This window comes from Haemophilus parainfluenzae (assembly GCF_003253005.1).
In the GTDB taxonomy this organism is placed as follows: domain Bacteria; phylum Pseudomonadota; class Gammaproteobacteria; order Enterobacterales; family Pasteurellaceae; genus Haemophilus_D; species Haemophilus_D parainfluenzae_M.
Genome location: NZ_QEPZ01000003.1, coordinates 57,672 through 254,895 on the forward strand (window position 1 = coordinate 57,672; position 197,224 = coordinate 254,895).

Here is a 197,224-nt window from a genome sequence, read left to right on the forward strand (position 1 = left end):
CTGTTGGATTTTCTACCATTTCTTTTGAAGCAGTAATACTTGCAGCATGTACAATAAAGTCAATACTTTGATCAAAATACAAGGGAGATAACAAACTATCTGTCACAAATATTAAACTTTCATTTGAAAAATCAGCAAAAGTATCTGTTGCTTTTTCTAAATTTCGGACACTAGCTAAAACTGTAATCTGAGCATTTAATACCTGGTTAGCATACAGCATACTTTTTACGATTAAGGAGCCAACAAGACCTGTAGCGCCAGTGACTAATACTGTTGAACGATTAAATTTTCCTTCTTTAAAAACCTTATCTGAAAGAAATTCTAAATCTTCTTTTAAAACTAGATCTTTCATTATTTTTTCTCATCACCACGTTTAAAACCATAAAGCTGCTCATCTTCCTCTAAAGAGAACATAGCCTTAGCTAAATAAAAGTCCTCTTGCGTTGTGATCTTAATATTTTCAGAACCACATTCCACAATATTAAAGTCCGATTCAGGGAAATAATGTTTTACAATTGCACAAGAATCTACAAAAGAAAAATTATTGTCTTCTATCGCTTTTTTGTGTGCTAATTTTAACAAAGACACATCAAAAGTTTGCGGTGCACGTGCTATATAAGAAATATCACGTTTAAGCACGCCGTTAATTTTATTATCCTCAACAGAGACTAAAGTTTCTTTTGCTTTTACACATGTAATAGCAATTTTATTGACCTTTGCAGTTTCAATATTTTCTTTGATAAGCTGACTAGAAATAAATGGGCGGACACCATCATGAATCAAGACAACACCATCACGAATTTCTTTTAATCCATTATAAATAGATTGCTGCCCAGTTTCACCGCCTGTAACCACTTTCTTAACTTTAGTAATACGATATTGTTCTAATAAACATTGCAAATATCGTTCCCATCCTTGCAAAATCACTACAATGATTTCATCAATTTCATCGCAATTTTCAAAAACTTCTAGGGTATGAATAATCACTGGTTTACCATAAACTTTTAAAAACTGCTTTGGCAATACCTTAGAATTCATACGAGAACCTGTTCCACCTGCAAAAATCACTGCCGAATTCATATCCATCTCCTAGTTCTTAGTTAATTTTGATCTAATTTGATTTAGAATAGTAAAAATAAAAGGTTCTTTAGACAGCAATAAAATACCTAAATAACAAATAAAAAACAGGCTCGCGCTTACTAAAAATACAATAACCTCATTATAATTCAGATTTATATTCAGCCATATTGATACACTAATAGCTAAAGATAATGCCATAATAATTCGCATATAACTGATTCCACCAAATAGTACTTGAGAATAAGCTCTTAATATATAAATCTGATAGATTAAAATACTCGACTCAGCCACCATTACAGAAACTGCCGCACCGATTGCTCCGTATTCTGGAATTAAGATTAAATTAAGCACCATATTGATTACAGCAGCAATCACCACAGAATAGCATAGATATTTTTCCTTCTTCAGTGGAATAAGCATCTGAATCCCTGTTAAATTAGATAACCCCACAATAAAAATAATTAACGCTAATACTTGCAGCGGAACAATCGAGCCTGAATAAGCAGAACCAGCCAAAATCAAAACTGATGGTTTTGCAAATAAAATACAGAAGACAACCAAAGGAAGAGATAAGATAAAAATAAATTGTGTTGATTTTGACAAAATATCATTAAACTTATCCCACATATTATTTTCAATATAATAACTTAATCTTGGTAATAAAACGGCACCTAACGAAGTAACAATACTTACCATCACATCTTTTATGCGATATGCTGCATTATAATAACCAACTTCTTCATCCCCTTGCATAAAACCAAGCAATGCCACACTCACATTTACATAAAAAGAGACTGCAATCGTAGTAATAAAAAAAGTCATCATTGGTTTAAGATGGCGTTTAAAGTCATAATTTGAAAAATATTTAATTGTTATTATTTTCCGCAAATTATATAAATTTACGACACCTGAACCAACGGTAGCCAAAATAATGATAAAGGCATAAGCACTATAATCCGCCTCAGTTTTAACACATGTAAAAACAAGTAAAAAAGCAATTAATTTAAAAATAATGGAACGGATAGTAATATAAAAATACTGCTCAATTCCTTTATATAGCCATTCCACCCCCACAATTGTGAATAGAATATTTAAACCAGAAATTAAAAAAAGTGTTTTCTCAGCCTTTAATTCAGGAATAAAAACGATACCTAAAAAATAGACGATATAGACAAAACTCATCAATACCATATTGATGAGTAATATTTCCTGCACTATTTTTGATAATTTTTCTTTATTATCCCTTACTTGCGCACAAGCTCGGATACCATAATTAGCGACACCAAAGGCGGCAAAAATACTAAAATAAGAAACAATAGAATAAGCAAATGCAACTTTCCCCGTTCCAATTGGGCTTAGCACCCTAGAAACATAAGGAAATGTTAATAATGGAAATAAGAAATTAGATACCGTTAATAACATATTCATTAAAAAATTAAATTTAAGCGTTCTTATTTTCATATTTAATTATATATATACTGAATTTTTATTCTTATTATCATACGCCAACAAGAATATAAATGGATTAAATGTTATAAGTAATAAATGAGGATTTATCATTATGTTAATCAATGAAAATATAATAGCCAACCCAAGATAAATATTATTTTTAAGCACAATTCTCTTTCCCAATCTAAAAAAACCAAGAAAGATAAAAATAAATAAAACAATCCCCTGATCCAATAATACTTTCAAATAACCAGAATCAACTACAAATAACTTATTGTATTGATTTACATCCAGTAAATCTACATACTCTATATGTTGACCAAGAATAGAAAGGCCATATGTATCATAAGCGTAATATCCATATGCTAATCTACCACTTAACGCTTTATTTAATGCAAACATCCAGCTACTGCCTGGATCATAAAAAACTTGTATTAATATTGATAACAAAGAAAATAATAAAAATGAATATATTGTTAAAAATTTCAAAATCCTACCCAAAACTCTTGTTTTATAATCTATATTAAATATTCTTATAAAAATCAGAGAAAATATTAATAAGTTAACCAGATAAAACACAGTTCTCGTATCTGTAAAATCATATAATACATAATTTAGAAATAATAAAAATATAGATTCAAAAACAGAAAGCTTATGATTTCTAAGAACAATCCAAGATAGAGAAACATATAAAAACACATTAGGTAAATATGTAGAAAAAACGTATCCTAATGGATGTCTGAAAACAGTCTCCCCATCACTATTTTCTCTATAAAAATTAACATCTGAGTATTCATACATATCAAATAAATATGTAATATATACAAATAAAGCACCACAAAAAATAGATATAAGAAAACATTTTAGAATTAAGTCAAATTTAACATACTTAGAAAAAATAAAAAGGAAAAATAATGTCAAGCCTATTCCAGAATAATAATATGAAAAAATAAAAATTGGAATAAGTAGATAATCTAACAATGAGTACTTATTAAACTTGTAAAAAAATATTAATAAAAAACCTATTCCATATAAAACAATCTTGATTTTACTCAAAATCATTTCATGATTATCTAGACTAATAAAATACTGTGAATTAGATATATTAGAAAAAAATACATTAGCTGTATAAAAAAATAAAAATATAAATGTTAGAACTATATTCTTAATATTTATCATATGCACCGTTTAATATACTATTATATAGTTTTTCTGAAGCCTTTCCATTATCAAAATTACCAAACTCAGTATAAAACTCAATCAATTTTATTTTAAACTCTTCATAATTGAATTCTGTAATATTATTCATTAATTCTTCATTCGTACTAGCTTTAGGGTAAGGCAAGCTTTCGATAGAGTTATAAAAACTAAAATCCTTTTTATATGTATCTAAGTCAGGCATATATAAGAAACATGGTTTATATTGTAATGAGAAATCCCAAGAAGATGAAGAATAATCAGTTATGAGCACATCCGAAGCTAATAATAGGTCTTGCATATCAGAGTATGAAGAGGCATCAATAACAGAACCATCTATTTCACTATCGTTAGTATTAAAATAATGACTTCTCACTAACAATACCCATTTACCACCAAATTTCTTTTCTAATGAACTCAAAGTACTAGAAATATCTAATCCGTATAATTCTTTTGCAAAATTTTCACGATAAGTAGGAGCATATAAAGCAATTTTTAACGAAGAATCAATATCAAGCTCTTTTCTTACTTTAGAAATAATCTGACTTTTTAACAATTCATTTTCAAAAAAAATATCATTTCTAGGCAAACCTATTTCTAGATCTATTATATTATCTCCAAATGATATCTCCCTAATATCTTTAAATTTTTGACAGCCACAGATTAAATATCCAAATGAATGCCGCATTTTATAAAGCCGTTTATCTACTGGATGTGGCATAGTACATAATCCAACACATTTTAATGCGCCGCTGCCGTGCCATGTATTAATAAATATTTGTTTCTTTCTAGGGTTAATAAATGATGACCAAAAATCATTAAATATTAGGATTGATGAAGAAATATAATAATAATAATATCTAATGCTATATACTCTAACTAGTTTTATATTTTTCTCTTGCAAATGAAGAAACTTTTCAGGCTCCTTAAATGCCCAAATAATTTCATATTTGTTAGTTTTGTTTAATATATATTCTGAAATAGCTTTAGGGTTGCAAGTATACCCTCTCCCCTCATATGCTCTAAACAATATTCTGTTCGATTTTAATGGAATCAAAAAAGATAAGAAATAAATAATACCCCTTAGCATTAATAAACTATAAACAACAACTGCTTTACAAGCATAGTAAATAAAAGATGAGTTTTTCAAAAAAGATTTTATTAAACTTAACATAATTATTTCTCTAAATATTCTTTATAGCTAATTTCTGTATCAAAAATAATATTACCATGATAAGATGCTTCCTGCTGAGGGGTCATATAATCTCCAAAAGTAATTTTTAGTATAGTATCGTATCCGATAGGGCAAGCTACTTTAAGTCCCATAAAATCCTTTATAGTAATATCATTAAAACATTCTCTTGGCCAAATACATTTATCTCTATAATCAAAGGAAATTTCTCCTATAGGTAAATTCTTGTTATTATTATATCTAGAGCAAATATCTTCAAATAAATGAAACAATTTCTTATAATCAAATAACTTGAAGATAGGCATCACAAGATAATGAGCTAAACATTTCAATCTACTAGGGTTTTTTACAGGATTAATCATAATGCCTGCTTTCAAAATAATGCTTAGAAGCTTTAATATATTTGAATGAAAATATCTTTTTATCTTATTTGTTGGTACTGAATCCAAGGGAAAGATATCAATAAAAATTCCTTGGTTAAAATATAGTCCTTTTTCATGACTAACAATAGCTGTTGTATTTGAATTTCTAATTTGTGCATGAGGTCTAACATAATTTTGTTCTGTATATGTAGTTTGAAAGAAAATAGGATCCGTAAATTCATATTTTGCAATTTCAAGCAATTTATTATAATCATCCCTAGGCATATCAATATCAATGTCATCATCCCATGGAATAAATCCACTATGTCTAATTGCACCTAATAATGACCCTCCAGCCATATAATATTTCAGATTATATTTTTCACATACCGAAATAAACTTCTTAAGTAATTCTAATTCAGTTTTCCAAACTAATTTCATTTTTTCGTCAACATAAAATCCACAGATTTCTTCTGCGTGTAGAGATTCTATTACCATATATTATTCTCGTTAAAATTTTTTCACATTATAGTTAGATAAAAATAAATCGATCACTTTAGTCTCAGCTAACATTTCATTATAATTCAATAAATTGTTCTGTACCGAATTAGTTTGAATAGTTCTAATAAATTCAACTAATTCATATCTTAACCCCTCACCTTCAAACTTATAAAAGTACTTATTATTATTATTTATATTCTCATAGCATACTTCAAAAAATTCTGTTTTCCACCATGGCGCAGGGACATATATATATCCCTTAGTCCCAGCAATAATTAAATTACTTTCCGCTTTAGCTTTAATCGCAACTGTTGCACTAGCTATAGAGTTAGAATAACGTAAATCTATTTTAGTAAAGATATCAATATTATTTTCAAAATGAGATGTAAATGAAATATCTTCATAATTTATTCCTAGTAATTTAAATACAATAAGCAAAGGATAAGAAACTAGCGATTCAATACTCCCACCAGAAATACGAGTTTGTTCATTAAATAGATCATCTTCAAGAACTTGTGTAAACCTAGCTTCAATATTTAATATATTTCCAATAACTCCACTTTTAACCAATGAAATCATTTTCGTAAATGCTGGGCAATATGCCGTTTTTAAGCCCTCCATCAACACTAAATTACGTGCATTAGCAAGTTCAATTAGCTCTTTTGCATTATCATAGTTATTTGAAAAAGGAAATTCTGTAAGAACATGTTTACCATTGAGTAACGATTCTTTTATATGTTTATATCTATATTTTAAAGGTACATTAACATAAACGGCATCACTCTGAGAGAAAAACTCATTTAGGCTATTATATTCATATAACTCTTTACATTTTTCAGAAGAAACTGGACCGGCGTAATAAACACCTGTTATGCTAACACCACTGATAAAACTAACTTCAGATAAAAATCTATCAACAATTTTCTCCCCACCTATAATACCCAATTTTAGCGAATGAGTATTTCTAATTTGGGTACTTGAGATGCCTTTAGTTCTTTTAGAATAAATAACCTCACAGTATTCTCGTAAATAATCAAAATAACCTACCCAATCAGAACCGACAGTAAAAATATCAATACCATACTTCTTAATATCATCTATTTTCTGTCCAAAATATTCTTCAATAACAATCTCGTCCGCAAGTCCTGTTTCCTGAACATTAGAGATCCTAGTCATTAGTGAATCATGAACATTATACTTACCGCGGCATTTATCAAAATAATCAGACGTGATACCAACAATTAAATAATCACCCAACAATTTTGCTTGCTTAAGTAAATTTAAATGCCCTTCATGAAATAAATCAAATGTTCCATAGGTTATAACTTTTTTCATTTCATCTTATTCCCTAAGATATATTTTTAAGAATTTCTTTTATAGCTAAAACTAATTTCTCATTATCATTTACTGTCGTATTTCCTATATGAGCAACTCTAATAGAATATTCTTTATTTTCCCCTCCTGTTGGGTTTACCATCATTTGATATTCATTTTTTAATGTAGTAAATACTTTAGTTGCAATTGGCTTCTCAAAAATTACCGGAGTAATAGCATTACTTAATGGAAATCTAGGAATTGAAACTGGCAAATCCTTTATTCTATTTCTAAAATCCAGAGCAACCGTTTTAATATTATTCAAATACTTATCAATACCAATAGAATCAACTATAGCTAATGCCTTATGCATCTCCAAACAAATACCCACACAAGGAGTAAACGGAGTTTGTCCTCTTTCAAAATCAGCAATGTATTCCTTAAAATTAAAATAAAGAGATTTAACATTATTAACTAATATTCTATCAGTAACAATTCTATCACTAAGTACTACAATAGATAGTCCTGGAGCAATACATAAGCCTTTTTGAGAGCTAATAATTGTTATATCAATATCATATTTACTCATATCATATCGATCACATAAGAAAGAGCTAATCGCATCAACAATTAAATACATTCCTTTTCTTTTACAAAATTGCGAAAGTAACTCTATGTCATATAATTGACCAGTAGAAGTTTCATCAATATTTACAACTAAAGCATTGAACTCTATATTTTCATATTCTTCTAGATGTTTATATGTTAATTCCTCATTACCTCCGAGTTTTATCTCACAATAATCATACTCATGAATATCACAAATCTGACTAAATCTAGCTCCAAATGTACCTCCATTAATAACCAATAATTTATCTGTCGGTAATATACAATTCATTAACGCTGCTTCCATTGCAGCTGTACCTGAAGCGGTTAAATAAATAGATTTAGAATTTTCTCCCGAATTCATCAATTTTTTTATGAGCCTATCAGACTCCAACATAATATTTGAAAATTCATCGGTTCTAAAATAAGGTATTTGTTCACCTCTAACTTTCTTGATTTCAGGCAACATTTCTACTGGACCAATTGTGAATAATTTCATTCTATATTCCTCTATTAAAAACTTTTTTCGTATTTCTTACCAAAGAACTTAGCCATTAAAAATGCAGTTCCTTTCCTCAACCAATTTATTTTCTCACCATAAACAAATGGAATTGCTTTCACTTTTAATAGTTTAGATTGAGAATATTGTTTTAACCAAACGTTAAATAACAACTCACTGACACGTCCATAAAAACGTGCATGGAAAACAGAATATTGTTCCGCAGGAATACGTTTTTCTAATTCAAATAAAATGGGGAATAGCCAACTGCAATAATCATTCACTAATTCTTTAGACATAATGAACATGTTAAACATATAGCCACCACGCTGTTTCATTACCGCATCAAAACTTCCTAAAAATTCACCGCACTTTTCAGCAATAATTTCACGAGTTACATCTAAATGCTCGGCATGTAAGGTATTCGCATAATGTGAATAAAGCGTTTCAATGTAATAATTGCGTTTACTTGGTACGATTACATCATATTGGCTTAATAATTGACTCGCTTCTTCGCATGTTAAATAGAGTGTTTCTAACGGGTTCTTTTTACGCTCCATTCGGCTTTTTACACTAAAAAAACGGCGATAATGAATTAAACCTAAATAATCATTAGGTAAATTTCTCCACGCCCAATAAAGTCCTGTTAGCTCACAAAAATTAAGATTTTTATCTGAAATATTATCACCAGTATTATCGCCTCGATAATCAAGTTCCTCTTTCCCTGATTTACCTACATGTAATGGCAGATACATATCATCTGAGGGCATAAAATGTTGTTTATGTGTAGCAATAATAATTTTAATATCTTTCATATTTATGCCTTATTTGAAAATACTTCTCTAGCTAAAATGATTAATGATGAAAGTACTACTCCAAAAACAAATCCTACAATAAGTAAAATCAATCGTTTAGGCCAATCACGTTGAACCGGGTAATCTGGTGAACTTAAATAATAATACGCTTTTACATTCTCAATTGATTCCAATTGCGGTGCTAATTTTGTTAATTTAGCAAGCTGTCTTTCTGTACTGTAATAGTTTGTTGGGTAAACAACCGGGCTGTTTTTGGCAATATCTAATTGAGCTTGTAAATATTTTTCACCTAGCATAAAGAGGTATGTGCCGTCTGCAAGTTTAGAATCTGAGATGTTTAAACGCCCTTCACCTAACATATATTCAGGTACTGAAATTGTATTGTTACTACCTTTCGAGAAATCACTGATCCCTGCTTTTTTCGCAATATTTAATGCGTTAGTTAAGTTTTCTACTTGAATCGTTTTAGTTTCGGTTAAACTTTCTTCCATTTGCTCTTTAGCAAATTTTAAAGCATCTAAACGCAAGTTGAAACCGAGTTTAAATTCTTGATTTGTTTGATTTAAAATATATTGGTTAACAAACTCAACATATTGATCTAATACAAGTTGTGCATCTTTTGGAGTTTCTGCTGAGAAAGTGAGTTTTAAACCAATTTTATCTAATTCAGTTAAATCTTTTTTCTTAGGGTCAACTTCGTGAACAATAAGATATTTTGAAACAGTTTCTTCAATATATTTTCTTTTTTGTTCTTCCGTCATATCTTTGGTATAGTTTTTAACCCATTCAGATTGCTCTAAGAATTGACGTTTTAAATCGTTAGAAAGTAAGAAATGTTTAAATTGCCCATAAAGAGAACCTGATAATTTCCCATCTGAAAAATCACCATCACCAATAATACGAGCATATTCTGCACGAACTGGCAATAATGTACCTAAATCAGTTGAACGTGGTGTAACAATAATAGCTGTTGAGGTCCACTGCTCTTTTGCTGTAAATGCGTAAACACCCGCAATAGCGGTACAAAAAAAAGCCGATAGTAAAATCCAAATCTTTTTATTCCATAATGCTTTTATTAGCTCGATTAAATCTATTTCGTTATTATTTTGATAATTAATATCATTCATACTTATACCTTATTTAAAATATTTTACTTTTCATAATTTTACAGAATATAGCTCTTATTAACAATAAAAGTTATGCAAAGATATTGTAAAGTTCTAATACATTTATAAGAAAAATGCGGCTAATATTCGCCGCACTTTCCATGTTAATTTAATCCTTATCGAAACTTTCATTAAGCATAATACATCTCAAACTCAACAGGATGTGGTGTCATATTTAAACGTTCTACTTCTTTACGTTTAATATTAATAAATGCTTCGATAAAGTCTTTAGCAAAGACACCACCTTGCGTTAAGAATTCATAGTCTTTTTCTAATGAATTCAACGCTTCTTCTAATGAGCTAGCTACCGCTGGAATATCTTTTAATTCTTCCGGTGGAAGATCGTAGAGATTTTTATCCATTGCATCACCTGGGTGGATTTTGTTTACTACACCATCAAGACCTGCCATTAATAATGCTGCGAATGCAAGATATGGGTTTGCCAATGGATCTGGGAAACGCGCTTCAATACGAATTGCTTTCGGATTGGTTACTGCGGGGATACGGATTGAAGCAGAACGGTTGCTTGCAGAGTAAGCCAACAATACTGGCGCTTCAAAACCCGGCACTAAACGTTTGTATGAGTTAGTACTTGGGTTAGTGAATGCATTTAATGCTTTAGCGTGCTTAATGATACCGCCGATGTAGTAAAGTGCGGTTTCTGAAAGGCCTGCATATTTATCACCTTGGAAAATATTTTTACCGTCTTTGCTTAATGACATATTGCAGTGCATGCCTGAACCATTGTCACCCGTGATTGGTTTAGGCATAAAGCAAGCGGTTTTACCGTGTTCTAATGCAACGTTTTGTACCACATATTTATAGATTTGTGTTTCATCCGCTTTCAAGGTTAAGCTGTTGAATTTCGTTGCAATTTCGTTTTGACCTGCGGTTGCCACTTCATGGTGATGAGCTTCGATGACTAAGCCCATTTCTTCTAAAATTAAACACATTTCAGAGCGAATATCATGAGCCGTATCAATTGGAGCAACCGCACAGTAACCAGCTTTTTTCAATGGACGATAAGCGTTGTTACCACCTTCGTATTTTTTGTTGGTATTCCAAGCAGCTTCAATATCATCAATGGCGAAAGAAGCGCGGTTCATTGATACATCAAAACGTACATCATCAAATAAGAAGAACTCTGGCTCAGGACCAAAGAATGCTTGATCCGCAATACCGGTTGAACGCATATAGTTTTCAGCACGAATAGCAATTGAACGCGGGTCACGATCATAGCTTTGCATGGTTGTTGGCTCATAAACGCTACAACGAATTGAAAGTGTTGGGATCTGCGCAAATGGATCGACTACTGCAGTTTCAGCAATTGGCATTAAAAGCATATCGGCTTTGTTAATGGTTTTCCAACCTTCAACAGAAGAGCCATCGAACATTTTGCCATCTTCAAACATATCTTCATCGACAAGGCTAACTGGAATGGAAACACCATGTTCTTTACCTTTAATGTCGGTGAAACGAAGTAGCACGAACTTAATATCGTTCTCTTCGATCAGTTTGAATACGTTGGCAATTGCATTTGCATTTGGCATAAGGAGTCCTCTATTTTGCTATGTGTATAATCTTTATAAAATTAAAAGAGCATTATAACGCAATTGCTTGCCTTTTTCATAAGATTTATTTTATTCCATGGCATAGCAGAGCAACGAAATATCGTGTATAATTTTTGCCCTTTCGAGATTCTCGTAGGGTGAGTTTGACTCACCAATTTAAACTACTTGGACTATTTGGTGGCATAAAAATTCCACCCTACAAAACTTAAACATTAAGAACGTAATAAATGAAAAACGACATTGATATTAATAAATTGCGCAATATCGCAATTATCGCTCACGTTGACCATGGTAAAACTACCCTCGTTGACAAACTCCTTCAACAATCCGGTACATTTGAATCAACTCGCGGCGATGTTGATGAACGCGTAATGGACTCAAACGATCTTGAAAAAGAACGTGGCATTACCATTCTTGCAAAAAATACCGCAATTAACTGGAATGGTTATCGCATTAACATCGTAGATACCCCAGGACACGCCGACTTCGGTGGTGAAGTAGAACGTGTACTTTCTATGGTGGATTCTGTACTTTTAGTCGTAGATGCCTTTGATGGCCCAATGCCACAAACGCGTTTCGTGACACAAAAAGCCTTCGCTCATGGTTTAAAACCAATTGTAGTGATTAACAAAGTTGACCGTCCAGGCGCACGTCCTGATTGGGTGGTGGATCAAGTATTCGATTTATTCGTTAACCTTGGCGCAACTGATGAGCAATTAGACTTCCCTATTATCTATGCTTCAGCATTAAATGGTGTCGCAGGGCTTGAACACGAAGATTTAGCGGAAGATATGACCCCATTATTTGAAGCGATCGTTCAACACGTTGAACCGCCAAAAGTGGAACTTGATGCACCATTCCAAATGCAAATCTCACAATTAGACTATAACAGCTATGTGGGTGTTATCGGTATCGGTCGTATCAAACGTGGTGCAATTAAACCAAATCAACCTGTAACGATTATTGATGGCGAAGGTAAAACTCGCCAAGGTCGTGTGGGTCAAGTATTAGGTCATCTTGGTTTACAACGTTATGAAGAAGATATTGCTTACGCAGGTGATATTATCGCGATTACTGGTTTAGGTGAATTAAATATCTCGGATACTATTTGCGATATCAACGCCGTTGAAGCCTTACCTTCATTAACCGTTGATGAGCCAACCGTAACCATGTTCTTCTGTGTAAACACCTCTCCGTTTGCAGGTCAAGAAGGTAAATATGTGACTTCTCGTCAAATTCTTGAACGTTTAAACAAAGAGTTAGTTCACAACGTGGCATTACGCGTAGAAGAAACACCAAACCCAGATGAATTCCGTGTTTCTGGCCGTGGTGAATTACACCTTTCTGTATTAATTGAAAATATGCGTCGTGAAGGTTATGAACTCGCGGTTTCTCGCCCTAAAGTAATCTATCGTGATATTGACGGCAAAAAACAAGAGCCGTACGAACAAGTGACTATCGATGTAGAAGAACAACATCAAGGTTCTGTGATGGAAGCATTAGGTATCCGTAAAGGTGAAGTTCGTGACATGATGCCAGATGGCAAAGGTCGTGTACGTTTAGAATACATCATCCCAAGCCGTGGCTTAATCGGTTTCCGTGGTGAATTCATGACGATGACGTCAGGTACCGGTTTACTTTACTCCAGTTTCGATCACTACGATGACATCAAACCAGGTGAAATCGGCCAACGTAAAAACGGTGTATTAATTTCTAACGCAACAGGTAAAGCATTGGCTTATGCACTGTTCGGTTTACAAGAGCGTGGTAAATTAATGATTGAAGCCAACGTAGAAGTTTACGAAGGTCAAATCATCGGTATTCACAGCCGTACAAATGACTTAACGGTAAACTGTTTACAAGGTAAAAAACTCACCAATATGCGTGCATCAGGTAAAGATGATGCCATCGTATTAACCACACCGGTGAAATTTACACTTGAACAAGCCATCGAGTTTATCGATGATGACGAGTTAGTGGAAGTGACACCAGAGTCGATCCGTATCCGTAAAAAACTCTTAACGGAAAACGATCGTAAACGTGCAAACCGTACGACAACCAGTACGAGTACTCACTAATTAAAAACGTGCGGAAATTTGACCGCACTTTTAGATCAACAAAAGGCGAACATCATGTTCGCCTTTTTATTTCATGATTAAAACTAGCCTAATCTGACTTTCTCGCCACCGAATTCATCGAGTAAATTTTCTGTCAGCTTAGATAAAATGCCCGTCATTAATACAAAATCAGCATCAAAGCGTTGCGCATAATCTTCTTTTAAAATATCCGCATTTTTCTCACGCACTGCATCGGCAAATTTTAAACGTTTGAGCGTGCAATCTTCATTAAACACAAAAGTCAGCGTATCTTCCCATTCTAATGCGAGTTTGCTCACCACTTTTTTGCCATCTTGTAAAAGCGCGAGGATCTCTTCATTTTCTAAAGGCTGTTTTTTGCAACGGATCACGCTGTCTTCTTGGCTTCCACGCAGTTCGGCCTCTTCTAACGCCACCAACCAATGCGGGATTTTTTCCTGCACAATCCAATCCGTTAAAATCGTAGAAGGCTCATTCGCAAAAACTAACGGCACAACGGGTAACGAACCAAGTGATTTACGCAATAATGCTAAGGCATCTTCTGCACGTTTACTGGATGCTGCATCAACATGAACAAGATTATTTTCGGTATCAATCCACACGGCAGTTTGCTGATTTTTAGTGAACGCACGCGGCAATAAATTCATCACCACATCATCTTTTAACGTTTGTTTTTCCGTTTTTTTCAATTTACGGTTTTCTTTTTGCTCAAGGCTTTCAATACGTTCATCTAATTCACGTTTCACCGCATTAGCCGGCAACATTTTCTCTTCTTTTTTCTCGACCAACAAAATGTGTTTACCGACTGAAAAATGCAATAATTCGCTGCCTTTCAACGGATTCGTCCAACCGAATTTACTTTGATCTTGTGAGCCACAAGGATGAAATTCACAATCTGACAACTGGCGTTGCAATTCATTAAGATCCCAATCTAGGGGCTTAGTCAGCCTATATGACATTAAATTTTTAAACCACATCGTACACTTCCTTCATAATAGGGTAAAATACGCGACATTGTAGCCCATAAACTCACGGGAAAAAATGATGCAACAGAAATTAATTGCCTTCATCGGTGGTGGCAATATGGCACAAGCCATTGTGTTAGGCCTATTAAAACAAGGTTATCCAGCCGACAAAATTATCGTTAATGATCCTAATGAAGAGAAACGTGCTTTTTTTGCTCAATATGGCGTCGCGGTTTCTATGGATAACGAGCAATCCATCACACAATCTCAAGTAGTCTTATTTGCGGTTAAACCGCAAGTCCTCGCTGATGTTTGCAAGCCATTAAGTGCGGTTGATTTTTCTGATAAATTAATCATTTCTATTGCTGCGGGTATTTCTACTGCCCGATTAGCCGAACTCATCCCAACAGCAAAATCCATTGTTCGCGTGATGCCAAACACGCCTGCATTAGTGGGTGAAGGTATGGCAGGCTTATTTGCGGACAAAAACACGCCTGAAATTGACCGCACTTTTGCGGAAGATTTACTTTCTGCAGTCGGGAAAACCACTTGGGTGACGGATGAAGATCAAATGCATGCAGTCACTGCCGCATCTGGCAGTAGCCCTGCTTACTTCTTCCAATTTTTAGAGGCTATGCAACAAGGCTTAATAGAAATGGGCTTAGATGAAAAGCAATCTCGTGAGTTGGTACAACAAGCCATGTTAGGCTCAGCGAAGTTGGTGATTGAAAATCCACAGACAGCCCTTTCGACTTTACGAGAAAATGTCACCTCAAAAGGCGGTACCACCGCAGCCGCATTAAATGTGTTTAATCAACATCAATTTAACAACATCATTAAACAAGCGATGCAGGCCTGTGTGGCACGCTCACAAGAAATGGAAAAATTATTCTAATGCAAGTTCGTCCTTTTACCTGGCTCACCCTGAGCTTTTTTGGTTACTATTGTGCCTACGGTGTATTTCTTCCTCTTTTCCCTGCGTGGTTGAAAACGCAATCTTATAGTGAAGAAAGCATCGGTTTATTGCTGGCCTGTGGTTATATTTTCCGTTTTAGCGGCAGTATTTTATTTTCTGGCTTGATAAAACGCGTTTCCCTTTTAGTGAATGGCTTACGCTACTTAGCTGTTGCCAGTGCTGCCACCATGGCGTTAATTGGGCTCATGTCGCATAATTTCTGGTTATTATTTATTGGACTTGCCTTGTATTCCATGGTAAATGCCGCGGGGATGCCGATTGGTGATAGCCTAGCGAGTACGTGGCAACAACAAATTCATTTAGATTACGGCAAAGTACGCTTGATTGGCTCCTTTGCATTTGTTGTCGGCGTGATGGTGTTTGGGTATTTAGCGGGGATAATTGGTGAACAATACATCACATGGATGATGACGGGCATCCTTATTTTCTATAGTATTGTGCAATTACTTCATCCTAATCCAATGCCACAAGATGAGCCACAAAGTGCGGTCGAAAATTCTGTTGGATTTTTAGGCTTACTCAAAAATAAAACGACACTTCGTTTATTTATTGCTATTGCACTGATTCAAGGATCGCACGCGGCTTATTACTCATACAGTACTATCTTCTGGACAAACCACGGTCATTCTGTTTCCGATGCGGGCTTATTTTGGGGAATCAGCGTATTAATAGAAATTGTCGTCTTTTTCTTCTCCACCCGATTATTCAAAAATTGGAGTATTACGGCCCTTTTCTATCTCACAGGCATCGCGGCTATCGTACGTTGGCTTGCTTTTGGTTATGCCGATACCTTTGTTGAAATCGTTCTATTGCAATGTTTTCACAGCCTCACTTATGTGGCAGGGCATTACGCGACTGTGCGTTATATCACGACTCAACCACAAAACCATATTGCGAAATTACAAGGTTTATACAATGCCTTAGCAGGATGTGCAGCCATTGCCATTTTCACCGCACTTTCTGGCGTGCTTTATCCAATTTCACCAGTTTATGCTTTCAGCTTAATGGCCGCCTTTGCATTCATTGGTTTATTTATCACCCCACGTGGTGTAAAAGCCTTTTTACCCCATAGAGTGTAAACATGAATAACCTCACACTAGTCGATTTGTTCTTGAATGAATATTGGATAGAAAAAGGATTGTCTGAAAACACCGTGCAGTCTTATCGTCTCGATTTGACCGCACTGTGTGATTGGTTGGATAAACAAAATTTATCTCTCGAAACGCTCGAGCCATTAGATCTGCAACAATTTTTAGGCAGCCGTTTAGAGCAAGGTTATAAAGCCACCAGCACCGCACGAATGCTAAGTGCGATGCGAAAATTGTTTCAATATTTATATCGTGAGAAATATCGTACGGATGATCCAAGTGCCGTACTGAGTTCGCCTAAACTACCAAGCCGTTTGCCTAAGTATTTAACCGAGCAACAAGTCACAGATTTATTAAATACGCCAGATGTAGAAATTCCGCTCGAGTTACGCGATAAAGCCATGTTGGAATTACTTTACGCCACTGGATTGCGTGTGACAGAGTTGGTCACCCTCACCATTGAAAATATGAATTTACAACAAGGTGTCGTGCGTGTGATTGGTAAAGGTAACAAAGAACGCATTGTGCCAATGGGAGAAGAAGCCGCTTTTTGGGTGCGACAATTTGTACTTTATGGTCGTCCTATTTTGCTTAATGGACAAAGTTCAGATGTAGTTTTTCCGAGTCAACGAGCTCAGCAAATGACTCGCCAAACTTTTTGGCATCGTATAAAGCATTATGCTGTGTTAGCGGGAATCGATACGGATGCCCTTTCACCACATGTTCTCCGTCATGCTTTTGCGACGCATTTAGTGAACCACGGTGCGGATCTCCGTGTTGTGCAAATGCTCCTCGGACACAGCGATCTCTCCACCACGCAAATCTATACTCACGTAGCTAAAGAACGCTTGAAACACCTTCACGAAAGATTTCATCCGAGGGGATAAAATAAAAAAGTGCGGTCAAAAATGAGGGTAAATTCTGTGTTTCGACTACGACAACTTCTTGGGCTGAAACACGCGAACCTTTATTTTTTAAACGTTTTGCTAAGAAATATGTCAATATTAAGCCCCAAATAGCAGGAACAATTCCTGCCATCATCACTGACGTTAAAGGAAAATGGAACGTATCTGCTGCCGCGATTGCATTAGGATTGGGTGACATTAAGTTTCCGGCTTTTCCTCCACCAATCATTGCTAAGAGAATAGCGGGTTTTGATAAGTCAGTACGACGAGCAAGTGCTAAAGCAATTGGAGAGACCGTAATCACGGCAACATCAATAAATACACCAACAGCGGTTAAAATTAATGTGGCCAACGCTAAAGCCAATAATGCTCTGGTTTCACCTAACTTTTTTCAAAATAAGGAAAATAGCAACAAGTAGCGCCATTAACGCACCTAAAGCTGAGACTGTTATCATGATAGAGTCCTCCTGTTTAAATGATCTTTCTTATTTATATCAGATACACAAAAACAGAGGAATAAAATTTTGCCCGCTCTCACCTACAAAAAGGGCTTATGTAAAACACATAAGCCGAAATTGTTACTGAAAATTGACCGCACTTTAGAAAAATAAAATACTTCCCCAAACCACGACAACAATGCAAAGGGCGATGAATACCGCTGCTGAGCCTTGGTCTTTCGCTCTTCCTGAAAGCTCGTGGCGTTCTGTACCGATACGATCCACCACCGCTTCAACTGCACTATTTAACAGCTCCACTGCCATCACGAGTAAAACCGATGAAATCATCAAGGCAATTTCAATTTTAGTGTCACCTAACAAAAATGCGAGCGGAATCAGAATGCACGCAAGAAAACATTCGTGGCGAAATGCAGTTTCATTTTTGAATGCACTCTTTAAACCTTGTAAAGAATATTTTGTGGAGTTAATTAAATGGGTTAATCCCGTGGTTTTATACATAAAAGTTCCTATGTTGTAATCTATAAACGTTTTGCTTCGATAACGTCGTCTAACTTCGCTAATCTGGCCAGTATTTTACTTAAACTTTCGACATTTTTCAGTTCAATTTCCATATCCATCGTTGCCACTTGTTTTTTGGTGTCCGCACGGCTTGAAACACCTAGTACACTGACTTTTTCATTCGCCAGCACAGTCGTAATATCGCGTAATAAACCATTACGATCACTCGCCACAATGCGAATATAAATATGGAAGCCTGCTGCGTAATTATCTCCCCAAAGGGCTTCCACCACGCGTTCAGGATGTGCCGCTTGCAATTCAATGAACTGTTCACAATCGCAACGATGAATTGAGATACCTCGTCCCATCGTAATGTAGCCTGCAATGGCATCACCAGGAATAGGCTGACAACAACGCGCCATATGGTGCATTAAATTACCGACCCCTTCAACAATAACATAACCGTTATTCTGTTGTTGTTCGGCTTTCTGCTGCGCCTTTTGCTGTGCAGTATTTGCACTTTTACTCGCCACATGACGGAGAATTTCTTGATCCGCTTCTTCTGCCGTTACTTTAATCAATCGGCTTTGCAAGAAATTCATCAACTGATTTAAACGGATATCCCCACTACCAATACCGGCGTATAAATCTTCGAGGTTTCTTAAGTTATAACGCGGCAAGGCAAGCTGCTCAACCTGTTTCAAACTGATATTCAAACGAGCAAGTTCATTATCTAACTGCTCTTTACCCGCTGGAACATTTTTATCACGATCTTGTTTCTTAAACCACGCTTGGATTTTGGCGCGCGCTTTTGAGGTATGGGTAAAGCCTAAGTTAGGGTTGACCCAATCTCGGCTTGGGTTTGGATTTTTCTGCGTGATAATATCCACTTGCTCACCCATTTGTAGGTGATAAGTGAATGGTACGATACGTCCACCAACTTTCGCCCCAATACAACGGTGACCAATTTCACTGTGGATCGCATAAGCAAAATCAAGCGGTGTAGAACCAGCTGGTAAGTCTACTACCTCACCTTTCGGCGTAAACACATATACTCGGTCATCAAAGACTTGGCTACGCAATTCAGCCATCACTTCGCCAGAATCCGTAATATCATCTTGCCATGCAAGTAATTTACGCAACCAGGTTATTTTTTCTTCGTAAGCAGAAAGGCTACCGGTCGTCCCTTCTTTGTATTTCCAGTGTGCGGCTACACCAAGTTCGGCATCATCATGCATTTGCTGGGTACGAATTTGCACTTCAATTGGCTTACCACCTTTGCCCAATACCACAGTATGAATGGATTGATAGCCATTCGGTTTTGGATTGGCAACATAGTCATCAAATTCTTTTGGTAAATGTTTGAAATGTGTATGTACGATACCAAGCGCGGTATAACAATCCTGCAATTTTTGCACAATAATTCTAACCGCTCTTACATCATATAAACCACTGAATTCCAAATGTTTCTTTTGCATTTTTCGCCAAATACTATAGATGTGTTTTGGGCGACCATAAACCTCAACCTGATCAATATTTTCTTTTAAATAACCAGTTAATTCTGTGACAAAATTCGCAATATACCGCTCACGATCTAAGCGGCGCTCATGTAATAATTTGGCAATATTTCGATATTGTTCTGGGTGCAAATATCGGAAACAGTAATCTTCAAGCTCCCATTTCAATTGACCGATACCTAAACGGTTTGCCAACGGGGCATAAATATTGGAACATTCTTTGGCAGCCAACACTTTTTCTTCTTCGCAAAAATGATTTTCCGCATCACGAAGAAAGGTAATGCGTTCGGCGAGTTTGATGATCACACAGCGGAAATCGTCCACCATAGCGAGGAGCATACGGCGTACATTATCCACTTGAGAGGCATTAGCAGAATGACTGGCGTTGAGCTGACGGATGTTATCCATCTCTTCCACGCCTTTGAGTAATTTGGTGATTTTAGGACCAAAATCTTCTTGAATTTGTTCCCAATCTACGAGTTGGTTGGCTACTAATGGGAATAGCATCGCAGTGAGCAAACTCTCACTGTCCATATTCATTTCATGCAGGATTTCCACCATTTCCACACCGGATTGCAATGTGAGCACTGCATTTTCCATTTTATCGACATGTTCAGCTATTTTAGCTTGAGCGTAATACCAGGCATCAATCAGGGATTTTTCAGTGGCGGTAGGAAGTTTAAGGCTCGAACACCATTGCTCGATCACAAAATCTTGCGGATTTAATAAGTGAGAACCACGAACTGCAACCATAATACCCCCTTGTTGATGAATATGGCTCGGTGACATCCTGTCAACCGAGTTGTCTTTTTAAGACAACAAAAAAGTCTGACTATTCTATCAGAATATGAAACATTTTTGTGATTAAAACTCATCAAACGAGAGCTAGGCTCGCAAAATCATTCGATTTTCTGACCGCACTTTATCCCCTCTTGGATTGTGAAAATGGGATTTAATAACTGTCGAATTAAGGTGGGGTTGTATTACGACTCGTGTATCTTTACGCGGAGTAGGAACAATAATAAATTGGTGTTTGTGCAAATCTCTCATCAAATAAAAAAGAGGGGCATTCAGCCCACCCTTTTATAGAGATTCAATATGAGAAAATACTTCTTCTATTTTTTGAACAATGCGTTTTTGTTCACTTAATGGAGGGAGAGGAATGAACAAGCAACCTAAAGAAACACTATTGACGTTAGGTTGCCCAGTCCCCATAGAATAGGATCTTAATTGCTCCCAATAAAATGGGCTATTAAGATAGTAACTTATATATTTTTCATATACATGTGAAAGTAAAACGATTCTAATGAGATAAGATGCAAACACAGATTGTTCTTGGATATTATTAATTAAAAAAGATTTTCCTATTGTGCCACCTGTTCTTGCTATAACAATGTTACCTTTCTTAAGAGTATAGTTTTCAGCTTCTTTCTCTGATAAAGAACAAAATGGAACATCATTCCAACTTACTTTATTATTTTGTATATCAGTTATTCTTAATAATTTATGTGTACCTTTCGAACTAGCAGATGCCGTATATCCATAATGAATATTAGAACAAATTTCTGATAACCTCATCCAACACCAACTCTCAGGAATCTCAAAAGGTAATTCATCTGCAATACAACGTTCTACGCCATTAATGATCTCGTAAGGCAAACCATCCCGAACCACAATTCCTGATTTTACTTTCGGCTTTTTAATTTTCTTCTCGGAAATCAACCGCTCTTTTTCAGCTTGAATACGTTTTATCAATTCACTTGCGGGTTCATCATTCGGATCCTGCGCGACTAACTGACCTTGAATTGCCGCTTGCAAAATTGATTTCTTCAACTGATCAGGGAATTGCTGATTTAAAGTAGTCAGTTTTTGCTCTTTCTTATCGTATTCTTCAATAAAAGGTAACAGTTCCTCAATCTTAGCTACGATGCGTTTTTGTTCGTTTAGTGGGGGAAGAGGAATTAAATAATCTCTTAAAAAAGATAATGAAACAAAAGATTGAACACCTCCTGATGACTTTTTCCTCATATCACCTTGCAATTTCAAAAGCATGTAATAAACATATTCCATACTTATATCTGATATATATTTTTTAAATAACCCAATATTTTTAATGCTAAAATTAGAATTTTCTTTAATCAAAACTGGATTACCAATGCTCCCTATCATAGCAAATAAAATATCACCCACATTAACTCCTGAGCGTAGAGATATTTGTTTATGATCTTCTTCTGAAATATATTTAATGTTAGAAAAATCTAATTTCCCATTATTTAAGTTTTTGCTCGTTACTAACGGTATACCTGACACTACATATTTAGGTGTATCATGAGTTCCGTCTCTTACATCTAAATAATCATTTAACCTCACCCAACACCAACTCTCAGGGATCTCAAAAGGTAATTCATCTGTAATACAGCGTTCTACACCATTAACGATCTCGTAAGATAAACCATCCCGAACCACAATTTCTGATTTTACTTTCGGCTTTTTAATTTTCTTCTCGGAAATCAACCGCTCTTTTTCAGATTGAATACATTTTATTAATTCACTTGCAGGCTCATCATTTGGATCTTGGGGAACCAATTTTCCTTGAATGGCTAATTGTAAAATGGCGTTTTTTAACTGCTGTGCTTTCATATTGATTCTTCTGCTCGATTTATAACTTGATTCCTAAAATCCCTGTAATGTTAGCCAAAATGCGATCAATATCAGCATTTAAAGCTGTACGCTTTTGCTGATAATTTGCAATAAGTTCATCAGGCGGCAAAATCTCTTCTTCCTCATGAGGAAAGCCACATAAATCCAAGTTATATTGTCGTTCGATAATTTCTTGAGCCGTATAGCAACGTGCCTTATCAAAACCTTCAACTTCAATAGCTTGACGGTTATGCCACCAATCAATGACTTCATTAAAATGCTCTAACTTCATTGGTTTCGTTTTTGAGAAATTTTTGTAACCTTCAGGCATATCAAGGCGATAAAACCACGTTTCTTTGGTTGGTTGCGTGTTATCGAAAAATAAAATATTGGTCGTAATCGAGGTGTAAGGTGCAAAGACACTATGTGGCAAGCGAATAATAGTGTGTAAATTCATCGTTTCGATTAACTTTTTCTTGATTGCCACTTTGGCATTGTCTGCACCAAATAAGAAACCATCTGGTAACACAATTGCTACTCGCCCATTTTTCTTTAAGCGATACATGATTACTGACATAAATAAATCGGCAGTTTCACTGCTTCTTAATTCAATAGGAAAGTTTGTCTTGATTTGCTCAATTTCGGAGCCACCATAAGGAGGATTCATTAAAATGACATCAAACTTATCGTTTTCTGTATAATCTTTAACGTTTTTTTCAAGGGCGTTATCATGATGCACATTTGGTGTATCAATATCATGCAATAAGAGATTAGTAATACAAAGCAGATGTGGTAAGGCTTTTTTCTCAATACCATACACGGCATTATTAAACAAAGTGCGGTCATTTACTGATTGAATTTGTGGCTCTAATACTTTTAAAGCTGAGGTTAAAAATCCCCCAGTCCCGCATGCGAAATCGGCAATACGCTCGCCTAATTTTGGCGAAATCATTTTGACCATAAAGTCAGTCACTGCTCGCGGGGTATAAAACTCCCCTGCATTGCCCGCGCTTTGCAAACTTTTTAGGATATTTTCATAAATATCCCCAAAAGCATGGCGTTCTTGGTATTGCTCGAAGTTGATTTCATCAATGATATTAATCACTTGACGTAATAATACGCCATTTTTCATATAGTTGTTATTATCTTCAAAAGCAGCACGGACAATACGTTGGTTCATTGGTGTTTGTGGGGAAACAGGAAGATTTTTCAGCACAGGAAAAAGATCATTGTTGACGAAGTTCAATAACGCTTCGCCTGTCATTGCTTTGCCATCTTTATTATCTTTCGCCCAATTCTCCCAGCTCAATCTATCTGGAAGGATAGATTGATACCCATCATTAAGTAATTTCCATTCCTGCTCTTTGGCATCATAAATTTTTAAAAAGAGAATCCAAACAATTTGTTCAATACGTTGTGCGTCACCATTAATACCTGCATCATTACGCATAACATCTTGCAAGCGTTTTACGAGATTATTTAAACTCATGTTGTTCCTTAGTGATTAATTATTCTGAGTAAATGATTTTTTCTAGGCCTTTAACCGCTTTCTGATAGAGTGCTTTGCCGCCGAAACTATTTATAATAGAAACCAAACCGCCGAATGGACTAAATTTAGGTGTTTGAAGAAGCTCAGCTTTGCTTAAATCCTGTGAGCCTGATTTCACATATTCATCAAGTAATAAACCTAAAACCTCTTGGTTTTCACTTGAGTATTGAGATAAATAGCCACTCTGTTTAACTTTGTCTGCCCGTTCTGTTTTAGTTAATGGTTTTTTACCATAACTAACTGCTCTTAACACATCAAAAGTATCAACATCAACACCAATATTGCCCTTTCTCCGTAAAGCATTTATCCATTCATCATGAGTATAAAATTTTGTGAAAACATCACCACTTTCTAGCCAGTTTGAATGGAACTGTTCGTAATTGGTAAAATCTTTCTTGATTTCACGTTGAGAGAATTCTGCAATATCTTCTAGAACAAGTTTTCCCTGTTCATTTAGGTATTGCACTTTTTCATCTAAGATCGTGAGATTCAGCGTCCCTGCTTTAACAACTACAGTTGGTTTGTAAACAGGAGGTGGTTCCTCTACTTTATCATCGGAAGGTTGTTTCGGGTTTCTTGGATTTATATCATCCTCTGGTATATCAACGATTGGCGCGTTTTCTGGGATATCAAGAATAACCACTGGCTCACCATCGAAAGCAGGATCTGCAAAGAGACGGGTGACACCACGAAAATCAAGAATTGTGAAAAACTCCTTACCAGCATCGACACGCAAGCGTGTACCGCGCCCAATAATTTGTTTAAATTCAGTCATTGAATTGATGTTCGCATCAAGCACTACCAATTTGCAAGTTTTACTATCCACGCCTGTTGTCATCAGCTTTGATGTTACAGCAATCACGGGGTAATCTTTACTTTCATTACTAACATCACAAAACGCTTCAAGATCAGCACTTTTGCCTGATTGATCACCTGTAATTTGGCAAACATATTTTGAATTTTTATGCATCATATCAGCATTGAGGTGAGAGAGAGCTGCTACCATTCGTTGCGCATGATTGATATTGGCACAGAATACTATAGTTTTACTTAAGCGATCTGTTTTCTTTAAAAATTCAGTAATACGTTCTGCGACTAATCGGGTTCTATCGTCTAATATAATGTTGTAGTCAAAATCTTTTACCGTGTAAATACGATCTTCGATTTCATGCCCTTCTTTATCCTTCAATCCTTTAGTTGGTCGCCAACCTTTCAAATCACAATCCAAATCGACACGAATTACACGGTAAGGTGCAAGAAAACCGTCTTCAATACCTTGTTTTAAACTGTAAGTATAAATCGGCTCACCAAAATAGCTGATATTACTTGCATCTGCCGTTTCTTTTGGTGTTGCCGTCATACCAATATGGGTTGCAGAGGAAAAATATTCTAAAATTGAGCGCCAGTTTGAATCCTCTTTAGCACTCCCTCTATGACACTCATCAATGATAATTAGATCGAAAAAAGAGGGTTTAAACTGTTTAAAAAGAGAATTATCAGCTGAACCATCAAGTTGTTGATAAAGAGCTAGATAGACTTCAAATGCGCTATCTAGAGTCTTATTACTCACTTTTACCATTGTTTCTTTAAATGGCTTAAAATCTTGCGTCATTGGTTGATCAACAAGTACATTTCTATCTGCAAGAAATAAAATTTTCTTCTTCGTTCCACTGGCTTTTAAACGATGGATAATTTGAAAGGCTGTGTACGTCTTACCTGTACCGGTTGCCATAACGAGAAGAATGCGTTGTTGTCCTTTAGCTACAGCCTCTATAGTACGATTAATTGCAACTTCTTGATAATATCGAGGTTCTTTAAAGTTATCACTTACACTCGTATAGTACGGTTGTTGAATAATTTTGAGCTCTTCGGCTGTATATTGCTTGGCCCAACGAGCCTCTAGTTCTTGAGGAGTAGGAAATTGGCTCATCGGCAAAGTACGCTGTGCTCCTGTTAAAAAATCGTGTTCAACAAATTCATCGCCATTTGAGCTATAAGCAAAGGGGGTGTTTAGTAAAAGCGCATAATCCATAGCCTGTTGTAATCCATCACGAGGTGTATGTTTATTGTCTTTGGCTTCAACTACTGCAATTTTTTGGTTGGCTGATTGGTAAAGTAAATAATCTACTCGTTTAGCTTGTTTTCTAGACGCTTTTTTGGTTTTAGGGTCAACGACCATTTGCCCATCAGTAAATTCTTTATCCGCTTTAAATGAGTGCTCTTCTCGAATCTGACGCTCATTCCAACCTGCATTACGAATAGCAGGAGTAATAAACTTGGAACGAATATCCGCCTCTGACATTTGTAATTTTTCTGCTTTACTAAACGACATAAACCTAGAACCTTTCTATAAGTTGTTGTAATTAGAATTATGCCTGAAAAGAATAAACAATAAAATAAAAGGTTGATAATTTAATCACTTCCCAATGTAATAATATTGTAAGGAACTATTAGCGAGCTGATATTATTTTTCAAATAATGTCACCGACTCCAAATGGCTGGTATGCGGGAACATATCAATCATGGCCGTTTTGATGATGCGATAACCGAAAGAGCGAAGAATTTCAGCATCTCGTACTAAGGTTGCAGGGTTGCAAGATACATAAAGAATGCTTTCTGCACCTAGCTCACACAACGCATTCAATGCAAAAGCGGCGCCACTGCGAGGCGGGTCGAGAAGAATTTTATTGAAATGTTGTTTTGCCCAAGGCTGTTCTGAAAAACTCTGGTCTAAATCAGCTTGATAAAATTCAACATTATCGATGTGATTAAACTGTGCATTCAATTGGGCTTTTTTCACCATATCAAAAACACCTTCAATTCCAACCGCACTTTTCACACATCTAGCTAAAGGCAACGTGAAATTGCCCATACCACAGAATAAATCTAAAACGTGATCGTCCTGATTCAAATCAAGCCAATCTAAAGCCGTCTCAATCATTTGCTGATTTAAGTGGGTATTCACTTGAATAAAATCGCGGATATCAAAAGATAAACGAATATCGCCTAACATATAATAAGGCATTTCGCCATGCACAAGTTGGATACCTTGATCATCTTGCAGGAACAAATTGACGGCATTTACACGAGCAAACTCAAGCAACAAAGTGCGGTCAGTTTCGGCTAGATTTCCTTTATAGCGTAACAACATAGCGACGCCATTATCCGATGAAACCAATTCAATATGCCCTAATTGTTTCGGGGTTGAATATTGCGCCCAAAGTGCGGTCAATTTGGGGATAAGATCATTGATTACTTGCTCTGCGACTAAGCATTGCTGAATGCTGACTAACTGATTGGAGTTTTTCTGACGAAATCCCATCTCAACGGTTTTGTTTTTCACATTCCACAGTAAACTTAATCGTACTCGACGACGATAAGTCCATTGTTCGCCAAAAATCATGGGCATTGATTGAATGGGCTCAGCTTGCAGTTTACTTAAACGAGAAAAAAGGGCTTTCTCTTTCGCTTTACGTTGCATTTCCACCGGAATATGCTGGCCTTGGCATCCACCACAACGCTCATAATAATGACATTGTGGCTCAACACGCTGATTACTCTCTTGTAGCCATTTTTGTGCAGTCGCTAATCCATATTGACGTTTTTCATCGGTCACTACTGCCTCCACTTTTTCCGTTGGCAAGGCGTTTTCAATGAACCAGGTTTTACCTTGAATTTTGGCGACACCTAGCCCTTGATAATCTAAATCCTGAATTTCAGCGACGATTCTTTGTGTGATTTTCTGTTTTTTTTGAGGAGCGTAAAGTAAAGCCATGATGGTGTTTTAATCTATTTGTATCAAAGAAAGGGATTATTTTAAATAAAGTACGTTTTGCGTAAATAATTCTCGACTTTTCAGTGGCTTATCGCCTAAATAAGGTTTAAGTGCGATGCGAGTGAAACGTTTTGCCGCTTGTAAGACCGCCTCATCGGTGAATTCCAAACGGTCAAAGGCGAGTAAATCTCGACCATAAAAGGTCAAGTTATCTTTCACCAACGAAGCGATAAAACCCTTTTCCGCGCGGTATTGGTAAGTCATTGATTCATCCACTGGCAAACCTGATCCGGCACAATGCAGAAAATCAATGCCATAACCTAAAATTTTAAGTAGATGAAATTCAAATAGACGTAATGTAGGCTCAACCTGTGGTTGAGTGGCTAAGCCTGTTAAGCATTGCAGATAATGCTGAAAAAGTTGTGGATTGGCAGTTTCTAGCTCGATCACTCGAATAATCAGCTCATTTACATAAAATCCGCTGTATAGAGCCGTCTGTTGTAAAGGTAATGTAATCGCAGCCGGTTCAGCTTTAGTGAGTGTTTTTAATGCGCCTTTCCCTGACCAACGCAGAAGTAATGGGGTAAAAGGCTGTAAGACAGATTTCCACGCAGAACGCTTCGCGCGTGCACCTTTTGCAATAACCGTTAAACGGCCTGTTTCTTCAGTGAATAAATCCACCAAAAGGCTGGTTTCACTATAAGGACGACGATGCAATACAAAGCCTCGTTGGAGATCCATATAAGAATTATTTTCCTGATTTTAATTCACTTGATTGTTTAACACAGCGTTCTGCGAGCACTTCACCTACGCTAGTTTGTAATCGACTAAAGTCATCACGCTCCTGCCAGTACCAACGAATATTGGCATAATTTCTACCACGTTCAGAAATTACTCGCGTCAGTTTTTCTGTCACATCATTATAGGTTACCGTGACCTGACTAAGTGTTTTTTTACTTTTCTGTTTTTGCTTGGTATGAACCACACTCACTTCTTTATTGTCTTTGCACAAATAAACGGTTGTTAAACCCTTTTGGGATTTTTTATCAACGGTTTGCACTTTCATTTTCTGTGGTGTGGCTTTATTTAACTCAACACTCTGCGAGCATGCGGAAAGCCAAAGTGCGGTCAAAATTACGCCTATTTTTTTTAACATGAATCCTATTTCCATCAAGGTTTATTTATGATTGCTCACTTTATAAAATGAGCAAGGATAAACAATCTCAGCTAGAAAAATGGGCGATTGCTCGCCCACTAAAGATTATTTTATATATTGGTATGAACCATCAGCTTGACGAATGAACTTGCCACCATTTGATAAACGAAGCTCACTCACTCGACCTTGACTATTCACTGAAACCTGTACTTTGTCACCAGGCTTGAAGCTGCTTAATGCACTACCAGCACCGCTTGCTTTTGTCATCGCATTCACATCTGAAATATTCAATTTATTATCACGGAATACTTGCATCAGTGAAACACCTTGAGGCACAGTTAATGTTTTTGTTGTACCGGTTGAAGCTGTTTGAGCTACTGGTTCTGCAGCTTTCACAGTCTTGTTGGTTGCGGATTTCGCTTCCACAATTTGAACCTTACTGTCTTTAGTAGCAACTGGTTTCGCTTCTTGAATTTTGCTTGACTCTTTTTTCACGGTTTGAGTCGGTTGAGCTGTCACTTTTTCAGCTACAGGTTTAGGTTGTTTTTTCTCTTGAACCACAGGTGTTTGTTCACGACGAGGTTCTGCTTTATGCTCAACTGTTGCGGTATGTTTTTCTACAGCTGGTTGTGCTGTTTTCACTGGCTCTTTAGCTGCTGTCGGAGCAACAGTTGGTTGAGCTGGAGCTTGTGTTGCAGGTTGTTGAGCAACAGTTTGTTGTGCTGGCTCTGCAGTTTGTGATTTAGCAACCTCTGCTTTATCACCTACATATTCCATTGCTGGAGGTGTATTTGATTTAGCGTCATTTGCTGATGGTTCTGTTGTTGCAGGAGCCGTAGTATTATTGTTATCTAATACTGTAGTTTCAACTGGTTGAGACTGATCCAATGATTGGAATTGAACTGGAATTTCATTACTGTTTTGTTGTTCAAAAGACTCTACCGTATCTGAATTTGGTTTTAGAGTGAAGAAAATGATCAGTAATACCACTAACCCCAAAATAGCAATAAATAAACGGCGATGTTTTTCTGGTAACATTTGTAGAACCTTCCATTTTTCAGGTGATTTCAAACTTGCTGCTGTGGCGGCTGTTGGTGCAACTGTTTCTGCTTGAGTCGTCACTTCTTCCACAATCTCTTCTGCTGGTGAGTTTTCAAAAATCACTTTTTCTTCCGCTACGTTTTCTACTTGAACATTTTCAACAAACTCTTGAGAGCCTAAAGCATTTGATTGCACTGACTGTTCAGTAGTTTCACTTTGGAATGCTTGAGAAGGTGAAAAAGGTTGGCTTGCTGCCGCACCAAAAGTTGGTTCGCGACGAACATGGAATTGTGTATCTGCCTGTTCTTTTTTACCAAATAAACCTTTGGCTTTATCAAAAATTGAGCCACTTTGTTTAACTGGTTTTCTTGGTGTCACAGAGTCTGAATGATTAAATCCTAAATCTAATTCATTTTGAGATGAATTGTCGTTAGGTTGATTTTTATTATCCACGGGATTACCTCGATTTGCTAAACTAAAGATCGCACAAAAAGTGCGGTGAAAAATTGAATCGTATTTTATCGGATCTTACGCTGTGTATAAAGTCTTATTTGGCTCTCCACCGATTTCTCGAGCTAATTTGGGTACTAAATAGCCAGAAGTGAGTGCCTGTAATTCTTTATAAATTTGTAACGCTTTCTCATCTGAAATATAGAAATGGCTCGCACCTTGCACTTTATCCAACAAATGCAAGTAATAAGGCAAAATTCCTGCTTGAAACAGCTTATCGCTTAATACTTTTAATGTATGTGGGTTATCATTCACATCCTTTAAAAGGACTGATTGATTGAGTAAAATGACTTTAGCCGCTACCAATTTTTGCATAGCGAAAGCGAGTTCCTCATCAATTTCACTCGGATGATTGATATGCGTCACAAACACTGTTTGTAGTGGACTTTTTAGCAATAAATCACAAAATTCATCCGTAATTCGCTCTGGAATCACGACCGGCAAACGAGAATGAATACGCAAACGTTGTAAGTGCGGTATTTTTTCAAGGCGTTCTAATAGCCACGCCCATTCACTATCCTTCGCCATCATCGGATCGCCGCCTGAAAAAATCACTTCTTCGATTTCAGAATGTGCGGCAATATAGTCTATTGCTTGTTGCCAACTGGTTTTATTGCCTGGGTTTTGATCATAAGGAAAATGACGACGGAAACAATAGCGGCAATTGACTGCACAGCCCCCTTTTGCCATAAACAGCAAGCGATTTTGGTATTTGTGCAGAATATTAGGCACGGCATTTTTTTGCTGCTCATCTAAAGGATCTTGGCCAAACCCCTCCGCTTCGATAAATTCTTGTTGAGCCGTCATCACTTGCAAAAAAAGTGGGTCTTTAGGGTTCCCTTTTTCCATTTTTTCAACAAAAGGCAAAGGCACTCGCATAGCAAAAAGTTTACGAGCAGCGATATCCTCGGCAAAATCTTCAACGGGCAAATTTAAGGTTTTTAATAAGATTTTCGGATCAGAAATCGCATTTTTTAGGGTTTCTAACCAATTTTGTTCTTCTCTAATCGCAATATTTCGGGTTAAAATACGCACTTTCAAACAATCTCTATTTTTTAGGATATTTTTAATATGGCTACATATACTACCAGTGATTTCAAACCAGGTCTAAAATTTATGCAAGACGGTGAGCCTTGTGTGATCGTTGAAAACGAATTCGTTAAACCAGGTAAAGGTCAAGCTTTTACTCGTACTCGTATTCGTAAATTAATTTCAGGCAAAGTATTAGATGTAAACTTCAAATCTGGTACTTCGGTTGAAGCTGCTGATGTTATGGATCTTAACCTGACTTATTCATACAAAGATGATGCGTTCTGGTACTTCATGCACCCAGAAACATTTGAACAATACTCTGCTGATGCAAAAGCTGTAGGTGATGCAGAAAAATGGTTATTAGACCAAGCAGATTGTATCGTGACTTTATGGAATGGTGCGCCAATTACTGTTACTCCACCAAACTTTGTTGAATTAGAAATCGTCGATACAGACCCAGGTCTTAAAGGTGATACTGCAGGTACTGGCGGTAAACCAGCAACATTAAGTACTGGTGCAGTGGTGAAAGTACCTCTTTTCGTTCAAATCGGCGAAGTAATCAAAGTTGATACTCGTTCAGGCGAATACGTCTCTCGTGTGAAATAATCTTTCATTGAGAGATAAAAAGAGCGGTCAATATTTAATGAATATTGACCGTTTTTTATTGCCTGTTCATTAATGTCTGAGAGATAAAAAATGCGGTTATTTCTAACCGCACTTTAATTGATTATTTTGCTTTTGAGCCTTCTAACTCTAAAGAAGGTTTTCTATCTGAGTTCACACAAATAACTTGCGCAGCCGCATAGAGCGTTGTGTTAGGTTTTAAGCTAATGGTGTATTTCTCTTGTTTTTTCGGTGCGGCGCGTAAACCTTCACCCCAGAAATCATCATAAAAATCAGTACGAACTTGAGTTAAATGGTAGTTCTTACAGTTTAAAATTTTATATTGGCGAACAGAACGCGCATAGCGTCTTTTCTCATTTGGATACACATATAAACCTTTATCCAAATTCACCACGGCATCAAAGTGCACCTGATTTAAATCTTGGTTATCTACCCAAATTGAATCGGTATCAATATAGTAGTTTTTATCTTTTACTAATCGAATATACCCCCCTCTATCTTTTGAAGGAGGTGTTAATGTCACCTCTTCTTGTGTACCTGGTGATTGAACAGCTGAACAGCCTGCTAAAAGGGCTACACCTAAAAACGTTAATACTAATTTTTTCATTTTTCTCTCCTTAAAGCTTACTGAAGCTTGCTGTTTACCGTTTAGCACTATCGCTTAGTATTTTACGGTATGTCCGTATCCCTCTAAGATATTTTTAATATGCTCAAGCGACTCTTTTGTCGGTGGCAATACATCTTCAAGCTCATAATCTAACCCAAGGGTTTTCCATTTATGCGCACCTAATCGATGATAAGGAAGAAGTTCAACTTTTTCAATATTGGTCATACCTTCAATAAACTGTCCGAGCAGATGAACATCATGATCGTTATCGGTATAGCCTGGAACCACCACATAACGAATCCAGGTACGCTGATTACGTTTTTGCAGATATTTCGCAAATTCCAGCGTCCGTTTATTTGGTACACCAATAAGATTTTGATGAACTTGATCATTAAGCTCTTTTAAATCGAGTAAAACAAGATCTGTTACATCTAATAATTCATCAATAATATGATCATAATGACGTACAAAACCATTTGTATCTAAGCAAGTATTAATCCCTTCTGCTTTACAAGCACGGAACCAATCGCGTACAAACTCTGCTTGTAACACAGCCTCACCGCCAGATGCCGTAACACCACCGCCAGTAGCATTCATAAAATGGCGATAAGTCACGACTTCTTTCATTAAATCTTCGACACTGATTTCTTTACCACCTTCAAGATCCCAAGTATCACGGTTGTGGCAATATTTACAGCGCATCAAGCAGCCTTGCATAAATAAAATAAAACGAATGCCTGGACCATCCACGGTTCCACAGGATTCAAAGGAGTGAATTCTTCCTAGAACAGACATACTGAAATTTCCCAAAAACGAATATAGCTAAATTTTACCAAAAATATCATCTATAAAAAATGAGCCTGACTTAAAATCAGGCTCATAATTAAAATATATTTATTAAAGTGCGGTCATTATTCACTAACTTTTTGAAAGGTTTGCACCACTGGTGCTTGCTCACAATACTCAACCAATACAGGTACAATTGAGGTAAAGTGTGGCGTTGCAAAATGTTGTTCTAAATCAGCTTTGCTTTTCCATTGCTCAATAAAAACATAATGATTATCTTGTTCGCTATTTTGTTGTAATTCATAAGATACGCATCCTGTTTCTTGACGAGTATGCTTAATTAATTCTTGACATTGGGCTAGAAAATCATTAATTTTGTCCGCTTTTACTGAAAATTGGGCAATAACTGTTAGCATAATTTGCTCTCCTATATAAAAATAAACCACTCACAAAATTATTCTGTGAGTGGTTTATATTAAAGCATAATTCTATTTATTTAGAAAGACTCAGTAAATGTACGGGTTACGACGTCTTGTTGTTGCTCTTTAGTTAAAGAGTTGAAACGTACTGCGTAACCAGATACACGGATAGTCAATTGTGGATATTTATCCGGATTTTCCATTGCATCTAACAACATTTCACGGTTTAACACATTCACATTTAAGTGTTGGCCACCTTCAACTGTTGCCTCGTGGTGGAAGTAACCATCCATTAAGCCAGCAAGATTACGGCGTTGTGCTTCGGTATCTTTACCTAACGCATTTGGTACGATTGAGAAGGTATAAGAAATACCATCTTTCGCGTAAGCAAATGGAAGTTTAGCAACAGAAGTTAATGACGCTACCGCACCTTTTTGGTCACGACCGTGCATTGGGTTTGCACCTGGTCCGAATGGTGCACCAGCACGACGACCATCTGGGGTGTTACCTGTTTTCTTACCATAAACTACGTTAGAAGTAATGGTTAATACAGATTGTGTAGGCACTGCGTTGCGGTAAGTTTTAAGTTTTTGAATTTTCTTCATGAAACGTTCAACTAAGTCACAAGCGATGTCATCAACACGGTTATCGTTGTTACCATATTGTGGATATTCACCTTCGATTTCAAAGTCGATTGCTACGTTAGTTGCAACAACATTGCCATCTTTATCTTTGATGTCACCACGGACTGGTTTAACTTTCGCATATTTAATTGCTGAAAGTGAGTCTGCTGCAACAGAAAGACCCGCGATACCACAAGCCATGGTACGGAATACATCACGGTCATGTAACGCCATTAATGCGGCTTCGTATGAATATTTATCGTGCATGTAGTGGATGATGTTTAAGGCTGTCACATATTGTTTTGCCAACCAATCCATAAAGCTGTCCATACGAGTCATGACGGTGTCGAAATCTAACACTTCATCAGTAATTGGTGCAGTTTTCGGACCTACTTGCATACCTAACTTTTCATCGATACCGCCGTTGATTGCGTATAACAATGTTTTCGCTAAGTTTGCACGCGCACCGAAGAATTGCATTTGTTTACCAACAACCATTGGTGATACACAACATGCGATTGCATAGTCATCATTGTTGAAGTCTGGACGCATTAAATCATCGTTTTCGTATTGAACAGATGAGGTATCAATCGATACTTTCGCACAGAAACGTTTGAAGTTTTCAGGTAATTGTTCAGACCAAAGAATGGTTAAGTTTGGTTCTGGAGAAGTACCCATGTTGTAAAGGGTGTGTAAAATACGGAATGTATTTTTGGTTACTAATGTACGGCCATCTAAACCCATACCTGCGATGGTTTCAGTTGCCCACATTGGGTCACCAGAGAATAATTGATCGTATTCAGGTGTACGTAAGAAACGAACCATACGAAGCTTCATGACTAAGTGGTCAACTAATTCTTGCGCTTCAGTTTCAGTAAGTTTACCTGCTTTTAAATCACGTTCGATATAGACATCGATGAAAGTTGCTGTACGACCGAATGACATCGCTGCACCGTTTTGTGATTTGATTGCAGCAAGATAAGCAAAGTACATCCATTGAATAGCTTCTTTAGCATTCGTTGCAGGGTTAGAAATATCGTAACCGTAGCTTGCTGCCATTTGTTTCATTTGGCCTAATGCACGGTGTTGTTCTGCGATTTCTTCACGTAAACGGATAGTTGCTTCTAGATTTACGCCATCTTCTAAGTCTTTTTGTAAAGAAGTGAATTGTGCGTATTTATCTTTCATTAAGAAGTCAACACCATAAAGTGCGACACGACGGTAGTCACCAATGATACGACCACGGCCGTAAGCATCAGGAAGACCAGTTAATACACCCGATTTACGACAACGTAAAATATCTGGCGTATAAACATCGAATACACCTTGGTTGTGGGTTTTACGATATTCAGTGAAGATTTTTTTCACTTCAGGATCTAATTCACGACCGTAAATTTTGCATGAGCCTTCCACCATTTTAATACCACCAAATGGCATAATAGCACGTTTTAATGGGGCATCGGTTTGAAGACCTACGATTTTCTCTAAGTCTTTATTGATATAACCTGGTGCATGAGAAGTAATCGTTGAAGGCGTATGTTCGTCAAAGTCTAATGGCGCATGTGTGCGGTTTTCAACTTTAATTCCTTCCATTACGGTTTCCCAAAGTTTTGTTGTCGCTTCGGTTGGACCTGCTAAGAAAGAATCATCACCTTCATACGGGGTGTAGTTCTTTTGAATAAAATCACGCACGTTGACGTTTTCTTGCCAATCACCGGCAACGAATCCTGCCCACGCAACTTTTTGTGCTTCTTGTGCTTCATTAAGTTCTGACATAGTCATTTCCTTTTTTAATTGATAAAAAATAAGTCTTGCTTCGTTCGTTAGTACATTAGTGAGCTTTAGTTAAATAACGTTGGAATAAGCCGATACAAACCGCACCACCCACAATGTTTCCTAACGTTACTGGAATCAAATTCTTCACAATGAAATGATAGAGATCTAAATCTGCATATTTCATTGGATCCACCCCAATTTGTTGCCAAAATTCTGGCGTACTAGAATGAGCGGTGATAATGCCTAGTGGAATCATAAACATATTTGCCACACAGTGTTCAAAACCAGATGCGACAAATAAACCAATCGGCATGATCATAATAAATGCTTTGTCTGTAACAGTTTTACCGGAATAAGACATCCATACCGCTACACACACCATAATGTTACATAAAATACCAAGGTTAAATGCTTCAAACCAAGTATGATGAATCTTATGTTGAGCGGTAGCCAAAATGGTTAAACCCCATTGACTATTTGCTGCCATGGTTTGTCCCCCAAACCAAATCACTGCTGCAATAAATAAACCGCCCACAAAGTTGCCCAAATATACCACAATCCAATTTCGGATCATTTGCGTTGTGGTTATCTTACCGCCTACGCGAGCAACTAAGGTTAAAGTAGAAGAGGTGAATAATTCAGATCCTAAAATTACTACCATAATTACGCCTAAAGAGAAAACTAACCCACCGACTAACTTGGTTAATCCCCAAGACGCTCCTGCGCTTGCTGTTTGTGTCGTCGTATAGAATACAAAGGCTAAAGCAATACAAGCCCCAGCACTAATACCAGACAGAAATGATAAAAATGGGCGTTTTTGCGCTTTATACGCAGCAACGCTTTCAGCATAATCCGTTGCTTCAACTGGTGTGAGAGCAACAGAAGATTGATTTAAATTTTCTGATGCCATATCTAACTCCAAATAGTTGGTTTATTATTTCTTATACTACAACATAGGTATTCCTATACCCATTTGGTATTCTACTCTCTTATCAAACCATTGCAAGAAATCCCCAATTTATTCTAAAAAAATTTGATATTTTGCAAGTTTTGGTAAATTTTCTGTTCAAAAATAAAAAAGCGGAATATCACTATTCCGCTTTTCATATAAAAATAACAACATTAAAACACGATACGATCTCGGTTTTTCTCTAGCGTAGCTTTGCCAATGCCTTGTACTTCAAGTAGTTGTTCTGCCACGGTGAAATTACCATGTTTTTCACGATATTGCACAATGGCTTCTGCTTTTTTCGCCCCAATACCAATCAATGCTTTTTGAATTTCTGATGCACTAGCGGTATTGATATTTAATTTATCACTCACTGTTTGTTGTACAGTTTGTGATGGTGCTTGCACAGCAGTTTGTTGCTGCACTTCCGTTTGCGGTTGAGCCTGCTCTGCTGTCTTTTCTTCTGCAATTGCTTGTGTACTCAACATCGCGCCCGCAATAAATAATGAACTAAATAAATGTTTCATCAATTTCATAAAAATGCCCTTTATTAACAAATAAGTACCGTTGATTCATATCAACAGTGACATTTTTAAGAAACATAGAAAACACGCAAGAAATCGACCGCACTTTTGCGATCTTGATCGCAAAAATTACATTTAAGCAAATAAAAAAACGACCTTAGCGCACCACTACAGCTGTGCCACTTGCAATCACCATAAACATACTTTTATTGCTTACTGTTGTGTAATTAATCTCTACGCCAACCACGGCATTTGCGCCTAAAGCAATCGCTTTTTCTTCCAACTCTTTCAAGGCATCTTGGCGTGCACGACCAATACGACGTTCATAAACACTAGAACGCCCACCAATCACATCGGTAATGGCCGCAAAAAAATCACGTATAAAGTTTGCCCCTGCAATCACTTCTCCAAAGACGACTTGTTTATATTCTACGATTTGCTTCCCTTCAACATTAGGGGTGGTTGTCACAATCATTTTGTATCCTTTAATTCTCGTTGAAAATCAACCGCACTTTAGGCAGTTAATTTTGATTTTAAAACGGCCAATGCCTTCGCACGATGAGAGATTTTCTTTTTCTCTACGGTTTCTAGTTCGGCAAAGGTACAGCCTTTTTCGGGGCTAAAAAAGAGCGAGTCGTAACCGAAGCCATTTTCACCTTTTTCTTCATAAATAATGTGTCCGTCACATTCGCCTTGAGCAATGATCGGAGAAGGATCACTTGGGTGTTGTAATAACACAATCGTACTCACAAATTTTGCTTGGCGATGTTCAGTTGGTACATCGACTAATTCTGCCAGTAATTTTTCTCGGTTTTTCGCTTCAGCTTCCTCACCATCAACTCCAGCATAACGAGCAGAATACAATCCTGGCGCACCATTTAACGCATCCACCACAAGGCCGGAATCATCTGCAATGGCCGGTAAGCCTGATTTTTCAGATGCATAACGTGCTTTCAAAATTGCATTTTCGACAAACGTTAAGCCAGTTTCCTCTGGGCTTTCAATGCCTAAATCTGTCTGAGCAATAACTTCAAAACCGAAATCTGCTAATACGTCTGCCATTTCTTTTACTTTGCCTTTATTACCTGTGGCAAGCACAATTTTTTGTTTCATGATTTTGTCCTTCATATCAAACGTTGTCTCATTTTAACATCTCACCAAAAAATTTCGGAATAAATATTGACCTTAACCTTAGGTTAATGTTTATGATTTGCGCCTATTCAGTTATCACATAGGAGCAAAACATGAAAAAACTTATGACTTTTATCGCACTTAGCACTGCTGCAGTTTCAATTTATGCACAAGCTAATGAACAACAACATCAAGCACATATGAATATGCCAATATCGACAGGTTCTTCAATGCAACAAGAATTAATGCAAGGTATGAATCAGATGCATCAAGACATGATGGCAGCTATGCAATATCAAGATCCCGATGTCGCTTTTGCAGCAGGTATGTTGCCACACCATATTGGCGCAGTAAAAATGGCGGAAGTTGAATTAAAATACGGAAAAGATCCTGAGATGCGTAAGCTTGCTGAGAATATTATTAACGCTCAAAAAGCAGAAATTGAACAAATGCAAAAATGGCTTAAAGTGCACAATAAAAAATAAAATAACGCAAAAAAAGTGCGGTAAATTAACCGCACTTTTTTAATAAAATTAGGACACTTCTTTTATTCTTAACTCTTTTGGCACTTCAAAGAACATATTTTCTTCTAAGCCTTGAAGCTCTTCAATACTATCCGCACCAAATTCTTTTAATCGACCAATCACGGATTGCACCAACTCTTCAGGTGCTGAAGCGCCTGCTGTTACGCCAATTGTTTCAACGCCTTCAAACCAATCTGCTGCCACATCATTTGGATCATCAATCAATTTTGATTTCACACCCATACGCGATGCCAACTCAGCTAAACGATTAGAATTTGATGAGTTTTTAGAGCCTACAACCACCACTAAATCACATTGTTTCGCTAATTCACGCACTGCTTCTTGACGATTCGTTGTAGCATAGCAAATATCATTTTTATGCGGGCCTTGAATAGCAGGATATTTGTCTTTCAATGCACTGATAGTTTCCGCCGTATCATCAAGAGAAAGTGTGGTTTGCGTCATAAAGGTTAAATCATCACTTTCTTGAACTGGCAAACGAGCAATATCTTCCACGCTTTCAATTAAGAAAATACCACCTTCAGCATTATTATACTGCCCCATTGTGCCTTCCACTTCGGGATGGCCTTTGTGTCCGATCAAAATCGCTTTCGTCCCTTTACGGCTTGCACGAGCCACTTGCATATGCACTTTGGTTACCAACGGACAAGTTGCATCAAATACTTTTAACTGACGATCTTTCGCTTCCTGACGAACGGCTTGTGACACACCATGAGCAGAGAAAATCACAATGGCACCATCTGGCACTTCACTTAATTCTTCCACAAAAATCGCACCACGATCACGCAAACCATTCACCACGAAACGGTTATGCACCACTTCATGACGGACATAAATTGGGGCACCATGAATTTCAAGCGCTAATTCAACAATGCTAATGGCTCGATCGACACCCGCACAAAATCCGCGAGGATTAGCTAAAATTATCTTCATTTTTGACCGCTCTTTTATCACCTTTAAAGGCATCTAATACTAATAAACCCGCACCAATACAAATCGCAATATCTGCCACATTGAATACCGGATAATGATAAATATCCCAATAAAAATCTAAGAAATCCACCACAAATCCGTTATACGCACGGTCCACCATATTGGCTAACGCACCACCAATAATCAGTGCATAAGCTGAGTTTTGTAATTTTTTTTCCGAAGAATTCTTTTTCATAAAGTAAGCCAGAATCAAAGAAATTCCGATTGCTAGCACGATAAAGAAATATTTCTGCCAACCATCATGCTCAGCTAAAAAGCTAAACGCTGCGCCATAGTTACGCACATAGGTTAAATTAAAAACGGGTAATAGGTTCACGCTTTCATAGAGATCAAAGCGTTGCACTACAATATATTTAGTTAGTAAATCAAGGATAAATGCGATCGCACTTACCCAAAGGAACGAAAGCCCTGTTTTATTTTTTGTCATAGGAAATTATCTGTCTTTATAAATAGACGATGATTTTAGCAACTCGAATAGCCTTTATAAAGTAAAAGGCATCAAATCATAAAAGGCGAACACATTGGTTCGCCTTTCAATGTTAATTACTTTTTCTTCACTGGTCTTTGCCAACCTTGAATATGACGTTGTGGCACACGAGTAATTACAAGCTCATCTTTCTCAATATTTTGAGTGATCGTTGAACCAGCCCCAATGGTTGCTCCATCTGCGACGGCAACTGGCGCGACTAACTGCGTATCCGATCCAACAAATACATTGTTACCAATGATTGTTTTAAATTTATTCGCACCGTCATAGTTACAAGTAATAACACCTGCACCGATATTACAGTTTTCACCGATTTCAGTATCACCGACATAAGTAAGGTGGTTTACTTTAGAGCCTTTACCTACTGTGGATTTTTTAATTTCCACAAAGTTACCCACATGGGTTTCAGCGGCTAATTCAGCACCTGGACGTAAACGAGAGAATGGACCAATCGCTGCTTTCTCACCAATTGTGGCATCTTCTAAAACAGAATAAGGCTTGATCTCAACATCATCACCAATAGTCACGTTTTTCAATACACAACCTGCACCGATTTTTACACGATCACCTAAACGCACATTGCCTTCCACAATCACGTTCACATCAATTTCAACATCTTTACCATGTTCTAATGTGCCGCGTAAATCAAAACGCTCTGGGTCAATTAACATCACGCCTGCAAGTAAAAGTTTTTCTGCTTGTTTACGTTGATAAAAACGCTCTAATGCAGCAAGCTGTAAACGATTATTGGCACCTTCTACTTCCATAAATTCAGAGGCTTGAACGGCAGTAACCTGGCAACCATCTTGGTTGGCTAAACCAATCACATCCGTTAAATAAAACTCGCCTTGTGCATTGTTATTTTTCACACGAGAAAGCCAGTTTTTGAAATGCGCACCATCAGCTACTAACACGCCTGTATTCACTTCTTGGATTTTTAATTGTTCTGCGTTGGCATCTTTTTGTTCTACGATCGCCACTACATTACCATTTTCACGAATAATACGGCCGTAACCCGTAGGGTTATCTAAATTCACAGTGAGCAATGCAATCCCATTTTCTGGTTTCGCTACAATGAGTTTTTCCAATGTTTCTTTGGTCACTAATGGCGCATCACCATATAAAATCACAATATTTTCATCATCTTTGAAGAATGGTGCGGCTTGTTGAACAGCATGGGCAGTACCCAACTGTTCAGCTTGGAACACCCAGTTCACGCTTTCATTTGCCAAACGTTCACGCATTAATTCGCCACCGTGACCATAAATTAAATGCACGTTTTCTGCACCTAATTGATTCGCCGTATCGATCACATGTTTTACCATCGGTTTTCCTGCCACTTTATGCAAGACTTTTGGTAAATCAGAATACATACGAGTGCCTTTACCGGCCGCTAAAATCACCACGCTTAATGCTTTATTTGTCATAAATTCTTCTCTTCTTTATAAAAAATTTGGGCTTATTCTATCGTAGAATAGAGAATATGATAAGCCATTTAATTTTCATACATTCCTGACAAGACAAGATTGTATAAAAATCTCAAATCCTGTAAACTATCCTCCCGTCTTGATAGCTAATCATCTTTTTCTTTTATTTTTGACCGCACTTTTCAGCATTCTGCACAAATTTGCATAAAAGATGATTGGCTATAATCATTTTTATCCCAACATTTTAGGTCTCTCACTATGGCTACAAATTATATTTTCGTCACAGGCGGTGTAGTTTCATCGTTAGGTAAAGGTATTGCTGCAGCATCATTGGCAGCAATTTTAGAAGCACGTGGCTTAAACGTGACTATTATGAAATTAGACCCTTACATCAACGTGGATCCGGGTACAATGAGCCCAACCCAACACGGCGAAGTGTTCGTGACACAAGACGGGGCGGAAACCGATTTAGACTTAGGTCACTACGAGCGTTTTATTCGTACCAAAATGACCAAACGCAACAACTTCACCACAGGTAAAATTTATTCTGAAGTATTACGCAAAGAGCGTCGTGGTGATTATTTAGGTGCGACAATTCAAGTTATTCCACACATCACCAATGAAATCAAAGATCGCGTGATTGCCGGTGCACAAGGCCATGATGTGGTAATTGTTGAAGTGGGCGGAACCGTGGGCGATATTGAATCACTTCCATTCTTAGAAGCACTTCGTCAACTTGCCGTACAAGTCGGACGTGAGCATACTCTCTTTATGCACTTAACGTTAGTGCCATATATCCCAACAGCAGGCGAAGTGAAAACCAAACCAACACAACATTCTGTAAAAGAATTACTTTCAATTGGTATTCAACCAGATGTGCTTATCTGCCGTTCAGATCGCATGATTCCACCAAACGAGCGTGCAAAAATCGCCTTATTCTGTAACGTACCAGAACGTGCAGTAATTTCATTAAAAGATGTAAATTCAATCTACCAAATTCCTGCATTATTGAAATCACAAGGTTTAGATGAATTTATCTGCCAACGTTTCCACTTAAACTGCCCTGAAGCAGATCTTTCTGAATGGGAACAAGTGCTTTATCAAGAAGCAAACCCAGTGGGCGATGTGACCATCGGTATGGTTGGTAAATATACTGAATTACCAGACGCGTATAAATCAGTGAATGAAGCCTTAAAACATGCAGGCTTGAAAAACCGTTTAAGCGTGCATATCAAATACATTGATTCTCAAGATGTTGAAACCAAAGGCACTGACGTATTAAAAGGCGTAGATGGTATTTTAGTACCTGGCGGCTTTGGCTATCGCGGTGTAGAAGGTAAAATTTTGACAGCAAAATATGCGCGTGAAAACAATATTCCTTACCTCGGTATTTGTTTAGGGATGCAAATTGCGTTAATCGAATACGCGCGCAACGTTGCAGGTCTTGAAAAAGCCAACTCATCTGAATTTGATCGTAACTGTGAGCAACCTGTTGTTGGTTTGATTACAGAATGGCAAGATGCGGAAGGCCACATTGAAACCCGTGACGACAATTCAGATCTCGGTGGCACGATGCGTTTAGGGGCACAGCAATGCCATTTAATTGAAGGCTCAAAAGCGCGTGCATTGTATGGTAAAGAAACGATTGAAGAGCGTCATCGTCACCGCTATGAAGTGAACAATAACCTGCTTCCACAAATTGAAAAAGCGGGCCTTAAAGTAACTGGTTTATCGGCTGATCGTAAATTAGTGGAAATCATTGAAGTACCAAACCACCCATGGTTTGTGGCATGTCAATTCCACCCAGAATTTACGTCAACGCCACGTGATGGCCACCCATTATTTGAAGGCTTTGTCAAAGCAGCCAGAGAAAATCAGTTAAAAACTGAAAAGTAATTTGCTGATAATTCCATAAACAAGTGATCTGTACCCCAAAATCGGGACACCTACTTTGGGTCCAGATCACTTTTTATATATTGTCTATTTATCGAAAATAGCTTCGACGGTTAATTCCTTGTAGTAATAGCCTTTTTCTTGACTAAATTCCATATCAAGCTCACTCAAATAAATCGTAAAGCTTGGTCTATCAATTTTTAATAAATCTTGGCTAAGCGATTTAAGTTCAGCTTGAAAGATTTTTTTCATCGGGTCTAGCTGATGTTCTTTGAATACTTTGTGAATATGTTCATCCATATTCGTACAATATCTGTCATGATCTTCAACAAAGCAAACCTCAGGCTTCTCTTTGTGCTTATCCGCTTTTTCATCAGATTTCATATAAGTCTGAACCTCTGTACGAGCAAATCCAGGCATCGGTACACGAATCCATTTTTTATACGGCGTGACATCAATTGATTTCCATTCAAATCCCACTGTTGTTTTTCGGTCGCTAATTATTCGCTCATTGATGCGGATCTCATCACGATAAATATTGAATGCCAAAAGTTCTTTCGATTTTTCACCATATTGCTTATTAAATACCTCTCGTCTTTCTTGATAAGCATCTTCCACAGAAGAGTCTAGCTCTATACTGTAAAGCAAATAGTCTGATACACTATCTAATTCTTCCCAATCTTTAAGCTCGCTCTTCGGCATATTTTCTAAACGCTCTACAAAATCTACATCATCACGAATTTTGCCTGAATTATCGGATAAATTTAGTTTTGTTAATAACTGTTCAAAACGTTCCGTTTGGCTTTGATAAGCAATTTCTTTCGGATTCACCACCCAAGTCATGACAAAAATAGCTATCATTACAACAACAGAAATCAAACGATATTGACGAATTTTAGAGATGATTAAAATGGTATAAGCAATCGTAATCGCCGTAGCTAAGGCAACTAAATAAATTCGTGGTTCAGTCCAAGCATAGGCACTAATACGGCGATCAATCGCCAGCCATAGCAACACGATTGACACAATAGCAAGAAATGGATAGAACTTAAAGAAAGTTTCCCAGCGGGCTTTAGCACAAATAGAACGTAATGCATATACGCCTAAACCACCAAGCAGGTAAGGCAAGGTAATATTAGCCAGCATGCCTTTTGGTAATACGCCTTCAAAAATAATTTGAACAACATAAGCATAAAGCAACATAGTGAAAATAATCAATGCTGGTGCTAATACGAAATTAACTAAAATGTCAAAAATGCGATTTAACGTCATTTCCGATTTAACTTGGCGCTGTTGGAATACTAAGAAAAACAGTGGCTGAGTAAAAATGCCTAAAGACATATAAACGTGACTATAGAAACTATCAGAAAACTCTATATTAAAGAGTGTTGTAATCGTAAATAAAATAGCCGCTACTAATCCAAATACCAATAACCATACCGCCGTTGCTAAGCCAAGATGGAATAGATTGATAAAATTACGGTAGGTAAACCCTTGATTATTTTTTTCAAATGGAAAGCCGAATAATATCAATAACACAATAAATTGAGTGCCCCAAAACTTAGGGCTATAGCCATAAAAATCAGCATTATCATTCACTTGCCAAATGATGAAAACAGTAATGAGAGGCACAATCCACGAAAAACGATACCATGAGTAAGGACGAGACAAATAAATAAAGGCAAGTAGCATCGGCTCAAATAGCCAATAAGCTAAATGATCTTTTTCTGAGTTCATATCCACAAACCAAATTCCAAGAGCAAACGCAGCAATCATGAAGATTTCAATCGGATGGGTAGATATCGCTGATTTTATTTGTATTTTAGTTTGCTGAAAAAAAGTCGAAAGAGACATAATGATTCCTTTTTCAATGCAACAAAGTCTCAATTAAGAATAAATAATGCGTCGTAAAATAATACGAAATTTCGCGCAACTTTAACCAACTTTTGAAGGCAATTCCACTGAAATAAAAGAAATAATTGGCGAAAAAGAGATAAAAACTTACCGCACTTTATTGAAAAACAAGATGCAGATCAAAGTGCGGTCATTTTTCCAAGACAAATTTCTAAATTTGCTTTATTATATCTCCGTTTTAGGTTCGCCTAACTAATTTTAATTAACTTTAAACAGAGGAAAACAAAATGGCAAAAATCGTTAAAGTCATTGGTCGTGAAATCATCGACTCTCGTGGTAACCCAACTGTAGAAGCTGAAGTTCATCTTGAAGGTGGTTTCGTTGGTTTAGCAGCTGCTCCATCAGGTGCATCTACCGGTTCTCGTGAAGCATTAGAATTACGTGACGGCGACAAATCTCGTTTCTTAGGTAAAGGTGTATTAAAAGCGGTTGCTGCAGTAAACGGTCCTATCGCGGATGCATTAGTAGGTAAAGAAGCGTCTAACCAAGCTGAAATCGACCAAATCATGATCGATTTAGACGGTACTGAAAACAAATCTAACTTCGGTGCAAACGCAATCTTAGCGGTATCTTTAGCAAACGCAAAAGCCGCTGCAGCGTCTAAAGGTTTACCTCTTTACGCTTACATCGCAGAACTTAACGGCACGCCAGGCGTTTACTCCATGCCATTACCAATGATGAACATCATCAACGGTGGTGAGCACGCAGATAACAACGTTGATATCCAAGAATTCATGATTCAACCAGTTGGTGCGAAAACATTACGCGAAGCACTTCGTATCGGTGCTGAAGTATTCCACAACCTTGCGAAAGTATTAAAATCTAAAGGCATGAGCACTGCTGTAGGTGATGAAGGTGGTTTCGCACCTAACTTAGCCTCTAACGCTGACGCTTTAGCATGTATCAAAGAAGCTGTAGAAAAAGCAGGTTATGTATTAGGTAAAGACGTGACTTTAGCAATGGACTGTGCATCTTCTGAGTTCTACAACAAAGAAACTGGCAAATACGAAATGAAAGGCGAAGGCCGTTCATTCACTTCTCAAGAGTTCACACACTATCTTGAAGAATTAACTAAACAATACCCAATCGTGTCTATCGAAGATGGTCAAGATGAATCTGACTGGGATGGTTTTGCATACCAAACTAAAGTGTTAGGCGACCGCGTTCAATTAGTGGGCGACGACTTATTCGTAACTAACACCAAAATCTTAAAAGAAGGTATCGAAAAAGGTATCGCAAACTCTATCTTAATCAAATTCAACCAAATCGGTTCTTTAACTGAAACTTTAGCAGCAATCAAAATGGCTAAAGATGCAGGTTACACCGCAGTTATCTCTCACCGTTCAGGTGAAACTGAAGATGCGACTATCGCTGATTTAGCGGTTGGTACAGCAGCAGGTCAAATCAAAACTGGTTCTATGAGCCGTTCTGACCGTATTGCGAAATACAACCAATTAATCCGTATCGAAGAAGCATTAGAGCGTGCTGGTACACCAGCTCCGTTCTTAGGTTTAAAAGCGGTTAAAGGTCAAGCATAATTTTTGCTTAATTTAATGTAAAATAGCACCGCACTTTGCATAAAAGTGCGGTGTTTTTCTATCTAATATTTAAAGGAAAGAAAATGTTACATTTAACCCTCGAAGATCAACTCTTTCTCGGTCAACCAAAACAAGTCGGCACACACTCAACTGTGCATGATCATCTAGCGGTAATGTTTGAAGATGACGGTGAAACCGGCTATTTTTATGCGTTAGATATGCGTCAAAATGCGCAGCCTGTTGTCGATTGCTTACATGTTTATAACGTCGATAACACACGCAATCACCACGAAGCACGTAAATTAGAAATCTGCTGGGATGAAAGTGGTTATTTAGCCTTATTGCTTATTAACGGCTATCCGCATGCTGTATTTGATTTTGCCCATTTGATCGGCTATAACACCAACAAGCATCCTCAGCCTGACTTAATGAGTATGTGGACACACGAAGAAATCACCAATGAACGTGCAACAGCATGGCTTGGTGTCAATACCATTAAATAGGATTAACTATGCGATTTTACCGCGGTCTTCAGCCTTTCAAGGTTATGAGTTTTGATCTTGATGACACCCTTTACGATAATAGTGATGTCATTCGTTTGGCCGAAGAACGCTTTCTTCAATGTGTACAAGAACACGCACAACTAACCGATCTTACCTCAGAATATTGGCGAGAATGGAAATGGCAATTGGCGGAGAAAGATCCCTTGATTGCTGAAGATGTGATCGCCTGGCGGGTCGAAACGTTACGGCACTTACTGATGCATCATGGTAAAAGTGCGGTTGAAATTGACCGCACTTTGGCCATCGCTATGGAAGAATTTATTGAATGGCGACACAAAATTGATGTGCCAGCTGAAAGCATTAAAGTATTAAACCAACTTAAAGATCGCTACCCGCTTAGCGTGATTACCAATGGTAATGTGATTGCAACACGTATTGGGTTTGAACACTTTCAGCTGAGTTTACGTGGTGGAGAGCAAGGCAGAGCGAAACCTCATCAAGATTTGTTCCACCAAACCGCCCATTATTTTGGCGTAAAACCAAGTGAAATTTTACATATTGGTGATAACTTAACCACGGATATTCAAGGCGCCATTCAAGCCGGCTGCCAAGCTGTATGGATTAATTTATCAGGCAAAAACCTCAATTCATTTACTGAAGCAAGTGTTTTGCCTACATTAGAAATCAATCATTTAACTGAATTATTAACACTTTAACCCTATGATGAAAAAGAAAAATCAAGTTCTCGTCAGCCTTTCCATTGTGGCTTTATTGGGCGGCTGCTCAGAAGAGCAAGTTCAACGTGATGTTTATAACAGCCTTGAGGATTGTTTAGCCGATTGGCAAAAAATTGAATTATGCGAAGCTGACTCCTCTCTCTCAGGCAATTTAAATACACGTCCAAGCAATAATAGCGAATGGTCAGAAGGCAATCAGACCGTCAAACAAACCTTAAATCCAGATGGCGCAACTCATTCTGGCAACTCAAGTGGTTCTGAGGGAACAAGCCACACGAGTTCTGCAACAGGAGAAGGACACGGTAGTATGGGCAGTGCGATTGCTGGTGCCGCGATGGGTTATATGATCGCGCGTACGATGGGCTCATTTTTAGGCCCTAGCTACAATCCAAGTAACCGTGCCGTTTCAACACCAACAGGTCAAGTTATCCAACCGCAAACTAATCGTTCTGTCGGTAAACCTGTATTAGTGAAAGGTAATGCAGGCAGCACTTACAGCAAACCGGTTTCACGCGGTGGCTTTAAAAGCTCAAATTCAAGCAGCAGCCGTAGTTCAGGCGGTTAAATATGAAACGAATCACAGGCTTTCCTACTCGCCCCGATATGGTGCAACAATTATTAAATGTAGGCTTTGATTACTATAATCTGCCTTCCTCTGATGGCTCCCATTATTGGTCGGACAATGTAGCATATGAATTTACCCTAGCGGAAATCGATCGTATTGAAGACGCCACCAACGAATTGCACGCGATGTGTATGGACTTTGTTGCCGATGAAATTAAACAAGGTGATTATGCCCATTATCGCTTCACCGATTTACAGAAAAATCTGATTGAACAAACATGGGCTAAAAACGTACCACACTTATATGGCCGTTTTGATTTTGGTTATGACGGTGAAAACCTGAAAATGTTTGAATACAATGCCGACACCCCTACTTCCCTGCTTGAAGCGGCTGTGGTGCAATGGCAATGGTTAGAGCAAATTGAAGGCTTAGCACATCGTGATCAATTCAATTGGATTCACGAAGAATTACTTAATCGCTTTCAGTTTATTCAACAGCAAACAGGACTAAACGATTTCCATTTTAGTGCCATGCAAGAGGCAGGCCGTGAGGATTGGGGCAATATTGATTACTTAGCGGATGTGGCTTACAACGCAGGTTGGCATATTCATCAACTTGCCATTGAAGATGTTGGCTACGATAAAGACAGTCAGCAATTCCTCGATCTGAATAATCAACCTATTGATTGTTTATTTAAGCTCTATCCGCTCGAATGGATGACCACCACAGAATATGCGCCACACATGCTTAATTCATCCACCACTTTTATTGAACCAGCGTGGAAATTACTATTAAGCAATAAAGTGCTATTAGCGAAATTGTGGCAAAAACATCCAAACCACCCTTTATTACTACCCGCTTACTTTAGTAAACATGATATTACCGATCGTCAATCAATATGGGTGAAAAAACCGACGTTGGGCCGTGAGGGTGCCAATGTTTCTTACTATGAAAAACGTAATGGTCTAGAATTTGCTGCCAAAGGTAGCGAACATTCTGCCTTTTACGATCAAGCAGGTTACATCTATCAACAAAAATTTGAACTGCCAAATTTTGATGGTATGTATCCTATGATTGGTTCTTGGGTAGTGGGTGATGTGGCTTGTGGAATTGGATTAAGAGAAGATTTTACCCCAGTTACCGGCAATGATAGCCACTTCATTCCGCATTATTATTTTGTGGAATAAAAACAACGCAAAAACTGACCGCACTTAACAGATAATAAGGAGATAAATATGTATCCATTTAGTTTTCAAAACCCAACTCGCATTGAATTTGGACTCGATAAAGAAAAAGAGATGGGGAAATATATGCACGAATACGCTGCAAAAAAGGCCTTAATTATCTATGGTAGTGAGCGTGTCAAACAATCAGGCTTATTTGAAGATGTGGCGAAAAGCTTGCGTGAGCATGGCATTGAATACATTGAATGTGGCGGGGTAAAAAGTAACCCAACAATCAGTAAAGTCCGTGAAGCCGTTGCAATGGCAAAAGCCTTTGGTGCAGATAGTGTGTTGAGTATTGGTGGCGGCTCTTGCCTTGATAGTGCGAAAGCGATCGCAGCAGGTGCGTGCTATGACGGTGATACTTGGGACTTCTTTAAAGGCACACCTGTGCAAAAAGCATTGATGATTTTTGATGTAATCACCCTTGCAGCAACAGGCAGTGAAATGAACTGGGGCTCAGTCATTACCAATGAAGAAACGCAACAAAAATATTCGATTCACAGCAACCATTTATTCCCAAAAGTATCAGTCATTAATCCGAAATTACAAGCGACCGTCAGTCGTGATTATTTAGTGTATTCTGCTGCGGATATTATTGCTCATTCTATTGAAGCCTACTTCACGGCTGAATATCGCCCTGAAATTATTGATTTCTTAGTAGAAAGCAATATTAAAACGGTTATTCGCACCACGGAAATCTTGCTTAATGACCCACAAGATCTCAATGCACGTAGTGAATTTGCCTGGGCGGCTACACTTGCGTTAAATGGTTTAACGCATTTAGGTATCTCACCTTACGGTTTCCCAAATCATATGATTGAGCATTCCATGAGTGCGATTTCAGATGTGCCACATGGAGCTGGGCTGTCCGTCATTATGCCTGCGTGGATGCAATGGTATCAATCTCAAAGACCTGCTCAATTCAAACGCTTTGCTAAAGAAATATTTGGCCTAGATAATGCTGAAGAGGGTATCTTCGTCTTAAAAGCTTGGTTTGATAAAATCGGCACACCAACTCGTCTTGAACAACTTGGTATTGATGATAAAACCTTAGCTGAAATTGTCGATAATGCGGCTCAAACTGCAATCAGAGCGAAAGTGGAAAAAACGTATACCAAAGAAGCTATTGAAGCCATTTTTGCTTTAGCGAAGTAATCTCTCATAAAAAAGAGCGGTCAAATTCAAAATATAATAAAATTTGAGCGCTCTTTTTATATTCTCAATATTTCACTTATTGAAAGCATGTAAAAAATAACCGCACTTTAGTTACCCAAAGTGCGGTTAATTTGAATTAAGTTTTAACGCTTAATTATAGTGAAGCTTGATCAACAGCCACACCAGCACCCATAGTTGTAGAGATGCTTACTTTCTTGATAAAGATACCTTTTGCAGTAGTTGGTTTTGCTTTGTTTAAAGCAGCCAATAATGCTTGAAGGTTTTCTTTTAATTGAACTTCAGAGAAGTTTGCTTTACCAATTGTTGTGTGGATGATACCGTTTTTATCGTTACGATAACGGATCTGACCAGATTTAGCATTTTTAACTGCTTCAGCAACGTTTGGTGTTACGGTACCAACTTTAGGGTTTGGCATTAAACCACGTGGGCCTAATACTTGACCTAATTGACCAACAACACGCATTGCATCAGGAGAAGCGATAACAACGTCAAAGTTCATTTCGCCTTTTTTGATTTGCTCTGCTAAATCTTCCATACCGACTAAATCAGCACCAGCTTCTTTAGCTGCATCTGCGTTAGCACCTTGGGTGAACACAGCTACGCGTACTTCACGACCAGTACCGTGTGGTAATACAGTTGCACCACGAACGTTTTGGTCTGATTTACGAGGATCGATACCTAAGTTTACTGCAACGTCAACACTTTCAACGAATTTAGCTGTTGCGAATTGTTTTAATAACGCGATTGCTTCGTTGATTTCGTATGCTTTAGTAGAATCTACGCCAGCTTTGATTGCTTTCATTTTTTTAGTCAATTTAGCCATCGTATTATTCCTCCACCACTAAGCCCATTGAGCGAGCAGTACCAGCAATTGATTTCATTTTAGTTTCGATAGTCGCGCCAGTCATATCTGCTGCTTTAGTTTCAGCGATTTGACGAACTTGATCTAAAGTTACTTTACCCACTTTATCTTTGTTCGGTTTACCAGAACCAGATTTAATACCTGCAGCTTTTTTCAATAATACTGCTGCTGGTGGAGTTTTAGTAATGAAAGTGAATGAACGGTCTGCATATACAGTGATAACAACTGGAATTGGTAAACCTTTTTCAATGCTCTCAGTACGAGCGTTGAATGCTTTACAGAATTCCATGATGTTCACACCTTGTTGACCTAATGCAGGACCAACTGGTGGTGATGGGTTTGCCATACCAGCTGCAACTTGCAACTTAACGTATGCTTGGACTTTTTTTGCCATTTTTTAGTTTCCTCTAAATGGGTGATAACGCCGAAATCGGCTCCCCTGTTAATGAAAGGCTGTATTTTAATTAATCAGCCTCGAAATTTCAAGTAGAAAAACTACTCGAAAAACAACCGCACTTTATTGCTTAAGTGCGGTCATTAAATCTCTTATTTTGGAAAAGGGAAATTAACGTGTTTTTTCCACTTGACCAAATTCAAGCTCAACTGGTGTTGCACGACCGAAGATAGATACAGACACTTTTAAGCGGCCTTTTTCGTAATCCACTTCTTCAACCGTACCATTAAAGTCAGCAAATGGACCTTCTGTCACACGTACTTCTTCACCTGGTTGATATTCTTTACGATGACGTGGTTTTTCAGCACTTTGCTCTAAACGATTTAAAATTAAATCTGCTTCACGTTTAGAAATTGGCGCTGGCTTATCTGGTGTACCACCAATAAAACCCATTACACGTGGTACACTTTTCACTAAGTGCCATGTGTCATCATTCATTGCCATTTCAACTAATACATAGCCAGGGAAGAATTTACGTTCACTTTTACGACGTTTACCTGCTACGTTTTCAACGACTTCTTCAGTCGGCACTAACACTTCGCCAAACTGATCTTCCATTTGTTGTTGTTTGATATATTCACGCAATGTGATTGCAACACGACTCTCAAAGCCTGAGAATGCTTGCAATACATACCAACGTTTTTTGGATACGTTTTCAGTTTCGCTCATTTTAGAATCTCAAATCAGTTAAGAAGTTAATCAATGCAATGATAATTGAATCAATTGCCCAGAAGAATAAAGAGGTAAGCACGGTTACCCCAATTACGATTAAAGTTGTTTGACGTGTTTCTGCACGAGTTGGCCATACCACTTTACGACCTTCAACTTTTGCTTCGCTAAAGAATGTACGAGCTTTTGTACCTTGATTAGTAATTGCAGCTAAACCAAAGGCAATTAATAAAGCGACAACTACGCCAACTACACGTACAGGTAAAGAGAAGGCGTCTTTAAAATAAACGTTACCAATCGCTGCAGCAGTAAAAAATGCCACAGAAAGAATCCAAAGAAGAGTGTTTAAGCCTTTTGATTTTCCTTCTACGACTTGTTCTTGGTCGTGTTTCTTTTTCTCAACAATTTCAGTTGCCATAAGTGAATCCGTATAAAATAAGGGATAAATAATTTTTAGATTAATTTCAGGACGTGCGATTGTAGCATTTTCTTTCGGGATTGCCTATGAAAAATGTTAGAAAAAACAACCGCACTTTCTGTTAATTTTTATATTCGAGCTTTGGTGGTTTGTTATCAACGATGGTTTCTTCATCCACAATCACTTTTTGCAAGTTTTCGATTGAAGGTAAATCATACATCGTATCTAACAATACAGCCTCAACAATTGAGCGTAAACCACGTGCACCGGTTTTACGTTCAAGGGCTTTTTTCGCCATCGCTTTTAATGCCTCTGGGGTGAATTCAAGTTCCACATCTTCTAAACCAAATAATGCTTGATATTGTTTGGTCAGTGCATTTTTCGGTTGAGTAAGGATCTGAATCAACGCCTCTTCATCTAATTCGCTTAATGGCGCAATCATCGGAAGACGACCGATAAATTCTGGAATTAAACCGAATTTCATTAAATCATCCGGCTCAACTTGACGGAATAATTCAGAAAGATTTTCTTTCTCTTCTTCCTTCTCTACTTTCGCATCAAAGCCAATTCCTGTATCAGTTTGTGTACGCTTACCGATAATTTTATCTAAGCCAGCAAATGCCCCACCACAAATAAAGAGGATTTTTGAGGTATCCACTTTCAACATTTCTTGTTGAGGGTGTTTACGTCCACCTTGTGGCGGTACAGATGCGATAGTGCCTTCAATTAATTTCAATAAAGCTTGTTGCACACCTTCACCAGACACATCTCGAGTAATAGACGCACCTTCTGATTTACGGCTAATTTTATCAATTTCATCAATATAGATAATGCCCTGCTCTGCTTTTTCTGTATCATAATCGCAGTTTTGCAATAATTTTTGCAGAACATTTTCCACGTCTTCACCCACATAACCGGCTTCAGTTAACGTCGTCGCATCGGCCATAGCAAAAGGCACATTCAAACGTCGAGCTAAGGTTTGTGCTAATAAGGTTTTACCGCTACCTGTTGGACCGATTAACAAGATGTTACTTTTACCTAATTCCACATCATTGCTTTGGTGGTTCGTACGTAAGCGTTTATAGTGATTGTAAACCGCCACTGACAAGACTTTTTTCGCATAATCTTGTCCAATCACATAATCATCTAAGTGTGCACGAATTTCGTGCGGTGTCGGTAATTTTTCTTCAACTGCCAGTTCGCTAGGTGTTTCGATTTCTCCACTGTCTTCCAACATACTGTGGCAAAGCTCGATACACTCGTTACAAATATAACCATCTGTACCCGCAATTAATTTACCTACTTCACTTTTTTCTCTTCCGCAGAAAGAACAGTGAAGATCGTTATCATTTGTTGTCATGTTAAATCCTTAACGTTTAATCAACACATCGTCCACTAAGCCGTAAGCTTTTGCTTCTTCTGCCGACATAAAGTTGTCACGATCGGTGTCTTTTTCGATACGTTCGATGCTTTGACCTGTATGGAAAGCAAGACGCTCGTTTAAGGTTTGTTTAATTTTTAAAATTTCTTGCGCGTGGATCTGAATATCTGATGCTTGTCCACGGAAACCACCTAACGGTTGGTGAATCATCACTCGTGCATTCGGTAATGCAGCACGTTTTCCTGCTGCACCTCCTGCAAGTAAAAATGCGCCCATTGAGCAAGCTTGGCCAATGCAAAGAGTACGCACATCCGGTTTAATAAATTGCATGGTATCGTAAATTGCCATACCCGCAGTCACTGAACCGCCTGGTGAATTAATATAAATATTGATGTCTTTTTTCGGATCTTCTGATTCTAAGAAAAGTAGCTGTGCCACGATCAAATTTGCCATACGATCTTCTACTTCACCACTCAAGAAGATCACGCGCTCTTTTAATAGGCGGGAATAAATGTCGTACGAACGTTCACCACGAGAAGTTTGTTCGACAACCATAGGAATTACACTCATTTTTGCCCCTAAATATGTGCTAAAAAATTGGGCAATATTCTACCCGAAAATCAGTAAAAACAAAATGCGGTCGCTTTTCATTGAAAAAAACGACCGCACTTTTCGATGATATACCTGTGAATTTAATTCACGTTCTATCAATTATTATGCTTGTGGATTCATGATCTCATCAAATGAAGACGCTTTTTCAGTCACTTGAGCTTTAGCAAGAACGGCATCAACTGCTTGTTCTTCTAATACTACGTTGCGAATGTTGTTCATTAACTCTTCATTTTTGCTGTAATATTCAACTACTTCAGCTGGTTGCTCGTAAGCAGAAGCGATATCCGCGATCATTGCTTTCGCACGTTCTTCATCCGCTTTCAATTCGTTTGATTTGATCACTTCAGAGAATAATAAACCGACTTGAACACGACGTTTTGCATCAGCTTCAAATAATTCGCGTGGTAATTGTGCAGCTTGTTGTGCATTGCCACCGAAGCGTTGTGCTGCTTGGTTACGTAACACATTGATTTCTTCTTCTACTGCAGAAGCTGGAACATCAATTGGGTTTTGTTCGATTAAACCGTTGATGACTTGTTGTTTAACGCGAGAAACTAATGCGTTTTTCAATTCACGTTCCATGTTTTTACGGATTTCTGCACGTAAATCTGCCACAGTTTTGGTGTTAGGACCAAATTTAGCAACGAACTCATCTGTTAATTCAGGTAATTCCATTTCTTCTACTTTTTTCAAGGTGATCGCAAATTTTGCATCTTTACCTTTTAAGTTTTCAGAATGGTATTCAGCTGGGAAAGTCACATTGATATCGAATTGTTCGCCTGCTTTGTGGCCTACGATGCCCTCTTCAAAACCAGGGATCATACGACCTTGGCCCATGAATAGAACGAAATCTGTTGCTTTACCGCCTTCGAATTCTTCGCCATCTACTGAACCAACGAAGTCGATTGTTACGCGTGAATCTGCTTTCGCTGCTGCTTGGCTTTCAACCCAAGTTGCTTGTTGTTTACGTAATACATCGATCATTTTATCGATATCAGCTTCAGTGATTTCAACAGTTAGTTTCTCAACTTTGATGTTTTCTAAGCCTTTTAATTCAACTTCTGGGTACACTTCGAAAGTTGCAGTGAATGATAAATCTTTACCAGGTTCAAACGTTTCGATAGCGAAAGTTGGACGACCTGCGATATTGATTTTCTCAGCGATTACTGCATCAAAGAAATGACGTGGTAATAAATCGTTTAATACATCTTGACGGATTGATGCGCCAAAACGTTGTTCAATGATGTGAGCTGGCACGTGACCTTTACGGAAACCATCAACACGTACATTTTTTGCTGCACGTTTGAATTCTTCACGAGTTGCTTTTTCTACAGCTTCAGCTGGAACGGTGATCGTCACACGACGCTCTAAACCTTGAGTTGTTTCAATATTTAATGACATTTGTAACCTCAATTAATGTTGCACTCGGTAAAAACCACACCGAACACGTTATTGTTTGTAAAAATAAAAAACCGCCAAATTATAGCGAAAGAAAATCAAACAGTCGATAGAAACCGGAAAATTCACTGGAAAACCGGCTAAAATTGCACAATTTATCAACAATTTTTGATAAAGAAAAAAGTGCGGTCAAAAATAACCGCACTTTTTATCGAATTATAAACCTTTCGGTAAACGAATTTTTTGACCTGGGAAAATCTTATCCGCGTCTTTAATCACTTCTTTGTTCGCTTCAACGATAGCGGTATATTTCGCGCCATTTCCATAAGCTTTCTCAGCGATTTTCCACAAGGTGTCACCTTTTTGGATTACATAGAATGTTTCATCACTGCCTAAGGTTTCACCGTTATTGATGCTTGCATCACTCGTTACTGAGTGGATACCTTGAATGTTACCTGCCATTAATACTGCTTTTTCTAATGCTGCGGCAGTTGATGCCACACCTTGGATATTTGCTACACCATTCTCAACGGTAACAGATAAGTTTTCTACACCTGGATTATCTTCAGCGATGTGTTGAGTCACTGCTTTAGATGCATCTTCTTCTTTAGAGAAAACTTTCTTACCAATGTCACTGACAAAATCAAATAAACCCATTTTAAAGTTCCTTTTGTATGTTTGTTTAAGGGAGTATTACGATACTGAAATTCCCTTAAGAAGTCTATAAATCAGAGTGTAAAGCTATGTAAATATTTCAAGAAAACTGATCTAAAATTGACCGCACTTTGATAGAATACGCCGATTTTTAATTTACTCACACAAAAAGGACAAATTATGCGTTGGGAAGGTCGTAGAGAAAGCTCAAATATTGAAGATAGACGTGGCTCTGGCGGCGGTAACTTCGGTGGCGGAAAAGGCGCCAGTGTACTCGGTATTATCATTCTTTTAGTCGGCGCTTATTATGGTGTGGATCTTTCAGGCTTAGTGGGTACGCCTGATTTTTCAGGACAAAGCTCTCAACAATTAGAAACCCAAGAAGAACAGCAGCTTGCGAGTCTTTCTAAAGTTGTATTAGCAGACACTGAAACCGTTTGGGGACAATATTTCAGACAAATGGGTAAAACCTATAGCGAGCCAACCATGGTGCTTTACAATGGTGTAACGCCGACCGCTTGTGGCACCGGTCAATCTGCAATGGGTCCATTCTACTGCCCGAGCGATCGCAAAGTTTACCTTGATTTATCATTCTATAATGAAATGAAAAATAAACTGGGTGCAGCAGGTGATTCAGCCTTTGCTTATGTGATTGCACACGAAGTTGGTCACCACGTACAAAATATGCTCGGCATTCTGCCGCAAGTGAATCGCGCACAACAAAGCAGCGATCGTAAAACTGCAAATCAACTTTCTGTTCAATTAGAACTTCAAGCTGACTGCTTCGCCGGTGTTTGGGCGAGCCAAGCGGTAAAAAGTGGTTTATTTGAACGCGGTGATGAAGAAAAAGCATTTAATGCAGCAGAAGCTGTGGGCGATGACCGTTTACAAAAACGCAGCCAAGGTTATGTGGTGCCTGATAGCTTCACTCACGGCACATCTGCACAGCGTCTAGAATGGTTTAGAAAAGGCTTACAAAGCGCTAATCCTTCTGTGTGTAATACTTTTAACCAATAAAATCTTTAAGGCTGATTCATGTCAGCCTTTTTTATTTCTGTGCATTTCAGCATAAAAAAAGAGCGGTCAATTTTGACCGCTCTTTTTCTTTATGGTGTTTATGGTGTTAAGCTTACGCGAACTGACGTACTTCGCCGTTACCCGCTACGTTTTCCACACAACGTGGGCAAAGTGCAGGATGTTCAGGATTCACGCCGATTTTGTCGGAATAATGCCAACAACGTGGACATTTTTCACCGTTAGAACGTGCGACGCTTACAGCAATTCCGTCTAATTCACCAGTAGCTACATCTGCTGGTTTGTCAGCTAATGGTTTCACTTCCGCTTTTGAGGTAATTAACACGAAACGTAATTCATTTCCTAATTGTTCTAACAATGCTCGATATTCATCGTTAGCATAGACTGTTACTTCTGCTTCTAAACCACCACCGATCACTTTGTCGTTACGAGCGATTTCTAATACACGGTTCACTTCAGAACGCACTTTAATCAGTTGTTGCCAGTAAGCATCATCTAATTTTTCATTCTCGCCTAAACCAAATAAGCCTTCGTAGAATTCTTCAGTGAAGACGAATTCAGCACGTGGCGTCGCCGTTTGTGGCAAGTAGCCCCAAATTTCATCTGCGGTGAATGACAAGATTGGTGCCATCCAACGAACCAATGCTTCTGCAATGTGCCATAACGCTGTTTGGCAGCTACGACGCGCAAGGCTGTCTGCTTTGGTGGTATATTGACGGTCTTTGATAATATCAAGGTAGAACGAGCCCATTTCCACAGAACAGAAACGCATTAAACGTTGTACCACCGTGTGGAATTGATAGTTATCGTACGCGTCTTTAATTTCTTTTTGTGCATCTAACGCACAAGCTACCGCCCAACGATCTAGGCTAATCATGTCTTCCGGTTTAACCGCATCACGTTGCGGATCAAAACCATTTAAGTTTGCTAATAAGAAACGTGCGGTGTTACGAATACGACGATAGCTATCCGCGGCACGTTTTAAGATCTCATCAGAAACGGTCATTTCACCGGTATAGTCGGTAGAAGCGACCCATAAACGTAAAATATCACCACCGAATTTATCCATGACTTCTTGTGGGGTCACGATGTTACCGATAGATTTTGACATTTTACGGCCTTGACCATCAACGGTGAAACCATGGGTTAATACTTGTTTGTATGGTGCTTTGCTATCTGTTGCGGTAGAAAGCATTAAAGAAGACATAAACCAACCACGGTGTTGGTCAGAACCTTCTAAATACATATCGATATCTTGGCCATTAAATTCCGGACGATTCGCGACAACAGAAGAATAGGTTGATCCTGAGTCAAACCACACGTCAAGAGTATCCGGCACTTTGCGATAGGTTTCTGCGTCAGCCCCTAATAATTCTTTTTCGTCTAAATCCCACCATGCTTGAATACCGGCTTTCTCTACACGTTTCGCTACTTCTTCAAGCAATTCTAAGGTACGCGGATGAAGCTCTTCGGTTTCTTTGTGCACGAATAAGGTCATCGGTACGCCCCAAGTACGTTGACGAGAAATACACCAGTCTGGGCGGTTTTCAACCATTTTCTCGATACGTGCTTGACCCCAATCTGGAATCCAACGTACGCCTTTGATTTCGCCTAATGCTTGTTGGCGTAACCCCTGTGTTTCCATACCGATAAACCATTGCGGTGTCGCACGGAAAATAATTGGGGTTTTGTGGCGCCAGCAGTGTGGGTAGCTGTGTTTAATTTTCTCAACTTTTAATAAGTTGCCCACTTCTTGTAATTTTTCAACAACCAATGGATTGGCTTCAAATACGCCTTTGCCTGCGAAGAATTCAGTGGTTGAAATAAATTTACCGTCATTCGATACAAGACCCGCCATTGGTAAATTATATTTTTGTCCTACAATAAAGTCGTCTAAACCGTGGTCTGGTGCGGTGTGAACTAAACCTGTACCGCCATCAGTGGTCACGTGATCACCTAAAATTACTGGTACAGTGAAATCATAGAACGGATGGTTAAAGCGTACTAACTCAAGCGCCTGACCTTTTACTGAACCTAACACTTCAACTTGTTCTACGCCCACAGCTTTCGCAACAGACTCAACTAATTCAGCAGCTAAAATCACACGCTCATCGCCAAGTTGTACCAAGTTGTATTCTAAGTCTGCATTTACCGCAATCGCACGGTTAGATGGCATTGTCCAAGGTGTGGTGGTCCAAATCACCGCAGATAATTTGCCATGGCCTTTGCCTACTGCGTTAAATTTCTCTTCAATTTCAACCGCACTTACTGCTGGGAAACGAACATAGATAGATGGAGAAACTTTGTCTTCATATTCCACTTCTGCTTCTGCTAAAGAAGAGCCACAATCCAAACACCAATGCACTGGTTTTGAACCTTTGTATAAATGGCCATTCGCAATCACTTTACCGAGTGTACGGATGATGTTTGCTTCTGTGTTGAAGTTCATTGTTAAATAAGGATTATCCCAATCGCCTAACACACCTAAACGGATAAAATCTTTTTTCTGACCTTCTACTTGCTCTGCGGCGTATTCACGGCATTTTTGGCGGAATTCAGCTGCAGTAACTTTCTCGTTTGGTTTGCCCACTAAACCTTCTACTTTTAATTCAATTGGCAAGCCATGACAGTCCCAACCTGGGATATAAGGCGAGTTAAAACCTAATGCAGTTTTAGATTTAACAATAATATCTTTCAGAATTTTATTAACGGCGTGACCGATATGAATATTGCCGTTCGCATATGGAGGGCCATCATGCAAAATAAAGGATTTTTTGCCTTTAGTCGCTTGGCGGATTTTTTGATACAACTGTTTGTCATACCAATTTTTTAACATTACAGGTTCGCGTTTGGCTAGATCGCCACGCATTGGGAAACCTGTTTCTGGTAAATTTAACGTGTTTTTGTAATCAACTGTCATGTTATTTTCCAATTTTATATTTCAATATAATTCTATTTTGCAAAAAATGCTTTCGCTGTTTTTACGTCCTGTTCAATTTGAGCTTTCAACGCCTCAAAAGACGGAAACTTTATCTCATCGCGAATCTTATGGCAGAATTCCACTTCGACCATTTGTCCATAAATATTCTGAGAAAAATCAAATAAATGGACTTCTAATAATTGTATCGTACCGTTAATGGTTGGGCGTTTTCCCATGTTTGCAACGCCGTTAAAAATCTCGCCTGATTTTAACCGCACTTTCACGGCATAAACCCCTTTTACTGGGTTCACTTGGCGATGTAAGCGAACATTCGCGGTAGGAAAACCAATGGTTCGGCCTAATTTATTGCCGTGGATCACACGACCGAAAATACGATAAGGCTTACCGAGTAAATTTTGCGCATGCTGTAAATCATCTTTAGCCAACGCTTCACGAATAGCGGTGCTACTAATACGCAACTCATCTAAACAGAAGGTGCGGCTGTCTTCTACTTCAAAACCAAACTGCTTTCCGGCTTGTTGCAACATCGCAAAATTGCCTAAACGTTTCGCACCAAATTTGAAATCATCGCCAATGCTGAGAAACTTCACATTTAATTTTCGCACAAGCCAATCTTCAATAAATTTTTCTGCAGGAAGATCAGCAAAAGTGCGGTCAAATTTTGCGACGATCACCACATCCACACCCGCCTGAGCCAAATAATGCAATTTATCTCTTAATCGCATTAAGCGCGCTGGCGCTTTGTCGCCCATAAAATATTCGCGCGGTTGCGGCTCAAAAAGCATCACCGCCATGGGTAAATTCAGCGCATTTGCTTTCTGACGAAGATGACGCAAAATCGCCTGATGCCCCAAATGCACGCCATCAAAATTGCCAATGGTTAATGCGCACCCTGACAAATATGGCTGTGTATTATGAAGCCCACGAATTAATTGCATTACATCTTATCCAAAAAAACAAAAAATAATCGGTGCATTATAGCGGTAACTTAATGTTTTGTCAGTAAATGGTGTTTACGAACACCCAATAGCACCAATACACCTAAATAAACGACCGCAGCCAGTCCGATTAACCAAGCTAGCCAATAGATACGCATTAAAAATGTCATTGCTGCCCATTCTTCGATAGACGGGCAGTTATACCAAAGCAAGCCCCCCATGGCTAAGGCTGCGCCCAAAACTTTCAGAAAAAAGACCGCACTTTTGCGTGAAAAATGATACACATCCGCTTTGGCTAAACCACGATAAAGCAAATAAGCATTTAAGGTTGCTGACATGGCAGAAGCAATCGCCAACCCTACATAACTAAATGGAATCGCCAACACATTAAAGCCCATATTGCTCACCATGGCGATGATCCCGATTTTTACAGGTGTCTTCGTGTCTTGACGTGCGTAATAGCCATTAGCCAAGATCTTAATCAGCATAAAGCTAAGTAAACCCGCATTGAATGCCCATAAAGAATAAGAGGCTGCGTGCACATCTGTTAAGGTAAAACTGCCACGCATAAACAATACCAGTAACATTGGCTGGGCTAACACAGCAATACCAATCGCGGCAGGCACGCCGAGTAATAAAATCATTCTTACGCCCCAGTCCATGGTGTTACGGAAATCAACCGCACTTTGGGAAGAATTGTCTTCTCGATTTACATGATGGCGAGCCAGTGTCGGCAAAATCACGGTGGAAATTGCGATACCAAATAGCCCAAGTGGAAACTCTAATAGACGATCAGAATAATAAAGCCAACTAATCGAGCCCGTCATTAAGAAACTGGCAATGACCGTATCAAGCAGCAAGTTGATTTGACTTACGGAAACCCCGAACAGAGCCGGAATCATCAATCGACGGATTTTGGCAACCCCTTCATCATGCCATGCCCATTTCGGTTTTACGAGTAAGCCTGCTTTCTTCAAGAAAGGGATTTGAAATAAAAATTGTAATAAACCGCCTAAGAAGATCCCGATAGCAAGGGCAAGATCAGGATTATCTAATCTTGGTGCGAGGAAAAGTGCGGTCGCAATCATGGCGATATTGAGTAAAACAGGCGAGAACGACATCACGCCAAATTTGCCTATCGTATTTAAAATCGCGCCTGAAAGTGCCACAAAGGTGACAAACCATAAATAAGGAAACGTAATTTTTAAGAGTAAAGACGCTTGTTCAAATTTATGTGCATCGGGACCGTCATTTAGCCAATCGGTAAACCATCCCATCCCGAAGATCGCCGCCACAACAGGCGATCCCACCATGGCAAGCAAAGTGACGATACTGACTAATCCGCCTAACGTACCCGATACTTTCCCGATAAATTCACGGGTTTTAGAAAGATCGCCCGATTTTTGATATTCAGCTAATACGGGTACGAAAGCCTGAGAAAATGCGCCTTCTGCAAATAAACGACGTAAAAAGTTTGGGATACGGTTAGCGAATAAAAACACATCTGCCGCCGCACCTGCACCGATCAAATGGGCTATTACCACATCGCGGACTAAACCTAACACACGGGACACTAATGTCATCCCACTCACGATAATGCCGGATTTTAAAAGTCGTTTACTCAAAATAGGGGTCTCTTCAAAAAAAATTTGCCTTAATTGTATAGAATTTTTGTTTTTACGCTATATTCCAACGAAAAAAACTGATAAAATCCTGCCCACATCGTTTGTGTGAGCCAATAGAAAGCGCTTTTTTTAAATAACGATGCTTACTTTCGGTTGTGTCTCACCGAAATCAACACAAATTATTCATTGACAAAAGTATAAAAAATCGGCATATTCTACGCCCTTATTTTGTCATAATCATCTAACAGAAATTTTAGGAGTTTGACCTTGGCTAATATCAAGTCAGCAAAAAAACGCGCGGTTCAATCTGAAAAACGCCGCCAACACAACGCAAGCCAACGCTCTATGATGCGTACTTACATCAAAAAAGTATATGCTCAAGTAGCAGCAGGTGAAAAAGCAGCAGCTGAAGCAGCATTCGTTGAAATGCAAAAAGTTGTTGACCGTATGGCTTCTAAAGGCTTAATCCACGCTAACAAAGCAGCAAACCACAAAGCTAAATTAGCTGCTCAAATCAAAAAATTAGCGTAATTAAAGCACTAAAACAGCTTAAAAATAAAACCGCACTTTGGTGCGGTTTTTGTTTGTCTTAAACCGTCCTGCCACAAACGCCCCATAACGAGCTTGCATTCCCTCCTTTAACCTGTAAACTACCCCACAACTTAAAAATTAATCATAAAATAAACAATAAATGGCCAAAAAATCTTTTAAAAAAGCGGATCCGAATTATCAAAAAGAATTAGCAAAATATGGTAATCCGATCCCAAGCAGAGACTACATTCTGCAAATTATTCGTGAAAATAATGCCCCGATGAGTCGGGAAGAAATTCTGACCGCACTTTCAATTAAAAGTGACGAACAACAAGAAGCCATGCGTCGCCGCTTACGCGCCATGGAAAATGATGGACAATTAGTTTTCACTAAACGTAAACGCTATGCCTTGCCTGAAAAATTAGATTTATTCAAAGGCATGGTCATTGGCCATCGCGAAGGCTATGGCTTTTTACAAGTCGAAGGCAAAAAAGAAGATCTCTTTATTCCTAATCACCAAATGCAACGTGTAATGCATGGTGATTTTGTATTGGCGCAACCTGCCGGCTTGGATCGTCGTGGTCGTCGCGAAGTCCGTATTGTTCGCGTGCTTGAAAGTCGTAAAAAACAAATTGTCGGCCGTTTCTTCTTAGAAAATGGCTTTAGCTATGTGGTGCCTGATGACAGTCGTATCGGACGAGATATTTTAGTCCCTAATGAACACCGAAATGGCGCCAGAATGGGGCAAGTTGTCGTGGTCGAATTGCAAGAACGATCCGCCTCCTTTACTCAACCTATTGGTATCATTAGCGAAATTCTGGGTGACAATATGGCAAAAGGGATGGAAGTGGAGATCGCCCTTCGTAATCATGACATCCCTCACCAATTCCCAAGTGCGGTCGAAAAATACGTTAAAAAATTCACAGAAGAAGTGCCTGAAGAAGCAAAAAAAGGCCGTGTGGATTTACGCAATCTGCCACTGGTTACCATTGATGGCGAAGATGCGCGCGATTTTGATGATGCTGTATATTGCGAAAAAAGCGGTAAAGGCTGGAAACTTTGGGTGGCGATTGCCGATGTCAGCTATTATGTGCGTTTACGTTCTGCATTAGACACTGAAGCTTATAACCGAGGTAACTCCGTTTACTTCCCAAATCGTGTTGTACCAATGTTGCCGGAGATTTTATCCAACGGATTGTGTTCACTGAATCCACAAGTTGATCGCTTGTGTATGGTGTGTGAAATGCACGTCTCCGCCAAAGGTAAACTCACAGACTATCGTTTTTATGAAGCGGTAATGAATTCTCATGCTCGCTTAACCTATACGAAAGTTGCGGCAATTTTAGACGGCGATGATGAGCTCCGCACGCGTTATCAAGGACTTGTTCCACATTTAGAAGAATTGCATCATCTCTATCAAACATTACTCAATGCCCGTAAACAACGTGGTGCTATCGATTTTGAAACCATTGAAACCAAATTTATTTTCAATGCCATGGGACGAATTGATCGCATTGAACCTGTTGTGCGAAATGATGCTCACAAAATCATTGAAGAATGCATGATCCTTGCGAATATTGCAGCAGCAAACTTTATGGAAAAACATAAAGAGCCTACACTCTATCGTATTCATGCCGCTCCGAGTGAAGAAAAACTGACGTCTTTCCGTGCGTTTTTAAGTGAATGTGGTTTAAGCCTTGAAGGTGGCATGAAACCGACCACAAAAGATTATGCAAAATTGTTAGAGCAAGTGAAAGATCGCCCGGATCACGAACTCATTCAAACCATGTTGCTCCGTTCATTAAGCCAGGCCGTTTATAATGCGGATAATATAGGCCACTTTGGTTTGGCTTTAGAGGAATATGCACACTTTACTTCCCCGATTCGTCGTTATCCAGATTTAACTCTTCACCGTGGAATTAAGTATTTATTAGCAAAAGAAAAAGGCGCTAAACGTAAAACCACAGATACTGGCGGCTATCACTATTCCTTTGATGAAATGGATTTATTAGGTGATCACTGCTCGATGACCGAACGCCGAGCCGATGATGCCACTCGCGAAGTAGCAGATTGGCTGAAATGTGAATATATGCAAGATCACGTAGGGGCTGAATTTAGCGGAGTGATCTCATCTGTAACAGGCTTTGGCTTATTCGTACGTTTAGATGATTTATTCATTGACGGCTTAGTCCATATTTCTACTTTAGATAACGACTACTATCAATTTGATGCGGTAAAACAACGTTTAATCGGTGAAAATAGTGGTATGATTTATCGTCTTGGCGATAAAGTCAAAATTCGCGTGGTCGCCGTTCATTTAGAACAAAAAATGGTCGATTTCAGTTTAGTCGAAAGTGCCAGAAAACCACGTCGTGTTGGCAAAACGGCGAAACAAAAAGTAAAAAAAGTCTTTAAGGAACTGCCACCTAAAGCGTCAAAAAAACGTAAAAGTGCGGTCAAAAATAAAGACGTTTCTAAGAAATCGACTAGAAAACGGAAGAAATAATATTTTTTACCCAATCTCCCCTTCCCTCCCTCTTTGCTAAAGAGGGAGAATAATGACAAAAAATAATAAACAAGAGAACCCTATGTCAGAAAATATCTATGGTATCCATGCTGTAAACAGCATTTTAGCAAATAGCCCTGAACGTTTAATTGAAGTTTTTGTGCTGAAAGGCCGTGAAGATAAACGCCTACAACCCTTACTCAATGAGCTCTATGCTTTAGGCATTGCGGTGCAATTTGTAAACCGTCAAACATTAGATAAAAAATCCAACGGTGAAGTGCATCAAGGTGTGATTGCTCGCGTGCAAGAAGCCAAAGAGCTGAATGAACATGATTTGGATGAACTTCTTACTCGTAAACAAAATCCACTTTTATTAGTGCTTGATGGCGTGACGGATCCCCATAACCTAGGGGCCTGTCTACGTACTGCTGATGCGGCCGGTGTGAGCGCTGTTATTGTGCCGAAAGATAAATCTGCTCAACTCACTTCTATTGCTCGTAAAGTGGCTTGCGGTGCTGCGGAGACTGTGCCGTTAATTCGTGTAACCAATTTAGCGCGTACTTTAAGAGATCTACAACAAAATCATAATATTTGGGTGGTAGGTACAGCTGGCGAAGCAACAGAAACCATTTATCAAACTAAACTGACTGGTTCTCTTGCTTTAGTGATGGGAGCCGAAGGTGAAGGCATGCGTCGTCTTACTCGTGAACATTGTGATCAACTCATTAGTATTCCAATGGCAGGCTCAGTGTCATCTCTGAATGTTTCTGTTGCGACTGGCGTATGTTTATTTGAAATTGTGAGACAACGTCTTGCCGCCTAAAAACGCGTGAAAAAATAACCGCACTTGATATAAAAAATGCCGACAAATCATTGTCGGCATTTTTGTTATTTGGAAATGCTTTTCCCTAACAGTATGGAGAACACTAAAGTACATAATGCAGGCACCAACCAAGCTAATCCTTGTGAGTAAAGCGGGAAATGAATCATGACTTGATGCAACCCTTCAGGCAAGACATCTAAGTTTTTCAAACTATCAACCAAACTAAAACAAACTGTCACAAAGATGGTTACGTAATAGCTCAATCGAACAGAAGGCAATTTATTACGCACAAGCTGTAAAACTACTAACATGATCGCCATTGGGTAAATCAACAACAAGGCTGGAATTGTCACTCGGAGTAATTTTGTTAAGCCATATTGTGAAATGATTGTCGTCATGGCGGTGAAGAAGACAATCCAAAATGGATAGGAAAAACGTGTCGAAAACTTGGAGAAATAATCACCACAAGCACTGGTTACGCCCACTAACGTGGTTAAACTTGCTAAAGTAATAATCCCTGCCATGATCCAGGTTCCTGCCGTGCCGAATAAACTGTTCACATAACGAGAGAAAATTTGTCCACCATTTGTTGCACCTTGTGCCACAGCATCAGAAGTCGCCCCTAAATAGAATAAGGCAAAATATAGACAAGCTAATAAAATGACAGAGACAAAACCCGCTGAAATCGTATATTGAACAATCTTTTGTGGATTGGTCACATTTTTTGCAGACAACGCCCGTGCAACAATGCCACCAAAGGCAATCGCAGCCAGTACATCCATCGTTTGATAACCACTAATTAATCCTGTAGTTAGTGCTGAATTCTCGGCATACACCCGCGATGGGGCAACAATGTCAGAAAGAGGTGAAACAAAAACCGTGATCCCAACAACGAGTAATAATACCAATAATGCTGGCGTCATCACTTCACCCACCGTTGAAATAATGGTACTTGGGCGAATCATGAATCCCATTGCGATAATATTAAAGATCACAGAGAAAATAAGACGTGTCGTCGCACTATCTTCAACGAGCCCCAATGGTAACCATGCCATTTCATAAGCGACATTGGTAATTCGAGGCATGGCAAAAGTTGAACCAATCACTAAATAAAGAATGCTTAAAAAGGCTACGCCTGCCCAGTTAGGTAAATCCTTGGTTAGCTCTTCACCGCGTCCTAATACTGACACAACAACCAATGTAATAAATGGCATGAGTACGCCTGTTATCACAAATCCTAGCGAAGCGGTTGCCCAATGGTTGCCTGCGGAGTACCCCTCCATCGGTGGGAAAATAATATTTCCCGCACCTAAAAATAAAGCAAAAATCATCATACCTAGTACGATGATGTCTTTTTTTGAAAACATAAGTATTCTCGAATAAATAAATTTTAAGAATTTTACTATTAAATTATTTTTTATTCCAAAAATGAAAATAAATTCTGTGAAACAGATCACGAAATCTATCACATTCCGATTAAATCACACATTATCCAATGCCTAGTTTCCCCAAATCAGTAAATTTGTGATAGTATCTAGCCTTTATTATTACTTTTTTAGGAGAGAATGAATGAATAAACTAAGTTTGATTCAACAAATTCAGCGTTTTTTCAAATTGGAATCAGCTGGCGGAATTTTATTACTTTTTTCAGCGGTAGTCGCAATGCTATTAGCCAATTCACCGCTCAATCAAAACTATAACGACTTTTTAAACTTACCAGTCAGCATTCAAGTAGGGACTTTTTCTATCGATAAAACCTTAATTCACTGGATCAACGATGGTTTTATGGCGGTATTCTTTGTTTTAGTGGGAATGGAAGTCAAAAGAGAATTATTTGAGGGTTCCCTTTCAAGCTATCAACAAGCGGTTTTCCCTGCTATTGCTGGCGTTGGCGGAATGGTTATTCCTGCCTTGGTTTATATTTTTATTGCCCAACAAGATCCTACTTTAGCCGATGGCTGGGCAATCCCAATGGCGACAGACATTGCCTTTGCACTGGGCATCATGGCGTTATTAAGTAAACAAGTGCCACTCCCACTAAAAATCTTTTTACTTGCTTTAGCCATCATTGATGACTTAGGCGCCATTGTCGTGATTGCACTCTTCTTCTCCCATGGATTAAGTGTGCAAGCACTTGTCTTTGCTGCCATTGCAATTGCTGTACTTATCGCATTAAATCGCTTTAAAGTGATCGCACTTTGTGCCTATATAGTAGTAGGAACAATCTTGTGGGTTTCGGTATTAAAATCGGGCGTACATGCTACCCTTGCAGGCGTTATCATCGGATTTTGTATTCCATTGAAGGGTAAAAATGGCGAAACACCATTACACGACTTTGAGCACATTCTTGCGCCTTGGTCATCCTTTGTTATCCTGCCATTATTTGCATTTGCCAATGCGGGGGTAAGCTTTGATGGCATTGATCTCAGCATGCTGACATCACCATTATTGCTCGCGATTTCTCTTGGCTTAATTATCGGAAAACCACTTGGTGTATTTGGTTTCAGCTACCTTTCCGTTAAACTAGGCATAGCAAAACTTCCGCAAGGCATTAACTTCAAACAAATTTTTGCCGTAGCGATTTTATGTGGCATTGGTTTCACCATGTCAATGTTCTTAGCTAGCCTAGCCTTCAATGCAGATGCAGGTGAAAGCATTAACGCCCTTTCTCGATTGGGGATCTTATTAGGCTCTACGGTTTCTGCGATTATAGGGTATATGGCGTTAAAAGCGACTACAAAACTACCTAGCTAATCACATCTTACAAAAAATCCTTTGCTAATTTAGCAAAGGATTTTCTTTTTTATTTACAGTGACTATAACAAAATCCCACTCTCCGCTTTGGTAAAATTCATAACAAATAAACTCTTATAAGTTCTAACATGATATTCACCAGTTAGAACGCGACGGGTAAATGAATGGTAGCTTTCCATACTTTCGGCGTGAATAAGCAACATAAAATCATAATCACCTGAAATCTCATAACAGCTCACCACATCAGTTTCTTGGCGCATTTTTCGTTCAAACAACTCTTGAAAGTGAGAATGTTGGTTGTCCATTTCCACCATCACAAAAACACTGATACCTCTACCCACTGCCTTTGGCGATACCACTGCCACTTGTTTGGTTATAACCCCTTTTTCTGTCAGTAATTGAATTCGACGCTGACAGGTTGCTACCGAGCTATGCACTTTTTCCGCAAGCTCTTTTAATGGCAAAGTCGCATCTTGTTGGAGGATATTTAAAATATCCCGATCTAATTTATCTAATTCCATGTTTAATCCTTGAAAATAAATGCAGAATAACACTTAAACTTGGGAAAAATAATCATCAATCATTTTATATTGAGAAAATTTACCACGCCAGACTTTTATAATGAAGCTATCAAACCTAAGGAAATGATAAAAATGGCTCAAGGTATTTTTCTCGGCATCATCTCGCAATTTTTATTTGGATTGCTCTATCTATTCAGTTTATGGCTACAGCCGCTTAACGGTACGGATGTGTTTGCTTGGCGAATGGTGATGATGGTCTTCGGGTTATTTTTAATTATCTTCCCAACTGTAGGTTGTCGTTCATTATCAAAATTAGTCAATGAAACCTTAGGCAAAGACAAAAAACGTTGGATGCTGTTTTTGCTCGGCACGCTCGATGCCGGCAGCCAATTTTGGTTATTTATGTGGGCGCCCGTTAATGGCGAAGGAGTCAACATCGCTATGGGGTATTTCTTATTCCCATTAGTGATGGCATTACTTGGACGCATTTGGCTGAAAGAAACCCTTTCCACCATTCAAATTATTGCCTTGTGCATCGCTGCTTGCGGTGTGGCACATGAGCTTTGGCACAATCAAACCTTTTCATGGAGCAGCCTTTGGGTGTGCTTAGTCTATCCCTATTATTATTTAAGCCGTAAAGCCATGAAGGTTCCGGCATTGCAAGGCATCACACTTGATGTGTGCTTCATTGCCATTCCTTGCCTCATTTATTTGCTCATACAAGAGCAGCAATTGTCTTTTGTAATCAGTGAAAGCCAATATTGGTATTTATTGCCCGCATTAGGTTTAGTGAGTGCAATCGGTTTGTCTGCCAATTTAAAATCAAGCCAACAAATTCCCGTCAGTATGTTTGCCGTGCTCAGTTATCTCGAACCTACATTGCTCTTTTTAATCGCAATATTCTGGCTTAACACGCAAGTCTCCCCTTCTGATTACTTCACTTATGTGCCAATTTGGGCAAGTTTAATTTTGCTTGGCGTAAATGGCTTAATGAAAAAACGTTATTAAAATTGACCGCACTTTTATCTGAACAAGTGCGGTCATTCTTGAAATAATTTTAATTCACGTTCATAATGAACGAGCATTCATATTTTATAGACTGAAGCTTTTTTACTTCAACATTTTCCGATAAGGCTCGCATTATGTCCGATCAACAAACAGATACACCAACTTCCTCAAATAGTAAATATCAACAACGTAAAAAAGGGCTTTCCATTTTTATTCTTTTGCTTCTTCTGATTGCAATCGGTTCTGCAGCTTATTGGTTTTTCTTTATTAAAGATTTTGAAGAAACCGAAGATGCCTATGTGAGTGGCAATCAGGTGATGGTATCGGCACAGGTGGCGGGAAATATAGCGAAAATTAATGTCGATAATATGGATCCCGTACAGGCTGGTGACGTGTTATTAGAACTGGATGATACCAACGCCAAATTAAATTTTGAGCAAGCTAAAAGCAACTTAGCCAATGCGGTTCGCCAAATTTCTCAACTAAATTACACTGTAAAACAATTGAAATCCGCCGTTCGTGCGAATGAAATTACGCTTGCTCAAGCACAAGGAAACTTGAATCGTCGCGTTCAATTAGTGAAAGATGGGGCGATTGATAGAGAATCTTTCCAACACGCAAAAGAAGCGGTTGAGCTCGCCAAAGCAAACTTAACGACTTCACAAAACCAACTTGAGGCCAATCAAGCCTTATTGTTAGACGGGCCTTTAATTGAACAACCCCAAATTCAAAGTGCGGTCAGTAATTTGAAACAAGCTTGGTTGAATTTAGAACGCACAAAAATCCGCAGTCCAATTAAAGGCTATGTGGCTCGTCGCAATGCGCAAGTAGGGCAAGCAGTTTCTGTTGGCGGGGCATTAATGGCAGTGGTTACCACTGATCAAATGTGGTTAGATGCCAACTTCAAAGAAACACAATTAACCCATATGCGAATTGGTCAGCCAGTTGAAATTCATTTCGACCTTTATGGCAAAGATAAAACCTTTAATGGAAAAGTCTTCGGAATTGAAATGGGTACGGGCAGTGCATTCTCTTTATTGCCTACTCAAAATGCGACCGGTAACTGGATAAAAGTGGTGCAACGTGTGCCTGTGCGTATTCAATTAGATCCGCAACAGCTTGCTGAAAATCCTCTACGTATCGGCCTTTCCGCCACAGTAAAAGTGAATGTGACCGATAACCAAGGCGAAACTTTACGTGACCAAGCACCAGCTACAACGCTTTATTCCACGAATGTGCTGCAATATGATGAAAGTGCGGTCAATAATTTGATCGAATCTATTATTCGCGACAATAGCTATTAGGTTCTGTTATGCCGCAATCTCATTTCAAACCGCTACAAGGCGGTGCGTTAGCGATGCTTACATTGGTGCTTTCATTAGCCACCTTTATGCTCGTGCTAGACTCCACCATCGCTAACGTAGCCATTCCAATCATAGCTGGTGATTTAGGTGCCTCGTCTAGCCAAGGCACATGGGTGATCACCTCGTTCGGTGTGGCAAATGCCATTTCAATTCCGATTACAGGCTGGCTGGCAAAACGTTTTGGTGAAGTGCGGTTATTTTTAATTGCAACGCTATTATTCGTACTAGCCTCTTGGCTTTGTGGTATTGCAAATAGCTTGGAAATGTTGATCGTTTTTCGCGTCCTTCAAGGTGCGGTAGCCGGCCCAATTATCCCCCTTTCTCAAAGCTTATTATTGAATAACTACCCGCCTGAAAAACGCGGAATGGCATTGGCCTTTTGGTCAATGACGATCGTCGTCGCCCCGATTTGTGGCCCGATTTTAGGCGGTTGGATCAGCGATAATATTCACTGGGGTTGGATTTTCTTTATCAACGTCCCGATTGGGCTTGCCGTTGTCTTAATCAGTTGGAAAATTTTAGAAGGCCGAGAAAGTAGAATTTCTCATCAACCTGTTAATACGGTTGGGCTTATTTTGTTGGCACTCTGTGTAGGTGCGTTGCAATTGATGCTGGATCAAGGTCGCGAGCTAGACTGGTTTAATTCCACTGAAATTGTGGTGCTTACCATTATCGCTGCGGTAGGTTTAATCGCCCTCATCATTTGGGAACTCACGGACGATAATCCAGTTGTGGATGTTTCCTTATTCAAATCCCGAAATTTCACCGTGGGTTGTGTTTCGACGAGCCTTGCTTTCTTGGTGTATTCAGGGACGGTCGTGCTCATCCCGCTTCTGCTCCAACAGGTTTATAACTATACCGCCACGTGGGCGGGACTTGCGGCTGCGCCAGTGGGATTATTGCCGATTCTACTTGCACCGATTATCGGGAAATTCGGCAATAAAATTGATATGCGGATTTTAATCACCGTCAGTTTTATGGTTTATGCGCTCACCTTTTATTGGCGAGCTGTGACCTTTGAACCTGAAATGACCTTTATGGATGTGGCATTACCGCAATTTGTACAAGGGTTAGCGGTCGCCTGTTTCTTCATGCCGCTGACAACCATTACACTTTCAAGTTTACCGCCCGAAAAAATGGCTTCAGCGTCGAGCTTATTTAATTTCCTCCGAACCCTTGCCGGCTCAATAGGAACATCTCTCACGACATTTATGTGGTATAACCGCGAAGCCGTACATCACACGCAACTCACAGAAGTCATTAATCCATATAATCCGATTTCTCAACAATTCTTCCAAACTATGGGAAGTTTTGGTTTAAGCGAAGAACAAACGGCATCCTATCTTGCTAGACAAATCACCGCTCAGGGCTTTATTATTGGCGCGAATGAGATTTTCTGGTTATCGGCAATTACTTTCCTTGCATTATTCATTATCGTCTGGTTCGCCAAACCGCCTTTTGGAAATCGCCATTAAAAAATCTCAAAAAAATAACCGCACTTTGATGATGTTCAAAAGTGCGGTTAGTTTTTCTAGCCTTTTGCCAAGATGTCTTTTAGGAATCTTGCGGTGTGCGAACCTTTGACTTTGGACACTTCTTCCGGGGTGCCTGTCGCGATGATTTGACCACCGCCACTGCCCCCTTCTGGACCAAGATCCACAATCCAGTCTGCGGTTTTAATCACATCTAAGTTGTGTTCAATCACCACGATAGTATTGCCTTGATCGCGCAAGCGATGTAACACTTCGAGAAGTTGTTTAATATCGGCAAAATGCAAGCCGGTTGTCGGTTCATCCAAAATATAAAGGGTTTTACCGGTATCGCGTTTTGAAAGCTCTGTTGCTAACTTAACACGTTGTGCCTCACCACCTGAAAGCGTGGTAGAAGACTGACCTAAACGAATATAAGACAAGCCGACATCCATTAGGGTTTGCAATTTACGCGCAATCATTGGGATCGCGTCAAAAAACTCGCGTGCTTCTTCTACTGTCATATCTAATACTTGGTGAATCGTTTTGCCTTTATAGCGGATTTCCAAGGTTTCACGGTTATAGCGTTTACCTTTACATTGATCACAAGGTACATACACATCCGGTAAGAAGTGCATTTCCACTTTTAGCACGCCATCACCTTGGCATGCTTCACAACGACCACCGCGTACGTTAAAACTAAAACGTCCTGGATTATAACCGCGCGCACGCGCTTCTGGTACGCCCGCAAATAATTCACGAATTGGGGTAAATAACCCCGTGTAAGTCGCTGGGTTAGAACGTGGTGTACGGCCGATTGGACTTTGGTTAATATCGATCACTTTGTCGAAATATTCCAAGCCTTCAATGGATTTATAAGGTGCAAAATCCGTTTTTTCCGCACGATTTAAAGCATTTTGTGCCAATGGGAATAACGTATCATTGATTAGCGTTGATTTGCCTGAACCTGACACCCCTGTGATACAAGTAAATAATCCCACTGGAATTTCTAAATTCACGCCTTTCAGGTTGTTCCCTGTCGCACCTTTTAATTTTAAAAGTTTGCTTTTATCAAGTGCGGTTCGTTTTTTTGGAATTTCGATTTTTTCTTCACCTGATAAGAACTTACCCGTAATCGAATTTGGGTTCGCCATAATTTCTTTGGCCGTACCTTGAGCAATCACTTGGCCACCGTGTACACCTGCTCCAGGGCCAATATCAATAATATGATCGGCTTCTCGAATGGCATCCTCATCGTGTTCCACCACGATCACGGTGTTGCCCAAATCACGCAAATGAATCAACGTATTTAACAGACGCTCATTATCGCGTTGATGCAAACCGATAGAAGGCTCATCCAACACATACATGACGCCCACTAAGCCCGCACCGATCTGACTCGCAAGACGGATACGTTGCGCTTCACCGCCCGAAAGGGTCTCAGCTGAGCGAGAAAGGGAAAGATAATTTAAGCCTACATTCACTAAGAATTCTAACCGCTCTCTGATCTCTTTCAGGATTTTTTCCGCAATTTGTGCTTTTTGACCGGTTAAAGTAAGTCCTTGGAAAAACTCGAGGCTTTCACCAATGCTTTTCTCTGAAATTTGAGGCAAGTTAACGTTACCGATATACACGTTGCGAGCTTCTGGACGAAGACGCGAACCTCCACAATCTGCACAAGGTCGGTTACTGATATTTTTCGCCAATTCTTCGCGCACAGACATGGATTCCGTTTCTTTATAACGGCGTGCCATATTATTCAAAATCCCTTCAAAAGGATGTTTTCGGATCACCACATCGCCACGATCGTTCATGTATTGGAATTCAATTTCTTCTTTGCCTGAACCGTGCATCACAATATCTTTAATTTTTTGTGGCAAATCTTCGTATGGCGTTTCAATATCAAATTTATAATGTTTCGCTAACGAGGTAAGCATTTGATAGTAATAGAAATTGCGACGATCCCAACCTTTCACCGCACCGCCTGCGAGAGAAATGCTTTCATTTTGCACCACGCGGCTTTCATCAAAGAACTGCTGAACACCTAAACCATCACAAGTTGGACACGCCCCTGCTGGGTTATTAAATGAGAATAAGCGAGGCTCTAATTCCGGTACAGAATAGCCACAATGCGGACAAGCAAAGTTTGCCGAGAAAACCAACTCTTCTGCGTTAGGATTATCCATATCAGCCACCACAGCTGTACCGCCAGAAAGCTCCAAAGCTGTCTCAAAGGATTCGGCTAAACGTGCAGCTAAATCTGACCGCACTTTAAAGCGATCCACCACCACTTCAATGGTATGCTTTTTCTGTAAAGCAAGCTCTGGTGGATCAGATAAATCACAAATCTCACCATCAATTCTTGCGCGAATATAACCTTGTGCCGCCAAGCTATCTAACAGCTTAACGTGCTCACCTTTACGGTTTTTCACTACGGGCGCTAGCAACATCATTTTGCTTTCTTCAGGCAAGCTTAAAACTTTATCCACCATTTGGCTGATTGTTTGTGCCGTTAATGGCACATCATGATCAGGACAACGTGGCTCCCCTACGCGAGCAAACAGCAAACGCAGATAATCGTAAATTTCGGTGATCGTGCCCACGGTTGAACGCGGGTTATGAGAAGTAGATTTTTGCTCAATAGAAATCGCTGGCGACAAGCCCTCAATCGAATCCACATCTGGTTTTTCCATCAAAGAAAGGAATTGACGCGCATAAGCAGAAAGCGATTCCACATAACGGCGCTGCCCTTCCGCATAAAGCGTATCAAATGCTAAAGAAGATTTGCCCGAACCGGACAAGCCTGTAATCACAATTAATTTATCGCGAGGAATGGTTAAATTGATGTTTTTGAGGTTGTGGGTTCTTGCCCCACGAATGTCGATAGTATCCATAAAAAAAGCGATTGCCTTAAGAAAATAAATTCAAAAATTGCGACCATTATCGCATATTTCAATATCTGTGCAAATATCCAGTTAATTTTTATGGATCTTTTGTTTCTTTTAAGGCAAAATAGCCAAAATTTTTCACCTTATTTCTAAAATATAGAGGATTCTATGGCAGGTATTAATAAAGTAATCATCGTGGGTAATTTAGGTAATGATCCTGAAATCCGCACGATGCCAAATGGCGAAGCGGTAGCGAATATCAGCGTGGCAACAAGTGAAAGCTGGACAGATAAAAACACAGGTGAACGTCGTGAAGTGACCGAATGGCACCGTATCGTGTTATATCGTCGTTTAGCGGAAATTGCGGGACAATACTTACGCAAAGGTTCACAAGTTTATGTTGAAGGTCGTTTAAAAACCCGTAAATGGCAAGATAACAACGGCCAAGATCGTTACACCACTGAAATCCAAGGTGATAACTTACAAATGTTAGGTGGTCGTAATCAAGAGATGAGCGGTTATGCACCTGCACAATCAGCACCACAGCCAAGCTATCAATCTCGTCCAGCACAATCTGCGCCAGCGCCACAAGCTGAGCCACCAATGGACGCATTTGATGACAACATTCCGTTCTGAGTTACATATAATTTAAAAATAAAAAACAAAAGCGTTGTTCTATGTCACTAGAGCAACGCTTTTTCTATACATGCAAGCAGTCAGATTTTAAAGGTAAATTACAAAAACATCTCAAAATTTGACCGCTCTTTATAGTAAAAATCCCCTACTGCTCTAGGGGATTTTTTGCTTTAAATAATATGTTATCTATTTCAAACCTTTTTTAACCAAATCTTCATAACCGCCATGGTTGGTTACATTGGTATAGCCTGCATTTTTCAACTCAGTGAGTGCGGCTTCCGCGCGGCGACCGCTACGACAATAAAGGTTGATCGGGGCATCTTTATCTGAGCCAATCGCTTTAACGCCTTCAACAATTTTATCGTGTGGAATATTCACCGCATCTTGCAAATGACCTGCGTTAAACTCCTCGGCTGAACGTACATCAATCCAAACACCTTTTGCTTTTTCCGGTTGTACTGCTCTTTGTTCTGTTTGTGGTGCAGTATTCGCAGAAGCAAAAAAAGGTACAGCAATCGCTGCCGCAGAAAGTACTGCTGTGAATAATTTTTTCATCATTCAATCTCCTATTAAATAGAAATAATATATTTACCTAAATAAATTTAGGGGTTATGTAAAACTAATAGTCATCATACGCCTAAATATAAAGATAATAAACTGTAAATGAAGTAAAAATTAAGTAAAATTTTCGTGAAATTTAACCGCACTTTGTAATATTTACCTTATTTAACACATCAATCTCCTTAAACCTTATCATTCATTATTTCCGATTAGTAAAAGATGTTGTTCATAAACGGGTATTTTTCACACAAAGATTTAACCGTACAATCTGCTCCACCAAATATTTAGGAGAAAATAATGAAAAAAATGCCTGTATTGTTCGTTGGGCATGGTAGCCCGATGAATGCGTTAGATAAAGAAAACCCGTTCAATCAGAATTTCAGCCTAATTACACAAAAGTTTGCCAAACCAAAAGCCATTTTGATGATTTCAGCGCATTGGTACAGCAGCCGTTTGCAGGTTACGTCTGGCAAACACCCTGAAATGATTTACGATTTCTATGGCTTCCCAGATGAACTCAGCCAAGTACAATATCCCGCACCCGGTTCACCTGAGTTGGCAGAGCAAGTGCGGTCATTATTACAGCCGGAGAATGTCGAGCTGAACCCAACGCGTGGTTTTGATCATGGCGCATGGGCGGTGTTGAAATATCTCTATCCCGATGCCGATATCCCCGTGGTGCAACTTAGCCTTAACCGTTTGAAATCGGCAGAATGGCATTTCAACTTGGCAAAAAAGTTAGCTGCTTTACGAGAACAAGGTGTGCTGATTATCGGCAGCGGCAATATTGTGCATAATCTGAGGGCGATAAGTTGGGAACATATTGATCAAATCGGTGCAGGGTATGATTGGGCGTTTGCTTTCCGTGAAACAGTCAATCAGGCGATTGCGACACAAGATGATAAAACCTTGGTACATTATGATCAACTAGGCGAAAAAGCCGAGCTTTCTGTGCCAACGCCCGATCATTACTTGCCGTTGCTTTACATTATGGCATTACGTGAACCGCAAGACGAGATTACGTTTTTCAATGATAATTTGATTGCAGGATCGCTAAGTATGATGTCAGTTTTAGTCAGATAAAAAGGAAAAAATAATAACAAAACATTCTATTTTTGTTCGATCCGCTTTGCGGATGGCGCTATGCCGTTTCAGACGGCATGTTTCAATTATCGCCAAAACATTTTGCAGAAACCAACAAATTTCAATTCTTTTGCGTTGGTTCAGGCCTTAAGTGCGATAAAGATCACTGAGCCTACGCGTGAATTTGAAGCTTTGCGCGCTTTCTAAAAAAACCGTTACGAAGAAGGCTTGGATACGGCAAAATTAGATGTATTGGCAGAGGTTTTACAACAAATCGGCTGCTTACAAGAGGTTAGATTTTGAGACGATTTGTAAAAATGCTTTAAGATTTGATTGTGTTAGATAGTTTTAAAAGTTTTCACAAACTTACATAGTTGTTATAATTTCCCCGTGTATCATAAAATCACCTATATAACTGCTGCAGATTTAAACCTAGTGAGTTTTACATCTACTAGTACTATATTCCCCCAAGATTATTGCAATGCTTACTTTGGGAAAAATTTATATTTTTTGTAATTCATAAAAAAGAGCTAATTTTTTAGCTTATTTTTATAACTAATCTAGAATAGGTAAAAGTCCCCCCGAAAATAATCAAAACACTAGGAAAAATTGCACCATTTTATATAAAACCTCATATATTACTTGTATAGCTAAAGCATCTTTTAGTATAAATATTATATGATTATAAAATGGTAGATAAAAGTGGTTTTGATCGAAATGTATTTTATAACTAATGAGGCATATTAGGTGATTAGATTCTTATGAGTTTTTTATAATTCTCGTTTCTTTCACCATTGTTTAAGATATGAAAACTGAAATAAAAGGTATATCATTATTTTCCAGTGCTGGTATTGGAGAATATTTTTTATCCAGAATTGGCATTAGGATAGTTGCTGCAAATGAGTTAATTCCAAAGAGAGCTGATTTATATAGAAAAATTTATCCTGAACACAAAATGATTACAGGAGATATAAAGAATAAAGGCGTATTTGATGAAATATTAAACATAGCTATTGAAAATAATGTGGATTTTTTACTTGCATCCCCCCCATGCCAAGGGATTAGTATTGCGGGAAAAAATAGAAATATAGACAACATGGCATATGATGAACGTAATTACCTAATTATGTACGTTATCTATATGATAAAAAAAATAAAGCCAACTTACGCTTTAATTGAAAATGTTCCATTACTTCTAAAGTTGCAGCTATATATCAATGGTAAATTAAAACCAATAATAGATATTATAGAAGATGAATTTTCTTCAGAATACAATATTAATTTTGATATATTAGATGCTGCTGATTACGGAACTCCACAAAAACGAAAAAGAGCTATAATTAGATTGAATAAAAAAGGAACCATATGGAATCTCCCTCAGAAACAACCATTAATTAGTGTAGATCAAGCTATTGGAGACTTACCATCGCTAGAATCTGGCGAATACTCTAGCCTGAGATGGCATTATGGTAGAGTTCATACTCCAGAACAAATTAAGTGGATGAAACATACCCCAACAGGAAAATCTGCATTTGAAAATATTGAACATTATCCACGTAAACTTAATGGCGAACGCGTAAAGGGATATAATTCAAGTTATCGCCGTATTTGCTGGGATGAACCCGCACCTACAATTACAATCCGAAATGATGCTATTAGCTCCCAGCGTAACGTTCACCCTGGTAGATGCTTGCCAGATGGAACTTTTTCTGATGCAAGAGTTCTCTCTATTCTCGAACTAATTCGACTAACAGGACTACCTGATGATTGGAGAATCCCTGACGATACACCTGAAATATTGATTCGTCAAGTTTTAGGAGAGTGCATCCCCCCATTACTAATAGAAAATATTACAAGAGAAATATTTAATGAAAATTAATGCTATATCACTTTTTTCTAGTGCCGGTATTGGTGAATTAGACTTACATAAAGGCAATCTTAATTTCGTTGCTGCTAATGAGTTATTAGAAAAAAGAGCTAAAACGTATCAGTTTTTCTATCCAGAAACAAAAATGTTTCAAGGAGATATTTCTGATAAATCTTTAAAACAAGAAATGATCAACTTTGCTAAACAATATAATGTTAAATTTTTATTAGCAACTCCTCCATGCCAAGGCCTAAGCTCTATTGGAAAAAATAAGCATCAAAAACATTTTATTGAAGATACCCGAAACTTCCTTATTCTAGAAGTATTTGAATTTATTGATTCTCTCGACCTTGATTTTATTCTAATTGAAAATGTACCACGTTTTATTGATATGTATTTCCCTTTCAATAATGAATTATTACGCTTAGAAGATATACTAAATAAAAAATACTCTAATAAATATCAAATTGATATTGCTATATTAAATGCTAAGGACTATGGAGTTTGTCAATCAAGGCCGCGGGCAATAATTAAGATGTATAAACATGGTTTGAAATGGAATTTACCATCAGTACAAACCGAGATCTCTTTACGGCAAGCGATTGGACATTTACCATCACTTAAACCAGGAGAAAAATCATTTATTAAATGGCATACAGCTCCCAAAGTAAAACCATCTATTGCCGAAGCTGTTAGACATACGAAACCAGGAAAGAGTGCTATTTCTAACCCAATTTTTTATCCTAAAAAAGATAATGGCGAAAGAATTAAGGGATTTCATAATACATATAAAAGGATGGAATGGGATAAACCAGCTCCAGCAAGAACAACATACAGTGGTAGTATTAGCTCACATAATAATATTCATCCTGGGTACTTGCAGGAGGATGGAACTTACTCTGATCCTCGAGTATTAAGTTTACTAGAAACCTTTATTGTCAGCTCTATTGATGAAAATATAGAATTTCCAGAGGGTTCAACTGAAACTTATATTCGTACAATTATCGGAGAAGCCATCCCTCCAAAGTTGCTTGCAGCTATTTGTTTTCCAAATGGAGAATATCTTAATGTCAAATAAATCTGAAGTTTGGGTGTTTAAAAAACACACAAACAATATCCAACTTTTAATAGAAGTAGCTACTTACCTAAAAGCTAATAAAGCAGGTATTTCTAAAGCAGATAAAGATGCAATGTATGATTCATTGATGCAAACTGATTGGTATAACCCACGTGATTCAAAACGTAATAAGCCTCTTGACTCAATTAACCATAAACTGGATGCCTTATATTATTTTATGTTTGGTTATAAATCTAAATTAAATGGCCAAGATAAATTTATTTTTAGTCCTTTGGGAAACCTATTTTTAAGAAACATTAATGATAAAATAAAATTATCAAAAATATTCTCCACTATGTTAATAGGACTACAGTTTCCACATCCTGCAAGCAAACCTAGTGAAAGTTTTTCTCTTTATCCATTTAGATTAATATTTCAATTATTATTAGATAAAAGACTCCAAGGAAGACTTTATCATTATGAAGTATATGAATTCATTATTCATACTAAAAACCTAACTAGAGATGAATATGAAGATATTGTTTTTAAAATATTAAACTCAAGAACCAAAACTTGGACAGATAAATTTTTAAACTTATATAAAAAACAATATGAAATAGTTAAGTCAGTATATGAATGGCAATATTATATAACGCCACTATTGAGTAGCTTGAATATATTTACTATAAATAATGGTGACATAATACAAAAGCTTTATCACCCAAGTAATGAAAATAGTAAATCATTACCTACACCAAGAAGGGCAAACAATGGGTATATAGAAATAAATTCTGATCTAAAAAAATTCATCTGTATGTTACTCTCAGAATATTCTATTTATTCTAAACCGATTTCGTTACAAGAGAGTGAAAAAAATTCTACTGATGTGATAAAAGAGATTTATGCATTCTACCCGGATGTCCTACTAGAAGAAATTAATGAAAAACCAACGGTGGAATCACGAATTTTAGAAATCCCAAAATTAGTAACTGAGTATGCTAATAATCCAGATAATAATACTTCTGGGAAGTTTGAGCACATTCTTGAGGAAGCATTCAATTTATTTGTAGACGTAGATGCTCATTGGTTAGCTGGAGCGGGAAGGACGGATATTGAGTGTCTCTACATGGCTATTAATGAAAAATTTTCTATTGAAGCTAAATCTACAAAAAATAAACTTAGCATGATTAATGCTGGTAGATTAAAAAGACATAGAGAATTAATCGGAGCTCGTTATACAATAGTTGTTACTTCAAGATATGTTCCTAGTGTGCGTTATGATATTGATGGTCAAAATATTGTACTTATTACCGCAAATACATTATCAGAATATTTATATAATAATATTATTTCCAATAATAGAGAAATTTCATATACAGAGGTTCACAACATTATTACTAATAACCTTGGAACAGACATTAGTTTACATATATCAAATTTAACCTTATCAAAGTTTGGTTAAAAAAATACTTTTTAATTCATAATGTTTGAATATAAAAAACCTCCCATCTATGGAGGTTTTTTATTCGATTATTTCTTCACAGGCTCTACTTCACCCACGGCTTTTTGAGATTTCTCATCCATTTCCACTTTAATATTGTGATCTACCACCACATTCATATTAATGGTGATGCCTTCCTTTGGTGTATCTAATTGAATGGTCGGTGTGCAAGCTGTGAGTGTGAACATTGCCGCAAAAATAAAAAAGTGCGGTTGAAATTTAAAGTGTTTTATCATTTGTCTTTGTCTAATTGCTTATAAAGTTTATATTGCAGATTTTGTTCAAATTGCGAGCCATAGTCAATCATATTCCACAATTCAAACATATTTTCTTGGTGCGTATAATTTAACGTTATCGGATTATTGGTTCGCTTGGTTGGATTAAATCCGCTGATACTCGCACGCAATGTCATTTGTCCTTTAGGATCGAGCATCACCGCCGCATGGGAATTTTGCAGTTCCATTTCTTTTAATAAATCCACCAAGATATTTTCTGTCCAACCGCCTTTTTTCAGTCCTTTCACCATTTCATCGGTTAATTTGATGGACACATTCCCCACCTGTTCCAATGTGCCATTACAAATCAAACATTCCTTATGTCCGAGCCAAAATGGCAAGGTCGCATTAGCACGGCCGGTTAAGGTTACTTGATTATATTGTGCCAAAGCTAACACTTGGGCTAAATCAATATTGGTGAAAGAAAGCGTCGCCATTTTGCTTTGTGGGAAACTGAGCTGAGGCACCGTCAATACGCCATCAAATAAGGAAAGTTTCACATTTCTCAAGGTAAGCGGATTTTTCATGGTGTTCGGATAACGTCCGAACAAATCCAATTCCCCATTTGCGACGGAAAGCGCACCATATCGAATATTTTGAGTCGAAATATGGATCGGTTTACTCGAAGCCACTTGCAATGCCGAGTTTTCATAATTCATCGGGAAACGAATATTCAAGCCATAAATCTCACCATCTGGCATAGTGATTTTACCATTTTTAAGATTCAGCTCCCCCTTCATCTTCACGCCATTGCCATTGATTGCGAATTCACTTTGTCCTTTAATGCTTCCCTCATGAATTAACCAATTCCATTGTTGAGGGAAAAGTGATTGGAATACTTTTGCAGATTGTTCTTTCCAGCTGATTTTGCCTGAAAGTGCAGTATTTTGATATACACCCAAGACATCTAAAGGCCCAAGCGAACCAGCCTTTAAATCACCTGCAAAATTGAAGTTACTGATACTCTTACCATCAATACCTAAACCGAAAACAGGCGAAACAAAACGACCGCCATAAGCCAGTTCAATCCAATCTGTTTTCGCTTGCAACAAACCTCGAATATGCTCTTCTTCATAATCCCAGCGGAGTCGATCTTTAAGCTCCAATGAAAGTGGTGCCATTTTTACCTCTTTCATTTTGACTTCTTTGGAGTGAGCAGAAAGTTGATTTAATTCAATATGATCAGCTTCCCAAAATCCTTTCCCTTCCATTTTGACTGGCGTATTTAAGGATTTCCAGTTTGCACTGCCATTGATTGTCCAATCCCAGCGGTTTGTCGCTTGTTTTTCCACAGACTGCAACTTATGTTCTTCATCCCGCAAATCAAATACGGTTTTAATACCGGCAATAAACTCATGGGCGTTTCCGTCTAATTTTAAATCGAGATTTTCAAACTGTGGTGTCGTGCCCGTTAATGTTGCGAGCAAACGACCTTCCAAACCATAACGACCAATAATAATGTCATCTAACGGTAAACGAACGTGCAACTTGGTATCTGGTTGAACGGTATCCATTTTAAAGACGGAACCCGGGTAAAAATACACCACTGGATGTGTGAAGAGCCCGCCGAGATGATAGGTTAAATTGGTTTGTGCCACGGTAGCGTTATAACGTAAATCCCCGCGAGTTTTCAGCTCAAAGTCCAATTCGTTATTATCATCGCCCCCACCGATTTCACCATTTTTCCCTGAAATCACGATCTCCCCTTTGCCCATTTCGCCAAAGGTTTGCAAGATCACGTTCATATCAATGCTTAATGGCAATAAGCCTTCAGCAGCACGGTGAATAGATAACCCAAGGAAACCTTTGATTGGTTGATAGCTATCGAAGGTCCAATAAAATTTCCCCCATGAAATATCCAAGCCATCTTTGGTGAACACAAAAGGCACATCCAACAATGGTGAATTAGTTGTTAAATCTTGGGCATTTAACTGACCATCCGCCCCTTGCCACGACACTTTTGCCTCGCCTTTTGTGACGGCTAGTTCTGGGTTATTCCAGTTAAGTAAGACATTGCCTTGTTGAGGAAGCTGAGAAAGATCAGGATCAAAATTCGCAGAGAAATGAAGATCGTAGGTTTTATCTCCCGCTTGTTTGATTTCACTACTCCCCGCCCATTGGAAAATGCCATCTTGTGGCGTGACAGTCGATTGATGATGAAGCTCAAGCCCGTCATTATTGGCTTGAGCTTCGAGTGTTAATTGGTTGCCGTTATAGTTTGCGTCTAACGCCCAATCAGCCGATAAGAAAGGCTGCAAAGCGGCTTGTTTCAGTTCTTCGGTATTCGTTAATTGAAAGTGTTTAACGTTGACATGAGAAATAGGCAATGCTGCCCAAAGTGCGGTCAAATTTGGCGGTGTTTTTTCAGCATTATCACTGGGTAAATGGGTTAAACAATCATAATTCAAGCTAGCCTTTTCAACATCAAGACTATGCGTATTCCACCAAGTCACCTGAGTATTATTCAGGTTCACTAGCGTACATTGGTCAGTTTTCACTTTTAGCTCTGGCAGTGTTAAACCTGTGGTTTCCCATTGCCAGTCATCGGCTAATTCAATGTGATAATGCGGTGCTAAAAAATGATTGGTAAGTTGCGCTACACGTTTCGGGGTCGCAAAAACGCGTACTAAGCCAACGCTTACTACAATCAACAGCAACAAAATAATCAAAGCCCACAGGCAACGCTTTCGCATAGATTCCCCAATTACGCGATTAATCAATAAATAGAGGCGTATTCTATCCTATCTCGCCCCAAATAGCTCAACCAGCTTATCTCCAAAGAAATAAAATACTAATCCAAAGCCGACAATAATTAATCCGATGAATTTTGTGATGTTCACTTCTCGGATCGGCATACCGATAAGACCAAAATGATCGATGGTTGTTGCGGTGATTAATTGCCCGATGATGATAAAAAATAACATCGCAGTAATCCCTAATTTAGGTGCAAGCAAAACAGTTGTGAAAACGACGATAGCACCAAGTACTCCACCAATTAATTTCCACCAAGGTTGTGAAGGGATGGCGGATAAATTGCCCCATAAATCGGTTTTCACCCAAGCAATAAAAAAGAGAATGATCGTTCCCACCGCAAAAGAAATAAAGGTGGCAATCACCGCTTCACCACTCATGGCTTTCGCTAGTTGCGTATTAATGGCTGATTGCGTGGCGAGTGCTACGCCTGCCGCTAAAGCGACAATGAGATAAACAAAAAACATCGAGACTCCCAACATAAAATTTAGTTTATTTTAACCTTTTCTAATTTGCCGTGAAATGCTTTCTATTCGGTAAAATCGTCCCAAAATCAACCGCACTTTGTACTTAATTCACAAATACCTCAAAAGTTGTAAGTCATCTTACCTGTTTATTTGATCTTGATCACTATTTGACTATTCTTTATTTGACGCTAACCTTCAAATCCATAGCCGAAAAGCAATTCCAAGAAACCCAAAACAGCGATTACCTCCGCTTTATTGAAGCACGCGCCACCCAAATGTTGCACGACAACAAAGCCCTTTCCGAAAAAGGCAAAAAAGAGTTGGAGAGATTACTGTCTATCGTCAAAACACATTTAGCATGGCGACGCCAAAATAATCATAACTTTTGGCTATATGAAATAAACTTTTCTTCTTTTTCTTACTGAATTTAGAAAGGTATTATCAAGCGGAAATTTATGATTTATCCCTTAGGAGTAGTTTATGTCTCAATTTAAAATTCACACCATTGAATCTGCACCGGAAGCGGCACAAGAAGCCTTAAAAGCCGTACAAAATGCCAATGGTTTTATTCCAAATTTAATTGGTGTTCTCGCAAATGCCCCTACTGCACTTGAAACTTATCGTACAGTGGGCGGTATTAATGGTCGTAATAGCCTAACCGCAACAGAACGCGAAGTGGTGCAAATTACTGCAGCCGTAGTCAATGGCTGTGGTTTCTGTGTAGCAGGCCACACGAAAATCGCTTTAAAAGTGTTAAAACTTGAAGAAGAGCTTGTAAACCAAATTCGTGCAACTGCTTGTATTGAAAGTGATAAAAAACTCGATACTTTAGCGCGTTTCACCCTTGCTGTTATTTTACAAAAAGCAAAATTAACCGAAGCACAACTTAACGCGTTCTTTGATGCAGGTTATACCCAAGAAAATGCTATTGATGTGATTTTAGGTGTTAGCCTCGCCACATTATGTAATTATGTGAACAACATTGCTGAAACTCCAATCAACCCTGAATTACAAGCATTTTCATAATCAAGTCTATAAAAGTGCGGTTCAAAATGATCTGCACCCCAAAAGTTGGACTCAACAAACCAACAATTGAGGTGCAGATTTTTTATGGGTAAACACTACACAATCGAATTTAAATTACAGGTTATTCAACCTATTCTAAAAGGGAAAATGAGCATTCGAGAAGCCGCTCGTTTTTACAATATCTCCTCTGACACATTAGTCGGAACCTGGTTGAAACGGTTTGAAAAAAGTGGCATAAAAGGACTTATTTCCCGTAAACCATCAGGACGACCGCCAATGAAACCTAAATATGCAAAAATGCCACCGCCACCCAAAACTGAAGAAGAGCGTTTACGTTTGAGAATTTTACAGCTTGAAGCGGAGGTGGCTTATCTAAAAGAATTGAGAAGGCTCAGACTTCAGGACGAAGCCGAGCAACGGAAATTATCCAAAGGTTAAGAACGCATTATCCCTTAACATGGCTATTGAGTTTCGCACGTTTAGCGCGTAGTACGTTCTTTTCCCAACTTCAAGTTAAGCCAGATAAAGACAAGGTACTTAAAGCCGCCATTAAAGACATTAAAGCGAAACATCCTGATTATGGCTATCGACGTGTTCATGCCTGTTTGCCAGGCGTAAATCATAAAAAAGTCCAACGTTTAATGCAGGTACTTGGGCTTCAAGTGCGGTCAAGAAAAAGCAAGAAATTTACCACCTATCGAGGCACGATAGGGGTGATTGCACCGAATCATCTTGAACGCGATTTTAGTGCAACGGCTCCGAAACAAAAATGGGTGACCGATATCACCGAGTTTAAGGCGAAAGATGGAAGTAAAGTCTATTTATCCCCAATTTTAGACTTATTTAACAATGAGATAGTCTCCTATAATCTCAGCTATTCCCCAAACTGGGTGCAAGTAGAGGACATGTTAATGCAAGCCGTCAAAGGATTAAATAAAGCTTGTGGTGTCATTTTACATTCAGACCAGGGATGGCAATATCAAATGGTAGCTTATCGTCGAATCTTGGCTGAACATGGCATCATTCAAAGTATGTCGAGAAAAGGGAATTGCTTGGACAACGCCGCAATGGAAAGTTTCTTTGGGCGATTAAAAACGGAATGCTTTTATGGTCGGGAATTTAACAGTAGAGAGGAGATAGTTGATGCCGTCAGAGATTATTTGGATTACTATAATCATCGACGGATTCAACTAAAATTAAAAGGACTGAGTCCGATACAATATCGAAAACAATCCTTTAAATAACAGTCTAACTTTTTGGGGTCAGATCAATTCCGTGAAAAATTTGCAAAAAATTGACTGCTTGATGGGTTTTAGTGTCTTACACGTACTTTATAATTTACTTTATTATTTTTAATAAGTTGTAAATTTACTGCACGTATTGGTTTTACTACCTGTCTTACTTTTTCAGGAATTTTTGCTTCAACTTGTTTTTTTATCGCTGTAGTAGCTTCCGCTTTAAAATGTATTTGGCGACTACGATGATTTTTCATCTCAGTACGAGATTTTACACCTTTGACTACAACTGTATCCTGTGTTGCATTCACGCCAGCATTAGTTGCTGTTTGCTGATGTTTGGCGTTAACCTCTAATTTTGCATCCGCTTTCACACCTGCAATAGAACCGTTATTCCAGTCATTTTTTGCTGCTTCTGCCCACTTATCTGTAGTTGGTACAGCAAGTTTACCACTACCATTCGCAGCAAGGCTTACACTTACTTCATTGACTTTATTGGCTAATTGCTCACTGTGAGAATCACCTGAAATCGTACCGCTTGCGTGGTTAGCATTGACAGAGCCACCGATAAATTTCGCATCACCACCAGCATTGATTTTAGCTGTATCGGTGTTGAGAGTGGTTTCGGTATGTGTTTCATTACGCACCACATTCACAGCAAGATGACCGCTACCTGAAGACGGAGTCCATTTTTGTTCAGCCACACCACCGCCTAGTTTTAAGCCTACTGAAACATCAGTTTTGTTCACGCTATCTGTTGCTGCCGTTAAGGCTAAATTGCCTTTGCCTGCATTAAGATTGAGCTGTTCAGAGGTTGAGTTTACGCCTTTTAAATTCACTCCGTTTTGAGCTTGAATGCTCACATTTTTACCGTTTACTGCCACGCCTGTGTGCGTTTGGCTGTTTTCGGTGTTTACGCCTACATTTGCATTAAAGCCTGCATTTGCTACTTTAGCTCCAATATTCACGCCTGTTGCCACAGAGGCTGCCACATTTTGAACGTGATTATTGCCGGCTGTAATGTTCACACGTTTGCCAGAAAGTTGAGCATTTTCAACCGCTTGCACGTTTGTGCCTTGCAAGTTCAATACGCCTTGTGTTTGCACATTTACGTTTTTACCCGCAATGGTGTTCATCACCGCTTGGCTTTGGTTGCCGTTTTTACCATTTGCAGAAAGGCTTAAATCAATAGATGGAACTGCTGCACCTGCTGATGGCACAACCATTGCACCAACACCTACTTTCGCTTCAAAACCACCACCTGATTGGGTTTTACTGCTTGTTGCTTGGCTGAATTGAGCACTTTGAGCTTGAATATTCACATTTTCACTTGCGTTAATATTTGCTTGGCTATTTAATTTGCCTGTGTGAATGTTCACGTTTTTCGCATTAATTGAGCCTTGCACAGCATTGCTTTCTTGGCTAGCAGATTGGTTGTAATTTGCTCCTACTTTTGCTGCAACGTTAAAGCGTTGGAAGTCGGTAGTATCGGCTGAAACGCCTAAACTCGCCCCAGCTGAAAGGCTGTTTTTCTCAACACGATTTGCAACTGCTACAAGTTGATGGCTGTTTGAATTAAATTGTGCCGTTTCTCCTGCCTTGTATTGGGTCGCATTATCTTGAATGTGGTTTGCATTTACGCTGATATTTTTGCCCGCTTGTAACTGCGTTGCGGTATGCGTTGTGCTTGATACGGTTTCACGTCCACCTTTTGCAACAAGTTCCGCTTCCACGCTGAAAGCTTTGGATTTATCAATGCTCGCAGACACCGTGAGATCAACATTCACATTATTGCCAAAGCTATTTATACTGTTTTTCGCAGTAGTGTGGAGTACCTCTTTCGCATTTTCTTGAATATTTCCTCCTGCTTGCACTTGGCTGCCTTGATGCTCAATGCGATTTGCATTAAGTTTTACATCATTTGCCGCTGAAAGTTTGCTTACTTGGGCTTTGTTTTCCACGCTTGAATTCAAGGAATGAGCTACGCCAACCCCTAAAGTGGCACTTAATTTGTTCTCGGTTACGGTGCCGCTCAAACCAACATTTACTTCGTTTTTCACGCTGTTGTTAATGCTTTGATTTTGAGCCGCTTGTGTCGTGATTTTATCTGCGTTAATGACTAAATTGCCGTGAGTTGCCGCTACTTCACTGCCTGAAACAGTCACAGTTTTTGCATTCAATGCTACATCGTTACCTTTTACGCTTGAACCTGTATGCGTTGTCGTGTGACTATTTTGGCTGTTATTGTAAACGTTCAAGCCCAAGTGGAATTTACCTTCTGCATTTATAGCATCTGCTTTTTTCTCTTTGCTGATTTCAACATCTGCATCCACGCTTGGCTTACCTTTGTTATTATCAAGGTTGAGATTTGCGGTTAAATGCCCGTGTTGGAATGATGTTTTGAGGCTGTCGAAACCGCCCGCGAAACTAAAACCAGCCTTACTTGATTCCGTACGAACGTGGTTAGCTGCACCTTTCACTTCAATACCACTTTTTGCTGCAATATCGAGCAACCCTGCGGATTGCACGGTTGAGCCCACAATGCTCACGTTTTTGTTGGTAGAGAGTTGGAGATTCGATGCTGATTTTAAGGTTGAACCTTTTGCAGTAGAGGTATGTGTATAGCTACTTTGGCGAGCCTTGGTAATATCAAAAATTGTACCTTGACGAGCGTAATCAACTGCAGTGGTTTTCGCTTGAGTGCTATCAATAACTAATGCACCTGCATTGCCTTTTACCACGCCATTACCACCCGTTACGACACGGCTGCCTGAAATATGCACGCCACGGCTTGCATCTAAAGTCGCATCGCCTTTCACGGTAAAATCAGCCCCGTGAATAGTTTCCGCACTTCTGCCTGTACCAACGGTTTTAGAGCCTGCTAAACCACCCCAGAAACGCATATCATCGCTGAGGTTATAACTTTCGCTAGATCTTTCTGAGCCGAATGAAAGCGAACCGCTATTTTTTGCCAATAATGCACCATCCACATTTGCCACTACGCCTGTTAAATGCACATCGCCTTTACCGCCTAAAATAAGATCTTGTTCGGTCGTTAATTCTGTCGCAGTGTAGTGCTGCACGCTACTATCTTGGCTGCTTAAACCTGTTTTTAAACGTGCAGTTTCATTTTTAAATTCAGCACGAGCCGTTTGAGTGGTAGTGGCTTTTGCACCACGTAAATTCACGCCTTGTTCGCCATAAATAGCGGTCGTTTTTGCGGAAACTTTTGCACCTTCTGTGGTCACTTTGCCTTTGGTTGCTTCAATATTTACACTATCGCCTGCAATCGTAGTGCGGTGTATGGTTTCAACACGATTGCTCTCTTGTTCATTGCGATACCAACTGCCTTTGCTTTGGTTTTTGCTGTGTTCACGTAAATTTACGGTTTTTTCTGCCCCTAAATGTACATTGCCACCGCGAATATTGCTATTTTTGGCTTGAATATCTGCTCCTGAAATGTTCAATTTACCACCGACATTCACGTTAAATTGATCGGTTTGCACACGGGTTGCTTGGTAGCTTTCACTTGAGCCACTTTGATGATCACGAGACTGTACGCCATTTTGATGTGTAACTTTTGCTTTACCTCTATCTGTATGACGACTAATTCTACCGTTTAAGTTTGCATTGCCTGCGGTAATATCCACTTCTTTTGCTTGTAAATTAGCCGATTGAGCGGTGATAGTCGCACGATCATCAGTTGAATGAATACGAATTCTACCCGCTTGAATACTACCCACAACTTTGCCATCCAGCACTTGACCTTTACGCTCTGTAGTTGTAATTTTAAGCGTGCCATTGTCTTCACGTGCAATTTTATTTTTGCCCGTAATCACATTCACCCCTTCGCTGGTGGTAATTTGACCGCCAACGGTCACTTGCGGGGCGATTAAATCAATGTCACCAGAACTGGTAATTTTGCCGCTGGTGCTTAACGCTTTATCGCCTGTTGCATCATAGCCTTTAAGTTTACCTTCTGCGACTTGCGGTTTACCTACCACAAGCGAAGCACGAGGCGTATTAATAAAACCGCCTCCTTCCACGCTAATGCCGTTCGGGTTAGCTAACACATAATCGGCTTTTTCACCAAAGATTTCTTGCTGACCAGCAATTTTAGAAGGATTGCGACTAACGACTTCGTTCAGAATCACTTTTGCGGATTGGGTTTTGAGATTTGGGTTGGCGTTCAGATCGCCTGCGAGTTGAGATTTGCCATTTTGACGAGCATTGTTTAGCACCGCACCAGATTTATCTACGTTAAACTTATCATATCGGTTATGCGATAACCCTGCGGCACTTGGATTGGCGATATTGATAATTTCAATGCCTTGTTTTTTGCTAATTTGTGTATTGGCATCTGCCGCACTGATTTCTGCAAAAGCAGATTGCCCCGCAATGCTGAATGCAATGGCGAGCGAAATTTTGCTTAAAGAGTAAGTTTTAGACATTTTGTACCTCGTAAAATGGAACATAACTAAATAAGAAATGCTCGTATTAAAGCAAAAATGGATAGGTTAGACCAGTTATTTATGGAGTAAAAATGTGATCTGCTTCACAAAAAAATAATTTATTGAGTAAAAAATCAAGTGTGCATTAGTGTAATAAGCTTAGAATTTATAGCTGATGCTTCCCAACACTAATCGCTCTTGTTTGACACCATCAGTTTTCGAAAACAATCGCCCCATTGCCCATTCAAGGTTAGCTTGAAAGGCTTTCTGCTCCCAATTCAACCCAACAGAATAAGCAAAGGCTTGTTCTCGCTGAGTATTCGCTTGTGTTGATTTTTGTACGCCAAAATCAATGCCAACGTAAGGCGAAAATGTACCGAATTCGGTTGCTTTTACCCAAGCAATATCGTTGTGTAAAACAATATTTTTCTCAGCCGATAAGCTCAAATCATTTAAGCCTCTCACCCTATTTCGTCCCGTTAAATCTTCTTGTTTAATCGAAGGCAAATAATCGCGGCTATATTGTGCTGTGAGCTGATGAGAATGGCGAAAAAGTTGTTCACCAATCGGTTGATAGCGGTTAAATTTCAGCTCAAAATTCCAACGGCTAAAACGATCTTCTGGCTGGTTTTCACCTTTATTTCGCCCCTGTTCATAGCGGAAATCAGTAACAAAAGTGGCATTTTCAAACAGCTGCAAATGATTTAGCCCAATAGAAATGCTCGTTAATTTAGGACTTTGAAGATCTAAAACCACATCATCCAGTCGGTTTTTGCTGTTAATTTTCTCGATCTGCGTTGAAAATGTTGAAATATGGTTAGAACCACGATGGAAAACATAATCTGCGGTTAATCCCGTTTGGAGAGTTTGCCCTTTTTGTTGCAGGCTTAATGTCTGAAGTGAGAGCGGCGTTTTAAATTGGGAAATAGAAACAAAGCCACTGAATGTCCAATAACCATAAGGTAAGGAATAATAGAGCAATGCCGAGCGGCTAAATTGATGACGAAATTTTAGTGTATGCGAACCGCTTAGATAAAGCGTATCTGATAAGCCAAAAGGGGTGCTAATGCTAACAGAGGAACGTACCTGCCAACGATCGTAGGTTCTTGACGCGTAATTATCCAATCCAATTGAACCATTGAAACGAGAAATTGGTTCGTTCGTAAATTTCAGTTTAACTTCGCCATTTTTAGCTGGCAAAACATCAACAGAAACGCTGTTTCCCGTGATGCGATTCGCTTGATCCAGTGCTTGGTCGAGATCTTGCACTTTCAGTGGTTTACCTATCGCATTTGGCAAAATTTGGCTTAAATTAAACCGCTTATTATCGCTTTCTATAGCAGCAATTTTGCCCTCAAATACATGCAGGGTTAAAACGCCTGATTGATCGTCTTCAAACTGAAAAGGGTTGTGAATGTAGCCTTTTCTCACATAGGCTTGAGTAAGTTGTTGGCTCAGCTGATTAAGACGAGCTTCATTCAAACATTCGCTCGATTTAGGTGCAAAAGGCATTGGATCAATAAGCGTTATTCCTTTAAATTTCACACCTTGATAATCTAAACAAATTTGCGAGAAATCGCCATTTTCAACCGCTTGAGAAGTAGATTGGAATTGATGTTGTTCTAACCAACGTTGTTGATTTTGGCTCTGTAGCTCAGAGAATTGCTGTTTAGATTGTTGGAGCGATTGGGTGATATCATCAGCCCAAACATTTGATGAAAAAAGAGTAAGAAGAAAGGGAAAAGCAAATTTATTCATAGCAGCGATAAAATAAAAAATATGATCTGCCCCCCAAAAGTTGGACAGGTTAGTTAACTTAAATATTGAGCTCGGTATTGCACTGGGCTCAATCCTTTGAAAGCAAGTTTAATTCGTTTTTGGTTGTAATACACCAAATATTCTTCAATTTCAGCCTGTAATTCAGCAATTGAATGATAACTCCGTGAGTAAAAGCACTCGGATTTTAATATCGCAAAAAAGCTTTCAATCACCGCATTATCGTAGCAATGTCCTCGGCGACTTATACTTTGCACCGCTTTACCCTCCAACATCTTTACCCATTCCGCCGAGCCATACAATACGCCTTGGTCGCTATGAATAATCGGGCATTCTGTCGGTTTAATCCTACTAAGCCCTTGTTCTAACATCTTTTTTACCAATGAAAACTTCGGGCGTGTTGCAAAGTTATAGGCAATAACTTCTCGGTTAGCCAGGTCCATCAACGGTGAAAAATAAAGCTTTTCTTGCCCAACATGAAATTCCGTTACATCCGTTACCCATTTTTGATTGAGTGCCGTTGCTGTAAAATCTCGATTCAGCAAATTCGGGGCAATATGCGATGTTTTTCCACGTTTTCCATGTCTTTTTTTGCGTAAAATGGAATGAATACCTAACTCGTTCATTAGCTTTAACACCGTCTTATGATTCAAATTAAAACCCATTTGGCGTAATTTGAGTGTCATTGGGCGATAACCATCTCGTTTTCTGTTCTTTTTATACAGCGATAAAATAGCTTCTTTAGCTTCGTGATAATTTCGCTTAATCTCTTTATAGTAAAAGCTTGAGCGAGCCATTTTAGCCACATGAAGTAAATCATTTAATGCGTGGTTTGGCTTCAATCTTTCAATAATTTTTCTTTTTTCTGTCGCTGCTTTTGACGGTCGAGCGCCTCCAACTCCTTTAGATAAGCAATCTCCGCTCGAGCCAAGGCGAGCTCTCGCTGCAGCTTTTTAAACGCTTTAGGTGAAAAGTCTGTGGTTTCTGGAATTTCAATGTCTTTCTTTTTCATCTTTGGCTTCACTATTTTCGGGGTTTGAAGGTTTGTATAAGGCGATTTTACGCCATCAAGCCCTCTTTCTCGAAATGCTTTTAGCCAATAAATGACGAGAGCATGGGAAATTTTATGAAGTTTAGCCACCTCACGGATACCATAATTCTGTTCAGTGACGAGTTTGATAATTTTCAAACGAAATTGATAAGAGTAGGACATAATCTGCACCTCAAATTAGGTGTCCAGGTTTTGGGGTGCAGATCAAATGACCGCACTTTTTTTATTCCTTCACAAATTGTTTAATTTGATCTGAATTCAAATGTCCAGGTTGTGCTTTGATAAGGTTTAAATCCTTATCCAATAGCAAATTAAACGGATAGCCTAACACATTAGCACGTTTAATAATTTCCCCATTTTCATCCAATAATACCGTGATATTTTTATAATCTAGCCCCTTATACCAATTGATAAATTTTTGGCTATTTTGTTCGTTCTTTTGTCCAGGTGAGGCAATTGTAATCACATTAAAATCCAAATTCTTATTAGCACTAAGATCGTCAATTTCCGCTAAACCAGCCAAGCAAATTGGACACCAGGATGCCCACATTTTGATATAAAGCGGCTTGCCTTGATATTGTGATAAAGAGACGGTTTGATTATCCAACGTTTTCAAGGGAACATCAGCCAAAGACACTTTCTCTTGTGCAAAACTCAATGGACTCAAAAACAATAAAAGTGCGGTCAATATTTTTCTCATTTTTTCCTCTTATTTCACAAAGGGAATCAAATCGCCATAGCCTTGTTTTTCCATTTCATCTAATGGAATAAACTTAATCGATGCGCTGTTAATGCAATAACGCAAACCACCTTTATCACGCGGACCATCATCAAACACATGGCCTAAATGGGCATGACCACTGCGACTTAACACCTCAATACGAGTCATATTAAAGCTATTATCTCTTTGATACTCCGCCACTTCAGCGGCAATCGGTTTGGTAAAACTTGGCCAACCACAACCGGATTCAAACTTATCTTTGGAAGAAAATAACGGTTCTCCCGTGGTGATATCCACATAAATACCAGGCGCGAAATTATCCCAATATTCGTTACTAAAAGAACGTTCTGTATGTTTGCCTTGCGTCACATCATATTGAAGTGCTGTCAATTTTTGCTTTAATTCTGTATCACTTGGTTTTGGGTATTTTTTATCATCAATTAATGGCTCATCGGCTTTTTTGATGTCGATATGACAATAGCCATTCGGGTTTTTCTTGAGATAATCCTGATGATACTCTTCCGCCTCTACATAATTTTTCAGCGGTTCCACTTCAATTTGAATCGGTTCTTGATATTTACTTTGTAAAGTTTTCAATGCCGCTTCAATAACGGCTTTATCTTGTTCGTTTTGATAATAAATGCCCGTGCGATATTGTCTGCCACGATCATTGCCTTGCTTATTGATACTGGTTGGGTCGATAACACGGAAATAATATTGCAGCAATTTATCTAACGAAATTTTATTTGGATCGTAAGTGACTTTCACCGTTTCTGCATGATCTGTTGCATGCAATAATTGATAATTCGTGGTATCGCCTTTTCCATTGGCATAGCCAGAAACGGCATCAGTCACGCCTTGAATGCGTTCCATATAAGCTTCTAATCCCCAAAAGCAGCCACCAGCAAGATAAATAATTTGTTGTTCTTGTTTACTTTCCATTGTCATTTTTTGCTCCTTTGATGATTCTGTGTGATCAGCATACGTTAAACTACTTTGCAAACCGCCAAAAAGTGCGGTCAATATGAGAAATGTTTTTGTATATTTCATTTTCTTTCCTTATTATAGAAAAATCTTCAGCTTACATTTGATTAGACGAAGACAAACCCATTTTCTTACAAAATAAGGCAATTTTTTTACCGCACGTTGTGCAAGGAACCCTTATGCCAAACATACATCTCCGCAATCATTATCAAAAAGCTGTTGTTTGTATGGTGTTAGCTTACATCAGCATTGCCTTAATGGGCGTATTTGTAAAATACGCCTCTGATGAATTACCGTCCAGTGAAATTTTATTTTCCCGCTTCTTTATTGGTTTTGTTTTTCTCTTGCCCTTTTTGATTAAAGATGGAGATTTCAAAGTCGATATGTCGCAATGGAAATTTCTCGTTTTGCGCAACCTCGCCGGCATTGCCAGTATGTTGCTAACCTTCTACGCCATTAAATATTTGCCGATTTCTATTGCGATTTTATTGATGAATACGTCCGCACTTTTTGTGCCTTTACTACTGTTTTTCTTTAAAGTCAGAACGCCATTAAAAGTATTAGCTTGCAGTTTTATGGGTTTTATCGGTGTATCCATCATTATGCTGACCAACGGTTCAATGAATATCAACCCTATCCATGTAGGCTATGCTTTGGGTGCTGCAGTATTGGCTGCGATGGCGTTTATCAGTTTACAAGAGCTCAATAAACACAACTCACCTAAAAATATCGTGTTTTACTTTCACTTATTAGGCTCGATTTTGTTGCCGCTCTTTTTTATTGCTCAATGGGAAATACCAACACTACATGGATTCACATTACTGCTTTTAGTGGGTGGATTCGGTCTTATTTTCCAATTATTACTCACTCGCGCCTTTAAATACGCGCCTGCCAATGTCATTACGCCTTTTGCTTTTACCGGTGTCATTTTTTCCAGTATCTGTGACTGGTTATTCTGGGATAACGTACCAAGCCTAAATTTCTGGATTGGTTCATTAGTCATTATTATTGCCGTCAGTTTACTTGCCAGAATGCGGGCAAAATAGAGAGATCCGACCAAATAGCTAAAATATAACTATTCTCAATAACATTGTTTGAATGTATAATCCTAATGCTTTTTATTATTGAGGACACAACATGAAAAAATTATTAAAAACCACTTTAGCTTCTGCATTATTAATGGCGTCTGCATTTGCTAGTGCCGTGACGGTTAAAGATGCAAAAGGTGAATTTACCCTTGATAAAACCCCAAGCCGTGTTGTGGCATTGGAATATTCTTTTGTGGATGCTTTAGCCCAAGTCGGAGTTAGCCCAGTAGGTGTGGCCGACGATAACAAAATCGATCGTATTTTGCCGCAAGTGCGCGAAAAAATTGCTGCATGGCAATCCGTTGGCACGCGTTCTCAACCGAGTCTTGAAGTGATTGCTTCCCTCAAACCCGATTTAATTATTGCCGATCCTTCCCGTCACACAGCGGTGTTTGAAGAATTGAAAAAAATCGCACCAACGGTGATGTTTGATTCCCGTCATGAAAGCTACCAAGGAAATCTTGAAACCGCACAGAAAATTGGTGATTTAGTGGGTAAAAGCGCTGAAATGAAAGCGAAGATCAATGAACATAATGATTACATCGCCAACATTGCAAAAAATCTAGGTGTACAAGGCAAAAAAGCCTCATTTGGTACTTCCCGAGAAGATAAATTTAATATCCAAAATGCCAATGGTTATGTGGGTAGTTTCTTAACAACATTAGGTTTTGCCCCAACCAAACTCAATAGCGATCAGGCTTCTGTTGAAATCAACCTTGAACAATTAGTGATGGAAAAACCAGAATACTTGTTCATCGCCCATTACCGTGATGAAAGTATTGCGCGCAAATGGGAAGCTGAGCCACTTTGGAAAGCGATTCCTGCCGTAAAAGCAAATCATGTTTACAGCGTTGACTCGGACATGTGGGCGCGTGGTCGCGGCTTAGAAGCGAGCAAAATTATGGCAAAACAAATTGAAGGTTTCGTGAAACAAAAATAATGATGAAGCCCACTTTCCGTTGGGGACTTCCCCTTATCATTCTGGCTTTCCTATTATGGGGAAGCCTGTTTTTGTATTATCCCATCGAAATCCGACCGCTTGTAGCGTTACAAGCGTTCCTTCCCGATGGAGATGAAATTGTCAAAATTACGGTTACCGATTTACGCCTACCGCGTGCATTAGTTGGCATGATTTTAGGCGCCAATCTTGCGGTGGCGGGAGCGTTGTTACAAACCATTACCCGCAATCCACTGGCCTCACCTACGCTACTCAGCGTAAACTCGGGAGCCAGCCTTGCTATGGTTAGTGCCAGTGCTTTTAGCCCTTTGATTCTTTCTGGTTATAGTATTGCTTTAGTGGCTAGCATCGGCGGCGGTCTGAGTTGGTTTGTGGTAATGCTGATCAGCAATGGTTGGAAAGACAACAGTGGAGATCGTAGCCGAGTGATTTTAGCGGGGATTGCGGTATCACTACTGTGTGCAGCGCTCACAAAATTAGTGCTCATTATCGCTGAAGATCATGCCTTCGGTATTATGAGTTGGCTAGCGGGTGGCATTGCACATGCTCGTTGGAATGAATTATTGACGTTATTTCCATTCTTTATTTTGACCGCACTTTTCTGTCTGCTTTTTGCTAGCCGTTTAAATTTACTCAATTTAAGTGATGAATCCGCGCGTTCACTAGGCATCAATCTCTTTCGTTTACGCTGGTACGCTAATATCATTGCATTATTGATTGTGGGTTCAAGCGTGAGTGTTGCCGGTCCAGTTGCCTTTATCGGCTTACTCGTGCCTCATCTTGCTCGCTATTGGATTGGTTATGACTTGCGAAAATCGCTCCCTATGGCGATGTTACTCGGTGCAATTTTAATGCTCGCTGCAGATACCATTGCCCGCGCGGTCAACTTCCCTAGTGAAGTACCAGCTGGTGCGGTGCTTGCCTTAATCGGTGCACCAGTCTTTGTATTATTTGCCAGAGGAAGACACTAATGCGAACCTCTCATGTATCTTTTCGTGCTATCAGCTTTTATGTCGTCACGCTTAGTCTAATGGTACTGCTCTTTGGGTTGAGTATTCGTCTCGGCACTTATACGCTTTCCTTTGAGGAAATTTGGGCGGCCTTTCAGCCTGATGATAAAAACTATTTTACCTTGATGGAATATCGCCTACCCCGTGCGGTATTAGCGATTTTATTAGGCGGTGCCTTAGCGATTTCTGGTGTGCTCGTACAAAGCGTGGTGCGTAATCCACTTGCCTCTCCCGATATTTTAGGGATTAACAATGCAGCGGGGTTAATTGCTGTTTCGGTATTGATGTTCTTGCCAAACTTAGCATTTTACTGGATGCCGATTTTTGCCTTTTTAGGTGGTGTGCTCTCTTTTGTCATTTTATGGATCGTGTGCGGTTTTAACTTCCGCCCTATCAAAATGGCAATCATTGGAGTCGCACTGTCCGCATTGTGGGCAGCTATTAGTCATTATCTAATGCTTACCAATCCGGTCGAGATCAATACGGCGATGTTATGGCTCACAGGAAGCCTGTGGGGGCGTAGCTGGTCTTATTTAAATGTGGTATTGCCATGGTTAGTGGTATTGCTACCCTTGCCATTTATTTTCTGTCGTGATCTCGACACCCTTGGTTTAGGTGAAAACAAAGCCTCCACCTTGGGCGTGACCGTAAATAAAGTGCAAATCAGCGTTTTAGTGTTAGCGGTGGCCCTTTCTACTACAGCCGTGGCAATTTGTGGTCCGATTGCCTTTTTAGGCTTGGTGGCTCCACATCTTGCCCGTCGTTTAGTCGGCGGCAGACATCGTACCCTATTACCGGCAGCCTTGATTATTGGCGCCCTCTTATTACAACTTTCGGATATTTTGGCGCGGGTGATTGACCCACCAACTGAACTGCCAGCGGGTATTCTGACCGCGATTATCGGTGCGCCATATTTCTTCTACTTATTGATGAGAACTAAATAATGAGCATTGAAATCAATAATTTATCTTTAGGTTATCAAGATAAACTCGTCGTTAAAAATCTGTCACTAAAGTTCCCGAAAAATAAAGTGATTGCGTTAATTGGTCCAAATGGTTGTTGTAAATCCACCACATTAAAAGCAGTGGCTCGCTTGCTTAAACCAAAACAAGGCTCAATCACCCATAAAGGTCAGGATATTTGGCAAAAAAGCCCTAAAGAATATGCCCAAGAATTGGCTTTTCTCCCGCAGCAACACTTGGTACCCGAAGGGATTAAAGTGCGGGAATTGATCGCCTACGGGCGTTCGCCTTACTTAAATCTTTGGGGCAAACTTAGCCAAAAAGATGAAGAATTAGTTAATTGGGCGATGGCGCAAACACAAACTGCCGAACTCGCCGAACAGTTGGTTTCTGATTTATCTGGTGGTCAACAACAACGGGTATTTTTAGCCATGACACTTGCGCAAGATGCCGAATTAGTGCTACTCGATGAGCCTACCACTTATCTGGATTTAAACCGCCAAGCAGAACTCATGGGCATGATGCGACAAATGCAACAAAACGGTAAAACCGTGATTACGGTGTTACATGACCTCAACCAAGCCTGTCGCTATTGCGATCACTTAATCGTCATGAAAAAAGGTGCCGTAATGGCACAAGGCACACCTGATGAAGTGATGACCGAAGAATTGCTGAAGGATGTTTTTGATTTGGATGTCATCATTCATCGTGATCCTATCAGCAATACACCAATGTTTATTTTGAAATAACCTACTATCACTTCTCTAAATATAAAGCTTTATTGTAGGGTAGTAACAATATTGGTCTCTTCTCACCATATCAGAAAATATCATTCACATAAAAAATTAATATAAAAAACCGCACTTTGATTTAAAAACCAAAGTGCGGTTATTTTTAGAAATGTTCAATTAGATAACTATATTCTCTAATTAAGCTTTTGGACCTGCTGCGATAAGTGCTTTACCTTCTGCATTAGTCGCATATTTTTCGAAGTTTTTCACGAAACGTCCTGCAAGGTCTTTCGCTTTCGCTTCCCATTGTGCTTTATCCGCATAAGTATCACGTGGGTCTAAGATCGCAGAATCTACACCAGGTAATGCTTTTGGAATCGCTAAATTAAAGATTGGTAACTCGCCCATTTCAGCTTTTTCGATAGAACCATCTAAGATAGCATCGATAATACCACGCGTATCTTTAATTGAGATACGTTTACCTGTACCGTTCCAGCCAGTATTTACCAAATACGCTTCTGCACCTGCCGCTTGCATACGTTTAACTAACACTTGAGCATATTGCGTTGGATGTAAAGTTAAGAATGCTGCACCGAAACAAGCAGAGAAAGTTGGAGTCGGCTCAGTAATACCACGCTCTGTACCAGCTAATTTAGCAGTAAAGCCCGATAAGAAGTAGTATTTGGTTTGCTCTGGTGTCAATTTAGACACTGGCGGTAATACACCGAATGCATCCGCAGTTAAGAAAATGACTTTCGTTGCATGTCCTGCGCGAGACACCGGTTTAACAATATTATCAATGTGATAAATTGGATAAGACACACGAGTATTTTCAGTTTTAGAACCGTCATCAAAATCAACTGAACCGTCAGCACGAACAACGACGTTTTCTAATAATGCATCACGGCGGATCGCACGGTAGATATCTGGTTCATTTTCTTCAGAAAGATGGATAGTTTTTGCGTAGCAACCACCTTCAAAGTTGAAGATACCTACATCATCCCAACCGTGTTCATCATCACCAATTAATTGACGTTTCGGATCGGTAGACAGCGTAGTTTTACCTGTACCTGATAAACCGAAGAATACGGCTACATCACCGTCTTTACCTACGTTAGCAGAACAGTGCATTGCACCTACACCTTTAAGTGGTAAGAAGTAGTTCATCATGGAGAACATACCTTTCTTCATTTCGCCGCCATACCAAGTACCGCCGATTAATTGAATACGTTCAGTCAAGTTGAATGCGACGAAGTTTTCAGAGTTCAACCCCTGTTCTTTCCAGTTCGGGTTGGTGCATTTAGAACCATTCATTACCACGAAATCTGGTTTAAAGGTTTGTAATTGTTCTTCTGTTGGACGAATGAACATATTTTTCACAAAGTGTGCTTGCCATGCTACTTCCGTCACAATACGAACCGCAATACGGTCTTTTTCACTTGCACCACAGAAACCATCCACCACAAATAAACGTTTACCAGAAAGTTGTTTAGTCACAAGACCTTTCAGGCTTGACCAAGTTTCTTGAGTCATTGGTTTGTTATCGTTTTTAGCTACATCAGATGTCCACCATACGGTATCTTTTGTAGTGTCATCTAAAACGATATACTTATCTTTCGGTGAACGACCAGTAAAGATCCCAGTATCTACTGCCACCGCACCAGTTGTGGTAAGCGTACCTTTTTCAAAACCTTCTAAACCTGGTTTCGTTTCTTCTTCAAAAAGTTGTTCATAACTTGGGTTATAAACCACTTCTTGTACGTTACGAATGCCAACGGCTTCAAGTTCTTTAATTACGTTTTTAACATCAGTCATAGTTCACCTCTTGGTTAAAGTCTAAAAATTTTTCCTGTAGACATTGTAGGTGAATTACCAGAAAAAAAATGTTAACTAGATCTCATTTTTGAACATTCATTAGAAATTTCTACCTATTTTTGGGTGGCTTAAGAGGCGAAAATACAATAAGGTTGATTTACCCATCACATTTTCGATATAGTGATAACCATTATCAACTTAATACTCGATAACGATGTTCTCATTTCTACGTTTACCTTTTTTATTTTCTCTGCTGATATTTACACAAAGCACGCAAGCTGAACCCGATTTTAAAATTCCACCTATTCAAGAAAGCATGAAAAAAATGTATCAAATTCAACAAAAAGATTTTACCTTTGAAAACAAACATTATCGTTTATTTATTGCGGTACCGCCAAAAACATCACAAAAACTGACCGCACTTTATACGTTAGATGGCAATGCTCAATTTCCACTAGCGGTGAATGCTGTCAATCCCAATAAACCGCTCCCGCTTATTGTCGGTATCGGTTATGTATCTGATAAAGCTTATGCGATTGAGGAACGAATGAGAGACTACACGTTTCCAGCTGAAGGTGCTGAATTTGCTAAAGGAGGAAAAGCCGCCGATTTTTTACGTTTTATTCAAGAAGATGTAAAGCCTTATATTGAACAGCATTTCGATATAAATAAGGAAAAACAATATTTCTTCGGTCATTCTTTTGGTGGATTATTTGGATTGTATGTACTCTTCCATCAACCGGATTTATTTCAACATTACACCTTGGCAAGCCCTTCTCTTTGGTGGGGGAATGGCTCATTTCTACCTCAAAATGAACCATGGATTAGCCAAAAACCATCACATATTCTGATTACATTAGGCTATTATGAAGAGCATCCTGAAGAGGATCCGAATATGACTGAAGAACAATTACAACGAATTAATCAACGGAAACAAATGAGAACAATCAATGCGCATCAATTGGCGGAAATATTGAAAAAACAAGGTAATTCCGTAGAGTTTATTTCCATTCCCAATAAAAATCATGGTGGCTCGATTCCAGATGCCATCAAACATTGCTTAGAACAAGTTCAACAATAAAAGTGCATAAAAAAATCCCCGTTATCATGAACGGGGATTTTTCTTATTGGGCTTGTTTGAGTTTATCAATCGCTTCTTTATTGAAGAAGTAATGCGTGCCACAACATTCACACTGCATATCAATGCTGCCTTTATGCTCCTCTAAGATTTCCTCAATTTCAGCTTCTGGAATCAGCAACAATGCTGCCCCTGAACGCTCAGGTGAGCAGCCACAGAAGAAAGAAACAGTTTGCGGTTCAAACACTTCCACTACTTCTTCGTGATATAAACGATAAAGCAATTCTTCCGCGGGTAATCCAAATAACTCCTGATCTTTTACGGTTGCCGCCAACGTAGTTAAATGCTCAAAATCCTCTGGCGTACCTTGCCCATCGGGCATGATTTGCAACAACATCCCTGCAGCAACTGGTTTGCCTTCATATTCACCTGTACGAATAATAAGTTGGGTTTGTAATTGTTCTGAACGAACAAAATAATCTTCTAAACATTCCGTAATCGTTGGTTTATCTAAACCGATAACGCCTTGATAACGTTCACCTTCAGTTGGCGCAATCGTAATCACTAATACGCCTTTGCCGATCATATCATGAAGGCTCATACCATCTTGAATATTACCTTGTACACGTGCTAATGCACGGATCTGTTGTTGGTCATTACCATTTACTAAAGCTAATTTTAATGGGCCATCACCTTGAATTTGAACAGTAATATTACCGTTAAATTTTAATGTTGCGGTCAACAAATTAGTTGCTACCATCATCTCACCCAATAAGTTTTGTACTGCTTTTGGATAATGATGAGTATTCAAGGTATCAGTAAAAGTTTGGTTTAATCGCACCCATTCACCACGCACTGCACGGTTTTGAAAAAGGTAACGGTAAAGTTTGTCATTATCTTGAGTATAATTCATTATTTGTTCCTATTTATTCTTTGAGTAAAAAGTGCGGTCAATTTTGTGAATAAATCTAAAACGTTCAAAAAAGAGTCGTTTTGTTACCGCACTTCGTGTCTGTGCAGTATTATGGGGGTGAAAATCAAAATTACAAGCCAAAAAGAAAAGCGGATAGCTTTCACTATCCGCTCGCTTTATTAAATTAAACTGATAAATTACCAGTATGCACGTAAACCGATAACAGTTTTGAAATCACGGCTACGATCTACAGTGCTGTTTTCATATTTAGTACGAGTTGCTTGCCATTCTAAGAATGGTTTCACTTTTAAAGAACCTTGTTTAAATACATAGTACTCGGTACCCATTAAGAATTGGCGATCTGTTGATTTTGAATATGCAGAACCTACAGGTAAAGTTTTCTCAGTTTTGTAAGAATACATTGCATATACATTCCAGTCTTCATTTAAACCTTGGCGAATTACTGCAGTCACTTCATTATTTTTTACTTTGTTACCTGCACCATCTTTATTTTTAGTATCTTTGTGAGCAAGGTCTAAACCATAAGTAGTGTGAACAAAGTTATATGCTAAACCTAAAGCATAAGCATTGCTGTAGTATTCCGTTTTGTTAGCATTTTCAGAGATTTCACGAGTGAAACCTGCTGCGACAGTTACATTTTGGATACTATCAATTTCATGATCAAAGATAAGACCTGTACCCCAAGTGTTTTTACGGTTATTTTTTAAATCCACGTTTTTGATGTTACGTTTGCTTGAACCGCCGTAGTACGCACCAAATTTCACTTTATTTGAACCATAGTCACCATTATAAACATATTGTGTTACACGACGAGCTGAAGTCTCTAATAAACCATCAGTCAAGCTATAAGTATTTGCTAAATCACTTTGTGTTACTTCATCAGTGATAGTTACCATGTTACCGTAAGTTAACTCACCGAATTGTTTGTGGCCAAAACCAGCATAAAGTTGGCGAGTATAAACATGATCAAAATCGTGTTGTGAAGGCGCATCACCACGCATACGCCATTCCGCACGACCTAAAGCATAGAAGTCGCCACCTAAACTTTGTTTTAATTTAAAGCCAAAACGTGAACCATCGTTATCAACTGCATGGTTGATGTGCTCTTTAGTTACATCACCATTTACATAGTTAGTTTTGTTAGAGGTGCTTTCCCATTTCGCACGTAAAGAACCGTAAAAACCAACATCTGTACCAGTTTGGTCAATGTGGAAGTTATAAGCTTGTGCAGAACCTGCTGCTAATGCCGCTACAGATAAAGCAAGAAGTGTTTTTTTCATAACGCTTTCCCTATTATTTAATGAAGTTTATTAAAAAATTGAACTTTTTTCAGTTTATACACTACAACCTAAATGGTCAACCTTAAATTATTCCAACTATCAGAAAATAGGCAATATTTTGACTAAAATCAATCCCGATAAATATATTTTTGATTATTTTATCGCCTATTTAATTAATAAATTTAGCATTGAAAACACTTGATCTGACTTAATATTTTCCATTGAACTTGCCGATAAGTAATGCTGATTTTTACCATAACAGCCAATCAATTTAGGATCAGTTGCACCATAAAGCGTAATATTGGGTTTATCCAGTGCGGCAGTCAAATGGGCAAGCCCTGTGTCTACCGATACAACGGCTTTTGCATTGGCAATTTGTTCAGCCAATTCATGCAATGAAAGCCTAGGCAAAACAACTACATGAGATAAGCCAACAGCCAATCGCTCTGCTCTCGTCTTTTCTTTTTCATTCCCCCAAGGTAAACGAACTTGAATAGAAAGTGCAGTCAGTTTTTCAATTAAATTTCGCCATTCACGTTCTGGCCAATGCTTTTCATCCCTTGTTGTAGCGTGAAAAAAGAGCACATAAGGTTTGATAGCATCAACGGAAATAAAATGACGAGCAATATCATAATCCCCTTTTCCTTTCGGTAATGGATAAGATAAGGCTTGAGAAAAAAGTTGGCGAATACGTTCTACCGCATGTTGTTGATAGGAAATCGCGTATTTTTTATCGTAGAAAAATGAAGCAATCGGCTCTCGGATACTTTTGCGATCATAGCCATGCTTAATGCCATTGGCTAAGCGTGTCGCAAAAAAGGCACTTTTAAAAAGCCCTTGTGCATCAATTACCGCATCATAGTTTTCGGCCTGCAACAAAGTGCGGTAATTTTTCCACTCATTTCTTGTTTGAATGGAAAAAGGTGATTTACGCCAACGGCGCAAAGCAATAGGAATCACGCGATTCACGGCCGAATACCAACGTGGGATTTCGGCAAAATTCTCTTCCACCACCCAATCAATAGATAAATTAGGAATAGCACGCTGTGCATCAGTCAATGCCGGTAAAGTATGAATCACATCCCCCATAGAGGAAGTCTTAATCACACATACTTTCATTTAATTAACCTTCTTCCCCAGTGCATAATCCCAAGCCCAGATACGGCTAAAATGCCCCCAATAATTAAGAAGGAATCCACTTGTTCATTCAACCAAACGGCTGAAAATAAAATGCCTAAAATCGGCACAAGAATAATGTAAGCCGAGGCATTGCCTGCCCCTAAGTGTTTCACACCATCAAAATACCATGCATAAGCCAATACCGTTGAGCCAAATGCAAGACCAAGTAAACTAAACCATTGCGATCCATTTAATTGAAATACGGTTGCCCAATCTTCCGCACTTTCCGTCCATAATGCTGCCAACGTCAGCATGAAAAAACCAAAAGTAGAAGAAATCGTGGTAGCGGTGAGAGAATCAATTCCGATTAATACTTTACGAGCCAATAAAGTATAAGCAACCCAGCAAACTAAAGCACAAAGCAATAACATTTGACCGAATCCAAAATTTTGTAAGAGATGTGTTGGATTCCCTTTTGTCATGGCTAACAAAGAACCGCTAATGGCAATAATCATCCCTAATACAACCCAGCGATTCCATTTTTCTTTAAATAATAAAATAGCAAAAAACATCGTAAAGACAGGATTAGAGGCAACAACCATCGTTCCTTGCCCTGCTGGAACATATTTCAAACCCCAAATAAAGAAAGTCGAATAACCAAAAATCCCAAGCAAAGCCGTTAACAATAACCCCACCCATTGATTAGGTCGCAGTTGTTTAGCATATTTGAAACGATTCGCCGCATATAGCCAAATAATGAGTGGAATAATGGCGAAAAAAAAGCGCACGCTTGAAGCAATAAATGTCGGCATAGCTTGGGCAACCACTCGTCCCCAAGGCCAAGAGGCGCCCCATAAAATCACCATTCCAATTAATTGTAAATGTATGCGAATAGGGTTCATTTTGCTAATAATGCCTCTAATTTTTCTAATGCCATTTCCGGTGTAATATCAATCAAACTTTGATGATACCCTTCCGAGCTATCTGTGCTTTTACGCACTTTAATTAAATCGCCTTCAATTAAACGAATAATCACGGCTTTATCTGATAATGGAGGTGTATACGTTGGGCTAGTTGGGCCATAAAGCGCAACCAATGGGCGATCTGTGGCTGCCGCAATATGCATTAAGCCGCTATCATTGCTCACCACTGCCGTGCAGTTGGCAATTAAATCCACCGCTTGATTCAGGTTAGTTTGTCCAGCCAAATTCAAACAGAATGGTTGAAGTTCAACAGGCAATACATTGCGAATTTGCTCTCCTGCTTCTACATCTTTTGGTGAACCAAATAATTCTACCGCATAGCCTTTTTCAATGAGCATTTCTGCCAATTTAGCATAATGGTAGTGAGGCCAACGTTTTGCTGGACCAAATTCAGCCCCAGGACAGAACCCAATAATTGGACGTTCGCCTAAAAGTGCGGTTTGTTTTTCAAATTTTTTTAAGGTTTGAGTTTGTTGCGCTGGCTCAACCGTCAAATAGGGTTTTAAGACAGGAATATCATCAGCTTTTGGTACAGCATCTTTTTCAAAAGCCAATGCAACATAACGCTGCACCATCATTGGATAATCTTTTTTATTGGCTCGTAAATCATTCAATAAAATGTAACGGCTTTCGCCTTTCCAACCACGACGATGGATAATTTTTGCAAAAAAAGGAATAAACGCAGATTTCAATGAATTAGGCAAAACAATCGCCATGCCATATTGTTCACGCAAAGACTTTCCTAAACGATAACGCGTTCCCAATTCAAAGGCTCCGTGCCCTAATGGCATTTCAATCGCCTTACGCACCTCTGGCATACGCGCAAGCAAAGGCTTACACCAATTCGGTGCCATCACATCAATATTGCAGTTTGGATATTGAATTTTCAGTTGCTGGTACAAACTGTGTGACATCATCATATCGCCAACCCAAGAAGGGCCAATAATTAGAATATTCATTTTCTGTCTTTCAGATAAAAGTGCGGTCAAAAATACTTGTTATTATGGCACAGAGTTGAATAAAAATATGCTCCTTTAACAATTTAGTCGAAACTCTTTAGGAGTCATTTCGAATTCTTTCTTAAACACAGAATAAAAATATTGAACAGAAGGATAACCACAAATATCTGCAATTTCTTGAATAGAAATATCAGTTTGTTCTAATAAATTTTTAGCTCTAGCGATTTTTTCTTCATGAATAACTTGGTGTATTGTTCTATCCATTTCGTTTTTAAAACGTTGTTCAAGATTAGAGCGCGATATTTCCAAATGGTCCAAAACCTGTTCTACTTTAATACCATGGCATGCCCGGTGACGAATATAATGCATAGCTTGTATAACAAGAGGATCGCTCAAGGAACGATAATCAGTAGAATTTCGTGTATGAACTGTAATTGGCGGAATTAAAATAGGTGTGCTAGGAGCTTTTTGTCCATTAAATAATTTATGTAATAACTTTGCTGCTTGATATCCAATTTCTCTTGCTCCTTGCTCTACAGAAGAAAGAGATACTCGCGATAAATATTGGATCAATTCTTCATTATCAATACCAATCACACAAAGCTCTTCAGGTACAGCAATTTTACTGTACTCACAAGCCTGCAACAAATGACGAGCACGCGCATCCGTAACAGCAATAATACCAGTATGAGAAGGAAGAGATTTTAACCAGACAATTAGCTTTTGTTGCTCTTCCAACCAATTTTGAGCATGAACCTGCACCCCCTCATATAGGTAAATAGGATAATGATTTTTCTCCATCAACTCTACAAAAGCATCTCTTCGTTCTATAGACCAATGCTTATGAGTATTTACTTGCAAACCATAAAACGCAAACTGTGACAGCCCCTTCTCCTGTAAATGAGATAAAGCCATTTCAACCAATGCTGCATTATCTGTTGCTACATAAGGAAAGTGAGGATAAAAATCAACTTGTTTATAAGAACTGCCGACTGCGATAGTAGGAATAAGAGTATGTTGCAACAATTCGACGGTTTTCGGATCATCAAAGTCCGCAATAATACCATCAATAGAAAGTTGATTAATGGTATTAGTATGATAGACAAATTCATCTTCTACAAAAATATCCCACATACATTGTGATGCCTGAATATATTGTCCAATACCCTCCACCACCTGCCGATCATACACCTTGTTTGCATTAAATAAGAGGGCAATTTTGTAGTATTGTTCCGTCATTTTATATCCTTATCTATGGGAAACTTCTGTTTAAGTTATAATAGAAAAGATATTTAGCTTCAAGATAAAAATAGCCAGAATAACTAGCTATTTTATATTCAATACCATGTTTATTTTTTTAGTTTTGCAATACCTATGCCACTTGCACCATAAATAACAGCAAATATAATCCCACTCCAACACAACACTGCCCAAGGTAAATAAGATAATGTAGCTACCCCTAAAGTTCCCGCCATATATGCACCTGCTGCAGTCCAAGGTAAAATTGGTTCAATAATCGTAGCAGAATCTTCAGCTGTTCGACTTAGATTTTTTGGATGTAATCCTTTTTCTACATACGCATCTTTAAGCATTTCTCCTGGAATTAGAATAGAAATTTGCCCATTACAAGTAATCCCAATCATTGTTAGACCGCAAAGAATCGTTGTAATAATCAAAGAAAGAGTTGAATGAACAAAGGTGAGTAATTTTTGAATAATTACAGTTAATGCACCGCTCAATTGTAATACACCAGCAAATGATAATGCACAGAAACAAATTAATAGTGTTCCCATCATTGAATTCATTCCACCACGATTCAACAAACGACTTAAATCAGAGCTAACTGAAGTATGGTGAATCATTGAGGTATCAAATCCATTAACTGCGCTATTAATCACATCAGATAGAGAGAATTTTTGAATTAAGATAGCATTAATAATTGCGATAAATGCTGATAATAACATCACTGGAATAGTCGGTTTCTTAGTAATAGAGCCCCATAATACAATAGCGACTGGAATAAGTAATAGAAAGTTAAAATGATAAACTTGCTCTAGCTCATGAATCATTGTATTTACTTTTTCTGGAGTAGCCACATTAGAAAAATCGTAGTTTAAACCATATACAACATAGACAGTAGCCGAAAGAATAAAAGATGGTAATGTTGTATAAAGTAAGTGAGAGATATGCTCATATAAATCTACGCCAGCAGCTGCGGATGCAATATTGGTTGTATCAGATAATGGCGATAATTTATCTCCAAAATACGCACCCGCGACTACAGCACCTGCTGTAGCAGCCAAATTGGCGTCTAATCCAATCGCAACTCCCATAAATGCCACCCCAACAGTCCCTGCGGACCCCCAAGAGGTTCCAGTACAAATAGAAACAATAGCAGTAAGGAATAAAGCTGTCACATAAAGATATTCTGGTGATATCGCTTTTAGTCCGTAGTAGATCATCATAGGAATTGTTCCTCCACTAATCCAAGTTCCAATTAATAATCCTACAGTAATTAAAATTAATAGCGCAGGCATTGTTTTAGCTATTTTTTCTGAAATGGCGTCTAAAATATCTAAATAGCAATGACCTAATTTAATAACTAAAAAACCAGCAAATACCGTTGAAATAATCATTAATGGCTCTGCTGGCAAATCAAATAAAGCATACCCAAGCCCTAACAGTAATAGCATCACTATGATTGGTGAAAAAGCTTCTAATGTTGTTGGCATTCTTGTACGATGAGTGGTTTTCATATTAAATCTCCCTATTGTTTAATAAACAAAACCCATTTTTGATTCGATTCAATGCTTCTAATAATTTTTCTCTAGGCATAGCGACATTCATACGAAAGAAACCGTCTCCCTCTTTGCCAAATTCACTCCCCAAAGATACTTTTACTCTTGATAAATTATTAATCCAATAAGCTAATTCATTTTCATTTATACTTAGCTTTTTATAGTTTATCCAAAGTAAATAAGTTCCATCACTTTCAGTAATATCTAATAATGGAATATACTCATTGAAAAATTCTTTTACTATCTTCTTATTATTCTTTATGTATTCTTTTAGATAGATCACCCAGTCAGTACAATATTTATACAGCGAAATAATGGCTGGTATAGAGAAATAATTTGGATTATGTATACCTAATGCCATCATTTCTTTTATAAATTTTTCTCGAATTTCTTTATTCTCAATAATTAGGTTAGCTATTTCCAATCCAGGAATATTAAAAGTTTTTGCTGGAGATAAACAGATCATTGAGTGATTTGCTACCCATTCATCTAATGATGATATTAGATAGTGGGAATTATTTGTTAATGTAAAGTCTGCATGGACATCATCGGAAATGATAAATACATTATATTTTTTAGCTAAGTTTATAATTTCAATAAGGACTTCTTTGTTCCAAATCGTTCCAGTTGGGTTATGAGGAGAAATTAAAACAAATACTTTAGAATGTTCAAAACATTCCTCTAATAAATTAAAATCAATACGATACTTTCTATTCTCATAAACCAAAGGACATTTATATAATTTTCTGTCATTTAATTTTATCGTGTTTAATATTGGACTATATGAAGGTGATAGAATGCATATTCCATCAGTTTCTTTTGTAAATGCTCGTATATAAATAGATATGGCTTGAATTATTCTTGGGCAAAATACAATTTTTTCAGAGAGAACAGAATAATGATATTGTTCGAAAATATAATCACTGATTATCTTGTGATAGTCGGCTGGTAATTCAGTATAACCATAAATTCCTAAACGATTAAATTTTTCTAATTCATCTATCATCACTTGAGGTGCTGGAATATCCATATCCGCAACAGACATTGGAATAATATCATTATCTACATTCCATTTAGCACTAAATGTATTTAGGCGATCAATAATCACATCAAAATTATAAAAATTATTCATTATTCCTCCTGATGTATAAGGCAAATTTACTTTAGTCAAAGAAGGAAAGAATTAAAATTACTAAAACTACTTTATCTATTACGTTTTTTCACAACTGTGATCTAGTCCACAATTGTAAATAATCACTATAAAAGATTAAATAATGTAACGGATAAGAACTTGTTTTTTCATAAAAAGATGAAAAACTTCATCATCTAGAAACCAGTATGTTAGGTAACCATTTCTATAAAATTAAAAAACCGCCATTTTATAAATGACGGTTTAAAATTAATAATTACATCTTTTTCTTATTACTAGTATCTATCCATACAGCAAGTAACAAAATGCCACCTTTGACAATATATTGCCAAAAAGTTGGCACATCAAGCATACTCATACCATTATCAAGCGATGCGATGATAAGTGCGCCAATAACGACCCCAAACACACTTCCTACACCACCAGCTAAGCTTGCCCCTCCAATGACACAAGCTGCAATCGCATCTAGTTCTGCATTTTGCCCAGCAGATGGTGAACCTGCACCTAAACGAGCACTTAAAATCAACCCTGCTATTGCAACTAACACACCATTCATTGCAAATATAATCAGTTTTGTTTTCTCTACATTGATACCAGATAATTTTGCCGCATCAATATTGCCTCCAATCGCATAAACGTGGCGACCGAATGAAGTTTTACGAGAGAGGAATAACCCTAAGATTGCAAGAACTGACAGTACTAAAACAGGAAATGGAATGCCACGATAATCATTAAGTAAATAAATTGCACCTAATACAATTACTGCAAACAAAGCATATTTCGTAAAATCTTTTGATAATGCAGACACTTCCAGTTGAAGCTGTTGGCGACTTCTACGTTGATAATTTCCCCAAAGAACAAATCCAATAACTACAATACCACCTAAGATACCCCCTGCAATATCTGATAAATAACCTTGCCCAATAACTGTCATAGTTACACTAATAGGAGATACAGTTGTGCCATTAGTCAAACCAATCAAAATTCCACGGAATGCGAGATAACCTGCAAGTGTGACAATGAAGGATGGCACTTTGCGATAAGCCACCCACCAACCATTCCAAATACCAAAAATTAAACCAAGAGCAATTGTTGCAATAATAGTTACAGGTAATGGGAAGCCCCACCAAACATCGGCAATAGCTGCAAATCCGCCCAGTAGGCCCATAAGTGAACCAACAGATAAGTCAATTTCAGCAGAAATAATGACAAAAACCATTCCAATTGCAAGAATGCCGGTAATTGAAGTTTGGCGTAACAAGTTAGAAATATTTCTTGCACTTAAATAAGCTCCATCAGTAGCAACACTAAAGAATGCCATAATGACGGCAATAGCTATTAACATAATGTAAACTTGTAAATTTACGGATTTTAACTTAAACATAGATTACTCCTTAAGTGCTGTTTCCATAACTTGTTCTTGAGTAAGAGCAGTATTGATAAGACTAGCTTTAAGTTTACCTTGATGCATAACAAGAACTCTATCACTAATGCCTAAAACTTCTGGTAGTTCTGATGAAATGACAATAATCGCAATCCCTTCTTGTGCTAATTGGTTAATTAACTTATAAATTTCATATTTCGCACCAACATCAATTCCTCTTGTTGGTTCATCTAAAATCAGTATTTTAGGATTTAACAATAAACATTTTGCAAGAATCGCTTTCTGTTGATTGCCGCCACTAAGTCGTCCTATTGGTAAATCTGGTGAAAAAGTTTTCACCTTTAGTCGTTTGATGGATGAGCCAATTATTTGCTCTTCTTTTGCTTCATTAACTACCATTTTTCCAAAACAATAAGATTTCAAAGAAGAAAGCGTAATGTTTTTTCCAACGCCCATAATAGAAACAATGCCGTGTTTCTTCCGATCTTCAGGAACCATCACAATTTTATGTTCAATCGCTTGGGCACAATTTTTGATATTTACTTGTTTTTGATTGATAAAAATATTTCCTTCAAACTTACCTTCATAATACCCAAATAAGCATTGCACCATATCTGTACGACCTGAACCAACTAAACCTGCAACACCTAAAATTTCCCCCTCATGAAGACTAAAACTTACGTTATCAACACGCTTAATATGTGTATTGATTGGATGCCAAGCAGAAAGATTTTCTACTCGTAAAATTTCATCTTTAATTTCATGAGGTTCATGTGGATAAAGAGAGGTAATTTCCCTACCTACCATCATGGTGATAATGTCATCTTCTGTCATTGTTGAAGCGTCTTTCGTACCAACATGTTCACCATCACGAATGACGCAAATTTTGTCAGAGATAGCTTTAACTTCATTGAGTTTATGGGAAATATAAATACAAGCGATATTGTGTGCTTTAAGATCCTTAATAAGATTTAACAAAATTTTCGTTTCTTTTTCAGTAAGTGAAGCCGTTGGTTCATCTAAGATAAGAAGTCTTACTTGTTTATTCAAAGCCTTAGCTATTTCAACTAATTGCTGTTGCCCTAAACCTAATTCTCCTACTCGTGTATTGGGATCAACATCTAATTGCACCTGCTGTAATAAATTTTTGCAACGTAAGTACATTTCATTATCGGCTGTCAAACCTTTATGAGTTATTTCGTTACCCAAAAAAATATTCTCCAATACAGACATATTCTTTACGAGAGTAAGTTCTTGATGAATAATTGAAATGCCTTTTTCTTCAGTATCTCTAATATTCCTTGCTTTTAGTTCACTTTCTGAAAAGTAAATATCACCACTGTAATCTCCACAAGGATAAATACCGCAAAGTATTTTCATTAATGTAGATTTTCCAGATCCATTTTCACCACATAAAGATAAAATTTCCCCCGCTTCTAATTCAATAGATATATTATGAAGTGCGGTCACATCACCAAATTTTTTTGTGATATGTTTCATTTCCAACAATGCCATATCGTAACTCCCTAAGAGGTAAGGGAAGAGTTATCTCTTCCCTCTTAAAGTTAGTGATAAATGCTTTCCTTAGTATGAAAACCATCTTTAATTACAGTTTCATTAATATTACGTTTATCAACAGCGATAGGATCAAGTAAATACGCAGGAACATTTTTTAAACCATTACTCAGTTCTGCATTAGCTTCTACTTTTTCATTCTTACCTAATTCAACCGCAATTTCTGCCGCTTTATTTGCAAGTTTCATAATTGGTTTATAAACAGTCATAGTTTGCGAGCCATTGACAATACGTTTAATTGCAGCTAAATCTGCATCTTGCCCAGAAATTGCGACTTTCCCAGATAAGCCTTGTGCGCTAAGGGCTTGAATCGCACCTCCAGCAGTAGCATCGTTAGATGCAACAACAGCATCCACATTATTCTTATTAGCTGTTAATACGTTTTCCATAATTTGTAACGCTTTTTCCGCTAACCAAGAATCAACCCATTGATCTCCTACAACCTTAATTTTCTCACTGGCAATTAAAGGATCTAATACTTTCATTTGCCCTTTTCTAAATAATTTCGCATTATTATCTACAGGAGATCCCCCCATTAAAAAATAATTACCTTCTGGTTTTACAGCCACAATACTTTTAGCTTGTAGTTCACCTACTTTTTCATTATCAAAGGAAACATAAAAATCTAAATCTGCATTATTGATTAAACGGTCATACGCTAATACTTTTATTCCTTCCTTTTTAGCTTCAGAAATAACGTTACTTAATACTTCACCGTTATGAGGAATAATTACTAATACATCAATATTTTTATTGATCATATTTTCGATTTGAGAAATTTGTGCTGAATCATCACCATTCGCAGATTGGACAAATACTTTTGCACCCATTGATTCTGCTTTGTTTACGAAAATATCTCGATCTTTTTGCCATCTTTCTAAACGTAAATCATCAATGGATAAACCAATTTTAAGATCTTTGGAATGGGCAGAACTACTAAATACAGTTAATGCACCAACAAGGGTAAGTAAAGCTGATTTGATTTTCATATTGATACCTCAATAGTTAAGTGAAGGACTAGTTATTGCTCCAGTTGTTAGTTTTCACACTTTAAAAAAGGCTTTCAATTATAAAATCTTTCTCCATTATTACGTTTTTTCACAACTGTGATCCACTCCACAGTTGCAAATAATCAACATAGAAAAATTAAATAACATAATTGATGAAAAGCTAGTTTTTCACAAAAATACGAAAAATTTCATCACCTAGAGAGGAAAATGTTATGGCAACCTATTTCGATAAAATTGAAAAAATCTCCTTTGAGGGAGAAAAATCCACAAATCCTTTTGCTTTCAAGCATTATGATGCTAATCAAGTAATTTTAGGTAAAACTATGGCTGAACATTTACGCTTAGCTGTATGTTATTGGCATACCTTTTGCTGGAATGGAAATGATATGTTTGGGTTAGGTTCTTTGGAACGAAGTTGGCAGAAAAATCCAAATTTGCTTGCTGGCGCAGAACAAAAAGCCGATATTGCTTTTGAGTTTTTGAATAAGTTAGGCGTGCCTTATTATTGTTTTCATGATGTCGATATTGCACCTGAAGGTAATTCAGTGCGGGAATATGTACAAAATTTTCATCATATTGTTGATATTTTAGAACGCAAACAAGTAGAAACGGGTGTAAAACTCTTATGGGGAACTGCAAATTGTTTTACTAATCCTCGTTATATGTCTGGTGCAGCAACCAATCCTAATCCTGAAGTTTTTGCTTGGGCTGCAACACAAGTGTTTAATGCGATGAATGCCACTCAACGTTTAGGTGGAGAAAATTACGTATTATGGGGTGGACGTGAGGGATATGAAACTTTATTGAATACCGATTTGAAACGTGAACGTGAACAAATTGGTTGTTTTATGCAAATGGTGGTAGAACATAAGCATAAAATTGGGTTTAAAGGTACATTATTAATTGAGCCAAAACCGCAAGAACCAACTAAACATCAATATGATTATGATGTGGCAACAGTGTATGGTTTCCTAAAACAATTTGGTTTAGAAAAAGAAATTAAAGTTAATATTGAAGCTAACCATGCGACGCTTGCTGGCCATACCTTTCAACATGAAATTGCAACAGCTTGTGCATTAGATATTTTTGGCTCAATTGACGCTAATCGTGGCGATCCACAATTAGGCTGGGATACCGACCAATTCCCAAATAGTGTTGAAGAAAACACGCTAGTTATGTATGAAATTTTAAAACATGGTGGTTTTACTACTGGAGGTTTTAATTTTGATGCGAAAATTCGCCGACAAAGTATTGATCCTTATGATTTATTTTACGCTCATATCGGTGCAATTGATGTATTGGCATTATCCTTAAAACGTGCAGCAAAAATGTTACAAGAGGAAACCTTACAAAAAATTGTTAATGAACGCTATGCAGGTTGGAATAATGAACTTGGCCAGCATATTTTGCAAGGTAAAACTTCACTTGAAACACTTGCGCAACTTGTCCAACAAAAAGATTTAACGCCAAAACCAGTTTCAGGTCAGCAAGAATATTTGGAAAATTTGGTAAACCACGTTATTTATAGCTAAAAATGAAGCAAAAGTGCGGTTGTATTCCACCGCACTTTTTTATTTTAGGAGGCATTATGTATATAGGAATTGATTGTGGCACACAAGGAACAAAGGCGATAGTGCTTGATTCTGTCCAAAAAAAAGTGATTGGAGTTGGTTACGCAAAACATGAATTAATTACACAATCCAATGGAAGACGTGAACAACAACCAAATTGGTGGATTGAGGCATTACAACAAGCATTACAAATTGCATTGAAACAAGCAAAAAATTCACCGCACTTTTCACCTAATTTAGTGAAGGGAATAGGCATTTCAGGACAACAACATGGACTGGTAATGTTAGATAAAAACGATCGTCCTCTATATAAGGCTAAGCTTTGGTGTGATACAGAAACCGCTACGGAAAATGATATACTGATCGAAAAATTAGGCGGACAAACGGCCGCATTTGAAAAACTAGGTATCATTTGCCAAACTGGTTACACGGCTTCAAAACTGAGTTGGTTTCGTCAAAATTATCCTGATAAATTTGCCAATATTCGCAAAATTATGCTGCCACACGATTATCTAAATTATTGGCTGACAGGAAAATTCTGCACTGAATTTGGTGATGCTTCCGGTAGTGGTTATTTCAATGTTGTGAAAAGAGAATGGAAAAGAGAAGTCTTCAAATATCTTGCGCCAGAATTAAATATGGATGAGGTGTTACCTAAATTACTTTCTGCCGAACAAAAAATCGGTGTGATTAAACCTGAAATTGCGACTTTATTTGGTTTTAATGATAATGTCATCGTCTCCACAGGTGGAGGCGATAATATGATGGGAGCAATTGGTACAGGAAATATTCGAGAAGGGATTGCTACGATGAGTCTCGGTACTTCTGGTACCTTGTATGCTTATACGCAAAAGCCATTACTTAATTTACCACCAATGATCGCAAATTTTTGTTCAAGTAATAATGGCTGGTTACCACTAGTTTGTGTGATGAATATAACCTCCTCAAATAAACAGCTAATGAATTTGCTCAATATTGATATTGAAGAATTAAATCAACTTGCTCAACAAGCACCTATCGGTGCGAATGGCATCACTATTTTGCCATTCTTTAATGGTGAAAGAGTTCCACCTTTACCCAATACAAAAGCGAGCATTTTAGGGTTAGATTCAAGTAATTTCACACGAGAAAATCTTTGTCGAGCAATGATGGAAAGTGCCACTTTTACGCTTCGCTATGGCTTAGATTTATTTCATCAAGCTGGCCTCAAAACCTCACAAATTCGCCTAATTGGAGGTGGTGCGAAAAGCTCATTTTGGCGGCAAATGGTTGCTGATGTGATGAATTCCGAAGTGGTATGTTTGCAGGAAGAAGAAGCAGCTGCATTAGGAGGAGCAATTCAAGCTATGTGGGCAAATGGAGAAGGAGAACTGGAATTTTTATGCGAAACCTTCATTCACTTAGATGAAAACTCCAAAACTTATCCGAACTTATCACAGATGAAAAATTATCAAAGTGCTTACGAGCGTTATTTAAAACATTTATCACAATTATACTAAATAAAATCCCCTATACCGAGAGTCCATAGGGGATGATTTACTACATTAATAATTTATTTTCTATTCAGCCACGCCATATATTCAGCCACACCTTCCGCGACAGTTTTAAATGGTTTGTTGTAGCCAGTTGCGCGAAGTTTCGTTAAATCTGCTTGCGTATATTCTTGATAGCGAGATTTCAAATGCTCTGGGAATGGAATGGTTTCCACTACTCCTTTACCGTGGAATTTAATCACTGCTTTTGCCACTTCAGCGAAAGATTCAGCATTACCAGTACCGCAGTTAAAGATACCCGAAATACCATTTTGCCAGCACCAAATGTTCACTTGTGCCACATCACCTACATAAACGAAATCACGGCGGAAGTGTTCACTGCCAGCAAATACTTTTGGATTTTCACCTTTCAGGATTTGGTTATTTAAGTGGAATGCGACGCTCGCCATTGAACCTTTGTGACCTTCACGCGGACCGTACACGTTGAAATAACGGAAACCACATACCGGTGATTGTGCTTCAGGTAAAATCGCACGCACATATTGGTCGAATAAGAATTTAGAATAGCCGTACACATTCAATGGACCTTCAAATTCACGCTCTTCACGGAATTCAGTTTTATCGCCATAAGTCGCTGCACTTGATGCATATAAGAACGGAATTTGACGATCTAAGCAGTAATGCAATAACTCTTTTGAATATTCGTAGTTATTATGCATGATGTATTTGCCGTCCCATTCAGTGGTCGCAGAGCAAGCGCCCTCATGGAATACTGCATCGATATCACCTAAATCATCACCTGCAATAATTGACGCAATGAAGTCTTCTTTATCACAGTAATCTGCGATATCAAGATCCACTAAGTTAATGAATTTAGTCCCGTCTTTTAAGTTATCCACCACTAAAATATCTTTACGTCCCATATCGTTTAATGCTTTAACGATATTACTGCCGATAAAACCGGCGCCACCTGTTACGATAATCATAATTCTGTCCTCTTTAAAATAAGTCTGTGTATTGTAATAGATTTTGTACTGCTTAGCCAAAAAACTCTGTGAAAAACAACCGCACTTTTAAGCCCCAGTAACTTGTCCAGCCCGTTGTGGCCAAATCCATTTTTCCTTTGTTTAAAATAATAATGGTCGGTGTCACATTCACCTGCCATTGATCCGCTATCTTGCCTTGAGGATCATTCACCGTTGTAAACTGATAGTGATACGTTTGTAAATAATCCTCCACGTCCTTATTTGTCCCCGAACGCAGCGCAACAGACACTACCGGATAGCCTTCTTCTGAAAGTGAATTAATTGCAGGAGAAGTATAACGACAATAACCGCACCAACTACCCCAGAAATAAATGATCGTCGGCTTAGCTTGATCTAATTGGGGTAAAAAGAAGGCATTTCCCTGTAAATCATAAAGTGCCATCGCATTGATTTCAGGTGGAATATTGGGTTTTCGAATAAAATCGAGAATACTACTTACGATAATCAACGTCAGCAGGAGCGAAATCACATTTTTTAATAAGTTTTTAAGTTTCACAATAAAATTTCATGATCTAGGATAAACGGATTGTAATCGATCAGAAAAGTGCGGTCAAAATTACAGATATTTTGCTATGATAACCACATCATTTAATAAGGAGAAAAATATGGATAGTAAACAATTAGCACAATATATTGATCACACAGCCCTTACTGCTGAAAAAACAGAACAGGATATTCTTAAACTCTGCGATGAAGCCATTCAATACGGCTTTTATTCAGTCTGCATTAATTCAGGTTATATTCCTTTAGCCAAAGAAAAACTTGCTGGCTCAGATGTAAAAATTTGTACGGTAGTCGGTTTTCCACTCGGTGCCAACTTATCCTCAGTCAAAGCGTTTGAAACCCAAGAAGCCATTAAAGCGGGCGCGGGTGAAATTGATATGGTAATTAATGTCGGCTTGATAAAATCAAATAAATGGGATACCGTAAAAGACGACATTCAAGCTGTATTAACCGCTTGTCATGGTGTGCCTCTTAAAGTGATTTTGGAAACATGCTTACTCACCAAAGAAGAAATCGTAAAAGCCTGTGAAATCTGTAAAGCGTTGGGTGTGGCATTCGTTAAAACCTCAACGGGTTTCAATAAAGGCGGGGCAACCCTAGAAGATGTGGCATTAATGAAGAAAACGGTAGGCAACATTGGCGTAAAAGCCTCTGGTGGAATTCGCGATACACAAACAGCACTAGCAATGATTGAAGCGGGAGCTACTCGAATTGGCGCAAGCGCAGGCATTGCGATTGTAACGGGTGTTTCTGGTAATGCCTCAAGCAATTACTAATCGATAATAAAAAAGGAGATTGAAGTGGGTGTCTCAATCTCCTTTTTAATCATCAAAGACTCAATTAAGCTTTAATTTGTCCTTTCAAGAAATCTAACAACTGCTCTTTTGCAATCATTTGTTTTTCACCAGTACGGCGATTTTTGTATTCGATTTCGCCATTTGCGAGATTTTTCTCACCAATCACCACCATGTGTGGCACGCCGATAAGTTCCATATCTGCAAACATCACACCTGGACGCTCTTTACGATCATCAAAGATCACTTCTACACCTTGTGCTTGTAAAGTGCGGTACAATTCTTCGGCATATTCTTGAACGCTTTCAGATTTATGCATATTCATAGGCACGACAGCTACGGTGAATGGCGCAATTTCATCTGTTGGCCACACAATACCGCGTTCGTCAAAATGTTGTTCAATCGCCGCAGCCACCACACGCGTTACACCAATACCGTAACATCCCATGGTTATGACCATTGGACGACCATCTTCACCTTGAACGGTTGCATTCATCGCTTCTGAGTATTTTTTACCTAATTGGAAGATATGACCCACTTCGATACCACGTTTAATCAATAAGGTACCTTTACCATCTGGGCTTGGATCACCTTCAACCACGTTACGAATATCCGCCACTTTTGGTAAAGCTACATCACGTTCCCAGTTGATATTGAAGTAATGTTTACCATCAATGTTTGCACCTGCACTGAAATCAGACACTAATGCCACTGAACGGTCAATAATCACTGGAATATTGAGATTAACAGGACCTAATGAGCCTACACCTGCACCGATTTTGGCTTTGATAACCGCTTCGTCTGCAAACTCAAATGGTGAAGCTACTTCTGGTAATTTTTCCGCTTTGATTTCATTTAATTCATGGTCACCACGAATCACTAATGCCACTAACGGTTGTTCTTCGCTTGCCCCTTTTACGATTAAGGTTTTAACCGTTTTCTCAATAGGCAAATTGAATTGTTCCACCAACTCTGCAATCGTTTTTGCATTTGGAGTATCAACTAATTCCATAGCTTTTGTTGGCGCTGCGCGCTCACCAATTGCCACCGCTTCCGCTAATTCAATGTTTGCAGCGTAGTCAGATTCCGTAGAGAAAATCACATCATCTTCGCCACTGTTTGCTAGCACTTGGAATTCATGTGACGCACTACCACCGATAGAACCAGTGTCCGCTTGTACGGCACGGAAATCTAAACCTAAGCGATTGAAAATATTGCTATAAGTTTGGTACATCACATCATACGTTTGTTGCAAGCTCGCATGATCCGCATGGAAAGAATACGCATCTTTCATGATAAATTCACGCGAACGCATGACACCGAAACGAGGACGCACTTCATCACGGAATTTGGTTTGAATTTGGTATAAGTTAATCGGAAGTTGTTTGTATGATGACACTTCACGACGAACTAAATCCGTAATCACTTCTTCATGTGTTGGACCTAATACAAAGTTACGATTACCACGATCCTCAAAACGAAGTAATTCTGGGCCATATTGTTCCCAACGGCCTGATTCTTCCCATAATTCTGCTGGTTGCACGACTGGCATTTTGATTTCAAGCGCGCCGCTTTTATCCATTTCTTCACGGATGATTTTTTCTACTTTACGAAGCACACGCCAGCCTGTTGGCATCCAGTTATAAAGACCTGAAGCAAGAGGACGAATCATCCCCGCACGAAGCATTAATTGATGGCTCACAATGGCCGCTTCAGCTGGGGTTTCTTTTAATGTTGAGAATAAATATTGACTTGTACGCATTGAATTAACCTTAGATTCTAAGCATTGAGAAAAAATTGGTGAGAGTATAACAAAAAGTGCGGTCATTTTTAACCGCACTTTTTTCTGAGAAAAGATTATCTTCTCGGTAAGTATCTAACTGGATCGACAGATTTACCTTTATAACGGATCTCAAAGTGAAGTTTCACAGCATTGGTTCCTGTGCTACCCATTTTCGCAATCTCTTGACCCGCTTTCACTTCTTGTTGATCGCTCACAAGGATCTTGTCGTTGTGTGCATAAGCACTTAAGAAATCATCATTATGTTTGATGATGATTAAGTTACCGTAGCCACGTAATGCGTTACCCGCATAAACAACACGACCACTCGCAGCCGCTTTAACTGCTTGTCCACGAGAACCACTGATATCAATCCCTTTGTTACCACCATCGGAGTTAGAGAAACCTTGGATCACGTTGCCTTGGGTTGGCCATTGCCATGCCACATTCGATGCCACTGGTGCTACAACGTTTGCATTAACTGGCGTATTGTTTGTGGTTTCCACTTGAGTTGTCGTTGTCACCGGTGTGCTAGGTGTATTGTTGGTAAACGCTGGTGTTGATGCACCACCTGTTGCAACACCTGATTTAATTGGACCAATTACCGTACCATCAGAACCAATTTGAGTACCGTTCGCACCTGGTGTATAAGTCACTTCTGGCTCAGCAGGGGCTGCTGGTGCAGCTGGTGCTGTAGTTTTCACTGGTACAGTCGTGGTAACCGTTTTAGTTGAACAATTTGAAATTTTTAACGTTTGCCCCACACTTAAGCTATAAGGCTCTTTCATATTATTCATGCTTGCCAAATCTTTTACGTCCATACCGGTCAAGTAAGCGATTAAGAACATGGTATCGCCTTTGTTTACTTTATAGGTATTTCCTTTGTATGAACCTTTTTGAATTTGGCTGTAATCCGGTGCGTTGGTATTTGGATTACGCGGCACGTTGATTGCGCCAGAGCTGGTGCAATCAGAAACCGTTTTGGTTACCGTTTTAGTTTGTGGTTGAACCGGTGCTGGAGCAGGCGTTGGTTTAGGCTGTGCTGCAGCAGGTTGTTGAACCGGTTGATAAGTCGGTTGGAAACTAGGTTGTGGTGTTTGAGTTCCTGTTGGCACGCTATTGCCCATGGTATTTGGCATCGTATTTTGTTGGATTTCTGGCTGCCATGTACCGCTCGAATTATTATCAACAGGCTGCATTACACCCGGAGAAAGTGTGCCATCTACATTTTCAATTGGCGCAGGGCTATTTGAACTACAAGCCGTTAAAATAGCGATACTCACAGGGAGCAATAAAAACGATTTTTTCATTTATTCTTCCTTTAACATTAAATTTATTTCATTTGATTTGGCATCGAATTCTTTTCAATTTCCGGCATAAAGCTACCACCGGCAACCGCTCCCGTTCCTTCTACGGGTTGCATAATACCATTAGGTAATGCATCGGGATCTTGTTTTTGTGGTTCTCCTGTACATGCTGAGATCAGCAATGCACTCGAGATAATTAAGAGTAATTTATTCATAAAAAAGGTCATCCTGTTATTTTAAAATAAGATAAGCAATCACAGCTAGAGCAACCACACTCCAACCAATGATTTCAATGGATTTACGTAATTTCGCGGCGAATTTCTCTCCGCCCCATGCGGCCAGTTTTGCCACTAAAATAAAACGAGCAAAACGCGATACAAATGCGGTTATCACAAAGGGGATAAATGCCATTTGCATCACGCCGGCACAAATGGTGAAAACTTTATAAGGAATAGGACTAAAACCGGCAACAAAGACCACTAAAATACCCCATTCTTTAAACCACGCCATGGCCTGTTCCCAAGCAGCTTGGTATCCCCATTGTTGAATATAGCCTTGCACCCAATCAAAGGCGTAATAACCAATAGCATAACCAATCATTCCACCGACAACCGAAGCAATCGTGGTATAAAGTGCAAAACGAAATGCACTTTTCGGTTTTGACATTGACATCGGAATCAACATCACATCCGGTGGAACAGGGAAAAAAATGGCCTCAATAAAACTCACAAAGGATAACCAAAACACGGCAAAGCGATGTTTTGACCATTGCATTGTTTTATCATACATCGCACCAAAAATATTCATTCACTTATCCTTTATTGCTTCAATAGGGAAAATTCGTTTCAAAACGGCACATTATTCACTTTCCAGCCAATCTTGTAAAGCAGCAATTGACTGATGAGCAGTAAGATCCGCTTGAATTGGCGTAATGGCAACATAACCATTTTTTACCGCATGGAAATCTGTACCTTCACCATCATATTCTGGCAAGCCTGACGGGCCAATCCAATAAATATTTTCGCCACGAGGATCTTCTTGTTTAATCACTTCTGCAGCGGATGAGCGATAACCTAAATGACAGACTTTGATGCCTTTAAGCTCTTCGTAAGGCAAATCTGGCACATTGATATTGATCACTTCGCGTTTATTCAATAATTGAGGATGTAATTTCGGAATCAAATCACACACCACGCGAGCCGCTGTTTCATAATGCAAACGGCCATCTAAAGATACCGCAATAGCTGGCAACCCTAAATGTCGGCCTTCCAATGCTGCAGCCAAAGTACCTGAATAAATCGTATCATCCCCCATATTGCAACCCGCGTTAATGCCTGATACCACAAGATCCACTTGTCCAGATAAAAAACCGTTTAGTGCCAAATGCACACAATCAGCCGGTGTGCCATTCACGCAATAATCACCACTATCTAAATGACGTGGGCGAAGTGGCTCAACAAGCGTTAATGAGCTTGATGCCGCGCTACGATTACGATCGGGCGCAACGATCACCACATCGGCAATTTTGCGTAATTCTTTTGCTAAAACTTGAATCCCTTCGGCATGAAAACCGTCATCATTGCTGACTAAAATTCGCATTATTCTTCTTCCTTAATATTCACTAACTCTCGCACCAATGCAGTAGCATAACTCCCTGCCGGCAAATAAAACGAGAGTTTCAATCCATCTTCAACAAACGTCCAATGGAAATCTTTTGTCTGCATCAATAAAGGGCGGCGAGCGGCTTTCATTCGTTCTTGTTTCATTAATTCTTGGAAAATCTGATGTTCCAAAACGACTTTATTTTCGACCGCACTTGCAGATAAATTTTCTTCGCCAATTAAAGGCGCAGTGAGCAAAATATCTTGTTCGTTCAAACGTTGCTGTAAGACCACTAAATCTTCATTTTCATCAGCCTTAAACCAACTGTGCGATCCGTTTAATTGCACAATATCGTCTCTTAGAACCTGATCTGCCACATTTTGTTCAATTCGTTCTGCTACAACTAAATTAAAAATTTCGCTGCGAGCTGCAGAAAGGTAAAAACTGCGTTTTTTACGATCTTTGACCTTAATCTCTCCTTTCGCCCAACGAATCGCTTGGGTCAGATTATGACCATCACGCCCAAAACGTTGTTCAGTGAAATAGTTAGGAAAACCGTATTTCGCCACAAAATTTAAGCGTTCATTTAACTCATCACTTTCTTTTGCACCACGCAATAAAATCTCGAAGGCATTTCCTTGAAGACTCCCCGTACGAATTTTACGATTGTGGCGAGTGACGTCTAAAATCTCGACGCCTTCCAACTGAAATTGGCTAAAATCTGGCGTTTCCTTACCCGGCATTTGCAAACAAAACCATTGCTCTGTAATGCCATGACGATCTTTCAAACCTGCATACCCCATATTTCGATCAGAAATACCCGCAAACTTGGCAAGTTTTTCACCCACAAACAATGTATTGCAATCCGTTTTACGGATTTTTACCGCTACAAATTCGCCTTCACCTGACATTTCATAGCCAAGATCTTCTCTAACAATAAAATCAGCGAACGCTTGCTTTAAAAGTGCGGTCGTTTTTGGTGGTGTTTTTAAGGTGAAATAAGGGAGATGTTTGACCATTTTTTTCGTTCTAAAATAAGAAAGCCCAACTTTTTTCGCTGCAATAAATAGCGTGATCAGCTGGGCATGTTAAGCACAATTTATTCGCGCAGAATTTTAACCTTTCCTCCCCGTCAAGGCAAACTGAAATGAGCATAAATTTTTAGCGACATTTTCATCTTTATCCCCTACAATGACCGCACTTTTTCTGACAAAAGGAATGCCTTATGACGAACTTTAACGAACTTCAAGAAGAAACCCGTGAAATCATTACAGATTTATTAAATGACGGCAGCGATCCGGATGCGCTTTATATTATCGAACATCACATCGCCCATTATGATTTTGATACTTTAGAAAAAATTGCCGTAGATGCTTTCAAAGCAGGCTATGAAGTGTCAGAAGCGGAAGAATTTGAAGATGAAAGTGGCAAGGTGATTTTCTGCTTTGACATCATCAGTGAAGTAGAATTAAAGCCCGAAATTATCGATGCACAACAAAAAGAAATTTTACCATTAGTGGAAAAATACAAAGGCATTTATGATGGCTGGGGCACGTATTTTGAAGATCCGAATGCGGAAGATGATGAATACGGCGATGACGGCGAATTTTTTGACGATGAAGATGTCGAAGACGACAACGAACGTTTACATTAATAATAACAAAGGGCGTGTTAAACCGCCCTTAATTTTTATCTTACCCAAATAGGAATGAAAAAATGAAACTCAAAGCGCTTTCTTTAGCATTACTTGCCTTGCCTATCACTTCTTTTGCAGCAGAGCCCGTATCTCATCAGCCAACGGATGTCAGCTTTAGTGTTGAAGCTGAAAAAGAGGTAGAACGCGATTTATTGCAAGTCTCCCTTTTTTACCAAGCGGAAGGCAATGATTTATCCGCGCTCAATAAAACCATGGCAGAAAAAATGAATAAAGCCATTGAGCTAGCAAAAGCACAAAGTGCGGTTGAAATTAAAGACAATTCTCGTAACACATGGATTCGCTATGACAATAAAGGCAAACAGCAAGGTTGGATTGCGCGTGCAGAATTAACTTTGGAAAGTAAAGATTCTCAAGCGTTATCAACCTTAGTACATGAATTAGATGGCGTATTAGCCATTGATCGCGTAAGTGCCTCTGTTTCACGTGAGAAATTAAGTAGTTTAGAAAATGAATTAACCAAAGAGGCTTTAGCAAAAGTTAAAGATAAAGCCCTATTAATTCAAGAATCTTTGCAGATGAAAGGTTATCACACCCAAAGCCTTGACGTGTCTTCTGCCAATGATTCCGCGAATGATTTCCGCCCTTATGCTGCAGGGGCAATGATGGCAAAAAGTTTCTCTTACTCAGATGAAAAAGATGAAACTTACACTCAAAGTGGCAAAGAGAAAATTAAAGTCAGTGTGAATGCGCGAATTGCATTGCTTAAAGAATAATTTTCTATACAATGAACGACGATTATTTTTAATAAGGAAAACAATATGAAAGTAGCAAAAAATACGGTTGTGAGTATCGCTTACCAAGTGCGTACTCAAGACGGTGTATTAGTTGATGAAGCACCAGCAAATCAACCATTAGAATATTTACAAGGCCACAATAACTTAATCATTGGTCTTGAAAATGCCTTAGAAGGTAAAAAAGTTGGCGACAAATTTGAAGTGCGTGTTCAACCTGAAGAAGGCTACGGCGAATACAATGAAAACATGGTTCAACGTGTACCAAAAGATGTATTCCAAGGCGTTGATGAAGTGGTTGTTGGTATGCGTTTCTTAGCTGACACAGATATCGGCCCAGTTCCTGTTGTGATCACTGAAGTGGATGGCGATGAAGTAGTGGTTGATGGTAACCATATGTTAGCGGGTCAAGAATTACACTTCACTGTTGAAGTTGTTGGCACTCGTGAAGCAACATTAGAAGAAATTGCTCACGGTCACGTACATGGTGCACACGATCATCACCACCATCACGATGACGAAGATGGTCACAGTTGTGGTTGCGGCGGTCACGGTCATCACCACCATGACCATGATCACGATCATGGACACGGCGGTTGCTGTGGCGGCGGTCATAAACACGATCATGATCACGGACACGGTCATGGCGGCTGTGGTTGCGGCAGTCACTAATCTTAATCTAGAGATAAAACTAGAGACAAAAAAAGTGCGGTTAAAAATGATCTGCACCCCAAAAGTTGGACTCAACAAACCAACAATTGAGGTGCAGATTTTTTTATGGGTAAACACTACACAATCGAATTTAAATTACAGGTTCTCCAACCTATTTTGAATGAGAAAATGAGTATTAGAGAAGCTGCTCGTTTTTACAATATTCCTTCCAACGCCCTAGTCGGGACATGGTTGAAACGGTTTGAAAAAAGTGGCATAAAAGGACTGATTCCCCGTAAACCATCAGGACGTCCACCGATGAAACCTAAATATGCAAAAATGCCACCGCCACCCAAAACTGAAGAAGACCGTTTACGCCTGAGAATTTTACAGCTTGAAGCGGAGGTGGCCTACCTAAAGGAGTTGAGAAGGCTCAGACTTCAGGACGAAGCCGAGCAACGGAAATTATCCAAAGGTTAAGAACACGCTATCCGTTAAAATGGCTTTTAGGCTTTGCACAGTTAGCGCGTAGTACGTTTTTTGCTAAACGTCAGATTAAACCGGATAAGGATGAGTTGTTGAAAAAGGCCATTAAACGCATCAAAGCCAATCATCCTGATTATGGCTACCGACGTGTTCATGCCAGCTTGCCAGGCGTAAATCATAAAAAAGTCCAACGCTTAATGCAGACACTTGGGCTTCAAGTGCGGTCAAGAAAAAGCAAGAAATTTACCACCTATCGAGGTACGATAGGGGTGATTGCACCGAATCATCTTGAACGCGATTTTAGTGCAACGGCCCCGAAACAAAAATGGGTGACCGATATTACCGAGTTTAAGGCGAAAGATGGGAGTAAAGTCTATTTATCCCCAATTTTAGACTTATTTAACAATGAGATAGTCTCCTATAATCTCAGCTATTCCCCAAACTGGGCGCAAGTAGAGGACATGTTAATGCAAGCCGTCAAAGGATTAAATAAAGCTTGTGGTGTCATTTTACATTCAGACCAGGGATGGCAATATCAAATGGTAGCTTATCGTCGAATCTTGGCTGAACATGGCATCATTCAAAGTATGTCGAGAAAAGGGAATTGCTTGGACAATGCCGCGATGGAAAGTTTCTTTGGACGATTAAAAACAGAATGTTTTTATGGTCGGGAATTTAACAGTAGAGAGGAGATAGTTGATGCCGTCAGAGATTATTTGGATTACTATAACCACCGACGGATTCAACTAAAATTAAAAGGACTGAGTCCGATACAATATCGAAAACAATCCTTTAAATGACAGTCTAACTTTTTGGGGTCAGATCAAAAATAACCGCACTTTTCTTTATCCAAAATTCAATTACAGAATAAATCGACTTAAATCTTCATTCTCAATCACTTCACCTAAAGCATCAATCACATAAGCAGCATCGATATTCACGGTTTGGCCGTCCATTTCGCTCGCATCAAATGAGATTTTATCCATTAAACGTTCCATAACGGTATGTAAACGTCTTGCACCGATATTCTCCGTTTTCTCATTCACACGGAATGCGGCTTCGGCAATTTTCTTGATTGCATCTTGTGTAAACTCAATGCTTACACCTTCTGTTGCCATAAGCGCTTTATATTGTTCCGTTAAAGACGCATTTGGTTCAGTTAGAATACGCTCAAAATCCTCTGCCGTTAATGCTGATAATTCAACACGAATCGGCAAACGACCTTGCAACTCTGGGATTAAATCCGATGGACGCGCCACTTGGAATGCACCCGATGCAATAAAGAGAATATGATCAGTTTTCACCATCCCATGTTTGGTATTAACCGTTGAACCTTCCACCAATGGTAATAAGTCACGTTGCACACCTTCACGAGAAACATCCGCACCACTGTATTCGCCTTTTTTACAGATCTTGTCAATCTCATCAATAAACACAATACCGTTTTGCTCAACTGCATCAATGGCTTTTTGTTTCAATTCTTCTGGATTGATCAATTTGGCTGCTTCATCGTCAATTAAGGTTTTTAATGCATCCTTAATTTTCATTTTGCGTTTTTTAGTTTTATCCGAACCCAGGCTTTGGAACATGGATTGCAACTGATTAGTCATTTCTTCCATACCAGGAGGTGCCATGATTTCCACCCCCATTGAAACACCCGCAGACACATCAATTTCGATTTCTTTATCGTCTAATTGACCTTCTCGTAATTTTTTACGGAACGCTTGGCGAGTGCTGCTGTTGGTGTCGTGGTTTTCGACTTCACCCCATTGATTTTTTGGTGGTGGTAGTAATGCATTTAAAATACGATCTTCCGCCGCATCTTCTGCTTTCGCACGATTTTTCGCAATTTCTTGCTGACGAACCAATTTCATCGCACTGTCCGTTAAATCACGAATAATGGAGTCCACTTCTTTCCCCACATAGCCCACTTCGGTGAACTTGGTCGCTTCCACTTTAATGAATGGTGCATTAGCTAATTTTGCAAGACGACGCGCAATCTCGGTTTTCCCCACACCCGTTGGACCAATCATTAAAATATTTTTAGGAGTCACTTCATGGCGAAGTGGCTCTTGCAACTGCATTCTTCTCCAACGGTTACGTAATGCGATCGCAACCGCTCTTTTCGCCTCTTTTTGGCCGATAATATGTTGATCTAATTCAGAAACAATTTCACGAGGGGTCATTTCAGACATAATTTTTCCTTATTTATTCGGTAATTCTTCGATAGTGAAATTCGTATTGGTAAACACGCAAATATCACCGGCAATTTTTAAAGACTTCTCAACAATTTCACGTGCTGATAAATCGGTATTTTCCACCAATGCACGAGCGGCCGACAACGCATAATTACCGCCTGAACCAATCGCTAAAATCTGATCGGCTTCCGGTTGTACCACATCACCAATACCGGTAATGATTAAACTTTCTTTTTCATCCGCCACAATCAGCATCGCTTCTAACTTGCGTAACGCACGATCGGTTCGCCAATCTTTGGCTAATTCCACCGCGGCTTTTAACAAATGCCCTTGATGCATTTCCAATTTACGCTCAAATAATTCAAATAAAGTGAACGCATCAGCTGTGCCGCCTGCAAAACCAGCTAGAACTTTGCCATTATATAAACGGCGTACTTTGCGGGCATTCCCCTTCATCACTGTATTGCCTAGTGAAACCTGTCCATCGCCCCCAACAACTACTTGGCCATTACGACGTACGCTTACAATTGTTGTCATTCTTTTTATCCTTCTTTTAAGAAAAGTTACTCGTTATATGGCGATCGATTCCACCAAATTCAAGGGGAAATTTTTCTTTGATGTTTTATTAAACAACCATCTCAAAAAAATGTGACAAAGATCACTTTTCTAAATGGCAAACGATTGCTATTATTTCACATCTTTATTTTAAAGGGATATATTTGTTACAAGTAAACAAACTACTTAATGAGGAAAACATGAAAAATTTACTTAAACTTTCTGCCATTGCAATTTTAGCGGCAAGCGCAGTCTCTACTTTTGCATCAAACAAAGAACCTTACACTGAACAAGGTACGAATGCTCGTGAAATGACAGAGCAAAAACCGATTCACTGGATCTCTGTTGAGCAGTTGAAAAAAGAATTGGAAGGTAAAGCACCCATTAATGTGAGCTTCGACATTGACGATACTGTACTTTTCAGTAGCCCTTGTTTCTATCACGGCCAAGAAAAATACTCTCCAGGTAAAAATGATTACTTAAAAAATCAAGATTTCTGGAATGAAGTGAATGCAGGTTGTGACCAATATTCCATTCCAAAACAAATTGCGGTGGATTTAATTAATATGCACCAAGCACGTGGTGACCAAATTTATTTTATTACTGGTCGTACAGCGGGCGATAAAGATGGTGTGACACCAGTGCTACAAAAAGCCTTTAATATTAAAGACATGCACCCTGTAGAATTCATGGGCGGTCGCAAACTTCCAACTAAATATAACAAAACACCAGGTATTATTGAGCACAAAGTGAGTATTCACTATGGTGATAGCGATGACGATATCCTCGCAGCAAAAGAAGCGGGTATTCGTGGTATTCGTTTAATGCGTGCTGCTAACTCCACTTATCAACCAATGCCAACCCTTGGTGGCTACGGTGAAGAAGTATTGATTAACTCAAACTACTAATCTTCCTAAAAAGTGCGGTTATTTTGACCGCACTTTTCTTATCTGATTAACCATCTTAATTTTTAAAAAGTTTCTAGGAATATGCTAAAATTTTTGCGTTTCTAGGAGCCTATTTATGTCAGAACTCACGTCTAATCAATATTTAATTATCATTGCCGTGCTGGTTTTTATCAGTATTGTGATGCTTTTTCTATTAAGCCGTAGCAAACGAGATACGCAAGAATTACAACAAGATCTCAATAAAACCATCGACGATTACAATCAATTGGCTGAGCGTTTTGATTCCTTAAGTGTGGTCAAAAATCAATTAGAACAACAAGCCGTTAAAGCACAAACTCATGCGGAAGGATTGCAAACTCGCCTTAATGAACGTGATGAAAAAATCCAATATTTAGAAAAAGAATTGGATGAAGAACAGCTCCGACACGATCAAATTGGCGGGCAAATCACCGCATTAAAAGAACGCTTTGGGATCGCATCAGCACAAGCCGAAAGCTTACAAGGTCAATTACAACAAGCGCAAGAAAATGTACTTAGAAAAGAACAAGAGCAGCAAAAAACGCAGGAAAAATTGACCTCACTTTCACAAGAATTAACGAAGTTGAAAACCACCCTTTCCGAAAAAGAAAAGCATTTTGCCGAACAGCAACAGCATATTGAACAATCCAAACAACAGCTAGGCGTGGAATTTCAAAATCTGGCCAACCGCATTTTGGAAGAAAAAAGCCAATCCTTTAATCAAACCAATCAAACCGCATTGGAAACCTTGTTGAAGCCTTTCCGTGAACAAATCGAAGGCTTCCAAAAACGGGTCAATGAAATCCATTCGGAATCGGTGAAAGGTAATGCGGGCTTAGAAGCGGAAATTAAAAAAGTATTGGAAATCGGCTTAAATATGTCGCAAGAGGCCAATAATTTAACTTCTGCGCTAAAAGGGGAAAAGAAAACCTTAGGCAACTGGGGAGAAGTGCAACTTGAACGCGCACTTCAACTTGCGGGACTCATTGAAAACGTACATTACAGTGCGCAGGCCCATTTTAAAGATGAACAAGGCGGTCGAAACTATCCTGATTTTGTGCTTAATCTGCCCGATGAGAAAAACATCATCATTGATAGCAAAATGTCATTGAATGCTTACGAAAGTGCGGTCAATTCTGAGGATGAATTTGAACGTGAGCGTTTACTAAGGGAGCATATTAAAGCCCTGAAAAATCACATTGATGACTTGCACCGCAAGGATTACAGCAATTTGATAGGCATGCGCAGTCCTAATTTTGTCTTGATGTTCATTGCAGTGGAACCCGCTTATATTGAAGCCTTAAAATTAGATCCAAATCTATTTAATTATGGCTACGAGAAAAATGTGATTATGGTTTCGCACACGACCCTCATGCCAATTTTACGCACAGTGGCGAATTTATGGCGTATCGAACGCGGCAACGCCGAAGCGAAAGAAATCGCAGAAAAAGCAGGTGAAATTTACAACCAGATTTGCCTGGTGGCAGAACGTTTAAACAAACTGGGGAACACCCTTTCCACTGTGAGCAATCAATACAACAGCACCGTCACCGCCCTTGTGGGACAACAAGGTTTAGTGGGTAAGGTGGAACGTTTTAAAGACTTGTCAGCGAAAGCTAACAAGAGCATGCCAAACGTTGAATTACTCAATAATGACGTGGACTTAACGCGCCTATCCCTTATAACTACCGAGAACGGGGTAAAATAAAGCATACCTGTTGAATTTTTCTTTAAAAGCGGCTATTTTCTTGCCGCTTTTTTATTTAAATTTTTTATTTGTGAGGAATTTATGGCAACGGAACAAAAAGAAATCACGGATCCATGTGCAAAATATAACGAACAAACCAGTTTTCTAAGTAAAACAATTTTTGCGAGTCGTTGGCTACAAGTGCCTATTTACTTAGGTTTAATTGTCGTGCAAGGCATCTATGCCTACAAGTTTATGAAAAACTTGTGGTATCTCATCACCAATGTTAATGAGATGGATTCTGACACTATCATGCTCACCGTACTCAATCTCATTGACGTGGTGATGATTGCGAACTTATTAGTGATGGTGACATTAGGCGGTTATGAGATTTTCGTCTCAAAACTACGCACGAAAAATCATCCGGATCAACCTGAATGGATGAGCCATGTGAATGCGACCGTGCTGAAAGTGAAGCTTTCTATGTCAATTATCAGCATTTCGTCTATTCACTTATTGCAAACCTTTGTGAATGCCTCAAAAATTTCTGAAAAAACGATTATGTGGGAAGTGATTATTCATTTTTCTTTCTTGATTTCAGCGATTGCAATGGCTTATACCGACAAAATCCTCTACAGCACAAGCCACAAAAACCATTAATACACAAAGTGCGGTCAAATTGACCGCACTTTTGTTTTCTAGAACTCATCTTGGTGTTTAAATTTCAATAAATCTCGACGTTCCTTTTTGTTTGGACGACGATCAGGATGTGGCATCGAAAGTGCATTATTTTTTCTTGCCCATGCCATTTCTTCGCGTTTTTTCACACTCTGTGCCGTTTCTTGGTAAAGTAATTGGGCCTCAGGGGCACCACGGCGTTGATCACTTAAAGCAATCACTTCAATTTCTTTTTCATCACTGCCTTGACGGAGCTTAATCATAGCGCCAACCTCTACAGTTTTACTCACCTTGGCACGTTGACCGTTGTAATGGACTTTGCCCCCTTCAATCATCGCTTTCGCAATGCTACGGGTTTTATAAAAATACGCCGCCCAAAGCCATTTATCTAATCGTACTTCGTTATTTTCAGCCATAACTCTTCCTATTTCTCTCACTTTGCGTATGATGAGCCAATAACAAGATAATAGGGCTAATATCATGAAAAAACAACTTCCACACATTCTCTCCCTTTCCACGGTGGCAAAATCCCGCTTGTTTGAAATTCAAGCTGTCGATCTCAAATTCTCCAACGGAATTGACCGCACTTATGAACGCTTCCGCCCTTTTAATCACGATTCAGTCATGGTGATTGCGATTGATGGAGAGGATCTACTCCTGGTTCGCGAATATGCTGTCGGAACAGAACAATATGAATTAGGCTTTGTAAAAGGTGGAATGGATATAGGAGAAATACCCGAACAAAGTGCGAATCGTGAATTGCAGGAAGAAATTGGTTTGGGTGCAAAAAAATGGACGTTTTTACGCACAATGAAGATTAATCCACAAATCATGGGCCACAATATGCACGTTTTACTAGGTGAAGATCTATATCCAAATCAACTGGAAGGGGATGAACCCGAACCATTAGAAATCGTGCGTTACCCTTTATCTCAACTTGATGACCTACTTGTGAGTGATGAATTTAATGAGGCAAGAAACTTAACCGCACTTTATACCTTACGAGATTATTTAAAAAAACGTAAATAAATCGACGAAATTTAGATAAATTCTAATCACAAGCGATTAACTTTAAATAAAACTTGAATAATTATTCTTTTTTTGAGAATGTATAGCCATTTTTCAAAAATAAATAGGAAAATTTATGTCTCATGATAATTTAAAAGAATTGACCTTCCGAGGAATGTTCCTTGGGGCGTTAATTACAGTGATCTTCACTGCATCTAACGTTTATTTGGGTCTTAAAGTGGGGATGACTTTCGCCTCCTCCATTCCGGCTGCCGTAATCTCTATGGCAATTTTAAAATTCTTCAAGGATTCCAGTATCTTAGAAAATAACATGGTGCAAACCCAAGCTTCATCAGCGGGGACATTGTCTTCTGTTATTTTTGTTCTTCCAGGTCTATTAATGATGGGTTACTGGCAGGAATTCCCATTCTGGCAAACCGTGCTTATCTGTGCCTCTGGCGGTACGTTGGGCGTACTATTCACTATTCCATTACGTCGTGCGATGGTGGTAAACAGCGACTTACCTTATCCTGAAGGTGTGGCTGCAGCCGAAATCTTAAAAGCAGGCAATAACGACGAAAGTGACAGTGGTGTAAAAGATATCGCTTATGGCGGTATTTTTGCAGGGACTGTTGCGTTCTTAACGAATGCATTACGTGTCATGTCTGATAGTGCAAGTGCATGGTTCTCTAACGGCAAAGCCGTTTTCCAATTACCGATGGGCTTCTCACTCGCCTTATTAGGCGCCGGTTATTTAATTGGTATCGTGGGCGGTCTTGCGATGTTATTCGGTACATTCCTCGCTTGGGGTGTAGCTGTGCCTTATTTCACCGCAACGGGTGATATGCCAACCGACGCGTCAATCGTGAGCTACGCAATGACTGAATGGAAAACCAAAGTTCGCTTTATCGGTGTGGGGACTATCGGTATTGCAGCAATTTGGACATTATTAATCCTTCTCAAGCCAATGATTGAAGGGATGGTTCATTCTTTCCGTATGTTAAAAGGTTCACAAGCTGAATCAGAACATCGTATTGATATCGACTTATCGCCAAAAACCATTATTTATATTTTATTGGCGACTGTCGTGTTAATCGTGACTTCCTTATATCACTTCGTTGCAGCGGCACCAATTTCTGCTGAACTTGCCGTGTTATTAGTGGTAGTTTGTACTCTGCTTGCGGTGTTAATTGGCTTCTTCGTCGCAGCGGCATCGGGTTATATGGCGGGATTAGTTGGTTCATCTTCAAGCCCAATTTCAGGTATCGGGATTATTTCCGTTATCGTAATTTCACTTGTTTTAGTGACCATTGGTAAAAGCAGTGGCTTATTTGAAACGGCAGACGGTCAAAAATTCTTAACCGCATTGACCTTGTTCACCGCATCTATCGTATTAACCACAGCCACTATTTCAAACGATAACTTACAAGACTTAAAAACCGGTCTTTTAGTTGAAGCAACACCTTGGAGACAACAGGTTGCATTAATCATTGGTTGTTTCGTTGGTGCATTAGTGATTGCGCCGGTATTAGAAATTTTATACCACGCTTATGGTTTCACGGGTGCATTACCACGTCCAGATATGGATCCAACACAAGCACTTTCCGCGCCACAAGCAACGATTATGACAACCATTTCAAAAGGTATTTTCACCAACCAATTAGAATGGACTTACATTTTAAGTGGTGTAGGTTTAGGTGTGGTGTTAATCATCGTAGATGCGCTTATGCGTAAAACCAGCAACGGTCGTTTTGCGCTACCAGTATTAGCGGTTGGTATTGGTATTTACCTTCCACCATCAATCAATATGCCGGTTGTGGTCGGCGCGGTGATGGCATGGCTTCTCACCCGTCATATTAAAAACTATGCAAAACGTGCTAATGATACAGAAGTGGAGAAAAAAGCAGAACGTTTCGGCACACTTTTCGCTGCTGGTTTAATCGTGGGTGAAAGCTTGATGGGCGTAATCTTAGCCTTCATTATCGCAGCATCTGTCACATCAGGTGGTTCTGAAGATCCATTATCCCTAGGATTAGAAAATTGGGATAATATGGGCGAATTACTTGGTCTTGCCGTATTTATCTTTGGTATCTTGATTTTCGTTTCTCGTGTATTACGCGCGAAAAAATCGAAATAATAGATTAAAATAGGCTGTCCTCGGATAGCCTATTTTTCTAGGAGCTTAAGGTGTCAACTCAATCCCCTTATTTGAAAGCGATTATTGTCTTCCCATTGCTTACCCAACTGATAGGCAGTGTTATCGTTTATATCGTTTTCAAACTAGACAACTACAGAGAAGGTTATTTCGACTCTGCGTTATTTGGCTTCTTTTTGACATTTTGGCCTCTCACTGTTCCGGCGATAATCAATGCTTACTTTGCCAAATGCCGAGGTTATCTAAGCCATCATTGGAAGAAAATTCTCCTTTTTTCATTTATCATTATTTTTGTTTATTGGAGTATCGGCAATGTCGTGATCGCACCAAATACGAAATACCTCACTGACCGTATATCCTTCATCTTAGGCGGTTCTGCTATCATGGCAATCTATACGACAATTTTCCTCTCCTTGTTATTACCGAAATCAAAGTAGAGAATAAATATGCAATTATCTCAATCTCTTCTCGATCAAGTCCGTACGCTTGCCAATGAAGCGGGAAAACATTTGGCCCGTTTTTACCAACAGAATGTGGCAATACAAACCAAATCGGATAACACACCTGTTACAGAGGCAGATTTATTTGTCAGCCAGTTTTTAATCGAAAAACTGACCGCACTTTTCCCCGACATTCCTGTTCTTTCTGAGGAAAACTGCAATATCCCCTTTGAACAACGCCAAACTTGGCAAACTTATTGGCTAATCGATCCCCTTGATGGCACGCAGCAATTTATTGATCGCACGGATCAATTTTCGGTGTTGATTACACTCGTGCGAAACCATCAACCTGTACTGGGTGTTATCCATTTCCCTATTTTGAATATTACCTATTACGCCATGAAAGACTTCGGAGCATTCAAACAAAGTGAAAAAAAGATAACACGCTTACAGACACGAAAAATCAATCTCACCAAACCGTTAAAAATCGCCGTAGGCGCCACCACCTCACAAGAAAAAGTGCGGTCAATTTTAGCAAAGAATTTAGCATGCGAATTTACGGTGGTCGGTTCGAGTAGCTTAAAAAGCGGTTTAGTCGCTGAAGGGGCGGTTGATTGCTATATTCGCCTCGGCAAAACCGGCGAATGGGACACTGCCGGCGCTGAAGTTTTATTAGCTGAAATCAATGGGGGAATTTTTGATCCACACTTTCAACCGCTCACCTATAACCAGCGTGAAAGTTTAATTAATCCACCCTTTGTGATAGTGTCAGATAATACACAAAATTGGGCATCTGTCTTTCAATTTAATTGATTGGTTCGATTGGTAAAGTGCAGTAATATATTGCATTATTTAAAAACGCTACTCGGAACAATAAGGAATAATATGCAAACGAATAATAACTGTATCGTAATTTTTGGTGCTTCCGGTGATTTAACTCACCGTAAACTCATTCCAGCCCTTTATAATCTCTACAAAATTGGGCGTTTGAGTGAAAACTTTTCTGTTCTAGGTGTTGCTCGCTCTGAGTTGAATGATGAAACTTTCCGCGAAAAAATGCGTGAGGCGTTAATCCATAATGAAGAAACAACACCAGAAACCTTAGATGCTTTCTGTTCTCATCTTTATTACCAATCGGTGAATACTTCGGATGCTCAAGATTATGGCAAACTTGTTCCACGCCTAGATAATCTTCATGATAAATATAAAACTTGTGGTAACACCCTTTACTATATGTCCACTCCGCCAAGTCTTTATGGCGTGATTCCTGAGTGTTTGGCCGCACATGGTTTAAATACAGAAGAATATGGCTGGAAACGAATTATCGTCGAAAAACCTTTTGGTTACGATGAAAAAACAGCGCAAGCATTAGACGTACAAATCCATCGTTTCTTTGAAGAACACCAAATTTATCGTATCGACCATTATTTAGGTAAAGAAACTGTTCAAAACTTGCTTGTATTACGTTTCTCAAATGGCTGGTTTGAACCACTTTGGAACCGTAATTTCATTGATTATGTAGAAATTACGGGTGCAGAATCTATTGGCGTGGAAGAGCGCGGTGGCTATTATGATGGTTCTGGCGCAATGCGAGATATGTTCCAAAACCATTTATTGCAAGTATTAGCGATGGTGGCAATGGAGCCGCCTGCAATTATTAATGCGAATTCCATGCGTGACGAAGTAGCAAAAGTGATGCATAGTTTGCGTCCATTAACTGCCGAAGATATGGAGCATAATCTCGTTTTAGGTCAATACACTGCAGCTGAAATTAACGGCAAAATGGAAAACGGCTATTTAGAAGAAAAAGGCGTACCGGCAGATTCTCGCACTGAAACTTACATCGCATTACGTTGTGAAATTGAAAACTGGCGTTGGGCGGGCGTACCTTTCTATGTACGTACCGGTAAACGCTTACCGGCTCGCGTGACAGAAATTGTGATTCACTTTAAAACCACACCACATCCGGTATTCAGCCAAAATGCACCAGAGAATAAATTGATTATTCGTATTCAACCAGATGAAGCGATTTCAATGCGTTTTGGTTTGAAAAAACCAGGTGCAGGTTTTGAAGCGAAAGAAGTTTCAATGGATTTCCGTTATGCAGATTTAGCAGGCGCACAAGTATTAACTGCTTATGAACGCTTATTGTTGGATGCGATGAAAGGCGATGCTACCTTGTTTGCTCGTACCGATGCTGTGCATGCTGCATGGAAATTTGTGCAACCGATTTTAGATTACAAAGCTAATGGTGGTCGGATTCACGAATATGAAGCCGGCACTTGGGGCCCTGTGGCAGCCGATAAATTAATTGCAAAACAAGGCAAAGTTTGGCGTAAACCGACAGGTTTAATGAAGAAAAAAGTTTAATTAATCTAATGTAGGGTGGGATTTAGCCCACCGCTCTTAATATCTAACATAATAAATTGTGGGCTAAAACCCAACGGAAAATCAATGAACTATATCAGCTTCCCAACGGCTCAACACGCAGTCGATAAGATTGCACAAGAATTTTTGATTTATGGCCAATTAAATCACCCTGTGCATATTTCCCTTTCTGGTGGTTCAACGCCTAAGTTATTATTTAAAACCCTAGCCAAATCACCTTATGCGGAACAAATTAACTGGAAAAATCTGCATTTTTGGTGGGGAGATGATCGTATGGTTCCGCCATCTGATCCTGAAAGCAACTATGGTGAAGTGCAGAAACTTTTATTCGATTATATTCAAATTCCCACAGAAAATATCCACCGAATTCGTGGTGAAAATGAACCGCACTTTGAGCTAAAACGCTTCGAAGAAGAATTAAGTGTGGTCATTCCAAACGGTGTTTTTGATTGGATCATTTTAGGCATGGGGACAGATGGCCATACTGCTTCTCTCTTCCCACATCAAACCAATTTTGATGATGCAAACCTTGCAGTCATTGCCAAGCACCCTGAAAGTGGTCAAATCCGTATTTCAAAAACAGCCAAATTCATCGAACAAGCCAAACGCATTACCTATTTGGTCACCGGCGAAAGCAAAGCAGATATATTAAAAGAAATCCAAACTACCCCTGCAGAAAATCTGCCTTACCCTGCAGCAAAAATTAAAGCAAAAAATGGTGTGACGGAATGGTATTTGGATAAAGAGGCAGCAAAATTGTTATAGCAAGTAAATAGTAATCTAATTGGTGTGTGAGTATGCGAATGATGGATTAATCTATTTAAACGTTATGGAAATAAAAATGGAAAAATCAATTAATAATAAGACAAAGGTTATCGATGCTCTAAAAGAACTTGGTGGAACAGGAGCATTACAAGAAATATATGACGCTGTTGAAAAAATCTATCCAAATACAATCGAATATTATAAAAATGAAGAATCTTATAAAGCTATGATTAGAGATTGTCTTGAGTCTCATTCATCCGATTCTGAGAAATTTAAAAGTACAAAAGAAGATCTATTTTATATTGTCTTCAATAAGGGGGATGGGATCTGGGGACTTAGAGAATATATTGAGGCACATGATATCTCTTCTAATGAGGAATTAGATACAGAAGGGATTTCTAATTCGAAATATAGAAAAACACAAGGAAAATTCAGAAGAGAACTACTAAGAGTTTATAATAATAAATGCCCATTTACTGAAATTGATGCTTTATCACTCTTAGTGGCAAGTCACATAAATCCTTGGCATTGTGATGAGGGGGCTAGAAATAATACAAATAATGGGATTATATTATCAATTCACTTAGATAAATTATTTGACATAGGCTTAATTTCCATGTCTGAAGATGGTCAATTATTGTATAAAAATGATAAAGTAAAAACACTTATTGAAAAAAATTTTCATTTAAAAAATACATCTCTAGACAAAAAGTTTTTAACAGAAGAAAGGCTACAATTTTTAAAATCCCACAGAAAACGTCATAAATATTCTCAATAAATTTTCAAAATTATTGCGTAATTACCTACTTTAGCAACAGGAGAAAACAATGTCAGTAAAAGGCGACATCGGTGTTATCGGCTTAGCCGTAATGGGGCAAAACCTCATTTTAAATATGAATGATCATGGCTTTAAAGTTGTGGCATATAACCGTACGACTTCAAAAGTGGATGAATTTTTACAAGGTGCGGCAAAAGGCACCAATATTATCGGCGCATACTCTTTAGAAGATTTAGCTTCTAAATTAGAAAAACCACGCAAAGTAATGTTAATGGTACGTGCGGGTGATGTAGTGGATCAATTCATTGAGGCATTATTACCGCACTTAGAAGAAGGCGACATCATCATTGATGGGGGTAACTCAAACTATCCTGATACCAACCGTCGTGTTAAAGCATTGGCTGAAAAAGGCATTCGTTTTATCGGTTCGGGGGTTTCGGGCGGTGAAGAAGGTGCGCGTCATGGACCATCTATCATGCCAGGTGGTAATCACGAAGCATGGCCATATGTTAAACCAATCTTCCAAGCAATCTCTGCTAAAACAGAACAAGGCGAACCTTGCTGTGACTGGGTTGGTGGAGAAGGTGCAGGCCACTTTGTAAAAATGGTTCACAATGGTATCGAATATGGCGATATGCAATTAATCTGTGAAGCTTACCAATTCTTAAAAGAAGGTTTAGGCTTAAGCTATGAAGAAATGCAAGCTATCTTCGCAGAATGGAAAAAAACTGAACTTGATAGCTATTTAATTGATATCACCACCGATATTCTTGGTTATAAAGATGCTGATGGTGAACCATTAGTTGAAAAAATCTTAGATACAGCTGGCCAAAAAGGGACTGGTAAATGGACAGGTATCAATGCATTAGATTTTGGTATTCCATTAACCTTAATCACTGAATCTGTCTTTGCTCGTTGCGTATCTTCATTTAAAGATCAACGTGTTGCCGCTAATCAATTATTCGGCAAAACAATTCAACCTGTTGAAGGCGATAAAAAAGTTTGGATTGAGGCGGTGCGTAAAGCCTTATTGGCGTCTAAAATTATTTCTTATGCACAAGGCTTTATGCTGATTCGTGAAGCCTCTGAACAATTTGACTGGAACATCAACTACGGCGCAACGGCATTATTATGGCGTGAAGGTTGTATTATCCGTAGCCGTTTCTTAGGCAACATTCGGGATGCATATGAAGCAAATCCAGATTTAATCTTCTTGGGTTCAGATAGCTACTTCAAGGGCATTTTAGAAAACTCATTAAGTGACTGGCGTAAAGTGGTGGCAAAATCTATCGAAGTGGGTATCCCAATGCCTTGTATGGCTTCTGCTATTACTTTCTTAGATGGCTATACTTCAGCCCGTTTACCGGCAAACTTATTGCAAGCACAACGTGACTACTTCGGCGCACATACTTATGAACGTACTGATAAACCACGTGGTGAATTCTTCCACACCAACTGGACAGGTCGCGGTGGCAACACAGCATCTACCACTTATGATGTGTAAGTCTAAAAACTCATGATAAACTCACCGCACTTTGTTCGAATAAAGTGCGGTTTATTTTTACCTTATTTTGGAGAAACCTATGTTACCTCAATCACGCTTAGATAAAATTTCAGAAATGGAAAACCTTCTCAATGAAGCGGAGAGTTTCTTAGCTGACGCGGAACAATTTCTTGAAAAATGGCAAGCTTTCTTACCAAAAATGAAAACCTTAGAACACTATTATTTTGATGGTGACTGGCGAGACGATTATCAAGCTTATGAGGACGGTAAAATCCCAGAGGATATGCCTTGTGGTGTATTAAGTGAAGATTTAGTATTTAATGCGAGTACAGGACACCATGGATTGGCGATTGAATATTTGAAAGTGGTTGCGAAAGTATTAGATCAAGCTAAAGATTAACATTCAATATATTCAATTGTTCAAAAAAACATCGAAAAACGCATATTTTTGAACTTTCATTCATCTCCGTTTGTCTTATGGAGTACTATCAATATGGATAGTTTTATATGTTAAACACGGAGAGATCCTATGAAATTAATTGGAAAATCACTTGTTATCGCGATGACTATTATTTCCCTTGCTGCATGTGGAAATATGAACCGTACACAAAAAAATACAACAGCTGGCGCAGCTATTGGTGGTGCAGCAGGCTATATGCTTGGTGGTAATACCGCGACCACATTAGGTGGTGCCGCATTAGGTGGTGTAATCGGTAGCCAAGTCAATAAATAGTCAAAAAAATAACCGCACTTAATAAGTGGCGGTTATTTTTTTATTATTTCTCATCTGTTTTTTCTGTGCTTGGTTTACGGCGTTTACCAATATTTTTCGTATCTTTATGACGTAATTTGGCTTTCCTCTTCACCTCTGATTTTTTCTTTTCTTCACGTTTTTCTTTAATACGCGCTTTTTGCTTTTTAGACATAGATTTTACTTCACCATCTTTTGGTGGTTTAGTGCGAGGTTCTAAGCCTTCTAAAATACGCGCTTTCAACAGCTCTTCCGTGTAGCGTTTAATTTTACCGAGCAATTTGTAATCATGTGCTTCAACAAAAGAAACGGCAGTACCTTTTTTCCCTGCACGAGCCGTACGACCAATACGATGTAAATACGTATCTGCACTATAAGGCAAATCGAAGTTCATGACGTGTGTCACATCATCAATATCAATCCCGCGAGCTGCCACATCAGTAGCCACTAACACAGTAACAACACCTGATTTCAATTTATCAATGGCATTATTACGTTGTGTTTGCGCCATATCGCCTTCTAAATAAGTAGAACGAATGCCACGTTTACGCAAGGTTTCAGAAAGCTCACGCACATCTTCACGACGACGGACAAACACAATGCCGCGACTCACGTTCTCGGTTTCGATAAAACGTGCAAGCAACTTGATTTTATGTTCATTGCTGTCGGCGTGATAATACCATTGGTTGATTTTCTTACGCTCGCGACGACTTGGTTCGGCATCAATTTTTACCGGATCATTCAATAAACGTTCTGCGAAATCAACTAATAGCTCCCCTTCTAATGTGGCAGAGAAAAGAAGGGTTTGTTTACGCCAACGCGTTTCAGCGGCAATTTTCTCCGCATCTTGGCCAAAGCCCATTTGCAACATGCGATCTGCTTCATCAAAAATCAGCATTTCTACCGCACGACAATCAAAGTTTTCTTCTTTGATGTATTGCAATAAACGCCCCGGTGTTGCCACCACGATATCCTGATTTGAATTAAATACTTCCCCATGATTTTGATACGCCACACCGCCAGTAATGGTTGCAATCTTCAAATGCGTGAATTGCGCCAGTTCTTCTGCTTGTTCTGCAACCTGCATCGCCAGCTCACGAGTTGGCGTTAAAATTAAAATGCGAGGTGCGCCTGGTTTACGACGTGGATAATCCAATAAATGCTGAATTGCCGGCAATAAAAATGCGGCCGTTTTACCCGTACCTGTTGGTGCAGAACCGAGCACGTCACGCTCTTCCATAGCAGCAGGAATCGCTTCTAATTGAATGGCTGTTGGGCGAGTGTAGCCTTTCTTTTCTAAGGCTTTTAATAATTCAGGGGAAAGATCGAATTCTTCAAATGGGGATAAATTCATTATTTTGCGTTAATTTGTTAAAATTGGAGCTGATTATACCTGAAAGTGCGGTCATTTTCCGCAAGATTTTATGAGCAGCTTTACCTTTAAACAATTCCATATTAATCAACAACATTGTGCAATGAAAGTCGGCACTGACGGCATTTTACTGGGTGCATGGGCAGATGTGTCTGATTGTCAGCGTATTCTTGATATGGGGACTGGCACAGGCTTGGTTGCATTAATGCTTGCCCAACGAAGTCATGAGCATTGCCAAATTGAAGCCGTTGAGCTTGATCCCCTTGCAGCACAACAAGCACAAGAAAACTTCAAGGCTTCGCTATGGCACAATCGTCTTCATTTAACACACCAAGACGTGCAAACTTATTGCCAACAAATAGCACATCAATTTGATTTAATTGTGGCTAATCCGCCTTATTTTGCACAAGGCGCAGAATGTAAAAATGACGAACGAGCACTTGCCCGTTATGTTCAACAAAGTCATTTAGATTGGTTAAATTGGGCGATGAGTTGTTTATCCGAAAAAGGAAAAATCAGTTTTGTCTTACCTTATGAGGCAGGGAAAACATTGATAAATTCAACCGCACTTTATTGCATTAAGCAGACTGATGTCATTACAAAAATAGGAAAAGCACCACAACGAATGTTACTCACGTTTAGTCGGGAGCATTTACCACAGGTAAAACATAGCCTGGTGATTTATAACGAAAACAATCAGTACACAGAGAAATTTATTGCGTTGACGAAGGCATTTTATTTAAAAATGTAAGGGCATATTACTATGCCCTTTTTAATTAATGTGATTAGTGGCTTTCCGCTTTGACGAGTTTCGTCCAGTTATAATAACCATATAATGAGTTGAGTAAGTAAGCACTATACATTAAGTACATTGCAGGCTGTTCTGCCCAAAGCAAAATGGAAAGCACATTTAAAATAATCCACAATAACCATTGCTCACGATAACGTAAAATCATCAATAATTGCGCTGCTACGGTAATAATCGTGGTTAAACCATCTAATCCTGTAGAACTCCCGCCTGCGGCTTTTAAAGCCTGTACAAAGCAGAATGTACCAATCCCAACACTCACGAGTAAAACAGCCCAACCTTTTGGCGTCAAGGCTTTTGCAATCACACTTTCACCGCCGTTATCATTTTGCATGTGTTGTTTCCACATAAAATAACCGATAAATTGTGATGGGATATACACATAGAGCACCGTATTCATTTCACCAAGGAAATTGTTTCCCCAGGCGACATAAAAATAGGTGTAAGCAAAAATAAGCCCAAAGAAATAGTTACTAATTTTACCTTTACTCACCAATACGACACAGAGAATACCTGCAATGCCCGAAATCATGCCTAATGGACTATCCGGTGCAAGAACATAAGCAATAATTTGTGCTGCAAGGAAAATAACTACCCATACCACTTCAAAAGGCTTCCAACCTGATAAAAATTCTTCTTTAAGTCGTTCTGTCCAATTCATGGAACACTCCTGTTTTATGAAAAAGTACGTCATTTTTACACCGCACTTTTTTAAAGTAAAGCTTAGGTGAGATTTAATTTAATTATTGTGAGAAAAATCACACTTTATTTTTCATGCTTTTAGATGTCCATGCCTTGCTTTCCCTTATAATCAGACTACAATATCGCCCCATTTTAAGAGATTCATTAAAAGGAAGATGATGTCATTTGCAATCGGTCAACGTTGGATTAGTGAAACCGAAAATAACCTCGGATTAGGGATGATTACAGCCTTAGATTTCCGTTCTGTAACCCTTCACTTTCCTGCTACAGATGAAACCCGAATTTACGCGGTGGCGCAAGCACCATTAACTCGAATTGCATTGAATAAAGGGGAACAACTTCATCACCAAGCAGGTTGGCAAGGTGAAGTCCTTGATATTCAAGAAATGAATGGTCTCTTATTTTATTTAGTCAAAAATGCACAAGGCGAAGACGTTATCGTCAATGAAAAAGAACTTTCTCCGATAATATCTTTTAGCCAAGCGAAAGATCGCCTCTTTTCATCACAGATTGATCGTAGTGAACATTTTGCATTGCGCTATCAAACCCTTCTGCATCAACAAGCTCAATTTCAATCGCCTTTGCGCGGTTTACGAGGCAATCGTGCGGGTTTAATTCCTCATCAACTTCATATTGCGCAAGAGGTAGGAAATCGGATAAATCCTCGCGTGCTCTTAGCGGATGAAGTAGGGTTAGGTAAAACCATTGAAGCGGGCATGATTTTACAAAATCAGCTTTTTGCTGAAAAAGTACAACGAGTGTTAATCATTGTACCGGAAACCTTGCAACATCAATGGCTTGTCGAAATGCTTCGTCGTTTTAATTTACATTTTTCATTATTTGATAAAGAACGTTGTGAAGATTTTGCCGAACAAGCCATCAATCCATTTAGCACGGAAAGCTTAATTATCTGTGCATTAGATTGGTTGAAAGCACATCCTCATCGCGTACAACAAGCTATTGAAGCTGAATTTGACTGTTTAATTGTCGATGAAGCGCACCATTTGGCTTGGTCTGAAAATGCACCAAGTACCGCTTATTTATTGGTGGAACAATTAGCGAATGCTATTCCGTCTGTTTTATTACTCACGGCAACACCTGAACAATTAGGTTTGGAAAGCCATTTTGCACGATTACGCTTGCTTGATCCTGAACGTTTTTATGATTACCAAGCCTTCTTAAAAGAGCAGGAAAATTACCAACCTGTTGCGGATGCCGTGCAATCTTTACTCTCAGAGAAGCCGCTAAGTGCGGTCGAAAAAAATCATATTTCTGATTTACTCAATGAGCAGGATGTCGAACCATTATTCAAAGCCTTAAACTGTAATAATGACGACGAAAAGCAAGCTGCACGCCAAGAACTCATTCAAAATCTCATCGATAGACACGGTACAAGCCGTATTTTATTTCGCAATACACGCCAAGGGGTGAAAGGTTTCCCGCGTCGGGTTTACCATCAAATAACGATTGATGCGGCTGAAGTAGACGAAAAAATTCATTGGTTAATTGATTTTCTAAAATCACACCGAAATGAAAAAATCTTAGTCATTTGTAAAACAGCACAAACGGCAATTCAACTTGAGCAAGTTTTACGAGAAAAAGAAGCCATTCGTAGTGCTGTTTTCCATGAAAGAATGTCGATTATTGAACGAGATCGCGCGGCGGCTTATTTTGCCGATACCGATAATGGTGCACAAGTTTTACTGAGTTCTAGCATTGGTTCTGAAGGCAGAAATTTCCAATTTGCTTGTCATCTCGTACTCTTCGATTTACCAGAGAATCCTGACTTACTTGAGCAATGTATTGGCCGTTTAGATCGTATTGGACAAACACGAGATGTAAAAATTTATGTACCTTGCCTCGCAAACTCTACGCAGCAAGATTTAGCACGTTGGTATCATGAAGGTTTAAATGCCTTTGAACAAACGTGTCCTATCGGTATGACACTGTTTGAACAATATGAATCGTTACTAAAAGTGCGGTCAGAAAACAAAGAGAATTTTGAGCTACTTATTCTCCAAACGCAAAAACAAGCAAAAGCATTGCGCTTAGCCTTAGAGAAAGGACGCGATCGTTTGTTAGAATTAAATTCTAATGGTGGAGAAAAGGCACAACGACTTGCGGCAGAAATTGCTCAAACAGATAATTCAGCACAATTAGTCGATTTTGCACTAAATTTATTTGATATTATTGGTGTAGAGCAAGATGATTTAGGTGAAAACAGCATTGTTATCACACCAACGGGCACCATGCTTGTTCCTGATTTTCCAGGACTAAAAGAAGAAGGTGTCACAGTAACCTTTAACCGACAACTTGCCCTTGCTCGTGAGGAATTAGAATTTCTTACCTGGGATCATCCAATGATACGCCAAGGCATTGATTTAATCGCTTCTGGTGACATTGGCAAAGCATCGATGGCATTATTAGTCAATAAACAGCTGCCTGCTGGCACGCTGCTAGTTGAATTGATTTATATGATTGAAAGCCAATCACCAAAGGGTTTGCAACTGAATCGTTTTCTTCCACCTACACCTGTTCGCTTATTACTGGATAGCAAAGGAAACGATCTCGCCGGACAAGTTAATTTTGACTCATTGCAAAATAAACTTAAGCCGCTAGGTAAAGACATTGCGAATAAAATGGTAAAAATGGCTCGTCCAAATATTGAGCAATTAATTAAACTAGGCGATCACAAAATGACCGAAATCGCACAAGCTCAAATTCAAGAAGCCAGTAGATTAGCAGATCAAACATTGAGCAATGAACTCAATCGACTTATAGCCTTGAAAGCAGTAAATAAAAATATTCGCCAGGCGGAAATTGATGTATTAGAAAAACAACGCGTGCTTTCGCTGGAAGAGTTAAGTAAATCAAGCAGGCGATTAGATAGCCTTCGGGTAATAGTGACAAACAAGGAATAATATGGCACTTATTGAATACCATCCCCCTTTAGAACCGTATTTAGATATTATCTATCAAGATAATCATATCTGCGTGGTAAATAAACCAAGCGGTTTACTTTCAGTTCCTGGCAATCAACCTGAATACTACGATAGTGCAATGAGTCGGGTAAAAGAGAAATTTGGATTTTGTGAACCTGCGCACCGTTTAGATATGGCCACAAGTGGGATTATTCTATTTGCATTAAGTAAAGCGGCAGATAAAGAGTTGAAACGTCAATTCCGTGAACGTGAGCCAAAGAAATATTATCAAGCTTTAGTATGGGGATACTTAGAACAAGATAGTGGGGAAATTAATCTTCCTATAATTTGTGATTGGGAAAATCGCCCGCGCCAACGCATTGATTTTATATTTGGCAAAAGAGCGGTCACTTTTTATGAAGTTTTAGAACGGTTACCAACTAACTGCACTCGAGTGAAACTGACTCCAATCACAGGACGTTCGCATCAACTTCGTTTACATACGCTCTCGCTTGGACATCCCATTTTAGGAGACAAGTTTTATGCTCACCCACAAGCTAAATCGATGTCACCTCGCTTATGCTTACATGCAGAAGAGCTTACGATTACGCACCCTATTACAGGTGAAAAAATGACATTCAGAGCTAAAGCTGAATTTTAGAAAAAGAAATATAAAAAAGGCTCACACCAGTGAGCCTTTTTATTTTATAACAAATTATTATTCCGCTGCTGCTTCTGCAACTTCTGGACGATCAACTAACTCAATGTATGCCATTGGAGCGTTGTCACCTGCACGGAAACCACATTTTAAGATACGGGTGTAACCACCTGCACGTTGAGCAAAACGTGGACCTAATTCATTGAATAATTTCGCAACAGTTTCGATGTTACGAGTACGAGCGAATGCTAAACGACGGTTTGCAACGCTATCTTCTTTTGCTAATGTAATTAACGGTTCAACTACACGACGTAATTCTTTAGCTTTTGGTAAAGTAGTCTTGATGATTTCATGACTAACTAAAGCACTTGCTAAGTTACGGAACATCGCTTGGCGATGGCTGCTATTACGGTTTAGTTGACGACCACTCTTACGATGGCGCATGATCTTATCCTTCTCAGAAAAATCTTAACCTATGACCAAACTAGTCTTCAGCAATACTTGCTGGTGGCCAATTCTCAAGGCGCATACCAAGTGACAAGCCACGTGAAGCGAGAACGTCTTTAATTTCAGTAAGAGATTTCTTACCAAGATTAGGCGTTTTTAATAACTCAACTTCTGTACGTTGTACTAAGTCACCGATATAGTGAATTGTTTCTGCTTTCAAACAGTTAGCAGAACGAACTGTCAACTCTAAGTCATCAACAGGACGTAATAAAATCGGATCGAATTCCGGTTTTTCTTCCTTGACTTCAGGTTGACGAACATCACGCAAATCAACGAATGCATCGAGTTGCTCTGCTAAAATTGTTGCTGCACGACGAATTGCTTCTTCCGGATCAATAGTCCCGTTAGTTTCTAACTCAATAACTAGTTTATCTAAGTCAGTACGTTGTTCAACACGTGCTGCTTCAACATTGTAAGCAATACGGTCAACCGGGCTATAACAAGCATCCACTAATAAACGACCAATTGGACGATCTTCATTTTGTGAATGAGTACGAGCAGATGCTGGTACATAACCTCTACCACGTTGAACACGAATACGCATATTAATAGATGCATTTTCGTCTGTTAAGTGACAGATTACATGTGATGGATTAACAATCTCAACATCACCATCATGGGTGATATCAGCTGCAACAACAGGGCCAATTCCAGATTTATTTAATGTCAGAATAACATCATCTTTATTCTGTACTTTAACCGCTAGACCTTTAAGGTTTAAAAGAACTTCAAGAATATCTTCCTGAACACCTTCTTTACTACTATATTCGTGCAGTACGCCATCAATTTCTACTTCAGTTACAGCACAACCTGGCATTGAAGACAGAAGGATACGACGTAATGCATTCCCTAGAGTATGACCAAAGCCACGCTCTAACGGTTCTAAGATCACCTTAGCATGAGTAGAGCTAATTTGCTCGATATCTACTAAGCGTGGTTTTAAAAATTCTGTAACAGAACCCTGCATTTTATCCTCTCTTTGCTTTTAAGCTTAACTATTATTTAGAGTAAAGCTCAACGATCAGATGTTCGTTAATGTCTGCTGATAAATCAGAACGTTCAGGAACACGTTTGAACACACCTTCCATTTTCGCAGAATCAACTTCTAACCAAGTTGGTTTTTCTCTTTGTTCTGCTAATTCTAATGATGCTTTAATACGTGCTTGTTTTTTAGATTTCTCACGAACAGCAACGACATCATTTACAGAAACTTGGAAAGATGGGATATTTACAACACGACCATTTACGACAATCGCTTTGTGGCTCACTAATTGACGAGCTTCTGCGCGAGTTGCAGCAAATCCCATGCGATAAACAACGTTATCCAATCTACCTTCTAATAATACTAGTAAGTTTTCACCAGTATTACCTTTTAAACGGTTTGCTTCTTTATAGTAGTTACGGAATTGACGTTCTAAAATACCATAGATACGACGAACTTTTTGTTTTTCACGTAATTGACTACCATAGTCAGACAAACGCGGTTTACGAGCACCGTGTTGACCTGGTGCTGTATCAATTTTACATTTTGAATCAATCGCACGCACACCTGATTTAAGGAATAAATCAGTGCCTTCACGACGGCTGAGCTTGAGTTTAGGGCCCAAATATCTTGCCATTTTCTTTCTCCAACTATCCTATTACGCCATTAAACACGACGTTTTTTCGGTGGACGACAACCGTTATGAGGAATCGGAGTCACATCAGTGATGTTCGTGATACGGAAACCCGCTGCATTTAATGCACGGATTGTTGATTCACGACCCGGACCCGGACCTTTAACCATAACTTCCAAGTTCTTTAAGCCGAATTCTTTAACGATTTCAGCACAACGTTCTGCAGCAACTTGTGCAGCGAACGGGGTAGATTTACGAGAACCACGGAAACCTGAACCACCTGCTGTAGCCCAAGCTAAAGCATTACCTTGACGGTCAGTAATGGTAACGATTGTGTTATTGAAAGATGCGTGAATGTGTGCTACGCCATCTACAACTTGTTTTTTTACACGTTTACGTGCACGAACTGGTGTTTTAGCCATTCTTTATTTACCCCGACTATTTTTTGATCGGCTTACGTGGACCCTTACGGGTACGCGCATTAGTTTTAGTACGTTGACCACGTACCGGTAAACTACGACGATGACGTAAACCACGGTAACAACCTAAGTCTAAAAGACGTTTGATGTTTAGTGTTACTTCACGACGTAAGTCACCTTCAACGGTAAATTTACCAACTTCGTCACGCAGTTTGTCAATCTGCTCTTCAGACAATTCGCTGATCTTAACATCTTCAGCAATACCCGCTGCAGCACAAATGCTTTTAGAACGAGTTTTACCGATACCGTAAATTGCAGTTAAAGCGATTACAGCGTGTTTGTGATCAGGAATGTTAATGCCTGCAATACGGGCCACTATGCACTCCTATTATTTTAACTAATTTGGTATTCTGATCTTGAAAAGCCCGTTTTCAGGATACTCAAACAGAATACCAAGGACATAAATGAGTTGAGTAGTATAACTACTCAACCGGTTCTTTGCAAGAAGAAATGTTAATTAACCTTGACGTTGTTTATGTTTAGGGTCGCTGCATAATACGCGAACAACACCTTCACGTTTAACAATTTTACAGTTACGACACATCTTCTTAACGGAAGCGCGAACTTTCATTGCTTATCCTTTTTACTTAAATGAACAATTACTGTCCAAAACCTTTAAGGTTTGCTTTTTTTAACGCAGATTCATATTGAGACGACATTAAGTGACTCTGAACTTGCACGATAAAATCCATAATTACAACAACAACGATTAATAAGGAAGTACCACCGAAGTAGAATTTAACATCCCATGCTGATGTCATAATATAAGGGACTAAACATACGAACGTTACATAAAGACCGCCAATTAATGTTAAGCGAGTCATTACTTTATCAATGTAACGTGATGTTTGTTCACCTGGTCTAATTCCTGGGATAAATGCACCAGATTTTTTTAGATTATCTGCTGTATCACGTGGATTATATTGCATTGCAGTGTAGAAGAAACTGAAGAAAATAATCGCTACCGCATAAACAAGAAGATATAAAGGTTGTCCAGGATTCAACAACATTGATAAGTCATTTAACCACTCAAACTTATCATTTTGACCAAACCATTGTGTCAATGTAGCAGGGAATAAAATAATGCTTGAAGCAAAAATTGCTGGCATTACGTTTGCCATATTAACTTTTAATGGTAAGTGAGTTGAATGACCACCTAAAATTTGACGTCCTTGTTGACGCTTAGCATATTCAACACGAATTCTACGTTGTCCACGTTCTACGAAGACAACAAAATAAGTTACTGCAAAAACAATAGCAGCGATTAGTAGAAGAACTAAAGGATGCATTTGTCCTTGTCGAGCTTGCTCAACTGTTTCGATGATTGCATGTGGCAACCCTGCAACAATACCACCAAAAACAAGAATTGAGATACCGTTACCAATACCTCTTTCAGTAATTTGCTCACCTAACCACATTAAGAACATGGTTCCGGTCACAAGACTCACTACTGCAGTGAAGTAAAAAGTAAAACCGATATTTGGCACTAACTGTGGCAACATATTCGGTAAACCGGTAGAAATTGCGATAGCTTGGATAGTAGCAAAAACCACCGTTGCATAACGAGTATACTTGGTGATTTTTCTTTGTCCTGCTACGCCTTCTTTCTTCAATTCTGCTAAAGCAGGTGAAACCGTAGCAAGCAATTGCATTACGATAGATGCCGAGATATACGGCATAATACCTAATGCTAAAATTGATGCTCGGCTCAATGCACCACCAGAGAACATGTTTAACATATCAATGATGGTGCCTTTTTGTTGTTCAACTAATTGAGCTAGCACGGCGGCATCAATACCAGGAAGCGGAATAAAAGAACCAATACGATAAACGATAAGTGCACCTAATACAAAAAGCAATCTGCTTTTTAGTTCACCAGTACCACTATTAGTACTTCTGCTTTGATAACCTGGTTGTTTAGCCATTTGCTAATTATTCCTCAACTGAACCGCCAGCAGCTTTGATCGCTGCTTTTGCACCTTTAGTTACACGTAAACCACGTACAGTAACTGCAGATTTCACTTCACCAGCTAAGATAACTTTAGCGAATTGAATATCTTTAGTTAAAATGTTTGCAGCTTTTAATGCTTCTAAAGTGACAACATTTCCTTCAACTTTAGTTAATTCGTTTAAACGAACTTCAGCAGTTACAGCTGATTTCATTGAAGTGAAACCAAATTTTGGTAAACGACGGTACAATGGCATTTGACCACCCTCGAAACCACGACGAACACCGCCACCAGTACGAGATTTTTGACCTTTATGACCACGACCACCAGTTTTTCCTAAACCTGAACCAATACCACGACCAAGGCGTTTTGCACTGTGCTTAGCACCTTCAGCCGGAGATAGAGTATTTAAACGCATTCTCTTACTCCTCCACTTTAACCATGTATGAAACTTGGTTAATCATACCACGTACTGCCGGAGTATCGATTAACTCAACAGTATGGTGCATATGGCGAAGACCAAGACCACGCAAGGTAGCTTTGTGCTTCGGTAAACGAGCAATTGAGCTACGAACTTGAGTTACTTTAATAGTTTTAGCCATTATCAATTACCCCAAAATTTCATCAACGGTTTTGCCGCGTTTAGCAGCAACCATTTCTGGTGATTTCATATTTGCTAATGCATCAATAGTTGCACGAACAACGTTGATTGGGTTGGTTGAACCATACGCTTTAGAAAGAACATTACGTACACCAGCAACTTCTAACACTGAACGCATTGCACCACCTGCGATGATACCTGTACCTTCGCTAGCTGGTTGCATAAATACGCGAGAACCAGTGTGAACACCTTTAACTGGGTGTTGTAATGTACCTTCATTTAAAGCGACATTAATCATATTGCGACGTGCTTTTTCCATCGCTTTTTGGATCGCTGCCGGAACTTCGCGAGCTTTACCATAACCAAAACCTACGCGACCGTTACCATCGCCTACTACTGTTAAAGCAGTAAAGCTCATAATACGACCACCTTTTACAGTTTTTGATACACGGTTTACTGCGATTAGCTTCTCTTGCAGTTCACCAGCTTGTTTTTCGATGTTTGACATCTCAATTTACCTCATTAGAACTGTAGACCAGCTTCACGTGCAGCGTCCGCTAAAGTTTGGACACGACCATGATATTTAAAACCGGAACGGTCAAAAGCAACGTCTTTAACGCCTTTTGCTAATGCGCGCTCAGCAACAAGTTTACCTACTACTGCTGCGGCATCTTTATTACCGGTATATTTAACTTGCTCACGAATTGCTTTTTCAACAGTTGAAGCAGCGGCAAGCACTTCTGAACCGTTTGGTGCAATAACTTGTGCGTAGATATGACGCGGAGTACGGTGAATAACTAGACGAGTTACACCTTGCTCTCTCATCATATGACGTGCACGAGCTGCACGACGGATACGAGCTGATTTCTTATCCATAGTGTTACCTTAATTATTTCTTCTTAGCCTCTTTCATACGTACTACTTCATCAGAGTAACGTACACCTTTACCTTTATAAGGTTCAGGACGGCGATAAGCGCGAATATCTGCTGCAACTTGACCAATTAACTGCTTGTCTGCACCTTTTAAAACGATTTCCGTTTGTGAAGGGCATTCTGCAGTAATACCTGCTGGTAAAGTGTGCTCCACAGGGTGAGAGAAACCTAAACTTAATGCAACTGCGTTGCCTTTAATTTGAGCTCTGTAACCAACACCCACTAGTTGTAATTTCTTAGTGAAGCCTTCAGTAACACCGATAACCATTGCATTAACTAATGCACGAGCTGTACCCGATTGAGCATTCGCTTCAACAAAACCTTCACGTGGAGTGAAAGTAAATTGACCATTATCTTGTTTAACTTCAACTGAGTGATGAATTGTGCGAGATAACTCGCCATTTTTACCTTTTACTGTTAATAGCTGACCGTCGAGTTTAACTTCAACGCCGGCAGGAATATTAACAGGTGCCTTTGCAACACGAGACATTTTCCTACCCCTCTATTAAGCTACGTAACAGATGATCTCACCGCCTAAGCCCGCTTGACGAGCTGCACGGTCAGTCATAACACCTTTAGATGTAGAAATTACAGCAACACCTAAACCACCCATAACTTTTGGTAATTCGTCTTTACGTTTGTAAATACGAAGACCAGGACGGCTTACACGTTGGATGCTTTCTACAACCGGTTTGCCTTGGAAATATTTTAAAGTAATTTCCAATTCAGGTTTTGCACCTTCTAAAACTTTAACGCTTTCGATATACCCTTCAGCAGCTAATACGTTGGCAATTGCCACTTTTAGCTTGGAAGAAGGCATATTGATTGCAACTTTGTTCGCAGCTTGACCGTTACGAATACGAGTCAACATATCTGCGATTGGATCTTGCATACTCATTGTACTTTTTCTCCGATTCCAAAATAAAGTGGTATATTACCAGCTCGCTTTTTTAAGGCCTGGGATCTCACCGCGCATAGCAGCTTCACGAACCTTAATACGGCTTAAACCAAACTTACGTAAAACGCCGTGAGGACGTCCAGTTTGGCGGCAACGGTTACGTTGACGACTAGGGCTAGAATCACGTGGTAAAGTTTGTAACTTTAACACTGCATTCCAACGATCTTCGTCAGAGGCATTGACATCAGAAATGATTTTCTTTAATTCTGCACGTTTAGCGAAGAATTTTTCAGCCAATTTAACGCGTTTTACATCGCGTGCTTTCATTGATTGTTTTGCCATTATAACCTGCCTTATTTACGGAATGGGAAATTAAAGGCAGCAAGTAGTGCTTGACCTTCTTCATCATTCTTAGCAGTAGTTGTGATAGTGATATCTAAACCACGTACACGATCTACTTTATCGTAATCGATTTCAGGGAAGATGATTTGTTCACGCACACCCATGCTGTAGTTACCACGACCATCAAATGATTTCGCGCTTAAACCGCGGAAGTCACGAATACGTGGAACAGCAATTGTAATTAAACGTTCAAAGAACTCCCACATACGCTCACCGCGTAGTGTTACTTTACAACCGATTGGATATCCCTGACGGATTTTAAAGCCAGCAACAGATTTACGAGCTTTAGTTACTAAAGGTTTTTGACCGCTAATTGCTGCTAAGTCCGCTACTGCGTTGTCTAGCAATTTCTTATCGGTCAATGCTTCACCCACACCCATATTCAGGGTAATCTTTTCGATTCGTGGGACTTGCATGACAGATTTGTAGCCGAATTTATTTTTTAACTCGTTTACTACTTGATCTCTGTAGTAATCATGCAGTTTCGCCATCGCATTACTCCAGTTTGTTAGATAATTTCATTGTTAGATTTGAAGAAACGTACTTTTTTGCCGTCTTCGAATCTAAAACCTACACGGTCAGCTTTGTTTGTTTTTGGATTGAAAATCGCAACGTTAGAAGCATCGATAGCCGCTTCTTTTTTCACTAAACCACCAGCTTGTCCTAAAGCAGGAACTGGTTTTTCATGTTTAGTGATGATGTTGATACCTTCAACAAACACTTTACCGTTTGGTAACACTTTAGTTACCTTGCCACGCTTGCCTTTATCTTTACCGGCAAGTACGATTACTTCATCGTTTTGACGAATTTTTGCAGCCATTTCTCACTTCTCCTTACAGTACTTCTGGTGCCAAAGAAATGATCTTCATGAATTTCTCAGAACGAAGTTCACGAGTCACAGGTCCAAAAATACGAGTACCGATTGGTTGCTCTGTGTTATTGTTTAAAATTACACAAGCGTTACCATCGAAGCGAATGACTGATCCGTCTGGGCGACGAACACCCTTCTTGGTGCGCACAACAACTGCTTTTAATACATCACCTTTTTTAACTTTACCGCGTGGAATTGCTTCTTTCACAGTAACTTTGATGATATCGCCAATAGCAGCATAACGACGGTGCGATCCACCTAGAACCTTGATACACATTACGCTGCGAGCACCAGAGTTATCGGCAACATCCAGCATAGTCTGTTCTTGGATCATATTTTATGCTCCGTTAAGTTAATAATACACCCTTGCGGGACGAACCTATCCATGCCTTATAAAGATATATGGCGGATAGGTGGCGGAGTTTACCAAAAGAAGAATATAAAAGCAACGATAATTTTTCTTTATCCCTTTTTCTGCTATTCCCAAAATGAGGCAGACATTTACCGCGTTTTTGAATAAAAAAATATAGGTAAGATATTATAAAAAAACCTCTAACGATTTTGTTAGAGGGGGTTGATTTTTAATACTTTTTTACGCACCTTTCTGGAGAATCAGATCATATGATATATTTAATAAATTCAGTAAATCAATACTAAAAACTTTATCAAGTCCTATCAAAATCACTGCTAGCCAAGCAACCCCCTAATATAAGTACAGCAATCCCTTCCGTGTCCGAAATAAAACCGCCTTTCATAAAACATCCACCATCAATACATTAAAATCACTTCACTTTCTTAGGAAAAATTTCTTTTCCTAACAGCCACAAATATGTATCCAAGTCTTTTAAAGAGAAATTATCTAAACCAAAGGTTTTATTGAAATCAAGCAACACCTCATTAAACCGTTGATAGTTTTTAAGTTCTTTATGTTTAAACGTCGAAAAAGGATAGACTTTATTTAACGCCACTAATATTTTATCGACGTAGCTGTCATAAATAGGAAAAAATTTGGATTGTGATGGCTACAATATTTGGTAGCGAAAGAATAGAAATCTCTTTTCTTACCATCACTCATGGTCACTTCTTTAATTTCATCCACCAAAGAAATATCGCCTTGTTTTAAGCGGTTATCTAAATTTGGAATCGTCAAAATATGCTTAGCTACAGCATAAGTATTAAAAATATTAGTGCTATAAAAATCATTTAACGTTGATGATTTAAGCAAAACATCATTAATATCCGTATTATGTGGAAGTAAATTAAATAACTTCTCTAATGCTTTTTCTCGTAATACATAATTTTCTAGCGTTTCACGCTTTGCCAGATAATGCTTAACTTGTTTAGCACTAGGTTTTTCTAAATTAATCATTAGTCTAACTCTCTGGTTACTGTCGCCACGCTAGTAAAATCACAGTTCTTACAAGCGTAGGTTTCGTCTTCTATCACTTTCATCACTTTGATAAAACGGGTTTTACTTTTGCCTGATGAAGTGGTTTCTGTGGCCTCTTTATTTGCAGGGTAACGTTCGACTACTTTGACATCCTTAAGATAAACAGAATCACTCTTATCACATTTTGGACATCTATATCCCTCATCTGCAATCTCTTTCACGTTATAATCGTAAGCGCTAACCTCAGAGGTTCGATAATCGCACTGTGTACATCCTGTTACGTCTTCGAAATCTCTTTTCCAACTATCCATTCTACGCCCATCTTCATTGATAATGCCATTAAAGACATATGGCCCTCTAGTATCTTCATCAAATAACCTTTTTATCGCGTTATCTGCGCCACATTTAGGACATCTTACGGCTGCGGCCTTTTTTTCCGCCTTTTCTTTTTTCTCAATAAAATATCCTATGATCGCCAGCAGAACTAAGACACCAGCACCGACGCCGATCCATTCAAGCCATCCCATAAATTAAAACCTCCAAAAATTAAATAAATAGATTGAATACAAGCTAACACTTTGTTTGATAATTTGTTTTAGTTGTTATGTCAATAATAACTAAAAGAAGTATACTTGTTTGCTAAATAACTATTTTTAAATGGAAAACTTGAAAATATTTCTATGAATATTGGACTGTTTTGCAACTACATTGCAATGCCTCGCTCTGGGCTATGCCCATCTTCCCCGTAAACAGAGAGAGAAAAAAGAAAGAATCGAGAGTAAAGAAGCTTTCCAAAATCCGCTTTCGACTGGAACGAATAGGAAGGAAGTGCGGTAATTTTTAAATAAGTTTTTCGTTATGTAAAAAGCCAACGGCATTTACCATTGGCTTTTATTTTTTAACTTGTTAATTAAGCAATAACTGCTTTCTCAACAACACGAACTAAAGTCCAAGATTTGGTTTTAGAGAGAGGGCGACATTCGCGAATCTCTACTACATCACCTAATTTGGCTTCGTTGTTCTCATCGTGTACGTGTAATTTAGTTGTACGACGGATAAATTTACCGTATAACGGATGTTTTACCTTACGTTCAATAGCAACAACGAAAGATTTTTCCATTTTGTCGCTAACAACTTTACCTTGTACGCTACGAATTTTATCAGTCATTACTCACCCGCCTTCTCAGTTAAAATGGTTTTAACGCGTGCGATATCACGACGCACTTGTTTAGTCTGATGGGTTTGTTGAAGCTGACCGGTGGCTGTTTGCATACGCAATTTGAATTGTTCACCTAAAAGGTTTACTAATTCATCATTCAGCTCTTCAACACTTTTTGTACGTAAATCTTGAGCTTTCATTACATCACCGTCTTAGTTACGAAGGTAGTCTTGATTGGCAATTTAGCAGCTGCTAATGCAAATGCTTGTCTTGCGATCTCTTCAGACACACCATCCATTTCATAAAGTACTTTACCCGGTTGGATTAAGGCTACCCAGTACTCAACGTTACCTTTACCTTTACCCATACGGACTTCTAATGGTTTTTCAGTAATTGGTTTATCTGGGAAAACACGGATCCAGATTTTACCTTGACGTTTAACTGCACGTGTCATTGCACGACGAGCCGCTTCAATTTGACGAGCGGTTAAACGACCACGACCAACTGCTTTTAACCCGAATGTACCGAAGCTAACTTCAGTACCACCCGCGATACCACGGTTACGGCCTTTGTGAACTTTACGGAATTTTGTACGTTTTGGTTGCAACATTTAGCGTTTCTCCTTACTTACGACCTTTGCCACGCGGAGCCTTTTTAGGCTTGTCGGCAGGTTGTTGTTCTGATTGCGCAACTGCAGCCATTCCACCCAAAATTTCACCTTTGAAGATCCATACTTTAACGCCGATTACGCCGTATGTAGTATGAGCTTCTGCAGTGTTATAATCGATGTCCGCACGAAGAGTATGTAGAGGTACACGACCTTCACGATACCATTCAGAACGTGCGATTTCTGCACCACCTAAACGACCGCTAACTTCAACTTTGATACCTTTAGCACCTAAACGCATTGCGCTTTGTACCGCACGTTTCATAGCACGACGGAACATTACACGACGTTCTAATTGAGAAGCGATGCTGTCTGCAACTAATTTTGCATCTAATTCCGGTTTTTTCACTTCAGCAATGTTGATTTGAGCCGGAACGCCAGCGATTTGAGACACTGCGTTACGTAATTTTTCAACATCTTCACCTTTTTTACCGATAACGATACCAGGGCGAGCTGTGTGAATTGTTACACGAATACTTTTAGCTGGACGCTCAATAGTAATACGTGAAACCGAAGCGTTTGCTAATTCTTTAGTTAAGAATTTGCGTACTTTGAAGTCACCGTCAAGATTGTCGGCGAAATCTTGTGTATTCGCGAACCAAGTAGAGTTCCAAGGTTTTACAATACCTAGGCGAATACCATTTGGATTTACTTTTTGACCCATTGCTATTCCTCTACTTATTAACGATCTGACACAACCACAGTGATGTGGCTAGTACGTTTTAAAATACGATCTGCACGACCTTTAGCACGTGGCATAACACGTTTCATGCTAGGACCTTCGTCAACGAAGATTTTAGCAACTTTAAGATCATCGATATCTGCACCATCATTATGCTCTGCGTTAGCAATAGCTGACTCTAATACTTTTTTCACTAAAGCCGCAGCTTTTTTGTTAGTAAAAGTTAAGATTTCTAATGCTTGCGCAACTTTTTTACCACGAATTAAATCGGCAACTAAGCGAGCTTTTTGGGCAGAAGTGCGAGCGTAACGATGTTTTGCGATAGTTTCCATCTATTTACCTCTTATTTCTTAGCTTTCTTATCTGCCGCGTGACCGCGGTATGTACGAGTCGGTGCAAATTCACCTAATTTATGGCCGATCATTTCATCAGATACATAAACAGGAACGTGCTGACGACCATTATGGACTGCGATGGTCAATCCGATCATTGAAGGAATGATCATTGAACGACGGGACCAAGTTTTGATTGGTTTTTTATCCCCGCTTTCCACCGCCTTCTCTACCTTCTTCAACAAGTGTAGGTCAAGGAAAGGACCTTTCTTGAGAGAACGTGGCATGGCTTATCCTCTTATTAATTTAAATTATTTGCCACGACGACGTACGATGAATTTATCAGTACGTTTGTTGTGACGAGTTTTCTTACCTTTAGTTTGAACGCCCCAAGGAGTTACTGGGTGTTTACCAAAGTTACGACCTTCACCACCACCGTGTGGGTGATCTACTGGGTTCATTGCAGTACCACGAACTGTAGGGCGAATGCCTCTCCAGCGGTTAGCACCAGCTTTACCCAATACGCGAAGCATATGTTCTGAGTTACCAACTTCACCGATTGTAGCAACACATTCAGCTAATACTTTACGCATTTCACCTGAACGTAAACGTAAAGTTACGTAGTTGCCTTCACGAGCGATGATTTGTACATAAGCACCAGCAGAACGAGCGATTTGACCGCCTTTACCTGGTTTTAATTCAACGTTATGTACTGTTGAACCAACTGGGATATTACGCATTGGTAATGAGTTACCCACTTTAATAGGTGAGTTAACGCCAGATTGGATTTGATCGCCAACTGACAAACCTTTAGGTGCTAAGATATAACGGCGTTCACCATCTTTATAAAGCACTAAAGCAATGTTAGCTGAACGGTTTGGATCATATTCTAAACGTTCAACAACCGCTGGGATATCTAACTTGTTACGTTTGAAATCGATTAAACGGTAATGTTGTTTATGACCACCACCGATGTGGCGAGTGGTAATACGACCATAATTGTTACGACCACCAGTTTTAGATTTAGTATCTAGAAGAGGAGCGTAAGGTTTACCCTTGTGTAATTCAGGGTTCACGATTTTAACAACGTGACGACGACCAGCGGAGGTCGGCTTACATTTAACGATAGCCATTCTCTAATTTCCTCCGATTACTCTGCACTGTCCACGAAGTCCAAGTTTTGGCCTTCGGCTAAAGTTACATAAGCTTTTTTCCAGTCGCTGCGACGACCCATTTTGTTACCACGGCGTTTAGTTTTACCTTTAACAACCACAGTACGAACTGAGTCAACTTTTACTTCAAATAATTGAGCAACAGCAGCAGCAATTTCAGCTTTGTTCGCATCTAAAGCAACTTTAAGTACAACTGTGTTAGATTTTTCAGCATTGTTAGTTGCTTTTTCAGAGATGTGCGGTGCACGTAGCACGCTTAGCAAACGTTCTTGACTCATGCTAGGATCTCCTCAATTTGTTTCACAGCGTCAACAGTAACAATCACTTTATCGAAAGCGATTAAACTAACTGGATCGATACCTTGAACATCACGTACATCAACTTTATATAAGTTACGTGCTGCTAAGAATAGATTTTCATCTAAACTTGCTGTGATAATTAACGCATCTTCAACTGCTAAATCTTTTAATTTTTGTACTAAAACTTTAGTTTTTGGTGCATCTAATTCGAATTTTTCAACAACAACCAAACGGTCTTGACGAACTAATTCAGAAAGAATGCTTTTGATAGCACCACGGTACATTTTCTTGTTCACTTTTTGGCTGTGATCTTGTGGTTTAGCCGCGAAGGTTGTACCACCAGAACGCCAGATTGGTGATTTGATATCACCAGAACGAGCACGACCTGTACCTTTTTGACGCCAAGGTTTTTTACCTGAACCAGACACTTCAGCACGAGTTTTTTGCGCACGAGTACCTTGACGAGCACCTGCTGCATAAGCAACAACAACTTGGTGAATCAAAGCTTCGTTAAACTCACGTCCGAAGGTAGTTTCAGAAACAGTTAGTGCGTTTGCACCTACAACTTGTAATTCCATCTCTATCTCCTAGACTTATGCTTTAACTGCCGGCTTAACGATAACATCGCCATTGATAGCACCAGGTACAGAACCTTTTACTAATAGCAATTTACGCTCAGCATCTACACGAACAACTTCAAGTGATTGAACGGTTACACGCTCAGCACCTAAATGTCCTGCCATTTTTTTACCTTTAAACACACGACCTGGAGTTTGGTTTTGACCAATAGAACCAAGTACACGATGTGATAAAGAGTTACCGTGTGTAGCATCTTGAGTACGGAAGTTCCAACGTTTAACACCACCTTGGAAACCTTTACCTTTAGAAGTACCAGTAACATCTACTTTTTTAACATCTGCAAAGATGTCAACATTGATTTCTTGACCTAAAGTGAATTCTTCACCTTCAGTACGAAATTCCCATAAACCGCGACCAGCTTCAACACCTGCTTTCACGAAATGACCTGCTTCAGGTTTAGTTACACGATTCGCTTTTTTAGAACCAGTAGTAACTTGAACTGCAGTATAGCCATCGTTTTCAAGAGTTTTAACTTGAGTTACGCGGTTGGCTTCGATTTCGATAACGGTAACTGGTACTGAAACACCGTCTTCATTGAAGATACGGGTCATACCAACTTTACGACCGACTAAACCAATCATTGTAATAACCTCTTAATTAACCTAGGCTGATCTGCACGTCCACGCCGGCAGCCAAATCTAAACGCATTAATGCATCAACAGTTTTTTCTGTTGGCTCTACGATATCTACTAAACGTTTGTGTGTACGAATTTCGTATTGATCACGCGCGTCTTTGTTCACGTGTGGAGAAATCAACACGGTGAAACGCTCTTTACGAGTTGGTAAAGGGATTGGACCACGAACTTGTGCACCAGTACGTTTAGCTGTTTCTACGATCTCCGCAGTAGATTGATCGATCAAACGGTGATCGAAAGCTTTTAAGCGGATACGGATTCTTTGGTTCTGCATTAGACCAGAGCTCCAATAAAATTTAGCTAATAAAAAACCAACACCAATCACAATTCTAACTTCAAAATAGAAAAGGAGGTGTAAGTTACCTGTTATATAGTCTCCAAATCGGAAACATTGTTAGTATTACATATCGTAATACTCGTTTAATAAATGATTACATTAAACGGCTTTCAATATCTGAAAGCCCGTGGATATTACACAAAAACACCTAATTATGCAAGCTTTTTGTTCAATTAATTTCCACATACAAAAAGTGCGGTCATTTTCCCGAATGTTTTTCAGCTGAAAACACGACAAAAAATGACCGCACTTTAATATAAATGGAATCTATAGTTTGTTATCTAACATTGCAATATGTCTTGTTGCTGCAATCCAAGCGCCAACATAGCCCATAATCAAGCAGCTTACTAATAAGAAGATCAGCTCGCCTACGCCTAATCCATTGAGCTCAAATGTAACCGCAAAGATATCCGTCACATACTTCACCGCTGAAGTAAAGTACCCGACAATAAGACTGCTAAAGAGTGCTGCAACCAATCCGCCCAACACCGCATAAATCATGCCTGTATAAAGATAAGGACGAAGAATGAATTGATCTGTAGCACCCAATAGTTTCATCACATCAATGCTTGCTCGGCTGCTATAGACATCTGAGCGAATACTATTTCCGATAACAAGGAATACCGCAATAGTCATCAAAACCGTGCAGAAAATTGCCACATGCGCAAATAGCCACGAAAGTGCGGTCAATTTTTCCATCCAATCATTATCTAGTCGAACTTCTTGCACGCCTTTAATTTTATTTAAATTTGCGCGTAACTCAGCTCGTTTTTCTGATTCATTAAACGCTTTAGACGGTTTCACCATCACCACCGCCGGCAATGGGTTGTCATCTAAAATTTCTAACTCTTCACCAAAACCAGACCAACTTTTAAATTCTTTCAAACTGTCTTGGCGAGAAACATAATTTAACGATTCAACACCTTCTTGCTGACGAATTTTTTCTACCACTAAGTTAGCATCTTCTTCACTTAAATTTTTATGTAAATAGATTGTGAGCTCACTTTCCGGATAAAATTGAGTTGTCGCTAAGTGTAAATTTTTCCATAACAAATAGCTCACCGTTGGAATCGTTAGAGACACGGCAATAACTAAAATTGTTAGCAATGTACCAAATTTACGTTTTACCAAATCGCCCCAAACAGAACGCAAAGTATAAGCAGTTTGCACGCCAAAAGAAGCATCAATACGTCTTGTCATTTTTTATCCTTAATAGCGTAAATAGCCTTGTTCAAGTACAAGACATGGTTTTGGTTTTTTTTGAATTAAATTGATATCGTGTGTCGCAATCAATACAGTCATGCCTAAACGATTGAACTCTTCAAAAAGATTAAAAATCCCTAAGGAAAGTTCATCATCAAGATTGCCTGTCGGCTCATCCGCTAATAAAAGTTGCGGTTTATGTACGATTGCACGCGCGATATCTACGCGTTGTTGCTCACCACCTGAGATTTGTGGCGGCATATAATTGGCCTTACTACGTAAGCCCACACGATCTAATGCAACCAATGCTCGCGTATGTGCTTCTTTCGGGTTCATTCCCGCAATAATCAATGGCAACGCCACATTTTCTGCTACGCTACGATCCGTTAATAGACGGTAATCTTGGTGAACCATACCAATTTGGCGACGTAAAAATGGGATTTCATATTTCGACAAGCGAGTAATATCATGGCCATTAAACCAAATATTACCGGCATTCGCCTTTTCCATTCCCATGATTAATTTAAGCAAGGTACTTTTACCCGCGCCAGAATGCCCAACAAGATAAGTCATACTTCCGACAGGAAGATGAAAATTCAAACCCTGCAAGGCCGGCTGAGTCGCACCGTGATAAGCTTTAGAGACATTTGAAAATCGAATCACTTTATTATTCCTTTTTATTCTTCATTTTCGTGAACAAACAATGCTTCAATAAATTCTTCTGCATTAAATTCGCGTAAATCTTCAATCTTTTCACCCACACCAATATAACGAATTGGTAAATTAAACTGATCTGCAATGGCGAAAATTACCCCACCTTTTGCTGTACCGTCTAACTTGGTTAATGAGATACCGGTTAGTCCAACTGCTTCATCAAAGAGTTTAGCTTGGCTAATTGCATTTTGTCCTGTACCCGCATCAAGAGTAAGCATAATTTCGTGCGGTGCGGTTTCATCGTATTTTCTCATGACGCGAACAATTTTCTTCAATTCATCCATGAGATTATTCTTATTTTGTAAACGTCCTGCTGTATCCGCAATTAAAATATCAATATTACGTGCTGCAGCAGATTGCATCGCATCAAAAATCACCGATGCAGAATCTGAACCCGTACTTTGTGCCACCACCGGAATATTGTTACGCTCACCCCATACTTGAAGTTGTTCTACTGCTGCGGCACGGAAAGTATCCCCTGCAGCTAACATAACTGATTTACCTTCATTTTGGAATTTACGAGCTAACTTACCAATTGTGGTTGTTTTACCTACACCGTTTACGCCAACCATTAAAATAACGTACGGTTTTTTAGTCGTATCAATAACTAGCGGCTGCGCGACAGGTTTTAAGATCTCCGCCATTTCAACTTTAAGTTGTTGATAAAGCAATTCCGCATCTTGCAATTGTTTACGACTTGCGTGCTCCGTTAAATTTTTAATGATCTTATTAGTTGTTGGCACACCAATATCGGCAATCAAAAGTTGCTCTTCCAACTCATCAAATAAATCATCATCAATTTTTTTGCCTAAAAAGAAAGATCGGAAACCGGCACCAATATTTTGTTTGGTTTTGAGTAAGCCTTTGACTAAACGACTGAAAAAGCCGCCTTCACTTGGTTTTTCTTGCGTTTCGGTATTGATATCTGAACGTAATTCGTCTTTAACATCGTCAACAATTTCAGGCTCAATCTCCGCTTCAACCACAGGAAGATCTTCAATGACATTATCTTGTTCAATAATGCTTTCTGCTGGCTCTGCTGTAGGAAGTGCGGTTGAAATTTCTTCTGTTTTTACCGTTTCTTCGTCAATTGTTTCAATCACCGGTGTATCTAAAACAGGTTCAATATTGACCGCACTTTCAAGTGAAATCACTTGTTCTACGATAGGTTCAAGATGCTCAACAACGACCTCTTCTGCTTTATCTTCTTGCAGTTGTTCAGCTAATTCCTGTAATTCTTCCTGTTCAACTTGTTCTAATTGAACGTTCTCTTCAGCGTGAACAATTTCTTCCTCAGGTGAAACATCGGCAGGTTCTACAGATGGCTCTTCAATAATTGGCTCAATTTTTTGTTCTTCTTGCTTTTTATTGCGACCAAAAAGGGAGGCCCAAAATCCACCTTTTTTCTTTTCTTCTGACATAAATTCTTCTCTTAAACACAAATCTGTAAAAAATACTGCCTATTCTAGCAAAAAATCGTCTAAACTAAGCACAATTTTCACTAAAAATCTGTTTCTTTATGAAAAAAATGCAAGTTCAAAATGCCAAAGGCGAAGTTCGAATCATCGCAGGTCTTTGGCGAGGGCGAAAATTACCGGTTTTAAATGCGGAAGGTTTGCGTCCAACAGGCGATCGCGTAAAAGAAACCTTATTCAACTGGTTGATGCCTTATATTGTAAATAGCCATTGTCTTGATTGCTTTGCGGGCAGTGGCTCACTTGGCTTTGAGGCTCTTTCTCGTCAAGCGAAACAGATAACGTTTTTAGAGTTAGATAAAACCGTCGCGAATCAATTAAAGAAAAATTTGCAAACCCTAAAAACAACGAGCGAACAAGCTCAGGTAATCAATCAAAATAGCTTAGAATTTCTAAAACAAGCGCAAAATCAACCGCACTTTGATGTGGTATTTTTAGATCCGCCTTTCCATTTTGGTTTAGCAGAACAAGTGATAGCCCTTTTAGAGGAAAAGAATTGGCTGTTACCTCATGCGTTGATTTATGTTGAAACAGAAAAAGACAAACCACTTAGCGTGCCTGACAATTGGCAATTACTAAAAGAAAAAACTGCAGGCATGGTGAGCTACCGCCTGTATCAAAAAGATTAGGAAATTATTATGTTAGATATTGTGTTATACGAACCTGAAATTCCACAAAATACGGGAAATATTATTCGTCTTTGTGCGAATACTGGCTTTCGCCTCCATTTAATCGAGCCACTTGGCTTTACCTGGGATGATAAAAAATTACGTCGCTCGGGTCTGGATTATCATGAATTTGCCGAAATCAAAAAGCATAAAACTTTTGAAGCCTTTTTAGAAAGTGAAAAACCGAAACGTCTTTTGGCACTTACAACAAAAGGCGGACCAGCACATAGCGAAGTGCAATTTGAATTAGGGGATTATTTAATGTTTGGTCCAGAAACACGTGGTATTCCGATGTCTATTTTAGATAGTATGCCAATGGAACAAAAAATTCGTATCCCAATGACAGCAAATAGCCGCAGCATGAACTTATCTAACTCAGTAGCTGTTGCAGTTTATGAAGCTTGGCGGCAACTTGGTTACGAAGGCGCGGTAAATTTAAATCGATAAAAACCAATAAAATGACTGCTTATTTTCCAAACAAAAATAAGCAGCTTTCTTTTTGCATTTAATTTGTGATCTCGATCACATATTTATAATTTTAAGATTCCCTTTTTACCAAAACAGCAGTATAAATGAATTACATTTAGAGAGGGATCTCGATGTACCCACTTGATCTATCAAGCTCTAGTCTTTCTTGACTCTTCAAGCAAACCTTCCCCGTTGTCCTAAATAAAGAATTGGCAATCAAATGATTTGCCTTCCGTTTTTATCCCTTAAATTTAATAACTAAATATTGCAGCAAAATTAGTTTCATCTCACATCAATAAGGAGGTTGGGTGAATGAAGTTAATTTTGAATTGGTCGAAACAGCAGTGGCTAGGCATGGATGCTTACCAAAAAGTGCGGTCAATTTTGGCCGCACTTCCCATTTCTATCATTTGCAAATCACCAACTTGGTGTTGCTATTTTCTAAATAATCCGCAATTTGTTTTGGCACATCATCAGTGAAAAGATAATCCACGTCTTTGAGTTCCCCTAATCGCACAATGGCTTGTCGAGAAAATTTTGAATGATCAGTCGCTAATAACGTTTGGCGTGAGCTTTCTATAATGGCACGTTTCACTTGGACTTCATGATAATCATAGTCCAATAATGAACCATCAAGGTCAATCGCACTAATACCCAGAATCCCAAAATCTAAACGGAATTGCGAAATAAAATTAACCGTTGCCTCACCAATGATTCCACCATCCTTACGCAAGGAACCACCCGCCATCGTAATATCAAAGGTTTCATTTTGACGTAATAAATGAGCCGCATTGAGATTATTCGTCACAATGCGCAAACGTTCATGATTTAACAAGGCACTTGCTACCGCTTCAGGCGTGGTTCCAATATCAATAAATAAGGAGGCACCATTTGGAATACGTTTTACTACCTCACGGGCAATAGCACTTTTTTGGGAAGGGAAAAATTGTTTACGTTCAATATAATCAGAATTTTCTGCGGTAGAAGAAGGAGCTGCACCTCCATGATGGCGACGAATTAAATCTTGTTCCGCAAGGATATTCAGATCACGTCGAATAGTCTGTGGGCTGACTTCCAGTTCGATAACCAGCTCTTCTGTGCTGGCATATCCTTTTAGCTTTACAAGCTCAATTATTTTCTGATGGCGTAATGATTGCTTCATATAAATGCCTATAAATTTGAATTAGCTAAACGATTTAGCTCTAATTTTACTCTGCAGAAATCCCCAAACCAATCCTAAGATAAAGCCTGAAATGTGAGCAGCGTTCCCTATATTAATACCAAAAAGCGGACTAATAAAGCCAAATACAAGCCCTACCAGTAACATTGTAAAAAAGCCTTCTGGTAAGTCAAAACTATGCGGGTGCAATTTGTCCACCACCAACACATAACCTAACACGGCATAAACCACACCAGATAGCCCGAAAAAGGCGGGACCGGTAAAATAATTCTGTACAGCGCCACTCACTGCAGCTGAGACTAAAACTAATAATAAAAAATGGAGAGAACCAAATCGGCGTTCAATCGCGCCACCAAATAACCAAAACCACGAAAGGTTAAATAAAATATGCGGTACCGACAAATGAACAATAGCATGAGTGAAATAGCGCCATACTTCCTGATCTTCCCAAGAATAAGCCGGATAATGGAATAAATCCATAATTGGCTCTTCAAATCCGATATTCTGCAAGAGATAAATCAACGCACAAAGTGCGGTCAAAATAAACGTAATTTTTTTCTTTCTTAATAGACGTTTCACCAATTTTCTCTCTTGAATCCCATCAGTTTCGCTACCAAATAAAGGCTGCATTTGCTATATTCCTTTTTCATTTAATTTTGTTCATCATATAAGGTTCATTATGAAAAAACAAACTATGCCGACAGGATTTAGTGGCTTCGCTTGGGGACTTGCGGCATTTTGTTTACCCATTTTACTGTGGCCTATGGCCTCTCTGCTTTCCACTGCTTTTGTGAAAAACCCTACACTGAGCGACTTTCAGATCGATCTTTTCTCGATTATCTTTTGGGTTTATCCCTTTGTTTTAGTCTTAATTGCGCGTTTACTTTATAAATTGCATCAACATAAACCAAAACTCGCCGTAAAATTATTACTGTTAAGTGCGATCATTTTTTATGTCGTTTTAATCTCAGTTTGCTACATTGGTTTTAACGCTTAAGAACATAACAAGACAATAGACAACAAAAAAGGGAGCTTTCGCTCCCTTTTAAATTATGTTCCTAATAATCAAAAATATAACTTAAAAACCCTGTAGATTTTAACTACACTTAACCGCCATAACCCCTTCCAGATATCATCAATAAATCATCTTTTAGTATAAATTAAACCAATCACATTTTATTACACTAACAGAAGATAAAAATATTTTGTGACAGCTATCACAAAACAAACATTCTTAGTTTGAAACGTTTCAATAAAAAGATCAATAATTAACCTGAAATATTAATACGTTTCAAAATAGGAGACCTGCAATGAAACTACACTTTCTTGGTACCGGTGCCTCAGAAGGCATTCCAAACCCTTATTGTAAATGTGAGTTATGCGAACAAGTTAGGAAAACAGGAGGACGTGATGTAAGAACTCGTTCTTCTGCAATTATTGATGATGAAATTCAAATCGATATTTCTCCTGAATTTTTTCATCAAGCCAATGTAAATCATATTGATGTAACAAAAATTAAAGATTTACTCATCACTCATACTCATCCTGATCATTTTAATGTAGGAGAACTACATAATCGTGTAAGAAATTTTGCATTCAATGTTGAACATCCTATGTACATATACGGTAGCGATAAAGCAATTAACGGCTGTTTAAATGGCATTGTTGATCTGACTCCAGATCGTTTTAATCTTTCTATTCTTATTCCATTTGTCACCATTACTACTAGCAGCGGTGCAAAAATTACTCCACTTATCGCTAATCATGAAAAATGGGAAATGTGCTATATCTATTTTATTGAGAAAAATGGCAAAACACTGCTATACGGACATGACTCTGGCTATTATGGAGATTTAACATGGAACTGGTTAGAAAATAAAAAAATCGATTTAATCGTATTAGAGTGTACATATGGCTATCGTCAAAATGACAAAACCAATAATCATATGAGTATTGAAACCGTAATCAATATGAAACAAAAATTCAAGGAGAACAATAATTTATCACAACAAACACAAATTCTAACATCTCATCATTCTCATAGTTGCGGGTTTGATTATCAAAGTTTGGTAGAAATTTTTAAACCTCACCAAATTGAAGTCGCCTATGATGGATTAATTAAAAATATTTAAATTAGGAGAACGGATCATGTTTAAAATTCCCCGTCTTTTCGTGATGATGTTTATGCAATATTTTGTGCAAGGTGCTTGGAATATGACTATCGGAGCTGTACTTGCTACCTACAATATGAAAGAAAGTATTGGAACAACTTATTCTTTACTGGGACTCGCAACAATTATTTCGCCATTATTTATTGGTATGATTGCCGATCGCTTCTTTGCTTCACAAAAAGTAATTTCAATTTTACACATCTTAAATGGCTTAGTTATGTTGCTACTACCTACTTATATTTTAGAAGGTAATGTCACAGCATTTTTATTCATTATTTTCATTGTTGGTTTGCTATACTATCCAACCACAGCACTCTCCAATAGCATTGCCTTTCACCATATTTCAGAACAAAAACTGTTCCCATATATCCGAGTATTCGGCAATATCGGTTTTATTGTAATTGGCCTCATTATGGGTTATTACAAGATTTTTGATAATGTGATTGTCTTTAAAGTAGCTGCAATTTCAGCAATTATTTGCGGACTATATTGCCTTACATTACCAAACACACCACCAACAGCTAAAGGTTCAAAATTAGATCTTCGTACTATTTTCTGCTTAGATGCTCTGTCTCTCTTTAAAGATCGCTATTTTACAATCTTTATGTTGGCAACATTTGTTCTCATGATTACCAAAACAGCTTATAGTGCCTATATTCCAGTCTATTTAAAAGTTTTGGATATGAACTCAGCTAATATGATGCAAATTGCTGTAGGTGCAGAAGTTCTATTTATGGTCTTACTAGTCAGCATGCTGAAAAAATTTGGTTTTAAAGTAGTAATCATGCTAGGTATTATTGGATGGGTTATCCGAATGTTTATTTTCTCTCATGCTGCTACTTCTGATGATTATTTCACATATATTCTTATTGGCTTATTATTACAAGGAGTTTGCTGGGACTTCTTCTTTACTGCAGGCGATGTATATGTGAATTCTAAAGCCCATGAAAGCATTAAAGCCCAAGCACAGGGGTTACGTTTTATAGTCTCTAATGGATTTGGTGTATTTATGGCATCCTCTGTTATCGGGGCAATTAATAATCATGTTGTCACCGAAAAAAGCATGCCACTTGCAGCCCCACAATGGTCTGAATTCTGGTTATACCCTGCCGTTGTCGCCTTAATTGTTGGAATTTTATTCTGGATCTTCTTTAAAGATACAGAAGAATTTAAAAAATAATAAAATGATAGGGTGCAACTTTGCACCCTTTTAGGAAAAGTTATGTGGCTTTCTTTAGACTTTTTACAACAAAATTTATCCGATATTTATCATCTATCTGCCTGGATAAAATTATTATTTGCTGCATTATTAGGAGGAATGATTGGATTTGAGCGAGAAAGTAAGCGAAAACCAGTGGGAATTAAAACTTGTATTATTATTGCAGTTACCACTTGCATTCTAACTACTGTATCCATTCATTCGGCCGAATATTACGCCTCTCTTTCTAACAATATCCGTACAGACCCAATGCGGCTTGCTGCTCAAGTGATTAGTGGTATTGGTTTCATTGGCTCAGGTGTTATATTACACAAAAGCGATGATGTTGTTTCAGGTATTACTACTGCGGCAATGATTTGGAGCTCCGCAGGCATTGGCATAACCATTGGTGCAGGATTCTATGGTGATGCCATTGCAGTAGCTTTAGTAATTTTACTCACATTAAAATACAGCCATTATTTAAAACTTATTGTACCTAAAAAGCAGACGAATAATCGAGCAACCATTATTTTAAAAGTATTAAACAATAATATAGAACGCGTAATTAATGACCTAGAAAATCACCAATGTGATATTGATAGCATTAACATTAAAGAGCAATCGCAAAATTGTACTATATTATCAATCTCAGCAAACCTTACTGATAGAAATTCTTATTTAGAAATTTATCAATATCTTAAAAATCTCCATGATATTCGTGATATTGAAATGAATTATGCTTAATTCAAAAACTATTCAGATTAATTATTTATAAAAGAGAATATATTATGAGTACATTTATTTTAACTGAACATCCACACCGTCGATTTAATCCTTTAAAAAATCAATGGGTTTTAGTCTCACCCCATCGTGCCAAACGACCATGGCAAGGGCAACAGGAAGAAGTCATTGATGATAATAAACCAAGCTATGATCCTGAATGCTATCTATGTCCTGGTAATAAACGTATCACTGGCGAATTGAACCCAATATATAGCGAACCTTTTGTGTTCAAAAATGACTTTTCTGCCTTACTTAGTGATACCCCCTCCTATGAAAAAAATGATGACCCTCTATTCAAAATTTCGGCTACGCAAGGTGAAAGTAGAGTGATTTGCTTTTCACCTGATCACAGTAAAACACTGCCACAACTTACCATACCTGAAATCGAACTGATTATCCGAGTATGGCAAGAACAGGTTTATGAACTAAAACAACGTTATCAATGGGTTCAAATTTTTGAGAATAAAGGTACAATAATGGGATGTTCAAATCCACACCCTCATGGTCAAATTTGGGCAAGTAATTTCTTACCAAATGAAATAATAATTGAAGATAAATACCAAGCAGAATACTATCAAAAATATGGAACACAATTATTACTTGATTATGTAAAACGTGAATTAGAAAAAAGTGAACGCATCGTAGCTGAAACTGAGGATTGGGTAGCCGTAGTCCCTTATTGGGCAACCTGGCCCTTTGAAACCTTATTACTTCCAAAATCGAAACAATTTAAATCGATTGAAGAATTAAACCAGACAGAACGTGAAGATTTAGCTCTTGTATTAAAAAAACTCACAACTCGTTACGATAATTTATTCAAGATAAGTTTTTCTTATTCTATGGGCTTCCACTTCGCCCCATTTAATAGTAAGGATAATTCTCATTGGCAGTTACACGCTCACTTCTATCCCCCACTTTTACGTTCAGCAACCATTCGTAAGTTTATGGTAGGCTACGAAATGCTGGCGGAAAATCAACGTGATCTAACGCCTGAACAAGCTGCTGAACGCTTGAATTCTGTAAGCGATACTAAACATTATAAAGAATATCTATAAAGCTAGATATTACGAAAAATATTCGCTATTTTTTCAACTGCAACATCTGTATTAAATTGATTATTAAGAAAAGCAAAAAGGATTAATCCGATTTGCTTTTCAATTTTCACCAAATCAATAGCATGACCTTTTGCATCCACATTTTCACGAACACCATTAAAATTTATTTTCTCAATTAGAGAAATCCAAGGAGACTGTCTAATCAATGCTTGATTCATTAATACATTTTTCCTTGCCGAAACACCACCAAGACGAACATAACGTTCATGTATTTCATCATTTAAAAACCATTCAAAAAACAACCGCACTTCTTCGTATTTTTCACATCCTTTCACTATTGCTAAACTTCCTCCACCAATAAGAGGCATATTTCCAGGCACTGGTGCACAACCAATTGAACTCGGCATATTGTGAGATAAATGAGAATAATGATTGGAATAAATCATTAACATTGCTGTTTCTTTTTTCTCAAAACATTCTACTGCTTTATCCCACCAACTGCCGTGTAACAATACCGCATTATCTTTTAACTCTGCTAAATTTTCTAAGACACAAAATGCAATTTCTCTACTAAATGCCGATACATCCTGTGCAAGAATTGGCTTGTTTGCTAACGAGTAATAACGAACTAAAAATTCAAGTGCTAGAATCTCAGGATTATCAATTAATGCTGTTCCATAACGAATAGGTGACTTAAGCATAAGATTATGGTCAAAAAAACGTGCAATACGATTAAACTCCTCGAATGTTCTTGGAGGCATTAAATCAGTCTTATATTGTTCATAAAAAAGCCGCTGCGTAATCATATCGTCAAAAATGGCTTTATGATAAAATAGAACCTGAATACTCGGATCAAATGGAATTGCATAGAGCTGGTCATTAACCAAACAAAATCGTTTAATCAAATTATTAGAATAGTGAGAAGCTAGTTCTTCTTGCTGAATAAAATTAAATGGTTGAAGATAACTGGCCAATAGCGGTAAACGCTCCATATCAAGACGCACAATATCATATTGTTTAGCTTGTTTTGGATTCGTCAAAACTTCGGAAATACTGACAAAAGGTACTGTATCAATCTGTACTTGAATACCTGTTTGCCGTTTAAAATGTGGGAGTATTTTCTTTAACGCCTCAATAGAAGGGCTCGATATTGCTAAAATACGCAATGAACTATGCAATATATCTGATTTTTTAAATAAAAACCCCTTATCTTGATAAAATAACTCAAGACATTCACCTTCTATAATATGAATAATGTTCCTAACAATAAAATCATAACTAATATAATAGGAAATGAACCTCTCATCATGACTAAATTGATGATTAATCGTATAAATTTTTGGAGGGGATTGATTACAAAAGTAAAATGCATTATAAATCTCTTCAGCATGCAAAATATTTAGCGTAACAATTGAAGAAAGATGCTCATCCTCAATAAATTTCACAACTTCAAATGGATGTTTTAAAAAACAATAAACTAATTCAACAGCTTCTTTTATTTTATACTTTTGATTTGAAACAATACCAATTCGCTTATCTCCATTTCCTTTAGCTTCCTTAACAACATTAGTTAGAATAGATTCATAATCAAGCCCAAGATAATATTTGGCATTTTTTATCTCTCTATAAAGAAAGATAATTTTAACTAATTCAATATCAAAATATTGCTTATATTCATTTGCATCAGGTAAACAAGATACAACAATCACAAATGTAGTATTCTCACCTGAAATTTTCTCGAGAAACAAACGCTCTTTACTTGGATTATTATCAGTTAAATAAAGATTTAATTGATAACCCTTCTGAGAAAAATACCCTTCTAAAGATTCATAAAGTAAATAATATTCAGGTGATGAGATAGAAGGAAATATAACTGCAATCTGATTACTTCCGCCAGACTTTAAAAAACTAGCTTGAATATTTTTCTGATAACCCAGTTTTTTTATTGCATCGTTTACCAAATTAATTTTTTCCAAACTGACGTTATGCTTTTTGTTTAGCACATTGGAAACAGTACCTAACGACACACCAGCTTCTTTCGCTATATCTTTTATCGTCGCCATAATTCTCTACTCCTGATTATTTAACTTGTATTGTAGGGGATCAAGTCATAAAAATCATCAACGCTTTCAGAATTTGGATATGAATGAAATCTAAGTAGTATTCTAGTCAAAGGCTAACCCTTTCTGCTAAACACCTAATAAATATGATTTTGGCATGCCGTTTGCTCAACTATATAGTTATACAACCAAATAAAAAATATCGCTCAATATAGCTGCACTTTTAAAGATTCTATGATAATTTCCTTCTACCAATATCATATAAAACTCATATCCTTATGATAAAAAACAAAAAAGGGAGCTTTCGCTCCCTTTTACATTATGTTCCTAATAATCAAAAATATAAAAAATTTCCTACCTAGCAATCAATTATGCAAAGTATTTTTCTAAATCGTCGCTACCGCCGATGTGTTTACCACCAATGAATACTTGAGGCACAGTTGAACGACCAGAAACTGCACGTACACTCACGATTGTTGCATCATGACCTAATACGATCTCTTCAAAGCTTAAACCTTTATCGTGTAAAAGTTGTTTTGCTTTCGCACAGTACGGGCAACCAGGTTTAGTGAAAATTGCGATTGATTGCTGCACTTGATAATTTGGTGCAATGTATTTCAGCATTGTATCTGCATCAGATACTTTAAACGGATCGCCGGGTTCATTTGGTTCAATAAACATTTTTTCAACTACACCATTTTTCACGAGCATAGAATAACGCCAAGAACGTTTACCAAAACCTAAATCATCTTTTCCAACTAACATGCCCATACCTTCAGTGAAAGTACCGTTACCATCTGGAATGAATTTTACATTGTGTGCTTCTTCTGCATCTTTCCAAGCATTCATAACAAACGTATCGTTTACAGACACAACTAAAATATCATCTACGCCATGTTGTTTGAAAACTGGTGCAAGCTCGTTATAACGTGGCAAGTGAGAAGATGAACAAGTTGGCGTGAATGCGCCTGGTAATGAGAAAACAACAACTGTTTTGTTATCAAATAATTCAGATGTGGTCACATCAACCCATTGATCGCCTTGACGAGTACGGAATGTAACTTGTGGAACTTTTTTTCCTTCCATATTAGACATAATGTGTCTCCTCTGTGAGTTAAATTAATTAGCCCTAAAAACTTGATAGGCATTATAGAAAGTTTTGTGATATAGTCATAATCAATTAATTCTATCCTTTTAATTGACATATTCTATAAAGTGAGAACCCTATGAATATTCGTGATTTAGAATACTTAGTAGCTCTTTCCGAGTTTAAACATTTCCGTCGTGCGGCGGATTCTTGCAATGTTAGCCAACCCACTTTAAGTGGCCAAATTCGCAAACTAGAAGATGAATTAGGCATTATTTTACTTGAACGTACTAGCCGTAAAGTACTCTTCACGCAATCAGGTATGTTACTTGTCGATCAAGCTCGCACTGTATTGCGCGAAGTAAAATTACTCAAAGAAATGGCTAGTAATCAAGGTAAAGAAATGACAGGCCCATTACACATTGGATTAATCCCAACTGTTGGCCCTTACCTACTTCCTTATATTGTACCAACATTGAAAGAAACTTTCCCAGATTTAGAAATATTTCTTTACGAAGCCCAAACTCACCAACTATTAGAACAATTAGAAACAGGTCGCCTAGATTGTGCGATTGTGGCTCGCGTACCCGAAACTGAAGCGTTTATCGAAGTGCCTATTTTTGATGAAAAAATGTTACTCGCTGTATCCGACCAACATCCTTGGGCGTCAGAAAGTAAAATTGCCATGAATACCTTAAAAGGGCAAGAAATGCTCATGCTAGATGACGGGCACTGCTTACGTAATCAAACACTCGATTATTGTTTTACAGCGGGTGCCAAAGAAGACTCTCACTTCCAAGCAACTAGCCTTGAAACGTTGCGTAATATGGTAGCAGCCAATGCGGGTATCACCTTTATGCCAGAACTTGCGGTATTAAATGAAGGCACGCGTACAGGTATAAAATATATTCCTTGTCATTCGCCAGAACCGTCTCGTACTATTGCTCTCGTTTACCGCCCTGGTTCACCATTACGTAATCGCTATGAACGCGTTGCAAGTGCGGTCAGTGAACAAGTTAAATCGATTTTAGCGAATAAAAAATAATTTATCATAAGCTGAGGAAAACCAAATGGCTGGTGTTCGAGCAATTCAAAAAGAAAAAACCCGTCGGGCCTTAATTGACGCTGCATTCAATCAGTTGAGTGCAGAAAAAAGCTTTTCTAATTTAAGCTTACGTGAAGTTGCGCGAGAAGCAGGCATTGCACCAACTTCTTTCTATCGCCACTTTAGCGATATGGATGAGCTCGGATTAGAAATGGTAGATGAAGCAGGTTTAACTCTCCGTCAATTAATGCGTCAAGCGCGTAAACGCATTGATGCTGGTGGCAGTGTCATCCGTGTTTCTGTTGAAACCTTTTTTGAATTTATCACTCACAGCACTAACGTGTTCCGTTTGCTCTTACGTGAAAGTTCGGGGACTTCTCAAGCCTTCCGTACCGCAGCGGCCCGCGAAATCAAACACTTTGTGGATGAATTAGCTGAATACATTGCAAAGAAAAATCACTATTCTCAATATGTCTCTTATGTACAGGCAGAAGGCATGGTAACCATCGTATTCACAGCTGGCTCCAATGCCTTAGATATGACGAAGGCCGAACAAGATTTGCTAAAAGAACGTGTAATCTTACAGCTCCGTATGCTCGCTAAAGGTGGCGACTTCGCCGCTCATAAAGAAAAAATGATGCGAAAATAGACCGCACTTTTCAACTAAAACAAAACACCCGCATCTTTGCGGGTGTTGTTTTATCTAAAATAGGGAATTATTTACCATCCCAAGCTTTAATCGCATCTAAACGTGCTTTCACTTTGCTGCTTGAATCACCTTTGAAGTAATCTTTCGCTAAACCACCTTCAAAACCACCGTAGTTCGGGTTAGGTAAAACGATGAATGTTTTACCAAATTTCGCTTTGTTTTGTGCAACGAAATCACGACGTTCTGCATTTTGTTTACCATAGATCGCATCACCGAAGTCATCTAGGTTATCACCCACATAAACGACGATTTCATAACCTTGTTTTTCAATTTCTTCAAAACGCGCTGCTTTTGGTGATTTATCTTTTTTCAAGTAAAACGCTGAATCTTCAACACCATTAAAACCTAAACGTTTCATATCATCAATAGTACCTGCTTTTTCATTGCTTTCTTTACGATTAGAGACATAGAACATTTTACCACCGTGGGTATTTACATAGTTATTGAATTCTACTGCTCCTGGTACAACACCTGATTGACGAGCTTCTACCCAACGAGTCCAGTCTTTGCCATCAAATGGTTTATTGTTTTGCACTTGCCAACCTGCATAAGGGCTGTTATCTAACATGGTTTCATCTAAGTCCACCACAACAGCTTTTTTCTTACCTTTTTTCACTTTAGCGTGATCAAATGCCACTTTTGCCGCATTGTATGCTTGGTAAGAAAGGGCTTGGTATTCACCTGATTGTTGCATCCAGTTAAGACCTAATACCGCTTGTTGTTGAAGCTGAGCATCCGCTTCTGCACTCTTATCTTGAGTTGCACAACCCGTTAAAATAAATGCTGACATCGCTGCAATAGCAGTAAGTTTTAATGTTGTTTTCATTGATTGTTCCTTCTGTTAAAAAGTCATAATGACAAGCAAAAGTATAACAAGCCTATTCGGGCAGTGGCTACGGCTTTATCAAACTTTATAACTAATTTGTGAGATAGATCACATTTTTCATTCTGAAGTAATCTAACAAGCCCGATGAAATCATTTCAAAAATCATCTTATTTTTAACCGCACTTTTTCATCGCATTTCGCTGTATTTCACGGTAAACTATCCCCGGTTTTCAGAAATAATAGGTAATTTATGCGTCTTTTCATTGGAATTTTAGTGGGTATTCTCGTGCTATTTCAGTACGATCTTTGGTTTGGTAAAAACGGCTATTTTGATTACAAAGATGTCGCAGCTCAAATCAAAGAGAATAAAGCTGAAAATGAAAAGCTCTCACAAAGAAATCAAATGATTTCCGCCGAAATTCAAGGATTAACAAAAGGCTTTGAATCTATTGAAGAACGTGCACGCATGAGCCATGATATGGTCAAACCAAACGAAGTGTTCTATCACATCGTCAAAGAGCATAAATAATGAGCCGCGAAATTATTGCCGTTATTCCTGCTGCAGGCGTTGGAAGCCGTATGCAGGCAAATAAACCTAAGCAATATCTGAAAATCCTAGACAAGACGATTCTGGAACATACACTCTCTGTCATTCTATCCCACCCTGCAATCAATCACGTTATCCTTGCGGTGGGAAAAAATGATCCCTATCTTTCTGAAATTACCTTATTCCCTCATCAAAATATCACCCTAGTTGAAGGGGGAGAAACACGAGCTGAGTCAGTTCTAAATGGACTCAACGCGATAAAAAATGACCATGCTTGGGTGTTGGTGCATGATGCAGCCAGACCTTGTTTAACCCATCAAGATTTAGATAAATTGCTCCAAATCGATGATGAGCAAGGTGCTATTTTAGCTATTCCAGCGGTCGATACGATTAAACGCGCGAATAAACAACAAAATATTATTAAAACAGAAGATCGCACTGAACTCTGGCTTGCTCAGACGCCTCAATTTTTCCGTTGCGATCTATTAAGAAATGCACTTGAACAGGGGCTCTCTCAAGGTGCTAATATTACAGATGAAGCCTCTGCGATGGAACTTGCCGGATTTCGACCGCACTTAGTCGCGGGACGAAGTGATAATATTAAAGTGACACGTCCAGAAGATTTAGCTTTAGCCGAATTTTATTTAACAAGGAAAACTCTATGATACGAATTGGACATGGGTTTGATGTTCATGCCTTTGGTGAAGATCGCCCTTTAATTATTGGTGGCGTTGAAGTGCCTTACCATACTGGATTTATTGCCCATTCTGATGGAGATGTCGCCTTACATGCTTTAACAGATGCTTTATTAGGTGCGGCAGCATTAGGTGATATAGGTAAACTCTTCCCTGATACCGATATGCAATATAAAAATGCAGATAGCCGTGTTTTATTACGAGAAGCATTCCGCCAAGTACAAGAAAAAGGCTATAAAGTAAGTAATGTGGATGTGACCATTATTGCACAAGCCCCTAAAATGCGTCCTCATATCGATGCAATGCGAGCGAAGATTGCGGAAGATTTACATTGTGATATTGAGCAAGTGAATGTTAAAGCAACCACAACAGAAAAACTTGGTTTTACGGGTCGAAGTGAAGGTATTGCTTGCGAAGCCGTTGCATTGTTACTCAAAGCTTAAATTTTAGGTAAAAGAAAAGGTTGGTAAAATACCAACCTTTCTTTATTTAGATTAAATTCTTATTATTTTTTTAATAAATCGCGAATTTCAGTAAGTAATTCTTCTTGTGAAGGACCTTTTACTTTTTCTACTGGTTTTTTCACTTTGTTGATACCTTTGATCATCATGAAGATTGAGAATGCAATGATGACGAAATCAAAGACGTTTTGAACAAATGCGCCGTAGTTTAATGTTACTGCTGGAGTTTCACCTACTGCTTCTGCTAACGTGATTTTTAAATCTTTGAAATCTACGCCACCAGTTAAAATACCTAATACAGGCATTACTACGTCACCGACAAGTGAACTTACGATTTTACCAAAAGCACCACCGATGATCACACCAACTGCCATGTCTACTACGTTGCCGCGCACTGCGAATTCGCGGAATTCTTTAAGAAAGCTCATAAAATTTCCTTTTGTCTTGGTTTAAAAAATTAAAAGAGTGCGTATTATAGATTTTCAGATTAAAAAGTAAACTGTTATTTAAATAAAAAATGCACTTGGTTGGAATAATTTTTCTATTTCTGACACAGATTTCTTATCATTGATATAAATAATGACACTATCACCTTCTTCAATGGCCACCTGACGACGAGCAATGATTACTTCATTTTTACGTAAAATTGCCGCAATCATTGCACCAACTGGAAGTTTAATATCACCAATCTGTCTTCCAACCACATTAGATGTTGTCGAATCGCCATGTACCACAAGTTCAATGGCTTCCGCAGTACCATGACGCAAAGAGGCCACGTTTTTGATATCTCCTTTACGCACATGCCCCAATAAAGCCGAAATTGTCGCTTGTTGTGGAGAAACCGCAATATCAATGGTTCCCCCTTGAATCAAATTGATATATGCCATGCGTTGAATCAGTACCATCGCTTTTTTCGCCCCTAAACGTTTTGCCAGTAACGCCGACATAATATTGGCTTCATCGTCCGCACTTAATGATAAAAAGACATCGACGTTCTCAATATGCTCTTCAAAAAGTAAATTCTGGTCAGAAGCATCACCATAGAAAACAAGGGTTTTAGAGAGTTTCTCAGCCAAGACTTTTGCTTTTTCACCGTCTCGCTCAATAAGTTTCACTTGATACTTATCTTCTAACTGTTTTGCAACACCAGAGGCAATATTCCCACTGCCGGCAATCATGATACGCTTGTAGGTTTTCTCAAGGCGTTGCAACTCACTCATCACTGCTTTAATGTGCTCTGTCGCACAAATGAAGGTAATTTCGTCTCCCGCCTCAATAATGGTCGAACCTTGCGGGCGAATTAATTTATCATTACGTAAAATTGAAATGATACGGTAATCAATATGTGGCATATGCTCTTTAAAAGCAGATAACGCATAGCCCACTAACGGACCGCCGTAATATGCTTTTACAATCACAATGCTAATTCGATTATTGGCAAAATGCGCCACTTGCAGCGCACCTGGATAAGCAATTAAACGAGTAATCTCATCTGTAACTAAATTTTCTGGTGAAATCAGATGATCGATTGGTACGTTCTCATCATTAAATAATTTATCTTTCTCACGCAAATATTCCGCATTACGAATACGTGCAATACGTGTTGGGGTATTGAAAAGGGTATATCCCAACTGGCAAGCGATCATATTGGTTTCATCAGAAGCCGTTACGGCAACCATCAAGTCAGCATCAGCTGCCCCAGCATCTCGTAAAATCTTGGGTGAAGAAGGCGAACCTTTAACCACACGTAAATCATGCTTATCTTGCAAATTCTGCAAATGTTGGGATTCATTATCGACTAGCGTGATATCGTTATCTTCACTCACTAAATTTGCTGCAAGTGTTGTGCCTACTTGCCCTGCACCTAAGATGATTATTTTCATTCTGTTCTCTCCACAACCAAAGGTCGGATACCAATTTCAGCTGAATTTAGACCGCACTTTAATATTTCAATGCGGCGACAAATGGTCGCCGTTACTTGTTCTGCTTCTGCCATTTTTTCTGTAGTAATCGAAGGATCTTGTTTACCAAATAACAGACCATCAAGTAAACGTTCTGCATGCATCCCTTCACGACAAAAATGCAACACGCCTACATCTTCAAATAATGTGGCTACTTTTGCTGTTTTAGTCGTCGCAATGCCTAAAGCGCCATCTTCACCGCCGAGCTCTCGGAATAATTGATGTGTTGGAAATCCGCCGCACGCTAAGAAAAAAGCTTTATTGAAAACGATATTTCCCCCGCAGGTCATGCGCATATATTGCCATGCCTGATCAAAATTAGGGTGTTCTGCATAACGTTGGGCTAAATTTATCGGTTTTAATGCTAATCTCACCACCGATGTATCTGGCTGAAAATGAAATGTTGCCGAAGCCACTTCTAATGCTCCAGGTTCGTATGCATCATCCGCATCTAAAAATGCGACAAAATCAACCGCACTTTTAGCAGAGAGCATCGCCCCCCAATTTCGAGCCATCGCGACACCACTATTTTTCGGCATTTGCTCGACAGAAATTATGTCAGGATATTGCGCGGCAAACTGTAAGGCTAATGCAAATGTATTATCTGTCGACGTATCATCAATCAGCCAAAGACGGCCAAGATTACCTTGTAGTAACACAGATTCCACTGCTCGAATAAGCGTTTGTTCAGCGTTATAGCAAGGAATGACAACATCAATTAAAGGCAAATTCATTTAAGCTGACCGTTTTCTCAATTTTGCATAATAGAAACCATCCCCAACATTCTCTTGTGGTAAGAATTGGATTCCAATCGTATTTTCCGTTTGTTCAAACGGCAATGGCATTAATTCTGCATCGGGTGTTTCAACTAAAAAACGCTGTATTTGCTGACTGTTCTCATCAGGAAGCACCGAGCAAGTCGCGTAAAGCAAAATACCATTAGGTTTCAATTTTGCCCAAAGCGCTTTTAGAATTTGTCCTTGCAAGGCAACCAATTGAGCAATATCCGTTTCTTGACGTAACCATTTAATATCCGGATGACGACGAATCACACCTGTTGCCGAGCAAGGTGCATCTAATAAAATACGATCAAAGGATACACCACTTAAACCTATTTCTGAAAGCCACTTTTCTGGCTCGGTTGCATCACCGCAAACAACTGTCGCTTGCTGATTCAAACGGGTAAGATTTTCTTCGACGCGTTTTAAGCGATGAGCCTCCACATCAAGTGCTATTACCTTCGCTTGTGGTGCCATCTCTAAAATATGTGTAGTCTTCCCACCTGGCGCCGCGCAAGCATCTAAAATTAATTCATCATTTTGAGGCTCAAGCAATAAGGCGGACCATTGGGCATTGAGATCCTGGACTGTCACTGCACCTTGTTCAAAATTCGGCAGTTTCGAGACAGAAAATGGTTGCGCTAAACGTAAAGCATGTGGATTATCACATTCAAATGAGACTATCTCTTGCTCTTCCAATAAAGTGCGGTAAGTTTTCGTATTATTTTGTTGTTGGTTAACTCGCAACCACATTGGTGGCTTTTGGTTATTCGCCTCAATAATTTCACACCAATTCGGATAAGCTTTTTTGAGTTTATTCACAAACCATTCAGGATGAAGCGTTTGCCAATGTTTATCTACTACAGCAAGAATATCTTCTTGTTCCCGTAAGAAACAACGCAATACACCGTTAACCAAACCTCGGAAACTATCTGATTTTAATGATTTTGTGGCATTAACTACTTCATCTACCGCCGCATGAGCGGGCACGCGCATATAAAGTAATTGATACAATCCCACCAATAGCAAGCAGTGCACGATGCGGGTTTTACCCTTCAATGGCTTATCTAATAGTTTTTTTATAATATTTTCTAAACGAGGTAATACGCGACAAATACCAAAGGTGATTTCCTGTAATAAAGGCAAATCCTGTGGTTTTACCTGCGATTGCACGTCAGGAAGCAACGTTGATAAGGACTTACCTTGATCTAAAACCTGCAAAATCACTTGAGCAGCAATAGCGCGTACCGAAAGTGCGGTCGATTTTCCCGTTTTTTTGCGTTGAAATGCCATTATCTGAGCACCTTACCAACCTGGAACCAATCTGCTCGACCATTGAGGAAGTCTTGCACCGACATAGGTTTCTTGCCTGCGGGCTGAAGTTGCAATAAATTTAAAACGCCTTCTTTCGTGGCAATTCGAATACCTTTTTTATCGACACTTAAAATCGTCCCAGCTGGTTTATCTACATGAAGCAACACGGCAGCAGCATAAACTTTTAAGGTTTGTTCATTACCTTGCTCATCGGTTAATTGCAGGAAACTAATCGGCCAAGGATTAAACGCGCGAATATTGCGTTCAAGCTGGGCTGCCGATAGCGACCAATCTAATTTAGCCTCTTCTTTAGAAAGTTTCTCTGCATAGTTACTTTGGCTATCATCTTGTTTTTCCGCAATGAACTTCCCTTCTTCCAAATGATCCAAAACACTAATCAATGCCGACGGCGCAATTTCAGCTAATTTATGATAAAGCGAAGTAGAAGTTTCTTGAGCATCAATATCGCAATACACTTTATGTAACATATCACCAGTATCTAAGCCGGCATCCATCTGCATAATTGTCACACCGGTCTGTTGATCACCTGCCCAAATCGCACGCTGAATCGGTGCAGCGCCACGCCAACGTGGTAAGAGGGAGCCATGCACATTTAAACAACCTAAACGAGGCATATCTAACACTGCTTGAGGTAAAATCAAACCATAAGCGACAACAACCATCACATCGGCATTTAACGCTTTAAGCTCTGCTTGTGCTTCTTCTTTACGTAAGGATTTTGGTTGATAAACAGAAATTTGATGCTGTTCTGCTAATTGCTTTACAGGACTCGCCTGCAATTTTTTACCGCGGCCAGCCGGTTTATCTGGCTGCGTATAAACAGCAATAATATTGTGATGTGAATTTAAGAGTGCAGCAAGATGTTGTGCTGCGAAGTCCGGTGTACCGGCAAAGATGATATTCAATGGTTTCATAATGTTCTACGTTATGGCGTTGATAGGAAAAGTGCGGTCATTTTATACCGCACTTTTGATTATTGTTTTGCAATTTGTTTTTTATATTTCACTAATTTTTCTTTGATACGTTGACGTTTCAATGGTGAAAGATAATCCACAAATAAAATACCGTTCAAATGATCAATCTCATGTTGAATACAGATTGCTAATAAACCATCTGCATCAAGCGTAAATTCTTTTCCATGACGATCTAACGCTTTTACCGTGACTTTTTCTTTACGAGGCACTAAAGCACGGAATCCAGGAATAGATAAACAACCTTCTTCTATGCCTGTTTCACCTTCTGAGGCCAAAATTTCTGGATTGATCAACACTAATTGATTTTGTTTGTCACCTTCAATATCAATCGTAATAATACGTTGTAAGATATCTACCTGTGGAGCTGCAAGACCAATGCCTTCTTCTTGGTACATCGTATCAAACATATCATCTACAATTTTTCGAATGTCATCATTGACTTCTGCAACTGGCTCACAAACAACCTTAAGGTGATCATCTGGATAAATTAATACATTAAGTGCGGTCATATTTTCTCTTGTTTTATTAAAATTACGGCGGTGATTGTATCATAGAATCAACGCTTTGCTAAAATATTGAAAACTCCATAAACAAAAACCCCAAGCTCTTCAGCTCGGGGTTCTACATTCAATACCTGGCGGTGTCCTACTCTCACATGGGGAAGCCCCACACTACCATCGGCGCATCGGCGTTTCACTTCTGAGTTCGGTATGGGGTCAGGTGGGACCACCGCTCTATCGCCGCCAGGATTATTCCTT

At 38.7% G+C, this 197,224-nt stretch carries 196 protein-coding genes, 1 rRNA gene and 3 pseudogenes (1 of these 200 running past the window's edge); 71 read left to right on the forward strand and 129 right to left on the reverse strand.

Going from position 1 to position 197,224, the window contains the following annotated elements; all coding sequences use genetic code 11:
- The 11 genes from DPV97_RS04645 to glnA all read right to left on the reverse strand — a co-directional run.
- On the reverse strand, positions 1–352 hold the 5' portion of the coding sequence (locus tag DPV97_RS04645; RefSeq protein WP_070714820.1) for an NAD-dependent epimerase/dehydratase family protein. It extends 695 nt beyond the left edge of the window; 352 of the gene's 1,047 nt are visible here — the first part of the coding sequence; it begins with the start codon at positions 350–352; its stop codon lies off the left edge, out of view.
- Entirely contained in the window at positions 352–1,080 is a 729-nt protein-coding gene (locus tag DPV97_RS04650) for an IspD/TarI family cytidylyltransferase (protein ID WP_070714818.1), read from the reverse strand. The genes DPV97_RS04645 and DPV97_RS04650 overlap by 1 nt, the downstream gene beginning before the upstream one ends.
- A 9-nt stretch (positions 1,081–1,089) precedes the next feature.
- Positions 1,090–2,541, reverse strand: a complete 1,452-nt coding sequence (locus DPV97_RS04655) for a flippase (protein ID WP_070714816.1) — start codon at positions 2,539–2,541, stop codon at positions 1,090–1,092.
- A 6-nt stretch (positions 2,542–2,547) separates the two neighbouring features.
- A complete protein-coding gene (locus tag DPV97_RS04660) occupies positions 2,548–3,450 on the reverse strand; it encodes a hypothetical protein (RefSeq protein ID WP_133253112.1) in 903 nt (300 codons plus the stop codon).
- A 244-nt stretch (positions 3,451–3,694) separates the two neighbouring features.
- Positions 3,695–4,900, reverse strand: a complete 1,206-nt coding sequence (locus DPV97_RS04665; protein WP_083313317.1) for a CDP-glycerol glycerophosphotransferase family protein — start codon at positions 4,898–4,900, stop codon at positions 3,695–3,697.
- Between the two features lie 2 nt (positions 4,901–4,902).
- Positions 4,903–5,778, reverse strand: coding sequence for a LicD family protein (locus tag DPV97_RS04670; RefSeq protein WP_070714812.1), 876 nt, complete (start codon positions 5,776–5,778; stop codon positions 4,903–4,905).
- Between the two features lie 12 nt (positions 5,779–5,790).
- Positions 5,791–7,116, reverse strand: a complete 1,326-nt coding sequence (locus DPV97_RS04675) for an adenylyltransferase/cytidyltransferase family protein (protein WP_070714810.1) — start codon at positions 7,114–7,116, stop codon at positions 5,791–5,793.
- Positions 7,117–7,129: 13 nt separating this feature from the next.
- Positions 7,130–8,200 carry a pyridoxal-phosphate-dependent aminotransferase family protein gene (locus tag DPV97_RS04680; RefSeq protein ID WP_070714808.1) on the reverse strand — a complete coding sequence of 357 codons (1,071 nt, stop codon included), beginning with the start codon at positions 8,198–8,200 and terminating at the stop codon, positions 7,130–7,132.
- A 14-nt stretch (positions 8,201–8,214) separates the two neighbouring features.
- Entirely contained in the window at positions 8,215–9,015 is an 801-nt protein-coding gene (locus DPV97_RS04685; protein ID WP_186821766.1) for a DUF4422 domain-containing protein, read from the reverse strand.
- 2 nt (positions 9,016–9,017) lie between these two features.
- A complete protein-coding gene (locus DPV97_RS04690) occupies positions 9,018–10,142 on the reverse strand; it encodes an LPS O-antigen chain length determinant protein WzzB (RefSeq protein ID WP_083313316.1) in 1,125 nt (374 codons plus the stop codon).
- Positions 10,143–10,312: 170 nt separating this feature from the next.
- Positions 10,313–11,731, reverse strand: coding sequence for a type I glutamate--ammonia ligase (glnA, locus tag DPV97_RS04695; RefSeq protein WP_070714803.1), 1,419 nt, complete (start codon positions 11,729–11,731; stop codon positions 10,313–10,315).
- Between the two features lie 248 nt (positions 11,732–11,979).
- Between glnA and typA the strand changes: the two genes are divergently transcribed.
- Positions 11,980–13,830: a translational GTPase TypA gene (gene typA / locus DPV97_RS04700; protein WP_070714801.1), complete on the forward strand. Its 1,851-nt coding sequence runs from the start codon at positions 11,980–11,982 to the stop codon at positions 13,828–13,830.
- Positions 13,831–13,913: 83 nt separating this feature from the next.
- Here typA and rdgC read toward each other — a convergent pair whose 3' ends face one another.
- Complete coding sequence (gene rdgC / locus DPV97_RS04705) at positions 13,914–14,825, reverse strand: recombination-associated protein RdgC (protein WP_070714797.1); 912 nt, start codon at positions 14,823–14,825, stop codon at positions 13,914–13,916.
- 67 nt (positions 14,826–14,892) lie between these two features.
- Between rdgC and proC the strand changes: the two genes are divergently transcribed.
- Genes proC through xerD form a run of 3 tightly spaced genes read left to right on the forward strand, consistent with a single transcriptional unit; the run spans position 14,893 to position 17,764 of the window.
- A complete protein-coding gene (proC, locus tag DPV97_RS04710; RefSeq protein ID WP_070714795.1) occupies positions 14,893–15,708 on the forward strand; it encodes a pyrroline-5-carboxylate reductase in 816 nt (271 codons plus the stop codon).
- Entirely contained in the window at positions 15,708–16,868 is a 1,161-nt protein-coding gene (locus DPV97_RS04715; protein WP_070714794.1) for a 3-phenylpropionate MFS transporter, read from the forward strand. The genes proC and DPV97_RS04715 overlap by 1 nt, the downstream gene beginning before the upstream one ends.
- Before the next feature lie 2 nt (positions 16,869–16,870).
- Entirely contained in the window at positions 16,871–17,764 is an 894-nt protein-coding gene (gene xerD / locus DPV97_RS04720) for a site-specific tyrosine recombinase XerD (RefSeq protein ID WP_005698164.1), read from the forward strand.
- A 7-nt stretch (positions 17,765–17,771) separates the two neighbouring features.
- On the opposite strand, the pseudogene DPV97_RS04725 reads toward xerD, so the two are convergent.
- The 11 genes and pseudogenes from DPV97_RS04725 to epmB form a co-directional block, all read right to left on the reverse strand.
- Positions 17,772–18,170: pseudogene (locus DPV97_RS04725) on the reverse strand (GntT/GntP/DsdX family permease); the annotation flags it as partial.
- Positions 18,171–18,381: 211 nt separating this feature from the next.
- Positions 18,382–18,738 (reverse strand): diacylglycerol kinase, encoded by a 357-nt coding sequence (locus DPV97_RS04730; RefSeq protein WP_049374693.1) that lies wholly within the window; start codon positions 18,736–18,738, stop codon positions 18,382–18,384.
- Positions 18,739–18,758: 20 nt separating this feature from the next.
- Entirely contained in the window at positions 18,759–21,008 is a 2,250-nt protein-coding gene (gene relA, locus DPV97_RS04735) for a GTP diphosphokinase (RefSeq protein WP_070714789.1), read from the reverse strand.
- A 330-nt stretch (positions 21,009–21,338) separates the two neighbouring features.
- Complete coding sequence (locus DPV97_RS04740; RefSeq protein ID WP_070714787.1) at positions 21,339–22,895, reverse strand: restriction endonuclease subunit S; 1,557 nt, start codon at positions 22,893–22,895, stop codon at positions 21,339–21,341.
- A gap of 19 nt (positions 22,896–22,914) precedes the next feature.
- Positions 22,915–24,384 (reverse strand): class I SAM-dependent DNA methyltransferase, encoded by a 1,470-nt coding sequence (locus DPV97_RS04745; protein WP_070714785.1) that lies wholly within the window; start codon positions 24,382–24,384, stop codon positions 22,915–22,917.
- Between the two features lie 19 nt (positions 24,385–24,403).
- Positions 24,404–26,776: an EcoAI/FtnUII family type I restriction enzme subunit R gene (gene hsdR, locus DPV97_RS04750; RefSeq protein WP_207798650.1), complete on the reverse strand. Its 2,373-nt coding sequence runs from the start codon at positions 26,774–26,776 to the stop codon at positions 24,404–24,406.
- 132 nt (positions 26,777–26,908) lie between these two features.
- Positions 26,909–28,219 (reverse strand): 23S rRNA (uracil(1939)-C(5))-methyltransferase RlmD, encoded by a 1,311-nt coding sequence (rlmD, locus tag DPV97_RS04755; protein WP_070714782.1) that lies wholly within the window; start codon positions 28,217–28,219, stop codon positions 26,909–26,911.
- 36 nt (positions 28,220–28,255) lie between these two features.
- On the reverse strand, positions 28,256–28,960 hold the full coding sequence (gene recO / locus DPV97_RS04760) for a DNA repair protein RecO (RefSeq protein ID WP_070714779.1): 705 nt from the start codon (positions 28,958–28,960) through the stop codon (positions 28,256–28,258).
- 7 nt (positions 28,961–28,967) lie between these two features.
- Positions 28,968–29,375 (reverse strand): MliC family protein, encoded by a 408-nt coding sequence (locus DPV97_RS04765; RefSeq protein WP_070714777.1) that lies wholly within the window; start codon positions 29,373–29,375, stop codon positions 28,968–28,970.
- 105 nt (positions 29,376–29,480) lie between these two features.
- Positions 29,481–30,869 carry an opacity-associated protein OapA gene (gene oapA / locus DPV97_RS04770; protein WP_070714775.1) on the reverse strand — a complete coding sequence of 463 codons (1,389 nt, stop codon included), beginning with the start codon at positions 30,867–30,869 and terminating at the stop codon, positions 29,481–29,483.
- A gap of 75 nt (positions 30,870–30,944) precedes the next feature.
- Positions 30,945–31,961 carry an EF-P beta-lysylation protein EpmB gene (gene epmB, locus DPV97_RS04775; protein WP_070714898.1) on the reverse strand — a complete coding sequence of 339 codons (1,017 nt, stop codon included), beginning with the start codon at positions 31,959–31,961 and terminating at the stop codon, positions 30,945–30,947.
- A 36-nt stretch (positions 31,962–31,997) separates the two neighbouring features.
- On the opposite strand from epmB, the gene efp reads away from it, so the two are divergent.
- A complete protein-coding gene (efp, locus tag DPV97_RS04780; protein ID WP_005635150.1) occupies positions 31,998–32,564 on the forward strand; it encodes an elongation factor P in 567 nt (188 codons plus the stop codon).
- A 121-nt stretch (positions 32,565–32,685) separates the two neighbouring features.
- Here the strand turns inward: efp and DPV97_RS04785 are convergent, their stop codons facing one another.
- From DPV97_RS04785 to rdgB, 8 genes are all read right to left on the reverse strand, one after another.
- A complete protein-coding gene (locus DPV97_RS04785; RefSeq protein ID WP_070714773.1) occupies positions 32,686–33,189 on the reverse strand; it encodes a surface-adhesin E family protein in 504 nt (167 codons plus the stop codon).
- Positions 33,190–33,243: 54 nt separating this feature from the next.
- The gene (gene pflA, locus DPV97_RS04790; protein ID WP_070714771.1) at positions 33,244–33,984 is read right to left on the reverse strand and encodes a pyruvate formate lyase 1-activating protein; all 741 of its coding nucleotides are present in this window, start codon (positions 33,982–33,984) and stop codon (positions 33,244–33,246) included.
- A 116-nt stretch (positions 33,985–34,100) separates the two neighbouring features.
- Positions 34,101–34,391: a putative quinol monooxygenase gene (locus DPV97_RS04795; protein WP_070714769.1), complete on the reverse strand. Its 291-nt coding sequence runs from the start codon at positions 34,389–34,391 to the stop codon at positions 34,101–34,103.
- Between the two features lie 80 nt (positions 34,392–34,471).
- Positions 34,472–36,793, reverse strand: a complete 2,322-nt coding sequence (gene pflB, locus DPV97_RS04800) for a formate C-acetyltransferase (RefSeq protein ID WP_070714767.1) — start codon at positions 36,791–36,793, stop codon at positions 34,472–34,474.
- Between the two features lie 55 nt (positions 36,794–36,848).
- A complete protein-coding gene (gene focA, locus DPV97_RS04805) occupies positions 36,849–37,703 on the reverse strand; it encodes a formate transporter FocA (protein ID WP_070714766.1) in 855 nt (284 codons plus the stop codon).
- A gap of 212 nt (positions 37,704–37,915) precedes the next feature.
- Positions 37,916–38,278, reverse strand: a complete 363-nt coding sequence (locus DPV97_RS04810) for a helix-hairpin-helix domain-containing protein (protein ID WP_070714763.1) — start codon at positions 38,276–38,278, stop codon at positions 37,916–37,918.
- A 145-nt stretch (positions 38,279–38,423) separates the two neighbouring features.
- Positions 38,424–38,741 (reverse strand): heavy metal-binding domain-containing protein, encoded by a 318-nt coding sequence (locus tag DPV97_RS04815; protein WP_070714761.1) that lies wholly within the window; start codon positions 38,739–38,741, stop codon positions 38,424–38,426.
- Between the two features lie 38 nt (positions 38,742–38,779).
- On the reverse strand, positions 38,780–39,379 hold the full coding sequence (rdgB, locus tag DPV97_RS04820; RefSeq protein ID WP_070714759.1) for an RdgB/HAM1 family non-canonical purine NTP pyrophosphatase: 600 nt from the start codon (positions 39,377–39,379) through the stop codon (positions 38,780–38,782).
- Between the two features lie 131 nt (positions 39,380–39,510).
- Here rdgB and copM point away from each other — a divergent pair, with 131 nt between their 5' ends.
- On the forward strand, positions 39,511–39,882 hold the full coding sequence (copM, locus tag DPV97_RS04825) for a CopM family metallochaperone (RefSeq protein WP_070714757.1): 372 nt from the start codon (positions 39,511–39,513) through the stop codon (positions 39,880–39,882).
- Between the two features lie 48 nt (positions 39,883–39,930).
- On the opposite strand, the gene ispH is transcribed toward copM, so the two are convergent.
- From ispH to glmU, 3 genes are all read right to left on the reverse strand, one after another.
- The gene (gene ispH / locus DPV97_RS04830; RefSeq protein WP_070714755.1) at positions 39,931–40,875 is read right to left on the reverse strand and encodes a 4-hydroxy-3-methylbut-2-enyl diphosphate reductase; all 945 of its coding nucleotides are present in this window, start codon (positions 40,873–40,875) and stop codon (positions 39,931–39,933) included.
- Positions 40,856–41,362 carry a signal peptidase II gene (gene lspA / locus DPV97_RS04835; RefSeq protein WP_070714754.1) on the reverse strand — a complete coding sequence of 169 codons (507 nt, stop codon included), beginning with the start codon at positions 41,360–41,362 and terminating at the stop codon, positions 40,856–40,858. Before lspA ends, ispH begins: the two co-directional genes overlap by 20 nt.
- 116 nt (positions 41,363–41,478) lie before the next feature.
- Positions 41,479–42,849 carry a bifunctional UDP-N-acetylglucosamine diphosphorylase/glucosamine-1-phosphate N-acetyltransferase GlmU gene (glmU, locus tag DPV97_RS04840; RefSeq protein WP_070714752.1) on the reverse strand — a complete coding sequence of 457 codons (1,371 nt, stop codon included), beginning with the start codon at positions 42,847–42,849 and terminating at the stop codon, positions 41,479–41,481.
- Positions 42,850–43,107: 258 nt separating this feature from the next.
- Here glmU and pyrG point away from each other — a divergent pair, with 258 nt between their 5' ends.
- The gene (gene pyrG, locus DPV97_RS04845) at positions 43,108–44,745 is read left to right on the forward strand and encodes a glutamine hydrolyzing CTP synthase (protein ID WP_070714750.1); all 1,638 of its coding nucleotides are present in this window, start codon (positions 43,108–43,110) and stop codon (positions 44,743–44,745) included.
- An 84-nt stretch (positions 44,746–44,829) separates the two neighbouring features.
- On the opposite strand, the gene DPV97_RS04850 is transcribed toward pyrG, so the two are convergent.
- Entirely contained in the window at positions 44,830–46,596 is a 1,767-nt protein-coding gene (locus DPV97_RS04850) for a DUF4153 domain-containing protein (RefSeq protein ID WP_070714748.1), read from the reverse strand.
- A gap of 287 nt (positions 46,597–46,883) precedes the next feature.
- On the opposite strand from DPV97_RS04850, the gene eno reads away from it, so the two are divergent.
- From eno to DPV97_RS04880, 6 genes are all read left to right on the forward strand, one after another.
- Positions 46,884–48,194 carry a phosphopyruvate hydratase gene (gene eno / locus DPV97_RS04855; protein ID WP_005627703.1) on the forward strand — a complete coding sequence of 437 codons (1,311 nt, stop codon included), beginning with the start codon at positions 46,884–46,886 and terminating at the stop codon, positions 48,192–48,194.
- Between the two features lie 83 nt (positions 48,195–48,277).
- Positions 48,278–48,697: a DUF2251 domain-containing protein gene (locus DPV97_RS04860; protein ID WP_049364023.1), complete on the forward strand. Its 420-nt coding sequence runs from the start codon at positions 48,278–48,280 to the stop codon at positions 48,695–48,697.
- 8 nt (positions 48,698–48,705) lie between these two features.
- Positions 48,706–49,413, forward strand: coding sequence for an HAD-IA family hydrolase (locus tag DPV97_RS04865; protein WP_070714746.1), 708 nt, complete (start codon positions 48,706–48,708; stop codon positions 49,411–49,413).
- A gap of 7 nt (positions 49,414–49,420) precedes the next feature.
- Positions 49,421–49,999 (forward strand): DUF1190 domain-containing protein, encoded by a 579-nt coding sequence (locus DPV97_RS04870; protein WP_070714896.1) that lies wholly within the window; start codon positions 49,421–49,423, stop codon positions 49,997–49,999.
- Between the two features lie 2 nt (positions 50,000–50,001).
- Positions 50,002–51,186 carry a glutathionylspermidine synthase family protein gene (locus DPV97_RS04875; RefSeq protein ID WP_070714745.1) on the forward strand — a complete coding sequence of 395 codons (1,185 nt, stop codon included), beginning with the start codon at positions 50,002–50,004 and terminating at the stop codon, positions 51,184–51,186.
- Between the two features lie 48 nt (positions 51,187–51,234).
- Complete coding sequence (locus DPV97_RS04880) at positions 51,235–52,380, forward strand: iron-containing alcohol dehydrogenase (protein ID WP_070714742.1); 1,146 nt, start codon at positions 51,235–51,237, stop codon at positions 52,378–52,380.
- A 154-nt stretch (positions 52,381–52,534) separates the two neighbouring features.
- Here DPV97_RS04880 and rplA read toward each other — a convergent pair whose 3' ends face one another.
- The 8 genes from rplA to lysM all read right to left on the reverse strand — a co-directional run bounded on the left by rplA (position 52,535) and on the right by lysM (position 58,852).
- Complete coding sequence (gene rplA, locus DPV97_RS04885; RefSeq protein ID WP_005695230.1) at positions 52,535–53,224, reverse strand: 50S ribosomal protein L1; 690 nt, start codon at positions 53,222–53,224, stop codon at positions 52,535–52,537.
- Between the two features lie 4 nt (positions 53,225–53,228).
- Positions 53,229–53,657 carry a 50S ribosomal protein L11 gene (rplK, locus tag DPV97_RS04890; protein WP_005695228.1) on the reverse strand — a complete coding sequence of 143 codons (429 nt, stop codon included), beginning with the start codon at positions 53,655–53,657 and terminating at the stop codon, positions 53,229–53,231.
- Between the two features lie 171 nt (positions 53,658–53,828).
- Positions 53,829–54,386: a transcription termination/antitermination protein NusG gene (gene nusG, locus DPV97_RS04895; RefSeq protein WP_005695227.1), complete on the reverse strand. Its 558-nt coding sequence runs from the start codon at positions 54,384–54,386 to the stop codon at positions 53,829–53,831.
- Position 54,387: 1 nt separating this feature from the next.
- Positions 54,388–54,804, reverse strand: coding sequence for a preprotein translocase subunit SecE (secE, locus tag DPV97_RS04900; protein ID WP_049357890.1), 417 nt, complete (start codon positions 54,802–54,804; stop codon positions 54,388–54,390).
- Positions 54,805–54,925: 121 nt separating this feature from the next.
- Positions 54,926–56,164, reverse strand: a complete 1,239-nt coding sequence (gene clpX / locus DPV97_RS04905; RefSeq protein ID WP_005698128.1) for an ATP-dependent protease ATP-binding subunit ClpX — start codon at positions 56,162–56,164, stop codon at positions 54,926–54,928.
- A gap of 9 nt (positions 56,165–56,173) precedes the next feature.
- A complete protein-coding gene (gene clpP, locus DPV97_RS04910) occupies positions 56,174–56,755 on the reverse strand; it encodes an ATP-dependent Clp endopeptidase proteolytic subunit ClpP (RefSeq protein WP_049364030.1) in 582 nt (193 codons plus the stop codon).
- A gap of 144 nt (positions 56,756–56,899) precedes the next feature.
- On the reverse strand, positions 56,900–58,198 hold the full coding sequence (gene tig, locus DPV97_RS04915; RefSeq protein ID WP_070714740.1) for a trigger factor: 1,299 nt from the start codon (positions 58,196–58,198) through the stop codon (positions 56,900–56,902).
- Between the two features lie 213 nt (positions 58,199–58,411).
- Positions 58,412–58,852, reverse strand: coding sequence for a peptidoglycan-binding protein LysM (lysM, locus tag DPV97_RS04920; RefSeq protein WP_014064256.1), 441 nt, complete (start codon positions 58,850–58,852; stop codon positions 58,412–58,414).
- A gap of 177 nt (positions 58,853–59,029) precedes the next feature.
- Between lysM and ypfJ the strand changes: the two genes are divergently transcribed.
- Entirely contained in the window at positions 59,030–59,866 is an 837-nt protein-coding gene (gene ypfJ / locus DPV97_RS04925; protein ID WP_070714739.1) for a KPN_02809 family neutral zinc metallopeptidase, read from the forward strand.
- Positions 59,867–59,978: 112 nt separating this feature from the next.
- Here ypfJ and ileS read toward each other — a convergent pair whose 3' ends face one another.
- From ileS to murJ, 3 genes are read right to left on the reverse strand one after another with little or no spacing between them, the layout of a single operon-like run.
- Positions 59,979–62,804 carry an isoleucine--tRNA ligase gene (gene ileS / locus DPV97_RS04930; protein ID WP_070714737.1) on the reverse strand — a complete coding sequence of 942 codons (2,826 nt, stop codon included), beginning with the start codon at positions 62,802–62,804 and terminating at the stop codon, positions 59,979–59,981.
- 32 nt (positions 62,805–62,836) lie between these two features.
- Positions 62,837–63,763, reverse strand: a complete 927-nt coding sequence (gene ribF, locus DPV97_RS04935) for a bifunctional riboflavin kinase/FAD synthetase (RefSeq protein ID WP_070714735.1) — start codon at positions 63,761–63,763, stop codon at positions 62,837–62,839.
- A gap of 50 nt (positions 63,764–63,813) precedes the next feature.
- Entirely contained in the window at positions 63,814–65,388 is a 1,575-nt protein-coding gene (gene murJ / locus DPV97_RS04940; RefSeq protein WP_070714733.1) for a murein biosynthesis integral membrane protein MurJ, read from the reverse strand.
- 267 nt (positions 65,389–65,655) lie between these two features.
- Here murJ and rpsT point away from each other — a divergent pair, with 267 nt between their 5' ends.
- The 3 genes from rpsT to rlmB all read left to right on the forward strand — a co-directional run bounded on the left by rpsT (position 65,656) and on the right by rlmB (position 69,248).
- Positions 65,656–65,919: a 30S ribosomal protein S20 gene (gene rpsT, locus DPV97_RS04950; protein WP_005695217.1), complete on the forward strand. Its 264-nt coding sequence runs from the start codon at positions 65,656–65,658 to the stop codon at positions 65,917–65,919.
- Between the two features lie 160 nt (positions 65,920–66,079).
- On the forward strand, positions 66,080–68,425 hold the full coding sequence (gene rnr, locus DPV97_RS04955; protein ID WP_070714731.1) for a ribonuclease R: 2,346 nt from the start codon (positions 66,080–66,082) through the stop codon (positions 68,423–68,425).
- Between the two features lie 82 nt (positions 68,426–68,507).
- On the forward strand, positions 68,508–69,248 hold the full coding sequence (gene rlmB, locus DPV97_RS04960) for a 23S rRNA (guanosine(2251)-2'-O)-methyltransferase RlmB (RefSeq protein ID WP_049372684.1): 741 nt from the start codon (positions 68,508–68,510) through the stop codon (positions 69,246–69,248).
- Positions 69,249–69,313: 65 nt separating this feature from the next.
- On the opposite strand, the gene brnQ is transcribed toward rlmB, so the two are convergent.
- Positions 69,314–70,615: a branched-chain amino acid transport system II carrier protein gene (gene brnQ, locus DPV97_RS04965; RefSeq protein ID WP_070714727.1), complete on the reverse strand. Its 1,302-nt coding sequence runs from the start codon at positions 70,613–70,615 to the stop codon at positions 69,314–69,316.
- Positions 70,616–70,817: 202 nt separating this feature from the next.
- Here brnQ and nhaA point away from each other — a divergent pair, with 202 nt between their 5' ends.
- Positions 70,818–72,002, forward strand: a complete 1,185-nt coding sequence (gene nhaA / locus DPV97_RS04970) for a Na+/H+ antiporter NhaA (protein ID WP_070714725.1) — start codon at positions 70,818–70,820, stop codon at positions 72,000–72,002.
- 62 nt (positions 72,003–72,064) lie between these two features.
- Here nhaA and DPV97_RS04975 read toward each other — a convergent pair whose 3' ends face one another.
- Positions 72,065–72,523 carry an Lrp/AsnC family transcriptional regulator gene (locus DPV97_RS04975; protein WP_070714723.1) on the reverse strand — a complete coding sequence of 153 codons (459 nt, stop codon included), beginning with the start codon at positions 72,521–72,523 and terminating at the stop codon, positions 72,065–72,067.
- A 132-nt stretch (positions 72,524–72,655) separates the two neighbouring features.
- Here DPV97_RS04975 and rarD point away from each other — a divergent pair, with 132 nt between their 5' ends.
- The 3 genes from rarD (at position 72,656) to DPV97_RS04990 (ending at position 76,370) form a co-directional block, all read left to right on the forward strand.
- The gene (gene rarD / locus DPV97_RS04980) at positions 72,656–73,531 is read left to right on the forward strand and encodes an EamA family transporter RarD (RefSeq protein WP_075875614.1); all 876 of its coding nucleotides are present in this window, start codon (positions 72,656–72,658) and stop codon (positions 73,529–73,531) included.
- Between the two features lie 134 nt (positions 73,532–73,665).
- Positions 73,666–74,835: an EmrA/EmrK family multidrug efflux transporter periplasmic adaptor subunit gene (locus DPV97_RS04985; protein WP_070714720.1), complete on the forward strand. Its 1,170-nt coding sequence runs from the start codon at positions 73,666–73,668 to the stop codon at positions 74,833–74,835.
- Positions 74,836–74,843: 8 nt separating this feature from the next.
- Complete coding sequence (locus tag DPV97_RS04990) at positions 74,844–76,370, forward strand: DHA2 family efflux MFS transporter permease subunit (RefSeq protein ID WP_070714718.1); 1,527 nt, start codon at positions 74,844–74,846, stop codon at positions 76,368–76,370.
- A gap of 56 nt (positions 76,371–76,426) precedes the next feature.
- Here DPV97_RS04990 and uvrA read toward each other — a convergent pair whose 3' ends face one another.
- A complete protein-coding gene (uvrA, locus tag DPV97_RS04995) occupies positions 76,427–79,258 on the reverse strand; it encodes an excinuclease ABC subunit UvrA (protein WP_070714716.1) in 2,832 nt (943 codons plus the stop codon).
- Positions 79,259–79,420: 162 nt separating this feature from the next.
- Between uvrA and DPV97_RS05000 the strand changes: the two genes are divergently transcribed.
- The gene (locus DPV97_RS05000; protein WP_070714714.1) at positions 79,421–79,888 is read left to right on the forward strand and encodes a single-stranded DNA-binding protein; all 468 of its coding nucleotides are present in this window, start codon (positions 79,421–79,423) and stop codon (positions 79,886–79,888) included.
- 186 nt (positions 79,889–80,074) lie between these two features.
- Here DPV97_RS05000 and DPV97_RS05005 read toward each other — a convergent pair whose 3' ends face one another.
- Positions 80,075–80,443, reverse strand: a complete 369-nt coding sequence (locus tag DPV97_RS05005) for a rhodanese-like domain-containing protein (protein ID WP_070714895.1) — start codon at positions 80,441–80,443, stop codon at positions 80,075–80,077.
- Positions 80,444–80,746: 303 nt separating this feature from the next.
- Between DPV97_RS05005 and ygiD the strand changes: the two genes are divergently transcribed.
- The 4 genes from ygiD to DPV97_RS05025 all read left to right on the forward strand — a co-directional run bounded on the left by ygiD (position 80,747) and on the right by DPV97_RS05025 (position 85,918).
- On the forward strand, positions 80,747–81,532 hold the full coding sequence (ygiD, locus tag DPV97_RS05010; protein ID WP_070714712.1) for a 4,5-DOPA-extradiol-dioxygenase: 786 nt from the start codon (positions 80,747–80,749) through the stop codon (positions 81,530–81,532).
- A gap of 805 nt (positions 81,533–82,337) precedes the next feature.
- A complete protein-coding gene (gene dcm / locus DPV97_RS05015) occupies positions 82,338–83,411 on the forward strand; it encodes a DNA (cytosine-5-)-methyltransferase (RefSeq protein WP_070714711.1) in 1,074 nt (357 codons plus the stop codon).
- A complete protein-coding gene (locus tag DPV97_RS05020; RefSeq protein ID WP_070714709.1) occupies positions 83,401–84,477 on the forward strand; it encodes a DNA cytosine methyltransferase in 1,077 nt (358 codons plus the stop codon). Before dcm ends, DPV97_RS05020 begins: the two co-directional genes overlap by 11 nt.
- Positions 84,467–85,918, forward strand: coding sequence for a restriction endonuclease (locus DPV97_RS05025; RefSeq protein WP_070714707.1), 1,452 nt, complete (start codon positions 84,467–84,469; stop codon positions 85,916–85,918). The genes DPV97_RS05020 and DPV97_RS05025 overlap by 11 nt, the downstream gene beginning before the upstream one ends.
- 68 nt (positions 85,919–85,986) lie before the next feature.
- Here DPV97_RS05025 and DPV97_RS05030 read toward each other — a convergent pair whose 3' ends face one another.
- From DPV97_RS05030 to DPV97_RS05040, 3 genes are read right to left on the reverse strand one after another with little or no spacing between them, the layout of a single operon-like run.
- A complete protein-coding gene (locus tag DPV97_RS05030) occupies positions 85,987–86,193 on the reverse strand; it encodes a YnbE family lipoprotein (protein WP_049384608.1) in 207 nt (68 codons plus the stop codon).
- Positions 86,190–88,925 carry a YdbH family protein gene (locus DPV97_RS05035; protein WP_070714706.1) on the reverse strand — a complete coding sequence of 912 codons (2,736 nt, stop codon included), beginning with the start codon at positions 88,923–88,925 and terminating at the stop codon, positions 86,190–86,192. Before DPV97_RS05035 ends, DPV97_RS05030 begins: the two co-directional genes overlap by 4 nt.
- Positions 88,926–88,973: 48 nt before the next feature.
- Positions 88,974–89,450, reverse strand: a complete 477-nt coding sequence (locus DPV97_RS05040) for a DMT family transporter (RefSeq protein WP_070714704.1) — start codon at positions 89,448–89,450, stop codon at positions 88,974–88,976.
- Positions 89,451–89,930: 480 nt separating this feature from the next.
- Here DPV97_RS05040 and DPV97_RS05050 point away from each other — a divergent pair, with 480 nt between their 5' ends.
- The 3 genes from DPV97_RS05050 (at position 89,931) to DPV97_RS05060 (ending at position 91,720) form a co-directional block, all read left to right on the forward strand.
- Complete coding sequence (locus DPV97_RS05050) at positions 89,931–90,476, forward strand: carboxymuconolactone decarboxylase family protein (RefSeq protein WP_049364053.1); 546 nt, start codon at positions 89,931–89,933, stop codon at positions 90,474–90,476.
- A gap of 84 nt (positions 90,477–90,560) precedes the next feature.
- Positions 90,561–90,914: a helix-turn-helix domain-containing protein gene (locus DPV97_RS05055; protein ID WP_049381812.1), complete on the forward strand. Its 354-nt coding sequence runs from the start codon at positions 90,561–90,563 to the stop codon at positions 90,912–90,914.
- Between the two features lie 26 nt (positions 90,915–90,940).
- On the forward strand, positions 90,941–91,720 hold the full coding sequence (locus tag DPV97_RS05060) for an IS3 family transposase (protein WP_083180318.1): 780 nt from the start codon (positions 90,941–90,943) through the stop codon (positions 91,718–91,720).
- Positions 91,721–91,788: 68 nt separating this feature from the next.
- Here DPV97_RS05060 and DPV97_RS05065 read toward each other — a convergent pair whose 3' ends face one another.
- The 6 genes and pseudogenes from DPV97_RS05065 to msrAB form a co-directional block, all read right to left on the reverse strand.
- A complete protein-coding gene (locus DPV97_RS05065) occupies positions 91,789–96,162 on the reverse strand; it encodes a two-partner secretion domain-containing protein (protein WP_070714396.1) in 4,374 nt (1,457 codons plus the stop codon).
- A 159-nt stretch (positions 96,163–96,321) separates the two neighbouring features.
- Complete coding sequence (locus DPV97_RS05070) at positions 96,322–97,920, reverse strand: ShlB/FhaC/HecB family hemolysin secretion/activation protein (RefSeq protein WP_049363849.1); 1,599 nt, start codon at positions 97,918–97,920, stop codon at positions 96,322–96,324.
- Between the two features lie 53 nt (positions 97,921–97,973).
- Positions 97,974–98,795, reverse strand: a pseudogene (locus DPV97_RS05075) (IS3 family transposase); the annotation flags it as partial.
- Positions 98,777–99,151, reverse strand: a complete 375-nt coding sequence (locus DPV97_RS05080; protein ID WP_049363855.1) for a transposase — start codon at positions 99,149–99,151, stop codon at positions 98,777–98,779. The pseudogene DPV97_RS05075 and the gene DPV97_RS05080, both read right to left, overlap by 19 nt.
- A gap of 61 nt (positions 99,152–99,212) precedes the next feature.
- Positions 99,213–99,689, reverse strand: coding sequence for a redoxin family protein (locus tag DPV97_RS05085; RefSeq protein ID WP_049363989.1), 477 nt, complete (start codon positions 99,687–99,689; stop codon positions 99,213–99,215).
- A 9-nt stretch (positions 99,690–99,698) separates the two neighbouring features.
- Positions 99,699–100,760, reverse strand: a complete 1,062-nt coding sequence (msrAB, locus tag DPV97_RS05090) for a bifunctional peptide-methionine (S)-S-oxide reductase MsrA/peptide-methionine (R)-S-oxide reductase MsrB (protein ID WP_049374864.1) — start codon at positions 100,758–100,760, stop codon at positions 99,699–99,701.
- 113 nt (positions 100,761–100,873) lie between these two features.
- On the opposite strand from msrAB, the gene DPV97_RS05095 reads away from it, so the two are divergent.
- The 5 genes from DPV97_RS05095 (at position 100,874) to fecE (ending at position 105,461) form a co-directional block, all read left to right on the forward strand.
- Positions 100,874–101,740, forward strand: a complete 867-nt coding sequence (locus DPV97_RS05095; RefSeq protein WP_005698936.1) for a DMT family transporter — start codon at positions 100,874–100,876, stop codon at positions 101,738–101,740.
- A 91-nt stretch (positions 101,741–101,831) separates the two neighbouring features.
- Positions 101,832–102,722 carry a Fe(3+) dicitrate ABC transporter substrate-binding protein gene (locus DPV97_RS05100; RefSeq protein WP_005698903.1) on the forward strand — a complete coding sequence of 297 codons (891 nt, stop codon included), beginning with the start codon at positions 101,832–101,834 and terminating at the stop codon, positions 102,720–102,722.
- Positions 102,722–103,711: an iron-dicitrate ABC transporter permease FecC gene (gene fecC, locus DPV97_RS05105; protein WP_032804137.1), complete on the forward strand. Its 990-nt coding sequence runs from the start codon at positions 102,722–102,724 to the stop codon at positions 103,709–103,711. Before DPV97_RS05100 ends, fecC begins: the two co-directional genes overlap by 1 nt.
- The gene (gene fecD, locus DPV97_RS05110; RefSeq protein ID WP_005698902.1) at positions 103,711–104,694 is read left to right on the forward strand and encodes a Fe(3+) dicitrate ABC transporter permease subunit FecD; all 984 of its coding nucleotides are present in this window, start codon (positions 103,711–103,713) and stop codon (positions 104,692–104,694) included. The genes fecC and fecD overlap by 1 nt, the downstream gene beginning before the upstream one ends.
- A complete protein-coding gene (gene fecE / locus DPV97_RS05115; RefSeq protein ID WP_049374859.1) occupies positions 104,694–105,461 on the forward strand; it encodes a Fe(3+) dicitrate ABC transporter ATP-binding protein FecE in 768 nt (255 codons plus the stop codon). Before fecD ends, fecE begins: the two co-directional genes overlap by 1 nt.
- Positions 105,462–105,641: 180 nt before the next feature.
- On the opposite strand, the gene pckA is transcribed toward fecE, so the two are convergent.
- Positions 105,642–107,258 (reverse strand): phosphoenolpyruvate carboxykinase (ATP), encoded by a 1,617-nt coding sequence (gene pckA, locus DPV97_RS05120; protein WP_070714394.1) that lies wholly within the window; start codon positions 107,256–107,258, stop codon positions 105,642–105,644.
- Positions 107,259–107,514: 256 nt separating this feature from the next.
- Here pckA and DPV97_RS05125 point away from each other — a divergent pair, with 256 nt between their 5' ends.
- Positions 107,515–108,339 (forward strand): alpha/beta hydrolase, encoded by an 825-nt coding sequence (locus tag DPV97_RS05125; protein ID WP_083313305.1) that lies wholly within the window; start codon positions 107,515–107,517, stop codon positions 108,337–108,339.
- 43 nt (positions 108,340–108,382) lie between these two features.
- Here DPV97_RS05125 and hslO read toward each other — a convergent pair whose 3' ends face one another.
- The 11 genes from hslO to xylF all read right to left on the reverse strand — a co-directional run bounded on the left by hslO (position 108,383) and on the right by xylF (position 121,507).
- Complete coding sequence (hslO, locus tag DPV97_RS05130) at positions 108,383–109,249, reverse strand: Hsp33 family molecular chaperone HslO (RefSeq protein WP_070714391.1); 867 nt, start codon at positions 109,247–109,249, stop codon at positions 108,383–108,385.
- Positions 109,250–109,446: 197 nt separating this feature from the next.
- A complete protein-coding gene (locus tag DPV97_RS05135; RefSeq protein WP_070714389.1) occupies positions 109,447–110,550 on the reverse strand; it encodes a porin in 1,104 nt (367 codons plus the stop codon).
- A gap of 165 nt (positions 110,551–110,715) precedes the next feature.
- Positions 110,716–111,669: a lipopolysaccharide heptosyltransferase RfaC gene (gene rfaC, locus DPV97_RS05140; RefSeq protein WP_070714388.1), complete on the reverse strand. Its 954-nt coding sequence runs from the start codon at positions 111,667–111,669 to the stop codon at positions 110,716–110,718.
- On the reverse strand, positions 111,666–112,571 hold the full coding sequence (locus DPV97_RS05145) for a DMT family transporter (protein WP_070714386.1): 906 nt from the start codon (positions 112,569–112,571) through the stop codon (positions 111,666–111,668). Before DPV97_RS05145 ends, rfaC begins: the two co-directional genes overlap by 4 nt.
- Positions 112,568–113,611 (reverse strand): lipopolysaccharide heptosyltransferase II, encoded by a 1,044-nt coding sequence (gene waaF / locus DPV97_RS05150; RefSeq protein ID WP_070714384.1) that lies wholly within the window; start codon positions 113,609–113,611, stop codon positions 112,568–112,570. The genes DPV97_RS05145 and waaF overlap by 4 nt, the downstream gene beginning before the upstream one ends.
- A gap of 75 nt (positions 113,612–113,686) precedes the next feature.
- Positions 113,687–114,850 (reverse strand): XylR family transcriptional regulator, encoded by a 1,164-nt coding sequence (locus DPV97_RS05155; protein ID WP_070714383.1) that lies wholly within the window; start codon positions 114,848–114,850, stop codon positions 113,687–113,689.
- A gap of 110 nt (positions 114,851–114,960) precedes the next feature.
- Entirely contained in the window at positions 114,961–116,367 is a 1,407-nt protein-coding gene (nhaC, locus tag DPV97_RS05160; protein WP_070714381.1) for a Na+/H+ antiporter NhaC, read from the reverse strand.
- Between the two features lies 1 nt (position 116,368).
- Positions 116,369–117,541 carry a MalY/PatB family protein gene (locus DPV97_RS05165; protein ID WP_070714379.1) on the reverse strand — a complete coding sequence of 391 codons (1,173 nt, stop codon included), beginning with the start codon at positions 117,539–117,541 and terminating at the stop codon, positions 116,369–116,371.
- Between the two features lie 274 nt (positions 117,542–117,815).
- Positions 117,816–118,943 (reverse strand): sugar ABC transporter permease, encoded by a 1,128-nt coding sequence (locus DPV97_RS05170; RefSeq protein WP_070714377.1) that lies wholly within the window; start codon positions 118,941–118,943, stop codon positions 117,816–117,818.
- 3 nt (positions 118,944–118,946) lie between these two features.
- A complete protein-coding gene (xylG, locus tag DPV97_RS05175) occupies positions 118,947–120,458 on the reverse strand; it encodes a D-xylose ABC transporter ATP-binding protein (protein WP_070714376.1) in 1,512 nt (503 codons plus the stop codon).
- Between the two features lie 50 nt (positions 120,459–120,508).
- Positions 120,509–121,507, reverse strand: a complete 999-nt coding sequence (xylF, locus tag DPV97_RS05180; RefSeq protein ID WP_070714374.1) for a D-xylose ABC transporter substrate-binding protein — start codon at positions 121,505–121,507, stop codon at positions 120,509–120,511.
- Positions 121,508–121,740: 233 nt separating this feature from the next.
- Here xylF and xylA point away from each other — a divergent pair, with 233 nt between their 5' ends.
- Together xylA and xylB are read left to right on the forward strand one after the other, a co-directional pair.
- Positions 121,741–123,060, forward strand: a complete 1,320-nt coding sequence (xylA, locus tag DPV97_RS05185) for a xylose isomerase (RefSeq protein WP_070714373.1) — start codon at positions 121,741–121,743, stop codon at positions 123,058–123,060.
- Positions 123,061–123,116: 56 nt separating this feature from the next.
- Positions 123,117–124,598, forward strand: a complete 1,482-nt coding sequence (xylB, locus tag DPV97_RS05190; RefSeq protein ID WP_070714370.1) for a xylulokinase — start codon at positions 123,117–123,119, stop codon at positions 124,596–124,598.
- 53 nt (positions 124,599–124,651) lie between these two features.
- Here xylB and rfaD read toward each other — a convergent pair whose 3' ends face one another.
- Both rfaD and DPV97_RS05200 read right to left on the reverse strand, forming a co-directional pair.
- Complete coding sequence (gene rfaD / locus DPV97_RS05195) at positions 124,652–125,578, reverse strand: ADP-glyceromanno-heptose 6-epimerase (protein ID WP_070714369.1); 927 nt, start codon at positions 125,576–125,578, stop codon at positions 124,652–124,654.
- Between the two features lie 52 nt (positions 125,579–125,630).
- Positions 125,631–126,134, reverse strand: a complete 504-nt coding sequence (locus DPV97_RS05200) for a protein disulfide oxidoreductase (protein ID WP_070714367.1) — start codon at positions 126,132–126,134, stop codon at positions 125,631–125,633.
- A 109-nt stretch (positions 126,135–126,243) separates the two neighbouring features.
- On the opposite strand from DPV97_RS05200, the gene deoC reads away from it, so the two are divergent.
- Positions 126,244–126,918 (forward strand): deoxyribose-phosphate aldolase, encoded by a 675-nt coding sequence (gene deoC / locus DPV97_RS05205; protein ID WP_070714366.1) that lies wholly within the window; start codon positions 126,244–126,246, stop codon positions 126,916–126,918.
- 64 nt (positions 126,919–126,982) lie between these two features.
- Here the strand turns inward: deoC and proS are convergent, their stop codons facing one another.
- The 6 genes from proS to truD form a co-directional block, all read right to left on the reverse strand.
- Positions 126,983–128,698 carry a proline--tRNA ligase gene (proS, locus tag DPV97_RS05210; protein WP_111382909.1) on the reverse strand — a complete coding sequence of 572 codons (1,716 nt, stop codon included), beginning with the start codon at positions 128,696–128,698 and terminating at the stop codon, positions 126,983–126,985.
- Positions 128,699–128,793: 95 nt separating this feature from the next.
- A complete protein-coding gene (gene nlpD, locus DPV97_RS05215; RefSeq protein ID WP_049364716.1) occupies positions 128,794–130,026 on the reverse strand; it encodes a murein hydrolase activator NlpD in 1,233 nt (410 codons plus the stop codon).
- Between the two features lie 23 nt (positions 130,027–130,049).
- The gene (locus tag DPV97_RS05220; RefSeq protein WP_049363974.1) at positions 130,050–130,238 is read right to left on the reverse strand and encodes a hypothetical protein; all 189 of its coding nucleotides are present in this window, start codon (positions 130,236–130,238) and stop codon (positions 130,050–130,052) included.
- Between the two features lie 16 nt (positions 130,239–130,254).
- Complete coding sequence (locus DPV97_RS05225; protein WP_049364715.1) at positions 130,255–130,830, reverse strand: YqaA family protein; 576 nt, start codon at positions 130,828–130,830, stop codon at positions 130,255–130,257.
- A gap of 51 nt (positions 130,831–130,881) precedes the next feature.
- Entirely contained in the window at positions 130,882–131,622 is a 741-nt protein-coding gene (surE, locus tag DPV97_RS05230; RefSeq protein WP_049364714.1) for a 5'/3'-nucleotidase SurE, read from the reverse strand.
- Positions 131,622–132,644, reverse strand: a complete 1,023-nt coding sequence (gene truD, locus DPV97_RS05235) for a tRNA pseudouridine(13) synthase TruD (protein ID WP_111382911.1) — start codon at positions 132,642–132,644, stop codon at positions 131,622–131,624. The genes surE and truD overlap by 1 nt, the downstream gene beginning before the upstream one ends.
- Positions 132,645–132,850: 206 nt before the next feature.
- Here truD and rraB point away from each other — a divergent pair, with 206 nt between their 5' ends.
- From rraB to DPV97_RS05260, 5 genes are all read left to right on the forward strand, one after another.
- Positions 132,851–133,279, forward strand: a complete 429-nt coding sequence (gene rraB / locus DPV97_RS05240) for a ribonuclease E inhibitor RraB (protein ID WP_005695141.1) — start codon at positions 132,851–132,853, stop codon at positions 133,277–133,279.
- Between the two features lie 62 nt (positions 133,280–133,341).
- A complete protein-coding gene (locus DPV97_RS05245) occupies positions 133,342–134,055 on the forward strand; it encodes an SIMPL domain-containing protein (protein ID WP_049369889.1) in 714 nt (237 codons plus the stop codon).
- Positions 134,056–134,100: 45 nt separating this feature from the next.
- Positions 134,101–134,745, forward strand: a complete 645-nt coding sequence (gene slyD, locus DPV97_RS05250) for a peptidylprolyl isomerase (RefSeq protein ID WP_070714351.1) — start codon at positions 134,101–134,103, stop codon at positions 134,743–134,745.
- Between the two features lie 105 nt (positions 134,746–134,850).
- Positions 134,851–135,204 carry a helix-turn-helix domain-containing protein gene (locus tag DPV97_RS05255; RefSeq protein ID WP_111382912.1) on the forward strand — a complete coding sequence of 118 codons (354 nt, stop codon included), beginning with the start codon at positions 134,851–134,853 and terminating at the stop codon, positions 135,202–135,204.
- The gene (locus DPV97_RS05260; RefSeq protein WP_243585065.1) at positions 135,192–136,010 is read left to right on the forward strand and encodes an IS3 family transposase; all 819 of its coding nucleotides are present in this window, start codon (positions 135,192–135,194) and stop codon (positions 136,008–136,010) included. The genes DPV97_RS05255 and DPV97_RS05260 overlap by 13 nt, the downstream gene beginning before the upstream one ends.
- A gap of 60 nt (positions 136,011–136,070) precedes the next feature.
- On the opposite strand, the gene hslU is transcribed toward DPV97_RS05260, so the two are convergent.
- Together hslU and hslV are read right to left on the reverse strand one after the other, a co-directional pair.
- Positions 136,071–137,405 (reverse strand): ATP-dependent protease ATPase subunit HslU, encoded by a 1,335-nt coding sequence (gene hslU / locus DPV97_RS05265; protein WP_070712404.1) that lies wholly within the window; start codon positions 137,403–137,405, stop codon positions 136,071–136,073.
- A gap of 9 nt (positions 137,406–137,414) precedes the next feature.
- Positions 137,415–137,945, reverse strand: coding sequence for an ATP-dependent protease subunit HslV (hslV, locus tag DPV97_RS05270; RefSeq protein ID WP_005695137.1), 531 nt, complete (start codon positions 137,943–137,945; stop codon positions 137,415–137,417).
- Positions 137,946–138,163: 218 nt separating this feature from the next.
- On the opposite strand from hslV, the gene aphA reads away from it, so the two are divergent.
- The 3 genes from aphA to DPV97_RS05285 all read left to right on the forward strand — a co-directional run bounded on the left by aphA (position 138,164) and on the right by DPV97_RS05285 (position 141,236).
- Positions 138,164–138,871 carry an acid phosphatase AphA gene (aphA, locus tag DPV97_RS05275; RefSeq protein ID WP_014064597.1) on the forward strand — a complete coding sequence of 236 codons (708 nt, stop codon included), beginning with the start codon at positions 138,164–138,166 and terminating at the stop codon, positions 138,869–138,871.
- Positions 138,872–138,986: 115 nt separating this feature from the next.
- Positions 138,987–140,597 (forward strand): DNA recombination protein RmuC, encoded by a 1,611-nt coding sequence (locus tag DPV97_RS05280; RefSeq protein ID WP_070712407.1) that lies wholly within the window; start codon positions 138,987–138,989, stop codon positions 140,595–140,597.
- 81 nt (positions 140,598–140,678) lie between these two features.
- Positions 140,679–141,236: a TIGR00645 family protein gene (locus DPV97_RS05285; RefSeq protein ID WP_111382915.1), complete on the forward strand. Its 558-nt coding sequence runs from the start codon at positions 140,679–140,681 to the stop codon at positions 141,234–141,236.
- Between the two features lie 38 nt (positions 141,237–141,274).
- Here the strand turns inward: DPV97_RS05285 and hslR are convergent, their stop codons facing one another.
- Positions 141,275–141,670, reverse strand: coding sequence for a ribosome-associated heat shock protein Hsp15 (gene hslR, locus DPV97_RS05290; RefSeq protein ID WP_070712489.1), 396 nt, complete (start codon positions 141,668–141,670; stop codon positions 141,275–141,277).
- Positions 141,671–141,734: 64 nt separating this feature from the next.
- Between hslR and nudE the strand changes: the two genes are divergently transcribed.
- From nudE to DPV97_RS05340, 10 genes are all read left to right on the forward strand, one after another.
- Positions 141,735–142,283, forward strand: coding sequence for an ADP compounds hydrolase NudE (nudE, locus tag DPV97_RS05295; protein WP_070712491.1), 549 nt, complete (start codon positions 141,735–141,737; stop codon positions 142,281–142,283).
- Between the two features lie 115 nt (positions 142,284–142,398).
- Positions 142,399–144,399 carry an OPT family oligopeptide transporter gene (locus tag DPV97_RS05300; RefSeq protein ID WP_083313254.1) on the forward strand — a complete coding sequence of 667 codons (2,001 nt, stop codon included), beginning with the start codon at positions 142,399–142,401 and terminating at the stop codon, positions 144,397–144,399.
- Between the two features lie 50 nt (positions 144,400–144,449).
- Complete coding sequence (locus DPV97_RS05305) at positions 144,450–144,854, forward strand: HI_0559 family membrane protein (RefSeq protein WP_070712494.1); 405 nt, start codon at positions 144,450–144,452, stop codon at positions 144,852–144,854.
- A 9-nt stretch (positions 144,855–144,863) separates the two neighbouring features.
- Positions 144,864–145,670, forward strand: coding sequence for a 3'(2'),5'-bisphosphate nucleotidase CysQ (cysQ, locus tag DPV97_RS05310; RefSeq protein ID WP_070712495.1), 807 nt, complete (start codon positions 144,864–144,866; stop codon positions 145,668–145,670).
- 72 nt (positions 145,671–145,742) lie between these two features.
- Complete coding sequence (gene zwf / locus DPV97_RS05315; protein WP_070712496.1) at positions 145,743–147,227, forward strand: glucose-6-phosphate dehydrogenase; 1,485 nt, start codon at positions 145,743–145,745, stop codon at positions 147,225–147,227.
- A gap of 84 nt (positions 147,228–147,311) precedes the next feature.
- Positions 147,312–148,010 carry a 6-phosphogluconolactonase gene (pgl, locus tag DPV97_RS05320; RefSeq protein ID WP_070712498.1) on the forward strand — a complete coding sequence of 233 codons (699 nt, stop codon included), beginning with the start codon at positions 147,312–147,314 and terminating at the stop codon, positions 148,008–148,010.
- Positions 148,011–148,086: 76 nt separating this feature from the next.
- A complete protein-coding gene (locus DPV97_RS05325) occupies positions 148,087–148,788 on the forward strand; it encodes an HNH endonuclease (RefSeq protein ID WP_070712500.1) in 702 nt (233 codons plus the stop codon).
- Positions 148,789–148,837: 49 nt separating this feature from the next.
- Entirely contained in the window at positions 148,838–150,292 is a 1,455-nt protein-coding gene (gene gnd, locus DPV97_RS05330; RefSeq protein ID WP_070712502.1) for a decarboxylating NADP(+)-dependent phosphogluconate dehydrogenase, read from the forward strand.
- A gap of 79 nt (positions 150,293–150,371) precedes the next feature.
- The gene (locus tag DPV97_RS05335; RefSeq protein WP_070712503.1) at positions 150,372–150,692 is read left to right on the forward strand and encodes a DUF4298 domain-containing protein; all 321 of its coding nucleotides are present in this window, start codon (positions 150,372–150,374) and stop codon (positions 150,690–150,692) included.
- A gap of 129 nt (positions 150,693–150,821) precedes the next feature.
- Positions 150,822–151,025, forward strand: a complete 204-nt coding sequence (locus tag DPV97_RS05340) for a YMGG-like glycine zipper-containing protein (protein ID WP_049373078.1) — start codon at positions 150,822–150,824, stop codon at positions 151,023–151,025.
- 43 nt (positions 151,026–151,068) lie between these two features.
- On the opposite strand, the gene srmB is transcribed toward DPV97_RS05340, so the two are convergent.
- The gene (gene srmB / locus DPV97_RS05345; protein ID WP_070712505.1) at positions 151,069–152,397 is read right to left on the reverse strand and encodes an ATP-dependent RNA helicase SrmB; all 1,329 of its coding nucleotides are present in this window, start codon (positions 152,395–152,397) and stop codon (positions 151,069–151,071) included.
- Between the two features lie 70 nt (positions 152,398–152,467).
- Here srmB and DPV97_RS05355 point away from each other — a divergent pair, with 70 nt between their 5' ends.
- On the forward strand, positions 152,468–153,166 hold the full coding sequence (locus DPV97_RS05355; protein ID WP_070712507.1) for a tRNA1(Val) (adenine(37)-N6)-methyltransferase: 699 nt from the start codon (positions 152,468–152,470) through the stop codon (positions 153,164–153,166).
- Positions 153,167–153,200: 34 nt separating this feature from the next.
- Here DPV97_RS05355 and pnuC read toward each other — a convergent pair whose 3' ends face one another.
- Positions 153,201–153,884 carry a nicotinamide riboside transporter PnuC gene (pnuC, locus tag DPV97_RS05360; RefSeq protein ID WP_070712509.1) on the reverse strand — a complete coding sequence of 228 codons (684 nt, stop codon included), beginning with the start codon at positions 153,882–153,884 and terminating at the stop codon, positions 153,201–153,203.
- 199 nt (positions 153,885–154,083) lie between these two features.
- On the opposite strand from pnuC, the gene rapA reads away from it, so the two are divergent.
- Both rapA and rluA read left to right on the forward strand, forming a co-directional pair.
- The gene (gene rapA, locus DPV97_RS05365; protein ID WP_070712511.1) at positions 154,084–156,846 is read left to right on the forward strand and encodes an RNA polymerase-associated protein RapA; all 2,763 of its coding nucleotides are present in this window, start codon (positions 154,084–154,086) and stop codon (positions 156,844–156,846) included.
- A gap of 1 nt (position 156,847) precedes the next feature.
- On the forward strand, positions 156,848–157,507 hold the full coding sequence (gene rluA / locus DPV97_RS05370; protein ID WP_070712513.1) for a bifunctional tRNA pseudouridine(32) synthase/23S rRNA pseudouridine(746) synthase RluA: 660 nt from the start codon (positions 156,848–156,850) through the stop codon (positions 157,505–157,507).
- A 57-nt stretch (positions 157,508–157,564) separates the two neighbouring features.
- Here rluA and rplQ read toward each other — a convergent pair whose 3' ends face one another.
- From rplQ to ftsY, 33 genes and pseudogenes are all read right to left on the reverse strand, one after another.
- Positions 157,565–157,948, reverse strand: coding sequence for a 50S ribosomal protein L17 (gene rplQ, locus DPV97_RS05375; protein WP_005695104.1), 384 nt, complete (start codon positions 157,946–157,948; stop codon positions 157,565–157,567).
- Positions 157,949–157,988: 40 nt separating this feature from the next.
- The gene (locus DPV97_RS05380) at positions 157,989–158,978 is read right to left on the reverse strand and encodes a DNA-directed RNA polymerase subunit alpha (protein WP_005695102.1); all 990 of its coding nucleotides are present in this window, start codon (positions 158,976–158,978) and stop codon (positions 157,989–157,991) included.
- 31 nt (positions 158,979–159,009) lie between these two features.
- Positions 159,010–159,630, reverse strand: coding sequence for a 30S ribosomal protein S4 (gene rpsD, locus DPV97_RS05385; protein ID WP_005625866.1), 621 nt, complete (start codon positions 159,628–159,630; stop codon positions 159,010–159,012).
- Positions 159,631–159,659: 29 nt separating this feature from the next.
- Entirely contained in the window at positions 159,660–160,049 is a 390-nt protein-coding gene (gene rpsK, locus DPV97_RS05390; RefSeq protein WP_005543603.1) for a 30S ribosomal protein S11, read from the reverse strand.
- Between the two features lie 16 nt (positions 160,050–160,065).
- Positions 160,066–160,422 (reverse strand): 30S ribosomal protein S13, encoded by a 357-nt coding sequence (gene rpsM, locus DPV97_RS05395; protein ID WP_005548758.1) that lies wholly within the window; start codon positions 160,420–160,422, stop codon positions 160,066–160,068.
- A gap of 141 nt (positions 160,423–160,563) precedes the next feature.
- Positions 160,564–160,677: a 50S ribosomal protein L36 gene (rpmJ, locus tag DPV97_RS05400; RefSeq protein ID WP_005625868.1), complete on the reverse strand. Its 114-nt coding sequence runs from the start codon at positions 160,675–160,677 to the stop codon at positions 160,564–160,566.
- A gap of 28 nt (positions 160,678–160,705) precedes the next feature.
- Positions 160,706–162,031, reverse strand: a complete 1,326-nt coding sequence (gene secY, locus DPV97_RS05405; RefSeq protein WP_070712515.1) for a preprotein translocase subunit SecY — start codon at positions 162,029–162,031, stop codon at positions 160,706–160,708.
- A gap of 7 nt (positions 162,032–162,038) precedes the next feature.
- Positions 162,039–162,473 carry a 50S ribosomal protein L15 gene (gene rplO, locus DPV97_RS05410; protein ID WP_070712517.1) on the reverse strand — a complete coding sequence of 145 codons (435 nt, stop codon included), beginning with the start codon at positions 162,471–162,473 and terminating at the stop codon, positions 162,039–162,041.
- 4 nt (positions 162,474–162,477) lie between these two features.
- A complete protein-coding gene (rpmD, locus tag DPV97_RS05415; RefSeq protein WP_005543631.1) occupies positions 162,478–162,657 on the reverse strand; it encodes a 50S ribosomal protein L30 in 180 nt (59 codons plus the stop codon).
- A 6-nt stretch (positions 162,658–162,663) separates the two neighbouring features.
- Positions 162,664–163,164 carry a 30S ribosomal protein S5 gene (gene rpsE / locus DPV97_RS05420; protein WP_005695098.1) on the reverse strand — a complete coding sequence of 167 codons (501 nt, stop codon included), beginning with the start codon at positions 163,162–163,164 and terminating at the stop codon, positions 162,664–162,666.
- Between the two features lie 14 nt (positions 163,165–163,178).
- Positions 163,179–163,532: a 50S ribosomal protein L18 gene (gene rplR / locus DPV97_RS05425; protein ID WP_005695097.1), complete on the reverse strand. Its 354-nt coding sequence runs from the start codon at positions 163,530–163,532 to the stop codon at positions 163,179–163,181.
- A gap of 13 nt (positions 163,533–163,545) precedes the next feature.
- Positions 163,546–164,079: a 50S ribosomal protein L6 gene (gene rplF / locus DPV97_RS05430; protein WP_005695095.1), complete on the reverse strand. Its 534-nt coding sequence runs from the start codon at positions 164,077–164,079 to the stop codon at positions 163,546–163,548.
- Positions 164,080–164,094: 15 nt separating this feature from the next.
- Positions 164,095–164,487 carry a 30S ribosomal protein S8 gene (gene rpsH / locus DPV97_RS05435; RefSeq protein ID WP_005625877.1) on the reverse strand — a complete coding sequence of 131 codons (393 nt, stop codon included), beginning with the start codon at positions 164,485–164,487 and terminating at the stop codon, positions 164,095–164,097.
- Between the two features lie 36 nt (positions 164,488–164,523).
- Positions 164,524–164,829, reverse strand: coding sequence for a 30S ribosomal protein S14 (rpsN, locus tag DPV97_RS05440; protein ID WP_007242504.1), 306 nt, complete (start codon positions 164,827–164,829; stop codon positions 164,524–164,526).
- 11 nt (positions 164,830–164,840) lie between these two features.
- On the reverse strand, positions 164,841–165,380 hold the full coding sequence (rplE, locus tag DPV97_RS05445) for a 50S ribosomal protein L5 (protein ID WP_005695093.1): 540 nt from the start codon (positions 165,378–165,380) through the stop codon (positions 164,841–164,843).
- A gap of 17 nt (positions 165,381–165,397) precedes the next feature.
- Entirely contained in the window at positions 165,398–165,709 is a 312-nt protein-coding gene (rplX, locus tag DPV97_RS05450) for a 50S ribosomal protein L24 (RefSeq protein WP_005695092.1), read from the reverse strand.
- A 13-nt stretch (positions 165,710–165,722) separates the two neighbouring features.
- Positions 165,723–166,094, reverse strand: a complete 372-nt coding sequence (gene rplN, locus DPV97_RS05455) for a 50S ribosomal protein L14 (RefSeq protein WP_005619403.1) — start codon at positions 166,092–166,094, stop codon at positions 165,723–165,725.
- Positions 166,095–166,542: 448 nt separating this feature from the next.
- Positions 166,543–167,129 (reverse strand): annotated as a pseudogene (dag1, locus tag DPV97_RS09710) (Dag1 family anti-phage DNA glycosylase).
- Entirely contained in the window at positions 167,129–167,677 is a 549-nt protein-coding gene (locus DPV97_RS05465; protein ID WP_070712519.1) for a hypothetical protein, read from the reverse strand. Before DPV97_RS05465 ends, dag1 begins: the two are co-directional and overlap by 1 nt.
- A 383-nt stretch (positions 167,678–168,060) precedes the next feature.
- Positions 168,061–168,318 (reverse strand): 30S ribosomal protein S17, encoded by a 258-nt coding sequence (rpsQ, locus tag DPV97_RS05470; RefSeq protein ID WP_005695091.1) that lies wholly within the window; start codon positions 168,316–168,318, stop codon positions 168,061–168,063.
- Positions 168,318–168,509 (reverse strand): 50S ribosomal protein L29, encoded by a 192-nt coding sequence (gene rpmC, locus DPV97_RS05475; RefSeq protein ID WP_070712521.1) that lies wholly within the window; start codon positions 168,507–168,509, stop codon positions 168,318–168,320. Before rpmC ends, rpsQ begins: the two co-directional genes overlap by 1 nt.
- Positions 168,509–168,919, reverse strand: a complete 411-nt coding sequence (gene rplP / locus DPV97_RS05480) for a 50S ribosomal protein L16 (protein ID WP_005695088.1) — start codon at positions 168,917–168,919, stop codon at positions 168,509–168,511. Before rplP ends, rpmC begins: the two co-directional genes overlap by 1 nt.
- 13 nt (positions 168,920–168,932) lie before the next feature.
- Positions 168,933–169,640, reverse strand: a complete 708-nt coding sequence (rpsC, locus tag DPV97_RS05485; RefSeq protein ID WP_005640982.1) for a 30S ribosomal protein S3 — start codon at positions 169,638–169,640, stop codon at positions 168,933–168,935.
- Between the two features lie 17 nt (positions 169,641–169,657).
- Entirely contained in the window at positions 169,658–169,990 is a 333-nt protein-coding gene (gene rplV, locus DPV97_RS05490) for a 50S ribosomal protein L22 (protein WP_005625897.1), read from the reverse strand.
- A gap of 11 nt (positions 169,991–170,001) precedes the next feature.
- The gene (gene rpsS, locus DPV97_RS05495; protein ID WP_005539416.1) at positions 170,002–170,277 is read right to left on the reverse strand and encodes a 30S ribosomal protein S19; all 276 of its coding nucleotides are present in this window, start codon (positions 170,275–170,277) and stop codon (positions 170,002–170,004) included.
- Between the two features lie 24 nt (positions 170,278–170,301).
- The gene (gene rplB, locus DPV97_RS05500; RefSeq protein WP_014064570.1) at positions 170,302–171,123 is read right to left on the reverse strand and encodes a 50S ribosomal protein L2; all 822 of its coding nucleotides are present in this window, start codon (positions 171,121–171,123) and stop codon (positions 170,302–170,304) included.
- Positions 171,124–171,140: 17 nt separating this feature from the next.
- Positions 171,141–171,440, reverse strand: a complete 300-nt coding sequence (rplW, locus tag DPV97_RS05505; protein WP_005632756.1) for a 50S ribosomal protein L23 — start codon at positions 171,438–171,440, stop codon at positions 171,141–171,143.
- Positions 171,437–172,039, reverse strand: coding sequence for a 50S ribosomal protein L4 (rplD, locus tag DPV97_RS05510; protein WP_005695085.1), 603 nt, complete (start codon positions 172,037–172,039; stop codon positions 171,437–171,439). The genes rplW and rplD overlap by 4 nt, the downstream gene beginning before the upstream one ends.
- Before the next feature lie 15 nt (positions 172,040–172,054).
- Positions 172,055–172,681, reverse strand: a complete 627-nt coding sequence (rplC, locus tag DPV97_RS05515; RefSeq protein WP_005632753.1) for a 50S ribosomal protein L3 — start codon at positions 172,679–172,681, stop codon at positions 172,055–172,057.
- Between the two features lie 16 nt (positions 172,682–172,697).
- The gene (gene rpsJ, locus DPV97_RS05520; protein WP_001181005.1) at positions 172,698–173,009 is read right to left on the reverse strand and encodes a 30S ribosomal protein S10; all 312 of its coding nucleotides are present in this window, start codon (positions 173,007–173,009) and stop codon (positions 172,698–172,700) included.
- A 330-nt stretch (positions 173,010–173,339) separates the two neighbouring features.
- Entirely contained in the window at positions 173,340–174,272 is a 933-nt protein-coding gene (gene ftsX, locus DPV97_RS05525; RefSeq protein WP_070712524.1) for a permease-like cell division protein FtsX, read from the reverse strand.
- Between the two features lie 9 nt (positions 174,273–174,281).
- Positions 174,282–174,938 carry a cell division ATP-binding protein FtsE gene (ftsE, locus tag DPV97_RS05530; RefSeq protein ID WP_014064568.1) on the reverse strand — a complete coding sequence of 219 codons (657 nt, stop codon included), beginning with the start codon at positions 174,936–174,938 and terminating at the stop codon, positions 174,282–174,284.
- Positions 174,939–174,952: 14 nt separating this feature from the next.
- A complete protein-coding gene (gene ftsY / locus DPV97_RS05535; protein ID WP_070712526.1) occupies positions 174,953–176,410 on the reverse strand; it encodes a signal recognition particle-docking protein FtsY in 1,458 nt (485 codons plus the stop codon).
- A 98-nt stretch (positions 176,411–176,508) separates the two neighbouring features.
- Here ftsY and rsmD point away from each other — a divergent pair, with 98 nt between their 5' ends.
- Positions 176,509–177,093, forward strand: a complete 585-nt coding sequence (rsmD, locus tag DPV97_RS05540) for a 16S rRNA (guanine(966)-N(2))-methyltransferase RsmD (protein WP_070712528.1) — start codon at positions 176,509–176,511, stop codon at positions 177,091–177,093.
- A 9-nt stretch (positions 177,094–177,102) separates the two neighbouring features.
- The gene (gene trmL, locus DPV97_RS05545; RefSeq protein WP_070712529.1) at positions 177,103–177,579 is read left to right on the forward strand and encodes a tRNA (uridine(34)/cytosine(34)/5-carboxymethylaminomethyluridine(34)-2'-O)-methyltransferase TrmL; all 477 of its coding nucleotides are present in this window, start codon (positions 177,103–177,105) and stop codon (positions 177,577–177,579) included.
- 427 nt (positions 177,580–178,006) lie between these two features.
- On the opposite strand, the gene DPV97_RS05550 is transcribed toward trmL, so the two are convergent.
- Together DPV97_RS05550 and DPV97_RS05555 are read right to left on the reverse strand one after the other, a co-directional pair.
- Entirely contained in the window at positions 178,007–178,762 is a 756-nt protein-coding gene (locus DPV97_RS05550; protein WP_049363946.1) for a DeoR/GlpR family transcriptional regulator, read from the reverse strand.
- Between the two features lie 21 nt (positions 178,763–178,783).
- Positions 178,784–179,410 carry a rhomboid family intramembrane serine protease gene (locus DPV97_RS05555; protein WP_070712531.1) on the reverse strand — a complete coding sequence of 209 codons (627 nt, stop codon included), beginning with the start codon at positions 179,408–179,410 and terminating at the stop codon, positions 178,784–178,786.
- Between the two features lie 49 nt (positions 179,411–179,459).
- Between DPV97_RS05555 and DPV97_RS05560 the strand changes: the two genes are divergently transcribed.
- From DPV97_RS05560 to galT, 5 genes are all read left to right on the forward strand, one after another.
- Positions 179,460–179,777, forward strand: a complete 318-nt coding sequence (locus DPV97_RS05560; RefSeq protein ID WP_111382918.1) for a DUF5389 domain-containing protein — start codon at positions 179,460–179,462, stop codon at positions 179,775–179,777.
- Positions 179,778–180,090: 313 nt separating this feature from the next.
- Complete coding sequence (locus tag DPV97_RS05565) at positions 180,091–180,912, forward strand: MBL fold metallo-hydrolase (RefSeq protein ID WP_005695075.1); 822 nt, start codon at positions 180,091–180,093, stop codon at positions 180,910–180,912.
- Positions 180,913–180,928: 16 nt separating this feature from the next.
- Entirely contained in the window at positions 180,929–182,131 is a 1,203-nt protein-coding gene (locus tag DPV97_RS05570) for an MFS transporter (protein WP_070712534.1), read from the forward strand.
- A gap of 42 nt (positions 182,132–182,173) precedes the next feature.
- On the forward strand, positions 182,174–182,893 hold the full coding sequence (locus DPV97_RS05575; protein WP_070712536.1) for an MgtC/SapB family protein: 720 nt from the start codon (positions 182,174–182,176) through the stop codon (positions 182,891–182,893).
- 44 nt (positions 182,894–182,937) lie between these two features.
- Positions 182,938–183,987: a galactose-1-phosphate uridylyltransferase gene (gene galT, locus DPV97_RS05580; protein WP_070712537.1), complete on the forward strand. Its 1,050-nt coding sequence runs from the start codon at positions 182,938–182,940 to the stop codon at positions 183,985–183,987.
- Between the two features lie 2 nt (positions 183,988–183,989).
- On the opposite strand, the gene DPV97_RS05585 is transcribed toward galT, so the two are convergent.
- Together DPV97_RS05585 and pgdx are read right to left on the reverse strand one after the other, a co-directional pair.
- Entirely contained in the window at positions 183,990–186,050 is a 2,061-nt protein-coding gene (locus DPV97_RS05585) for a LacI family DNA-binding transcriptional regulator (protein WP_070712539.1), read from the reverse strand.
- 366 nt (positions 186,051–186,416) lie between these two features.
- On the reverse strand, positions 186,417–187,142 hold the full coding sequence (pgdx, locus tag DPV97_RS05590; protein WP_049363942.1) for a hybrid peroxiredoxin PGdx: 726 nt from the start codon (positions 187,140–187,142) through the stop codon (positions 186,417–186,419).
- A gap of 131 nt (positions 187,143–187,273) precedes the next feature.
- Here pgdx and oxyR point away from each other — a divergent pair, with 131 nt between their 5' ends.
- Positions 187,274–188,179: a DNA-binding transcriptional regulator OxyR gene (gene oxyR, locus DPV97_RS05595; protein WP_049363941.1), complete on the forward strand. Its 906-nt coding sequence runs from the start codon at positions 187,274–187,276 to the stop codon at positions 188,177–188,179.
- A 25-nt stretch (positions 188,180–188,204) separates the two neighbouring features.
- Complete coding sequence (gene fabR, locus DPV97_RS05600) at positions 188,205–188,828, forward strand: HTH-type transcriptional repressor FabR (RefSeq protein ID WP_014064558.1); 624 nt, start codon at positions 188,205–188,207, stop codon at positions 188,826–188,828.
- Between the two features lie 67 nt (positions 188,829–188,895).
- Here the strand turns inward: fabR and DPV97_RS05605 are convergent, their stop codons facing one another.
- The gene (locus DPV97_RS05605) at positions 188,896–189,714 is read right to left on the reverse strand and encodes a 5'-nucleotidase, lipoprotein e(P4) family (RefSeq protein WP_049363939.1); all 819 of its coding nucleotides are present in this window, start codon (positions 189,712–189,714) and stop codon (positions 188,896–188,898) included.
- A 250-nt stretch (positions 189,715–189,964) separates the two neighbouring features.
- On the opposite strand from DPV97_RS05605, the gene ftsB reads away from it, so the two are divergent.
- The 3 genes from ftsB to ispF are packed head-to-tail and all read left to right on the forward strand — an operon-like array spanning position 189,965 to position 191,399.
- On the forward strand, positions 189,965–190,243 hold the full coding sequence (gene ftsB, locus DPV97_RS05610) for a cell division protein FtsB (protein ID WP_005695064.1): 279 nt from the start codon (positions 189,965–189,967) through the stop codon (positions 190,241–190,243).
- Positions 190,243–190,926: a 2-C-methyl-D-erythritol 4-phosphate cytidylyltransferase gene (ispD, locus tag DPV97_RS05615; protein ID WP_070712541.1), complete on the forward strand. Its 684-nt coding sequence runs from the start codon at positions 190,243–190,245 to the stop codon at positions 190,924–190,926. The genes ftsB and ispD overlap by 1 nt, the downstream gene beginning before the upstream one ends.
- Positions 190,923–191,399, forward strand: coding sequence for a 2-C-methyl-D-erythritol 2,4-cyclodiphosphate synthase (gene ispF / locus DPV97_RS05620; RefSeq protein WP_070712543.1), 477 nt, complete (start codon positions 190,923–190,925; stop codon positions 191,397–191,399). The genes ispD and ispF overlap by 4 nt, the downstream gene beginning before the upstream one ends.
- Before the next feature lie 62 nt (positions 191,400–191,461).
- On the opposite strand, the gene mscL is transcribed toward ispF, so the two are convergent.
- The 7 genes from mscL to rrf form a co-directional block, all read right to left on the reverse strand.
- Complete coding sequence (mscL, locus tag DPV97_RS05625) at positions 191,462–191,845, reverse strand: large-conductance mechanosensitive channel protein MscL (protein ID WP_070712545.1); 384 nt, start codon at positions 191,843–191,845, stop codon at positions 191,462–191,464.
- 78 nt (positions 191,846–191,923) lie between these two features.
- Positions 191,924–193,300: a Trk system potassium transporter TrkA gene (trkA, locus tag DPV97_RS05630; RefSeq protein WP_070712547.1), complete on the reverse strand. Its 1,377-nt coding sequence runs from the start codon at positions 193,298–193,300 to the stop codon at positions 191,924–191,926.
- A complete protein-coding gene (locus tag DPV97_RS05635; protein ID WP_070712549.1) occupies positions 193,297–194,112 on the reverse strand; it encodes a glycosyltransferase family A protein in 816 nt (271 codons plus the stop codon). Before DPV97_RS05635 ends, trkA begins: the two co-directional genes overlap by 4 nt.
- Complete coding sequence (gene rsmB / locus DPV97_RS05640) at positions 194,113–195,450, reverse strand: 16S rRNA (cytosine(967)-C(5))-methyltransferase RsmB (protein WP_070712551.1); 1,338 nt, start codon at positions 195,448–195,450, stop codon at positions 194,113–194,115. It lies immediately after the preceding gene.
- Positions 195,450–196,406: a methionyl-tRNA formyltransferase gene (fmt, locus tag DPV97_RS05645; RefSeq protein WP_070712553.1), complete on the reverse strand. Its 957-nt coding sequence runs from the start codon at positions 196,404–196,406 to the stop codon at positions 195,450–195,452. Before fmt ends, rsmB begins: the two co-directional genes overlap by 1 nt.
- A 59-nt stretch (positions 196,407–196,465) precedes the next feature.
- On the reverse strand, positions 196,466–196,975 hold the full coding sequence (gene def / locus DPV97_RS05650; RefSeq protein WP_070712555.1) for a peptide deformylase: 510 nt from the start codon (positions 196,973–196,975) through the stop codon (positions 196,466–196,468).
- Between the two features lie 123 nt (positions 196,976–197,098).
- Positions 197,099–197,214: ribosomal RNA gene (rrf, locus tag DPV97_RS05655) — 5S ribosomal RNA — on the reverse strand.
- Positions 197,215–197,224 lie beyond the last annotated feature (10 nt).

Excerpts from the sequence above, each read along its gene's own strand:
- DPV97_RS04730 (WP_049374693.1), bottom strand. The coding sequence starts at position 18,738 with ATGTATAAAACCACGGGATTAACCCATTTAATTAACTCCACAAAATAT.
- DPV97_RS04860 (WP_049364023.1), top strand. The coding sequence starts at position 48,278 with ATGTTACATTTAACCCTCGAAGATCAACTCTTTCTCGGTCAACCAAAA.
- nhaA (WP_070714725.1), top strand. The coding sequence starts at position 70,818 with ATGAATAAACTAAGTTTGATTCAACAAATTCAGCGTTTTTTCAAATTG.
- rplD (WP_005695085.1), bottom strand. The coding sequence starts at position 172,039 with ATGGAATTACAAGTTGTAGGTGCAAACGCACTAACTGTTTCTGAAACT.
- xylF (WP_070714374.1), bottom strand. The coding sequence starts at position 121,507 with ATGAAAATCAAATCAGCTTTACTTACCCTTGTTGGTGCATTAACTGTA.
- DPV97_RS05085 (WP_049363989.1), bottom strand. The coding sequence starts at position 99,689 with ATGAGAAAAATATTGACCGCACTTTTATTGTTTTTGAGTCCATTGAGT.
- aphA (WP_014064597.1), top strand. The coding sequence starts at position 138,164 with ATGAAAAATTTACTTAAACTTTCTGCCATTGCAATTTTAGCGGCAAGC.
- rplV (WP_005625897.1), bottom strand. The coding sequence starts at position 169,990 with ATGGAAACTATCGCAAAACATCGTTACGCTCGCACTTCTGCCCAAAAA.
- pnuC (WP_070712509.1), bottom strand. The coding sequence starts at position 153,884 with ATGAATTGGACAGAACGACTTAAAGAAGAATTTTTATCAGGTTGGAAG.
- rlmB (WP_049372684.1), top strand. The coding sequence starts at position 68,508 with ATGTCAGAAAATATCTATGGTATCCATGCTGTAAACAGCATTTTAGCA.
- zwf (WP_070712496.1), top strand. The coding sequence starts at position 145,743 with ATGCAAACGAATAATAACTGTATCGTAATTTTTGGTGCTTCCGGTGAT.
- rarD (WP_075875614.1), top strand. The coding sequence starts at position 72,656 with ATGGCTCAAGGTATTTTTCTCGGCATCATCTCGCAATTTTTATTTGGA.
- efp (WP_005635150.1), top strand. The coding sequence starts at position 31,998 with ATGGCTACATATACTACCAGTGATTTCAAACCAGGTCTAAAATTTATG.
- nhaC (WP_070714381.1), bottom strand. The coding sequence starts at position 116,367 with ATGAAAACCACTCATCGTACAAGAATGCCAACAACATTAGAAGCTTTT.
- DPV97_RS04745 (WP_070714785.1), bottom strand. The coding sequence starts at position 24,384 with ATGAGTTTAAATAATCTCGTAAAACGCTTGCAAGATGTTATGCGTAAT.
- DPV97_RS05170 (WP_070714377.1), bottom strand. The coding sequence starts at position 118,943 with ATGTTTAAGTTAAAATCCGTAAATTTACAAGTTTACATTATGTTAATA.
- fecE (WP_049374859.1), top strand. The coding sequence starts at position 104,694 with ATGAGCATTGAAATCAATAATTTATCTTTAGGTTATCAAGATAAACTC.
- DPV97_RS04865 (WP_070714746.1), top strand. The coding sequence starts at position 48,706 with ATGCGATTTTACCGCGGTCTTCAGCCTTTCAAGGTTATGAGTTTTGAT.
- DPV97_RS05605 (WP_049363939.1), bottom strand. The coding sequence starts at position 189,714 with ATGAAAACAACATTAAAACTTACTGCTATTGCAGCGATGTCAGCATTT.
- secE (WP_049357890.1), bottom strand. The coding sequence starts at position 54,804 with ATGGCAACTGAAATTGTTGAGAAAAAGAAACACGACCAAGAACAAGTC.
- DPV97_RS05135 (WP_070714389.1), bottom strand. The coding sequence starts at position 110,550 with ATGAAAAAAACACTTCTTGCTTTATCTGTAGCGGCATTAGCAGCAGGT.
- rluA (WP_070712513.1), top strand. The coding sequence starts at position 156,848 with ATGGCACTTATTGAATACCATCCCCCTTTAGAACCGTATTTAGATATT.
- ftsY (WP_070712526.1), bottom strand. The coding sequence starts at position 176,410 with ATGTCAGAAGAAAAGAAAAAAGGTGGATTTTGGGCCTCCCTTTTTGGT.
- rpsJ (WP_001181005.1), bottom strand. The coding sequence starts at position 173,009 with ATGCAGAACCAAAGAATCCGTATCCGCTTAAAAGCTTTCGATCACCGT.
- DPV97_RS05020 (WP_070714709.1), top strand. The coding sequence starts at position 83,401 with ATGAAAATTAATGCTATATCACTTTTTTCTAGTGCCGGTATTGGTGAA.
- DPV97_RS05080 (WP_049363855.1), bottom strand. The coding sequence starts at position 99,151 with ATGTCCTACTCTTATCAATTTCGTTTGAAAATTATCAAACTCGTCACT.
- fmt (WP_070712553.1), bottom strand. The coding sequence starts at position 196,406 with ATGAAACCATTGAATATCATCTTTGCCGGTACACCGGACTTCGCAGCA.
- DPV97_RS05560 (WP_111382918.1), top strand. The coding sequence starts at position 179,460 with ATGAAAAAACAAACTATGCCGACAGGATTTAGTGGCTTCGCTTGGGGA.
- rpsQ (WP_005695091.1), bottom strand. The coding sequence starts at position 168,318 with ATGACTGATAAAATTCGTAGCGTACAAGGTAAAGTTGTTAGCGACAAA.
- hslU (WP_070712404.1), bottom strand. The coding sequence starts at position 137,405 with ATGTCTGAAATGACCCCTCGTGAAATTGTTTCTGAATTAGATCAACAT.
- oxyR (WP_049363941.1), top strand. The coding sequence starts at position 187,274 with ATGAATATTCGTGATTTAGAATACTTAGTAGCTCTTTCCGAGTTTAAA.
- DPV97_RS05040 (WP_070714704.1), bottom strand. The coding sequence starts at position 89,450 with ATGTTTTTTGTTTATCTCATTGTCGCTTTAGCGGCAGGCGTAGCACTC.
- DPV97_RS04850 (WP_070714748.1), bottom strand. The coding sequence starts at position 46,596 with ATGTCTCTTTCGACTTTTTTTCAGCAAACTAAAATACAAATAAAATCA.
- DPV97_RS04815 (WP_070714761.1), bottom strand. The coding sequence starts at position 38,741 with ATGATTGTGACAACCACCCCTAATGTTGAAGGGAAGCAAATCGTAGAA.
- rsmD (WP_070712528.1), top strand. The coding sequence starts at position 176,509 with ATGAAAAAAATGCAAGTTCAAAATGCCAAAGGCGAAGTTCGAATCATC.
- hsdR (WP_207798650.1), bottom strand. The coding sequence starts at position 26,776 with ATGTCGTTTAGTAAAGCAGAAAAATTACAAATGTCAGAGGCGGATATT.
- rplO (WP_070712517.1), bottom strand. The coding sequence starts at position 162,473 with ATGCGTTTAAATACTCTATCTCCGGCTGAAGGTGCTAAGCACAGTGCA.
- nlpD (WP_049364716.1), bottom strand. The coding sequence starts at position 130,026 with ATGAAAAAATCGTTTTTATTGCTCCCTGTGAGTATCGCTATTTTAACG.
- pflB (WP_070714767.1), bottom strand. The coding sequence starts at position 36,793 with ATGTCAGAACTTAATGAAGCACAAGAAGCACAAAAAGTTGCGTGGGCA.
- fecD (WP_005698902.1), top strand. The coding sequence starts at position 103,711 with ATGCGAACCTCTCATGTATCTTTTCGTGCTATCAGCTTTTATGTCGTC.
- DPV97_RS04680 (WP_070714808.1), bottom strand. The coding sequence starts at position 8,200 with ATGAAATTATTCACAATTGGTCCAGTAGAAATGTTGCCTGAAATCAAG.
- rpsN (WP_007242504.1), bottom strand. The coding sequence starts at position 164,829 with ATGGCAAAACAATCAATGAAAGCACGCGATGTAAAACGCGTTAAATTG.
- rsmB (WP_070712551.1), bottom strand. The coding sequence starts at position 195,450 with ATGGCATTTCAACGCAAAAAAACGGGAAAATCGACCGCACTTTCGGTA.
- DPV97_RS05225 (WP_049364715.1), bottom strand. The coding sequence starts at position 130,830 with ATGAATATTTTTGGTGCGATGTATGATAAAACAATGCAATGGTCAAAA.
- xylA (WP_070714373.1), top strand. The coding sequence starts at position 121,741 with ATGGCAACCTATTTCGATAAAATTGAAAAAATCTCCTTTGAGGGAGAA.
- def (WP_070712555.1), bottom strand. The coding sequence starts at position 196,975 with ATGACCGCACTTAATGTATTAATTTATCCAGATGATCACCTTAAGGTT.
- DPV97_RS04990 (WP_070714718.1), top strand. The coding sequence starts at position 74,844 with ATGCCGCAATCTCATTTCAAACCGCTACAAGGCGGTGCGTTAGCGATG.
- rpmC (WP_070712521.1), bottom strand. The coding sequence starts at position 168,509 with ATGAAAGCTCAAGATTTACGTACAAAAAGTGTTGAAGAGCTGAATGAT.
- rfaD (WP_070714369.1), bottom strand. The coding sequence starts at position 125,578 with ATGATTATCGTAACAGGTGGCGCCGGTTTTATCGGCAGTAATATCGTT.
- DPV97_RS04765 (WP_070714777.1), bottom strand. The coding sequence starts at position 29,375 with ATGTTAAAAAAAATAGGCGTAATTTTGACCGCACTTTGGCTTTCCGCA.
- fabR (WP_014064558.1), top strand. The coding sequence starts at position 188,205 with ATGGCTGGTGTTCGAGCAATTCAAAAAGAAAAAACCCGTCGGGCCTTA.
- DPV97_RS05300 (WP_083313254.1), top strand. The coding sequence starts at position 142,399 with ATGTCTCATGATAATTTAAAAGAATTGACCTTCCGAGGAATGTTCCTT.
- rplX (WP_005695092.1), bottom strand. The coding sequence starts at position 165,709 with ATGGCTGCAAAAATTCGTCAAAACGATGAAGTAATCGTACTTGCCGGT.
- ispH (WP_070714755.1), bottom strand. The coding sequence starts at position 40,875 with ATGAAGATAATTTTAGCTAATCCTCGCGGATTTTGTGCGGGTGTCGAT.
- DPV97_RS05340 (WP_049373078.1), top strand. The coding sequence starts at position 150,822 with ATGAAATTAATTGGAAAATCACTTGTTATCGCGATGACTATTATTTCC.
- pckA (WP_070714394.1), bottom strand. The coding sequence starts at position 107,258 with ATGACTGATGTTAAAAACGTAATTAAAGAACTTGAAGCCGTTGGCATT.
- focA (WP_070714766.1), bottom strand. The coding sequence starts at position 37,703 with ATGGCATCAGAAAATTTAAATCAATCTTCTGTTGCTCTCACACCAGTT.
- uvrA (WP_070714716.1), bottom strand. The coding sequence starts at position 79,258 with ATGGATACTATCGACATTCGTGGGGCAAGAACCCACAACCTCAAAAAC.
- glnA (WP_070714803.1), bottom strand. The coding sequence starts at position 11,731 with ATGCCAAATGCAAATGCAATTGCCAACGTATTCAAACTGATCGAAGAG.
- DPV97_RS05245 (WP_049369889.1), top strand. The coding sequence starts at position 133,342 with ATGAAACTCAAAGCGCTTTCTTTAGCATTACTTGCCTTGCCTATCACT.
- ribF (WP_070714735.1), bottom strand. The coding sequence starts at position 63,763 with ATGCAATTAATTCGTGGGCTTCATAATACACAGCCATATTTGTCAGGG.
- gnd (WP_070712502.1), top strand. The coding sequence starts at position 148,838 with ATGTCAGTAAAAGGCGACATCGGTGTTATCGGCTTAGCCGTAATGGGG.
- DPV97_RS04985 (WP_070714720.1), top strand. The coding sequence starts at position 73,666 with ATGTCCGATCAACAAACAGATACACCAACTTCCTCAAATAGTAAATAT.
- rplK (WP_005695228.1), bottom strand. The coding sequence starts at position 53,657 with ATGGCAAAAAAAGTCCAAGCATACGTTAAGTTGCAAGTTGCAGCTGGT.
- pflA (WP_070714771.1), bottom strand. The coding sequence starts at position 33,984 with ATGTCTGTTCTAGGAAGAATTCACTCCTTTGAATCCTGTGGAACCGTG.
- eno (WP_005627703.1), top strand. The coding sequence starts at position 46,884 with ATGGCAAAAATCGTTAAAGTCATTGGTCGTGAAATCATCGACTCTCGT.
- rpsH (WP_005625877.1), bottom strand. The coding sequence starts at position 164,487 with ATGAGTATGCAAGATCCAATCGCAGATATGTTGACTCGTATTCGTAAC.
- DPV97_RS04875 (WP_070714745.1), top strand. The coding sequence starts at position 50,002 with ATGAAACGAATCACAGGCTTTCCTACTCGCCCCGATATGGTGCAACAA.
- proC (WP_070714795.1), top strand. The coding sequence starts at position 14,893 with ATGCAACAGAAATTAATTGCCTTCATCGGTGGTGGCAATATGGCACAA.
- DPV97_RS05095 (WP_005698936.1), top strand. The coding sequence starts at position 100,874 with ATGCCAAACATACATCTCCGCAATCATTATCAAAAAGCTGTTGTTTGT.
- rplE (WP_005695093.1), bottom strand. The coding sequence starts at position 165,380 with ATGGCGAAACTGCATGATTACTACAGAGATCAAGTAGTAAACGAGTTA.
- DPV97_RS05380 (WP_005695102.1), bottom strand. The coding sequence starts at position 158,978 with ATGCAGGGTTCTGTTACAGAATTTTTAAAACCACGCTTAGTAGATATC.
- DPV97_RS05050 (WP_049364053.1), top strand. The coding sequence starts at position 89,931 with ATGTCTCAATTTAAAATTCACACCATTGAATCTGCACCGGAAGCGGCA.
- DPV97_RS04810 (WP_070714763.1), bottom strand. The coding sequence starts at position 38,278 with ATGAAATTGATGAAACATTTATTTAGTTCATTATTTATTGCGGGCGCG.
- DPV97_RS05570 (WP_070712534.1), top strand. The coding sequence starts at position 180,929 with ATGTTTAAAATTCCCCGTCTTTTCGTGATGATGTTTATGCAATATTTT.
- DPV97_RS05065 (WP_070714396.1), bottom strand. The coding sequence starts at position 96,162 with ATGTCTAAAACTTACTCTTTAAGCAAAATTTCGCTCGCCATTGCATTC.
- rplQ (WP_005695104.1), bottom strand. The coding sequence starts at position 157,948 with ATGCGCCATCGTAAGAGTGGTCGTCAACTAAACCGTAATAGCAGCCAT.
- DPV97_RS05585 (WP_070712539.1), bottom strand. The coding sequence starts at position 186,050 with ATGGCGACGATAAAAGATATAGCGAAAGAAGCTGGTGTGTCGTTAGGT.
- truD (WP_111382911.1), bottom strand. The coding sequence starts at position 132,644 with ATGGTCAAACATCTCCCTTATTTCACCTTAAAAACACCACCAAAAACG.
- ispF (WP_070712543.1), top strand. The coding sequence starts at position 190,923 with ATGATACGAATTGGACATGGGTTTGATGTTCATGCCTTTGGTGAAGAT.
- rpsS (WP_005539416.1), bottom strand. The coding sequence starts at position 170,277 with ATGCCACGTTCTCTCAAGAAAGGTCCTTTCCTTGACCTACACTTGTTG.
- DPV97_RS04880 (WP_070714742.1), top strand. The coding sequence starts at position 51,235 with ATGTATCCATTTAGTTTTCAAAACCCAACTCGCATTGAATTTGGACTC.
- ileS (WP_070714737.1), bottom strand. The coding sequence starts at position 62,804 with ATGACAGTTGATTACAAAAACACGTTAAATTTACCAGAAACAGGTTTC.
- DPV97_RS05285 (WP_111382915.1), top strand. The coding sequence starts at position 140,679 with ATGGCAACGGAACAAAAAGAAATCACGGATCCATGTGCAAAATATAAC.
- rpsK (WP_005543603.1), bottom strand. The coding sequence starts at position 160,049 with ATGGCTAAAACACCAGTTCGTGCACGTAAACGTGTAAAAAAACAAGTT.
- DPV97_RS05070 (WP_049363849.1), bottom strand. The coding sequence starts at position 97,920 with ATGAATAAATTTGCTTTTCCCTTTCTTCTTACTCTTTTTTCATCAAAT.
- rplC (WP_005632753.1), bottom strand. The coding sequence starts at position 172,681 with ATGATTGGTTTAGTCGGTCGTAAAGTTGGTATGACCCGTATCTTCAAT.
- DPV97_RS04665 (WP_083313317.1), bottom strand. The coding sequence starts at position 4,900 with ATGTTAAGTTTAATAAAATCTTTTTTGAAAAACTCATCTTTTATTTAC.
- brnQ (WP_070714727.1), bottom strand. The coding sequence starts at position 70,615 with ATGTTTTCAAAAAAAGACATCATCGTACTAGGTATGATGATTTTTGCT.
- rapA (WP_070712511.1), top strand. The coding sequence starts at position 154,084 with ATGTCATTTGCAATCGGTCAACGTTGGATTAGTGAAACCGAAAATAAC.
- DPV97_RS05220 (WP_049363974.1), bottom strand. The coding sequence starts at position 130,238 with ATGAATAAATTACTCTTAATTATCTCGAGTGCATTGCTGATCTCAGCA.
- surE (WP_049364714.1), bottom strand. The coding sequence starts at position 131,622 with ATGCGAATTTTAGTCAGCAATGATGACGGTTTTCATGCCGAAGGGATT.
- srmB (WP_070712505.1), bottom strand. The coding sequence starts at position 152,397 with ATGAATTTATCCCCATTTGAAGAATTCGATCTTTCCCCTGAATTATTA.
- copM (WP_070714757.1), top strand. The coding sequence starts at position 39,511 with ATGAAAAAACTTATGACTTTTATCGCACTTAGCACTGCTGCAGTTTCA.
- DPV97_RS04975 (WP_070714723.1), bottom strand. The coding sequence starts at position 72,523 with ATGGAATTAGATAAATTAGATCGGGATATTTTAAATATCCTCCAACAA.
- DPV97_RS05280 (WP_070712407.1), top strand. The coding sequence starts at position 138,987 with ATGTCAGAACTCACGTCTAATCAATATTTAATTATCATTGCCGTGCTG.
- fecC (WP_032804137.1), top strand. The coding sequence starts at position 102,722 with ATGATGAAGCCCACTTTCCGTTGGGGACTTCCCCTTATCATTCTGGCT.
- hslV (WP_005695137.1), bottom strand. The coding sequence starts at position 137,945 with ATGACAACAATTGTAAGCGTACGTCGTAATGGCCAAGTAGTTGTTGGG.
- xerD (WP_005698164.1), top strand. The coding sequence starts at position 16,871 with ATGAATAACCTCACACTAGTCGATTTGTTCTTGAATGAATATTGGATA.
- DPV97_RS05035 (WP_070714706.1), bottom strand. The coding sequence starts at position 88,925 with ATGCGAAAGCGTTGCCTGTGGGCTTTGATTATTTTGTTGCTGTTGATT.
- DPV97_RS05100 (WP_005698903.1), top strand. The coding sequence starts at position 101,832 with ATGAAAAAATTATTAAAAACCACTTTAGCTTCTGCATTATTAATGGCG.
- rpmJ (WP_005625868.1), bottom strand. The coding sequence starts at position 160,677 with ATGAAAGTTCGCGCTTCCGTTAAGAAGATGTGTCGTAACTGTAAAATT.
- rplA (WP_005695230.1), bottom strand. The coding sequence starts at position 53,224 with ATGGCTAAATTGACTAAAAAAATGAAAGCAATCAAAGCTGGCGTAGAT.
- xylB (WP_070714370.1), top strand. The coding sequence starts at position 123,117 with ATGTATATAGGAATTGATTGTGGCACACAAGGAACAAAGGCGATAGTG.
- DPV97_RS05325 (WP_070712500.1), top strand. The coding sequence starts at position 148,087 with ATGGAAAAATCAATTAATAATAAGACAAAGGTTATCGATGCTCTAAAA.
- DPV97_RS05000 (WP_070714714.1), top strand. The coding sequence starts at position 79,421 with ATGGCAGGTATTAATAAAGTAATCATCGTGGGTAATTTAGGTAATGAT.
- rpsE (WP_005695098.1), bottom strand. The coding sequence starts at position 163,164 with ATGTCAAACATCGAAAAACAAGCTGGTGAACTGCAAGAGAAGCTAATC.
- relA (WP_070714789.1), bottom strand. The coding sequence starts at position 21,008 with ATGGTTGCAGTTCGTGGTTCTCACTTATTAAATCCGCAAGATTTTGTG.
- ftsB (WP_005695064.1), top strand. The coding sequence starts at position 189,965 with ATGCGTCTTTTCATTGGAATTTTAGTGGGTATTCTCGTGCTATTTCAG.
- DPV97_RS05030 (WP_049384608.1), bottom strand. The coding sequence starts at position 86,193 with ATGATAAAACACTTTAAATTTCAACCGCACTTTTTTATTTTTGCGGCA.
- rraB (WP_005695141.1), top strand. The coding sequence starts at position 132,851 with ATGACGAACTTTAACGAACTTCAAGAAGAAACCCGTGAAATCATTACA.
- rplP (WP_005695088.1), bottom strand. The coding sequence starts at position 168,919 with ATGTTGCAACCAAAACGTACAAAATTCCGTAAAGTTCACAAAGGCCGT.
- DPV97_RS05155 (WP_070714383.1), bottom strand. The coding sequence starts at position 114,850 with ATGACGGAACAATACTACAAAATTGCCCTCTTATTTAATGCAAACAAG.
- DPV97_RS05005 (WP_070714895.1), bottom strand. The coding sequence starts at position 80,443 with ATGAAAAAATTATTCACAGCAGTACTTTCTGCGGCAGCGATTGCTGTA.
- DPV97_RS04675 (WP_070714810.1), bottom strand. The coding sequence starts at position 7,116 with ATGAAAAAAGTTATAACCTATGGAACATTTGATTTATTTCATGAAGGG.
- secY (WP_070712515.1), bottom strand. The coding sequence starts at position 162,031 with ATGGCTAAACAACCAGGTTATCAAAGCAGAAGTACTAATAGTGGTACT.
- rplW (WP_005632756.1), bottom strand. The coding sequence starts at position 171,440 with ATGAGTCAAGAACGTTTGCTAAGCGTGCTACGTGCACCGCACATCTCT.
- mscL (WP_070712545.1), bottom strand. The coding sequence starts at position 191,845 with ATGAGCTTTCTTAAAGAATTCCGCGAATTCGCAGTGCGCGGCAACGTA.
- glmU (WP_070714752.1), bottom strand. The coding sequence starts at position 42,849 with ATGACAAATAAAGCATTAAGCGTGGTGATTTTAGCGGCCGGTAAAGGC.
- rplB (WP_014064570.1), bottom strand. The coding sequence starts at position 171,123 with ATGGCTATCGTTAAATGTAAGCCGACCTCCGCTGGTCGTCGTCACGTT.
- deoC (WP_070714366.1), top strand. The coding sequence starts at position 126,244 with ATGGATAGTAAACAATTAGCACAATATATTGATCACACAGCCCTTACT.
- ftsX (WP_070712524.1), bottom strand. The coding sequence starts at position 174,272 with ATGACAAGACGTATTGATGCTTCTTTTGGCGTGCAAACTGCTTATACT.
- recO (WP_070714779.1), bottom strand. The coding sequence starts at position 28,960 with ATGGATCTCCAACGAGGCTTTGTATTGCATCGTCGTCCTTATAGTGAA.
- rdgC (WP_070714797.1), bottom strand. The coding sequence starts at position 14,825 with ATGTGGTTTAAAAATTTAATGTCATATAGGCTGACTAAGCCCCTAGAT.
- nusG (WP_005695227.1), bottom strand. The coding sequence starts at position 54,386 with ATGAGCGAAACTGAAAACGTATCCAAAAAACGTTGGTATGTATTGCAA.
- pyrG (WP_070714750.1), top strand. The coding sequence starts at position 43,108 with ATGGCTACAAATTATATTTTCGTCACAGGCGGTGTAGTTTCATCGTTA.
- DPV97_RS05565 (WP_005695075.1), top strand. The coding sequence starts at position 180,091 with ATGAAACTACACTTTCTTGGTACCGGTGCCTCAGAAGGCATTCCAAAC.
- DPV97_RS04795 (WP_070714769.1), bottom strand. The coding sequence starts at position 34,391 with ATGCTAACAGTTATTGCCCAATTTTCAGTAAAAGCGGACAAAATTAAT.
- DPV97_RS05355 (WP_070712507.1), top strand. The coding sequence starts at position 152,468 with ATGAGCAGCTTTACCTTTAAACAATTCCATATTAATCAACAACATTGT.
- hslO (WP_070714391.1), bottom strand. The coding sequence starts at position 109,249 with ATGAATTATACTCAAGATAATGACAAACTTTACCGTTACCTTTTTCAA.
- proS (WP_111382909.1), bottom strand. The coding sequence starts at position 128,698 with ATGCGTACAAGTCAATATTTATTCTCAACATTAAAAGAAACCCCAGCT.
- typA (WP_070714801.1), top strand. The coding sequence starts at position 11,980 with ATGAAAAACGACATTGATATTAATAAATTGCGCAATATCGCAATTATC.
- nudE (WP_070712491.1), top strand. The coding sequence starts at position 141,735 with ATGAAAAAACAACTTCCACACATTCTCTCCCTTTCCACGGTGGCAAAA.
- DPV97_RS04650 (WP_070714818.1), bottom strand. The coding sequence starts at position 1,080 with ATGAATTCGGCAGTGATTTTTGCAGGTGGAACAGGTTCTCGTATGAAT.
- ygiD (WP_070714712.1), top strand. The coding sequence starts at position 80,747 with ATGAAAAAAATGCCTGTATTGTTCGTTGGGCATGGTAGCCCGATGAAT.
- DPV97_RS04685 (WP_186821766.1), bottom strand. The coding sequence starts at position 9,015 with ATGAAAGATATTAAAATTATTATTGCTACACATAAACAACATTTTATG.
- ypfJ (WP_070714739.1), top strand. The coding sequence starts at position 59,030 with ATGCGTTGGGAAGGTCGTAGAGAAAGCTCAAATATTGAAGATAGACGT.
- DPV97_RS05465 (WP_070712519.1), bottom strand. The coding sequence starts at position 167,677 with ATGGGATGGCTTGAATGGATCGGCGTCGGTGCTGGTGTCTTAGTTCTG.
- rdgB (WP_070714759.1), bottom strand. The coding sequence starts at position 39,379 with ATGAAACAAAAAATTGTGCTTGCCACAGGTAATAAAGGCAAAGTAAAA.
- ispD (WP_070712541.1), top strand. The coding sequence starts at position 190,243 with ATGAGCCGCGAAATTATTGCCGTTATTCCTGCTGCAGGCGTTGGAAGC.
- rplR (WP_005695097.1), bottom strand. The coding sequence starts at position 163,532 with ATGGATAAGAAATCAGCTCGTATCCGTCGTGCAGCTCGTGCACGTCAT.
- rpsD (WP_005625866.1), bottom strand. The coding sequence starts at position 159,630 with ATGGCAAGATATTTGGGCCCTAAACTCAAGCTCAGCCGTCGTGAAGGC.
- DPV97_RS05550 (WP_049363946.1), bottom strand. The coding sequence starts at position 178,762 with ATGAAGCAATCATTACGCCATCAGAAAATAATTGAGCTTGTAAAGCTA.
- tig (WP_070714740.1), bottom strand. The coding sequence starts at position 58,198 with ATGTCATTAAATATTGAAACAACTCAAGGTTTAGAGCGTCGTGTGACG.
- DPV97_RS05055 (WP_049381812.1), top strand. The coding sequence starts at position 90,561 with ATGGGTAAACACTACACAATCGAATTTAAATTACAGGTTATTCAACCT.
- clpP (WP_049364030.1), bottom strand. The coding sequence starts at position 56,755 with ATGAGTGTAATTCCTATGGTTGTCGAACAAACTTCTCGTGGTGAACGT.
- DPV97_RS04740 (WP_070714787.1), bottom strand. The coding sequence starts at position 22,895 with ATGAAAGCACAGCAGTTAAAAAACGCCATTTTACAATTAGCCATTCAA.
- DPV97_RS05575 (WP_070712536.1), top strand. The coding sequence starts at position 182,174 with ATGTGGCTTTCTTTAGACTTTTTACAACAAAATTTATCCGATATTTAT.
- dcm (WP_070714711.1), top strand. The coding sequence starts at position 82,338 with ATGAAAACTGAAATAAAAGGTATATCATTATTTTCCAGTGCTGGTATT.
- msrAB (WP_049374864.1), bottom strand. The coding sequence starts at position 100,760 with ATGAAATATACAAAAACATTTCTCATATTGACCGCACTTTTTGGCGGT.
- xylG (WP_070714376.1), bottom strand. The coding sequence starts at position 120,458 with ATGGCATTGTTGGAAATGAAACATATCACAAAAAAATTTGGTGATGTG.
- DPV97_RS05145 (WP_070714386.1), bottom strand. The coding sequence starts at position 112,571 with ATGAACCCTATTCGCATACATTTACAATTAATTGGAATGGTGATTTTA.
- DPV97_RS04870 (WP_070714896.1), top strand. The coding sequence starts at position 49,421 with ATGAAAAAGAAAAATCAAGTTCTCGTCAGCCTTTCCATTGTGGCTTTA.
- DPV97_RS04785 (WP_070714773.1), bottom strand. The coding sequence starts at position 33,189 with ATGAAAAAATTAGTATTAACGTTTTTAGGTGTAGCCCTTTTAGCAGGC.
- cysQ (WP_070712495.1), top strand. The coding sequence starts at position 144,864 with ATGCAATTATCTCAATCTCTTCTCGATCAAGTCCGTACGCTTGCCAAT.
- rnr (WP_070714731.1), top strand. The coding sequence starts at position 66,080 with ATGGCCAAAAAATCTTTTAAAAAAGCGGATCCGAATTATCAAAAAGAA.
- DPV97_RS04715 (WP_070714794.1), top strand. The coding sequence starts at position 15,708 with ATGCAAGTTCGTCCTTTTACCTGGCTCACCCTGAGCTTTTTTGGTTAC.
- rlmD (WP_070714782.1), bottom strand. The coding sequence starts at position 28,219 with ATGGCTTTACTTTACGCTCCTCAAAAAAAACAGAAAATCACACAAAGA.
- DPV97_RS05165 (WP_070714379.1), bottom strand. The coding sequence starts at position 117,541 with ATGAATAATTTTTATAATTTTGATGTGATTATTGATCGCCTAAATACA.
- trmL (WP_070712529.1), top strand. The coding sequence starts at position 177,103 with ATGTTAGATATTGTGTTATACGAACCTGAAATTCCACAAAATACGGGA.
- lysM (WP_014064256.1), bottom strand. The coding sequence starts at position 58,852 with ATGGGTTTATTTGATTTTGTCAGTGACATTGGTAAGAAAGTTTTCTCT.
- slyD (WP_070714351.1), top strand. The coding sequence starts at position 134,101 with ATGAAAGTAGCAAAAAATACGGTTGTGAGTATCGCTTACCAAGTGCGT.
- rfaC (WP_070714388.1), bottom strand. The coding sequence starts at position 111,669 with ATGAAAGTATGTGTGATTAAGACTTCCTCTATGGGGGATGTGATTCAT.
- DPV97_RS05555 (WP_070712531.1), bottom strand. The coding sequence starts at position 179,410 with ATGCAGCCTTTATTTGGTAGCGAAACTGATGGGATTCAAGAGAGAAAA.
- waaF (WP_070714384.1), bottom strand. The coding sequence starts at position 113,611 with ATGAATATTCTAATTATTGGCCCTTCTTGGGTTGGCGATATGATGATG.
- rplF (WP_005695095.1), bottom strand. The coding sequence starts at position 164,079 with ATGTCTCGTGTTGCAAAGGCACCTGTTAATATTCCTGCCGGCGTTGAA.
- rpmD (WP_005543631.1), bottom strand. The coding sequence starts at position 162,657 with ATGGCTAAAACTATTAAAGTAACTCAAGTTCGTAGCTCAATTGCTCGT.
- DPV97_RS05335 (WP_070712503.1), top strand. The coding sequence starts at position 150,372 with ATGTTACCTCAATCACGCTTAGATAAAATTTCAGAAATGGAAAACCTT.
- DPV97_RS05025 (WP_070714707.1), top strand. The coding sequence starts at position 84,467 with ATGTCAAATAAATCTGAAGTTTGGGTGTTTAAAAAACACACAAACAAT.
- DPV97_RS04670 (WP_070714812.1), bottom strand. The coding sequence starts at position 5,778 with ATGGTAATAGAATCTCTACACGCAGAAGAAATCTGTGGATTTTATGTT.
- rplN (WP_005619403.1), bottom strand. The coding sequence starts at position 166,094 with ATGATCCAAGAACAGACTATGCTGGATGTTGCCGATAACTCTGGTGCT.
- pgdx (WP_049363942.1), bottom strand. The coding sequence starts at position 187,142 with ATGTCTAATATGGAAGGAAAAAAAGTTCCACAAGTTACATTCCGTACT.
- clpX (WP_005698128.1), bottom strand. The coding sequence starts at position 56,164 with ATGACAACAAATGATAACGATCTTCACTGTTCTTTCTGCGGAAGAGAA.
- lspA (WP_070714754.1), bottom strand. The coding sequence starts at position 41,362 with ATGACAAAAAATAAAACAGGGCTTTCGTTCCTTTGGGTAAGTGCGATC.
- DPV97_RS05635 (WP_070712549.1), bottom strand. The coding sequence starts at position 194,112 with ATGAATTTGCCTTTAATTGATGTTGTCATTCCTTGCTATAACGCTGAA.
- hslR (WP_070712489.1), bottom strand. The coding sequence starts at position 141,670 with ATGGCTGAAAATAACGAAGTACGATTAGATAAATGGCTTTGGGCGGCG.
- DPV97_RS04690 (WP_083313316.1), bottom strand. The coding sequence starts at position 10,142 with ATGAATGATATTAATTATCAAAATAATAACGAAATAGATTTAATCGAG.
- rpsC (WP_005640982.1), bottom strand. The coding sequence starts at position 169,640 with ATGGGTCAAAAAGTAAATCCAAATGGTATTCGCCTAGGTATTGTAAAA.
- DPV97_RS05255 (WP_111382912.1), top strand. The coding sequence starts at position 134,851 with ATGGGTAAACACTACACAATCGAATTTAAATTACAGGTTCTCCAACCT.
- pgl (WP_070712498.1), top strand. The coding sequence starts at position 147,312 with ATGAACTATATCAGCTTCCCAACGGCTCAACACGCAGTCGATAAGATT.
- trkA (WP_070712547.1), bottom strand. The coding sequence starts at position 193,300 with ATGAAAATAATCATCTTAGGTGCAGGGCAAGTAGGCACAACACTTGCA.
- DPV97_RS04655 (WP_070714816.1), bottom strand. The coding sequence starts at position 2,541 with ATGAAAATAAGAACGCTTAAATTTAATTTTTTAATGAATATGTTATTA.
- galT (WP_070712537.1), top strand. The coding sequence starts at position 182,938 with ATGAGTACATTTATTTTAACTGAACATCCACACCGTCGATTTAATCCT.